This is a genomic window from Arthrobacter sp. 10T44 (assembly GCF_056393885.1).
Genome location: NZ_JBFTGT010000003.1, coordinates 1 through 222,133, shown reverse-complemented (window position 1 = coordinate 222,133; position 222,133 = coordinate 1). Strand labels below are relative to the sequence as shown.

Genomic DNA, 222,133 nt, shown 5'->3' with positions numbered 1-222,133 from the left:
TAGCCAACCAGCTGGCCTTCCACCGACAGCCTGCCGCCATCGACGCGCTCCAGGTGGTTGATGCAGCGCAGGAAGGTCGACTTGCCTGAGCCGCTGGGGCCCACAATGCAGAGCACCTCGCCGCGGTCCACTTCCAGGCTGATCCCGCGCAGCACTCTGTTGGTGCCGAAGTTCTTGGAAACCTTTTCCGCAAGGACCATGGGAGCGCCGGTCATCCTTTTCCTCCAAAGTCGTTACCGGTCGGAGCGCCGGGCGCCCCGGGTGCGCGCTGCACGCCAGGTCCCGCCGTCGCCGCCGGCCCGGGCTCCGCGGGTCCCTTGCTGGTCTTCATCCGTCCGGTTCCGCGCGAGAACCGCTTTTCGATGAAGTGCTGGCCAACCATCAGCACCGAAGTGAAGAGCAGGTACCAGAGGGACGCGACGATCAGCAGCGGCACCGGAGTGAACGTCACCGCGGAGATGCCGCGGGAGACGCCGTAAAGGTCAATGCTCAACGGGATCGCGGCCACCAGGGAGGTGGTCTTGAGCATCGAGATAACTTCGTTCCCCGTGGGCGGAATGATGATTTTCATGGCCTGCGGGACCACGACGTACCGCATCGTCTGCCCCCAGGACATGGCCAACGCCGTCGAGGCCTCGGCCTGGCCCTCGTCCACGGACAGCAGGCCGGCCCGCACGATCTCAGACATGTAGGAGGCCTCGTTCAGGCCCAGGCCGATCACGGCGGTGATGAACAGGTTCGTGAAGACCTCGTTCGGGATGGTGACCCACGGCGTCATGAACGGAATCCCCAGGGTGAACACCGGATAAATCAGCGACACGATGCCCCAGAAAACCAGCTGGACGTAGACCGGAGTTCCCCGGAAGATCCAGATGTAGAGCCACGCGATGCTCTTCAGTACCGGGTTCGGGGAGAGCCGCATGATGGCCAGCAGGAGCCCGATGACGATCGCACCGATCATCGCGTAAATAGTCAGCCATAATGTCACCCAGGCGGCCTGGCTGATCCGGCGGTCGAAAATATACTTGCCCACATCCGCCCAGCCGTAATCAGGGCGTTGGGCGGCGTCGAGCACGAACACCGCAAGGCCCAACAGCAGGAGCACGGCGATCACGTTCCGCCAGGGGTGGCGCAGCGGGATCGCGACGATGGCCTCCGCCGGGGCGTCGTCCGTCCCGCTGCCCACGCCGGCGCGCTGCGCGTTACCGGCAGGCTGCGCGGCGCCGGCCGGCGCCGCGCCCGCGGGCAGCGCCTTGGCCGGATCCGGCTCAATCATCCGGTCGGGTTCCCGCTCGCTCATGGGGTGTCACCCTTTGGCGGCCACGTTGAGTTCCGCCGTCTTGATGCCGCCGGCTTCCACTCCCCACTTGGCCAGGATCTTGGTGTACGAACCGTCGTCGATCAGCGACTGGAGCGCCTTCTGCAGGACCGGGGTGAAAGCGCTGCCCTTCGCCACCGGGATCCCGTACGGTGCCACCTCGAACGCGTCGCCGGCGGTCTGCAGCTTGTCCTTGGTCTTGGAAATCGCATACAGCGTCACGGGTGAATCGGCGCTCATCGCGTCGACCTGACCCACCACCAGGGCGTTCGTGGCCTGGTCCTGGGCGTCGTAGCGGAAGATGGTGATGGCCGGCTTCCCGGCATCCGTGCAGGCCTTCGACTTGGCCGGCACCTCGTGCGTGTCCTCGTAGGTGGTGGCCTGGACGGCGACCTTGAGCCCGCAGGCGTTCTTCGGATCCACGGTCTTGCCCTTCGGCGCGGCCCACTGAATGCCGGCGGAATAGTAGTTCACAAAATCCACCTGCTTTTCGCGTTCCACGGTGTCGGTAAAGGAGGACATCCCCATGTCGTCCTTCCCTGCCCGGACGGCCGGGAGGATGTTATCGAAGGTGCCAATGTCGAAATTGACCTTCAACCCCATCACTTTTCCCAGCGCGTTAGTGAGATCCACGGACCAGCCTGCGGGTGCCCCGTTATCGTCCTTGAACTCGTTGGGCGGGTAATTGTTGGCCATGCCGACATTGAGCACGCCGGCGTTCTTGATTTTCTCCGGCAGGGCCGCAGCAATGGCGTCGTTCTTTTTCACGTCGACGGCGTCGGAGCTTGCATTCGCTCCGCCGGAGGCCGCGGGTTCGCTGTTGTTGACACAGCCTGAGAGGGAGAGCGCGGTAGCGATCGTGAGAACGGGAAAAAGGTATCGAGTACGCATGGTTTCCTTAGCTGTTCAGGGATTCATTGGCCTCCCGCGGCGCTGCGGGAGAACTCTGGGTGCCTGCTGGATCAGAGTGAATCACTTCGTGTCGCCTGACGCCGTCGATTCAAGGATTTCCCCGGAATGACGAATGTCCCGGAGAATTTCTCCACCCCGGGCTTTCAACTCGGGAATGCTGGAAACGCCTACTAACGTCATCGTACGCCGGAGTTCGTCCGCGAGGATCTCGATGATCCGTCCGACGCCGGGCGACCCCGCGGCGACCAGCCCGTAAAGGTAGGCCCGGCCGATCGCGCAGGCGTCGGCGCCCAGCGCGAGTGCCTTGAGGATGTCGCTGCCCCGCCGGATGCCGGAGTCCACGTAGATCTCGATCGAACCGCCCACGCGCTGCCGCGATTCCTGCAGGACGTCCATGGGGCTGAGCATGTGGTCGAGCTGGCGTCCGCCGTGGTTGCTCAGTTGCACGGCGTCCAGGCCAATGCGCGAGGCTTTGGCGACGTCGGCAGGGTTGACGCAGCCCTTCAGGACGATTTTGCCGCTCCACGCCTGCCGCAAAGCCTCCAGCTCATTCCATCCGCTGGTCGCGTCCGAGTGGCCCAGGATGTCCTGCCACATGGCGGGCGTAATCATGGAGGTTGCCGCCGCGCTGCGGGGGTCCAGGTTGGGGAAACTGATGCCGTCCGACTTCAGGAAGTTGATCCACCAGGCAGGACGCCGGGCGATGTCTGCGATGGTTGACAGCGTCAGCGCGGGAGGCGCGGTGAAGCCGTTGTGCAGATCCCGCTCCCGGGATCCCAGCGCGCGGGTGTCGACGCCGACAATGAGCGTGGTGAAGCCAGCGGCTTCGCAGCGCGCCAGTTTGTCTTTGAGCGCCCGGGCATCGGAGGTGAGGCCGAAGTTGAACCAGCGGTCAAGGTTCGGCTGGCGCGCCGCGATCGTTTCCATCGCCACGGTGCTCAGCCCTGCCAGCCCGTACGGAATACCGGCCCGGTCTGCAGCCGCGGCGACGGCCGCTTCGCCCTCGGGATGGAACAGCCGGGTGGCTCCGGTCGGGGTCAGGGTGAGCGGCAGGGCGCTTTCTTTCCCCAGCAGGGTGGTGGTCGTGTCGGGTCCGGATACCGGGCCCCAGCTGGGCATCAAGGCCCAGGCATCGAAGACGGCACGGTTGCGGCGCAGCGTCACTTCGTCCTCGGACCCGCCGTCGAGGTAGTCGAAGATCCCGGTGGGCAGCACTTTCCGTGCCGCCTTCCGGTACTCCTCAACGTTGAAGGCGTTGGCCAGCACCCGGCGCCGGCGCGACAAGATGGGCGCCTTGACCTGGATGAGCTGCCTGGCTTCGCTGACTTTCAAGGAGGGCCTTTCAACTGGGTGGGTGCGCGTTCTGGTCAGTACTCAGCCCTTGGTCTTCGCCACCGTCATCAGGATCGCCGAGTCCTCTTCCGCCATCAGGCTGTGCAGCCCGTCGGGCACAATCAGCAGGTCGCCGGCCTTCCCCTGCCAGGATTCCTCGCCGGCCTGCAGCCGGACGCAGCCGCGGATCACGTAGACGGTCGCCTCCCCCGGGTTCTGGTGCTCGCTCAGCTGCGTCCCGGCCTTGAACGCCATCACGGTCTGCCGGAGGACCTTCTCGTGGCCGCCGTAAGCGGTGTCTGCGGCCCGGCCGCTGGGCGCCGCGAGCGCCGCCGTAACCTGCTGGCGGGCAAGGGCCTCGATCGATATCTTCTGCATGCGGGTCACCCTACCCACCGCTGAGGTCCCTGCCGAGGGCCATTTGTCCCGACCGTCAGCCGAAGCGTTTCTTCTATCTCCCGGCTGCGCCTACCCTGAACCCAACGGCCTGCATTGCGGGCCGCCAAAGTCCGCACCGTCGCAAGGGAGCGTCGAATGAGCGAGGCCACCGCCGGCCCGGTCCGCGAAGCACCCGACGACGGCGCCCTCCGCACGCTCGCCGCCGCCAGTTTCGGTCTCCCCCGGCTCCGCGAGGGACAGCTCGAAGGCATGCACGCGCTCGCCGCCGGCCGGGATGTCCTCGCGGTGATGCCCACCGGGTACGGGAAGTCGGCCATCTACCAGGTCCCGGCGCTGCTCCTGCACCGGCAGCTCAAGCGGCCCACCGTCGTCGTCTCCCCGCTGATCTCCCTCCAGGAGGACCAGCTGGCCGGCCTGGCGGCCGTGCTTGGCCCGGACCACGCCGTCGCCGTTAATTCCTCGCACAGCGCCGCGGAGCAGGAGAGCACCTGGCAGGCCGTGGAGCACGGCGAGGCCGCGTTCCTCTTCCTCGCCCCGGAGCAGCTGGCGAAGACCAGCACGGTGGAGCGGCTCGCGGGCCTGAACATTGCCCTGTTCGTGGTGGACGAGGCCCACTGCGTGTCCACCTGGGGTCACGATTTCCGGCCCGATTACCTCGGCCTGGGCGAGGTCCGCGAGCGCCTGGGCAACCCGACGACGGCGGCCCTCACTGCCACCGCCGCTCCCCCGGTCCGGGAGGAGATCCTGGACCGCCTGCGGATGACGGATCCGCTGGTGCTGGTCCGCGGCTTCGACCGGCCCAACATCAGCCTGGACGTCATCCGGCACCACGAGGACAAGGAGAAGCGCCGTGCCGTGGTGCGGCAGGCGGCAGAGTTGGTCCGCGAGCTTCAGGGCCCTGGCCTGGTCTACGCGGCCAAGCGCAAGGACACCGAGAAGTACGCCGCGAAGCTGGCGCAGAAGGGCCTGCGCGCCGCGGCCTACCACGCGGGCCGGAGCGCGGCGGAACGGGACGAGGTGCACCGGCAGTTCCTGGCCGGGGACCTCGACGTGGTGGTGGCGACGACCGCGTTCGGGATGGGGATCGACAAGCCGGACGTCCGGTTCGTGCTGCACGCGGACATTCCCGAGTCGCTGGACAGTTACTACCAGCAGTTCGGCCGCGCCGGACGGGACGGCCGGCCCGCCGTCGCGGCGCTGCACTACCGTTCCGAGGACCTGGGCCTGCGCCGCTACTTCGCCACCCACCGTCCGGACCAGGAGGCCCTGTTGGCCGTCCTCGACGTCCTGCGCGACGCCGAAGGCCCGGTGCCGCCGCAGGTCCTCGCGGCGGCCGCGGGGTTCCCGCCGCGCCGGCTCACTGGGCTGCTGAACCAGCTGCAGGACACCGGCGGGGTGACAATGGCGTCCGACGGGGTGGGCCTGGCGCCGGGCGCCGATCCCGCGGCGCTGGTGGAACGCGCCGTCGACCTCGCCGCGGCGCGCGAACGAGTCGACAAGTCCCGCATCGCCATGATGCGCGGCTACGCGGAGACGCACCGCTGCCGGCGCCAGTTCCTGCTGGGCTACTTCGGCGAGGACTTCCCAGCCCCGTGCGGGAACTGTGACAACTGCGGCGACGGTTCGGCAGGAAGGACGCACGGCGACGGCGCTGCCACGGCCGGTTCGTCCATGGCCGGCGCGGAAGAGTTCCCGCTGAACGCGGCCGTAGAGCATGCCCTCTGGGGTCCGGGCCTGGTGATGGGCCACGACGACGGGCTGATCACGGTGCTGTTTGAGCGGGAGGGCTACAAGACCCTGTCCCGGCGAGCGGTGCTGGCGAGCGGGTTGCTGAGGCCGCTGCCCTGATGCCCGCACCTTGGGTGTGACCCGCGCTCAGTAGAGCACCCGGAAGTTGCTGAAGGCTCCGGTGGCCGGAGAGATCCGCTCGTCCACGTGGTCCACCCGTCCAGGCGCCTCCGGCGAGCGCAGCCAGGCCCGGAACTGCAGCACCACCGCCTGCGGGCCCTCGACGACGACGCCGACCGTGCCGTCGTCGTTGTTCCGCACGGTGCCGCGCAGGGCGAGTTCCTCGGCCTTGCGCACTGTCCAGTACCGGAAGCCGACCGCCTGCACCATGCCCTGCACCCGGGCCGTCAGACGCACGGCGGCACCCGCGTCCGCAGCCCCGGATCCACCAGCAAAATCAGCCATGCCTCCAATGTAGTCCCGGTCCGGCGCTGCCCACATCCGGGACCTTTGCCCCTTTCAGCCCTGTCCCGGGCCAAGGAGGGTGGAAGAAGACCTCCGGCACAGCGCACTCAGCGGACACCCCGCGACGCCTGCCGGAACGCCTGAAAGGAAAAGACAATGGCAGGACAATTCGAAATCTTCACCGACGCAGAATCGAACGTCCGGTTCCGGCTGCTGGGGGCGGACGGCACAGTGCTCGCTGTCTCAAAAGCCTTCGAGGACAAGCGTTCCGCGGCGGACGGCATCATGGCAGTCCGCGAGTGCGCCGGCACCGGACTGATCCGGGAGACCCATTCAACTCCCTGGGGCGGCACCACCTGGACCAAGAGCAGCACGCCGGCCCGCCCCCACAGCCGCCAGCGACGGCACTTCCCCGCCGTGTAAATTTTGGGATGTGGGCGCCGCGCCTGGGTGCGGCTACCTGGGTGCGGCTACCCCGTCGCCTTCGCCGGCCGCAGGGACGTAATCATCTTCCGGATTGATTGGTATTCCTCCGTGCCGGCGTAGCGCTTCGCCTTCTCCAGATACGGCAAGGACGACGGGCCGGGGGTGAGGTTGTTCGCCGGGTTGTAGGTGGCGCCGAACAACGCCCCACTCGGCGGCCACAGGAAGAGATGGAACATGGGGCAGGCGAGCGGCCCGGTTTCCTCCGGCATCATGGTGATCCCGTAGGCGGCCGTGGTGTTCGGGCTCGGGCCCGGTCCGGTGCCGTCACCGCGGGATTCGAAGACATAGCGTGGAACGCCCCGGTCCGCGCTGCCCGGTTCCACCAGGGCCTGGAGCGGTTGTGAATCGTAGACCTGGTACGGGTACTGCACGGTGCACTCCGCGCCGGTGACGATGTTGGTGCGCAGCTGGGCCATCGGTTTCCCAGCCGCGTTGGTGACATCCACGAAGGCTCCACCGAGGTCACCGCCGGGATCCCGGGCGGTCCAGCCGGGCGGGTAGTCGAAGGACAGGCCGTCCGAGGTTGTGAAGGTCTGCCAGTTCGACGGCGTTGTCTCCGGCGGCGTTGCCGTTGCTGCCGTCGGTGAGCCGGGCGCCGTCGTAGTGGTGGCTGCCGTGCTCTCCGTCGGTGTTACCGGGGCTGCGCAGCCGGCGAGCAGTACGGCCAGCGCAAGCGCGGCGCCCGCCATTTGCCGAGCACGTGCCACCGGCGGACTACTTCCCCGCCGGTCGCAGGGAGAGCAGGGCTTGCCGGATGATCTTGTACTCGGCGGTGTCCTTGTACACCTCCGGCGTGTCCACATGCATGGGCTTGCCGGGCGTGGTGTCGAACGGGTCATAGACGCCGCCAAAGGACGCCGTGTTCGGCGGCCAGGTAAAGGACTGCGCGAACGGGCAGGCCTCGGTTCCGGTGGGCTTCGGCGCGGAGGTGATGCCGTACGCGTAGGTCTGCGCCTTACTTGGATCGGCCGCGGCGGAATCGACCCGTGCCTCATAGGCGAACCTTGGGGTCACTCCGGACTGGGTGAGGGCCGGGATCGGCGCGGAGTCGTAGGCCATGAACTGCGACTTGGTGCTGCACGCCGGTGTCGGTCCCGCCTGGGTCCGCAGCGTCGCCATGGTTTTGCCGTAGTCACTCACCAGCGCGGCAGCACTGCCGGTCACTTTGACCGACCAGGTCGCCGGGTAGTCAAACGTCAGGGTCCCGTCCGGCGTCGTGTACGACTTCCAGCCCGCCGGGGCCGTCGTCGTGGAGCTGGGTGCGGAACTGCTCGAGGGAGACGGTGATTCCGCCGTCGGCGAGGCGCTCGCGGTAGCGGAGGCCGACGTCGTGCCTGGCGACATGCTGGCCGGCGCACTGCTGGCTGGCGCCGCCGCCGGCGACCCGCACCCAGACAACAAAACCGCCGCGCAGACCGCGGCGGAACCGAATGTGCCGAATGAGATCCTATGGCTCATGTCACCCTCCCCCAGAGATGCAAGTGGTGGCACTATTCTGGGGCTTTGCACCGCGGATCCTAGGGGCTTAGGTCCCGAATTGTCTCCGGTGGGGCGCGGATGCGGCGCGGGAGCGTTGGGGTGACTAGACCCACGTTGACATTCCACCGATTTCAGTTGATCAGCGAAGCTTGCTAGACCTTGAAGGATGCAAGACTTTCTGAGCTCTGCCATGCCCTTCCTCGCCGTGGCCCTGGCCGTGGCCGCCGGGCTGACCGCCTCCTGGCTGGTGCGCCGTGTCATCCTCCGGCTCAACCGCAAGCAGGAGGCCCTCCGGGAAACCTCCCGGATGGCACGGCTGCCGCTGCGCTTCGCGCTCTGCCTGATCGGGGTGCGGATCGCGCTGGCTCTGACCACCCACGACGCCGACTGGCGCCGCAACGTGGACCACGCCCTGGCGATCGCGCTGATCGCCTCCGTCGCCTGGCTGGCGATCGCCGTGCTGCTCATCATCGAAACCATGGTCCTCACGCGGTACCGGGTGGACGTGGCGGACAACCGGCGTGCCCGGCGGCTCCGGACCCAGGTGATACTGGCCCGCCGGATCGGCGTCGCGCTGATCGCGGTCGTGGCGCTGGGCAGCATCATGCTGACCTTCCCCGCGATCCAGGCCCTCGGCGCGGGGCTGCTGGCCTCTGCCGGCGTGATCTCGATTGTGGCCGGTCTCGCGGCGCAGACCTCACTGGTCAACGTCTTCGCCGGCATCCAGCTCGCCTTCACGGACGCGATCCGGGTGGACGACGTCGTGGTGGTCCAGAAGGAGTGGGGCCGGATCGAGGAGATCACCCTGACCTACGTGGTGGTCCACATCTGGGACGACCGCCGGCTGATCCTGCCCTCCACGTACTTCACCACCACCCCGTTCGAGAACTGGACGCGGCGCCAGTCCGAGGTCATGGGCACCGTGGAGTTCGACCTCGACTGGCGTGCCCCGGTGGAGGCCATGCGGGCGGAGCTAAAGAAGGTCCTCGCCTCGACCGAACTCTGGGACAAGCGCGTGGGCATCCTGCAGATCACGGACGCGACGGCTGGCTTTGTCCGGGTTCGCATCCTGGTCAGCGCCGGGGACAGCGCCTCGCTCTTTGACCTGCGCTGCCTGATCCGCGAAGAGCTGGTGCTCTTCCTGCAGCAGGAACACCCGTCGGCGCTGCCGCACGTCCGGCTCGAGTCCATGCCGGCCGCCGGCGCCTCGACGCCGCCCGCGCCCCGCCGTCCGGGCAAGCTCTCCGCGGCGGACGACACCGCCTCGCGGTTGCCCTCCGATCCGCACGATTCACAGCTGTTCACCGGTTCCATCGAGGCCGTGCAGCGTTCCCGTGCGTTCTCCGGCCCGGGCGAGGATGTGTTCGAGGACCGCGACAAGTCGATCGCGGCGCAGAACTAGGCCCGCCCTGCCGGGCCAGTCTTCCCTCGCGGCTGATGCAGGTCGATAATCGGAGCCATGACCATTCCCCCAGCGCCCGAGCCGTCCCCGTTCCCGCCGGAACCGGGGCCGACGTCGCCCGAGCCGCAGCCCGGCGATCCGTTCCCGCCGGATCCGGGGCCGACCCCGCCGTCGCCCATGCCGGCGCCCGGGCCAAGTCCGACGCCGGGACCCACGCCGACGCCGGGCCCGCTGCCGATCCCGGATCCTGGGCCGGTCCCGCCGCCGTCGCCTGTGCCGCCGCGGCCCGACCCCACCAGGTTCTGAACCGCGGTTTTAAGCAACGCGGGGTCACTTACGGCCCATCCCGATAGCCAGGATGGGCCGTAAGTGACCCCGCGTTGTTTGTAGAGGGTCGGGACTGACTCCTCGCCGGTCGCCTAGTCGATGACGATGTCGTGGGTCCGGTGGTCGTACTGGATGACCAGCAGGCCGCCGCGGTGGTGCACCTCGTGGTTGGCGCCGTCGAAGTGGCCGAAGGCGCCGTAGTTCTCGTCCCAGGACCGGTTGATCGCGATCTTGAAGCTGTAGGAGCCGGGCGGCAGTTCCGCGGCGAGCTTCCAGAGTTGGTCCACCTCGTCCAGCTGCATCTGGACCTCGTCGTACTGCGGGGCCCAGTTGGCAGGCGCACCCAGCAGGACGGTGAAATCGCCGGCAACGGCAACCGCCTCTGGTTGCTCGATGGCCTCCACGCCTGCTGCAGGGGCGGCTTCGGCGGACGCCTCGGACGCCGCCTTACGCTTCCGGACGGCCTTCGCCACCGGAGCCACGGCCTCTTCGACCAGCTTGGCAGCTGTGTCGGCCACCTTTTCGGCGACCTTTTCCGCCACCTGGACGGCCTTCGGGGCTGTCTTGGGAGCCGGCTTGCCGGCGGCTTTCCCGGCCGGGGCGGACGGCAGCGGGGTGTCGGCCGGGACCGGAGTACCGGCGTCGAGCGCTGCAGTGAAGGCGGCGGGGTCGGCGAAGGCGACCGTAGCGCGCTGGCCGTCCTCGGTGATGGTCCAGCCGGAGCGGCCCTTGACCAGCCAGCCGGCCTTGACCAGCTTGGCCGTCGCGGTGGTGAGGGCCTTGTGGCCGCGGGGAATGCCGCCGCTGAGCAGTTCGCGCTCATGGTCATTGAGCGGCACCCGGGCGATGGCCTCGCCCAGCACGACGCCGGCGTTCAGTTTTTCGCCTGACCAGACCCCCTCGGCCAGGACGTCCAGCACAGCCTTAAGCCGAAGGTTCGTGTTTTCCGCAGCGTTCGCGCCCATGGGTCTCCTTTAGAAGCAATTGATCCACCTGCATTTTGCCAAGGTTCGGCAGGTTCCGCGACCGGACCGGGTTAACTCTGGGTGTCGTGACCCACTATGACGGACCGGAGTGCGGCTGTGCGGCTAGATCCGGGGGATCAGCACCGGGGTGTTCTTCTTGTACGCCTCGTAGTCGGCCTGGCCGCCCCACTTGGTGTCGGCTTTCTTTTCGAGATGCGGTACGCCGCTGACCTTGGTGATCAACAGAGCCACGAACACCGGTGAGATGAGGGCAACCCACTGCCAACCTTGCAGTGTGGGCAAGGCAATGATCGCGACGCCGACCCAGAGCAGGATTTCGCCAAAGTAGTTCGGGTGCCGGGACTTCGCCCACAAACCTGTCGAGATGAACTTGCCCTTGTTGGCGGGGTCCGCACTGAACCGGGACTTCTGGGAGTCCGCCAAAACCTCGCAGCCGAAGCCCGCCACCCACACCAGGAGGCCGGCTACGGCGAAGCCATCCAGCGCTACCCGGTTCGCGGATGTCATGGCCACCCACGCGGCAGCGGCGGTGAACGCCACCCAAATGCCCTGCATGGTCCAGACACTGAGGAAGCGGACAAAGGAGGGCTTGATGTCGTCAAAACGGTCATCCTTGCCGGCCCGGCTGATCCGACGGAACAGGAACGTACCCAGCCGGACCGCCCAGACAAGCACCAAACCCGCGAGCAACAATCCCCGCGCGTCGATGCCCGGAGTGAGCAGGACGAGCAGCAGCGTGACGGCGATGTAGCTCAGCGACCCGGTCAGGTCGAAAAACTTTTCCGTCTGCGCCAGGAACGCCGGAATGAACGCCAGCCACTGGATCAGGAAAGCGGCCCCGACGGCCAGCGCGAAAACGGGAATCCCGCCGGCCACGGCGCCACCCTGGCTGCCGGCAACCGCCAGCAGCGCCCCAATCACGACAACCCCGGGAATGCTGGCGAGGGCTTTGCGGTCCGAGTCTTTCATCAGGATGTTCCTTTCACAGGCGTCGCCAAGCGCTGGCGCTCCGGGGCGGGGAACCCCGCCACCATCAGTATTGTTCAATACTGGAGAATCGGAGCCCTGACTGGCCGCCGCCTATACTTCGGGGAACGCCAGCACCTTGCCGACAAGAGGAGCCACCATGACCGGTCCCACCAAGAAGTGGCTGCTCGCTTACGCAGTTGCCGCCGTCATCTTTGCCGGCATCGACGCCCTCTGGATCGGCACCGTGGCGAACAACCAATACCGCAGCCAGATCGGGCACCTGCTCCCCGCCAGCTTCAACGTCCTGGGCGCGGTGCTGTTCTACGTCGTCTACGTCGTGGGCATAGTGCACTACGGCATCCGTCCCAACGATCCCAATGCCACACTGCGGAGCCGGGCGGCCGGGGCGGCGCTGTTCGGTTTCTTCACCTACGCAACCTGGGCCCTGACCGCGTTCGCGGTCCTCAAAGACTTCCCCGCCGTGGTGGCATTGACCGACATCGTTTGGGGAGCTGCGGTGTGTGCGGCCGTCACCGCTCTCACTGCCCTGCTGCTGCGGCTGGGCAAACCCGTTGCCCACGGCAAACAAGCTGGCTAGAGTGGGTTGATCGCCGCCGCCCCCGCTCGCTCGGGGCTGATCTGCGGCACTCCCCTCTGGTTCAGGAGATCTCCATGGAATCACGCACCCTCGGCTCACTCACCGTCTCCGCCCTTGGGCTCGGCTGCATGGGCATGAGCGAGTTTTACGGCCAAGGCGACGAAAAGGAGTCCGTCGCCACCATCCATGCCTTCCTCGACGCGGGCGGAACGCTGCTGGACACCGCGGACATGTACGGCCCGTTCACCAATGAAAAGCTGGTAGGCAGCGCGATCGCCGGCCGCCGCGACGACGTCGTCCTCGCCACCAAGTTCGGCAACGAACGCCGCGAAGACGGTTCGTGGGTCCGCATCAACGGCACGCCCGAATACGTCCGGGCCGCGTGCGACGCGAGCCTGCAGCGCCTCGGTGTCGACCACATCGACCTGTACTACCAGCACCGGGTGGACAAGACCGTGCCGATCGAGGAAACCGTCGGCGCCATGGCCGAGCTGGTCCAGGCCGGCAAGGTCAAGCACCTGGGCCTCTCCGAAGCCAGCGCCGACACCGTCCGCCGCGCCCACGCCGTGCACCCTATTACCGCGCTGCAGACCGAATACTCTTTGTGGGAGCGCGAGCCGGAGACCAAGATCTTCCCGGTCCTCGCCGAACTCGGCATCGGCTTCGTCCCCTACAGCCCGCTGGGCCGCGGCTTCCTCACCGGCCAACTGCGCAGCGAGGAAGACTTCGCTGAGGACGATTTCCGCCGCCACTCGCCGCGTTTCCAGGGCGAGAACTTCACCCGCAACCTCGAGCTTGTGGACCGGGTGACGGAACTCGCCACGGAGAAGGGCTGCACCCCGGCGCAGCTGGCCCTCGCGTGGCTGCTGGCGCAGGGCGAGCACATCGTGCCGATCCCCGGGACGAAGAAGCGCGAACGGCTGCGGGAGAACCTGGGTGCCGTCGACGTCGAACTCTCCGAGAACGACCTCGCCCGGCTCGATGAGCTGGCTCCGGCCGGCGTCGCCGCCGGCGCGCGCTACCCGCACATGGACAGCATCGACGTCTAAAACCACAACGCGGGGTCACTTACGGCCCATCCCCCGGGGTGGCATGGGCCGTAAGTGACCCCGCGTTGTGTTAGGGGCTTTAGCGTCCCGAGGCTGCCAGTTCGGCCAGCAGCTCGGTTTTGCGTTCCTCGCTCGCGAAGGAGGACCGGATGGAGTTGGCCGCGAGCCGCACGCAGTCGAACTCGGAGAGCCCGATCACGGACTTGAGCTGGGCAAAGTTCTCATCCACGTACCCGCCGAAGTAGGCCGGGTCGTCCGAGTTCACACTGACGTTGAGCCCGGCCGCGAGCATGCCCGGCAGCGGGTGCTCGGCCAGGGTGTCGACCGCGCGGAGCCGGACGTTGGAGAGCGGGCAGACGGTCAGCGGCATGAGTTCGTTGACCAGGCGTTCCACCAGCTCTGGGTCCTCCATGCAGCGGATGCCGTGGTCGATCCGTTCCACGCCCAGCACGTCCAGCGCCTCGATGATGTACGACGGCGGGCCCTCCTCGCCGGCGTGCGCGATGCGGTGCAGTCCGGCCTCCTTGGCGCGGGCAAAGAGCCGTTCGAACTTCGACGGCGGGTTGCCCACCTCCGCCGAGTCCAGCCCGATGCCGGCGATCGGCGCGTCCATCGCCAGCAGTTGCTCCAGCACCTCCAGCGCCGACTCCTCGGAGAGGTCGCGCAGGAACGCGGCGATGAGCAGGGTGGAGACGCCGAACTCCTGCGCGGAGGTGGCCAGCACGGAGGCCACGCCGTTCACGCACGTCGCCAGCGACACGCCGCGGGACAGGTGCGCCTGCGGATCCAGCATGATCTCGGCGTGCCGCACCCCGGCTGTGGCGGCGCGCGCCAGGTACGCGCGGGTCATATCGGCGAAGTCCTGCTCGGTCTGCAGCACGGCCATGTTGGCATAGTAGAGATCCAGGAACGACTGCAGGTCCGTGAACTCGTACCGCGCGCGCAGCTCGTCCAGGTCCGCGTAGGGCAGCGCGATCCCGTTTCGTTCCGAGAGCGCGAAGATCAGTTCCGGCTCCAACGTGCCCTCGATATGCAGGTGCAGCTCGGCCACGGGCAGCGCGGCATGGACTCCTGCCGGGACCTCCGCGAACTCGGGGACGCCCTCAGCCTGGGCCGCGTCGACGCCGCCATTGTTAGTTTCCATTCGGTAAGGATATGCCTGCCGGAAGCAAGGACGGATAGAGTCGAACAGATGCAGAATAATCAGCAGGCTTCCGATCTTGCCGGCCTGGCGCCGGACCGCCCCACGGATGGTTTCGTCCGGGTCCGCGGCGCCCAGGAAAACAACCTGCGCAACGTGGACGTGGACGTGCCCCGCGACGCGATTGTCGCCTTCACCGGCGTCTCCGGCTCCGGCAAGTCCTCCCTCGCCTTCGGCACCATCTACGCCGAGGCCCAGCGCCGCTACTTCGAATCTGTGGCGCCCTACGCCCGGCGGTTGATCCAGCAGGGCCACAACCCCAAGGTTGAGCTGATCACCGGGCTGCCGCCCGCCGTCGCGCTCCAGCAGCGCCGCGGCACCCCCAGCTCCCGTTCCACCGTGGGCACGGTCACCACGCTGTCCAACTCGCTGCGGATGCTCTTCTCCCGCGCCGGCAGCTACCCCGACGGCGCCGCATCGCTGGACTCGGACGCGTTCTCCCCCAATACCGCGGCCGGCGCCTGCCCCGAATGCCACGGTCTCGGCATCGCGCACACGGTCAGCGAATCCTCGCTGGTCCCGGACACCTCGCTGAGCATCCGCGACGGCGCCATCGCCGCGTGGCCCGGCGCCTGGCAGGGCAAGAACCTGCGCGACATCCTCACCCACCTGGGTTACGACGTCGATACCCCCTGGCGGAAGCTGCCCAAGAAGGACCGCGACTGGATCCTCTTCACCGAGGAACAGCCCGTGGTGGAGGTGACGCCGCAGCGCGACCGGGTGGCCAAGCCGTACAAGGGCCGCTTCTGGAGCGCCCGCAGCTACGTCCTGCACACGCTCGCGGACTCCAAGAGCAGCACCATGCGCGAGAAGGTGCTGCGCTTCATGGAAACCGGCCCGTGCCCGCGCTGCGGCGGCAGCGGGCTGCGTCCCGAGGCGCTTGCCGTGACGTTCGCAGGCAAGAACATCGCCGAGCTCAACGCGGTGCCGATGACCGAGCTGGCCGCGATTATCCGCCCCACGACTGAGCTCACGTCCGCGGGCACGGCGTCGCGGAAGCAGTCCTCGGGCGAGTCCAACGAGGTGGCTGTTGCCATCACCCGCGACCTGCTCCAGCGCGTCACCGTGCTGCTGGACCTGGGCCTGGGCTACCTCGCGCTGGGCCGTTCCACCCCCACCCTCTCCCCCGGCGAGATGCAGCGGCTGCGGATCGCCACCCAGCTGCGCTCCGGGCTGTTCGGCGTGATCTACGTGCTCGATGAGCCCTCCGCGGGCCTGCACCCGGCCGACGCCGAGCCCCTGCTCGCCGTGCTGGACCAGCTCAAGTCCTCCGGCAACTCGGTGTTCGTCGTCGAGCACAACATGGACGTGGTGCGCCGGGCCGACTGGCTGGTGGACGTGGGCCCGCGCGCCGGCGAAGGCGGCGGCGAGGTGCTCTACAGCGGCCCGGTGGCCGGCCTCGCCGAAGTGGAAGCCTCCGTCACCCGGCCCTACCTGTTCCCGGATGCTGCCGGCAAGGCGGACGACGGCGGCCCGCGGGCCCGCCGGGAGGCGGCCGGCTGGCTGGAGTTGCGCGACATCAGCCGCCACAACCTGCAGGAGCTCGATGCCAGCTTCCCGCTCGGTGTCCTGACCGCCGTCACCGGCGTCTCCGGCTCCGGCAAGTCGACCCTGGTCAGCCAGGTCCTCGCCGAGGTGGCCAATTCCTGGCTGCACCCGGACTCGGAGGCCGTCACCACAGAGGAAGCAGCCGACGACGCCGGGGAGCCCAGCGCCCCGCTGAGCGTGGGTCCCGTGTCCGGGCTGGAGCAGATCGACCGGCTGGTGAAGGTGGACCAGAAGCCGATCGGACGGACCCCGCGCTCCAACCTGGCCACCTACACCGGGCTATTCGACGCCGTCCGCAAGGAGTTCGCGGCCACGGACGAGGCCAAAGCCCGTGGTTTCGGCGCCGGACGTTTCTCCTTCAATGTGGCCGGCGGACGCTGTGAAACCTGCCAGGGCGAGGGCTTTGTGGCCGTCGAGCTGCTCTTCCTGCCCGGCAGCTACGGCCCCTGCCCGGAATGCCATGGCTCGCGCTACAACCCGGAGACCCTGGAAGTAACCTACCGCGGCAAGAACGTGGCGGAAGTGCTGGGCATGACGGTCAACGCGGCGGCCGATTTCCTCACCGAGGTCCCCGCCGCCGCGCGCGCCCTGCAGACCCTGCGCGAAGTCGGGCTGGGCTACCTCCGGCTAGGCCAGCCCGCCACCGAGCTTTCCGGCGGCGAGGCCCAGCGCATCAAGCTCGCCACCGAGCTGCAGCGTGCCCAGCGCGGTCACTCGCTCTATCTGCTGGATGAGCCCACCACGGGACTGCACCCGGCCGACGTCGAACTCCTGATGGCCCAGCTGCACCGGCTGGTGGACGCCGGCAACACCGTCGTGGTGGTGGAGCACGAGATGGACGTCGTGGCCGCCGCGGACTGGGTGATCGATCTGGGACCGGCCGGCGGCGACGCCGGCGGCAAGATCATCGCCGCCGGGGAACCCGCCGTCGTCGCGCGCTCCAAAACAAGCAGGACCGCCCCGTACCTCGGGGCGGTCCTGAAGGGCTAGAGCCGGGACGGGCGTCAGGCAGTCTTGGGGAGTTCGCGGATGATGCGGACCTTCCACGCGGCGTCGTCGCTGGTGTCCAGCAGGGCCACGGTGCCCTGCGCAAGGTGCAGCGCGACGCGCTTGGCGGCGAGCAGTTCCAGGTAGAGCTGTTCGTTCATCCGGGCCGGGGTGTCGATCACGTACTTCACCGCGTCGCGGACCTTGCGGTAGTTGTCGCTGCGCTCCCGGTGCAGGTGGAGTTCGAGCAGCCGGCGCTGCCGCAGCCGCGGCTCGTGCCGGTTCAGCCATGACACGGCCGCGTGCACGGCCACCACGAGGGTCAGCGAGATGGCGTAGATTTCCCAGCCGCTGGAGAGCAGGAAGAGCGGCAGGTTGGCGATTGCGACGAGGGCGATGAAAAGGCGGAACGCGAGCAGGCGGCGCATGGTCAGGGCCACCGAGGCCAGGGCCGCGCGGAAACCGCTCTGCTCCTTGCGGGCCGCGGCAGGGTCCAGGGTGAATTCTTCGAGGACCAGGATTCCGTTGGCTTCCGGGCCGAGCATTTGTCCGTACTTGGGCGCAAAGGGCGCCGCTGCTTCAAGGGTCATGGCGGGTCTTCCGTGCGGCTGGGGTGGTTGGGCTAAATGATAAATCCCGAGGCTGGGAGCTGTCTGTAGGTATCCGCGATGTGAACACGCTCACCCGCGGCGCCCAGCAATTGGCGTTGCGGGCCCGTGGCCTCAAACTGGAGAGATGCAGACTTTCCTCCCCTTCCCCGATTTCCAGCAGAGCGCCGCGGCCCTTGACCCCGCGCGGCTCGGCAAGCAGCGCGTTGAGGCGCTGCAGATGCTGCGCGCGCTGGTGATTCCCGAGTACGGCTGGCAGTCCCACCCGGCCGTCCGGATGTGGATGGGCCACGTCCCCGCTTTGACGATGTACGGCCTGGCCATGGTGGACGAATGGACCGCCCGCGGCGGCGAAGACACCACCCGGGAGAAGATCATGGAGTTCGCTCCGCAAGCCGCGCACCCGGACTACGCCGCCAAGATCCCGATGCCGTACTGGCTGGGGAACCCGGACTTCCACGCCAGCCACCGCTCCCGGCTGCTCGCCAAGGACCAGCGGTTTTACACTGCGGTGTTCCCCGGCACGGATCCGGATCTGGAGTACGTGTGGCCTGAACCCAAGCACGAGTTGCTGCCGGAAGATCCCGCAGGAGACCGCATGTGGGTCCTCCGCCTGCCGCTGGGCGATACCGATCCAAAGCAGCTGGACACGATCAGCCTGCCGCCGGTTCGCGGCAAGGCAGCAAACGCCGGGGACGACGAGTACGAGTTCGTCTACGCGGACAACGGGTCGCGCCGGCCGGACAAGAACGCCCGCAAGCGCCCCGCCAAGCCACTGGTGAAGAAGCCCACCCGCAAGCGCCAGGCCCAGGAAGAGGCGTTCACCACGCTGCCAGGGAAATCCGTCGTGGCGATCCCGCTCGAGGGCGGCCGCTCCTTCGCCGTCGGCGAGGTCCAGGGGCGTCCGATCACGGTGGACGGCGTGTTTGCACGCAACTTCCAGGTCAACGAGGTCCTGGCCCGCCGGGACTTCGACTACCCGGCGCTGCTGCAGGATCCCCGGGCGTTCTTCCCGATCCCGGCACGGTAGCGCGGTAGTTCGGGGCGCGCGGTTAGCGGCTCCGGGCGACTCTCCTGCTCGCGGGTTCGGTCCGCCGTCGGCGCTTCCGAACGTCGAGCCCGAACGAAACCCGCGAGGGGCGGCTCCGTCGCTCACCGCGCTGCCCGCATTTACTGGCAGACTGGCCCGTATGACTGTACTGCTGGCCGGTTGCGGCGATCTGGGTACCGAAGCCGGCCTGCGCTTTGCCGCGGCCGGCCACCGCGTGGTGGGCTGGCGGCGCTCCCCGGGGAAGCTGCCGACGGCGATAGAGGGCGCCGCGGTTGACCTGACTTCCGGCGAACTGCCGCCGGTCCCGGCGGACACCACCGCCGTCGTCGTCGCGATTGCGGCGGATTCCCCCACCGAGGAAGCCTACCGGGCGGCCTATGTGGACGGCCTGGCCCGTGTGCTCGACGCCGTGGCCGCTTCCGGTGAGCCGGTCCGCCGGGTGCTGTTCGTGTCCTCCACCGCGGTGTACGGCGACGCCGACGGCGGCTGGGTGGACGAAACGACGACGCCGACCCCCGGCGGGTTCTCCGGCCGCATCATCCGCGAAGCCGAGGACCTGCTCTATACCCGCCTGCGCGGCACCGGGGTTACGCCGGTGGTCCTGCGGCTCGGCGGGATCTACGGACCCGGCCGGACCCGACTGATCGACCAGGTGCGCAGCGGAAACGCCACGGTCCCGGCCGAGTCCCGCTTCACCAACCGGATCCACCGCGACGACGCCGCTGCCGCCATCGTGCACCTGTGCACCATGGCCGCCGAGCCGGCGCCCGTGTACCTGGGCGTGGACAACGAGCCGGCCGAACTTGGCGAGGTGCTGCGGTTCCTGGCCCGCGAGCTGGGGCTCCCGGAGCCAGGGCCTACCGAACCGGCGTCGGGGGCTGCCGGAGCAGGCGGCGGCGAGCCGTCGCGTGGCGGGAACAAGCGCGTCAGCAACGCGCTGCTGCGCGGTACGGGCTTCGAGTTCGAGTATCCGAGCTTCCGCGAGGGCTATCGTGCCATCCTGGCCGGCGTCGGCGAGCGGCACCCCTGACGCGGCGTTTGCTCGCAGGGCACTAGAGTTCACTCCCGACTTTTCCGAGGGGCAGCATGGATTTTCAGCACATCATCGAGACGGTCGGCCGGTTCATGGATTTCGCCGGCGTGGCCATCATGGTCATCGGCGCGCTGGTGTCGATCCCGATGGCTTTGCGGGGGTTCCAGCCACGGCAGCTGCCGTCCGGCTCCGAACCGCTCTCGGTCTACCGTTCCTACCGGCAACTGCTGGGCCGTTCCATCCTGCTCGGCCTCGAGCTGCTGGTGGCGGCCGACATCATCCGGACCGTCGCCGTCACCCCCACCTTCGAGAGCGTGGGCGTGTTGGCCATCATCGTGCTGATCCGGACGTTCCTGAGCTTCTCCCTCGAACTTGAAATCACCGGACGCTGGCCCTGGCAGAAGCAGCCGGCGGTCGCCCAGGCGCCGTCGACGGGCGGCTGACCGGTTCTCCCGAGAGCGGAAAGCCCTTCTCGGCGCTCGCTGGCTCCGGCTAGGCTCGCGAAATGACGAATTCATTTGCCGCCAAAGCCACCGAATTGCTGAGTCTCCACCGCGCGCCCGGGATCCTGCAGGTCATCAACGTCTGGGATGTGATCACCGCGAAGGTCGTCGCCGACGTCCCCGGCACCACTGCCCTGGCAACGGCCAGCCACTCCATTGCTGCTTCGCTGGGTTATGAAGACGGCGAGAAGATCCCACTGGACGAGATGATCGCCGCCGTCGGCCGCATTGCCGCGGCGACCTCCCTGCCGGTCAGCGCCGACCTTGAGTCGGGCTACGGCAACCCGGGCGAGGCCGCCCGCAAGGCGATCGGCGTCGGCATTGTTGGTGCCAACATCGAGGACCAGATGCGGCCGCTCGCGGACGCGGTGACCCAGATGAGTTCCGTGGTGCGGGCGGCCGAGGCCGAGGGCATCGACTTTGTCCTCAACGCCCGCACGGACGCGTTTCTGAAGGGCAAGGACCGGGACCCCGGCGCAGTGCTCGCGGACGCGGTTGAGCGCGGCCGGGCCTTCCTGGACGCCGGCGCCACGACCGTGTTTGTACCCGGGCTGCTGGACGAAGCCACCGTCAAGGCGCTGGTGGACGGCATCGGGTGGAACAAGGTGTCAGTCATCAACGTCCCCGGCTCACTGGCCCCGGCCAAGCTTCAGGAACTCGGCGTCGCCCGCATCTCATACGGTCCGTGGACCCAGCGCGTGGCGCTGACCGCCCTGGCGGATACCGCGGCGGAACTGCTGTCCGGCGGAGAACTTCCGGGCGGTACCCGGGCCCTGAACTAACGGGCCGCGAACCGATGGCAAACGATCCCTGGCCTGCGGCGCCGGAGCTGCCGCGACCGGTCATCATGGACCAGCGGTGGACGGACGCCGTGTTCCTGCACTGGCGCATCCCCGAGGCGGTTGCCGCGAAATTCATGCCGCCCGGCGTTGTTCCGGACCTGTTCGACGGATCGGCTTGGGTGGGACTCATCGGTTTCCGCATGCAGGGCGCCGGCTTGGGCCACGGGCCCGGCATTCCGTACTTCGGCAGCTTCAACGAGATCAACGTGCGGCTCTACTCCCGGGAAGCGGACGGCACGCGGGGCGTGGTTTTCCTGAGCCTGGACGCGTCCCGCCTGGCGGTGGTGCTGGCTGCCCGAGTGGCGGGAATTCCCTATGTGTGGTCCCGGGACCGGTTCAGGGCAACGAACCTGGCGGACCCGTCGACCGGGTATTCGGTGCGCAGGTTTCGGGGCGGGGCACGCAGCGATTTCGCGGTAGTCCCGGAGTCCGACGCCGGAGCAACCGATCCGCTGTCCGTCCACCTCACGGCCCGGTTTGGTTTACATACCCGCTTCCGCGGCAAGACGTTCTACGTTCCGAATACGCACACGCCGTGGCCGCTGTACCCGGCTCGGGTGACGGTGTTGGAGGACCAACTCGTCGCAGCGGCCGGCATCGCTGTGTCGGGGCCGCCCGACTCGGTGTTGTTCTCGCCGGGCGTTCGGACGCAGTTCGGACGGCCGCGGGTTTTGGATTAGGGCGGGCCCGAGTCGAGTTGCGGCCTACCAGTTCGGTGCGCGTTCCGCGGCGGGCTAATAATGTCGGTGGTCGGCAGTTGAATGGGGTTATGGGAATCGGTGCAGCCCTCATCGTTCGTCCGGCCAGTTGGCCGGGCGGTGAGGGGCGCAGCGCTGGTCCTGTTGTTGACGAGGTCCTGGTGCTGCTCCGACGGTTGTGCGCGACGGCGGCCGGGGACGCGGCGCTGCTGGGATTCGCTGAGGCGGCGGAGTTCGCTGGCCGGGTCGAGGAAGTTTCCCGGGCGTTGGAGTATTTGCAGGTCGTTGCCGCGGGGGCCGTGGACCGCACCCGCAAAGAGAGCCCCGATGCGCTCCCGGCCGCCGGTGACGGGTACCGCAGGACCGGGGACTTCCTCCGGGACCGGCTGCAGATCACCGCCGTCGAGGCCCACCGCCGCCTCACCCTCGCCGGCGCCCTGCTGCCCCGCGCCGGGATCACCGGCCAGCCTCTGGCGGCCCTGCACGAGGAACTCGCCGCCGCCGTGGCCGCCGGTACCGTCCCGTCCCGGTCCGCGACCATCATCAGCCAGGCCCTAGAACGCGCCCGGCCGCTCTGCGACCCGGACACGAGTGCCCGGATGGAACACGCCCTGACCCGCACCGCCGCGGAACATGACCCGGATTTCCTGGCCCGGATCGCCCGGCGCTGGATGGACGCAATCGACCAGGACGGCGCCGAACCCGCCGAAGACGTCCTCCGCCAGTTACAGGGCGCGTTCCTCCGCAAACCCCGCCACGGCCTCCAACACCTGGAGATCTTCGCGACCACCGCACAATACGAACACCTGCTGACCGTGATGAACACCGCCACCAACCCCCGCACCACCCCGGGCGCGGCAATCGACGGCAACACCGCAACCGGCACCGCAGCACTCAACGGCGAAGAACCCGACGGGACAGGACCGGGCAGCATGGACCGGCGGTCCCGGCCGCAGAAACTCCTCGACGGACTCGTCGGCGCCTGCAAAGTCGCCCTAAGCTCCGGCGGGCTGCCCGCCGCGGGCGGACTCCGGCCCCAGATCATGGCCACCATCGACTACCGCGACCTCCTCGACCGCCTCCACCAGCGCGCAGAGACCGACACCGGCACCGGGACACTGGCGTTCACCGGACCCGTCACCGCCGCGACCATCCGCACCATCGCCTGCGACGCCGACATCATCCCCGTCCTCCTCGGCTCCCAAGGCCGCCTCCTGGACATCGGCCGTACCACCCGGCTCTTCCCGCCCCACCTCCGCAAAGCCATCACCGCCCGCGACCAAGGCTGCGCCTTCCCCTCCTGCACCATCCCCGCCCCCTGGTGCGAAGCCCACCACATCACCTACTGGTCACAAGGCGGCACCACCTCCGCAGACAACGGAACACTCCTCTGCTCCCACCATCACCACCTGATCCACAAAGAACAATGGACCATCCAACCCCGCCACGGCATCCCCTGGTTTATCCCACCGCCCCACCTCGACCCCCACCAAACACCCCGAAGAAACCACTACTTCAGATCGTGACCGCGGGGTATCGACATACAGGCGACTCGATCATTCGAACTGACCAGGCTCTGGGCTCAGAATGTCCGTTAGTTTCCGAAGGAGCGTACTCTTGTCGTCCGCGATTTGCTCGCCATAGCGGGGTTTGCGGCGGCCCTTTTTTGGTGGATTGGGCTCACCGGCTATCTTGCGGTTGGAGGTGCGGCCAGTGGCGCATCGGGGGCCGCGGTATTCCTCGCCGTACCGGTTGCCGCGACCGCAGGAACGTTTCTGGCGGCTCGCCGTCGCAGTCGCCGTGTGCCTAAATTGACCTAGGGACGAGTGCGCTTGAACTCGGTGACGGACGTCGTCAGCCCCGCAAACTGCCGCTTCGGCGCGTAGCCAATAGCTTCCATTGCCTTGCGCGCGCCGGTCTTGCTGGACACTTCCACAACCCAAACTGTGTCGTATTTAAGAATTCGATTCCTGGCCGTCTTGACGTCATAGCGCCGGTCAAAAATGCGCCCCCATTGGGCGGCCGGAAGAGCCATTGTGGGATCGTTAAGGCGCTCAAAGTCGGCCCGGTAGCCCTGGAACGCCATGTCCCGGTCGTTGCTTATTACGAACGCGTCATTCGGGGCGGCGTTCCTCTGGATAGTTTCAGCAATGAAACGGAAGTCATCACTTTCAATGCGCCCATATTCCGTCCGCTGGCCGACATACGACGGCACCGAGATCACCAGCGCGGCGGCCAACACCGCAACCAGCCAGCGTCGATGGACAGGATGTCCAAGCGGCCTGGCCAGCAGCGGAGCGGCAGCCAGCATTGGCAGGGCGGCCAGTTCGAACGAGACATACCGCGGCAGGTAATAGCCGCGCCCGGCGATCGCTGATCCTAGAATCACCAGTGCCAGCGGCAGCACAAGCCATGGCAAGGCCAGCTTCACTGCGAAATGCTTTCGGGCCAGGATTGTGCCGATCAGTGCCGCAACCCAGACGACCGCCGCCAGGCCGTACATCGTAAAGTCCTCGCCCGGCGTCGGTTTGGGGCTGGTGACGAAGTCCTCCGAAACGGAATAGGCGTCGCTGAAGAACTGGATAAAGGCGACCTCGTAAGGTGTGGACGCCCCGATGGGCTGCACCCAAGCTATCTGAAACTGTTGGCGCGAGGCGACGGCGGCGATCAGGGCTGCCGGGACAAGCCACCCTAGCGAGGCCACCGCCATGCCACGCCACTGTCTGCGCAGGCGCCCGTCGACCAGCAGGGTAATCCCATGCGCCGCGACCAAAAGCACGGCGTAAAACGACAAACTAACGGTGAGCAGGCCGGTAAGTCCGTACCAGAGCCACCGCAGTTTGGTCGGGGATTCGCGGATGAGCACCAGCAGGTAGGTTGCCAGCACAGCACCCAAAACGGTCATGGCATACGAGCGAGCGTCCGTGGCCACGTATTGGACCCGCGGGAGGATGACGAAGATGACCGCGGCGCTCACTCCGTAGGCGGTACCCCCGAGCCTGCGGCAGAGTGCCGTCAGCAGTCCAGCGGCCACTGCCACCGCGATCAGGCTGGGCGTGCGCAGCGACAATTCGGACAGTCCGAAAATTCGAGTCCAGCCATACATCAGGCCGTAGTAGGCGCCGTGAACCGCATCCACTTTCCCCAGCATGGTCCAGAGCTCGGGAAAGTCCCGGTTGACCGCGCTGACGGTGGCTGCCTCGTCAGTCCAAAAGCTCGGGACGGACACTCCGACCATTGAATAGAAAAAGGTAAGCAACCCCACGATTAAGGGGACGCGGCTGGTTCTACTCACCGGACAATCTAAGCATGGATGCGCAGGTGCATTGGCTGCCCCGCCTGGGGCGTCCAAGCCTCCCTACGCGCTACCGCCCCGCCGCGTACCCTTGGGCGCCGCGGGGGTTGGCCGCGGCCTGCAGCACCCCCGTTGCGGGGTCCCGTACGACGGCGGACAGCCGGCCGAGGGTCCAGCCGCCGGCCACGGTCACAACGTGCCCGCGGCGTTCGAGCCCCGCGATGACGTCCTCGCCCAGCCGGTCCTCGACCACTGCGCCGCCGGGCTCCCAGGTGCGCGGCCAGAACGAGCCGGGCATCGACGTCGTATGGAACGTCGGTGCGTCGATGGCTTGCTGCGGCGAGTAGCCGCCCACGATCGTTCGCAGCAAGTACGGCAGCTGCCACTGGTCCTGCTGGTCACCGCCCGGCGAACCCAGCGCGGTCACGGCTTGCCCCTCCCGGAGGACCAGGGTCGGGGTCAGGGTGGTGCGGGGCCGCTGGCCCGGAGTGAGGGTGGACGGTGTGCCCGGCTCCAACCAGGTCATCTGCAGGCGGGTGCCGAGGCAGAAACCCAGCTCTGGAATCGCGGGCGAGGACTGCAGCCAGCCGCCGGACGGGGTGGCCGAGACCATGTTTCCCCAGCGGTCCACGACGTCGATGTGGCAGGTGTCGCCGCGGGTTTCCCCGCTCGGCGCTACGGTTGGCTCGCCGACGCCCAGTCCCGCCGGTCCGGACCCCACACCGTTCCGGACCAAGGCTGGCGGCGTGTATTCGGTGCGCAGCTGCGGCAGATAAGGCTCGCGCCCCGGGACCTTCCCGGGCCGGAATTCGTGTGACGCCCGCTCCGTGATCAAATCGCGGCGGCCCGCGCTGTACTCCTCGGACAGCAGGTACTCCAGCGGTACGTCCGTGTCGCCGTAGTACGCCTCGCGGTCGGCCAGCGCCAGCTTCTGGGCCTCCAGGATTGTGTGCGCCCCGAGCTCGGTCGACGGATCGAGATACTGGTCCTCGAACCCGGCGAGGATGGCCAAGGTCTGCAGCAGCGCCGGACCCTGACCCCACGGCCCGGTCTTCGCGATCGTGTGGCCCCGGAAATCGATGGTGGCCGCCGACTCATAGCCTGCTTCGAAGCCGGCCAGGTCGGACACCGCCAGGACGCCCCGGTGGTCGGTCCCGGAGGAGTGCCGGTGCGGGGCCTGCACGGATTCGACCATCGCCCGGGCTACGAAGCCCTCGCGCCATTCCCGGCGGGCAGCATCGATCCGCGCCTCCCGGGACCCGTCGGACCCCAACGCCGAGCCTGCTTCGATGAGCCGCTCCAGCGTCCGGGCGTAGGCAGGGTTGCGGATGACGTCGTCCTCGGCCGGAATCCGGCCGCCGGGCATCCACAACTCGGCCGAGCTGGGCCAATGCTCCTGGAACAGCTCCGCCACCGCGGCAATCGTGGTGCCGACGCGGCCGAGCACCGGGTGCCCGTCCCGCGCATAGCCGATCGCGAACGCCAGGATCGCGTCCAGCTCCCAGGTACCGTGGTCGCGCAACAGCAGGAGCCAGGCGTCGACGGCGGCGGGCACCGCGGCGGCCAGCGCCCCGGAGCCCGGCACCAGGTCCAGCCCTTCGGCGCGGTAGTGCTCGACCGTGGCCGCAGCCGGCGCCGGCCCCTGCCCCATCAACACCACTGGCCTGCCGGGTTCGGCCGCCGTCACGAAGACACCCGTCATGTCCCCGCCCGGGCCGTTGAGGTGCGGCTCGACAACGTGCAGCACGAAGGCGCCGGCCGCGGCGGCGTCGAACGCGTTACCGCCGCGTTCGAGCACCGCCTGCGCTGCCGCCGTCGCGATCCAATGGGTGGATGCACTCATCCCGAAGGTGCCCTGCAAGGTGGGGCGGGTGGTGAACTGCTCAGCCGCGGTGAAGGTCATGGATCAGCCGAACAGCGCCGCCACGCGGGTCAGGGTCTCGTAGACCCCGTAGGCCAGTGGCACGCCGACGAGGGCCCATGCCACCGCGATTTTGCCGGTGGACGCTGTGACCGCCGTCTGTGTACCGGGGGTATGTGCTGTGCTCATCTCAGGCCTCCATGGCGGGTTCTGCAGACCGGTCGCGGTCCGGGCGGGGTTCGTGGAATCGTGCGTCGACCGGCTTGACCAGCAGGTTGGCCACAAAGCCGATCACCAGCAGCGCCACCATGGTCAGCAGCGCGGGCTGGTAGGACGCGGCATTCAGCTGGCCGGGCTTGCCCTGGGCGTCCAGGAAAGCGTTGACGATCAGCGGTCCGGCGACGCCGGCAGCCGACCACGCGGTCAGCAGCCGGCCGTGGATGGCGCCGACCTGGAAGGTGCCGAAGAGATCCCGCAGATAGGCCGGAGCCGTCGAGAAGCCTCCGCCGTAGAAGGAGATGATGACAAAGGCGAGCGCCACGTAGAGGACCGTGGTCGAGGAACCGGCGAGGGCCAGCACCGTGTAGAGCAGCGCGCCGACGCCGAGGTACACCATGTAGATGCGCTTCCGGCCGGTCACATCCGAGGTCGCGGACCAGGCAAAGCGCCCGGCCATGTTGCCGATGGAGAGCAATCCCACGAAGCCGGCGGCGACGCCGGCACTGACCAGGGAGACGCCGTCGGACTTCCGGAAGAAGTCCTGGATCATCGGGGCAGCCTGCTCCAGGATGCCGATCCCGGCGGTGACGTTGCAGAACAGTGCGATCCAGACGAGCCAGAACTGCCGGGTCTTGACCGCGTTCTTCGCCGAGACGTTGTCCGTCGTGACCAGCTTTGACGCCTTGACCTTGGCCGGGTCGAAGCCGACGGGCTTCCAGCCGTCGGCTGGCACCTTGATGGTGAAAGCGCCGAAGAGCATGTAGGCGAGGTAGACGACGGCGAGGGTCAGGAAGAGCTTGCCGACCGAGTCACCGCTGGCAATCCAGCCCTTGGCGCCGGAGTTGGGGTCGTACATCTTCAGCAGCGCGGTGGAGACGGGGCTCGCGATCAGCGCGCCGCCGCCGAAGCCCATGATGGCCATGCCGGTGGCGAGTCCCGGGCGGTCCGGGAACCACTTGATCAGGGTGGACACCGGCGAAATGTAGCCGATACCCAGGCCGATGCCGCCGACCACGCCGTAGCCGAGGTAAACGAGCCAGAGCTGGTGCGTGAAGATGCCGAGCGAGCCGATCACGAAGCCGCTGGCCCAGAACATGGCGGACGTGAACATCGCCTTGCGCGGGCCGTTCTTATCCACCCAGGTGCCCATGATCGCGGCGGACAGGCCGAGCATCACGATCGCGATGGAGAAGATCACACCGATTTCGGTCAGGCTGGCGCCGAAGTGCTTGACCAACGCCGTCTTGTAAACGCTCGTCGCGTACGCCTGGCCGATGCACAGGTGGACGGCGAGCGCCGCGGGCGGCACAAGCCACCGGTTGAACCCCGGTGGGGCAATAGTTCGTTCGCGGTCCAGCCAGCCCATAGTTGCTCCCTAGCATGTCGAAAGACGCCGATGTCTCGGCGCTCTAGAGGCGAAAGGCCCAAATGCGGGCAGTTGCCTCCGGCAATCATGGTGCAATTCATCAGCAAACGTATCAGTTGTGCGCCGAGCGGTAGGGATTCCGCGATGAACGGTCAGGTTACTTGCCGAGGCCCGCTCTCCGGAGCGCCTCGGCCATCGCGGTGTTGGCGGGCGCCGACGCCGGGGCCGCCGCCGGGGCCACTTAGGGGCCAGACGTGGGTGAGCCCTGCCTAGCCGGGGTCGGCGTGGCGGCGGACCTGGGCTGCGGTGGCTTCACCTGGCCCCGACGGCCCCGGTCCTGCGAACCTGCCGCGGGTTCGTCGTCGAGCCGGAGCGTCAGTGAGATGCGTTTCCGGTCCGGGTCGGCCTCCAGCACCTTGACCCGTACCACTTGGCCGGACTTGACCACCTCGCGCGGGTCGGCGACGAACCGGTTGGCCAGCGCGGAGACGTGGACCAGCCCGTCCTGGTGCACTCCGACGTCCACGAACGCGCCGAACGCGGCCACATTGGTGACTGTGCCTTCCAGCACCATGCCGGGCTTGAGGTCGGAGATCTTCTCGATCCCTTCCCGGAACGTCGCCGCCGCGAACGCGGGCCGCGGGTCCCGGCCTGGCTTTTCCAGCTCGGCGATGATGTCCCGCACGGTGGGCAGACCGAACGAGCCGTCCACGAAGTCCTGGGGGTTGAGCGTGGACAGGCCGGCGCCCAGGCCGGCGCCCTTACCGGCGCCGGCCGCGGCCTTGATCTTCCGGGCCAGCGGGTACGCCTCCGGATGCACGCTGGAGGCGTCCAGCGGCTCCGCTCCCCCGCTAATCCGCAGGAAGCCGGCGCACTGTTCAAAAGCCTTCGCGCCCAGCCGGGGCACCTTCTTCAGCTCGCTGCGCTTGTTGAACGGACCGTGCTCGTTCCGGTACGCCACAATGTTCTCGCTCAGCAGCGGTCCGACGCCGGCCACCCGGCTCAGCAACGCGGGTGAGGCGGTGTTGACGTCCACCCCGACGGCGTTGACGCAGTCCTCGACGACGGCGTCGAGGCTGCGGTCCAGCTTCGCCGCCGTGACGTCGTGCTGGTACTGCCCGACGCCGATCGACTTCGGCTCGATCTTGACCAGTTCCGCGAGCGGATCCTGCAGCCGCCGGGCGATCGACACCGCGCCGCGCAGCGACACGTCCATGCCGGGCAGTTCGGCCGCGGCGAGCGCCGACGCCGAGTACACAGACGCCCCGGCCTCGGACACGACGAGTTTCTGCGGCGCGCCGCCGGCTTCGGCACCGAGCTGCTTGATCAGCTCCGCCGCGAGCTTGTCCGTCTCCCGCGAGGCGGTGCCGTTGCCGATCGCCACGAGTTCAACACCGTGTTGCCGGGCCAGCCCCAGGAGCGTGCGCAGCGCCTCATCCCACTTCCGTGCCGGGGCGTGCGGGTAGACAGTGTCCGTCGCAACCACCTTGCCGGTCCCGTCCACCACGGCGACTTTCACGCCGGTGCGCAGCCCCGGGTCCAGTCCCAGGGTGGCGCGGTTGCCGGCGGGCGCGGCGAGCAGCACGTCCCGGAGGTTGGCGGCAAACACCCGGACGGCCTCGTCCTCGGCCGCGGCAAACATCCGGCTGCGCAGGTCGCCGCTCAGGCGGCTGAGCACCCGCGAGCGCCACGCCTGCTGCGCCGTCTGCAGCAGCCAGGCATCGGCGGGCCGGCCTCGGTCGGCGACCCCAAGGAACCTGGCCACAGCGGCTTCGTACCGGCCGCGGGCGGCGGCCAGGGCGGCGTCGTCGTCCGGTTCCGCCTCGCTGAGATCCAGTTCCAGCACGCCGTCCTTTTCACCGCGCAGCAGCGCGAGGACCCGGTGCGAGGGCATCCCGGAGGGAGCCTGGGAGAACTCGAAGTAGTCCTTGAACTTCTGCCCCTCGGTCTCCATGCCCTTCTTGACCCGCGACACCATCCGGCCCTGGCTCCAGAGCCGCTCCCGCAGGGTGGCGGCCAGGTCAGCGTCCTGCGCGACGCGCTCGACAAGGACGGACCGGGCTCCGGCCAGCGCAGCGGTGGCGTCACCGATGGCATGTTCTTCGTTCAGGTACCGGGCGGCTTCGCGTTCCGGGTCCAGCTCCGGCCGCTTCAGCAACGAGTCCGCGAGCGGTTCCAGGCCGGCCTCGCGGGCGATCTGGGCCTTGGTGCGCCGCTTCGACTTGAAGGGAAGGTAGATGTCCTCCAGCCGCGACTTGGTGTCGGCGGCGACGACGGCGGCCTGCAACTCCGGGGTGAGCGACCCTTGGGCGGCGATTGCTTCCAGAATGGTCCGACGCCGGTCCTCCAGCTCGCGCAGGTAGCGCAGCCGCTCTTCAAGCCCGCGGAGCTGGGTGTCATCCAGGGTGCCGGTGGCTTCCTTGCGGTACCGGGCGATGAACGGCACCGTGGACCCGGCGTCGAGCAGCTCCACGGCCGCTTTCACCTGCCAGGGTTTCACGCCGAGCTCGGCGGCAATCTGGGTTTCAATCGGGGTGGTCACGGCGGGGTGCTGCGGGAGTTGGCTCACCCAGCCATTTTGCCTTACCCGGGTCAGGAGCCGGGCGTTCCCGCAGCGTCGGGGGTCTCCTGCACGTCCTGCACGACCTCGTTGTGGCGCAGGAACCACGGCTTGAACGGCGGGTCGAAGCGGGCGAACCTCGGCGGCCCCACCGGCGTCAGCCCGGCCAGGGTCAGCGCCGACTGCAGCCCGTCGTTGCGCCGCGCGAACGCGGTTTCCGAGCCGCTGCCGGAGAAGCGCAGCGCCGCGGCCGGCGAGCCGGGAACGGCCCGGATCCTGACCTCGGGGTCGGTCGGGACCGGAGCGGTTTCTGCGCTCATGCCCGCGGGGAGGACAAAGGCGACCACGAAGTCGGCCGGCGCATCCTTCCCGGGCAACGGGCCGCTTTGGAGCACCGGAGTGGTCATCGCCAGTTTCTGCGAGGGGCCGTGGCCCGAGCTCCCCTGGCCTCCGGCTCCCGGGCCACCGGTCCCCTGGATCACCGGGGCGGTCATCGCCAGCTTCTGCGACGCGCTGTTGCTGCCACTGATGTAGTTGAACAGGTGGCGGAAGGCCGCATTTCCGGCGCGGTCAAAGCTCGCGTTGACCCGGATCTCGGCGACGACGTGCGCGGGATAGCGGCGCAACTCGAAGTGTGGGTAGCTGCGGACCAGCTCGAAGGGTTGTTGTTCGGTCATGGTCTTGCTGACCTTACGCCGCTCCCACGACGACGGCCAGTGTTTGAGTGTCAGAGGGCTTTGGTAGCTTGGCAGAAGAGAGATCGACGGCGTCGGGAGCCGGCCGGTCGGTCAAAAAGAGTCAGTCGGCCAGAGCCAAGCAAAGCGGGGCGCAGTGTTTTTTCTTGAACCGGAAGTACCGGGCGCGGCACCGGATCTGGTCTACTCCGCGAGCGACCTTGTGGTGGCTGTCGGCTGCGAGTACCAGCTGCTCCGGAAGCTCGACGAAAAGCTGGGCCGTGCCCCCAACGCTGACTTCGGCACCGATGAAATGCTCCAGCACGCGGCCTTGCTGGGCGACGTTCACGAGCGCAAGGTCCTGGACGGGTTCATGGACGAGTTCGGCACCTGGGACCCCACCCGCGGGCGCGGCGTGTACGACGTCGTTCCCGCCACTGCCATGGACCGCGCCACCTTGGCGGCCAAGCACCACGAGTCCATCGAGGCGCTGCGGGCGGGCGCCGACGTCGTCTTCCAGGCCGCGTTCTTTGACGGCCAGTTCCACGGCCGCTCCGACTTCCTGGTCCGGCAGGCCGACGGCGGCTACGCCGTGTTCGACACGAAACTGGCCCGCCACGCCAAAGTGACCGCCCTGCTGCAGCTCGCCGCCTACGGCGACCAGTTGCTGAAAGCTGGCATCCCCGTGGATCCCGCGGTCACCCTTGTCCTCGGCGCCACGGTGCAACTGGCCGACGGCGGCTACGACTACGTCCGGAGCCACCACAAACTCGCCGAGATCCTGCCGGTCTTCCGGGAACGCCGCGAACGTTTCCTCGCCCTGACGGCCGCGCACATCGCACAGCCAGACGCTGTCCGCTGGGGCGCGGAGGATGTCACTGCCTGCGGCCGGTGCGACTACTGCCAGGAACAGGTCAAGGCCACCGACGATCTGCTCCTGGTGGCCCGGATGAATTCGGTGCAGCGCAAGAACCTCCACGAGCTGGGCATTCACACCGTCACGGAGCTGGCCCAAACCCCGCTCGCCAAGCCGACGCCCACGCTCCTGCGGCTGCAGGAACAGGCCCGGATGCAGAGCGGCGTTGGACCGGCCGACGGGGAAGTGCAGTACCGCAAGGACGGTGACGAACACACGCTGCGCTACGCCGTGCTCCCGCAAAACACCCTGGCTGAGCTTCCGCCGCCCAGTCCGGGCGACATCTTCTTCGACTTCGAGGGCGATCCACTATGGCAGGACAGCGCCACCGGGGTGTGGGGACTCGAGTACCTTTTCGGCGTCATCGAGGCGCCCACCGGGCCGAGCGTTCCGGGCGTGTTCCGGCCGTTCTGGGCGCACAGCCGGGCGGCGGAGAAGCAGGCGTTCCTCGACTTCCTGGACTACGTGGAACAGCGTCGCCGGGACTACCCCGATATGCACGTCTACCACTACGCCCCTTATGAGAAGACGGCACTCCGCAAGCTCTCCGTGCTGCATGTGGCCGGCGAAGACATTGTGGATGAGTGGCTCCGCGAAGGCCTGCTGGTGGACCTCTACCAGACGGTCCGGAACAGCATCCGCATCTCGGAAAACTCGTACAGCATCAAGAAGCTCGAGCCGCTCTACATGGGCACGAACCTCCGCACGGGCAACGTAAAGGACGCCGGCGCCTCCGTTGTCGCCTACGCCCACTACTGCGAGGCGCGCGAGGCTGGCAAGGTGGATGAGGCCAGGGCCGAGGACGCCGCCAGGATCCTCGCCGGCATCTCCGACTACAACGAATACGACTGCCTCTCGACGCTGGAGCTGCGGAATTGGCTGCTGCAGCGGGCCAAGGAACGTGGGATCGAGCCGGGCGGGATTGAGCCAGGCGGCACCGGCTCCGGGCCGGGCGGGGACACCGGGTCCGGGTCGGGCGGCGCCGGTTCCGTACCGGCGGGCGCCGGGGACGACGTCGACTCCCCGGCCGCTGCTGCCGCGCTTGGCCCGGCCGAGCTGGCGTTGCTGGCCCTTGCCGAGCCCGGGAGCGGCCTGTCCGAGGAGGATCGCAAGGCCGTCGCCATGCTGGCTGCGGCTGTGAGCTATCACCGCCGGGAGCGCAAGTCCTTCTGGTGGGCGCATTTCGACCGGTGCGAGCAAGGCCCGGACACGCACGAGCGGGACCGGAACGTCTTCCTTGTCGATTCCGCCGTGATCCTCGACGACTGGCAGCAAGAAGGCCGGAAGCTTCCGGAGCGGCGGGTCCGGCTGACCGGCACTGTGAGCCCCGGCTCGGATTTGCGCGAAGGCAGCAAATGGTTCCGGATGTACGGGCTTCCGCTTCCCGCGGGGCTGGACGGCACGGGCAAGAACGGTGCCGGCCGAAGCGGCTGGTTCGGCACGGAGGTTCTGGAACTTGGGCACGAGGACGGCAAGGACACCGTCGTCATTCGGGACCGGCTGCACAGAAACGTATCGCCCCACAGCGAGGTGCCCATCGCGCTCACCGAGGACCAGCCGCTGGCCACCAAAAGCCTGGAGCAGGCGTTGGAGTCACTCGCCGACCTGGTAGCCGATGGCTTGCAGTCCGGTTCCATCCCCCGGCACCCTGCCCTTGACCTCGTCCGGCATCTGCCGCCACGGCTGTCCGGCGGCGCGTCATTGCCGCAGCCGGGCGACGGCCCGGACCGCTTCATCGATGCGATCACCACGGCGGTCTTGGGACTCGACCACTCCTACCTGGCGGTGCAGGGTCCCCCGGGAACCGGCAAGACCCATGTGGGTTCCCACGTCATCGCCCGGCTCGTCGCCCGAGGCTGGAAGGTCGGCGTCGTCGGCCAGTCCCACGCCGTGGTGGAGAACCTGCTGACGACCGCCATCACCAAAGCGGGGGTCAGCCCCGCCCTGGTCGCGAAGGACGTGAAGCACGACAATCCCTTGCCGTGGCAGGCGCGTACCGCCAAGGACGTTGCGGCGCTGCTGAGCGCGCCCGGCGGTGCCCTGGTCGGCGGCACGGCGTGGACCATGACCGGCGCCACCGTCCCGGCCGGCTCACTCGATTTGCTGGTGATCGACGAAGCCGGCCAGTTCTCGCTGGCCAACACGCTCGCGGTCGCCCAGTCCAGCAGCCGGCTGCTCCTGCTGGGCGACCCGCAGCAGCTCCCGCAGGTCAGCCAAGGCAAGCATCCCGAGCCGGTCGACGAGTCGGCTTTGGGCTGGATCTCCGCGGGGCACGCCACCTTGCCGCCAGAGCTTGGCTACTTCCTGGCCGACTCGTGGCGGATGAACTCCGAGCTGTGTCTGGCGGTCTCCGAGCTGTCCTACGAGGGCCGGCTGCGGTCTGCGCCGTCCGCTGACCTCCGGCGCCTGGATGGAGTTCCCGCCGGGATCGAAACGGTGATGGTGCCGCACAGCGGCAACACGACGTCGTCCCCGGAGGAAGCCGCCGAAGTCGTCCGGCAGGTGCGGCGCCATCTGGGTCTGGCGTGGCACACTCCGGAGGGGTCGCGCCCTCTTGAGGCCTCGGACATCCTTGTGGTGGCTGCCTACAACGCCCAGGTGAACCTGGTTCGCGAAGCCCTGGACCGGGCCGGACTGTCAGGCGTACGGGTCGGAACCGTGGACAAGTTCCAGGGCCAGGAAGCCGCGGTGGTGATCGTGTCCATGGCGTGTTCGGCGGTGGCCGAGGCGCCCCGGGGCATGGAGTTCCTGCTCTCCCGGAACCGGATCAACGTGGCTGTGTCACGCGGGCAGTGGCGCGCCGTCGTCGTGCGCGCTCCGGAGCTGACAAACTACCTGCCCACCCATCCGGAAGGCCTGGAACAGCTGGGCGGCTTCATCGGCCTCTGCCAGCGGTCCGTGTCCCCCGCCCCCTAGGGGACATGCCGATCCTTCACACCCACCATTGGACATGCCCGTCCTCTGGGTGCGCCACGGTACATGCCCCTCGCCTTCGAGCTGATCCGGGGGACATGCCCATCCTTCACACCCACCATTGGACATGCCCGTCCTCTGGGTGCGCCACGGTACATGCCCCTCGCCTTCGAGCTGCTCCGGGGGACATGCCCATCCTTAAACGCCAACAGTGGACAGAATCGGATTCTGTCCACTGTTCGAGGCGTGCACTGGGCATGTCCGGTGAATGATTACGCCGGCGCCCCGCTCCTAGTTTTGGTAAGCCGGGTAATCGGTGTAACCCTCGGCGCCGTCGGAGTAGAAGGTGGCCTGGTTGGGCTCGTTGACCGGGAGCCCCTCGCGCCAGCGGCGCACCAGGTCGGGGTTGGCGATGGCCGGTCGTCCAACGACCACAGCATCAGCGTGGCCGTCCGAGACCAGGGACTTGGCTACTTCGGCAGTCGTGATGACGCCAAAGCCGGTGTTCAGCAGGAAGGTTCCATTGAAGCGCGTGCGCAGTTCCTGGACCAGTTCGCTCGTGGGCTCCTTGTGAAGGACGCTGAGGTAGGCCAGCTTCAGCGGGGCCAGCGCGTCCACGAGGTAGCCGTAAGTTTCGCGGACGTCGGCAGCGTCCAGCTCCAGGGCGCCCTGGACGTTGTGCTCCGGCGAGATGCGGATACCTACGCGGTCGGCGCCGACGGCGTCCACAACGGCCTGGACGACTTCGATGACGAAGCGGGCACGATTTTCGGGTGAGCCGCCGTAGTTGTCCTCGCGCTGGTTCGCGGCCGGCGTCAGGAATTCGTGCAGCAGGTAGCCATTCGCGGAGTGAAGCTCGACGCCGTCGAACCCTGCGTCGATCGCATTGCGGGACGCCTGAACGAACTCTTCACGGATGCCGGACAGTTCATCAGTAGCCAGCGCGCGCGGCACCGGGAAAGCCTGCTTGCCCTCGTAGGTACGGGTCTCGCCGTCAATGGCGATCGCGCTCGGGGCGACGACCTCATGGCCGCCAGTGGTGTCCTCGTGCGTGACGCGGCCCGCGTGCATTACCTGGGCGAAGATCCTGCCGCCCTCGGCGTGCACGGCGGCGGTGACGTCGGCCCAGCCCTTGAGCTGCTCCTCGGTGACCAAGCCGGGCTGTCCCGGGAATCCCCGTCCGGCCGGGCTGGGGTAGGTACCTTCGCTGACGATCAGCCCCAACGAGGCTCGCTGCCGGTAGTGCTCCACCACCAGCGGCCCGGGAACGCCTTCCTTGCCCGAACGGACGCGGGTGAGCGGCGCCATCACGAGCCGGTTCGGTAGTTCAAGCTGGCCGAGGGTCAAGGGGGAAAACAGCATGCGCAGTTCCTTTCGGAGTGGATTGGGTCCACTGGCGGAAACTTCATAGCGTCTGCAACTATTCCGGTTGAGACTCAGATCACGCCTGAATTACCGCGAGGTCGGTGGTGAGCCGGGGCAACCCTGGCCTTCCGGATTTTGGAGACAATCGTCGGCATAGTTGCGGGTGATGGACCGCCAGACGCTGACGGTCTGTGGCGGGGAGCTGAACTGTCCTTGGCCCGGGATCGGCAGCGGCGGGCCGCCGTTGACGGAGTAGGTCCCTTGAAAATACGTGGTTAGCGTCACGGAGAAGTCCCCGGTCTGGGTGTAGATGTGGCTGGTGGTCGTCTTTTCGCCCCACCGGTCCTGCGGCAGTGGTCCGCCGGCCGAGCCCTGTGGGCCCAGCGAACTGCCGTCACCGTAGTTCCAGGTGTATTGGACGGGCTTGGCGTCGACATGGACGGCCTGGGCCAGAATCTTGATGTCGAACTGCTGTTCTGCTGCCTCAGCAAAGAAGTTCGTCTCAGCGCCCCGAAGCGTGTGCGGACTGGGTTGCGCGGTTACTCGGCCCGCGGCGATCGGAAGTTTCTGGAATTCGGTTTGGATCATGGCGGCGATGCGGGGCAGCAAGTCTTCGGGCCGCGCATCAAACAGGCACGTCGGCCCGGAATGGTAGCTCCAGACTGGGTTGGGGACCCCTGCAGGAGCCTTGAACCAAGTGACGGGAATCCCGTCTTTACCACCGGGACCGTTCTTGCACTCCATCACGGTCGCCAGGCACTCAGCGTCGAAGTCGCCACCGCCAAGATGGCATTGGAGTTCGTATTTGTACTGGAAGGGGTCGGCAGAAGGAGCTCCTGGTTCGACGGGGACGAATTTGCCCGTTCCTGGGTCCATTCGCCAGCCGCCTACGTTGACGCCTTGGTTCCCAAAGCCAGCGTCTATCCCGTCATCGGCGGCTGCGGGACTCGGGAGGCCACCAGCAAACGGTGCAACAAGGGCTAGCACCAATAACATTTTGGGCAGAATACGACAGGAGCTCATCGGATCGGATGGAGCGCTGTAACTTGCCACGATCCATTTCGGAAGGCTGTCAGCATCACATTTCCAGTGTCGGAGGGTGGCGTGGGTGAGCGGAACTCAGAGCCGTCAGCGTTGAGATAGGTGATCTTCGCCTGCTGAACTTGAACGACGACTTGATAGGTTCCCTCAGATTCGGCTCCGAAATTGGTATTCATCGACGGGGCTTTGATGCGTCCACCGACCAGCCAGCGGTCTCCCTGGTAGTTCTTTTGCAGAGCCTTCCTGATATTGGAACAGAATTCGCAATTTTCCGATGTGATGGACGACAGTCCAGATGTATTGCCGGTCTCATACGCGAAGTTGAGTTGTTCGAACCAATACCTCGCGAACGCTTCCAGCCCCTCCTTCGTCTTCGCCTTCGCGGCCTCCGGCAGCACCGGAACCGGGACGTTCTGGGCCCTCCCCTTGGCGTCCGCCGGCTTATAACTGGCGGTGGCGATGGGCGTCGCGGTGGCGCTGGGAGTCGGGGACGTGTATGTGCTGGTCGACGCATCGCTCGGTGCCGCACTCGGCGGCGCCTGGCCGGCGGTGCAGGCCGTTCCCATCAGGGCAATACCGGTGAGCAGGGCGGCCGCGGCGGTGAGCCTGCGGCTGGAGGTTGGAGTGCGAGATGTCATGTTCAGCTAATCCCCCGATAGAAATCAAGACGCCTGAATCCAAACAATGCCTAAGGGTAACTGACACCACACTCTCGCCGTAAGGGTTATCCACAGGCCCCCGCCTCACTTCTGAACCACGCGCCCCTAGGGAAGCAGGCGCCCCAAATACCTCACTCCCCACCCCCAAAGACACCCCCAAACGCACTACAAAGACACCCCAAACGCGCCCCCAATTGCCAACGCAAACAGGGCGTTGCAGAAGTTCCTGCAACGCCCCCGCCGTGCGGCCGGATTTCAGGCCCGGCTCAGCTTCCTACTTCTGTTTGTCCGCCCCGAGGCCCGAGCCGCTGCAGCTTGCCATGGCGCCCTGGCCGGTTCCGGAGTTCTTCGAGATCGACTTGCCGTCAAACAGAATTTCGCAGCCAACCTTTGCCGCGGCATTCGAAAAATCCCCGCTGACAACCAGGGAGAGCAGATCCGAATTCTTCACGGTCTGCTCCTTCTTCCAGCCAGCGCTGACATCAACGTTGGACGTCCCGCCGCTGGTCCAGTAACTGACCGAGGCTTTGCCGTTCGTGGTCACCACGTACTGGACCTTGTGCTCCGAGTTCAGCGCCTGATCGGCCGAGGAAACAGCAGCGGACACCACGGCCATCCAGATAGCCGCGATCACAATGCTCAGAATGCCAAGAACGATGCCCGCAATCGCGGCACCCTTCTTGGCGAACTTGCGGGTAGCACCGATGATCCCGAACAGGACGGCCAGTGGACCCAGGACAAAGGCGACGACGCCCATCACCGGGATGAACGAAAAGACGACAGCAACAATGCCGAGCACCAGTGCGGTGATGCCCCAGCCGTTGCCCCGCGGGGCAACAGGAGCGCCGCCCATACTCGGAACGGTGGACGTGGGCGCATCCGCGGGCGCGGTGCCGTGTGAATTGAAAGTACTCATGATTCCCCATACTCATGGCCAGGCGGTGCCTGGCGGTGCGAAGTGTCCGGGCCCAAGCGCCCCCATGGCGCGGAGGGGCATCTCGTCCAACGGAAAAACACCCTGATGGGCCACCGCTGGATGCGATGCAATCCGAACAAGATGAACGATAGGGAGGGGGTCGGACAATATAGCGACCGCAACCTCACGACCGACTAAGCAATCAATTCCGATTGCCTCTGGCGTTTTTCTACACGGGACAGAACAATGAGCCCATGATGTTCGAACACGCAGACAGCAGCCCCATCTTGAACCTGTCCGAGGATGAGACCTGGAAACTCATCGAAGGAACTAAACACGGCAGGCTCGTCGTCACCGTGGCCGGCGAACCGGATATTTTCCCGGTGAATTACGCCGTCGACAACCGGAAGCTTTACCTGCGCACGGCGCCCGGCAACAAGCTGGCCGAACTGACCATCAATTCCAAGGTGCTGTTTGAAACCGACGGCATCCTCTCCGAAGAGGCATGGTCGGTGGTCGTTCGCGGCACGGCACGGGTCCTGGAGCAGTCGGCGGACATCGCCGTGGCCGAGGCGCTGGGCCTTAAACCGTGGGTGCCGACGCTGAAAGACTTCTACGTCGAAATTGCTCCGACGTCGGTCAGCGGCCGGCACTTCCAGTTCGGCGAACACCCCGAACGGGAAATCTAGGCCAAATTCGCGGCAGACAGCCGCCGCCTAGACTTAAGCCATGGCGGACAGTCTGACCCCGGAGCGGCGCAGCTGGAACATGTCCCGCATCAGGGGGAAGAACACCAAGCCCGAACTGCTCGTCCGCCGGATGCTGCACGCGAAAGGCTACCGCTACCGCTTGCACGGCACCGCCCGTGGCGGCAGGCTCCCCGGAAACCCCGACCTGGTGTTCGCCAGCCGCCATAAAGTCATCTTCATCAACGGCTGCTTCTGGCATTTCCATGACTGCAGGGTCGGCCAGCATGCACCCAAATCCAACGCGGATTTCTGGGAAACCAAGCGCGCCCGCACGCGGGCCCGCGACGCCGAACAGCGCCGCCTGCTCGAACGTTCGGGCTGGGACGTTCTCACCGTCTGGGAGTGCGAGCTCAAAGACCTCTCGGCCCTCGAGCAGCAACTGGACAGTTTCCTCGGCCGCTAAGTCTGCGCTAAGACTGGTGGTGCGCAATCAGCCACTCGGCCATCTCCCGCGACCGGCCGGCGGCTGCGCGGTCTCCTCCGGCCGCGGCGACGATCGAGCCCTTCATCAGGATGTACCAGGACCGGGCGAAGCCGTCAGGATCCGCCAGGGCCGCCTCCTCGGCGAGCTGCTGCACATGGCCCCGGATCTTGTCGAGGTAATCGATGCTCGCCCTGCCCAATGGATGCGACGGGCCCATCTCCAGCAGGATGTTCACGAAGGAACAGGCCTCGAAGTCGTCCCGCGCGAACCAATCGGCAAACACATCGAAGATGGCCAGCAGCTGCTCCACGGGGGTGCGCCCCCGGCGTCGGGCCTCGGAAATGATGGTGGCTACGGTCCACTGCCGGTCGCGGCGTTCCAGGAAAGCCAGCACCAGCTCGTCCTTGGAGCCGAAGTGCCGGTAGAAGCTGGCTTTCGCCACTCCGGAGCGGCCGATGAGTTCGTTAATGCCCACGTCCCGCACGCCGCGACGCGAAAATAATTCGTACGCGACATCCAAAATACGCTCCCGGATCCCGGTAATCTCAGCACCACCGGCGTTGGTCCCACCGCCGGACGCAGAAACGCCACCACTGCCCGCGCCATGGGGCTGTGGAGAGGGAGCCTGGGAATTGGTTGAAACAGACATCAAAAATATAGTACCGCTACGCGAGACAGACTGGTCTCCCTGAGCTAAGATCAAAACTCGGGGACTAGGACTCTATTGGTCAGTACGTGGGGATACTACAAACTCCGCAGGAGAGCACCATGCCACACTTGTTGTTGTCTACCGAGACCCGCACGCGGCACGCCGCCCGGAGCCCCGAAACACATGAGGATCTGGAGCCCCTGCGCCGTCAGGTTTCCGCCATCATCGAGGCGATTCTTGAAGAGACCAAGCCGGACGAGGCCTTGGTCCGGGAACAGCTCCGCTGGCACGTCGCGAACAATCCCGGGGAGCCGGAAAAAGCGCTCCTGAACCACCTGCTGTCAGTCTCCACGACCCTGCAGGATGACACCGCTTAGATGGGCACCCCGTCAGCGGCTGATCGTCGCCTGACGGACCACTTCGCCCCACGACTGCTGCGCCAGGTCAGCCACTGACGCCAGGATTTCCGACGGCGGCAGCGACAGATCCAGCGGAAATTCCACCACATCGATATCCGTGTTGAGGATCCGCCGCAGCTTGATCTCCCCCGCGCCGGCGTAAACCAGCCACGCCGTCGGCACCCGCAGCGACGTGCAATACGCGAGCATCCGGTAGTGGTCAGCGGACAGTGAGGCGCCGATGTCGGACGCCGCCTTGTACTTCGCGTCGTACACCATCACGGGCCGGCCGCCCAGCAGATGCACCGCGCCGGGTTGCACCATGATCCGGTCGGAGTCCCGCACCGCCTCGTTCAACATCGAGTTGTAGCGCAGCCGCATCTCCCCCGGGTACGCGGCCATGGCCTCGCGCAGCGCGATGCCGACAAAGTCCTCGAAGACTTTGGCCATGTCCACCACGAACGACGCCGAGTGCTGCTTTCCGTCCCCGGCTTCGGCCGAGGCGTTGCGCAGGATGACCTCCGCGAGCCGCAAGGCCGCGTGGTAGCGGGTGTTCATCCGGCTGGCCCGCCACCGCGGCAACGGGGCGCCGGACTGCAGGCGCGTCACGGCGTCGAGCTTTCCCTTCAACCGCCGCAGCCGGCTCAGCACATCGGCCCGCACCCCCGGCACCTGCGACATCCGTTCGAGGGCCGCGCGCAGGATGCGGTTTTCCGGGATGTCCTCGGTGAACTCGTCGTAGGAGACCTCGAGCGGCACCAGCATGCCGGGGCGGCGGGAGATCTGGTCGGACATCCTGATCCGGCCCTTGACGGTGCGGAGCGACTCGTCGACGTTCAGGTAGCCCTGCAGCACCCCGCGGCTGAGGGCCCGGTCGGCGAGCTGGGCCAGCGACTCGGCCAGGGCGCTCCAGAGATCGGTGTCCTCGACCGCGGCCACGGCGTCATCCCGAAAGCCCTGGTTTTCCGTATAGCCGAGCAGGAACAGCAGCCGGCCGAGGCCCAGCCGCTCCTTGGGCCGGACTTCCAGCTGCACTGAAGGGGTGCGCACGGAGCCCACCTTGCCGACAGGTTCGATCCGGAACAGGCCCATGCCCAGCGGAGAAGCCTTGGCCAGTCCGCTGCCATTGATGTACGCGGCGCTGCCCGCGTCGACCCGTTCCACCACTCCCCCGGACAGCTCATCCAGGACGATGTGGCGGACGGTGCCGGCAGGGGCGAGGCTAGACGCGCGCAAGGCGGCTCAACAGTTGCTCCAGTCCGAACCGTTCCTCCAGCTGCGCCCGGTTGAGCTGGCCGTGGTAGTGCTCCTCCAGCAGCGGCATCAGCTCGTACTTCCAGATCCGGCGCAGCCCGGTGGGTGTCTGGGCGGCCTTTTTCATGAAGTAGGACGGCCCGATCATCAGGTCCCGGTCCCACTCGTCGATGGCGTTGTTCAGCTCGTCGAGCAGCAGCGCCGGCGTCGTGTCCAGGCCCCGGGCCTGCAGGAAGCGCAGCAGCGAGCCCTTCACCGGTTCGGTCTTGGGATGCAGTTCGATGAAGGAGAACCGCCGGCGGATGGCGGCGTCCATCATCGCGATGGAGCGGTCCGCGGTGTTCATGGTGCCGATGATGTACAGGTTGTCCGGCAGCGAGAACGGCTCCGTGGGGCTGTATTGCAGGTAGATCCGGTCGTCGCGGTACTCCAGCAGGAAGTACAGCTCGCCGAAGACCTTCGCCAGGTTGGCCCGGTTCATCTCATCGATGATCAGGAAGTACGGCTTGCCCTCGTTGCCGGGTTTGGCGGCCTCCTCGGCCAGCCTGCGGAGCGGTCCGGCCACCAGCTTAAAGGACACCTGGCCCTCGTCGGTCTTGTCCGGCCGGTAGCCCTCGAAGAAGTCCTCGTACGCGTAGGAGGGGTGGAACTGGACGAGTTTGACCCGCTCGTCGCCGGTGTCCCCGGCCAGTTCGGCGGCGAGGTGCTTGGCCAGGTAGGTTTTGCCGGTGCCGGGCGGGCCGTAGAGCACCAACTGGCGGTTTTCCTCCAGCAGTTCGGCGATTTCCTGCAGCGGTTCGAGGTCCATGTGCAGGGACGCGGCGAATTCGGCCGTCAGCGGCCGGAAGCCCTCGCACGGCTCGACGACGGCGTCCGGCTCGGCGCCGTCGTCGGCCTCTGCCTCGGCTTCGGCCGGGAGCAAGGTCTCGAGCGCCTGGATCACCCGGGTGACGTCCACGATGAGCCCCGAGCTGGCCAGCTGGCGCTGCACGTGGCGGGGCAATTCGGCCATCGAGTGGACCTCGTCGAACCAGCGGACCTTCCGGCGTAGCCGACGGTTGTCATCATGGTGTTCGGGTTCGCCCAGCACCACGCCGACTCGGACGGTCCCCGAGTTCTGGTACAGCGTGAAGTCGCCCGGTTTCATCACGGTCAGGAAGGCGAAGACGGCGGTCTTGGTGTCCTCACGTTCCACGTAGCTGAGGTGCTTGTAGTCCTCGTCCACGGCGTGTTGGACCAGGCCGGCGGTCACGCCCGGGTCCAACAGACGGAGGTGTTCGACGTCGAGGGTCACCGCTTCGTCGTCCTGCCAGGCGGCCAGCAGCTCGGCGTTGTCGTGGTGGCTGCGCAGCAGCCAGGCGCGGCGGCCGGGATCGGCCACCTTCCGCCACTGGCTGACCAGCTGCCGCGAGTACCAGTCGATCCGCTGCCCGGCCTGCTCGTCGAGGTGCAGCCTGATGCGGTGGATGTCCGCGGAGATTTCCTCGTCGGAGTCACCCCTGGCACCGCCAACCAGGGAGGCGAAGGCATCCCGGATCTCCTGGCGTTCGACGTCGGCAACGACGGGCTCGAAGTAGCCGGGCCAGACCAGGAATTCGATGCTGCGCCGGATCGCGGGCTGGTCTTCCGGGGTGCCAATGGTGAGTTCGTGGAAGGCCAGCGGGTCCTTGATTGCGGCCTGGACGACGCCGGCCGGTCGCTGGGCGACGTGCCGAACGAAGCGGCAGAGCCACTTCAGGTGGTCCCAAATCGTCCAGTTGAACTCCGCGGTGCGGTCCCGGATCACCCCGTGGTCCGTCATGCCCGCATAGAGTTCGTCCGGGAGCGCCAGCGGAGGCTCCAGCCAGGACGCCGCCTCCGCGACGCGGGCCCGCTTGACCTTGAGTGACTTGACCTCGTGCGCCAGCGGCAGCGACTGCAGGAACAATAGCTCGACGGCCAGCTGCTTCGCCCCGCGGGTGGCGCCCTCAAGGTTTTCGCGGAGGTTGGTCATCATCGGCGCCTTGGGGTCCGGGATGCCCCGTTCCAGCCGCTCCAGCAGCTCCGAGGCCGCCGCAACCGACCACGTCCTAGTCCGGCCGTCCAGCGGCGACGCCTTGCCGAGCAGCCCCGGGCCCAGTACAAACCACGCCGCGTCTTCGATCTCTTTGGAGATGCCGAGGGCGCGGTGCATGGCGGGCTTTTTGTTGGGGGTCATGCCTTCAATTTACAGGCTTAAGCTGAACGCCCGCATCACGCCGCAGATCAGAACTACCGGCGAGTAGCTTTGTTCCGCGGTTCTGGCGGAGCCCGCAGAGCGCCCGCGGAGGGCGGCCGGGGTATTACTTGACGGCCGGGCGGCGCTTGACGCCGAAGGTGAAATAGCTGCCCGGGCCGACGAAGTTGATGAGAGTGGCTGCCCGCCACAACGCCTTGCTGCCGCGGATCTCCTCCGCCGGGCGGCGCGAGATGTCGCGCTGGGCGGCAATCAGGAGGGAGAGCTGGACGACGGCCGCTGTGATGGTGCCGAACTTCGCCATCGGCGAGAGCTCTTTCCAGGTCTTCTTCCGCGCCTTCATCTTGCTTCGCTTGGCCATGATCCGTGCTCCTAAGGTTTGCATCCTGCCGGCTTCCCGCGGGCCTGTTCAGTCTAGGACCGATCCCGGCAGCGAGGTAGGGGCTAGTGGGTCTGGCGGGCCGCCGGCCCAACTAGCTCGCATTAGTTGTCGTTTAGCGGGCTCAAAACGACAACTACTGCCAGTCAGTTGGGTTCGTGGCGGGCCGCCGCGAAAGGCGCGAGCTTTGCCTTCTGCTCGGGGGTCAGCCGAAGCACCCGCCCGGTGGCTTCGTCCACGAACGCGAGGTGGCTGCTCGCCTTGACGCAGTCTTCGCCGGTGACGGGGTCCTGGACCAGGTAGTGGATGTCGAAGCTGGCCCCTTTGACCGCGCCGACCCACAACTGCACCACGGCGGGAACGTTGCGGTATTCCAGCGTCCGGACGTAGCGGATCTTGTGCTCCACGACCAGCGCCAGCGTGCCCTCCGGGATGTCGTTGAAGAGCGACACCTGGGGTTCCATGCCGGGCAGGCCCGCTCCCCGCGGCGGCCCGAAGGCGGCGATGCGGGCCTCCTCCAGGATCCGGACGATCTGCACGTTGTTGATGTGGCCGTAGGCGTCCATATCGCCCCAGCGCATCGGCACCTGCACCTCGAGGCGCCGGGGTTCGCTGGTTCCGGGCATGCTCCCGGCCCCGGTTCCGGCGCTCAGCTGTGCACCGCCGTCGGCTCTTCCTCGAGAGACGCCTCAGCGTCTTCGCCGGCGAACTGGGACATGTACAGGCGGTAGTAGGCACCGCGCAGTTCGAGCAGTTCCGCGTGCCTGCCCTGTTCGACGATGCGTCCGGCTTCCATCACCAGGATGGTGTCCGCGTCCCGGATGGTGGAGAGGCGGTGGGCGATCACGAAGCTGGTCCGCTCGGTGCGCAGCGCGGCCATGGCCTTCTGGACCAGAACCTCGGTGCGGGTATCAACCGAGCTGGTGGCCTCGTCCAGGATCAGCAGCGAGGGGTTGGCCACGAAGGCCCGCGCAATGGTGATCAGCTGCTTCTCCCCGGCGCTGACGTTGTTGCCTTCCTCGTCGATGACGGTGTTGTAGCCCTCCGGCAGCGCCCGCACGAAGCGGTCCACGAAGGTCGCCTTCGCCGCGGCCATGATCTGGTCCTCGGTGGCGTCCAACTTGCCGTAGCGGATGTTCTCGTAAATCGTGCCGCCGAACAGCCACGCGTCCTGCAGGACCATGCCCACCTTGGAGCGCAGTTCGGCGCGGCTGAGCCGGGTGACGTCGACGCCGTCGAGCGTGATGCTGCCTGCGTTGAGCTCGTAGAAGCGCATCACGAGATTCACCAGGGTGGTCTTGCCCGCCCCGGTCGGGCCGACGATGGCCACGGTGTGCCCGGGCTCGGCGGTGAAGGACAGGTCCTCGATCAGCGGCTTGTCCGGGGTGTAGCTGAAGGTGACGTGCTTGAACTCGACGTGCCCGTCGGTTTTGGCCGGGAGGTGCTCAAGGGCGGTCTCGGCGTCCTGTTCGTCGGCGTCGAGGAATTCGAAGACTCGCTCGGCGGAGGCCACGCCGGACTGCAGCATATTGGCCATGCCGGCCATCTGCCCCAGCGGCTGGGTGAACTCGCGCGAGTACTGGATGAACGCCGTGGCGTCGCCCAGGCTCATCCCGCCCGAGGCCACCCGCAGCCCGCCGACGACGGCGATCCCCACGTAGCTGAGGTAGGAGACGAACTGCATCACCGGCATGATCATGCCGGACACGAACTGGGCGCCGAAGCTGGCCTTGTAGAGTTCCTCGTTCCGTTCGTCGAAGCGGGCCAGCATGTCGGCGTCGCGGCCGAAGACGCGGACCAGGTCGTGGCCGGAGAAGGATTCCTCGATCTGGCCGTTGAGCTCGCCAGTGTTCTTCCACTGCGCGGCGAAGAGCTTCTGGCTGCGGGCGCCGATGATGCCGGCGGCCACCCCCGAGAGCGGGAGGGCGATGAGCGCGATCAGGGCCAGCTGCCAGGACACGATGAACATCATGATCACGATGCCGATCACGGTCAGTGCCGAGTTCACCAGCTGCGCGAACGCCTGCTGCAGGGCCTGCTGGATATTGTCGACGTCGTTGGTGACGCGGGAAAGGATGTCGCCGCGCTGGCGGGTGTCGAAGTAGCCCAGCGGCAGCTTATTGAGCTTCTTCTCGGTGTCGTCGCGCAGCCGGCGGACCACCCGCATGACCAGCACGTTCAGGACGTAGCCCTGCAGCCACAGGAAAATGTTCGCGACGAAGTACATCACCAGGACGATGCTGATGAGGAAGGCGAGCTTCTGGAAGTCGATGCCCACGCCGGGCACAACGTCCATCCGGGCCAGCATGTCCGCGAAGTTGTCCTGGCCCTGGGAGCGCAGTCCGGCGATGAACTGGTCCTTGGTGGCGCCGGCCGGCAACTGCTTGCCGACCACTCCCCCGAAGATCACGTCCATCGCCTGGCCCAGGATGCGCGGGGCGATCACGTTGAGGACGACGGCGACTGTCACCATCGCGAGGACCGCGGCGATGCCGGCCCGCTCGGGTTTCAGCAGGCCCATCAGCCGCTTCGCCGAGGGCCAGAAGTGCTGGGCTTTCTTCGCCGGCACGGCGCCGAACATACCGCCGTCGGCTTCGCCGGGGGTGAATTCCTCCTCGTAGAAGGCCTCCTCGAGAGCTTCGGCGGGGGCCTCCACGGGCGCCTCGTGGGGAGCCTTGCCGGCGGAGCCGTGGCTGAGCTTTTCGTTGGTGCTCATGCGATGGCCTCCGCGGTCAGCTGGGATTCGACGATTTCCTGGTAGGTGCTGGAGCTGGCGAGGAGCTCCTCGTGGGTTCCGCGGTCCACGATCCGGCCGTTGTCCAGGACGAGGATCTGGTCCGCGTCCGCGATGGTGGAGACGCGCTGGCCCACGATGATCACCGTCGCGTCGGCCGTCTTGGCCTTGAGCGCCTTCCGCAGCCGGGCGTCGGTGGCGACATCCAAGGCGGAGAAGGAGTCGTCGAACAGGAAGACCTTGGGTTCGGTGACCAGTGCGCGGGCGATGCAGAGACGCTGCCGCTGGCCGCCGGAGACGTTGGTGCCGCCCTGGGAAATCCGGGCGCCGAGTCCGTTTTTCTTTTCACGGACGAAGTCTGCGGCCTGGGCCACCGTGAGGGCGTCCCAGAGTTCCTCGTCGGTCGCTTCGGACTTGCCGAAGCGCAGGTTGTGCTCGATGGTGCCGGAGAACAGGTAGGGCCGCTGGGGCACCATCGCGACGCGCCCGGTGATTTCGGCGCGGTCCAGTTGGGTGACCGGGACGCCGTCGAGCAGCACCTCGCCGGAGGCGGCGTCGAAGAGCCGCGGCAGCAGCGCCAGCAGGGTGGTCTTGCCTGCGCCGGTGGACCCGATGATCGCGACGGTCTGGCCCGGTTCGGCGGTGAAGCTGATGTCACTGAGCACCGGTGCCTCGGCACCGGGGTAGGCGAAGGAGACGTTCCGGAACTCCACCCGGCCAGCCTTGGCGGCGGGCGCCACGGGGGCGAGCGGTTCGTGGATGGAGGGTTCGACGTCGAGCACCTCGCCGATGCGGTCCGCGCAGACGGAGGCGCGCGGGATCATCATCGCCATGAACGTGCCCATCATGACGGCCATCAGGATCTGCAGCAGGTACTGCAGGAACGCCGTCAGCGAGCCCACCTGCATCTCCCCGGCGTCCACCCGCTGGCCGCCAAACCAGAGCACGGCGGCGGTGGAAACGTGCAGGATCATCCCGATCGCAGGGAACATCAGCACGAACAAGGCACCGATCTTGAGCGAGACGTCGGTGAGTTCCTTGTTGGCGGCGCCAAAACGCTGCGCTTCGTGCGGCTCGCGGACGAACGCACGGACCACGCGGATGCCGATGATCTGCTCGCGCAGGATGCCGTTGAGCCGGTCGATCTTGGCCTGCATGGAACGGAACAGCGGCATCAGGCGGACCACGAGGTAGCCGACCACGACCACCAGCAGCGGCACCGAGACCCAGACCAGCCAGGACAGGTTGAGGTCCTCGCGGAGGGCCATGACGATGCCGCCGATGCACATGATGGGCGTGGCCACCATGAAGTTCAGCCCCATCAGCATGAGCATCTGGACCTGCTGGACGTCGTTGGTGCCGCGGGTGATCAGCGTTGGGGCGCCGAAGACGTTGACGTCCCTGGCGGAGAAGCTGCTGACCTTGCGGAAAACGCCCCGGCGCAGGTCCCGGCCGAACGCCATCGCGGCCTTGGAACCGAAGTACACACCGGCAATCGCGGTGACCACCTGGACCAGGGCGACGCCGAGCATGAGACCGCCGGTGCGCCAGATGTAGTCCGTGTCGCCGCGGGAGACTCCCTCGTCGATGATTTGGGCGTTGAGGCTGGGCAGGTACAGGGCCGCGATAGTGGAGGCCAACTGGAAGATGACGACGGCCGCAATAAACGGCAAATACGGCTTGGAATAGCGCCGTATGAGGGTGACAAGCATGCCCACGGGTCCTTAAGAATGGTTCATGAAGCGCAGAAGAGGAAGAACAGCAGACGAACAAGGAAAGTTATAGCAGCCGGGACCGACAGCCTTAGCTGTCCCACTCTACGAAATCCCGTGCCGGGGTGGTACCTCCAGCTGCGGATGTCAGCCAATCGTTGTACTTAACCCGCTGCGGCGGCCACCGCCAGGGCGCCGAGCCGTCCAAAAGCGGCCCCGCGGCTCCCCCGGAGGGCAGACGCGGGACCGCATTCGTGGGGTCGTTTACTCGCCGCGGTGCCGGCCCTGCGTGGCGATGTAGTCGGCCGCCGCGCGCTGGAGCTTGCGTTCCTTGGCGAGCTGGCGCCGCAGGGTGGTGAGTTGCTCCGCCACCCGGGCTTGTTCGGCCGCGATCGCGCGCTGTTCCGCCGCCTGCTCGTGGACGGCACGCAGGGCATCCGCCAGCTGCACCTGCTGTTCGGCCAGCAACCGCTGGGTCTGGAGGAGCAGTGGCACGACGTCGGCGTCGTCGGCGCGCGCCTCGGCCACCATGGTCCGGGCCCGGAGCCGGGCGCCTTCACGCTCGGCCCTGGCTTCGCCGTCACTGTTCTGGCGGTTGTCCGCACCCAGCCGCGCGGCGTCCGGGAACCGGGACCCGGTGGCGCGCTGCCGGCTCAGGACCTCGATGAACTCGCGGTCCAGGTCGACGATGCCGGTCTCGGCGGAGTCGTGCCCTGGCGTGGGAGCCGCGGCGGGCCCCGCTGCGGGGCCGGAAGCGGCGGCGGCGCGGGCAGCCACCCCGGCGGCAGCTTCGACGTCGGCGGCGGTTCCGGAACCGGTAACGGCGGCGGAGGCCGAAGCTTCCGGTCGGATGTCGACGGTGCGGCGGAGCGGCTTTTCCTTGATGAACAGGATGGCCACCAGCGCCACGAGACCGATGATGGCGGAGATCAGGAAGACCTCTGCGATCGCGTCACCGTAGGCGGCCCGCATGATGTCGCGGATCGGTGCGGGCATGTCCTTGAGGTCCATGCTGGCCCCTGTGGATCCTGCCGGGACCTTGATCCGGGCGGCAGCGAGGCCTTCCACGGCCAGATCCTTGACCCGGTTGCCCAGCACGGCGCCGAGGACCGAGACCCCGATGGCGCCGCCGACGGACCGGAAGAAGGCTACCGAGGCGCTGGCCGTGCCGATGTCCTTGGCCTGGACCGTGTTCTGGACGGCAAGGACGAGGTTTTGCATCAGCAAGCCCAGCCCGACGCCGAGGATGGCCGTGTAGATCCCGGTCAGCCAGAGCTCGGTTGTGTGGTCCATGCTGCCGGCCAGGCCGAGGCCGCCGATCAGCGCGACGGCGCCCGCGACCAGGTAGCGCTTCCACTTGCCGGTGCGGCTGATCAGCTGGCCGGAGAGCACGGAGCCGATCAGGTTGCCCGCGATCATGGGCAGCGTGAGCAGGCCGGCTTCGGTGGGGGTGGCACCGCGGGCCACCTGGAAGTACTGGCCCAGGAACGTCGAGGAGCCGAACATGCCGACACCGACGGCCACGGAGGCGAGGATTGCCAGGGCGGTGGTGCGCTCGGAGATAATCTTAAGCGGGATGATTGGCTGGGCCACCTTGGATTCCACCAGCACCAGCAGGCCCAGGAGCACAATGCCGCCGCCCACCATGGCGACCGTCTGCCAGGACCACCAGTCGTAGTAGTCCGGGTTGCCGGCGAAGGAGACCCAGATCAGCAGCAGGCTGACGCCGGAGGTCAGCAGGATGGAGCCGAGCCAGTCGATCTTGGCGGGGCGCTTGACGTGCTGGATCTTCAGTGTGACCTGCAGCAGGATCAGGGCGACGACGGCGAGCGGGACACAGACGAAAAAGGTCCAGCGCCAGCCGAGCGGGCTGTCGACGATGAAGCCGCCGAGCAGCGGGCCGCCCGCCGTGCCGACGGCCATGACGCCGCCCATGTAGCCGGAGTACTTGCCGCGGTCGCGCGGCGGGATCATCGAGCCGATGATGGCCTGCGCCAGGGCGGTGAGGCCGCCCATCGCGATGCCCTGGATGACGCGGGCGGTCAGCAGCAGCGGGATGGTCTCGGACAGGCCCGCCATGACGGAGCCGGCCACGAAGATCACGATGCTGAGCTGGACGAGGACCTTTTTGTTGAAGAGGTCCGCGAGCTTGCCCCAGATCGGGGTGGTGGCCGCGTTGGCCAGCAATGCGGCCGTGATGACCCAGGCGAAGTCCGTCTGGGTGCCCTTGAGTTCGGACATGATGGTCGGCAGCGCGTTCGCAACGATGGTGCTGCTCAGGATGGCAGTGAAGAACGCCGCCAGCAGGCCGGTCAGCGCTTCCATGATCTGCCGGTGGCTCATGGCCGCCTGCGGTTCGTGGTGCGGTTGCGGTGCGGGGGCCGCTTGCGCGGTGGTGGCCGGGGACGGCCCGGCGGCGGCAGCGTGGCTGGCCATAGATTTACTCCTCAACAAAGTTGGTCGTGTCGGCGGATCCGGCCGTCTTTGCCCGGGCTGAACTCCTGAGGGATTCAGCTAGTTTCTTCAAGGTGCGCGAGGTCTCTTCGACGTCGTCCTCGCTCCAGTCCTGCAGGAAGCCCTGCAGCGTGGCGGCGCGCTGCGCCTCGATGGAGCGCAGTTTCTCGGTCCCGGCCGACGAGAGCGCGATGAGCTGCGCCCGGCCGTCCTCGGGATCCGGCCGCCGGACCACGTAGCCCTGCTCGAGCAGTTCGGCGAGGTGCCGGCTGAGCACGGGGGCGCTGACGCCCAGCCGCTCCGCGAGCTGCGTGGCTCGGGTTTCGCCCTCCCCCACAAAGCGCAGGACGCCCTGCAGCGCGACGCCGGTATCGTCGCCGCGAAGGTTCGCCGCGGCGACGCACCGGACGGCGCGCTGGAGATCGAAGATTTGGTGGACCAGCTTGGCTGCGGTGGTCGATGCAACTGACATGTTTGGAAGCCCCTTACTTACTTGCCTGAAGCAACAATACAATAAATTGATTGCTTTGGGAAACTAAGAAGCCTCGACGGGGAGCGCACCCATACACAAAAGGGCCCCGGATCCGTGAGGATTCGGGGCCCTGTTGTGTTCGTTCGTTGGGATGGGGGTTTAGACGTCCAGGTGCGTGGGGGCGAACATCTTGAGCAGGGTTTCGACGACGACGACGTTCGGCCCGTCCGCCGCGAAGCCCGCCTTCAGCGCGTCACCGACGTCCTCGGGGGCCACCCGGACCGCCGGGACGCCGAAGGCCTCAGCCAGTTTCACGAAGTCGGGGCGGGCCAGCTCGGTGGCAGTGGCTTTGCCGAACGCGCCCACCATGTACTCGCGCAGGATGCCGTAGCCGCCGTCGTCGACGATCAGCCAGGTGACCGGAACGTTGTGCTGCTTTGCGGTGGCCAGCTCGGAGATCGAGTACATCGCCGAGCCGTCGCCGGACACCGCGAGCACCCGGGCCGAACCGCCCGGTTTACCGGTGGTCTCCAGCCCCACGGCGCCGCCGATTGCCGCCGGGAAGCCAAAGCCGAGGCCTCCGGCGCCCTGGGCGGAGTGGAACTGGCCCTCGCGGGCGTCCCAGCAGCTCCAGGCCCAGTAGGCGGAGATCGTCATGTCCCAGAACGTCTGCATCTGCGAAGGAACGGCTTCGCGGATGTCGGCCATGAACTTCAGTTCCTTGGCGAGGTCCTGCGATTCCAGCCGGGCCTTGACCTTGACCAGGGTCTCTTTGACCATGCTCTCGGCCGAACTGCCGTGCCAGTCGGGGCGGGCGTCGGCCGGTGCGGCTGCCAGGGCCTCGTCGAGGGCTGCGAGCGCCTGGCCGGCGTCGGCACGGATGCCCAGGCCCGGACGGTTGGATTCGAGCACCCGCGGCTCGGCGTCGATCTGGATGATCCGGCCGCGGGGTTCGAAGGTGAAGTAATTGGAGGTGACCTCGCCGAGCGAGGAGCCGATGACGATCAGCACGTCGGCGTCCTCGAGCAGCTCCGTCATGTACTGGTCCTCGATCCAGGACTGGAGCGAGAGTTCATGGGTCCAGGGGAACGCGCCGTTGCCGCCGGGAGTGCAGATCACCGGCGCGTGCAGCTTCTCCGCGAGGGACAGCAGCGACTTCTCCGCGTGGCCGCGGCGGGTGCCGCCGCCGGCGATGATGGCCGGACGCCTCGCCTCCGCAAGCCATTTCGCGGCTTCACGAACCAGCTCCACGCGGGGCGGGTTGTCCGCGGCTTCGGCGAGTGCGTCCTCCACCGGGGGCACCATGATCGGGTCCAGCAGGACATTCTGCGGGATTTCGATCCACACCGGGCCCTGCGGTGAGGAGATGGCCTCGGTCCAGGCGTCCTGGATGGCCGAGGGGATGCCGGAGGCGTGCTGGATCAGCCGCTGGCTCTTGGTGACGTTGGCGGCCGAGGCTTTCTGGTCATCGAGCTGGTGCAGCATGCCCTTGCGCCGCGCCCCGAGGCCGTCGAGCGGAATCTGGCTCGCCACGACCACCATCGGCACCCCGGTGGCGTAGGCCTCCTGCAGGCCGGCCAGGGAGGTCAGCGCCCCGGGGCCGGTGGAGAGGAACAGGACACCGACCTCGCCGGTGGCCCGGGAGTAGCCGTCGGCGGCGAAGGCGGAGTTGTTCTCCACCCGTGAGGAGACGAAGTGCAAGTTTCCGCGGCCCATCGCGTCGAAGAGGCCGAGGGCGTGCTGGCCGGGGATGCCGAACACGGTCTTGGCACCGAGTGCCTCGAGGGTTTCGACGACGAGGTCGCCGCCGTTGCGCACGCCGGTCACTGGGAGACCCCGGTTTCGACCGGCTGGGCTGCCGGAGCGGCGAAGCCGGCCGGACGGCGGGACTCATGGCCGAGGGCCTGCGCGGCGTAGCCGTTGGGCGCGCCGGTCCGGTCGCCGTCGACGGCGCTGTCGGCCATCAGGGTGACGAGTTCGTAGGCGACATGGCTGGCGGCGACGCCGGTGATCTCGGCGTGGTCGTACGCCGGGGCGACCTCGACGACGTCGGCCCCCACCAGGTTCATGCCGCGGAAGCCGCGGATGATCTCCAGCAGTTCGCGGCTGGTGATGCCGCCGGCTTCCGGGGTTCCGGTACCGGGCGCGTGGGCGGGGTCGAGGACGTCGATGTCGACGGAGATGTAGAGCGGGCGGTTGCCGATCCGGTCGCGGACCTTGGCGACGGTTTCCAGCACGCCGTGGTAGTAGACATCGGCGGAGGTGACAATGCCGAAGCCGAAGCGGTGGTCGTCGTCGAGGTCCTTCTTGCCGTAGAGCGGGCCGCGGGTGCCGATGTGGCTGATTGCCTCGGTATCCAGGATGCCTTCCTCGACGGCGCGGCGGAAGGGGGTGCCGTGGGTGTATTCGGCGCCGAAGTAGGTGTCCCAGGTGTCCAGGTGCGCGTCGAAGTGAAGCATGGCGACGGGCTGTCCGGCGCGTTCGGCGGCGGCGCGAAGCAGGGGCAGCGCGATGGTGTGGTCTCCGCCCAGCGTCAGCAGCTTGCCGCCGGCAGCGGTCAGGTCCAGCGCGTTCTGCTGGATGGTTTCGATGGCCTCGTTGATGTTGAACGGGTTGACGGCCATGTCCCCGGCGTCGGCGACCTGGATGTTCTCGAAGGGGCTGACGTCCCAGGCCGGGTTGTACGGCCGCAGCAGCCGGCTGGCTTCACGGACGTGGTTGGCGCCGAAGCGCGCGCCGGGGCGGTAGGAGACACCGGAGTCAAAAGGAACGCCGACCACCGTGACGTCAGCCTTGGCCACCTGGTCCAGCCGGGGCAGGCGGGCAAAAGTGGCGGCGCCGGCGTAGCGCGGGATGCGGGAGGAATCGATGGGGCCAAGGTTGCCATTGGCCTCGATGCGCAGCTCTTCCAAGGGAGGAGTCTCCTTCGAGGGTTGTCCGACGGGTGTGACTGCCATCATACACTCGGAGTTGTCTGCTGCGCATCAGTTGTTTACCAACGACGACGACGACTGCGCTCGCGCTCGGACCGGCAGCGAGCGCTCCCGCCCAGTTCTTGGGTCGCGCAGCGTGCGCCGCCGCGGCCGGTCCTCGGCTTTCCGGGCTTTCCACGGCCACCGGGGCCGGCCGGGCCTGGAGAACTGGGCGGGAACGCGGCCGCCGACGGGTCCGGGCGGGCCAGGGCGCCCTCGGGGTTTGTCCAGATAGCCCGGTTGCCGGGTGTCGCCGGACCGGTCACGCCCCTGTACTGGCCTGATGGACCTCCTCGACTACCTCGGCCGGGTGGGCGGCGTCGCCCGGACCGGCCAACTCCTGGCTGCCGGCTTTTCCCGAACGGACGTTGCCCGGCTGCCTGACGACGGCGTGCGCCAGCTGCGGCGGGGCGTATTTGTCCTTCCCGGATGCGCTCCCGAGTTCGTAGCCGCACTCCGGCACAATGCCCGGGTCAGCTGCGCCAGCGCCGCCGGGCACTACGGCCTCTGGTTGCGTGAACCGCCGGACCGGCACCACCTCGCCTGCAACCACGGCCACGGATCCGGCTTCATCAGACACAGGACCGTCAGGTTCGAGGGTCATGCGACTCTACCGCTGGCGGCGGTCGAGGACGTGGTCCTGCACGCCATGAGCTGCCTCGCTCCCCCGGTGTCGACGGCGATGGCGACCTCGGCGCTACGGCTGCATGGTGTGCCTCTGGAGTTGCTGAAGGGCGAGCTCCCGGGCAAAAGATCCGGACCGGTGCGCACGGCACTGCATCTCTTGGACCTGCGGGCCGAATCCATTGTCGAGGTCGACACCCAGCACCTCTTCAAAACCAACGGAATCGGCTACGACGCCCAGGTCTACCTGCCCGGGATTGGCCGGGTGGACTTCCTGCTCGACGGATTCCTCATTGTGGAGGTGGACGGCTTCGCGTTCCATTCCAACCGCGACGCGCTCCGACGCGACCTGGGCCGGAACAACGCCTCGACCCTGCACGGGTTTGCCGTGCTCCGGTACATGCCCGAACACATCTGGTTCGAGCCGCAACGTGTCCTGGCCGAGATCCGGGCCGTGCTGGGCCGGGGCCCGCAGTCTGCCCGCTGACGTTCCAGTCTGCCCGCTGACGTTCCAGCCCAGTTCTTCGACGTCGGACTCCCGCGCTGCAGCGTCGACCCGCGGAACTCCGGGGCTCGCCTCGGCCAGGCACTAGCCGGGGAGCCAACAACCGGGCAGGAACGCAGCCGGCCCAGGCAGCGCGGCCGCCTGGCGGGTCCGGCCGGGCCCGGAGAACCTACCGGCTCGCGGCCGGAACCAGCACCCAGAGCACCTCAACGGGCTCGTCGCTGGGGTTGATCCAGGTGTGCGGCTCGCGGCCGGGGAAGGTCACGGTGTCTCCGGTTCCCAGCTCGAACTCCTCGTTGGTCAGGATGAGCCGGATGCTGCCCTTGACCACATGGAGCACATCGACGTCGCAGTCCACGGCGTACAACTCGGATTCGCCGCGCCCGCGGGGCTCGATCACGGCCTGGATGATCTGCACCCGGCGCTCGGAGCGGGCGGTGAGCAGGCGTTCCACGATCCCTTCGCCGCCGAGCGAGATCCGGGGGCCCTCGCCCTGCTTGGTGAGGTGGGTTTCCGGCGCGGCAAACAGCTCGCCGATCGAGATGGAGAGGACCTGGCACAGCGTCACCAGCGAACTCACGGAAGGCGAGGTGAGATCACGCTCGACCCTGCTGAGGAAGCCTTTGGTTAGGCCGGTGGCATCGGCGACCTGTTCGATGGTGAGCCGCTGGGACTGCCGGGCGGCACGGATCCTGGAACCGATGGCAACGGGAACGTTGCTCGGTTCTACGGGTAGAGCCTTCATAAGGGAACCTTTCACGGCCGGCCGCGCGGCCCCATCATTGGAGCCAATCCTAGCCGCAGACCGGCACCGGGATGCCCGGAAGGACACGCCGCGGAAAGACCTTGACTGTTACCCCCGTCACAACTTACTGTTTGGCAACAACTGTTGCCTATTGGGCAATGGAGGGAGTCTCACCGGCTGCCCTCCCGCAATCTACCGTCAAGCAGTAACGGACGCCGGCCGCAAGGTTGCGGCCCGGACGCCCTGCGCTGCTTCCGAACAGCTCCAAGGAGCCCCCTTATGGACGCAAGTTTCGTCAACATCGCCATCGTGGTGGTGTACCTCATCGCCATGCTGGCCTTCGGCTGGTGGGGCAAGTCCCGCACAAGGAACAACAGCGACTTTCTGGTGGCAGGTCGCCGGCTCGGGCCTTTCCTGTACACCGGCACCATGGCCGCCGTCGTCCTTGGCGGCGCCTCGACAGTCGGCGGCGTGGGCCTCGGCTACAAGTTCGGTATCTCCGGCATGTGGCTCGTGGTCGCGATCGGCGCCGGGGTGTTGCTGCTCAGCCTGCTCTTCGCCAGCACCATCCAGAAGCTCAAGATCTACACGGTCTCCCAGATGTTGACCCTGCGCTACGGCAGCCGGGCCACCCAGACCTCGGGGATCGTCATGCTCGCCTACACCCTTATGCTCTGCGCCACCTCCACGGGCGCGTACGCCACAATCTTCGTCGTCCTCTTCGGCTGGGACCGGGCGCTGGCCATCGCCATCGGCGGCGCCATCGTCCTGGTCTACTCGACCATCGGCGGCATGTGGTCCATTACCCTGGCCGACCAGGTGCAGTTCGTGATCAAGACGGTCGGCATTTTCCTGCTGATGCTGCCGTTCACCCTCAACGCCGCCGGCGGCCTCGACGGCATCCGCAGCCGCGTGGATGCCAGCTTCTTCCAGATTGACGGCATCGGCGTCCAGACGATCATCACCTACTTCGTCGTTTACACCCTCGGCCTGCTGATCGGCCAGGACATCTGGCAGCGCGTGTTCACCGCCAAGACCCCCACGGTCGCGCGCTGGGGCGGCGCGACGGCCGGCGTCTACTGCATCCTCTACGGTGCCGCCGGCGCCCTGATCGGCCTGGGTGCCCGGGTCGCCCTGCCCGACATCGACGTCAAAGCGCTCGGCAAGGACGTGGTCTACGCCGAGGTCGCGACCAACCTGCTGCCGATCGGCATCGGCGGCCTGGTGCTCGCCGCGGCCGTTGCCGCCATGATGTCCACCGCCTCCGGCGCCCTGATCGCCGCCGCAACCGTGGCCCGCGCCGACGTCCTGCCCTTCGTCGCCGGCTGGTTCGGCAAGACCATCAATACCGACGACACGGACAACCCGGAGCACGACGTCAGGGCCAACCGCTTGTGGGTGCTGGGCCTGGGCGTCGTCGCGATCGTGATCGCCATCATCACCAAGGACGTCGTCGCGGCGCTCACCATCGCCTACGACATCCTCGTGGGCGGCCTGCTGGTCGCGATCCTTGGCGGCCTGGTGTGGAAGCGCGGCACCGGGGTGGCTGCGGCTGCCTCGATGGCCGTCGGGTCGGTCCTGACCCTCGGCACCATGATCGTGCTGGAGATCAATGCCGAGGTCCCGCTGGACGGCATCTACGCCAACGAACCCATCTACTACGGCCTGCTGGCCTCCGCGGTGGTCTACGTCGCGGTCTCACTGCTGACCAGGCCGACGGATCCCGCGGTGATGAAGAACTGGCACGACCGTGTTGCCGGCGACGTCACGGAGGAACAGGAAAAGGTCCCGGCGCTGAGCCACTAGTCCACGCCTGAACACATGCCCGGCCCGGGAAAGCGGGCCAGGCAGCACCGGCTCCCACAACAACGACGGCGGTGCCTCCCACGCGGAGAGGCACCGCCGTCGTACTGTCCGGATTGTTGCTGAAACAGCCGGTCTGACGCGGGCCGTCTAATCTTCTTCCTCGGCTTCACGGAACTCGTCCGTATCGGCAGGCACTATCGGCTGGTCGTCTCCGAGGAAATCCTCCGCATCGAGCGGGACGTTCCGGTCCGCTTCTTCGAGCAGCTCCTCGTCCACGGTCTCCGCATCGCCGACCGGGGCATCCTCGGCAAAGTCGTAGGCAGGATCAGACTCGACGGAGTCCCTGGCCGGCTGGGCGGCCTGTGGTCCGGTGTTGTCCATGGTGCGACCTCCGTGCGCTCGGGCTGCGGCAGTGGTCTTCAAGCCGCCCGGGCCCTCAGGCTCACGCCTGGAAACGGCCGGACGGGCCTGCCGAAGAACCCGCCCTGACCTTTATTCGAACACCGCCGGCGGTGGGGGTCAAGGGCCGTCCTGCCCGGACGCCGCCGGGCAGTAAGGGTGCTTACTTTACGGCGTACCGAAACTTTCCACTGAGGATTGCCAGCCGAAAATCCGCGGAATTACGGGGTACGCTGGAGTCGCAATGGGGCCGAACCATGCCCCATCAAGCCCAGGAGTTTACGTGTCTCAGCACGCCCCATCTGACCCAAACCATTCTGCCCACAGCCCCGCCGCGGGATCCCCGCCGCGCCCGGCGGCAAGCCTCACGGCAAGTCCCGCCGCCACCTCGGCGGACATCAAGCGCTGGCGGCAGTACCTCGCCGACGAACGCGCCGAGGCATCCGTCTACCGCGACCTCGCACAGAACCGCAGCGGCGAGGAACGCGACATCCTGCTCGCCCTGGCCGAAGCCGAGGGACGCCACGAGGCGCACTGGCTGCAGCTCCTCGGCGAACATGCCGGCCGGCCGCGCCCCGCCTCGCTCCGCAGCCAGTTCCTCGGTTTCCTGGCCCGGCATTTCGGCTCTGTGTTTGTCCTGGCCCTGGCGCAGCGCGCCGAGAGCCGCTCCCCGTATGCGAACGACCCCAACGCCACGCCGGCCATGGTCGCCGACGAGCAGATTCACGAGGAAGTAGTCCGCGGGCTGGCCACGCGCGGCCGCAACCGCCTCGCCGGGAGCTTCCGCGCCGCGGTGTTCGGCGCCAACGACGGGCTGGTCAGCAACCTCTCCCTCGTCATGGGCATGGCCGCCTCCGGCGTGGGCAGCTCCGTGGTCCTGCTCAGCGGTGTGGCCGGCCTGCTGGCCGGGGCCCTGTCGATGGGAGCCGGCGAGTTCATCTCCGTGCGTTCCCAGCGTGAGTTGCTGGCCGCCACCCGCCCCACCCAGGTCACGCTCGCGGCGGCGCCGTCGCTGGACATCGAACACAACGAACTCCTGCTCGTCTACCTGGCCCGCGGCATGTCCCGGGAGGCGGCCGAGCACCGCGTCTCCGAGCGCATGGGGCTGCTGGACTGCGACTGCGATCCGAGCCTTTCATTGCGGCCGGAGCTTCCCGAAACGGAGGACCAGCACGAGGCCGTGGGCACAGCCTGGAGTGCCGCGGCGTCGAGCTTCTGCTTCTTCGCCTCCGGCGCAATCGTGCCGATCATCCCGTTCCTGTTGGGCATGACCGGGATCGCCGCCCTCGTGGTCTCCGCCGTCCTGGTGGGGATCGCGCTCCTGCTGACCGGCGGCGTGGTCGGCCTGCTCTCCGGCACCTCCCCGGCCAGCCGCGCATTCCGCCAACTCGCCATCGGCATCGGTGCGGCCGCTGTTACTTATCTTCTGGGCATGGTGTTCGGCGCGGTGGTCGCCTAGTGGACGATCCCGGGTTCCGGGACCGCTCCCCGCGGCACAGCCGCGCCCGCAGTGCCGTCAGGGTGGTCCGGAACCTTGCGGCTGTCATCCTGATCGCCGGAGCGGCCTTCCTGTCGGCCGGGCTGGTGTACGGCGACCCGCGTTTTGTCGGGCTCTTCGAGTTCAACGGCGGAGCCGACGCCAAGCCGGCCAGCGCCCCGGCGAGCCACCCGACGGCCAGTCCGGCGGGCAGGAAAGCCGGAATCCCCGAAGACGGATCGCAAATGGCTGTTCCACCGCCCGGTTACGAGGAGCAGGACCAGCCCCTGGGACAGCCGCAGACGCCGCCGTCCGCCAGTAAGTCCTATAAGTTCCTGGCCACCAACGCCGACGGCGGCCCGGTGGGCTACTCCCCCTGCCGGCCCCTGCACTATGTGGTCAACTCCGCCCTGGCCCCCAGGGGCGCCGGGCCGCTGGTGGAAAACGCGATCAGGACCATCTCCGAGGCGACCGGAATCAAGTTCGTCAACGACGGCCCCACCACGGAGGCCCCGTCCCAGTCCCGCGCGCCGTACCAGAAGGCGAGATACGGCGAGCGCTGGGCTCCCCTGCTGATCGCCTGGACCACCCCGGAGCAGGCGCCGCAACTCAAGGGTGCCGTGATCGGCACCGGCGGCAGCACCCACTTCAGCTTCGGTGACGGCCCCAAGAGCTTCGTCACCGGCAGCCTGGAACTGGACGCGCCGCAGATCACGCAGGACCTGGACCGCGGGGACAGCTCGGCGTATGCCACGGCGGTGATCCTGCATGAGCTGGGCCACGTGATGGGCCTGGAACATGTGGACGACCCCACGCAGCTGATGTACCCCGAGATCGGCGCGCCGGACGGGCTGGCCGCCGGGGACCTGAACGGCCTCTACGAGCTGGGCCACGCCCCCTGCCGCAAGGACCTCTAGGCCCCTGGGCACGCCGGCCCCTTGAGCGCCGCGGGCTCCTAGCGTTCCAGCACCGCGAGGGCTTCGTCGACCGTGTCCACCAGGAAGATCCGGTTTTCCATCCGCCGGCCCGCGGCCAGGCTCTGCAGCAGGGGCCAGGCCGGGAACCTGCGCAGCCAGTGCTCCTCGCCCACCAGCACCATGGGCGTGATGGTCTCCGGGGCGCCGTAGTAGTTTTCGCAGGCGTCCTGGAAGATCTCCTGCACGGTGCCGCCGGATCCCGGCAGGAAGATGATCCCGCCGTTGCACAGCTCGAGCAGGACGGCCTCGCGGATCGCGTTGGCGAAGTACTTGGCGATGTGCGTGGCGAAGAAGTTGGGCGGCTCGTGGCCGTAGAACCAGGTGGGAATCCCCAGCGACGGCGTGCCGTCCGGATGGCGTTCGACGACGGCGGCCGCTGCCCGCGCCCATGCCGACACCGAGGGCCGGAAGCCGGGCACGACGGCGAGCTCAGTCAGCGCCTGCTGGAAATCCGTTTCGTCCGCCGCGCTGAGGTAGGCGCCCAGGTTAGCCGCTTCCATGGTGCCCGGGCCGCCGCCGGTGGCGACCACCCTTCCGTTCCGCGCCAGCAGGCGGCCCAGCAGCGCTGCCTCGGTGAAGCCGGCCGAGCCGCGGCTCGCGGCATGGCCACCCATGACGCCCACCATGGTTCGGCCAAGGCACAGCTCCGACCGGGTCAGCTCTTCGAGCGCATCACCGATCGAGTGGTCATGGAGGGCCGCCGCGAGCGTCGCGTCCAGGCGGTGCCGCTGGCCCGGGCGGATGCTCCACTGGTAGACCCTGGCGTCCAGGGTGTCCTCGTAGCGGGCCTCCGCTATGCCCGCGTAGAGCTCCTGCGGCGTGTAGAGCCGGCCGCGGTAGGGGTTGAACGGGACCTTTTCCAGCTTGGGAAAGATCAGGGCGCCGCGGCCGCGCAGTGAATCTTCCACGCCCTCATCGAAGGTGCAGCCCAGGAAGATGGCACCCTGCGCGTCGAGGGACTCCAGCGGCTCCCGGCGGCCACGCAGGTCCAGCGACTGGACGTGCCAGCCGTGCATGGACCGCGCGCCTGCCGCCACCAGCCGGTCGAAACTGCCGGCGCTTTCGACCTCAAGGGTGCGCGGACTCGGATGCAGGCTGCGGGCGGCGCTCATCGGGCGGCCCTAGTGAAGCTGGTCCGGGGCGGGTCCGGACCCGGCTGCGGCTTCCGAGGTCATGTAGGCGTCGAGCTTGGCGAGGGTCTGCTCGATGCTGGCCGGGTGGCGGCGGGGGTACCCGGCCAAGCGGAGGAGAATCCTGGCCCGCACTTCCCGCGCGTCCCACTGCTCGGTGACCAGGGTGCCCGGATTTCCGGCGGTGTCGGCGACCGGATTCAGCAGGTAGCGCCAGACGTGGCCGCCGAAGTGCCGCCACGCGATCCGCCGGCCCTCCTCGAACTCACAGACCGTGTTGAGGATCTTGTAGTCCATCTTGATATTCATTTCCATGCCGAACTTCGCGCCGAGCGCCAGCCGTTCGGGACCGCGCGGCTGGGCACCCTTCACTGTGCCCGAGCCGTCGATGACGCTGTGCAGTGCGGGTGTGGCAAGCACTTCGAAGATGGCTTCCGGAGCGGCCGCGATGAAGCGGCTGCGGGACACGAGATATCTGTTGGTCATCCGGCAATCCTAGCCCTGCGTTGCGATGTGGAACCGGTGGTGCAAAATGAGTCATGCAGATTCCAGCACGGCCCTCCGGCGGCCGCCCCCGCATCGGCCTTCCGGTCCGGCTCAGCAGCTCCCTGGACCCCGATCCCAGGGTGGGCGAGGCCAACGGACTATTTGACTACATTGTTGAGCTGGTGCGCGAGGGCGGCGGCGAGCCCGTGCCGCTGACCAGCGCCGGGGGACTTGGCGGGCTCGACGGCGTCGTGCTTCCGGGCGGCGGCGACCTGGACCCCCGGCTCTACGGGGAGGAGGACAGCGGAACCTGCTACGACGTCAACCAGGAGCAGGACGAGCTGGATCTCGCGGTGGCCCGGCAGTGCATCGACGCCGGACTGCCGGTGCTGGGCATCTGCCGCGGGCACCAACTCCTGAATGTGCTCTACGGCGGAACCCTCATCCAGGACATGGACCCGGGCACCGTGTCGCACCGCGAGCCGGATCCCGTCCATGGCTCGGGCCCGTGGGCCTGGCACGAGGTCGGGATCGCCGGAGGCTCGAAGGTGGCCGGGTTGTACGGCAACACCGGACCCGCCGCGGGGTCCGGCGCTGCAGCCGCAGTCACGGTCAAGATTGCCTCCGGCCACCACCAGGCCGTGGCCCGCGTGGCCGAGGGACTTGTGGTGACGGCGGTGGCCGACGACGGGACGGTGGAGGCCCTGGAAGATCCGGAGCGCTGGGTGGCCTCGGTGCAGTGGCATCCGGAGGCCCTTGAGCTTCCCGCCGAGGAGCGGCAGGCCCCGTTCCGCGCCTTCGTGGAGCTCTGCCGGAGCCGTGCGGCGGCCGCTGGTTAGAGCCGCTGCAGCGCGGCGTCTTCCCGCGCGTCCTTAGTGTCGCTGGCAGCCGGCCCGGCCACGGCCGCCGCGAGGCGTCCGGCGTCGTGCTTGGCGGAACCCTTGCCGTCGCCCTTCTTGGCAGCACCGGCGGCGAACGCCATCACGACCAGGCCCAGCAGGGTGATTCCGGCGCCCGCCCAGATCGGCGAGGTGTAGCCGAGGCCGGCCGTGATGGTCACGCCGCCCATCCACGCGCCCAGGGCATTGCCGACGTTGAACGCGCCGATGTTGGCGCCGGAGGCCAGGGTGGGCGCACTGTCGGCGTACTTCATGACGCGCATCTGCAGCCCGGGCACGGTGGCGAAGCCGAAGCCGCCCAGCAGCACCATGGAGGCGATGGTCATCGGCTGGTTGGCCGAGGTGAGGGCGAAGACGACGAGCACCAGGACGAGGGCGGCCAGCACCACGAGCAGGGTGCGGTCCACGTTCCGGTCCGCTGCCTTGCCGCCGACGGTGTTGCCGATGAAGAGGCCCACGCCGAAGATGATCAGCAGCCACGGCACGGTGGCCGCCGAGAAGCCGGTGACCTCGGTGAGGGTGAACGCAATGTAGGTGAAGGCGCCGAACATGCCGCCGTAGCCGAGAATGGTCACGAAGATGGACAGCCAGACCTGGCCGGACCGGAAGGCCCGGAGTTCGCCCCGCAGTCCGCCAGCGGCAGCTTCACCCGCCCCGGTCTTCGGCACCAGGGCAAGGATTCCCACGAGGGCTAGTACGCCGATCCCGGTGATGGCCCAGAACGTGGACCGCCAGCCGGCGGCCTGGCCGAGCATGGTGCCAAACGGCACGCCCAGGACGTTGGCCGCCGTCAGCCCGGTGAACATGATGGCGATGGCGCCGGCCTTCTTGTTCGGGGCGACCATGCTGGCGGCCACTACCGCGCCGATCCCGAAGAACGCGCCGTGGGCCAGTGCGGCAATGATCCGGCCGACCATCATCAGGGCGTAGTCCGGCGCGACCGCGGAGACGAGATTGCCCGCGATGAACAGCACCATGAGCACCGCAAGGACAGGTTTGCGTTCGAAGCGCGACACTGCGGCGGTCAGGAGCAGCGCTCCCACCACGACGGCGAGCGCGTAGCCGGAGATCAGCCATCCGGCGGTGGCCTCGGTGACGCGGAAGTCTGCGGCCACTTGAGGCAGCAGGCCCATGATGACGAACTCGGTGAGTCCGATTCCGAACCCGCCGAGGGCGAGTGCTATCAGGCCGATAGGCATGGCTGAGCTCCTTCAAAACTGTACGGGGGGATGTGCGAAGCGTAAGCTAGTAGTTGCAGACGCGTTATTTATTGTTGCACACGCAACTATAGCGCGCAAGCAACTACTTTTGTGGGCTGTCCGTACTTCGCCGTTCGGAGCGCGGCTGCCCGAGCTGAAAGGGAGCACAACAGATGGGCATCAAAGACGACGCCGTCGAGGTCCGGGCGCAAGGCTGGCGGACCCTCGCGGCGCTGCACGGGCTGATCGAAGCGGAGCTGGAGCGCTCGCTGCAGAGCGAGGCGCAGCTCTCGGTAGTGGAGTACACGGTGCTGGACGCGCTGAGCCGGCAGGACGGCTGGCACATGCGGATGCAGCAGCTTGCCCGGGCCACGGCCCTGAGCCCCAGCGCCACCACCCGGCTGGTCAACCGGCTCGAGGAGCGCGGCCTGCTCACCCGGATCCTGTGCGCGGACGACCGCCGCGGGATCTACACCGAACTCACGCCCAGCGGCGTCGAGCTACTGGAGCAGGCGCGGCCCGTCCACGACCACACGCTGGAGCGCGCCCTGGCCCAGGCGCAGGAGGTTCCGGAGCTCGCCCCGCTGGTGGACGCGCTCCCCCGGTTGCACGCGGCAGTCTGAACCTCTTGCCAGCCCGCAGGGTCAGGGCTAGCCTTAAACAACCAGTAGGTTGATCAACGTATGCATTGAATAATGGCAGTTGAATAACCGGCAGTTGAATAACGGAGCTTGACCACATGGCCGACGACGAACACCTCGACACCGCCTTCCTGGCGCTTGCCGATCCCGTCCGCCGCCGCATCATCGCCCGGCTCAGCCGGGGCCCGGCCACGGTCAACGAATTGGCGGAACCCTTCGCGATCACCAAGCAGGCGGTCTCGAAGCACATCCAGGTCCTCGAGCAGGCGGGGCTCGTCACGCGAACGCGGGACGCCCAGCGCCGGCCCGTCCACCTGAACCCCGCACGGCTGGAGGCGCTCACCGCCTGGATCGACCAGTACCGGCTGGTCCGCGAGGAGCAGTTCCGCAGCCTCGACGCCGTGCTCCGACCCCAGGCCGCCGCGCGCGGCACCCAGGCAAAGGACTCATCATGAGCAACGCCCTGAAACTCACGGTTCCGGAAGGACTGCCCTTCATCGACTTCGAGCGGGAGTTCGACTTTCCCGTGGCGGACGTCTTCCGGGCCCACAAGGAACCGGAACTCGTCGCCCAGTGGCTCGCCCCCCGGCGGATCACCATGGACGTGGACCACTACGACTTCCGCACCGGCGGCAGCTACCGTTACACGCACACGGGGCCCGACGGCGTCGCGCGGTTCAGCGGCGTCTTCCACACCGTCCGGGAGAACGACTTCGCGGTCCAGACCTTCGAATACGGCGGCTACCCGGACGTGGTGAGCATCGAGTTCCTCACCTTCCGGGACCTCGGCGGCGGCCGCACCCGGCTGAGTGCGCATGCCGTCTACCCCAGCATGGAAGCCCGTGACGGCATGGCGCAGTCCGGGATGGAAGGTGGCCTGACCGAGGGCTACGAGCGGCTCGAAGAGCTGCTGGCCGGCGCGAAGGTCTGAAGCGCTTCGTCCAGCACCCGGCCGAGGTTCGAGGCGTCGTGCGCAAAGCGCCCCAGGAATAACCCGTCGGCGGACGCCAGCTGCGGCAGCAGCCCGGGTCCGGCGCTGCCGCCGTAAATGATGGGACACGGCGCGCCGAGCCCTTGGCGGATCAGCTGCACCACCGCGTTGACGTACGTGGGCGCGGCGGGCTGGTCCGCCCCGATCGCCCAGACCGGTTCGTAGGCCAGGACCAGACGGGGCGTCAGCGACTCGTCGCCCCCGGTCGCGGCCCGGACCTGGCGCAAACAGAAGGCCGCGGCCTCCTCGGGGCCCAACGTGCCGGGCTCGCCGATGCAGAGCAGCGGCGTGAGCCCGGCGTCGACGGCTGCCCGGACCTTGCGGGCCACGACGTCGTCGTTCTCGCCGAACAGTGCCCGGCGCTCCGCATGGCCGAGCTCCACCAGCGAGACGCCGAGTTCGGCCAGCATGCCCGGGCTGACCTCCCCGGTCAGCGCCCCGTCCCCCCAGGCGCAGTTCTGTGCGCCAAGGAGCGCCGGCGAGCCGGCCAGGATTTTCCCGGCCTCGGCCAGGACCGGGAAGGACGGGATGACGAACACCCGGACGTCCCGGCCCGCGGCCAGGGCGGGCCGGGCGTCCACCACGGCGCGCACCTCCGAGAGCCAGCGCAGGCTTTCCTGATAACCCAGGTACATCTTGGTGCTGACACCGATGTACAGGGGGTCGACGGCGGCGCTGGTGCCGGAGGTGCGGCTCATGGGTCTCCTTTAGCTGGGGCTGGGCGGCCGGACCGGATCTAGTCCAGCAGCTCGTCCGCCTTGTTGCTGAACCGCCGGGTGGCGAACATCATCGCCGCCGCCACGAAGGGCAGCACACCCAGGGCGTAGACGCCCATCGAACCCGTGGGCGAATGCGTGGCCTCGTTCACCGCCGTCCGCAGGATCGGGGCGACGAAGCCGCCCAGGTTGCCCAGCGAGTTGATCAGGCCGATGCCCGCCGCCGCGGCGGAGCCGGCGAGGAACGCCGTCGGGTAGGACCACACCACCGGGCCGACCGCGAGGAAGCTGCAGACCGCCAGGGTAATGAATATCATGCCCAGCACCGGCTGGTGGTTGGTGCCGGCCCAGGCCGAGCCGAAGATGCACAGGCCGGTCGAGATGAACAGCGCGGTGCCGAACTTGCGCCGTTTGGCCACCGTGTTGGCGGCCTTGCCGATGAAGTAGCAGGAGAAGATGCCGAAGAACCAGGGCACGGCGATCAGCAGGCCGACGGCGAGGCCCACCTTCTGCCCGGTCAGGGACGAGACCTGCTGCGGCAGGAAGAACGTCACGCCGTAGACCGCGATCTGCAGGCAGAAGTAGATCGCGGTGAAGTACCAGACCCGGCCGTTGCGCATGGCGGCGAGGATGCCGCGGGGGCCGTGCTCGTCCTTGATGTTGTCCTCCAGCGCCATGACTTCCTTGAGCGCGAATTTCTCCTCGCTGCTGAGGAACTTAGCCTTGGCCGGACCGTTGATCAGGAAGAAGAAGGCCGCGATGCCGGCCAGGACGGCGAGCAGGCCCTCGACAAAGAACATGACCTGCCAGCCGCGCAGTCCCGGAACCTGGTCACCGATGTTGATCAGCCAGCCGGAGAGCGGGTTGCCGATCATCTGGGAGAACGGCTGGGCCAGGTAGAAGATGGCGAACATCTGCACGCGCACCTTGTTAGGGAACCATTCGGCGAGGTACATGATCACGCCCGGGAAGAGCCCGGCCTCGGTCACACCGAGCAGGAAGCGCAGGACCACAAACGAGGTCTCGCCCTGCACGAAGGCGAAGCAGGCCGAGACAATGCCCCAGGTGATCGCGATCCGGGCCAGCCAGATCTTGGCGCCCACCTTCTTGAGCAGCAGGTTGCTGGGAATCTCGAAGATCGCGTAGCCGATGAAGAAGATGCCGGCACCAAGGGCGAAGGCCGCAGCGGACACGCCCTTGTCCGCACCCAGGGCGGCCTCGGCGAAGCCGACATTGGTCCGGTCCAGGAACGAAACGACGTACAGAATGACCAGCATCGGCATGAGCCGGCGGGCCGCCTTGGAGATCGCGGACTTCAGGACCGGACGGGCCAGAAGCTCCTTGGATGTAGCGGTGGTTACGGACACAGCACTCTCCTTCGAGTGATGAGGTGGGGTGGTTCCCCCGCGGGCCGGCGGCCCGCGGTTTCTGCTGGCTCCCGCGGTCGGGAGCCGTCAGTGCATGTACAGGCCGCCGTCGACGTTGAGCGTCTGCCCGGAGATGTAGCCTGCGTCCTCGCCGATCAGGAAGTGGATCGCGGCCGCAATGTCGCGGGTGCTGCCCACGCGGTTCACCACCAGGTCCTTGACGAGCTCATCCTTGCGTTCCTCGCTGAGCGTCCCGCCCATGATGTCGGTATCGATCGGACCGGGTGAGATGGCGTTGACGGTGATGTCGTACTCGCCCAGTTCGCGGGCGGTGGCACGGGTTAGACCGATGACGCCGGCCTTCGCCACGGAGTACGGGGTCTTGCTGAAGGTTCCGCCGCCGCGCTGGGCGGAGACGGAGGAGATGTTGACGATCCTGCCGAGCCGGTGCCTTACCATCGACTCGGCCGCCCGGCGGGTGGCGTAGTGCACGCCGTTCATGTTGATGTTGAGCACCCGGTCCCACTCGGCGGCGTCGAGTTCCAGGTAGGGCACCGGAGAGCTCACCCCGGCGACGTTGGCCAGCGCTACGAGCTGCGGCAGTTCGGCCTCGATCTCGTCGATCGCGGCGCGGACCGAGGCCTCGTCGCCGATATTGGCGCCGGCGCCGTGGGCTTGCACGCCGTGCTTTTCGGCCAGTTCCTTGGCCAGGGCCTTACTGGCGGCGTCGTCCAGGTCGATCACGCCGATGTTCCAGCCGCGTTCGGCGAGGTAGTCCGCCGTGGCCCGGCCGATGCCGCGCTCGGAGACGGCTCCGGTCACGATCACGGTGCGGTCTGTGGGGAATGAGGTCATGGAGGTTTCCTTGGGAGGTTAGGGTGAGGGGGTTGTCAGGCGAGGGGCGCGGGGCCCAGTTCCTCGATGAGCTTCTGCATGGCGACGTAGGCCTTGTTCCGGTAGGCCACCAGGGCGGCGGTCCGGTCGGCGGGGACGTTGAGGAAGCCGGAGCCGGTCTTGGTTCCGAGCTGGCCGGCGTCGACTTTTTCCTGGAGGATCTGCGGCGTGGCAAACCGCTCGGGGAAGCCGGTCTGCAGGGACTTGTAGCAGAAGGCGTACACGTCGAGCCCGGCCATGTCCGCGATCGCGAACGGCCCGAAGAACGGCAGCCGGAAGCCGAAGGTGGTGCGGACCATGGTGTCCACATCCTCGGCCGTGGCGATGCCTTCCTCCACAACCTGCGCGGCCTCGTGGAAGAGGGCGTACTGCAGCCGGTTGAGCACGAAGCCGGTGACATCCTTGACGGTCGCGGTTTCCTTGCCGGTCTCCGCCACGATCGCGCGTGCGGCTTCCACGGCGGCCTCGGAGGTACCCGCGTGCGGGATGACTTCCACGCCCGGGATGAACGGCGCCGGGTTGGAGAAGTGGACGCCCAGGAAGCGCTCCGGGTTCACCACGACTTCGGCGAGCTTCGCGATGGAGATGGTGGAGGTGTTGGAGCCGATGATGGCGTCCGGCCGGGCGGCGGCACTGATCCGGCCCAGGTTGCCGTGCTTGATCTCCAGGACCTCGGGTACGGCTTCTTCGATGTATTCGGCGTCCGCGACGGCCTCTTCGATGTCCTTCGCGGCCCAGAGGTTTTCCTTCAGCCGTTCGGTGGAGCCGGCCGGGAACAGGCCGGCCGCGACGAACTCGTCGGATTCCTTGAGCAGCCGCTCGTAGTTCCTCTGGGCGATCTCGGCGGAGACGTCGGCGAGGGCGACGCGGGCTCCCGCGAGGGCCAGCACCTGCGCGATTCCGCCGCCCATGTAGCCGGAACCGACGACGGCGATGTTACGAGGGGTCATGTGGTTTCAATTCCTTCCGGGGCTCCTTCATAGGAGTGGATTGCGTCCACCTTGGCCGCGGATGCGGAGGTGTCGTCGAAGCGGTGGCCCAGCCATTCGCCGACGAGTTTCTTCGCCAGTTCCAGGCCGATGACGCGCTGGCCCATGGTCAGCACCTGGGCGTTGTTGGACAGCACGGAGCGTTCCACGGAGTAGCTGTCGTGCGCGGTGACGGCACGGATGCCGGGGACTTTGTTGGCCGAGATGGCCACGCCCAGTCCGGTGCCGCAGATCAGCAGGGCCCGGTCGGCCTCGCCAGCGGCGACCTTGCGGGCCGCGGCGACGGCCAGGTGCGGGTAGGCGGTGCTGTCGTCCGGTCCGACGCCGACGTCCTCCACGGACGCGACCCGGGGGTCCGCCTCGAGCAGTTCGCGCAGGGCGTTCTTGTATTCGACGCCGGCCTCGTCGTTGCCGACGACAATCCGCCAGCCGGGCTGGGGGTCGGTGGTGCTGTGACTCTGTGTCTCGTGTGACAAGGGATTTCTCCTTCAGCTGCGTTCGATGGAGGCTGCGTAGTCGGCCACCCGGCCGGCGATCAGGCCAAATGACACGGCCCCGGGGTCGGGGTGGCCCAGGCTCTTCTCGGCCAACGGCCTGGCCCGGCCCTTCTTGGGGCTGAGCGACGCCGTGGCTTCGGCGGCCTGGGCGGCCGCGTCGGCCGCGGTCCGCAGGCTGCGGGCCACGCCGCCGCCGTCGTCGATCGCCCGGTTGAAAACGTCAGCGAAGGGAAGCAGCGCGTCCACCATCGTCTTGTCTCCCGCTTCGGCTTTGCCGAGGGTGATGATGGCGTCCCGGAGGGCGTCGACGGCGGCGGCCGCGTCCGCCGGAGTGTAGGCGTCCTTGCTGCCGAGGGCCCGGCCGACGGCGGTGACCGCGGCGCCCCAGAGCGCTCCGGAGGTGCCCCCGGCGCGTTCGGCCCACTGTTCGCCGGCCGCCGTGAGGAGTTCCTCCAGTCCGGCGCCGGCCGCGTGCGACTGTTCGGCCGCGGCGACGGCGGCGTCCACGCCGCGGCGCATGCCGATGCCGTGGTCGCCGTCGCCGGCGATCGCGTCGAGTTTGCCGAGGGCTTCCTCGTGTTCGACGACGACCGACTGGGCCACCTTGAGCACGCCGACGGCGGTGGCGGCCAGCGAGGTCGACGCCGCCGTGGCAGCCAGCGCGGGCGCTGCTGCGGCGTCGGCCTGCGCGGAGAGGGTCCGGGCCCGGCGCGGAGCCAGGTTGCCCTTGCGGAAGGCGGGGGTGTCGGCCGGTGCGGACCAGAACTTTTCCAGCTCCGCGTCCAGCCAGAACAGCGTCAACGAAAGTCCGGACATGTCCAGGCTGGTGACGAGCTCGCCGCATTCCGGTTCAACGATCTCAAGTCCCGCGGCGGTCAACAGGGCCTCGATCTTCCCGAACAGGAGGAACAGCTCGTCGTATTTGACCGTGCCGAGGCCGTTGAGGATCGGCACCACGCGGCGGCCCGCGGTTTCCGGCTTGTCCTTGAGCAATCCGTCCACCAGCAGTGCTGCCAGTTCGCTGGCCGTCGGCAACGGCTGTTCGGAGATCCCGGGTTCGCCGTGGATGCCGAGGCCCACGGACATCATGCCCTCTGGCACCGTGAACAGCGGTTCCGCGGCGCCCGGAAGGGTGCAGCCGGCGAAGGCGACGCCCAGCGAGCGAGTCTGGTGGTTGGCCTTGACTGCCAGCCGTTCCACCTCGTCCAGGTCCAGCCCGGCCTCGGCGGCGGCCCCGGCAACCTTGAAGACCGTCAGGTCCCCGGCAATACCGCGGCGCTTGGCGATCTCCTCGAGCGGGGCGCTTGCAATGTCGTCGGTCACCAGCACGGTGCGGGTCTCAATGCCCTCGGCGTTCAGCTTGTCCTGCGCCTGGCCGAAGTGCAGCACGTCCCCGGCGTAGTTGCCGTAGCTCAGGAGCACACCGCCTCCGGACTCCGCGGCCTTGACCACGCGGTAGACCTGGCCCGCGGATGGCGAGGCGAACATGTTTCCGCAGGCGCTGCCCGCGGCCAGTCCGGCGCCGACGAGGCCGGCGAAGGCCGGGTAGTGCCCGGATCCCCCGCCGATCACGAGCGCGACCTGGCCTGCCGGCGTCTCGGTGGAGCGGACAACGCCGCCATCCACCCGTGCCACGTACCGGCGGTGGGCGGCGGCGAAGCCGTCCAGGGCGTCGTCCGCGAAGCTTGCGGGATCGTCAAATATCTTGGTCATGATTCCTCGTTGAACCGGTTGGAGCGGCTGGAACAGACGGCAGGACCCGTGGGGCCCCGCCGGTTTAGAGTGCGGGGACGGCCGCCGGGAGCTGCCGGCCCTGGGCCACCAGGGAAGTGCCGAGCGCGTACCCGTCGCGTTTGGGCAGGACCTGGCGGCGCAGGTAGTCCTGGTTGGCGGCGGTGACGCTGAGGCCGTCCCCGCCGTAGTGCTCGGTGCAGATGATGCCCTGGAAGCCGACGGAGATGGCGAAGTGGAAGGCCTCGCGGTAGCTGATCAGACCGGATTCCATCGGTGCGGGCATGGCGACGTACTGGTCTTTCGCCCGGTTTTCGTCGCGGACGTAGTTCTTGACGTGCCAGTAGTTGGCGTACGGCAGCGTCTTGTGGACCATTTCCCGCCAGTCCTCGATCGGCCGGTGCAGGCGGATCAGGTTGCCGATGTCCGGGTTGAGCCCGACATTGGACAGGCCGATGTCCTGGACCAGTTGCACCGACGAGTCGGCGGTTCCGAGGTAGGTGTCCTCATACATCTCCAGGGAGACCAGGAGCCCGAGCTCGGCCGCGTGCCGGCCGACTTCGCGGATCCGGGTGACAGCCTTCTGCCAGGTTTCCTTGTCCCCCACCGGGTCCTGGTGGCCCTGGACGGTCCAGAACCAGAGCTGTTCGCGCTGGGCGGGAGTCAGGGCCTGGTGCAGGCCGATCGACACGACCTCGCAGCCGAGCTGCGCGGCGGCGTCGAGGGTGCGGTGGGTGTAGGCCAGGTTGTCTTCCCAGTCGGCCTCGTCGATCACGCTGCGGCGGATGGCCGAGATGGCCGGGAGGCCGATTCCGGCGTGGCGGGCTGCGGCCGTGAGTTCATCCAGCCGGGCCGGGCTCAGGTCCCCCGGACGCACCCAGCTGTCGGTCAGGTCGGCGTTGGCGAAGCCCGCGTCCGCGACTTCCTCGAACACGCGCTGCCACTCGGCGGCGGGGGCATCCTGGACGGAGGTTCCGTCGGGCCGGACGCCCGGGAACTGCAGCAGGGCCGCGGTGATGGGCCAGTTTTCGGCGGTGTACGACATTGTCACTCCAAATCTTGAATCACATTTCCTATAGGATTCACCCGATAGGAAAGCTTGTCAAGGGTTTTTGTGGATCGGGACGCGGGCCGAACCGGAGGCCGGGGCCGGGCAGCGGGCAGCGGGCAGCGGGCAGCGGGCAGCGGAGGGTGCCGTCGCCCGGCGTAGCCGGCGGGTTTGGCCTAGCTGCGCACTTCGCTGTCGTGTACTTCGCTGTCGTGCTGGGAACGCTGCTTGACGCCTTCGATGTGCGCGATCATCTTCTTCCGCGCCAGGTCGGCGTCGCCGGCCTCAAAGGCCCGCAGGATCTCGGTGTGCTCCGCGATCGCGAAGTCGGCGTCGGTGACGCCGAGCCCGCCGAAGAAGCGGAAGCGCTGCACCTGTCCGCCGAGCGCGTTGTACGCGGAGAGAAGGAACTGGTTGTCCGCGTGCTCCGCGATGAGCCGGTGGAACCGTTCGTCGGCCTCCCAGTAGGCGCGGAACTCGGAAAAGGACGGCCCCCGGGGCGCGGCTTTGAGGTCGTCGATGGCCTGCGCTAGCTGGGCGGTGAGGTCGGCGTCGGCGTGGCTGCAGGCCATGAAGGCGTTGGCCGGTTCGATCACCAGGCGCGCGTCCATCAGGTCCGCCAGTTCGTCCGCGGTGAAGAGCGGCGCCACCCGGTAGCCGCGCAGGGCGGTCCGGCGCACCATGCCGGTGGCTTCCAGCCGGGCCAGCGCCTCGCGCACGGGCGTCGGCGAGACGTCCAGTTCCCGGGCCATCCCGTCGATGCTGACCGGGGTGCCGGCTTCGAGCCGGCCGTCCATCAAGGCGATGAGAAGCGCTTCGTAGACGTGGTCGGCGAGGACCTGCCTGCTGACGCCGCGTGCGGCCGGATCCTTGATTGCCATACTGGAATCCTATAGCCGCCCCGCCCCGCGGGACGCCGGCCGTAAGCCTTTCCGGGATCGCTCCCCCGGCTATACCGTCGCCGGGACCGGCGACGGCGCAACTTAGAAAGCATGCTTATATTGTCATGATCGAGGTGCGGCAGCGCTCAGTGGTGACTGGGTCGCCTTGCGGCGCGCCGGGTCGCTGCGCCGTGCAGGCCATGGCGTCATCGTGATGGAAAGAATGGAAGGTGGAACAAGATGCCCACATGGGTGCAGGCCCTGCTATGGGGAACTGTGGCGGGCGCAGCGCTGGTTCTGGGTTCGGCCATTGCCTGGAAGTGGACGATCGCCCCCAAAGTCGTCTCCTCCATCATGTCTTTTGGGGCCGGAGTCCTCATCTCCGCCCTGTCGTTTGACCTCGTCGATGAAGCCGAAAAGGGCGGCGGTCTCTGGCCGACCGTGGCGGGATTCCTTGCCGGAGCACTGGTCTACGTTGGGGCGAACGCGCTGCTGGCCCGGCGAGGAGCCAAACACAGGAAACGCTCCGGCGGAAAGCAACCCTCTGAAAAGGACAAGCCGGGCAGCGGCACCGCGATCGCCATCGGAGCCTTACTGGACGGGATTCCCGAATCCGTCGTCCTGGGGCTCGGTCTCGTCTCAGGAGGATCGGTCAGCACGGCCGTGCTCGCAGCTGTGTTCATCTCCAACGTCCCCGAAGGGCTATCCAGCACAGCGGGGATGAAAAAATCCGGCCGCAGCGCCGGGTACGTCTTTGGCGTGTGGGGAGGCATTGCCCTCATCTCCGGACTGGCGTCGCTGATCGGCTATGCCAGCCTGCAAAACGCTCCGGCGGAGATGGTCGCCTTCATCACCGCAATCGCCGCCGGCGCGATTCTGGCCATGCTTGCCGACACCATGATCCCGGAGGCTTTCGAGGAACACCATGTCCTGACGGGCCTCATTGCAGCTGTGGGCTTCCTGGCGGCCTTCACCATCAGCCAGGCCGGGGGCTGAACACTCCCCCGGCCCGCCGGCAGTCAACGTTAGTGCCCGCGCAGCACCTCGATCACTGAAGAGTCGTCCCGCCGGCCGAGCCCCTTACGCCGGCCGCTGAGGTAGAGCTGCTCGGCCGCGGCGGCGAGCGGAGCCGGGTAGGTGCTTTCCCGCGCCGCCTCGACCACAAGCCCCATGTCCTTGACGAAGATGTCCAGGGCGCTGCGGACCTCGGTGTTGTCCGGGTCCACCATCCGGGAGCCCCGATCATCGAACATGAACGATGCCGCGGCGCCCGAACGCAGCACCTCCCAGGTCTGCTTCGGGTCCAGGCCCAGGGCCTCGGCGAAGGCCAGGGCCTCCCCGGCCACGGCGATGTGGACGCCGCACAGCAGCTGGTTGACGAGCTTCACCTTCTGACCGTCGCCAACGTTCGCACCCACCACGGGGGCAGAGCTTGCCATCGCGTCCAGCAGCGGCCGCACCACCGCCAGGGCCCGTTCGGAGCCGCTGACCATCATCAGCAGCTCGCCGGTGGCGGCGCGCTTGGTACCGCCGGAAACCGGGGCGTCCACCAGTTCGACGTCGAACGCCGCCAGCCGCTCAGCCAGCGACACCACCGCGGCTGGACCGACGGTGGCCATCAGGAGGACCACGGTGCCCGGGCGCAGGGCCGCAGCGAGGTCGTCCACGCCGAAGAGCACCGCGTCGGCCTGGGCCGGCGTCGCGACCATCAGGGCGACGACGTCGGCCTCGGCCACCGCCTCCTTGGCCGTGGCCGCCGGTGTCAGGCCGGGAACTGCCAGCGACTGCGCCCGGCCTTCGGCAACGTCAAAGGCGGCGACCTCGTGTCCGGCTTCGGCAAGGACGACCGCCATCGGTCCGCCCATCGCGCCCAGCCCGATCCATCCGACCTTGGTCATGGGGTTACTTCCTTTCCTGGTGCCGCGGACGTGGCGCCGCGGAAGAGTTCAATGGTGTCGGCGAGCGCGTTCTCGTCGCCGACGTTGCCCGCAAAAACGACGTACGGCATTCCCTGCACGCCCGGGGCGGCGTCGTCGGGCCGGAGCACCGAGACCATGCCGGGGAACAGCTGGCCGAGCACGGTGGCCCGCCTGATTCCGAGGCCCCGCACGGCGACGTCGTGCGAGGTGATGCCGCCCTTGGCGATCACCCAGACGGGCTGGGCGGGAAGGGCGGCCTGGACTACCTCGATCAGGGCCGCGGATACGCTGCGGGCGATCTCCAGGCTGGCGGCAGCGTCGGCGCCCTTGAGCAGCGACCGCGAGGTGTAGAGCAGGACGTCGGAGTCGGCGACGGCGCTGACCACCCGGGCCGCGGTGTCTGCAATGTGCGCACCGCGCGCCGCCGGATTGACGAGCTCGGCGACGGACAGTTCGACCTCGGTCACGCCGCCCCGGGCCTGCGCCGCAGCGACCTGGCGTGCCGTCTGGCCCACATGGGAACCGACGACGGCGAGCCCGTGGCCGGCCGGGCGGCCGTCGGGCCAGATGTCCTGCGCCTGCAGGGTCGGCTTGGGATCGAGCCCTGCGAGCGCACGGACAAAGGACGGCCCGGTGCGGTGCAGGAACACTTTGCCTTCGCGCTGGACCTGCTGCAGGCCGAGGACGACGATTTCCAGGTCCGCGAACTCGGTGGCGTTGACGATGATGAGCTGCAGATCGCTGGCCGAGCGCAGGATCTCCGCGACCCGGTCCTCTCCCCCGTGGCGGATGTCCTCGAGGCTGATGCTGAGCACCTGCTCCGGCGTGACGGTGCCGCCGCTTTTCTCCGCGACGAAATCCTTCAGGTCGGAGGACCGGTATCCGAAGGTCGCGTCCTTGGCGAACTCGGTTTCCCCGGCCGGGACGGGTTCCCCGCCCACCATGGCCCAGTGCACATCCCCGGCGGTGAAGCGTCCGGCTTCGAAGTAGGACGGGGCCAGCAGGACGCCGTCGAACCCGCGCCCGGTCACCTCGCGCCGGACGGCGTCAAGGGTGCGGATTTCGGCCATGACATGGCCGCGGAGGGTTGAGTCGCTCCGACTGACCAGGTCCAGAGGCGCACCGAGCCGCTCCTCGAGCTCGAACAGGGCCCGGCCGGCCGCCTGGTTCAGGGCGACCGCGTCGGCCTCGTCGAGGCTGCGGGTGTTGGTCAGGATGAAGCAGGTCGACTCCGGCCGTGCAAGGGCCGCGGCGTACTCGTCTGCCTCGAGCACGGTGACGACGGAGACGCCGTGCACGGACTGCGAACCGGTCGGGTCGTCGTCGAGCACTGCGGTCCGCCGTCCGGTTGCGGCGCGGTAGTCGCGGATCCGCTGCCGGCCATCGGCCAGGCGCAAGGGTTCAGGGGCGGGTGCGGGCCCGGCCGGGGCGCTTGGGTGTGCAGTGGGATGGCCGGCGGGGTAGGTTTCGTGGGTCATGCTGTGATCCTTCCGGGTGCCGTGCGGCCGGAACCGCACGGCACTTCCAGAGGCGCCGGGAGGTCAGGAGACCTGCAGGCCGCCATTGATGTCGTAGGTGGCGGCCGTGATGTAGCCGGCGTCCTCGCTCAGGAGGAAGGCCATGAGCGCCGCGACTTCGTCGCGGGTGCCGACCCGGCCCATCATGATGCCCTCGGACATGGCGGCTTTGCGCTCCTCGCTCAGCGTGCCGCCCATGATGTCGGTGTCGATCGGGCCCGGGGCCACCGCGTTGACGGTGATGCCGAACTCTCCGACTTCGCGGGCCAGTGCCCGGGTGAAGCCGAGGATTCCGGCCTTCGAGGCGCTGTAGGCCACTTTGGAGAACGTTCCGCCGCCGCGTTGCGCGGAGATCGAGGAAACGCTGACGATCCGGCCGAGCCGGCGTTCGATCATGCCCTTGAGGACCCGCTGCGAAACGATGAAGGTGCCGCGCATGTTGATCGCGAAGACCTTGTCCCATTCGGCGACGGAAGTCTCCATGAACGGCGTCGGCGAGCTGATGCCGGCGAGGTTGGCCAGGCCGACGATGGGCGGAAGCGACTCCTCGACCTCGGTGATGGCCCGGTCCACCGAGGCCTCGTCCGAGACGTCGGCGCCGACGCCGATCGCCTTGACGGCCCGGTTGGAGCCGATCTCGGCTGCGGCGGCTTTGGCGTCCTCGGCGTTGATGTCCAGGATCGCGATCGACCAGCCGTCGCGGGCCAGCCGGTCGGCCGTGGCGCGGCCGATGCCGCGGGCGGAGGCGGCGCCGGTCAGGACGACGGTGCGTTCGGCGGGGAAAGTGCTCTGTGTCATGAGTGGTTCCTAATGGCTGTCTGCGGCGGGGGCGGTCGCCCGGGGGGCGGAGACACCTTCCGGACGCTTGCGGGCGTAGAGATAAGTGGCGACGGCGGTGATCGCGAGGCAGGCTGCCAGGAAGGTCAGGCCGCTCTGGCTGTTGCCCGTGGCGTCCTTGAGGATGCCGACGATGTACGGGGCGACGAAGCCGCCCAGGTTGCCGAGCGAGTTCACCATGGCGAGGCCGGCCGCTGCTGCGGCACCGGTCAGCGCCGCGGACGGCATAGCCAGGAAGGGGGCGATCGCCGAGTAGATGCCCATCGCTGCGAGGGTCAGGAAGACCATGGCGAGGACCGCGTTGACCGGGAGCAGGTAGCCGGCGCCGAGCAGGCCGACGGCGGCAATCACCATGCTGACGCTGGCGTGCCAGACCCGGTTGCCGGTGCGGTCCGAGCGCTTGCTCCAGAAGTAGACGAACACCGCGGCGATGGCGTACGGGATGAAGACGATGAAGCCCACCTGGACGGTGTCGAACTTGCCCAGCGCCTTCACGATGGTCGGCATCCAGAGGCCCAGGCCGTAGATGCCACAGACCAGGCCGAAGTACAGGGCCGAGTAGGCCAGGGTGCGGGGGTCCTTGAGGCCGGCGAGGAAGTTGTGGTTGCCGGACTTCTGCTTGTCGGCCAGTTCCTTGCTCATGGTGGTGGCGAGCCAGTCGCACTCTTCGGGCTTGAGCCACTTGGCGTGCTCCGGGCGGTCGGTCATGACGAAGGGCGTGATGAGGCCCAGCACGATCGCCGGGATGCCTTCAATGATGTACAGCCACTGCCAGCCGTGCAGCCCGGCAACGCCTTCCAGGCCCAGAAGCATGCCGGACACCGGCGCGCCGAGGGCGTTGGAGATCGGCTGGGCCAGGATGAAGATGCCCAGGACGGTCACGCGCTGCGCGGCGGGGAACCAGAGGGTCAGGTAGAACAGGATGGCCGGGAAGAATCCGGCTTCGGCCGCACCCAGCAGGAAGCGGATGATGTAGAAGGTGGTCTCGCCGTTGACCAGGAACATGGCGGTGGCGAAGATGCCCCAGCTGATCAGGATGCGGGCGATCCACTTGCGGGCGCCGTAGCGGTACATGCCGCCGTTGCTGGGGATTTCCAGCAGGGCGTAGCCGAGGAAGAAGATGCCGGCGCCGAGGCCGTAGGCGGCTTCGGTGAGGCCGATGTCGCCCTGCATGCCAAGTTTGGCGAAGCCGACGTTGTTGCGGTCCAGATAGGCAACGAAGTACAGCAGGACAATCAGCGGCATGAGCCGCCGGCGGACCTTGCGGAGGGTGGTCTGGCCCAGTTCACTCAGGGCCGGAGCTGCAGTCAGGGAGGTCATCGCGGGCCTCCACCGGTGATCAGGGTGCCCTGGGAAGGGACGTGCGCGCGCATGAAGACTCCTTTGGCTGGCGGCGATCGTTTGTCGAAAGTAGATATCAGATGTCTGATATCTGTATGAGATTCTAATCACACGAAAGGACAGCGTCAACAGGATTGGTAAAACAGCCGGGCGGGATCGAAACCGGCGCAGCGCCCGCGCGGGTCAGCTCGCGGCGCGGGGCAGCGCCCGCGCGGGTCAGCTGGCGGCGGCGCCGCGGCTGGAGACCGCGAGGTAGCGTTCGTAGTCCTCGAAGGTCTGGGTGATGTGGGCGTCCATCGCGGAGCGCGCGGCGCCGGGCTCGCCGGCGGCAATGGCGGCCAGTACCAGTTTGTGGTGGTGGATCGCGTGCCGCTGCACATCCGGGAACGCGGAAGTCTCCCGCCGCATGGCGTAGAGCAGCGTCGAAAGCTGGCCGAGCAGGGCGGGCACGAACGGGTTGCCGGAGGCCCGCAGCACGGTGTCGTGGAAGGAGATATCCGCCAGGGTCAGCGCGTCGACGTCGCCCGAGTGGTGCGCGGCCTCCATCAGTTCGACGCTTTCCGTCATGGCGGCGAGGTCGGCCTGGCTGTGGCGTGAGGCCGCGAGTTCGGCGGCGCCGGTCTCGACCATCCGGCGGACCTCAAGCAGGCGCAGTGCCACCTGGTCCGAAGCCACCCCCCTTGACGCTGCCCGCATGATCGCGTCCAGGCCGGTCCAGCGTTCGGGCGGATTCACGAAGGTGCCCAGGCCCCGCTTCACGTAGACAACGTCCTGCGCCTTGAGGACCTTCATCGCTTCGCGGGCGGTCAGGCGGCTGACCCCTGACTCCTTGGCGATGTCGGCTTCCGGCGGGAGGGCGTCGTCGGCCTTGATCTGGCCGCTGAGGATGTACTCGAGGACTTTGTCCACGACGACGTCGACCAGCGTCCGTCGCGTTTCTGCCATCGTGATCCCCTGCCTGCGCGCACCCAAGCGCGCACTTTGCCTTTCCTAAACACTACTAGACGGACGGCGGCGGTCCTCGCCGCCGTCGTGCCTCAACGAAGAAACGCGGGGTCACTTCGCGCCCATCCCACCGAGTGGAATGGGCCGCAAGTGACCCCGCGTTGCCTTGGTGCTGGTGCCTAGAGTGCCGCGTAAACTTCGCGCAGCAGCTTGGCGGTCTCGGACGGCGTCTTGCCGACCTTGACGCCGGCAGCCTCGAGGGCTTCCTTCTTGGCCTGGGCGGTGCCCGCGGAGCCGGAGACGATGGCGCCGGCGTGGCCCATGGTCTTGCCTTCCGGGGCGGTGAAGCCGGCCACGTAGCCGACGACCGGCTTGGTGACGTGGGCCTTGATGTAGTCGGCTGCACGCTCTTCGGCGTCGCCGCCGATTTCGCCGATCATGACGATCGCCTTGGTCTCCGGGTCAGCTTCGAAAGCTTCGAGGGCGTCGATGTGGGTGGTGCCGATGACCGGGTCGCCGCCGATGCCGATGGCGGTGGAGAAGCCCAGGTCACGCAGTTCGTACATCATCTGGTAGGTCAGGGTGCCCGACTTGGAGACCAGGCCGATGGGGCCCTTGCCCGTGATGTTGGCCGGGGTGATGCCGACCAGGGCCTCGCCCGGGGTGATGATGCCGGGGCAGTTCGGTCCGATGATTCGGGTGACCTGCTTGCCGTCGGCGTCGACCTTGGACTGGGCCAGCGCCCAGAATTCGGCGGAGTCCTGGACCGGCACGCCTTCGGTGATGACGACGACCAGGCCGATGCCGGCCTCGATGGCTTCGACGACAGCGTCCTTGGTGAACGCCGGCGGCACGAAGACGATGGAGACGTCGGCGCCGGTCTCGGCCATGGCTTCCTTGACGGTGCCGAAGACGGTGATCTCGTTATCGCCGTGCAGGACCGTGGTGCCGGCCTTGCGGGCGTTGACGCCGCCGACAATCTTGGTGCCGGCCTTGAGCATCAGGGCGGTGTGCTTGGTGCCTTCGCCGCCGGTGATGCCCTGGACGATGACCTTGGAGTCCTTGTTCAGATAAATAGACATAGTCGTGTCCCTTTACTTAGCTGCGTTGGCGAGCTCGGCAGCCTTGTCGGCGCCCTCGTCCATGGTGGCGGCCAGGGTAACCAGCGGGTGGTTGGCCTCGGCCAGGATGCGGCGGCCTTCCTCGACGTTGTTGCCGTCGAGGCGGACGACCAGCGGCTTGTTCGCGGAGTGGCCCAGCTCGGCCAGTGCGCCGACGATGCCCTTGGCGACAGCGTCACAGGCGGTGATGCCGCCGAAGACGTTGACGAAGACGGACTTGACCTGCTCGTCACCCAGGATGACGTCGAGGCCCGCAGCCATGACCTCGGCGGAAGCTCCACCGCCAATGTCCAGGAAGTTGGCGGGCTTGACATTGCCGTGGTTCTCGCCGGCGTAGGCGACAACGTCGAGCGTGGACATGACCAGGCCGGCACCGTTACCGATGATGCCCACCTCGCCGTCGAGCTTGACGTAGTTGAGGTCCTGCGCCTTGGCCTTGGCCTCGAGCGGGTCCGCAGCGTCCTTGTCTTCAAGGGCGGAGTGCTTCGGGTGGCGGAAGTCGGCGTTCTCGTCGAGGGTGACCTTGCCGTCCAGGGCAACGATGTCGCCGGCGCCGGTCTTGACCAGCGGGTTGACCTCTACGAGGGTGGCGTCTTCCTTCTTGAACACGTCCCAGAGCTTGAGGATCACGGCGGCGACCTTGCCGCGCAGTTCCTCGGCGAAGCCCGCGGCGGCGACGATCTCGTCGGCCTTGGCCTGGTCGATGCCGACGGCCGGGTCGATCGCGATCTTGGCCAGGGCTTCCGGGCGCTCGACGGCGAGCTGCTCGATTTCCATGCCGCCTTCAACCGAGCACATGGCCAGGTAGTTGCGGTTGGCCCGGTCCAGCAGGACGGAGAAGTAGTATTCCTCGGCGATGTCGGCACCCTGGGCAATCATCACCTTGTTGACGGTGTGGCCCTTGATGTCCATCCCGAGGATGTTGGTGGCGTGCTCGAGTGCCTCATCGGCAGTCTTGGCGACCTTAACGCCGCCGGCCTTGCCGCGGCCACCGACCTTAACCTGTGCCTTGACGACAGTTACGCCGCCGATCTTCTCGGCAGCTGCCTTTGCTTCTTCAGGGGTGTGCGCCACGATGCCAGCAAGCACGGGTACACCGTGCGCCTCGAACATATCGCGCGCCTGATATTCAAACAGGTCCACGGTTTAGTGTCCTTCTACGTCGAAGTAGTTTCTGTACAGCCGGACCCCACGTACTCGCGGTTACCGGGCTGCGGAATAAACGCACCCTGCGACAAGCTTGGAAACGAGCCACACGGCGCAATGCTCCTCTTTCGAACTCTAGTCCTTCGTTTGGACCAGCCCGACCCAGACTACCTGTTATGTGAGTAAGGACACTATTCTATTGAGCGTAGAAAAACCGCTAGATTACGGGGTTTTTGGGGCCTCCGACGGCGCCGCGGAGGCCGCCTTGGGGGCCGGCAAGATCAGCTCGTAACGGTCGCGCGCAACGAAGAAGGCGACGCCGGCGGAGACGTTTCCGCAGGCTACACCGCCGTTGTAGGCGGAGCAGCGGAGGCCGTTGCGCTCGACGTTCTTCCCATCCTCGAGGACGGGAAGCTGCGAGATCGGACCGTTGCGGGTGCCTTTGGGGCCGAATTCGGTTTCCTGCTGTGTGACGCCGGAGCGGCACTCCCCGTAAACCGCCTCGGCCGGGGTCAGCAGGGCCGTGCCGCCCAGGTAGCCGAGTCCGGTGCCGGCGCAGTCGTCGCGGATGTCCTTGGCGGACGGCTTCGGGTAGGCGCCGAGCTCACAGTGGGCCACCGGCACGGTCGCGAACTTGCCGTTCCCGCTGCCGCCGAAGCCGTTCTGTTCATAGGGCAGGTTGACGTGCTCGCCCCGGGCCGAGGTCAGTGAACAAACGATGTTGCGGTCCGCGGTGACGAAGCTCAGGGAGTCCTGGCCGGCTCCCAATGTCGCCGGGTCCGTCAGGGGTGCCTGCTTGAGCTGCTCCAGGGCGGGCAGCGGGGCCGGCGGGACGTAGTCCGGGTCCTTTTGCGTGACGGTGCACGCCGTGGCCGCCAGTGCCAGGAAGGCGGCCAGGATCCCCAAAGATGTCCGTCGCATGCGCTCCATTATGCCTGTCGGCGCGCGGTTACCGGTGGATCCGCGGGGCGGCTGAGAGCCCCCGTCACGCGTCGATCTTGGTGAGCGGGGCGTACCGCAGCAGGAGCCGCTTCTCGCCGACGCCGAACTTCACCTTCGCGACGGTCTTGTCCCCCGCGCCCTCGACGGCCAGTACGGTGCCGTTGCCGAAGCTGGTGTGGTTGACCTTGTCCCCCACGCTGACGGCGACGATCTCTTTCTGCGGCTGCACCCGGTTCTTGGCGATGGCCGCGGGGACGTCCGCGTTGAAGCCTGCCGCGGAGTCCGCGCCGGCGCCCCGGGCGGTGCCGGCGCCCCAGAAGGACCCGCCGTAGCGGCTGGAACCGATCGATCCGCCGCTCCCCCAGCTGCTGGCCTGGCGGGTGGAGCCTTCCCGCTTCCACTCGACCAGCTCGGCCGGGATTTCCTCGATGAACTGGCTGGCGGGGTTGTACTGGCTCTGTCCCCACATGCTGCGGACCTCGGAGCGGGTCAGGTAGAGCCGTTTCCGGGCCCGGGTCAGTCCCACGTAGGCGAGCCGGCGTTCCTCGGCCAGTTCCTTGGGGTCGGTGGCGGAGCGCTGGTGCGGGAACAGTCCGTGTTCCATGCCGGTCAGGAACACCACCGGGAACTCAAGGCCCTTGGCGGTGTGCAAGGTCATCAGGGTGACGACGCCGAGCCGCTTGGCTTCGGCGACCGCAGCGTCAATATCCGCCCCGGGGGCGTCCGGGATCTGGTCGGCGTCGGCCACGAGGGAGACCTGCTCCAGGAAGGCGCCGAGGGACCCTTCCGGGTTGTCGCGCTCGTATTCGCGGACGACGGCGACGAGCTCGGCGAGGTTCTCCACCCGGGATTCGTCCTGCGGGTCGGTGCTGGAGCGAAGGGTGGCGAGGTAGCCGGTCTGCTCAAGGACGGCTTCCAGGGCAGCGGCGGCACCGGAGCCGGAGGCCACCTCGGCCAGGTCGTCGAGGAGCTTGACGAAGCCCAGCACGGCGTTCACGGAGCGGGTGGCCATGCCGGGTGCTTCCTCGGCGCGGCGGGCGGCGGCCATGAAGGAGGTCCGGTCGCGCTGCGCCAGCGATGCCACGGCGCCCTCGGCCCGGTCGCCGATGCCGCGCTTGGGCTCGTTGAGGATGCGGCGCAGGTTGACGTCGTCGTCGGGGTTTACCAGAACGCGCAAGTAGGCGAGGGCGTCCTTGATCTCCTTGCGCTCGTAGAAGCGGGTGCCGCCGACCACCTTGTAGGGCAGCCCAACGCGCACCAGGACGTCTTCGATGGACCGGGACTGGGCGTTGGTGCGGTAGAAGATCGCGACGTCGCCGGGGCGTAGGTTGCCCTCGTCCTGCAGCCGGTCGATTTCCTTGGCGATGAACTGGGCCTCGTCGTGCTCGTTCTCGCCCACGTAGCCGACAATCTTCTCGCCGTCGCCCTCGGCCGTCCAGAGCCGTTTCTCCGGCCGGTTGGGGTTCCGGGAGATCACCGAGTTGGCGGCGCTGAGGATGGTCTGGGTGGAGCGGTAGTTCTGTTCGAGCTTGATAGTCCGGGCGTCCGGGTAGTCCTTCTCGAACTCCACGATGTTGCGGATGTCCGCGCCGCGGAAGGCGTAGATGGACTGGTCCGAGTCGCCGACGACCGTGAGTTCGGCCGCGCCGGGGCCCTCGCCGACGATCTCGCGCACCAGGGCGTACTGGGCGTGGTTGGTGTCCTGGTACTCGTCCACGAGCACGTGCCGGAAGCGGCGCCGGTACGAGTCGGCGAGCGCCGGGAAGGCCCGGAACATGTAGACGGTTTCGGCGATCAGGTCATCGAAGTCCATCGCGTTGGCCTGGCGCAGGCGCTGCGTGTAGCCCTTGAAGACTTCGGCGACGGCCTGTTCGAAGGGGTCGCTGTAGTTCGCGCTGGAGGCGTAGCTGTCCGCGTCGATCAGCTCGTTCTTGAGCGCGGAGATCTTGTGCTGGATGGCCTTGGGCGCGAAGCGCTTGGGGTCCAGGTCCAGGTTCTTGGCCACGAGCGTAATCAGGCGGAGCGAATCTGCGGAGTCGTAGATGGAGAAGTTGGAGTTCAGGCCGACGTTGGCCGCTTCGCGCCGCAGGATCCGGACGCAGGAGGAGTGGAAGGTGGAGATCCACATGGTCTTGGCCCGGCCGCCGACCAGGAGCTCGATCCGCTCGCGCATCTCCGCGGCTGCCTTGTTGGTGAAGGTGATGGCCAGGATCTCGCCGTGGTGCGCCCGCCGGGTGGCGATCAGGTAGGCGATGCGGTTGCTGAGCACACGGGTCTTGCCGGAACCTGCGCCGGCGACGATCAGCAGCGCGCTCCCCGCGTGTTTGACTGCTTCCTCCTGCTGCGGGTTCAGTCCCTGCAGCAGCTCTTCCGCGTTCGGCAGCTGGGGGCGGTCCGAGTCCTCACCGTTACCAGCGCCGCTTCCGCCGTGGGCCCCGAAAGCGGGTGACCTCAGGTCCGGCATTCCGGTTCCGGTCCCCGGGTTTCCGGACGCTTTGGCCGGCGCGGCCGGATGCGAGGCAGCTTGGAAGGGTCCGTCGGCGTAGGGGTCAAACAACATATCCATGGTGTTAACAAGTCTAGGCGGTGCCACTGACGGCACCGTCCGCGGCTCCTCCTGCGCCGGACATGCCCCTTGCCTGCGCCCAGTAATGGACATATGCCCAATGTGTCCCTGCCTGAAGCTGAGGAATGAGCATGTCCCTCCGCCGTCGCCGTCAGGAATGAGCATGCCCCTCCGCCGCCGCCGTCAGGAATGAGCATGCCCCTCCGCCGCCGTCCGGAATGAGCGTGTCCCTCTCCTACCGACGTCACGGTCCACGTCGCCTGGTCCGCCACGGGACATGCCCCTCGCCTGCGCCCAGCAGTGGACATATGCCCATTGTGTCCATGCCTGAACGCGAGGAATGAGCATGTCCATTCCTCACCGACGTCCCGATTGAGCATGTCCATCGTGTGTTATCGGGAGTGGGCACGTCCCTTCCGGCCGAGCGTGCGCCGGTGCGCCCTACCCGACGGAGCCTGACTCGAGCGCCGCCCGCAGCTGCCGCACCGCCGTCGTGCCTCCGGCCACGAACCACTCAAGTCCGTTGACGCGCACGACGTCGGTGGCGCCGCCGGCGGCCAGCACGATCGCCTGGCCCGGCAGCCAGTCCCACTCCGGGGAGCTGTGCTGGAACCAGCAGTCCAGTTCGCCGTCGGCCACCCGGCCGAGGTCGCACGAACCCGAACCGAACATCCGCAGCGCCGCCGCCGAGGTTGCCGCGGCGTGCCACGGCATGGCGCACATCGGGTCGGCCAGCCAGGTGGGATGGATGTAGGTGGCGGCGCCAAGCTCGGCGAGCGGCGTCTCCGCGCGGCCCATGCCACCTGCGTCGCGGGGCCGAAAACTCGTCAGCGCCTCACCGTTGAGGGTTGCCTTCCGGGCGGTGCCGCCGAGCCAGAGCTTGTCTTCCTCCGGCTGGAAGATGGCGCCGAGCAGTGGGCCGGAGGAATCCTTGAGCGCGATCGCGGAGCACCAGTAGCTTGAGCCGTGCAGGAAGTTGTAGGTTCCGTCGACCGGGTCGACCACCCAGGTCCGGCCGCTGCTGCCCCGCTCGGAGGCACCTTCTTCGCCGAGGACGCCGTCGTCGGGCCGGCAGCGCTGCAGCTGTTCGAGCACGTAGGCTTCCGCGGCGTGGTCCGCGGCGGTCACGACGTCGGAGACGGACGTTTTCCGCTGCCCCTCCAGTCCTGCCTGCCGCATCAGCAGCGCCAGATTGCCGGCCTCCCGCACCAAGGCCTCGGCGAGCTGGTAGTCGTCCAGTTCGGGGCTGAGTTCCGCGGTGCTGTGCCGGCCGAGCCGGTGCCTGACAAGTTCGTTGCTGCCTGATTCGCTCACGCGTTCAGCCTATCGGGCGCCCGGAGGTGCTGAACAGGCAGACCGGGTTGACGGTAGCCCTGCCTGCGACCGGCCGGTGTGGCGCCGGCGAGGGGCGATAATGGAGCCATGGCCAAGACACCCGCCCAGCGGATCAAGAAGCACGGCGCGAGCGCGGCCGTCCCCCAGCACCATCTGCCCGCGGTGATCAATCCCAGCACCACCCGGACCCCACAGAAGGCCCAGAGCAATAGCAGCCTGATCCTGATTGCGGGCGTCGTGGCGAGCCTGTTCCTGTTCTGGTACGTCCACCTGCTGACCCTGAACCAGCTCACCCAGCTCAGCGGCGGCCTACCGATGCCCGACTCGCTGCTCGGCGGCTTTGACCGGGGCTTTGTGGAGCAGCTGCGCTCGGCCATGGACGGGGACGCCCGCGGACAGCTCAACTATGTGCACAAGACGGCAGGGACACTGTTTCCGCTGATCTTCGGATTCACCTGGTTGCTGCTGATCGGCACGAACGTGGCTCGGAAACCGCTCCGTTGGGCGCTGTGGGCAGTGCCGCTGCTGTTCGCGGGTGTGCGGCTGTGGGGAAACGCGGCAATTGACGCCATGATGGCCGCTGACACGCTCGACGGCGGCCAGGTTGCTTTGGCGTCGGGACTCACCGTTGCTGGCTGGGTACTTCTTGTGCTGAGCCTTGTGGTCGGCGCCGCGGCAGTGTTCCTGGGCCGGAAGAACTCCTTCGCGCGGGCTCGTGCTTCGGGTTCCGCTCAGGCCTAGCCTTTCTGGATCCTTGGCCGGGTATCCACGGCCTTCCCGCTCCGCGGCCCCCGATGGACATGCCCACTCTCGGCCGCGACCGACGAGTATATTCCCTATATGCCCACTGCACGACGCCGGCGAGGGGCATGCTTACCCTGCCCGCCGGACCAAGAGCGTTGGGACCTCGGGACATGCCCACTCTTCGCCGCGACCGACGAGCATATTCCCTATATGTCCACTGCACGACGCCAGGGAGGGGCATATCCAGAAGCGGGCTTAGCTGCGGTCGAAACCCGTGACTCGGAGCAGCCATGACCACAACGAGGCCCGGCCCAGCTCGGCTTTGAGGAAGTCACGGGTCTGCTGGGCACGGTCAGGAGCCCCGGCACTTGCGAAGTGGGCGGCCGCCTCTGCGAGCGCGCGCCGCGCTGCCATCCTGTCGCCCGTCGCGAGGTATGCCCGCCCAAGAAGAAGGCAGGCATCTCCCGTATTTTGCGGTGTGGTTGACCCGGTTTCGCAGATTTCTTCGAGAATGTCGACTGCGGACTTTGCATCACCAGCCAGGTAACTCCAATGAGCGCGGTTGCGGCGCAACAGCAGCAAATCGTTATCGCTACCGCCGATGACGTCAGTGGCTAACTCGGCCCGCTCGATGCACCGCAGAGTATCGGGGTCGGCGACATTTGCAGCGAGGCGCATCGCAGCGGACGCCTTGTTGAATTTCGCCCAGACATCCAGGTCCCGGGACGGCGAAAAAGTTGCGGCGGCAAGCTCGTGGTAGCGCAAGCCCTCCTCTACGTTGTCGCAAAGAAACGCCACGTTGCCAATCACCCAGTAGGCCTTGCCCGCGAGTTGTTCATCCACTTCATCGGAGATGACAGCGGCGAGACCCTTACTTTCGGACCACGCCTCTTCCAGCTTGCCGGAGTCTGCGAGGGCAGCTATTAGGGCCTGCCGTGCCTTGACGTTGAAATCGATGTCAGCTTCGTCGATCGTTAGTTCAACAGCCGCCCGTGCTTCGGCGGCCGCTGACTCCAGCAGGCCAGAACCCTGGTGCGCTTTGGCGACAAGAACGTGGACCTGCGCCCGCAGCTGCGAGGAGATCGTATGGGACTCCATCACGATTGTCGAGGCAGCCTCAGCGCATGCTTCGAAGTTGGCGTCCGACAGGTAGCTCTCTGCCCTGAAATAGGTCATCGCCCGCCATGATTCAATATCGCCTTCACTCAACGCGATGTCGGCGGCGACACCCGCGCTCTTTGCTGCCTCGGAGAAATCATGGTTGCCCCGATGCTCCCGCGCTCGGAGCTCGGCCGCGGCGTACGCCGGCGAGACTGATTGTTGTCGCATGGGTCAATTATCGGTTCCGGGAGAGCCGAAGCCGGACAGCACACGCGAGCCACCGCCGTTGTAAAAGCGCAAGAGTTACGCGCGAATATCACAAGGTTTCACTAAATCGGAGAAATCGTTATCCCTTGGCGTGTTCTTACCGCATATACTGAAGCTGTACCACATGAGTCACATCAGCCTCTCACGTAACAGGAGTCCTACATGAAGAAAACCCTTGCTACACTCCTCGTCGCTGGCGCTTTGGCGGCTGCAGGCCTGTCCGCCACTGCCGCTGTCTCAGCCAGCGGCAGCAACTCGGGACAGGGCTCCGTAGTGGCAGTTGGCTACTGGCCGGACACCATCCGCAAGTAGACAAGTCAGCAAACCGCAAAGGGCGGGAGTCGGATTCACCTCCAACTTCCGCCCTTTGTCATGCCAGTCAACAAGCCAGCCGTCCAGCCGCCGTCGTTCGCCACTTCGGCAAGCCCGCGCCACTCCGGCACGCCCGCGCCGCTGCGTGGCTACTGCGAAACCGAGCTGTCCTGGCTGATGAGCGCCTCAACGGCCTCGGCGGGCGCCGGGCGCCCGAAGTAGTAGCCCTGGCCGCTGGCGCAACCCAGCCGCACCAACTCCTCGGCCTGCTCGGCCGTCTCAATCCCCTCCGCCACGGCCTTGAGCCCGCACGCATGGATCAGATGCAGCACAGCTTCGACAAAGCCGCCCTGTTCCGCATCCGTCCCGAGCCCGTCGATCAGGCTCTTGTCGATCTTGACCACATTCACGGGCAGCTTGCGCAGGTAGCTGATGGAGGAGTAGCCGGTGCCGAAGTCGTCGATTTCGAGCTGTACCCCCAGCTGCCGCAACCCGCTCAGGGAGTACTTGTCCACGTCGCCGCCGGTCACGGCCATGGACTCGGTCAGTTCGATGATGAGGTTCGCGGCATCCACACCCGTCTCGCGGAGGATGTCCTGGACGTGTTCGATGAGCTCGAGGTTCTGCAGCTCGGTGGTGGAGATGTTGACCCGGACGGAGAACTCGCTGTCCAGCGCCAGCCGGTCCTGCCAGTCCCGGAGCTGCCGGACCGCGTTGCGCAGCACCCAGTGCCCCAGCTCCACGATCATCCCAGTCTCCTCCGCCAGCGGAATGAACTGGTCCGGCATCAGGAGCCCGCGCTCCGGGTGGTTCCAGCGGACCAGCGCCTCGACGCCCTCGATCCGCCCGGTGGCGAGCTCCACCACCGGCTGGTAATGCAGCGTCAGCTGATCCTCAAGGATCGCCTCGCGCATCTCCGTGACCATCAGGCTCTGCAGCCTGCGGGCGTACAACAGCGCCGGTTCGAAGACCTTGATCCCGCTGTGCGGCTGCGCCTTCGCGGCGTACATGGCTGTGTCGGCTTCCATCACCAGGTCATCGGCGGACTGGCCCGGTTCGGCGACGCGGACGCCAATGCTGGTGCCGCAGGTGACCCGCAGGTCGCCGATCTCCAGGCTCTCACTGAGCGCTTTCAGGATCCGGTTGGCTACCCGCCGGGCCCGTACGAGGTTGGATTTAGGCAGCATGACGGCGAATTCGTCCCCGCCCAGCCTCGCCACGGTATCGGTGACCCGGACCGCGTCCTGGAGACGCCGGGCAATCACGCGCAGGACATCGTCCCCCGCGCTGTGTCCTAGCGTGTCATTGATGCCCTTGAAGGAATCAAGGTCAAGAATCAGCAGGGCAGGCGGCATCTCGCCGCGGGACGTCTCCGCCAGCGCGTGGCTGAGCACCGAGTTCAGCGCCGTCCGGTTGGCCAGCTGGGTCAACGGATCGGTCAGCGCCATCCGCTCGAGCTCAACCTGGGCCTGGCGCAACATGGCGGTCCGGCTCTCGACCCGCTCCTCGAGCTCCTGGTAAATGGTCTGCAGGTCATCGGCCATCAGGTTGATGCCCGCGATGACGGCGGCGACGTCGTCGCGCGCACCGGAATGAGGGATCCGGGTACTTAGGTCTCCGCTGGCAATCCGGACAATGCCCTCCACGAGCGCATGGAGCCGGGGGTCTGGAACATCACTTTTCACTCGTATAAGGCCTTAACCACTTGAGGGCTTCTATCCGCGAAAGGAAGAACTCCGCCGGGATCGTTTCGGTTCTTGAGCGCAGCAGGTAATGCGCAATGACACGGTCCACGGGGCTCTCGCCCACCAGTGCGAACGCCGACGCCGCGATGGAACCGGCGTAGACCTGGCGCGCTTCCACGCTGACGCCGACGACGCCGGAGATGACCAGCAGCACCGGAACCCTCTCGCCGCCGGCGAGCATCCGGACTGTTTCACCGGCCACCCGCGCTTCCGGACCCTCGATCTCTTGGTTCGGCGGGAGCGCGACTTCAATGATGCCGTCCTCGAGCAGCCGGACGCCGATGACGGGCTCCGCGGAGGCTTCCGTCGCGGGAATGACCGGCTCGGCCAGCCCCAAGTCCGCCAGGCCGAGCTCTGTCCGGGACCCGGACGAGGACGGCGTCCCGGCGTCGGGTGCGTCAATGACTGCCGGCGGTTCCTCGGGGATTTGCCCGTCCGGGGCAACGGGGGCTTCGACTGTCATCGGATGGCAATCCGACGGACAGAGGCCAGCCGCGAAGGGACACTGGTGGGGTCGCCGAAAGAAGTCGCTGCCAGGCGCGGCGCAACCAGCTGATCAGACATGTGCCCCCACAGACTACAAAGTCGGCAATTCGGCGTGCGCTGGACCCGTTCTCCCGCACGAGGCACCGGAACATTCCGGCGAATGCCCTCATGATAGTGCAAGTAGCCGTATATATGAGACATAAGACACCCCAGCGACACAGAATCGCCGAAAGCCCCACAGTTGCGCGGGCGCGGCAATTCCGTAATTACCGGGCGAAGTATTCGCGAATACTCGACAGCGAGCTTGAGCCGCTGTATCCGAGATCGGCGGGGCCGGCATGGACGGCGTCGTCGGGCGAAAAAATGCTAACCCCGAGGGTGCCGCCTTCCACGTCCTTGAGGCTGTCCAGCAGGGCCGGCATGGCCTGTTCCAACGTCTGGGTGAGCGCTGCCTTGTCCGCACTTTCACCGACCAGTTTCACCGTGATGAATTTGCCGGAGGTGTTGAGGTTGGCGTCGGCCTGGACGGCGGTCACGCCCGGGACGGACTTTCCGGCTTTCTGCAGGGCGGCCTCCAGCTGATCCGGCTCGGAGGGTCCGCCCAGGCCGCAGGCCGCCAGTGTTGCCGCGAGAATGCCCATGATCAGTGCTCCTGCAATGGGGTGGAATAGCTTCTTCATCGATAACTTCCGCTATGGTTCGGCGTCGGGCTGCTCACGCTCATTGCTTGCGCGAGATGCTCGAAACGGTGGAGCTGACCTGGCCGGGGTCCGTGGTCAGGAACTGCTGGGTCGACTCCCTTTGAGCGTAGTCGGCGATCGGTCCCTGGTGCTCAAGGCTGCCGGTGGACGTCACGTACTCGCCGCCGTCGTGGTAGCCGATCCCGGCAACGCCGGGCGCCACGGCGGGGTTGGGCAGTGTGACCTTGACCGCGCCGTTGTCCTGGCTGGCCGAAACACTTCCGTCCTGTCCCACCGTGAGGTCCCCGAGGTCGACTTTGGGGACTGGATCACCCGCGTGCTGCAATGCAAGAACGTCGATGCGGGCCGGTATCGGCGCAGAGTCCACCGGGGAGCCAAATGTCACGACGTTCGTCACATTGAACCGGTTGGTGAACGAATTGTCCGACGCCAGGGCGGCGGCAATCATGCCGCCCTGCGAATGGCCGGACAGCATCACGGGCGCCCCGTCCGGGATACCTGCGTTTTCCATGGCCAGGCGGACCGCCTGGGACGCCGTGGACAAGTTGCCGCCGGCCAGCTCCAGGTTGCCCGTCAGGTCGGTGGCGTTGGCAGCGCCGTCTGGGTACCAACGGGTGGTTCCGGGGATGCTCACGATGTAGGCGTCCGGTTCCCCGGGCTTGTGGATCGTGGTGATGCGGACCGCAGCGTCGGGTGTCGCAGGTTTGCCTTCGTCACCGTAGGCGGCATTGGTGGTCTGCAGGATCGCACTGATGGTCGAGGGCACCGGGGTGTTGAATCGGCCGTCCTTGTCCGTCCCGGCCGGTTCTCCGACCGGAACCGGGAGCGGCTCGCCAGCCACCGGCCGACCATCGTCGAGCAGATGCGGGTTGTAGGTACCCACGCTCAGCGCGGTGGCGGCCAGGGAGAGGACTCCGGCCCTGAGCAGGACGCCGTTCGATGCGAGTTCGGTGAGCGAAGGGGGCTCGCCGGTGCTCAGCCACCGCATTCCCATGTCTCCATAGTGGCCGACTTGGTCCAGCACGTTGGACTGGGCATCCATCAGGTTCCTGACCGGCAGGGGCGCGCCGTCCTGGAGCCAGTTCCAGCCGAAGTCGCTCGCGGCTCCCACCGTGCTGAGGACCTTGCCGCCCTGGTTCCAGAGATCCCCTGCCGTGTCGGCAACGCCGCCCGCCAGCCGGTCGAGTCCCAGTCGGTGGAAAAGGGAGCCGCCGCCGGCACCGCCCGCATCGCCGGACCCGCCGCCGGACCCGTCGCCGGAAAGGCCGCCGGAAAGGCCGCCGGCCCCGGCGCCGTGGTTGCTGGCTTCGAGCTGCTCTTCGACGTTGCGCCGCACTGCGCCCGACGCCGCCTTGAGCGCGTTTCCCGCCCCGGTCAGCCGCTGCCGGTGCCCGGCCCATTCATCCTTGAACCGCTGGCCGTCTTGGCCGGCCCAGGGGGCGGCGGCAATGGCGGGGGTCAGGCTGGCGCTCAGCGCCAGCAGCCGCTCGCCGGCCCGGTCCAGTTCTTCGCTGAGCCGGCGTCCGGACTCCACATCCATTCCGTGCAGGCTCATCGTTGCGCCGCCTGACCCGCGGAACCGGCGAGGAACTCGCGCGCTCCGAGCAGCCGCCAGAACAGTTCCCTGGCCACATCCCCCGGCGGAACATCCACCATCACGAGGGAACGGCCGCCGTCGTCGCCGCTGGTCCGCACCGAATAGAGCTTTTCCGACAGGTGCCAGAGATCCGCGGCGCGGAAGGCAGGCGCGGTCCCGGGCGGAGCCGCCACCACGTCCAGGTGCACGGTGCAGCGCGGGGCCAGGACGGCGTCCTTCACGTCCTGCTGCAGCTCGGCGCTGCCAACGGCCTGAAGCTGCTGCGGGCTGACCGGCGTGCGGGCGCCGTCCAGGCCGCGGGCGCCGTCCAGGCCGCGGTCGCTGCCTGGGCCGGCCTGGAGCTCCGTGAAGCCCGGAAGAATCCGTCGCACGGCGGACCAGGCGTGCTGCTCCTCGAACAGGGCCACCTCGACGACGTCCTGGATCCCGGTCGCTCCGCCGGCGATGAGCGCGGCCAGGGCGACCGCGCCGCAGGCAAGGATGAACCAGCCCAGCGGTGTCTGTTTGCGCCAGAGCCAGCCGACCAGCAGGAGGGCCAGACCTCCCGCGGCGAAGTACATGAGCGCTCCGGCCACCTGCCAGCCGGAGCCGGCGTCTTCCGGCACCAGTCCCACGATCACGGTTCCGGCGCCCGCGGTGATGCTGAGCGAGCGGGCGCCAAACGCCGCGGCCGACGGCGACCGCCGGCCCGGGGCTACGGCGAGCCTGGTTCCGGCCCGGGCGGCAACACCGATCACGGCCGAGCTGAGCAACAGCGCCCCGACCATCATGCCGATCCCCTGCACCACGAACGAGGCATTCATCAGCAGGTGCGCCGGCGAGCAGACGTCGCGGCCGGAGAATTCGCCGCAGCCAAGGGCGCCGAGATCGCTGATGTAGCCGGTGCGCCGGCTGTACGGCTCCCGGCCTGCCCAGGCGCCGATCACCGCCGCCTCGGCGACGAAATACTGCAGCACGCTCAATTTCGCGAGCGCGCCGAGATAGAACCGGGCGGAGGCCACGTCGGGGATGTAGATGAGCTCCCGGGAAACCGTCGGGGCAGAGGCTGTCATGCCAAGAGCGTAGTACGCGCCCCCACCTTGTATGCTTGTATCCGTGTCCCGACGGGCCGGCCGAAGGCCGCCCGCCTGTTCGCCCGCCCTCGTAGCTCAGTGGATAGAGCACGGCTCTCCTAAAGCCGGTGTCGTTGGTTCGATTCCAATCGAGGGCACTTGGACTCCCAGACGCCGGGCGCCGGCCCGGAACTTGACCAGCCCGCTGAGCCGCGCTTTGAACTGCGCGCCTACCTGCTGGGCAACTGGAGCGTGGACCGCACCATGCTGGACCGGGCCACCGGCAGCCGCGGCACCTTTAACGGCGTCGTCCGTTTCACTGAAACCGACGACGGCGGCCTCCGCTTCCGCGAAGAAGGCACCGTGCAGTGGAACCCGGCCGGCGGTGCACCCTTTACCGGCCCGGCAAGCCGCGAGTATCTGCTCAAGCCCTCGGCAACACCAGCGACGATGGACATGTTCTTCCCCGACGGCCGCCCTTTCCACCGCATCGGCTTCGGCGGCCAGGACAACCGGGACCAGCATTGGTGCGATCCCGACACGTACCGGGTCGGGTACACCAAGCTCGGTCCGGATGACTTCCGCTACCGCTGGGATGTCACGGGTCCGGCCAAGGATCTGCTGCTCGAATCCGTGCTGCACCGAGCGGCCGTGAATCCCCGCATCGTGGTGTCCGCCGTCTGCATCTTTGACGACGCCGGACGCCTCCTCACCGTCCGCAAGCGCGGCACTGACAAGTTCATGCATCCGGGCGGCAAACCCGAAGCCGGTGAATCCGCGGCACAGGCGGCGTCCCGGGAACTCGAGGAGGAAGTCGGCATCATTGTGGCGCCCGAGGACCTCGAACCCTTCGGACGTTGGCTGGCCGAGGCCGCCAACGAGGCCGCCACGCAGATCGAGGCCACGGTGTTCACCGCGCCCAGGTTAGTTAATGCAGCAGGCAGCTGGACCGCGCACCCGTCGGCGGAGATCGCCGAAATCCGCTGGCTGGACCTGGCCGCCGGGCTGCCGGACGACCTGGCTCCGCTGCTTACGGACCATGTTCTGCCGGCCCTCGCCGCGAAGGCGGCCCGGAAAAGCTAGAGTTCCGGCACCGCCTCAGCGGCCACCGCGGTGGCCTCGGCGAACTGGGTCCGGTAGAGCTCTGCGTAGCGCCCCTCGGCGGCGAGGAGTTCGTTGTGCGTCCCGCGTTCCACGATCGTGCCGTCCTCGACCACCAGGATGGCGTCGGCGGCGCGGATCGTGGAAAGCCGGTGCGCGATCACCACGGCGGTGCGGCCTTCGAGCGCCGCGCCAAGCGCTTCCTGCACCGCGGCCTCGTTCGTCGAGTCCAGCGCGGCCGTGGCCTCGTCCAGGATCACGACCCGCGGCTGGGCGATGAGCAGGCGGGCGATGGTGAGCCGCTGCCGTTCGCCTCCCGAGAGTCGGTAGCCGCGCTCCCCCACCACGGTGTCCAGCCCGTCCGGCAGCGAGCGGATCATGTCCTCAAGCCGGGCTTGGCGCAGCACGTCCCACATCAGCTCTTCGCTGGCGCCCGGGCGGGCCAGGCGCAGGTTGGAGGCGATGCTCTCGTGGAAGAGGTGCCCGTCCTGCGTGACCATGCCCAGGGTTTCGCGCATCGAATCGAAGGTGAGGTCGCGGACGTCCACGCCGGCGCCGGACCCCGCACCGCCGAAGCGGACGGCGCCCGAATCGACGTCGTAGAGCCGTGAGAGCAACTGCGCGATGGTGGACTTGCCGGCGCCCGAGGAACCCACCAGCGCCACGGTCTGGCCCGGTTCCACCCGGAAGCTGATCCCGTGCAGCACTTCCTCGCCGCCGCGGGTGTCCAGCGTGGAGACGTCCTCGAGCGAGGCCAGCGAGACCTTGTCCGCCGAGGGGTAGGAGAAGCGGACGTCGTCGAACTCCACCGAGAGCGGGCCGCGCGGCGATTCCACCGCGTCCGGCTTCTGCTGGATGAGCGGCTTGAGGTCCAGGATCTCGAAGACCCGCTCGAAGCTGACCAGGGCGCTCATGATTTCCACCCGGGCGTTGGACAGCGCGGTGAGCGGCGCGTACAGGCGGGTGAGCAGCAGTGCCAGCACGACGACGTCGCCCGCGGCGAGCCGCCCGCCAAGGGCCAGCCAGCCGCCCAGGCCGTAGACCAGCGCGAGGGCAAGGGCCGAAACCAGGGTCAGGGCCGTGACGAAGGTGAACTGGAGCATGGCGGTGCGGACGCCGATGTCCCGCACCCGGCCGGCGCGAAGCGCGAATTCGTGGGATTCCTCGTCGGGCCTGCCGAAGAGCTTCACCAGGGTGGCGCCGGGGGCGGAGAAGCGTTCCGTCATCTGCGTGCCCATGGCGGCGTTGTGCTCGGCCGCCTCGCGGCGCAGCTCGGCCAGCTTGGAGCCCATCCGGCGGGCCGGGATGAGGAAGATTGGCAGCAGGATCATGGCCAGCACGGTAACGAGCCAGGACTTGTTCAGCATCACCACGAGGGTGAGGGCCAGCGCCACCACGTTGCTGACAACACCGGAGAGCGTGCCGGCGAAGGCAGACTGCGCGCCGATCACGTCGTTGTTGAGCCGGCTGACCAGCGCCCCGGTGCGGGTCCGGGTGAAGAACGCGATCGGCATCTTCTGCACGTGGTCGAAGACCTTGGTGCGCAGGTCCACGATCACGCCTTCACCGATGGTCGAGGACAGCCAGCGCGTCACCAGCCCGATCCCGGCCTCGGCGACCGCCACGATCGCGATCAGCACGGCCAGCCAGATCACGGTGCCGGCGTCCGCCTTCGCGATGATCGCGTCCACCACCTGGCCGGCGAGCACCGGCGTGGCGACCGCGAGGACCGCCATCACGATGGACAGCAGCACGAAGGCGATCAGCCGGCCCCGATGCGGCCGGGCAAAGCCGAACACGCGCTTGAGCAGTTCCTTGGAGAACGGCTTGGAGCCGCTCGAGGCGCGGGTGATGTTGTAAAGGGAGCTCCAGGCAACCCGGTCCATGCTCATCGGTTGGTACCTTTCGGGGCGCTCGCGCCCAGCAGTTCGGTGACGACGCCGTCGACGACGTTCCAGCGCACGTCAAGGCGCACGTTTTCCAGCAGTCGGCGGTCGTGTGTGACGAGCAGCAGGGCACCGTCGTAGCTGTCGAGGGCTTCCTCCAGCTGCTCGATCGCGGGAAGATCCAGGTGGTTGGTCGGCTCGTCGAGGACCAGCAGGTTCACTCCGCGGGCCTGCAGGAGCGCCAGCGCGGCCCGGGTCCGTTCGCCCGGTGAGAGCGAGTCAACGGGCCGGGCAGTGTGGTCGGCCTTGAGCCCGAACTTGGCCAGCAGGGTGCGCACCTCCGCCGGGGTCTGGTCCGTCAGCACGGCTTCAACGGCGTCGGCAAGCTTGAGGTGCCCCGCCAGCAGCCCGCGGGCCTGGTCGATTTCCCCGACCGCCACCGAGGCGCCCATGGAGGCGTCGCCGGCGTCGGGCCGCTGCACGCCGAGCAGCAGGCGCAGCAGGGTGGACTTGCCCGCCCCGTTAGGCCCGGTGATGCCGATCCGCTCGCCGGCGTTGAGCTGCAGGTTCACCGGCCCCAGGGTGAAGTCCCCCTGGTGTATGACGGCGTCCCGCAGGGTCGCGACGACGGCGCTGGAGCGCGGCGCCGCCCCGATGCTGAACTGCAGCTGCCATTCCTTGCGCGGTTCCTCGACTTCCTCGAGCCGGGCGATCCGTGATTCCATCTGGCGGACCTTCTGCCCCTGCTTTTCCGAGGACTCGGTGTTCGCTGCCCGGCGGATCTTGTCATTGTCCGGGCTCTTCTTCATCGCGTTGCGGACGCCCTGGGAGCTCCATTCACGCTGCGTGCGGGCGCGGGAGACCAGGTCTGCCTTGGTGGAGGCGAACTCTTCATAGCGTTCCCGGGCGTGCCGGCGGGCCACGGCGCGCTCCTCCAGGTAGGCCTCGTAGCCGCCGTCGTAAACCGCGACGGAGTTCTGCGCCAGGTCCAATTCCACGATCGTGGTCACGCAGCGGGCCAGGAACTCCCGGTCGTGCGAGACCAGGACGACGCCGCCGCGCAGTCCCTGGACGAAGGCCTCCAGCTTGGCCAGGCCGCCCAGGTCGAGGTCGTTGGTGGGCTCATCGAGGAGCACGATGTCGAAGCGGCTCAACAGGAGGGCCGCGAGCGCCACCCGGGCGGCCTGCCCGCCGGAGAGCCCGGTCATCGCGGCGTCGGGTCCCACCTCGAGGCCCAGGTCCGCCAGTACCGGCGGAATCCGCTCTTCCAGGTCCGCGGCGCCGGACGCCATCCAGCGGTCGAACGCCACCGAGTACGCGTCCTCGGAACCCGGGGCGCCGGTTCCCAGCGCCTCCGCGGTGGACTCCATGTCCGCCGTCGCCTGGCCGCAACCGGTGCGCCGGGCGATGTAGCCGGCCACGGTTTCGCCGTCGATCCGTTCATGCTCCTGCGGCAGCCACCCGACGAACGCGTCGGCCGGGGCAAGGCTCACCGTTCCCTCCTGCGGCTGGTCGACGCCGGCGAGCAGCCGCAGCAGCGTGGACTTGCCGGCACCGTTGGCGCCCACGACGCCGACGACGTCGCCCGGCGCGACGGTGAGGGAGAGTTTGGAGAAGAGAGTCCGGTGGTCGTGACCACCGGAAAGGTCCTTGGCAACAAGGGTTGCAGTCATTAGTCCATTCTCTCACTGAGGCCCAAAACGGACGGCCGCAGGCAGCCGTCAGGGGCCGGAAATTCGTAGCAGATCCGCCGACATCCCGCCGGGCATAGAAGAACCCGCTGGTCCGGACTTGGGGGGTGTACGGACCAGCGGGTTCGAGCATCTAGCATAGTTGAATTGGGTCCCACGGCAAAATTGCCAGCGTCCCGGACCCTCGTGAGTGAAGACGCACAAACGGAAGCACGTGCGGACGCGCTGGAAAAGGAAACGCCCATGATCAGTGCCCTGCAATGGTTCGTCCTGGCTGTCTGTGCCCTGATCACCTTCCTCCGCCTGCCAGCGGCGCTGCGCGGAGAAAACCGCTCGCTCTTCGGCATTTTCCTGCTTGTCACGGTGGGCATGGTGCTGAGCATCCAGTGGAGCTACACGCTGATTGACGGTTTCCTGGGTTCCTACAACTACGCCAACCTGGCGCTGCGCTATGTGGTTTATGGAACCGTCCTGCTGGCCGGGTACAAGATTGTCAAGGGCTTTGAGAACACCCACAGCCTCCGCCTGCTCCTCGGCCCCGTGGGCCTGGCGGCGCTGGCAACCATCTGCCTCGCCACCGCAGTGCCGTTCCTGATGGCGAATACCGCCGGCACCTCAGTGGGACTGGCCACGCTGCCGGACCAGAGCGGCCCTAACCGCCAACTGATCGCCCTCTATACGACGGCCGGCCGGCTCTACCCGGCATACGTGGCGGCCTGCCTTCTGCCGGCGACCATCAAGGCCCTTCGATCCCGCCTGCCGGGGCTCGTTCGCGGCGGAGCGGCACTCCTGACGGCCGGATCCGCCGCCATGATCCTTCTGCCCATCAGCGACCTCCTGCCCCAGCGCCTGGCCTTCATCCAATACATCATCAGCTTGGTTGGGGTGCTCGGGCTGATGGTGGGCCTGTCCCTGATCTGGCTGGGAAGGGTGGCCGCGCGACGCGGCCCGCGAAACTGCCCGTCCTTGGCCGACGCGCACCGCGGGCAAGGTCAAGAAAAGATCGCGGCTGAAGAATTATGATGATGTGAGGGTTGCGGCACCGCGCTTCTCCGGCGGTGTAGCGGCCCAGCAGCTAAGTCCGCGCAAGACCCTGCAGAAAGTCATAGATGGCACTACCCGCCAAAGCGTTTCAACTCTGGCTCCATGGCGTTGCCCCGGCAATGAGCACCGCGGACATTTGCAGGATCTCCGGCGTCAAGCGCACCACTTTGGCACAACAACTGGTGCGCGGCAAGGTCGCCGAAACCACCGTGGTGAGCATCAGCCGGGCCCTCGGCCTGAACCCCGCTGAATCGCTCGCCGACTTCAGCACGTACGCGGACCTGACCCGGCTTGCCCAGCCGCCCACCCCGGCGGAGCTCGTCAGCCAGGTCGCCACCATGGACCTGCTGCGGGCCGTCATTACCCGTTCCGCTCAGGACCACGAGAACGGCACTGGGACACTCCGCGTGCTCAGCCCGGCTCCGCACGCCACCTCGGTGCGAAACTGGGTGGACGCCATCGACGACGGCGAACTCCGCCACCGCGTTTCCGCCGCTACCGGCGTCGCCCCGCAGAACTATTCAGCCCAGCTGACCGCGAACCGGCTCTCGCCGGAACTTGCGGTGGCAACCTCGCGCGCCGGGGGCGTGGGCTTGACGGGCGGCCTCGTCGCGACGGGGCTCATCACCGAGGCCGAAGCCGGCTGGCCCGCGGATGCCCGGCAGTCCGCGCTGGATGCACTGTCCGACGGCGAGCTGGTTGCCTTGGCCGGTGAGCGGCTCCAAGCCCTGGGCAAGACACTCCGCCGCCAGGAGCAGGAGCAGGCGCAAGCCGAAAAGATCTGGGAGAACCTCGGATGAACGTCGGCGCCCTGCAATGGAGCACCTTCGCAGTGTGCACCCTGGTGGCGCTTGCCCGGATCCCCAGTGCCCGGCGGGGTGAAAACCGGCCCGTCTTCTACGTCCTTGTCCTGATCATGTTGACCATCTTGCTAAGCATCGAGGGACCGTACCAGGCAATTGACCAGGTGCTGGGCGGTTTCAACATAGCGAATCTGGTGCTGCGTTTCATTGGGTTCGCCGCGGTGTTCTTCCTGGGCCTCCAGCTCGCGAAAGGCTTCAGTGCCGACGATGCCCGGCGCTTCCTGACGGGTCCTTTGGGGATCGGTATGGCGCTACTGTCGTGCGCCGCCGTCACCATCCTGTTCTTGATGATGGATACGGCCGGGTCCTCCGCGGGACTTGCCGGGGTGGCGGCCAGAAGCGGCCGCAATGCCGTGCTGGCCGAGTACTACGGCGCCGCCGGAAGGCTCTATCCGGCCTTCGTCCTGCTGGCCCTGCTGCCCGCGCTGGCCAGGACGGCCATCGGCAGGCTCCCGCTGATTATCCGCGGCAGCGCCGTTGCCCTGGGCATCGGGTCCGTGGCCATCGCATTGACACTGGCATTCCCGGTCATTCCGGCCGGGCTGTCCAGCTGGGAGTTTGTCATCAATTACACCGGCATTCTGTGCCTTGTGCTCGGGCTCGTTCTGATCTGGGTGGGGCGTCTGGCGGCCAAGCGTCCGCCGCGAAGCCGGACCCCCGGAGCAGATAGATGACCGCGGTCCTGCAGTGGTCGGCCTTGGCGATCTGCGGCGCCGTCGCCTTAGCCCGCGTCCCCGACGCCATCACGGGCCGCAACCGGTCAATTGTTGGCGCCTTCCTCCTCTCGGCCGGCGCGATCCTGCTGAGCATCGATGGCCCGTACCTGGCCGTCGACGCGTGGCTTGGGAGCGCCAACTACGCAAACCTCATCTTGAGGTTTCTCGTATACGGGGCGGTGGCCTTGGCCGGCTACCGCACCGCGAAGGGCTTCGGTGACGGGAACGGCCTCCGCCGCGTCTCAGGGCCGTTGGGGCTGGCCGTGCTCGGCGCCATCGCAGTTGCCACTGCGGTTCTGTTCCTGCTGGCGGACACCACCGGCTCCTCCACCGGCCTCAACGGGCTGCCCCTGCGGAGCGCGGAAAACGCCCAGCTAATCGGACTGTACGCGACAGCGGGGAGGGTCTACCCCGCCTTCGTGGCAGCCTGCCTGGTGCCTGCTACGCTGCGTGCCGTCAGGGGGCGTTTGCCGGCCGCGATCCGGATCGGTGCCGGGCTCTTGTCCTTCGGGTACGCAGCACTGATTGCTGCGGCCCTGTTTCCGCTCTTTGCGCCAGGCTCATCCGGGGTCCAGGCGAAGATCAACTTCACCGCCGCGCTTGGCCTCAGCATTGGTCTGACCGTCATCTGGCTGGCGCGGGTCGCGGCAACCCGGCAGCGGCCGGAGAATGCGGCGGGAAAAGCCCCGCGACTCCAGGGGTCATCAACGAAGACTCCGGGTGAGATTGGACGCGACTAGGTGAGAGAGTTCAAGGGCCCGCGGCGCCGGGAGCCCAAGCCGGAGTGAGTAGGAGGTGGACATGCTTGAATGGGGAACGCTGATTATTTGCGGCCTGGTTCTGTTACTGCGTCTGCCGGATGCCCTGCGCGGTCGCAACAGGGCTGTGTTCGGGATCCTGTTCCTCGCCACCCTCTGCAGTCTGCTCAGCATCCCCGAGCCCTACGCGGCGATCGATGGTGCGCTGGGGAGCTTGAACCTCACCAACCTGGTTCTGCGCTTCATTGTGTTCGGAATGGTCTTCCTGGTCGGGCTGCGCCTGGCCGCGGGGCTGGGCGCAGCCCGCGCGAAGGAGCTGATCACCGGCCGCGCGGGACGCTGGGCGCTGGCAGCCGCGTGCCTGGCCGTCGGAGTGACGTTCTTCCTGATGGACACCCGGGGTTCTTCAGCCGGTCTTCAAGACATGACAGGCAGCGGGCGGAACGCCGTTCTCGCCCCGCTCTACGCGGCAGCCGGCCGCAGCTACCCCGCGTTTGTTTCGCTGCTCCTGCTCCCTTCCCTGCGGGCAGCCATCAAGGCAGCCCTGCCACGGCTGGTGCGGACCGGCGCCGCCTTGACCATGGTGGGAGCCGTGGCGGCCGTCGCGAGCGTGCCCGTGTCCTTCGCCCCGGAGTCATGGGATTTGCCCCGGCTGTTCGTGAACTACCTGGCGGTGCTGGGATACGTCCTGGGACTCCTCGCCTTCTGGTTCTCCGGGCAAAGCGGCCGCCCGCCTCGTAACACTCCGGCAACGTTTCCTCAGTCGTGAGCCAGGGGATTCACAAAATCATTAGACCGTGAGATAATCATGAATGTGTGAAAACGCCGGCCAGCATCCGTGAATGGGGATTCAGTCTTACGGAACCTGGCGGGGCGTCCAAGCGCCATTGGGGGGATGAGTGGTAGCGGTCCGCAAGGACCGCTCCCACTCAGCCTGTTTAACGGGAATCAAGCTCCGGCTGGCCGCTTGACCCGGGCAAAGAAGGCTCAGCGCTGGAATCTCAGAGTCAGCAATTGGAACGGCCGCAGGACCAGCTCCGCGGAACCGTCCTGAATCGTTACGCCCGGTGCGTCCGCGGGACGTTCCAGGAGGTCCACGGTCCGCACCCCCGTGGCGGCGAATTGGGCCAAGACCGTGCCGGCGGAGCGCTCCCCCAGTGACTCGTAAAGGCGGACGATCACGTCGCCGGAGCCGTCCTCCGCCAGTTTGACCGCCTCGATCACGAGGGCGGGATTGGAGACCGTGAACAGCGGCTCCGCGCCGCGGGCTCCCCTGACCACGCGCGGGGCGAGGTTGGTGCGGTACCCCTCCTCGACGGCGTCGGCGATGCTGGCGCCGGGCCGCACGGTGACCGTCAGTTCGTGCCGGCCGCGGTCCGCGTCCGGATCCGGAAACTTGGGTGCCCGCAACAGCGAAACCCGGACGGTGGTGGTGGTCCCGCCGTCGTCCGCGCGGATCTTGCGGGTGACGTCGTGACCGTAGCTGGCGGCGTTCGAGACCGCGACGCCGTACCCGGGCTCGGCCACGTGGATCCACCGGTGTGCGCAGATCTCGAACTTGGCGGCCTCCCACGAGGTGTTGAGGTGGGTGGGCCGGAACACATGGCCGAACTGCGTCTCCGAGGCCGAGCGATCGGCCCGGACGTCGAGGGCGAAGCCGAGCTTAAGCAGCTTCTCACGTTCCTGCCAGTCCACCGCGGTGGAGATCGCCAGCGACGGCGCACCCGATTCCAGCCGGATCCGCTGGGTCACGGCGGAGGTTCCGGCCAGCCGCTCCACCACGACGACGGCGGCCCCGCCGTCGCGTTCCAGCGTCACGGAGCGGGCCTCGGTCAGCGGGGTGACGTTGCGGCGGTAGAACGCGTCGATATCCCAGGCGTCCCATTCGTTTGGGGTGTCCCGGTGCAGTTCGAGGAGATTGCCGAACTCCCCCGGCGCGATTGCTTCACGGCCGCTGGCGTGGTCCCGCAGCGAGACCAGGAGTCCGTCTGCGTTCACCACCGCGCGGATGATCCCGTTGTCCAGCACGTGGCCGCCGTCGGCATCCGTGGACTGCACGGGTGCGGCCGCGTTGACGGGCGTGGCGGCGGCGAGCGCCGGGACACCGCGGCGGGGGTGCGGGGCCGCGTTGAGCAGGAACTCCTGCTCGCCCTCTCCCAACACGGCCACGGCGGCGGCGGCGGTGATCGCCTCCAGCTCGCGGGCGACGGCGTCGTAGTTCCGCTCCGCGTCCTGGTGCACCCAGGCGATCGAGCTGCCGGGAAGGATGTCATGGAACTGCTGCAGCAGCACCAGCCGCCAGAGCCGCTTGAGCTCCGCCGCCGGGTACGCGGCGCTGGCTCGGACCGCGGCGGTGGCGCACCAGAGTTCCGCCTCCCGGAGGAGGTGCTCGCTGCGTCGGTTGCCCCGTTTAGTGTTGGCCTGGCTGGTATACGTGCCGCGGTGGAGTTCCAGGTACATCTCGCCCACCCAGACCGGGAGGCCCTGGTATTCCTCCTCGGCGCCGGCGAAGAACTCCGCGGCCGAGCCCAGCCGCACCTTCGGCGAACCTTCCAGGTCCGCGTTGCGCTGCGCCGCCGCCAGCATCTCCCGGGTGGGTCCGCCGCCGCCGTCGCCGTAGCCGAACGGGAGCAGGGACATGGTGCCGCGGCCGTGGTCCCGGTAGTTGCGTTCGGCGTGTGCCAGCTCCCGGGCGCTGATTTCGGAGCTGTAGGTGTCCACGGGCGGGAAGTGCGTGAAGAGCCGGGTGCCATCGATCCCTTCCCAGTGGAAGGTGTGGTGCGGCATCCGGTTGACCTGGTTCCAGGAAATCTTCTGGGTCAGGAACCAGCGGCTGCCGGCGGCCTTGACGATCTGCGGCAGCGCGGCGGAGTAGCCGAAGGTGTCCGGCAGCCACGCTTCCTGGCATTCGACGCCGAACTCGGCCAGGAAGAAGCTCTTGCCCTCCAGGAACTGGCGCGCCATGGCTTCGCCTCCCGGCATGTTGCTGTCCGATTCGACCCACATGCCCCCCACCGGGACGAACTGGCCGGTTTTGACCTTTTCCCGGATGCGCCCGAACAGCTCCGGGTAGTACTCCTTGATCCAGGCCAGCTGCTGCGCCGACGAGCAGGAAAAGACGAAGCTAGGGTCCTCGTCCATCAGCGCCACGACGTTGGAGAAGGTCCGCGCACACTTCCGGATGGTTTCCCGGACCGGCCACAGCCAGGCAGAGTCGATGTGAGCGTGGCCGGTGGCGACGAGTTGGTGGGCCGAGGCGTAGGCCGGCCGGGCGAGGACTTCGGCGAGCGCGGCACGGCCGTCGGCAGCGGTGCCGGGGACATCGTCCGGGTCCATGACGTCCAGCATCCGTTCCAGCGCACGGAGGATCTCGTGCCGTCGGGGCAGCTCCATGGGGAGTTCGTGCATCAGCCCGCTAAGCGTGGCAATGTCCTGGTGCAGTTCCCAGACGGCCTGGTTGAGCTCGGCGATGACGATCGGACCCAGCCGGTACTGCGGCTCGGTGCCGGCGGTCGCCTTATCGCCGTAAGGGGTAGCTGCGAAGGTCCAGCCCTGCGAGAGGTCGGGGTTCGCAGCGGCTTCGACGTAGAAGTCCACGGACATGCCGCTGCCCAGCAGCTTGAGGGGGATGTACTGGTTCCGCGGGGAGATCGCCTTGATTACCGATCCGTCGGCCCGCCAGGCCGTACCCTCGCACTGGAACCCGGGCAGGTCACCGCTGAAGCCGAGGTCCACCAGGATTTCGACGGCGGTGTCCGCGCGGCTGCCCCAGGAGTCGGGGACCTCGCCCTGGAGGCGCAGCCACTTGGTGCTCCATGGCTGTCCCCACGCCGCCCCTTGATCCTGCGGGACGAACGTCTGCCGCAGCGCATCCTGTACCGGGACCGGTTCCCCCGCAACGTCCCAGCTGCTTAGCGTGAGCGGGACCCGGCGCGGGTACACGGCGGGGATGATGCGTTCGCGCAGAAAGCGGTCCAGCCGGACTTCCGTGAGACGGCGGTCGTCGTGCAATGTGATCCTCTTCGCGCTGGTGCCGGTGTTGCCAAGTCGTGGTCGACCCCTGTGTCCAGTCGATGGATAAAATCTACGTCGGCCGCCTCGGTTAAGCCAACGTTGTTAAGCGGGGGCGCCGCTGGCCGATGACTGCCGCATGGACACGCGTTCGTGGCCGGCGTAGACGTTCAAGGTGGTGCCACGGCTGAACCCGGCCAAGGTCATCCCGCTGTCCTCGGCGAGTTCGACGGCCAGGCTGGAGGGCGCGCTGACGGCGGCCAGCACCGGGATCCCGGCCAGCGAGGCTTTCTGCACCAGTTCGAAGGATGCCCGGCCGGAAACCTGGAGCACGGTCCCGCTCAACGGCAGCAGGCCTTCGCGCAGCGCCCAGCCCACCACCTTGTCCACTGCGTTGTGCCGGCCCACATCCTCGCGCAGGCAGAGCAGCTCGGCCGAGCCGTCGTCGGCAATCCGGAAGAGTCCCGCCGCATGCACGCCGCCGGTGACGTCGAAAACGGCCTGGGCCTTCCTCAGCCGGTCCGGCAGCGAGGCGAGGGTCTCCACCGGCACGGTCAGCGGGTCCGCTGCCGGGCTGAAGTGCGAGGACTTGCGCACGGCGTCGATCGAGTCGGTGCCGCAGATCCCGCAGGAGCTGGAGGTGAAGAAGTTTCGCCCCGTGTCCGGCCGGACGACGTCGGGGCGCAGCTGCGCTTCGACGACGTTGAAGGTCTGAACGCCGTCCTCGTCCTCGCCGGCGCAGAAACGCAGCGAGACGAGTTGATCCGGCGTCCAGATGACGCCCTCCGAGACCAGGAACCCGGCAACAAGGTCGAAGTCGTTGCCCGGGGTCCGCATCGTGACGGAAAAGGACAGATTGCCCAGCCGGATCTCAAGCGGCTCCTCGACCGCCAACACGTCTTCCCGGTGCCGGACCGGGAACTCGAGCGCCTGCGGCGAGCCGTCCAGGACAAATTTGTGCACCTTGCGGCGCTGTGTCACGCGGCCCATCGGATACTCCTCATCAGCGTTAAGTATGGGTTCGGCCGCCAGCTGCGGCGGCTCGCCCCTGAATCCATCATGAACTCTGTCCGGGCGTCAGCCAAGCAGACCGCTCCAGTCAACCGGACCCTCCGGTGCCGGCTTCCTGGCGGTGCGCTTGGTGGCCGGTTTGGCGGCAGCCTTCGCGGGGGCGGGCTCCGGAAGCGCGGCTCCCCACGGGAGGGCAAACGCCGGGACCGGCTCCCCCAGCTGGACGCCGTGCGGCGGGACCACCAGGATGCCGTCGGCCGCCGCCAGTCCCCGCATCATGCCCGGGCCGGTGTGCTGCGCCGGCGATGCCATCCCGTACAGCATACGGAACGGCATCAGCCTGGTCCGGCCGGGGTCGGGCTCGATCATGGTCCCGCACGGCACCTCCGTCACCGGCGGCGGCGTCCCGTGGCCCAGCGCGGCCAGCAGCGGGGCGCCAATCGTGGACAGCGCCATCATGGCGGCGAGCGGGTTCCCGGGGAGCCCGATGACGAAGCGCCCGTCCGGCAGTTCGGCCAGCACCGCGGGATGGCCCGGGCGCATGGCGATGCCATCAATCAGCAGCCTGCCGCCCAATTCCGCAACCGTGCGCCTGAGATGGTCAGTGCCGGAGCGGCCGGTGCCGCCTGTGGTGATCACGACGTCGGCCGGGAGTGTCTCGCCGGCCGGCTCCGCGCCGCCCACCGGATCGTGAGCTGCGCCGGTGTCTTCGGTGTCTTCGAGCGCGGCGAGCCAATCGGCGTCGCTGTCCCCGATCTTGACCTCGCCCGCGCAGATTCCGCCGAGCATTTCCACGACGGCGCCGAGCTGCGGCCCGAACGTGTCCCGCACCTCCCCCGGCGCTGGGACGCCGGTGCTGACGACTTCGGCGCCGGTGAGCACCAGCCGCACCATCGCCTTGCCGAGGACCGGCAGGGCGTCGTGACCGGCGAGGGCGGCCAGGGCCAGGTGCGCGGGGTTGAGCACGGCGCCGGCCTTGATCAGCACCTCTCCGGCGGCGGCTTCCTCCGCGGCCTTGCGGATGTGTTCGCCGTTGCGGGGTTCCCCGGGCTTGGCGCCACCGCCCAGTTTCAGGACCGGCAGCCCGTCCTCGTCCGGGGCGATGACGCCGCTCTCGCTGCGGAGCACGGCTTTCGCACCCGGCGGGATCAGTCCTCCGGTGTTGATCGGGCTCGCCTGGTGCGGGGCCAGCCGCTGGCCCGGCTCGGCCAGGATCCACGGGCCGCTGCCGTTGACCGCCCAGCCGTCCATCGCGGAGGAGGCGTAGTGGGGCATGTCATGCAGTGCTGTCAGGTCCTCGGCCAGCGTCCGGCCCAAGGCGTGCCGGAGCGGAATGGGCGAGGACGGGATGGGCACGGCGCAGTCGAAGGCCAGTTGCCGGGCTTCCTGCCAGCTGTGGGCGACATGCCGGTGCGGCGCCTCCGCGACGGCGGCGGCGCCGTCGTCGGCGTCATCGTCGTCGTGGGCGTTATTGTCGACGGAGGCGTCGGCATCCGGTGGCGCGGCGGACGGTTCGGACACGGAATCGTCGTCCTCGACGCCGCTGCTGCCGTCAGGGGGCTCCGGGGTCATGCCCCGGAAGCCTCGGCGGCGGCGTACTCCTTGGCGAGCTTCCGGGCCACGCCCATGGCGGCCTGCATTGACACGCTGTCCGGCGCCTGGCCGGATCCGGACGCCAGGCCGGCGGCGAAGCCGGCGATGAAGGTGGTCAGCGGCGCGGCCGGCCGGACGACGGAGTGGGCGGCCACACCGGCCAGCCCCAGCACTTCGTTGATGTCGATCTCGACATCTTCGAGCTCAAGGGCCTGGAGCAGCGCACGGCACCAGTCTTCAAGCGTTTCATCCTGGCTCTTCACCGTTTGCCTCCAAAGTTGAGTTGGGCCCCAGCGCCCCGGACTGGCCCGGACCGGGCGTGGACACCCCCATGGCGGAGGCGTCGTCCCAAGTGTCCACATCATCGGTGGAACCCGACGGAACCGGAACCTGCCGCAGCTCAAGACTAGCAAGGAGGGAGAACACTGAGCCCCCCTCGAGGGCGTTCCGCCGCGCCGCGTCGGCGACGGCGCGTTCTAGCGCGGCCGTGCCATAAAGTCCCACGAGGGGTTGCAGGCGGCCGTCCGCCGAAACGGCCACGAACCCGTCGACGGGGCCGGCCGCGGCGTCACCCGGGGCATTGGCGAGGACATCAGCCAGTGCGTCGAGCAAGGCGCGGACGGCGTCGGCCACGCGGGGCATGTCGCAGGCCAGCACGAGGGTCAGCGAGGCCGCGCCGGCTGCGGCGGGCTCGCCGCGCCCAACGGCGGCCAGGGCGGAAAGGCCGGCGGCAATCGCGGCGGCGGGTCCGCCAAACGGCGGGTCCTCGCGACAGCCGAGCACATCTGGTGGGAGGTCGCCGGGGTCGGGGCCGACGACGACGGTCCGGCGGGCGCCCCGGGCAGCCTGCAGTGACCGACTTAGCAGGGTGCCGCCGTCGACCGTCAGCCGGGCCTTGGGTACGCCGCCAAGCCTGGCGGACCGGCCCCCGGCGAGTACAACAGCGTCAAATTCCACCAGCCCAGCCTAGCCGCATCGGCCTCACCGCGGCCGGGTCAGCCCGCGACGCCGGTGCGCCTGCTCAGTGCGCCTGCCCGGTGCGCCTGCCTAGTGCGCCTTTTCGGGGAGCAGGAACGGATCCCAGGCGGGCGTCGGCTTCTCCAGTTCCTTGATCTGCCAGATCGTGCCCTTCGGCGGCCCGGGAACGAAGCCCAGCTTCCAGCCCATTTCGGCGGGCGTGTGGTCTCCCTTGGCGTTGTTGCAGCGCAGGCAGGCCGCCACCAGGTTCTCCCAGGAATCCGCCCCGCCCCGCGACTTGGGGTGGACATGGTCGATGGTGTGGGCAGCCTTGCCGCAGTAGGCGCAACGGTGGTTGTCCCTGCGGAGCACTCCCCTGCGGCTCACGGCCGTCAGGGTGTTGTAGCGCGGCCTGATGTACCGGTTAAGCAGGATCACCGTCGGTCGGCCGAGGATATCCTGCGGACCCACCACGGGGTCATCCCCCTCGGCCACCACGCTGGCCTTCCCGGTCAGTACAAGCACCAGCGCCCGGCGGAAGGTGACTACCGCCAGCGGTTCATATCCAGCATTCAGAACGAGAGTGCGCATCCGCATACCTCTTCACGGCCGCACCCGCCAGGGGCACGAGGGCCGGCTGCCCTGTGCATGGTCGGGCTATGGATCGACACCACAAGAGTAAACACCGAAGGCCCGGATTGCCGAATTTTTCTTTGCCGGGCTTCCCGGCCGCGCGTCGGCGGGCGGGCGCGAGCGAGCCGCAAACTGCAAAGGACCCCTGCCGCGAGGGCAGGGGTCCTTCACAAAGCTTCAGGCGTTAGACGCGCCTAAGTCCTAGCCGCCGACGCGGATGAAGACCGGGCCGGAGCCCACGTTGACGCTGTACAGCGCGGTGGTGCCGCCGTTCCAGCCGCCATGGACGGCCATGCCGTTGCCGACGTAAACGGCGATGTGGGCCATGCCCATGCCGCCGTTCTGGTAGTAGGCGAGGTCGCCCGGCTGGGCCTCGGCGGCGCTCACGGTGCGGCCCAGGGACAGGTAACCCGCCGGCCAGCCGTGGTAGTGGACGCCCACTGCGGCCAACGCGTTGGTGGCCAGCATGGTGCAATCCTGGGAGACACCGATCTGTGCGTAGGCAGCAGCGGCGATCGAAGCGCCCATGCCGCTGACGGCGGCCGGAGCCTTGGTGGCCAGCGATGCGGTGACCGCGGTGCCGGTACCAGTTCCGGTACCGGTGACGGCGGTGTCCGCTTCCTGGACGTTGACGACGGGCTTGGCCGCCTCGACAACGGGAGCCGGCGCGGTGGTGACAGCAGGCTTCTCGTAGGAGATCGCGATGCTGGAGGCCGCGGAGATCGTGGCCGGTGCGTTGGACTGTACTTCCATGGCCGAAGCGGAAGTCGATTCACGCTGAACGTTGGTCTCGGCAGCGTTGGCTGCGATACCGCTGGTCAGGACCAGGCCGGAGGCTGCAGCGATAACCGCGGCCTGGCGACCCATACCACCGGCGTTGTCGCCGACGGCCTTAGCAATGACAGCCAGCGAGTTGGTCTTGGTGACCTCCGCGCGGTGGCGTGCAATGGTTGCACGAGTAGTCATTCAGTTCTCTCTTTCGTGATCCTTGGGTCCGCGCTGCTTGCAGGCGGGACTGAGGACGCTCCGGCATCTTGGGGGTACGCCGGATCGCCCCGAAACGGGTTTCTTAGCGAAGGGTGTACTGCGAAGACGCGCCAAAAGCGGGAACTGCGTTGTGTGATCCAGTCCGGGCGCCGGCAAGGGCGGCACGGAGCATGGAATTCAGCGGGCTCAACTGAGCCTCGCCAGCGCGAGAACGCGCAGCATTGTGGCGTGAAGACACGAAAGTAGCCTCTCCCAATGCCTACGAGGTGAGCTGTCGGATTCGGATGGGAGTCACCCGGCCGCGCTGCTTCCTGGGAAGCTTTGCGACTTAACCCCAAGGTCTTCTTGCGAAGACCAAAATTGGTTCCCCCGCCCCTGCCAGACGATGTCATGCGAACGGACCTTGAGCGGTGGCAGAGTTAGGCAATCCACTCAAGAGCGCCAACTTCGGAGAAGTTGGCGTGCTTCATACGGTACAGCAGTTGGGACTCAATGTCACATTCAGATCACGGCGTGTCACAGAAATGCGAGTGGTCCCTCGGCTTGGCTAAAGCCAGCCGAGCGGGTCAACAACTTCCCCGTTGACCATCACCTCGAAGTGGAGGTGGCAGCCGGTGGAGGCGCCGGTGGTCCCGCTCATCGCCACCACATCGCCACGTGAGACCTGCTGGCCCACGTGGACGTCGGAGGACGACAAGTGGTTGTACGTGGTCTCCAGGCCGTTGCCATGGTCGATCACGACCCGGTTGCCGCCCCCGTAGGGGTGCCAGCCGGAAAAGGTTACGGTGCCGCTCGCGGCGGCATGTACAGGAGTGCCGCACTGGGCCGCGTAGTCCTGGCCCCGGTGGAATTCCCCGACGGCTCCCGTGATGGGACTGACCCGGTAGCCGAACGGCGAGGCCGTGACCATGGAATCCAGCGGCGCCCCGAGGCTGCCCGCGGAGGCTGCCCGGGTGATGCTGCCGACGGACTGCGCGCTCAGCAACTGCTTGAGCTTGCTGTCCGGGTCACCCTTGGTGGTGACGGCCGTGCGGTTGAAGTTGATTTCGGCGGCCGGGGCCTTGACCTCGGGCTGGGCCGCCGCGGAAACCGAACCGGACCTGGCCGCATCGGTGGCCATCACGGGGCCGGTGGCCGGAACTGTAACGGTGAGGACCAAACCCGTGGCGGCCAGGGCAATGCCTGCCTTCTGCCCCACGCCGCTGACAGCGGCGAAGTCTGTTACCTGACGGAACGCGCTGCGCCGGCCGCGGCGCGCTTCGCGGTGCGCGTCACGCGGGCGCTCGTCGAGGACGACGGCGGCCGGGCGTGGCTCCGGAGCGGGACCGGTCGCACGACGGCGGCCCCTGACGGTCTGGGTGGTCAAGAACGGTTCCTCTCTGGATAGCCTGCGAAGTTAGCTGTCGGATTCGGGTCAGAGAGATCAAAGACCCGGTCCGCCGGTGCAAGCATCCAGACGCAGGGGCATCCACGGAGGTCCCAGTTTGAATTGCTTGCCGCTAGCGGACTTCACCCCAAGGCTGTTGAATCAACAGCCGGTTGTGGTTCCCCCGCCTCTGCCAGAAGGTGAATCGCCGGCTGATCCGCTGGCAGAGCTCGGCTCCGGATCAGATAACGCTTTAGTATCAGTGCTAGTCATCAACTATAGGGGATTAAGGCAGGCGGTAATAATTCCGTTATCTCGCCTGTGCACAACTTACCTGCTGTCCGGCGGAAGGATTTTGACGCCGGGTTACCCGAGCGTAACGAACACATGGGCGGCGACCTCGGGAGGCAGCTCGAGGGCGCCTTCAATGTCGGGGACCCGGACCGAGATGTACTCCCCCACCCGCTCCAGCGAGACCCTGGCGCCCGGACGGATTCCGCCCTCGTCCAGCTGGACCAGCAGCTCCGGCTCGACCTGGATCGGCTCGGCCAGCCGGCTCACGGTGATCCGCGAGTCGGCGCCGTAGCCGGCCATGGCGTCAAGCAGGTTGACCACGGCGCCGCGGTCCGGCGTCGGAAGCCCGCCCAGTTCGGCGAGTCCGGGAATCGGGTTCCCGTAGGGGGACACGGTCGGGTGGTCCAGCATTTCGAAAATGCGGCGCTCGACCCGTTCGCTCATCACGTGCTCCCAGCGGCACGCTTCCTCATGGACGTAGGCCCAGTCCAGCCCGATCACGTCGGCAAGCAGCCGTTCGGCCAGGCGGTGCTTGCGCATGACCTCGATGGCGCGCTTCCGGCCCGTTTCGGTCAGTTCAAGGTGCCGGTCGCCGGAGACAACCACGAGGCCGTCGCGCTCCATGCGGCCGACGGTCTGGGAAACGGTGGGGCCGGAGTGACGGAGCCGCTCGGCGATGCGGGCGCGGAGGGCGATGATGTTCTCTTCTTCAAGTTCCAGGATGGTCCGGAGATACATCTCGGTGGTATCGATCAGATCCGTCATTCAGCTCAGCTCCTCGAGCGCCGTCCTTGCGTCATTCCCACCGTACAGCGTGCGGGTTGCGCCCTGGCGAGATCCGCCGTACGTCACCGCACAGCCTAGCCTATTTTGAATTAGTCCGGATAATCTGTGGGCTGCCGCGCGGACCTGTGGACTACGCCCCGCCCGGCGCCGCGCCGCCGTCTCAATGACCGGACTATGACGGGCTTTATTCCCACCCGCGTGGGGCCGTCGGGCAGAATAAATAGCGGGTCCCGGTCACGCCCGGCAGAGCCCGTCCAAGCCACGCCACACACCCAGCCGAAAATTGGAGCCCCTGTGAGCGACACCAGCATCACCATCCCCGCGAACCTCCTGCCCAAGGACGGCCGGTTTGGCGCCGGCCCGTCGAAGGTCCGGCCGGAGCAGATGGAGGCCCTGTCTGCTGCGTCGGCGACGCTGCTGGGGACCTCGCACCGCCAGGCCCCGGTCAAGAACCTCGTGGGATCGGTCCGGAGCGGACTGAGCGACTTCTTCCGCGCCCCGGAGGGCTACGAGGTCATCCTCGGCGTCGGCGGGTCCACGGCGTTCTGGGACATTGCCAGCTTCGGCCTCGTGGAAAACAAGGCGCAGCACCTGTCTTTCGGCGAATTCGGCTCGAAGTTCGCCGCGGCCACCAACAAGGCACCGTTCCTGGCCGAGTCCTCGATCATCAAATCCGAACCCGGCACCCGACCCGAGGCGCGGGCCGAGGCCGGCGTCGATGCCTACGCGTGGCCGCAGAATGAGACCTCCACCGGTGTCGCAGCGCCGGTCAAGCGCGTGGCCGGCGCCGATGCAGGCTCCCTCGTGCTGGTGGATGCCACCTCCGCGGCCGGCGGCCTGGACGTGGACGTCGCCGAGGCCGACGTCTACTACTTTGCCCCGCAGAAGAACTTCGCCTCCGACGGCGGCCTCTGGCTTGGACTGTTCTCCCCGGCGGCGTTGGAGCGCGCGGCCCGGATCAAGGCCGGCGGCCGCTGGATTCCGGACTTCCTGGACCTCCAGACCGCGATCGACAACTCGCGGCTGAACCAGACCTACAACACTCCGGCGCTGGCCACCCTCGTGACCCTGGACGCGCAGGTGCAGTGGCTCAACGCCAACGGCGGCCTCGACTTCGCCGCCGCCCGCACCGCCGACTCGGCCGGACGCATCTACGGCTGGGCCGAGGCCTCCGCCTACGCCACGCCGTTCGTAGCCAGGGCCGAGGACCGGTCCAACGTGATTGCCACCATCGACTTCGACGACTCGATCGACGCCTCCGCCATCGCCAAGGTCCTGCGCGCCAACGGGATCGTGGATACCGAGCCGTACCGCAAGCTGGGACGGAACCAGCTGCGCATCGCCACCTTCGTGGCGATCGAACCCGACGACGTCTCCGCACTGCTCGAGTGCATCGACTTCGTCGTCGGCGAGCTCAAGAAGTAGCCACCGCGCCGTCCCTTCCGGGACGCTTCAGCGGTCGACGGCGTCGTCCGGGTCTTCCTCCCGGGCGGCGCCGCTGGTCGCCGAGCCGCCGGTCACAGAGCTGCCGGGGACGACCCGGAAATACCGCAGGCCCCGTGCACGCCGGTTGAAGGCGATCCGCAGCTGCTTGGCGCGGACAATCCAGAGTATGCCGATCAGTGCCGCGATCAGCCCGGAGGCCGCCGCCACCCCCATGGACCAGCGCGCGCCGGCGACGTTCGCCACCCAGCCGACCAGCGGTGCGCCGATCGGAGTGCCGCCCATGAAGATCGCCATATACAAGGCCATCACGCGGCCGCGCATCACCGGGTCCGTGGTGGTCTGGACGTAACCGTTGGCGCTGGTCGTCATGGTGATCGCGAACAGGCCGACCGGCACCAGCGCGACGCCGAACCAGAAGTAGTCCGGCGCCAGCGCGGCGAGGCCGGAGGTCAGGCCGAAGGCGCCGGCCGCGCCGAAGATCACGCGCATCCGCGGCCGGCCCCGCCCGGCCGAGAGCAGCGCTCCGGCGACCGAACCGATCGCCATGATCGAGTTCATCAGGCCGAAGGCGCCGGCATCGAGGCCGAATTCGGTGCCGACCATGGCAGCGATAAAGAGGACGAAGTTCAGCCCCAGGGTTCCCACGATGAACACCGCCACCAGCACCACCACAATGTCCGGCCGGAAACGCACGTAGCGCAGGCCCTCGCGGATCCGGCCCTTCCCGGCCGGCGCGCGGGGCAGCTGGCGCAGCGAGGCGGCGGGGATTTTGGCCAGGCTCAGGAGCAGCGCCAGGAACGTGACGGTGTTGACCAGGAAGACCCAGCCGGGCCCGATGGCCACGGTGAGCAGGCCGGCGACGGCCGGGCCGATCATCCGGGCCACGTTGAACGAGGCGCTGTTGAGGGCCACGGCGTTGGGCAGGTAGTCGTCGCGCACCAGTTCGGAGACAAAGGTCTGGCGCACCGGGGCGTCCAGGGCGGAGACCACGCCCAGCAGCAGGGCGAATATGTAGACGTGCCAGAGCTGCGCGGCCCCGGACAGCACCAGGGCACCGAGCGCTGCGCTCAACACGGCCATGGAGGACTGTGTCAGGACCAGCAGCTGCTTGCGGTTGAAGCGGTCGGCGACCAGCCCGGCGACTGGGGCGAGGAAGAGCTGTGGTCCCAGCTGCAGGGCCATCGTGATGCCCATGGCGCCGGCGTCCTGGGCACTCAGATGGTCAAAGACCAGCCAGTCCTGCGCGGTGCGCTGCATCCAGGTCCCGATATTGGAGATCAGGGCGCCGATGAACCAGATCCGGTAGTTCAGGATGTGCAGCGATTTGAAGGTGGACCTCATGTCCCGACCTTCCGCTGCACGCTCCCGAACGGCCCCAAACCGTTAGTCGACCTCGACGGCGGACTCGTCCTGGACCGCTCCAGCGTCGGCTCCTGCTTCGGCAGGCTCTGCCTGCGCCTCCGCGGCACCGTCGTCGGCGGTCTCATCCGACGCAGCCGCGGCGGCGGGAGCTTCGGCGGCCTCGTCCTGCTGCGCATCTTCCGGGCGCACGCGTTCGGCCCACGGAACCCACTCCGGGGCCAGGATGGAATCCTCCGAGGGCAGCAGGCCCAGCTCATCCACCGTCACGGTCTTGGAGCGCGAATTTCGGGTCAGCACCGCGTACCACTGCCAACCGCCGTAGCCGGGCAGCTTGGACTCGAAGAGGTGCGTGACCAGGCGGTCGCCTTCGCTCTTCGCGCCCAGGTGCCGGCCGATCTGCTCTGCCGGCGCGATGCCTTCCACGGCGGCACGGGCCACATCGACGGACGCGGCCAGGAAGGCGTCGGGCTTGCCGACGCGCCACACGGGCACGCCGTAGCGCGGCTTGGATCCTGCTTTGGCGCCGGCGGCCTTGGCGGCCGCACCGGCCGCCGCGGCGGCGTTCTGTTCAGGTTCCGTTGTCATCGCAGAGCCTTACGCGTCCAGCTCGTCGGCGACCTTACGAAGCGCGACGGCGATCGCCTTGGCCTTGTTGCCTTCCGGGTACTTGCCCGCGGACAGCGTTCCCGAGAGGTTGTCCAGCACGCTGACCAGATCCTGCACCAGCGGTGCGAGGTCCTTGGCGCTGGGTCGCTTGGCCTTGGCGATCGACGGGGTCTTGTCCAGCACCCGCAGGCCCAGGGCCTGGGCTCCCTTGCGGCCGTCGGCGACGCCGAATTCCACCCGGGTTCCTGCTTTGAGCTCGGTTACGCCCTCGGGCAGCGCCGACTTGGGCAGGAAGACCTCCTGGCCGTCTTCGCCTGCGAGGAATCCGAAGCCCTTTTCCTTGTCATACCACTTGACCTTGCCGGTAGGCACGTAATCAACCTTCTTCGTTCTGCGGGGACGCGGCCGGCGGTCACCGCATCCGCATGGATATGCGGGTTCAGGGTGTGACTGCCCGGACCGTGTTGGTCTGTTCCTCCAAGGTTATCCTGCCTTGGCCACTTTGACGGCTTGAGGCGCGGGCGAAGCCGGGCTGTTAGCGTTGCCTCCATGACACCACAGCGCTTCCGGCGGCCGCTCTTGATTCTTGCGGCCACCGTTGCCGCGCTCTCGCTGGCCGCCGTCGGAGCCGTCATGGTCATGGCCTTCAACAACACGGTGGCGCCGGCCTGGGTCACGTCGACCGCGCTCTACGGGCTGCCCGTGGCGTTCCTGCTCATGCTCGCCCTGGTGGTCGACGCCGTCGCTGCCCGGCGCCGGACACCCGGGCACGGCGGAAGGTAGCGTTGGACTGATGTCCCTTATCCGCGCGCTCAGCAAGGAACTGCAGTCCCGCAGCGACGACTCGTTGCGGGCCCTGTTCTCCGCGCGGCCGGACCTGATTTCCCCTCCGGTGCCGGATTTCTCCGCCCTCGCCGCCCGAGCCAGCGGCCGGGTCAGTGTGCAACGGGCGCTGGAACGGCTGAACCGTCCGCAAATGCAGGTGCTCGAAACCCTGCACCTGTGCACCAATACGGACACCGGACACAGCGCGTCCGCCGCGACGCTCAAGCGCCTGATCAACGGCTCTTCCGTCGCCGCGCTGGACCGGCTGCTGCACTCCCTGCAGGAACTGGCGCTTGTGCACCGGGCCGACCCCCCGCACGGCGCCAGCCAGGCCACGGCCCGGCAGCGCCATTACCTCCCGGTCGGCAGCCTCAAGGACGTCATCGGCATCTACCCGGCGGGGCTGGGACGCAGCTACACGGAGCTCGTCCGGCTCCAGCCGGCCTTCGCGCAGCGTGTGGTGCAGCTGGTCGGCGAGCTCCACCACACCGGCGCCGACATCGCCCCCGCCAGCACCCCGATGGAGGCGGCGCTGTCGCTGCAGCACTGGACCGCGTCGCCGGAGGCCCTGCAAGCGATCCTGGCCACCGCACCGGAGCGCACGACCGCGCTCCTCGCCCGCTTCGGAAACTGGGCCATGGGCGCGGTGCCCCAGGCGCAGCGCCGCGCGTCCGTGCTGAACGAGGGCTCCGACGTCGGGCCCGTCGACTGGCTGCTGGCCCGCGGGCTGCTGGTGCCGCTGGACGCCGCCCACGTGGAGCTCCCGCACAGCGTGGGCGTCTCGCTCCGCGGCGGCTTCGTCATTGAGCACTTCGCGCTCAGCCCGCCGGTGCCGAGACTGGGACAGACCAGCGCTTCGCTGCGCCGCAATGCCGCGCTCGGCGCCATCGCCGAAACCCTGCGGCTGACCGGCGAACTGCTGTACGCCGTGCGCGAGCAGCCGCTCGCCACGTTGCGCAGCGGCGGCGTGGGCATCCGGGAAATGAAGCGCCTCGCCGACGCCCTCCGAATCGGGCTGCATGAGGCCGGCGTCCTCGCCGAGCTGTGCGCCCTCTCCGGGCTGCTCCGCCTGGACGTGGACAGCTCCGCCTGGATCCAGGCACCGCAGCTGGAATGGCTGACGCTGCCCCGGCAGGAGCAGTGGCTGTGGCTGGTCAACGCCTGGCTTGCCAGCGAACGGGTCCCGTCGCTGGTCGGGCAGCCGGTCAGCGGCGTCGCCACCGCGCAGGCGCACCGCGGCCCCGCCGGCAGCGCCATCAATGCCCTCTCCGCGGAGGCGCAGCGGCCGGACGCCCCCGTGGTCCGGAAACGGATCCTGGAAATCCTCAACGAACTCACCCAGGAGGCGGCCGCGGCCGACGGGGAGGCGCCGGTGCTGGACGCCGCCGCCGTGTTGGAACGGGCCGACTGGTCGCAGCCGCGGATGGCGCGGCGCTTCAGTTCGCTCATCCAGGGCGTCCTCGCCGAAGCCGAAATGCTGGGCCTGGTCGGCTCGGGCGCCCTCAGCCAGATCGGGGCGGCGATCGCCGTCGAACAGCCCGACGAAGCCCTGGCCATCCTCGGCGAGCACCTGCCGGCGGCGCTGAACCACGTGCTGCTCCAGGCGGACCTGACCGCCGTCGCCCCCGGCTACCTGGACCCGGAACTGAGCGAGAAACTCCTGACCATGGCCGACGCGGAGGGCCAGGGGCCGGCCACCATCTACCGCTTTTCGGTGGCGTCCGTCCGGCGCGCCCTGGACGCCGGGCAGGACGCCGGGGCACTCATGGACTTCCTGCGCGAGCACTCGGCCACCGCCGTGCCCCAGCCGCTGCAGTACCTCATCGAGGACACCGCCGCGCGCCACGCCCGGCTCCGGGTGGGCCCGGCCGCCAGCTTCATCCAGAGCGAGGATGAAACAGCCCTGCTGGAGCTGCTCAACACCCCCGCGGCGTCCGGACTGGGCCTGGTCCGGATCGCCCCGACCGTGCTGGTCTCGCACGTCGCACCCCGGGAAGCGGCCCAGCTGCTGCGCGGGCTGGGCCTGTCCCCCGCGGTGGAGGAAACCGGTTCGGCCACCGTCCGGCTGCGCCGCAGCACCGCGGCGCCAGGCAGCGTCCGGCCGGTCTACACCGCCCCGCGCACCGCTCCGGCGGACGCCGACGTCGACGCCCAGCTCGCGGTGCTGCGCGACGGCGGTTCGCCTTCCTCCTTCTCCGATGCCGCCGCCCCCGGAAGCCGCGGGGCCGGGGCGGGCGGCGGCGAGGCCGCGACGCAACTGGGCCTGGAGACCCTGCAGAAGGCCATCCGGCTCAAGCAGCGGGTGGTGATGAACATCGTGGACAGCCTGGGGAATGCCACCCGCGAAACCGTTGTTCCGGTAGCAGTGAATGGCGGGCGTGTGCGCGTGTTCGATCCGGCCAAGGAAACCGAACGTGTCCTGTCCATCCACCGGATCATTGATGTTGAAACCACAGAGGAATTGCTCCAGTGAATGACGGACCGCTGATCGTCCAGAGTGACAAGACCATCCTGCTGGAAGTGGACCACGAACAGGCCACCGAGGCGCGCCATGCAATCGCGGCCTTCGCCGAGCTGGAGCGCGCCCCCGAGCATGTCCACAGCTACCGCCTCACGCCGCTGGGACTTTGGAACGCCCGGGCCGCCGGGCTGGACGCCGAACAGGTCTTGGATACGCTGCTCAAGTACTCCCGGTTCCCGGTGCCGCACTCCCTGCTGATTGACATCGAAGAGACCATGTCCCGTTACGGCCGGCTGCGGCTGGAGAAGGATCCGCAGCACGGCCTCGTGATGCGCACCTCCGACTATCCGGTCCTCGAAGAAGTCAGCCGCGCCAAGAAGATCGCTCCGTTGTTGGGGCCGCGGATCGATGCCGAGACCGTGGTGGTGCACTCCTCCCAGCGCGGCCAGCTCAAGCAGCTGCTGCTGAAGATCGGCTGGCCTGCGGAGGACTTCGCCGGCTACGTGGACGGCACGCCGCACCCCATCATGCTCAACGAAACCGGCTGGAAGCTCCGCCCGTACCAGCAACTGGCCACGGAGAACTTCTGGGCCGGCGGCAGCGGCGTCGTCGTGCTTCCCTGCGGGGCCGGCAAGACCCTGGTGGGTGCCGCCGCGATGGCCACGAGTTCCACCACCACGCTGATCCTGGTGACCAACACGGTGTCCGCGCGGCAGTGGAAGGACGAGCTCCTCAAGCGGACCTCGCTCACCGAGGAGGAGATCGGCGAATACTCCGGTTCCGTCAAGGAAGTCCGCCCCGTCACGATCGCCACGTACCAAGTGCTCACCACCAAGCGCGGCGGGCTGTACCCGCACCTGGAACTGGTCGACGGCAACGACTGGGGCCTCATCATCTACGACGAGGTCCACCTGCTCCCGGCGCCGATCTTCCGGATGACCGCGGACCTGCAGGCGCGCCGCCGCCTCGGGTTGACCGCCACCCTGGTCCGCGAGGACGGCCGCGAGGGAGAGGTGTTCAGCCTGATCGGACCCAAGCGCTACGACGCCCCGTGGAAGGACATCGAGGCGCAGGGCTACATCGCCCCTGCGGACTGCGTTGAGGTCCGGGTCGACCTCCCCCGGGACGAACGGGTGGCCTATGCCATGGCCGAGGACGCCGACAAGTACCGGCTCTGCGCGACGTCCGAGACCAAGACCGGGATCGTGGAGCGGCTTGTGGCGGAACACGCTGGCGAGCAGCTGCTCGTGATCGGGCAGTACATCGACCAGCTGGACGAGATCGGCGAGCGCCTGCAGGCGCCGGTGATCAAGGGCGACACCTCGGTCAAGGAGCGCCAGCGGCTCTTCGACGCATTCCGCGCCGGGGAGGTCCAGACCCTTGTGGTGTCCAAGGTCGCCAACTTCTCCATCGACTTGCCGGAGGCCTCGGTGGCGATCCAGGTTTCCGGTTCCTTCGGCTCACGCCAGGAGGAGGCGCAGCGGCTGGGACGCCTGCTACGTCCCAAGCAGGACGGCCGGGCCGCGCGGTTCTACTCGCTCGTGGCCAGGGACACCCTGGACCAGGACTTTGCCGCGAAACGCCAGCGCTTCCTAGCCGAGCAGGGCTACGCCTACCGGATCATGGACGCCAAGGACGTCGGCGCAGGCAACTAGCAGACGCCCATTCAACACACATCCGCCTTTCAGAAAACTCACAGAGTCTGGGAGCATCATGGGAACCATGAAAAAGAACGGTCCCGAAGCCAAGCTGCTCGTCGTCGATGATGAACCCAACATCCGCGAGCTGCTTTCTACCTCGCTGCGCTTCGCCGGGTTCGAAGTCGTCTCCGCAGGTACCGGCCGCGATGCCCTCGCCGCCGCGGAGCTCCACTCCCCGGACCTCGCCGTCCTCGACGTGATGCTGCCGGACATGGACGGGTTCACCGTCACCCGCCGGCTGCGCGCCGCGGGCAAGCATTTCCCGGTGCTGTTCCTGACCGCCAAGGACGACACCGAGGACAAGGTCACCGGCCTTACCGTCGGCGGCGACGACTACGTCACCAAACCGTTCAGCCTCGACGAGGTGGTGGCCCGCATCCGCGCCGTGCTGCGCCGCACCCAGCCGTTGCAGGACGACGACGCCGTCATCCGGGTCGACGATCTTGAGCTCGACGACGACGCCCATGAGGTGCGCCGCGGTGGCACAGTGATCGAGTTGTCCCCCACCGAGTTCAAGCTGCTGCGCTACCTCATGCTCAACCCGAACCGGGTGCTCTCCAAGGCCCAGATCCTGGACCACGTCTGGGAGTACGACTTCAACGGCGACGCCTCGATCGTGGAGTCCTACATCTCCTACCTCCGGCGCAAGGTGGACATCGACCCCGCGGCGCCGGCCCTGATCCAGACGAAGCGGGGCGTCGGCTACGTGCTCCGGACGGCTGAGAAGCGCTGACCTTGCTGCACCGATGGAAGGCGGCATCGCTGCGGTCGCAGCTGGTCGCCATCATGATGGCCCTGATGCTCGTGGCCCTCACCGCCACGGGCGCGGGCACGCTTGCCCTGCTGCACAGCTATCTGCAGGGCCAGGTCGATGACAAGCTCAAGGCCGCCGTGGGATCGGCCCGGCAGCAGCAATCCTTCAGCCAGCTGCAGGACCAGAACCCGAACGTCCCCACCGACTATTCGCTGATGCTTTTCAGCCCGGGCCAGTCCGCCTACGTGTTCGGCGGCAGCAAGGGCTCACGGCCGGCCATCAGCAGCATCGCGCCGCAGGAGGCCCACGACCGCGGCGAGGTTCCGTTCCAGGTCCGCGGCACCGACGGGCGGAACTGGCGGGTGGTGGCCGTCAACGTGCTGGACGGCAACCAGCGCGCCGCCGTCGTCGTGATCGGACTGCCGCTGTATCCGGTGGATTCGGTGATGGAGCACGCCGCGCTCGTGGTGGTCGGCGTCGGGCTGCTGACCCTGGTGCTGGCCTTCTTCATTGCCACCTGGACCGTCACCCGGTCCTTCCGGCCGCTGGCGCGGGTGGAAAAGACCGCGGCCGCCATCGCCGCGGGCGACCTCTCGCGGCGCGTGGAAGTCGAGAACCCCGACACCGAGGTCGGCCGGCTCAGCCGGTCCCTCAACGCCATGCTGGCGCATATCGAGTCGGCCTTTGCCGCCAGGATGGCCTCCGAGGAGAGGATGCGCCGCTTCGCCGCCGACGCGTCCCACGAACTGCGCACCCCGCTGGTCACAATCCGCGGCTTCTCGGAGCTGTACCGGCACGGCGCCCTGGCCACGCCGGAGGACGTCGCCACCGCGATGGGCCGGATCGAGAGCGAGGCCAAGCGGATGGGTGCGATGGTGGAAGACCTGCTGCTGCTGGCCCGGATCGACGAACAGCGCCCGCTGCAGCAGAAGCCGGTGGACCTGCTGCTGCTGGCCCATGACGCCGTGGTTGACACCCAGGCCAGCGACCGCAGCCGGGTGATCTCGCTCCGGGGCCTCGACGGCGGCGCGGGGGCGTCGGCCCCGGTGATGGGCGACGAGGCGAAGCTGCGCCAGGTGGTCGGCAACCTCGTGGGCAACGCCCTGCGCTACACCCCGGATGGCACCCCGATCGAGCTCGCCGTGGGGGTGCGGTCCGACGCCGACGGGACGCGCCGCTCCGTGATCGAAGTCCGTGACCACGGGCCGGGTGTCTCGGAGGACGAAGCGGCCCGGATCTTTGAACGCTTTTACCGTGCGGACACTTCCCGGACCAGGGAGACCGGCGGCAGCGGCCTCGGACTGGCAATCGTGGCGGCCATCGTCGGCTCGCACTCGGGCTCGGTCCGTGTCCAGCCGACCGAGGGCGGCGGCGCCACCCTGGTGGTCAGCCTCCCGTTCCTGGCCGAAGCGGAGCCGCCGGAGGCCGAGACAGCAGAAGCGGAGCTGAAAGGCGCTGAGCCGGACGCTGAGTCCGGCGCTGAGTCCGGCGCTAATGCGGGCGTGGAGCCTGGCCAGGGGTCGGGCGGCGCGGCGCGCGGGTAACCCTTTCCGTGCGGCGGGTTTTCCACATAGGGGGCTTCTCCGCTGGGGCAGGCCGCAGCGCCTTCCTAGGCTGACAGTGTCCGGAAAATCCGGACATCCTCATCCCCGGCACCCGTGAAAGGCCCTCCCGTGAGCATCATTTCCGTCGATACCGAACTGCTCCAGCTCAAGTCCGCCAACGTCCAGGCCACGGTGGAAAGAATCAGCGCCGACGTGCAGGCCATGAGGCACGGGCTGGACGAACTGCAGGCGAGCTGGCGCGGGTCGGCCGCCACCAATTTCCAGGCCCTGCTCGCAGAATGGACCCTGACCCAGGGCAAGGTCGAGGCCTCCCTGGCTTCGATCAATCTCGCGCTCAAATCCGCCGCGGCCAGCTACGCCCAGGCCGAGCTGAGCAACGCCCAGCGGTTCAGCTAGCGGCGGAGGCCCGCCCGCGGCCCTGTGTGCCCCCTAGGCCTCGGGAGTGCCCTGGTGGAAGCGGAGCCGCCATTGCGCGCCGTCCAGGACCCACAGGGAGCTGCGCAACGCCGTCCCCGTGCGGGTGTGGCTGCGGTAGGTGAGCAGCACGGCGGCCTCACTGAGGCGGTCCGCGGCCAGAAGCTCCAGCTCGGCGGGCACACCGGGATCATCCTCGAGGGCCATCATCGTCTCGTCGCGGGTCCAGAGCCGTCCGGAACTGCCGATCTCGGTAAAGTCCGGGTGCAGCAGCACTCCTGTGCGCCCCAGATCCGAGCGCGTCTCGGGGAGCAGCAGCTCTCGCTCCAGCGCCTCGACGATTGCCTCCGGGCTCTGCTCCGGGCCGGCCGCCGCAACGCGGGATTCCTCCTCCAGTTCGCTGAAGAGATCCGGCTCAGCGAAAAGGCTGGATTCGCCGAACAGCGTCGGCTCAGCGATCAGTTCCCGCGTTCCGGCGTGAGCGGACGATGCCTGCCGGGACTGCGCCGGGGCTGAGGCCGGGGCCGGCGCGGCCGAAGCCTGCTGCGCGGCGGGGGCAGTCTGCACGCCGGCGGCGGCAACGTCTCCGGCTCGGACGAAGCCGGGGCCCTGCCGGGCCGCGACGCCCTGCTGGTAGGCGGTGGCGGCGGCCCTGGCGCGGTCATCCGCCGCCTCGTTGAGGTCGTGGCCGGCGTGTCCGCGGACCCATTCGAAGGTGTACTTGCGTCCGGTGAGCGCCTGATCGATCTCCTTGAGCAGCTCAACGTTGAGCACCGGCTTGCCGTCGGACTTCCGCCAGCCTTTACGCTTCCAGCCGGGCATCCACTTGGTCACCGAGTTGATGACGTACTGGCTGTCGCACAGAATGTGCAGGTCCTCGCCCGGAAGGTGCGCCGTGGCCCGGAAGAGGTCCAGGACGGCCATCAGCTCCCCCTGGTTGTTGGTCCCGTGCGGCCACCCGCCGGCACGCCAGCAGTCGTCGTTCACGTACCAGGCCCATCCGGCCGGGCCGGGATTTCCTAAAGCCGAACCGTCGGCCGCTGCTGTAATCGTCACTGCACCATCCTGCCAGACCTCCGCCGCCCGACGCTCCCGCACCACCGGCACTGGCACCGGCGCCGACACCGGGTAAGAGCACCCCACCAACCGAGAGAACGTCCGGCCGACCACCCCACCACTTGAGGGAAGGTGCCCCGGGGCGGGAGGGTTAAACGCCGACGGCGGCCCCACCAGTGGTGGGACCGCCGTCGTCGAACGTGCCGTCGCTGACGGAGAACCGTCAGTTCAGGCGTTCAGGGCTTGGTAGCCGGGTGGTTAGAAACCGCCCATGCCGCCCATGCCGCCCATGTCGTCGCCGCCGCCCATGGCCGGGGAGTTCTTCTCCGGCTTGTCGGCCACAACGGCCTCGGTGGTGAGGAACAGGCCGGCGATGGAAGCCGCGTTCTGCAGGGCCGAGCGGGTGACCTTGACCGGGTCGTTGATGCCGGCAGCGAGCAGGTCGACGTACTCGCCGGTTGCTGCGTTCAGGCCGTGGCCCGCGGGCAGGCCGCGGACCTTGTCCACCACAACGCCGGGCTCGAGGCCGGCGTTGAAGGCGATCTGCTTCAGCGGGGCGTCGATGGCTACGCGCACGATGTTCGCGCCGGTTGCCTCGTCACCTTCGAGCTGCAGGTTGGCGAACGCCTTGGCGCCGGCCTGGATCAGGGCCACGCCACCGCCGGCGACGATGCCCTCTTCGACAGCAGCCTTGGCGTTGCGGACAGCGTCCTCGATGCGGTGCTTGCGTTCCTTGAGCTCAACCTCGGTTGCGGCACCGGCCTTGATGACTGCAACGCCGCCGGCCAGCTTGGCCAGGCGTTCCTGCAGCTTCTCGCGGTCGTAGTCGGAATCGGAGTTCTCGATCTCGGCGCGGATCTGGGACACACGGCCGGCGATCTGGTCGGCGTCGCCGGCACCTTCGACGATGGTGGTCTCGTCCTTGGTGACAACAACCTTGCGTGCCTTGCCCAGCAGTTCGAGGCCGGCGGTCTCAAGCTTGAGGCCAACTTCCTCGGAGATGACCTGGCCGCCGGTGAGGATGGCGATGTCGGCCAGCTGTGCCTTACGGCGGTCACCGAAGCCCGGAGCCTTGACGGCGACGGACTTGAAGGTGCCGCGGATCTTGTTCACGATCAGGGTGGCCAGAGCCTCGCCCTCGATGTCCTCGGCGATGATCAGCAGCGGCTTGTTGGACTGCATGACCTTTTCGAGGACTGCAACCAGTTCCTTGACGTTGGAGATCTTGGAGTTGACGATCAGGATGTACGGATCCTCGAGGACCGTTTCCTGACGCTCGGCGTCGGTGACGAAGTAGGCCGAGATGTAGCCCTTGTCGAAACGCATGCCCTCAGTGAGCTCCAGCTCGAGGCCGAAGGTGTTCGACTCCTCGACGGTGATGACGCCTTCCTTGCCGACCTTGTCCAGGGCTTCGGCAATCAGGGCGCCAATTTCGTTGTCACCGGCGGAGATGGACGCGGTGGCGGCGATCTCTTCCTTGGTTTCGATTTCCTTGGCAGAAGCCAGGAGCTCGCGGGTGACCGCTTCAACAGCCTTCTCGATGCCGCGCTTGAGGGACAGCGGGTCAGCGCCGGCCGCGACGTTGCGCAGGCCTTCCTTGACGAGGGCCTGGGCCAGCACGGTTGCCGTGGTGGTACCGTCACCGGCGACGTCGTCAGTCTTCTTGGCAACTTCCTTGACCAGCTCGGCGCCGATCTTCTCGTAAGGGTCGTCCAGCTCGATCTCCTTGGCGATGGAGACACCATCGTTGGTGATCGTGGGGGCGCCCCACTTCTTTTCGAGGACGACGTTGCGTCCACGCGGGCCGAGGGTGACCTTGACGGCGTCGGCGAGGATGTTCAGGCCCCGCTCAAGACCGCGGCGTGCCTCTTCATCAAATGCAATGATCTTGGCCATAACGGCAGTAGTCCTTTCGGGACAGTCGTTAAGAATGAACCTTGCGCTGCGGTGCCCGCGACGGACGATTCCAACCCGGCAGCCTCTGTACGCCGCCGGGCCGGGGATCTCACCCCAGCCAGGTATTTCTCTCGCTCCCGGTCCGTCCGCCGCCTCCACGCGACCGGCCGAACCGGGGCGTCGAGTTAGCAGTCAATACGCGGGAGTGCTAACTCCATAATTAGCACTCCCCCGGGGAGAGTGCAAGCAGTGGTGAGGTCAGGGTGCGCCCCGCCGGGCGCTCTTCGCTAGGAGCGATCAGGAGCCAGCGCTGCGGGCGGTTTCGCTGCCGGTCATCTCGGCGTTGTTGTCCGGGCCATAGCTGTAGACCATGTAGGCGGCGGCGGTGACGTCGCCGTTGCTGTCGAAGTTGATCGGGCCGGAGGCGCCGTCGTAGTCGGGGCGCTTGCCGGCGCGGAGCGCGGCCACGCATTCCTGGTAGGACTTGCAGGCCGCGGCTTCCCCGGACGGGGCCCCGGTACCGGCAGCCGTTCCGCCGGACACTGCGACCAGCTTCGAGGCGATGGAGGTCCCAGCGTCGTCCTCCGCCGCGGCGGCGGCGAGGGCGGCGAGGTTGACGGCGTCGTACGTCTCGGCGGCAAACGCCATGTCCTTCAGGCCCGGGTCGACGGCCACGAGTTCCGCCTGGAAGTGCGCGGAGGGGAACGTGCCCGGCAGGACCCCGCGGGCGCCGTCCAGCGCCTTGGAGCCAAGGCCGTCGCCGTACTGGTTTACGGCCCCGTCGCTGAGGATGAGCTTCTTTCCGGACAGTCCCGCGTTGTTGAGCTCGGCGATGGCGCCCTGGGCACCGTCCCGGGCCACCAGCACGACGGCGTCCGGCGAGGCAGCCTTGGCCGCCGCGGCCGCCTGTTGCGCCTGACCGGCCTTGAATTCAGCGTCGACGGAGGTGCCCAGGCCCGCGGCCTTCGCAGCCGCCGAGACGGCCACGGAGACGTCCTTGCCGTAGTCGCCTTCCTCGTGCACCACGGCAAGGGTCTTGGCGCCGCCGTCCTGGGCGAGCTTGACCAGGACCGAGGCCTGCGCGATGTCGGCGGCCGCGGTCCGGAAGTAGTAGCCGCCGCTCTTGTACGAGCTGAGTCCCGGCGCGGTGTTGGCCGGCGAAATGAGCGCGACTTTGGCGCGGGAGAGGACGTCGATGGCGCCGGCGGCGCGGCTGGAGTCGGTGGGCCCGATCACGACGTCGGCCTTGGCCGCCACCAGGTCCTTGGCCTGGGCCGCGGTGTCCGTACCGATGGACTCCGGCAGCAGTTCCACGGGCTTGCCCTTGTGGCCGCCCGCCGCGTTGATTTCCTTGACCGCCAGCTTCGCCGCCGCCAGTTGGGGCGGATTGAGGAAGTCCTGCCGGCCGGTGTTGTCCAGGATCAGGCCGATCCGCAGCGTTCCGTCGCCGCTCGCCTCCGCGGCATCCACCCGGGCATTGCCGGTGGGACCGGCGCAGGCGGCCAGCGCCACGGCTGCGGCCACGCCGGCCGCCGCTGCACGGCTGAACCGCCGGAGCTTGCGCCGGCGGCCATCGCTCTTCGGGGCAGCTGCCGCAGCGGAGACTGCCACTAGGCGGGCCGGACGCTTTCGGCCTGCGGGCCCTTTTCGCCCTCGCCGACTTCCAGTTCCACCCGCTGGCCTTCAGCCAAAGCACGGTAGCCCTCGCCCGCGATCGCGGACCAGTGCACGAAGACGTCGGCCCCGGAGCTATCGACGGTGATGAACCCGTAGCCCTTTTCGGCGTTGAACCACTTGACGGTCCCCAGTGCCATGTTCTCCACACTTTCAGCTAGCTTGCGAACGGCCCACCCCAATGTGCGCCGCGTTATGCGAAATGAAGTCCGCAGACACTCTACCCACAGCCTTCCACCGGTGCCCGGGCAGGGTCCCGGCCCGGCCGGGAATAGTTATTCAGGCGTAACCGAAGCCGGCGGCCACCCTGGGGCTAATTGAAACCGGGGCCGAGGACGATGACCAGCGGCATCTGGAATTCCGCCGAATCCACCAGGGTGCCAATCCCGAGGAGGGAACCCAACTCTGCGGCGTTGGCCTTCTGCGCCGGGCCGTTGTAGAAGACGACCGAGGTCTGCTGGGGGGCGCCGCCCCAGTTGCCGAGCGGGCCCTGGACCCATCCGGCGGCGGAGATCCTGGAGCCGACGCTACCGGCCAAGCCCGGCGTCGTGGTGCCGTTGTAGATCGCCACGGGCTGGGTTTTGTCAAGCTTCCGGTCCCCGGACTGGTCCGCGGCGGCGCTCGGCGTTGCAGAAGCGGAGGGCTTGGAGCCCGCGGGGGCGAGGCTCCCGGTCGGCTGGCTGCTGGGGGACGGCTTCGAGCCGGCGGAAGTTGTGGGTGCCTGCGACGCCGCGGCGTTGTTGCTGGCCTGGTCCGCGGTCATGGCCAAGCCACCGGCGGGACCAAAGCCCAGTTTGGGCAGCAGAAGGAAGGCGACGAGGCCGACTACCAGGGCCGCGGCGCCGGTGGCGAGGACGGGGCCCAGCCGGCGGGCACCGGGAGCGGCGACCGTCCGGTGGACACCCTGGCGCGTGGAGGCCTCCGGGACCCGATCAAATTCATCCCGTGCGTACTTGGTCATGGTAAAACGACGTCCTTGCTGATTTCTGGCTGATGGCCCGACGCCGGAATCCGCGCGAAATTCCGCGCTTCCGGCCGGACTTCACGTGCTCTTAAGCGTCCGAGCCCAAACGGCGTGCAGTGCGGGCACGTTGTCGTGACGTACGTAGTCTACGCAATCTCTTGACCAGCATGGGATCGTGGGCCAGCGCCGCCTCGGTGTCGATCAGGGCGTTGAGGATCTGGTAGTAGTGCGTGGCGGAGAGGTCAAAGAGTTCCCGGATGGCTTGTTCCTTGGCGCCGGCGTACTTCCACCACTGCCGCTCCAAGGCAAGCATCTGCTGCTCCCGGCTGCTCAACGGCGAGTCTTCGGAGACTGCCGCGAGCACGGCGTCGGCCTCATCCGCCGACAGGTACTCGGGTGCTGCTTCGGCCACTGCACACTCCCTGGCTCGTTCCGATAGGTCTCCCCCACATGTTACGGCCGAATAACAGGCTTGTCATTTAGCCGGCCCGGCCGGCTCCCCGGGCTCCTGCGAGAATGAAGCCGTGCCTGATTCATTTAATCCCGACGCGCTCTTCGAACTTGACCCCGCCGCAGAGGCGGTGGACCTCGCGGCGATGGCGCACCTCCCCTTGGACGGGCTGGTGGCGCCGGACTGGGCCGCGGCGCTGGCACCGGTCGAGGGACAGCTGCGGTCGGTCCTCGCGTTCCTCGCCGCCGAGACGGCCGACGGCCATGAGGTGCTGCCGGCGCCGTCGAACATCCTCCGGGCCTTCCGGCAGCCGCTCTCCGGCGTGCGGGTTCTGATTGTGGGCCAGGACCCCTACCCCACACCGGGTCACGCCGTCGGGCTGTCCTTCGCGGTGGATGGCGGCACCCGGCCGATCCCGCGCAGTCTCGCCAATATCTACAAGGAGCTCGACGCCGACCTCGGGCTGCCGCCCCGCGTCCACGGTGATCTCAGCCGGTGGGCGGAGCAGGGGGTGCTGCTGCTCAACCGAGTCCTCAGCGTCCGGGCCGGAGCAGCCGGTTCGCACCGGAACAAGGGCTGGGAGGCCGTCACGGCGGCCGCCATCAGGGCCGTCGCGCAGCGGCGCCGAGACGACGGCAGCCCCGCGCCGCTCGTGGTGGTCCTCTGGGGCAAGGACGCGGAGGGCGTGCGGCCGCTGCTGGGCTCGGCCGCCGTGATCGCCAGCGCCCACCCCAGCCCGCTCTCGGCCTCGCGCGGGTTCTTCGGCTCACGGCCCTTCAGCCGCGCCAATGACCTGCTCACCGCCCAGGGTGACGGCACCGTGGACTGGGAACTGCCGCCGCTGCCCTGACCCGGTTCTTGGCTAGGCTTAGGTCCATGACTTCCGTCCCCGCCACCACCACCGCCAACCGGAACTCCCGGCCGCAGACCAACCTCACGGTCCTGCGCCGCGAGCAGCTCTCGCCGCACATGGTCCGGATCGTCGCCGGCGGCCCGGGTTTCGCTGCCTTCGTCAACAACGGTTACGTGGACCGGTACGTCAAGATCGCGTTTCCGCAGCCGGGGGTCGACTATCCGCAGCCGCTGGATCTCTGGGCCATCCGGGAGTCCCAGCCGCGGGAAGAGTGGCCGCACACCCGGACCTACACCGTCCGTTGGGTCGACGAGGCGGCGGGCGAGCTGGCGATCGACTTCGTCATCCACGGCGATGAGGGCCTGGCCGGGCCGTGGGCCGCCTCCGCACAGGCCGGGGACAGCCTTGTCTTCACCGGGCCGGGCGGGGGCTACAACCCTGACCCGGCGGCGGACTGGTACCTCTTCGCGGGCGACGAGTCCGCCCTGCCGGCGATCAGCGCCGCGATCGAGTCACTCCCCCGGGATGCCCGCGGTCTGGCCTTCCTGGAGGTGGACAGCGACGCCGACGTCCTGTCGATCGACGCCCCGGCCGGGGTGGAACTGCGCTGGCTGCTGCGCCGCGGGACTCCGGCCGGCAACGGGACCCTGCTGGTGGACGCCGTACGCGGCGCGCAGTGGCCCGAGGGCCGAGTGCAGGTCTTCGCGCACGGGGAGCGCGGCTACATGAAGGGCCTGCGCCCGGTGTTCTTTGCCGACCGTGGCCTCGAACGGGGCCAGGTCTCGCTCTCCGGGTATTGGGCCAGTGGCCGGGTGGAGGACGACTTCCAGGCCGAAAAGAAGCTGCCGATCGGCAAGATCTAGCCAGCCATCCCCGGCTGACGCGGGCGGGCGCCGCGGAGTTTCCCCGCTTTTGCCGCCACGACGCCGGGACAGGCCGGCGCGGCGGGCTGACACGCCGTCGGAGCCCGGCGAAGGTGGGGAAACCCGGCGCCCCAGCTCGTCGGCAGACGAGCCATCTCCGCCGTCGTTAGCGGCGGCGGGCGCGGCGCCGCTCGTTGCTGGCCAGGCTCCGGGTCAACGGCCGGGCCAGGGTGTCGCCGAGCACAATGCCGGCCGCGACGCCGAGCACGATTGCCCCGGCATTGAGCATCCCGCCGGCTCCCATCAGGATCTCGGACTCTTCAATCGTCAATACATACATGGAACGGAATATGGTCAGGCCGGGCAACAGGATGAGCGCCGCGGGCACCGCGACCACGAGCTGGGGGGCGCCCATCCGGAGTGCGACCACGCGGGCCAGGAGGCCGATGACTACGGCGGCGAGGGCCGGGGCGAACCTGGGACCGATGCCGACGGCTGTTCCCCCGATCAGCACCAGATGGCCCACGACGCCGACGGCCGCCGTCGGCAGCAACAGCTTCAGCGAGGTCTGCTCGGTGACGCCGATCGCGACGACCGCGATGGCCACCAGCGGCACCAGCACCCACAAAGGATACTTCGGCGGGAATGTTTCGGTGACGTCAATGGACTGCATCCCGGTCATCGCCCCCACCACAAAGCCGACGGCGATCCCGGAGACCAGCGCGCCGAAGGTCAGCATGGTGGACAGGAACCGGCCGGCCGCGGTCACCGGGAAGCCGTTGATGGCGTCCTGCACCGAGGAGACGAGCCGACCGGTGGGCAGCAGCAGGAGGATTCCGCCGACCACCACGATGGCGGGGGCGATCTGGATTCCCAGCGGGCTGCCGAAGCGCCAGAGCAGCAGGGCGATCAGCGTGACGACGAAGGAACAGGACGCCGTGATGAAGAAGTCCGGGGTGCGCCAGCGGCCCAGTTGCCGCGCCAGCAGGCTGATCAGCAGGTTGGACAGGAAGGCGATGCCGGACGCGGCCACCCCGCCGCCCAGCACGCCGACGAACACCGCGGAGAAGACGCCGAAGGCCACGGTGACCATCCAGCGCGGGAATGGCTTCGAGCTGTGCGTGATCTCTTCGAGCCGGCGCACCGCTTCCTCGCGGCCCACTCCGCCGGCCACGATGTCCGTGACCAACTGGTGGACCTGGGCGAGGCCGGCGTAGTTGTTGGTCCAGGACCGCACCACGCGCAGCAGCGTAATGGGTGTCTGGTCCTTCGGGGCATAGTTGATGGCCACCGACTGGTTGGTGATGTCCACCTCGATGTTCTTCAGCCCCAGCGCGGCGGTAATGGCGATGATGCTGGTTTCCACTTCGAGGGCACCGGCGCCGTAGCGGAACATCGATTCGGCCAGCTTGAGGGCAAAGTCGATGGTCTTGCGGGCGGAGGTGTCCACGCCTCCGACCTGGATCATCGGGTTGGCGTACGGGCTGCCGGCCAGCCGGTCGACGATGCTCAGCGGTGCCGTCGGCGGGTTCTCACCTTGGACCAGCCTGCGGAGCATGCGTTTGGCGGCGGCGTTCTGGCGCACCTGCAGGGGCGACATCGGCTCGGTCCGGGGCAGGCCGTCCGTCTGCGGCCCGCGGCGGCCGTCGGGTGGTTTGGTCATTCCGGCCTCCTCATTTCACCTTGCGGGCGGTCTAGTAGAACTGCTGGCCCGTGCGCCGCGTGTACAGCTGGCGGGCGACGCGCTCCCCGGCGGCCATCCAGGCCTTGTACTTCAGCGGACTCAGGACCTGGTCGTAGCAGCCGACGAAGTCCGTGACGGTCTTGCTGAAGCTGGTCTTGAACAGGCCGAGGCCGTGGAAGGGATTGGAGGTGTCCTTCAGCTTGTCGCTGGGCGGCGTGCCGCAGAAGTCGTATTCGGTGCAGCCGAGTTCCTTGAGCTGGTTGATGGCCGTCCACTGGACCAGGTGCGAGTCGCCGTACTGGCTGCGCTTCTGCAGGGAACCGCCGTCCTTGTAGGTGCCCTTCCGTCCGTAGTTGATCACGAACGCCCCCACCGAGGGCACGCCGTTTTCATAGACGAAGAGCAGCCGGCCCTGGCCGCGGTCCACGAAGTTGGTCCAGAACTGGCGGTAATACTCGTACTCGCGGACCCGGACCTGGGACTTGGCCTCCACGGTGTTCGTCATCAGCGCGTACATCGCCCGGAAGTTCTCTTCGGTCGGCTCCACGTTGTGGACCTCGACCTCCTCGCGGATGGCCCGCCGGACGGCGTTGCGGCCGCGGGAGTGCAGGTTGCGCAGCAGCTGGTTTTCCTGCGGCGAGATGTCCAGCAGCGCGGTGGAGTCGTTGGGCTGGAGGTTGTGGGTCTTGACCAGGCCCGCGCCTTCGATGACGCGCCGCGCGTCCTCCGACAGGACGATGTCGGGCTCGATCTTGATGGCGAATACCCCCAGCCGGGCGCGCTTGACGAAGTCGGCGTTGGCGGCCGCGATGCCGGGGATGTCCTCCACCGAGGCCACATCCGGGCCCTTGATGAGGTACCAGAGCTTGCCGAGGAGGGGGAAGGACTTCTCCAGGACCAGGTTGTAGCTGGTGTAGTCGGCCATCTCATAGACCAGGTGGAGGGGCTTCCAGCCGAAGTGCTGCTTGACCTCGGCGAAGGCCTCGGATTGAAGCAAATTCCCGCCGTTGGGGTTCGCGGTGACGTGGGCGTCCCAGTTGGCAACCTCTTCGGCGGAGGCAAAGCGGGCAGTGAATTCTCGCAAGGGTGCGGTATCCAATCTTTGCGGAACGAGCTTCGGCGGCATGGCTGGCATGCAGCATCAAGTCTATCGGGAGGCCGGCGGCTCTCAGGGCGCTGCGGCCCTGTGCCGCCCGTCGCACCGGGTTTACGCTGAAGGTATGGATGCGCAGCCGGAACCGTCAGCCGTCCGCCGGCAGTTCCGTCCGGGCGGGGCCGGGACGCGCCGGCCCGGCGTCGAGGCGGTGGCCCTGCTGGTACTGCTCGGCGCTTCGGCCCTCGTGGCGGCACTCGGCGGACTGGCCAGCGCCAGCAACGTCGACGGATGGTACGCGGCCGCGGACAAGGCCCCGTGGTCTCCGCCGAACTGGCTCTTCGGGCCCGTCTGGACGATTCTGTACATCGCGATGGCCGTAGCGGCATGGCTGGTCTGGCGCAGCCGGGCGGAAGGCGCCAGGCCCGCCCTCACCGCCTACGCCGTCCAGCTGGTGCTGAACCTGCTGTGGACCCCGGTGTTCTTTGGCTTGTACCCCGCCATGGGTTCCCCCGCGCTGTGGATCGGCTTCGTCATCATCGTGGCGCTGGCGGTCGCGGTGGCCGCCACCGTGCTGCGCTTCGGCCCGATCAGCCGCACCGCCGGGCTGCTGCTGCTCCCCTACCTGTCCTGGATCGTGTTCGCCGCGTCACTGAATCTGTGGGCGGCACTGAACAACTGAGGACAATCAGGAACGACTGGGAAATCAGCACTCCACCACGTTGACGGCGAGGCCGCCCATGGCGGTTTCCTTGTACTTGGAGCTCATGTCCTTGCCGGTCTCGCGCATGGTCACGATGACCTCGTCGAGCGACACGCGGTGTGAGCCGTCGCCCCAGAGGGCCATCTTGGCGGCGTTGATCGCCTTGGCTGCGGCGATGGCGTTGCGCTCGATGCACGGGATCTGCACCAGCCCGCCGATCGGGTCGCAGGTCAGGCCGAGGTTGTGCTCCATCGCGATCTCGGCGGCGTTCTCCACCTGCTGGGGCGTTCCGCCCATCACCTCGGCCAGGCCGGCGGCCGCCATTGACGACGCCGAACCCACCTCGCCCTGGCAGCCCACCTCGGCGCCGGAGATCGAGGCCTGTTCCTTGTAGAGCACCCCGATGGCACCGGCGGTCAGCAGGAACTTAACCACGACGTCGTCGCGGTCGGCCTGGGTGGCTTTATCCATGCCGGGGGCGAAGTGCAGCGCGTAGTAAAGCACGGCCGGAATGATACCCGCGGCGCCGTTGGTGGGCGCGGTGACAACCCGGCCGCCCGAGGCGTTCTCCTCGTTCACCGCGAGCGCGATCAGGTTTACCCACTCCTGCCAGTACTTGGGGTCCCGGTAGTCCGGGTCCTGGCCGTGGTTTTCCTTCATCAGCCGTTCGTGCCAGTCGGGGGCCCGACGGCGGACCTTGAGCCCGCCGGGAAGCAGGCCCTCGCGCTTAAGGCTGACCTCGACGCAGCCTTCCATCACGGAGTAGATGTGCAGGAGGCCTTCGCGGATCTCCTCTTCGGTACGGGAGGCGCGCTCATTTACGAACATGATTTCGCCGATCGAGAGCCCCTTGGACTGGCAGCGGCCCAGCAGTTCAGCGGCCGTGCGGAACGGCAGCGGGAGTTCCTTCTTGGACTCGTCGAGTTCCTTCAGCGCCGCGTCCTCCTCACCCTCGCGGACGATGAAGCCGCCGCCGACGGAGAAGAAGGTGGCGCTGTGCACGACGGCGCCGTCGGCGTCGGACACCGTGAACGTCATGCCGTTGGTGTGCCGGGGCAGGATGGTGAGCGGGCGCAGCACCATGTCCTTCACGCCGTAGGGCAACGCGACGGATCCGGCCAGGTGCAGGGTGCCCGTCTGGGCAATGGCGGCCAGCCGGTCCTCGACCTCCTCGGGGAGGATCTTCTCCGGGTGGAAGCCCTCGAGTCCGAGCAGGATGGCGGTCATGGTGCCGTGGCCATGGCCGGTGGCGGCGAGGGAGCCGTACAGGTCAACCCGGAGCGACGCCACGCGGTCCAGATCCCCCGAGGCCTTGAGCTCCTCGGCAAACACCGCAGCAGCCCGCATCGGCCCCACGGTATGCGAACTCGAAGGCCCGATCCCAATCGAAAAAAGATCAAAGACGCCAACAGCCATTACTGAATCCTAACTAGGCACTGCGGTCGGGCGGGGAGGGGGACGGACATCCTCTGCATGCTGCTCCTTCGTCGCTTTGACGCATGCTGCCGGATGCCCGGCCCCCTCCCCGGGGGCCGTCACCGTGAGCGGCACTATGTGGTTGAGACGTCAATGCGGGGGCGAGGTGCCCACGAGGGGCCGGCGGAGCCGGGCTTTTCGAAAGCGTGCGTCTAAGCGAGGGACGAGCGAGCACGCGTGAAAAGTCCGGTCCGCCGGGCCCGGAGCCAACCCGAAAGAGATCGGCCCCGGAGCCAGCCGCAGCGGTCACCCTAGATTAGCAACCGAGGGGTAGAGCGGGTGGGCGGCGGCGAGGGCCTCGACGCGGGAGCGCAGACCGGACAGGTCCGCGCCGGCGTCGGCGGTCAGCGCCTCGGCGATGATGTCCGCAACTTCGGTAAAGGCGGCCTCGCCGAAGCCGCGGGTGGCCAGCGCCGGGGTGCCGATCCGCAGCCCCGAGGTAACCATCGGCGGGCGCGGGTCGAACGGAACGGCGTTGCGGTTGACGGTGATGTCGATTTCCGCGAGGCGGTCCTCGGCCTCCTGCCCGTTGAGCTCGCAGTTGCGCAGGTCCACCAGGACCAGGTGCACGTCGGTGCCGCCGGAGATCACGTTGATCCCCTTGGCGGTGACGTCCGGCTGGACCAGGCGCTCGGCGAGGATCCGGGCGCCGGCCAGCACACGTTCCTGGCGTTCCTTGAACTCGGGCGAGGCGGCGATCTTGAACGCCACGGCCTTGCCGGCGATGACGTGCTCCAGCGGGCCGCCCTGCTGGCCCGGGAACACTGCCGAGTTGATCTTCTTGGCGATGTCGGCGTCGTTGGAGAGGATGATGCCGCCACGCGGACCGGCCAGGGTCTTGTGCGTCGTGGAGGTGGTCACGTGCGCGTGCGGCACCGGCGACGGGTGCAGCCCGGCCGCGACGAGCCCGGCGAAGTGGGCCATGTCCACCATCAGGTAGGCCCCCACGGAGTCGGCGATCCGGCGGAATTCCGCGAAGTCGAGCTGGCGGGCGTAGGCGGACCAGCCGGCGACGATCAGGGCCGGCTTGTGCTCCTGGGCCAGGCGCTCCACCTCGGCCATGTCGATCCGGTGGTCATCCTCCCGGACCTGGTACGGGATGACGTTGTACAGCCGGCCGGAGAAGTTGATCTTCATGCCGTGGGTCAGGTGTCCGCCGTGCGCCAGGTTCAGGCCCATGATGGTGTCGCCCGGACGGATCAGGGCGTGCATGACCGAGGCGTTGGCCTGCGCGCCGGAGTGCGGCTGGACGTTGGCGTACTCGGCGCCGAACAGGGCCTTGACCCGGTCGATCGCGAGCTGCTCGACGACGTCGACGTGTTCGCAGCCGCCGTAGTAGCGCTTGCCCGGGTAGCCCTCGGCGTACTTGTTGGTCAGCACCGAGCCCTGCGCCTGCATGACGGCCTTGGCGGTGTGGTTTTCCGAGGCGATCATTTCCAGGCCGTCGCGCTGGCGGCTGAGCTCGGCGTCGATCTTCGCGGCGATCTCCGGATCCAGCGCGGACAGTTCAGCGTCCAGGCTCGGCGAAACGACCTGCTCGAATACCGCGGTGTTTGTACCTGCGCCCGCGGCGGCGCTCACAGTTCGCCGCCGTTCTTGGACGCGTAATCCTGCGCGGAGAGCAGCGGGCCGTCCGATTCGGCGGCGACCTTGAAGAGCCAGCCGGCGCCGTACGGGTCGCTGTTGATCAGGGCCGGGTCGTCGACGACGGCGGGGTTGATTTCGGTGACCTCGCCCGTGACGGGGGCGTACAGGTCCGAGACGGACTTGGTCGACTCGACCTCGCCGCAGGTCTCCCCCGCGGTCACCGCGGAGCCGACCTCGGGCAGGTCAACGTAGACGATGTCGCCCAGGGCGTCCGTGGCGACCGCGGAGATGCCGATGGACACAAGGTTCCCGGCCTCCCGCGCAACCCACTCGTGCTCGTCGGAGTACTGCAGTTCAGGGGCAACTTTTGCCATGTGTTTTTCCTAAGTCTTGAAGTGGTCGTTGGTGCTAAATCAATTGTGGCCGGGTTGCGGAGTGACCGTGGCCGGGTTACGCGGCGCGGCCCGCCATCCTCCGCGTGCTCGCTCGTCCCTCGCTTAGACGCACGCTTCCGGATGACGTCCCCCACCGCTAATGGCCAGTTCAATTTTCGGGGCCAACAGTTCTCCGGAAAGAAACAGTGGCCGTCGAGATCTACGAGGGCCGAGCCGCGGTAGGCGGTTCATCCTTCAGCACCTTTGGCTATCGAAGGCGCCGGCTCCTGTTGGTTCTGGTGTGGCAGGTTGTCCTAAAAGGTGAGCTGACCGCGAGGGGCCGTCCGGGCTGGGTTTTCGGAAGCGTGCGTCTAAGCGAGTGACCGCCGTCGGGGTTCCCTGACCGAGCTTGCGAGGTTAGGGGGACGGCGGGAAAACGAGCGAGCACGCGTGAAAACCCAGACGGCCGGTCCCGGAGCCGGGTACCGCTGAGGCATCTGGGCTCCGGGACGGCACGGGCTACTTTTGGCGCTTGTAGAACGGCAGTGCGACAACTTCGAACGGCTCGGTTTTGCCGCGCAGGTCGATGTCCAGGGCGGTGCCGGGTTCGGTGAACTCGACGTCGACGTAGGCCATGGCGACCGGGTAGCCCAGGGTGGGGCTGGGCTGGCCGGAGGTGACTTCGCCGACCGTGTTGCCGTCCTTCAGGACCGGGTAGTGGCCGCGGCCGGCCCGGCGCCCGAGGCCCTTGAGCCCGACGAGTTTGCGCCCGGCGGTGGAGCCTGCGCCGGCCTCCTTCTTGGCAGCCAGGGCAGCCTTGCCGACGAAGTCGCCGTCCTTGGACAGCGCGACGACGGGACCGAGCCCGGCGGCGAACGGGTCGCCCTCGAGGGAGAGTTCGTTGCCGTAGAGCGGCATGCCGGCCTCGAGCCGGAGCGAGTCGCGGGAGGCCAGGCCGGCGGGCGTCAGCTCGCCGTCCTCGGCGATGGCGATGAGCGCCTGCCAGAGGGCGGCGGCGTCGTCGTTGGAGACGAAGATTTCGAAGCCGTCCTCACCGGTGTAACCGGTGCGTGCCAGCAGCAGGTCCTGGCTGGCGCCGCTGACCATGAACGGGACGTCGACGGCGGCGTAGTACTTCAGGCCGGTGACGAGCTCGTGCTGGGCGGCGGGGACCAGGCGGAGCAGGATGGCTTCCGCTTTGGGGCCCTGGACCGCGATCAGCGAGGTCTCGGCGGAGGCGTCCCGGACCGAGACGTCGAACTTTCCAGCCCGCTCGGCCAGGGCCGCGGCGACGACTTTGGCGTTGCCGGCGTTGGGGACGACAAGGAATTTCTCGTCACCGCGGCGGTAGGTGATGAGGTCGTCGATGATGCCGCCGTCCTCGTTGCAGATCAGCGAGTACTTGGCCTTGCCGACCGCCATGGCGGAGATCTTGCCCACGAGGGCGTAGTCCAGGAAGGCGGCGGCGTCGGGGCCGGTGACCCAGACCTCGCCCATGTGGGAGAGGTCGAACAGGCCGGCGGACTTGCGGACGGCGTGGTGTTCGGCGAGTTCGGAGCTGTACTTCAGCGGCATCTGCCAGCCGCCGAAGTCCGTGAAGGAGGCGCCGAGTTTCTTGTGCTCTTCGTAAAGTGCCGTGTAGTTCTCAGTCATCGTTGGCTGTCCCTAGTTGTTAGAGGCGGAGTTGGCGGAGTCGTCGGAGTGGGCTGCTGTGTCTTCCTCGAAGGCTTCGAGGGGAGGGCATGAGCAGATCAGGTTGCGGTCGCCCGCGGCCCCATCGATCCGGCCGACCGGCGGGAAGTACTTGTCCTGCTTTAGCGTGTGCACCGGGAAGACGGCCTGTTCGCGCGGGTAGCTTCGCTCCCAGTTGGTGCTGATGACGGCGGCCGCGGTGTGCGGGGCGTTGCGCAGCGGGCTGTGCTCCACGGTGAAGTCTCCGTGGGCCACCTGGTCAATCTCGGCGCGGATGGCGATCATGGCCGTGATGAACCGGTCGATCTCGCCGAGGTCCTCGGACTCGGTGGGCTCCACCATCAAGGTCCCCGCCACCGGGAACGCCAGGGTGGGCGCGTGGAAACCGTAGTCGATGAGGCGCTTGGCGACGTCCTCGGCGGTCACACCGGTCTTGGCCGTGAGTTCGCGCAGGTCCAGGATGCATTCGTGGGCCACCAGGCCGCCCTCGCCGGTGTAGAGCACCGGGAAGTAATCGTTGAGGCGGGCCGCAATGTAGTTGGCCGCGAGCAGGGCCGACTTGGTGGCCTCGGTCAGGCCCTGTCCGCCCATCAGCTTCACGTAGGCCCAGGAAATCGGCAGCACGCCGGCCGAGCCGTAGCGGGAGGCGGAGATCGGCGTGCCCTCGGCGCCGTTGGCCGGATCAGCCGCGTTGCCGGGCATGAACGGGGCCAGGTGGGCCTTCGCCGCGACAGGTCCGACGCCGGGTCCGCCGCCGCCGTGCGGGATGCAGAAGGTCTTGTGCAGGTTCAGGTGCGAGACGTCTCCGCCGAACTGGCCCGGCTGGGCCAGTCCGACGAGTGCGTTGAGGTTGGCGCCGTCAATGTAGACCTGGCCGCCGGCGGCGTGGATGGCATCGCAGACCTCGCGGACGTCGGCGTCGTACACCCCGTGCGTGGACGGGTAGGTGATCATGATCGCCGAGAGGGCGTCCTTGTGCAGCTCGATCTTGGCCTGCAGGTCAGCGTGGTCGATCGTGCCGTCGGAGGCGGTGGCCACGACGACGACCTTCATGCCGGCCAGAACTGCCGAGGCGGCGTTCGTGCCGTGCGCGGAGGCCGGAATGAGGCAGATGTTGCGCTGGTCGTCGCCGCGGGAGAGGTGGTAGCCGCGAATGGCGAGCAGCCCGGCGAGCTCACCCTGGGAGCCGGCGTTCGGCTGGATGGAGACTTGGTCGTAGCCGGTGATCTCGGTCAGCTGGGCTTCGAGGTCCTCGATCAGTTCGCGCCAGCCGGCGGTCTGGGATTCGGGCGCGAAGGGGTGGATGGAGGCGAACTCCGGCCAGGAGATGGCTTCCATTTCGGCCGTAGCGTTCAGCTTCATGGTGCAGGAACCCAGCGGGATCATGGTGCGGTCCAGGGCCAGGTCCCGGTCCGAGAGGCGGCGGATGTAACGCAGCAGCTGAGTCTCGGAGCGGTGCGTGTTGAAGACCGGGTGCTGGAGGTAGTCGGAGGTGCGCTCGACGGCGGAGTCCAGGGCAAACGCAGTGTCCGTGCCTGCGGCACTATCCGCGACGCTGGCGCCGAAAGCGGCGACGACGTCGGCGACGATCGCCGCCGTCGTGGCCTCATCGGCGGAGATGCCGACCGTGTCGGCGTCGACGGCGCGCAGGTTGATGCCCTTGGCGTCGGCGGCGGCGATGAATTCCGCGGCCTTGCCCGGCACGGAGACGGTCACGGTGTCGAAGAACGAGGTGTGCAGCACGTCCAGTCCCGCAGCTTTCAGCGAGGCGGCAATGGTCCGGGCGTGGCCGTGGGTGGTCTCGGCAATGGCCTTCAGCCCGTCCGGGCCGTGGTAAACGGCGTAGAAGGAGGCCACGATGGCCAGCAGCGCCTGGGCGGTGCAGATGTTGGAGGTGGCCTTCTCACGGCGGATGTGCTGTTCGCGGGTCTGCAGCGCCAGCCGGTAGGCGGGGACGCCGGCGTTGTCCTTGGAGACGCCCACGAGGCGGCCGGGCATGGAGCGCTCCAGGCCCTTCTGGACGGCCATGTACGCGGCGTGCGGGCCGCCGAAGAACAGCGGCACGCCGAAGCGCTGGGCGGAGCCGACCGCGATGTCCGCGCCCTGTTCGCCCGGGGAGGTGATCAGGGTCAGGGACAGCAGGTCCGCGGCCACGGTGACGAGCGCGCCGCGTTCCTTGGCGTCCGCGATGACGTCCGAGTGGTCGAACACGCGTCCGGAGGCACCGGGCTGCTGCAGCACGACGCCATTGATGACGCCCTCGGGCAGGCCCTTGGACAGGTCCGCGACCTCGACCTCGAAGCCGAGGGCCTCGGCGCGGCCCTTGACGATGGCGATGGTCTGCGGGAGGCAGTCGGCGTCGAGGACGGTCTTGCCGTCGTGGGCCGTCTTGTTCTTGTTGGCCCGTCGCATCATCAGCACGGCCTCGGCGACGGCCGTGGCTTCGTCCAGCAGCGAGGCGTTGGCGATCGGGAGCCCGACGAGGTCCTGGACCATGGTCTGGAAGTTCAACAGCGCCTCGAGCCGGCCCTGGGAGATTTCGGGCTGGTACGGCGTGTACGCGGTGTACCAGGCCGGTGCCTCGAGGATGTTGCGGCGGATCACGGCCGGGGTGACGGTGTCGTAATAGCCCTGGCCAATCATCTGCACTGCGGTCTTGTTCTTCGATGCCAGCTTGCGCAGTTCGGCGAGCACTTCCACTTCGCTCAGCGCCGCGGCGAGCGCCAGGTCGGAGTCCTGCCGGATGTCCTTCGGGACGGCGGTATCCACCAAGGCGTCGACGGTGTCGTAGCCGACAGCCTTCAGCATGGCGTCGACGTCGGCCTGGCGCCGGGCGCCGATATGCCGGTCAACGAAGGACGTGGAGGCTGAGGTAACAGTCACAAGGAACTCCATAACTAAGGCGGCGCAGGGTACGCCACATTGATTCGGGTTCCTCCCCGCTCTGTATTGGACCTGAGAGTTTCCGCGCAGCCGCTTTCGCGAGGCTCCGCTTGCACCGTCGGTGAGCACAGCGCGCCGCGTGACGCACTTGCTGCTTTCCAGAGTTGCCTTGCCGCGGCGGTACATGGGCCTGAGAGATTCCTGGGGAGGGTTTGCTCCTACGGCGCCTGCTTGTACCTACTTGCAGAACTCTCCCGCCGCAGATCAAAGGCATATTCAATTGCTCGTGACCGCAGTCACAACTCCCATTGTCCTATGCCGGAGGCACGTCCGCAAACTCCGGTACCCGGGCCGCTTCAGCGTTACGGTAGAGCGGTGGCCAAGAGGCGGCGGCGCATGCGGCCACTGGGCAAATTACGACTCAAGGAGACAATTCATGCTGGAGCGAAGGCCATTCGGGAACACTGGTTTGGAAGTCTCCATCGTGGGGCTCGGCGCCGGCCAGATCGGTGAAAGTGATGTCACCGAGGCCGAAGCCGCCGAGGTGCTCAACGGGGCATTGGATCTCGGCGTTACGCTGATCGATACCGCCGCCAGTTACGGGCTGAGCGAAGAGCGCATCGGCCGGCACCTCGGCGGACGCCGGGACGAGTTCGTATTGTCCACAAAGGGTGGGCCCAAGATCAACGGCCAACGGGACTGGTCGCCGGGCAGCGTGCTGGAGAGTATCGAACAGTCCCTGCGCTTGACCCGGTCGGAACGGCTCGACGTCTTCTATCTGCACTCATGCCCGCTTGAAATCCTGCGGCGTGGCGATCTGCAGGACACCCTGGACCAGGCAGTCGCCGCCGGCAAGATCGGTGTCGCCGGCTACAGCGGAGACAACGCGCCGCTCGCATTCGCTGTGGACTCCGGCCGGTTCGGTGCCATCGAAACCAGCGTCAACATAGCCGACCAGTGGAATCTCCGAAACGTTCTCCGTCCCCGGTTCGGCCCGGGAGTCATCGCCAAGCGCCCGATCGCGAACGCGCCGTGGCGCTTCGCTGAACGACCCACCGGGAACTACGCGGAGCTCTATTGGGAACGGCTGCGGGCCCTGGAGCTCGACCCAGGAGACCTGGACTGGGCCGAGTTCGCCCTGCGCTTCACGGTGTACGCGCCCGGCGTGGACACCGCAATTGCCGGCACGGCCAAGCTGGCCAACCTGCGCGCTAATATCACCGCCGCCGGACGGGGCCCTCTTCCGGCTTCTGCACTGGAAGGCATCGACCGCGCCTGGCACGCTGTGGGCTCCGGCTGGCCGGCCTCGACCTGACGGCCCGGCAAGCCTAAAGCCGCCCTTAGCTGCGCAGGCGTTCGACGGCGGCCAGCAGGCTCTCGACGTCGCCGGCCACCTCGGCCGGCGCCTCGCCGGGTCCCCGCGCCAGCATGGCGTTGAAGTACAGCCCGTCCCCCATGTACAGCACGGGCTTGGCCATGGCGGGGCCCACATCAGCGGCAAGGAGCGCCAGCCAGCTCGCCTGGACTCCTGCCATCCGCCGCAGGGTCTCGGCGTGGGCCACCTCGGCCAACCGGGTGGCGGCCACGAAGACCCGGTCCAGCGGGGTATCGGCCCATACGGAGGATCTGATGAAGTACGCCGCCGCTCCTTCCGGTGCCGCGGCCATGGCCGCCAGGTCCGCGGCGAGGAGCCGGTCCAGGCGCTCAAGCAGCACCGAGATCATGGCCTCCTTGTTTGGGAAGTGGTACAGCAGTCCGCCTTTGGAGACGCCGGCCCGCCGGGCGACCGCGTCCAGTGTCGCGGCGCGCTCCCCCTCCGCAATGAGGAGGGATTCGAAGGCGTCGAGGACGGCTTCGCGGGCTACGGGTTTTCTGGCCATGGCTCCCATCATGCCTGCCGTGACGCGAATTTCTTAACTGTACCGTCTGGACGGTACAGTTAACCGTCATGAGCACCGCATCCCTGTCCGCAGCCACCCGCACCGAACAGGCCCCGCGCGCGCCTTGGCGCGACTGGCTGGCCTTGTCGCTGCTGATGTTCCCGGTCCTGCTCGTAGCCGTGGACAACACCGCGCTGACCTTTGCCCTGCCGGCGATCGCCCGCAGCCTGGACGCCACCGGGGTGCAGCTGCTGTGGATCGTCGATGCGTATCCGCTGGTGCTGGCCGGCCTGCTCGTGGCGATGGGCAGCCTCGGTGACAGGATCGGCCGGCGCCGGCTGCTGTTCATCGGCAGCACCGGTTTCGCCCTGGTTTCCGCGGTGACGGCTTTCGCGCCCAGCGCGGAATGGCTGATCGCGGGACGGGCCGGCCTGGGCTTCTTCGGCGCCATGCTGATGCCGTCCACGCTGTCCCTGATCCGCAATATCTTCCCGGAGCCCAACCGGCGGCGGCTCGCGGTGGCGATCTGGGCCGCGGGCTTCTCCGGCGGCGCCGCGCTGGGCCCGATCTTCGGCGGCTGGCTGGTGGAGCACCTCTGGTGGGGTGCGGTCCTGCTGGTCGCCGTGCCGATCATCCTGCCCCTGCTGGTCCTGGGCCCCGCGCTGATTCCGGAATCGCGGGACCCCAACCCGGGCAGGGTGGACGCGCCCAGCATCGTCTTGTCCCTGCTGGCCATGGGTCCGGCGGTCTACGGCATCAAGATCCTTGCGACCGACGGCGTGGCGCTGGAGCCGCTCGCGGCCCTCGGGATCGGGCTGCTGATGGGGTACGCCTTCGTCCGGCGGCAGCGCCGGCTGGCGGCCTCGGCATCCTCTGCTCCGCTGCTGGACCTCAGCCTCTTTGCCAACCCGGTCTTCAGCACCGCGATCACCGCCAACGTCCTGGCCCTGTTTTCGTACAACGGTTTCATCTTGTTCCTCGCCCAGCATTTGCAGCTGCTCGAGGGGCAGTCGCCGTCGGAATCCGGCATGGCGATGATCCCGGCACTCGTCGCCACCGTCGTTGCCGGGCTGCTCGTGGTCCCGCTGGTCCGCAAGGTCCGTCCGGGGTTCGTGGTGGCGGGCGGCCTGCTCCTTAGCGCTGCGGGTTATGGCCTCGTGGCCTTCGGAGACCACGGCGCCGGGCCCGGCGTGCTGCTGGCCGCCCTGCTGGTGCTGTGCCTGGGGGTCGGCGCGGCCGAGACCATCTCCAACGACCTGATCCTTGGGGCGGCGCCGGCGGCGAAATCGGGCGCAGCGTCCGCCATCTCGGAAACCGGCTACGAGGTGGGCTCCCTGCTCGGCACCGCCATCCTCGGTTCCATCCTGACCGCCTCCTACCAGCGCAACCTGCAGCTGCCCGCCGGCGTCGCCGGGATGGCACCGGCGGAAACCGCGGCCCAGGCCGGCGAGACCCTCGCCGGGGCCGCCGAACTGGCGCATACCCTCCCGGCTCCGCTGGCCGAGGCCGTGATGGCTGCCGCCCGGGCCGCATTCGACTCCGGCGTTCACATCACGGCCGCCATCGCGCTGGTACTGATGGCCGGCGCCGCGGCCCTCGCCGCCGTCGTGCTGCGCAAGGTACCGACGGCGAACTAGGCGTCAGGCGCAGGGCACCTCTGTTCAGATGGCAGCGGCCGGCAAGGCGTTAAATGGCAAGCGTCCGACGCCGGGACGGAACCCGGCGTCGGACGCGTGGAAGTAAGCGCGTAGAAGGAAGCGGCTACTTCTTGGTGTCCGGCGTGGTGACGCTGGCGGTGGCACGCATGGTTTCGGCGTTGACCATCCAGGCGTACTGCTCGAGCTTGGCAATGAACGCGTGCAGCAGGTCGGCGGTCGTGGGGTCTTCCTCGTCCACCTCATCGTGCACCTTGCGCATCGTACCGACGGCAGCCTCAAGGGCGGCGACGATCTTGTCGATCGCGTCCTTGGTGTTGATCAGGCCGGTCGGGAATTCTGCGAGTGCGGTGGTCTTGGAAACGGTGGAGCTGCGGCCGTCCGGCAGGGCGTGGAGGGCGCGCATACGCTCGGCCAGGTCATCGGCAAAGCCGCGGGCGGCCTCGATGATCTCGTCAAGCTGCAGGTGAAGGTCGCGGAAGTTCGTCCCCACAATGTTCCAGTGCGCCTGCTTGCCCTGCACATGGAGTTCGATCAGGTCCACGAGAACGGCCTGCAGGTTGCTCGTCAGGGTGGGCGTTGCTTTCATGCATCCTCCTTGATAGGAACGGCTTGGCGTTATGCCTCAGACGCTACCCCACCGAGCAGACGGCACGCGATGGTCGCGGCACAATTTCACGATCAGCTTACTAAGTAAGCTTAGTAAGCCTCCCGGGGCCAGCTCAGACGGCCTGGTTCAGCATCGGCCCCGGCGGGAAGATGGCCCGGGTGATCCCCCCGGCGGTGGCTTCGGAAAGCTGGGCGAGGTAGTCGTTCCGGCGGCGCGGCGTGATCCGGGACTGCGGTTCGAAGCCCTGGTCCGGGTCGTCCGCGTAGTGGGCGGTGAGGCCATCACGCATGAGGCGGATCGCCTCGGCGCGCTGCTGCGACACGGCGGCGTGCGTGGAGCCCAGTTCGGCTGCCAGGTCCTTGACCGTCCGGTCGCCGAAGTAGATCTCCTCGACGACGTAGCGCATCCGTTCCGGCAGCGACTTCACGGCGGCACGGAGGTACTGCAGCCGTTCGTCCGCGAGCACCGAGCTTTCCGGGGACAGGGTCTCCGCGGCGAGGGTGTCAACGACGGCGTCGTCGAGCGGCGTGAGGGTGCGCGACGCGTCCGCGAGGGCGGCTTCCACGACGCTTTGCTGGACGCCGAGCGCGGAGGCGATCTCGTCAACCGAGGGCGTGCGTCCGAGAGCCGCCGCCAAGGTTTCCTGGACGGACATGGTCTCTTTGATCCGGCGGCGTGCCGAGCGCGTGGCCCAGTCGCTGGCGCGCATCTCATCGGCGAACGCGCCAAGGATGCGGCGGCGCGCGAAGGCGCCGAAGGGCACGCCAAGGTCAGGGTCGAAGGAATCGGCCGAGGTAATCAAGGCCACGGCGCCAGCCGACGCCAGGTCATCGCGCGAGAGGTGGGACGCCTTCGAGCACAAATCTGAGACGAGATAGCCGACCAGCGGAAGGTGCTGGGTGACCATCTCGTTGCGTTCCACGCGATTCAATAGTGTGTCCCCCCATGAGACGGATCAGGAGCTTTAAAACCCTGAGAGCCGCACCCACAAACGGTCCAGCGCTCCCCCCATGGGAGGCGGTGTTCGAAGCTCGGGCGCAGCACCCAGAACGAAACCTATCACCTGATCCGGCATCTGCGTGTACCCTCAGGGAAAAGCTTGGCGGAAAATGCGGAAAGCCGTAATTTGGCCGTGATGGCAGGGGAAATGGGGCCCATGGGTGCAGGGGATCTTTCGGCGGCGCTGTGGCAGGAACGGCGGCAGTTGGAACTGCTCCTGTTCAGGTTGGAAACCCAGCGCCTGCACGTGGCCGCCGGCAACACCCACTGGCTGACCTTCACCGCTTCCGAGGTGGAAGCCGTCCTGGACCGGCTGCGCTTCGAAGCGCTGGCCCGCAATGTCGAGTCCGCGGCGGTGGCGGCCGAATGGGGCCTGCCGGCGCAGGCAACGCTGGTTGAACTGATTGCCGGCGCGCCGCAGGGGTCCTGGCCCACCGTCCTGCAGGAGCACCTGGACGGACTGCGCGGCTTGATGGGCCGGCTTGGCGAGGCCGCCCGCGCCAACGAGGAGCTGCTTCGAAGCCTGCAACGGCCCGCGGGCCCGAACGATCCTGCCGGAATCCTCGAACAGCTGACGGTTGCAGGGAACATTGAGCGTGCCCTTGCCATTACGCGCCGCGCGACCCAGCCGCTCATGGCCCAGTACCTAGGCGACGACGCGAACTCGCACTGACAGCCTTTAGTCGGGGGCGGCCGCCGGGGGCAGCAGGCCGCGCAGCGCGTCCTCGGTGCCGGGACCGGATTCGGCGCCTGCTTCAGCTGCCGCCAGGTTCGCCGCAGCAATGGCCTCGATTACTTCCCGCCGCTGGATCGGAACGCCGCGGGGCGCCTCGATGCCGATCCGGACGCCGTCGCCGCGCCCTTCCAGAACAGTGATGACGATGCCGTCGCCGATCATGATCTGTTCGCCCGGCTTGCGTGTTAGTACCAGCATTCTCTCAATCTACCCTTCGCGGCCGGACGCTGCGGCCCACGGCGTCGGCCGGGTCGCCGGCCGGCCATCGATCCAGCCCACCGGCAGGCCGAGGGCGTCCACGCTTTCGGGCGTCCCGGTGTCCGCTGCGCCCACCACGGCCACCGCGGCCACCTCGAGCCGGGCCCGCAGCAGGCTCACCCAGCGGGCGGTGTCCTCGTGCTTGCGCCCGGCGTCGACCACAACCCAGAGCTGGTCCGGGGAAAGCGCCGAGATCGCCTGCAGCCGCGCCAGGGTATTGCGGGCCTTGCCGAGCCCGAAGGCGGCCAGCACCGTCTGCTCGGTCTCCACGGCGTGGGCGCGGGCCGCCGTCGCGCTCTGGCGTCCGTCCAGGTGCAGGTGGCCGTAGGCGCTCAACTCTCCGGCGGTGCGCACGTCCGCGCCGCCAGCGGCGATGGACATGGCCAGGGCGGTGTCCATCGCGTCGTCGCCGAGGCCGACCAGCACCACCAGGTCCCCGGTGCCGCTCAGCGGGACCGGGACCGGCTCGCGCGCCGGCGCGGCATTTCGCACGGACGGCGACGGCGGCACGCGGTCGTGGGCCGGTGCGGTGCGCTCCCCCGCGCCGTTCCCCGGGCGTGCTGCCCGGTCCGGGTCGGGCTGTCCCGCTCCGGCCGACGTCGGCCGCAGCCCGGATCCGAGCTGGTCCAGCAGTTCGGCGAAGTCCGGCGACTCGGTCGAGACCCCCGGGGTGCCGGTCCGGTGCAGGGTCAGTTCGGCGGCGTCGGCTTCGGCCAGCAGGGCGGCGATCGCGTCGCCCTGCAGCTGGTGGGCGGGGGCCTCGGCGATCCGCGTGCCGGGCGGCGTCTCCGTCCGCCGCGGCGCTTCCCGGACGGTATCCCGCGGGGCCTCTGCCGATGTGGCGGCGGCCCGCTCCGCGATCTCACCCTCGGACAGGATGTCCGCATCCGGCACGACTTCGCCGGTGACGACGTCGTGCCTGGGCTGGACCTCGACGATGGCCTCGTAGCGGTTCGCCGCGAACAGCCCGGCGATGCCGGGACTGATCACGCGCTCGGCGGAAACGATGCGGGCCGACGGGCCGTACTGGGCCTCGGCCTTGCTGCGGATTTCCTCCAGCGAGGCTCCCTTAAGCCGATAGCGGTTCGGCATGGCGCACGACTCCTACAGTTTCGATCCGGACATTGGCGGAAGTGACTTCGCGGTACGACAGCACCGGGACGGACCCGGGCTGGGCTCCGATAAGCCGGTGGATGGCCGGGCGCAGCGCCGGGGCGCAGACCAGGACGGCCTGCCGGTTGGCGGCGGCCGCGGAGTCCACCGCGTTGCGCACCGAGCGGAGCACGGCGTCGAGCCGGTCCTGTCCCATCACGATCTGGCTGCCGCCCTCGGCCGGCCGCATATCCTCCAGCATGGACTGTTCCAGGAGCGGGTCGATCATGATCACGTTGAGCACCGGGCCCTCCATGAACTTGGCGGTCAGCGCCGGACCGAGTGCCTGGCGGGCCGCCTCCACCAGCGACTCAGGGTCGGTGGAAACCTTGGCCCGGAGGGTGAGCGCCTCGTAGATGCGGGCCAGGTCGTTGATGGGGACCTGCTCGTCGAGCAGGCCTTGGAGCACCCGCTGCAGCTCGGCGAGCGAGAGCAGCGCGGGAGTCAGTTCGTCCACGGCGGAGGGGCTCTGCTTGCGGACGCCCTCGGTCAGCACCCGGACATCCTCGCGGGAGAGCAGCCGGGCAGCATTGCCCGTGACGATGGAGGACAGGTGCGTGACCAGCACCGAGACGCGGTCGATCACGGTGGCCCCGGTCATCTCGGCGTTGTGCCGCATCTCGGCAGGAATCCACTTCCCGGCGAGCCCGAAGACCGGCTCAATCATGGCGACGCCCGGGAGCGAGTCCAGTGAGTCGCCGAGGGCCAGCATCTGGCCGCCCGGGGCGGTGCCGCGGCCGGCCTCCACCCCGGCGATCCGAATGGCGTAGGTGGCCGGCGGGAGATCCACACTGTCCCGGGTGCGGACCGGCGGGATGACCAGGCCCAGTTCCATTGCGATCTTGTGCCGCAGCGATCGGACCCGGGCCAGCAGGTCGTCGGAGGCGCCGGAGACCATGTCGACAAGGTCGGGGGCCAGCAGGATCTCCACGGGGTGGACGCGCATGTCCTCCAGCAGCTTCTCGTTGGGGTCCAGCTGCGGGGAGTTCAGCGCGGCGGCCTCGGCGTCGCGGGCCTTTTCCGCCTGCTGCTGGCCGGCGGCGGTGCGGCGCGAAGCCAGGATCAGGCCGGCGCCGACCAGGACGAACGGAATGGGCGGCATGCCGGGGATGAGGGCCATGGCGAGGGCGGCCACGCCCGCGATCATCAGGGCGTTGGGCGACTGCAGCAGCTGCGTGGAGGCCGTCCGGCCCATGTCCGCCTCCGCGTTGGACCGCGTCACGATCATGCCGGTGGAGACAGCCATCAGCAGCGCCGGGATCTGGGTGACAAGTCCGTCACCCATGGTCAGCAGGCCGTAGGTGTTGAGGGCGTCGCCGATCTCCATGCCGCGCTGCAGCATGCCGATGGCGATGCCGCCAATGAAGTTGATGATGATGATGATGATGCCGGCGATGGCGTCACCCTTGACGAACTTCGAGGCGCCGTCCATCGCGCCGTAGAAGTCGGCCTCTGCCGAGACCTCGGCGCGCCGCTCCCGGGCCTGGGTGTCTGTAATCAGGCCGGCGTTGAGGTCGGCGTCGATCGCCATCTGCTTGCCCGGCATGGCGTCCAGGGTGAACCGCGCCCCGACTTCGGCGACGCGCTCGGCGCCCTTCGTGACCACGACGAACTGGATAACCACCAGGATCAGGAACACGACGGCGCCGATGATCATGGAGCCGCCCACGGTCACCTTGCCGAAGGCCTCAATGACCTGGCCGGCGTAACCGTTGCCGAGGACCAGCCGGGTGGAGGCAACGTTGAGGCCCAGCCGGAACAGCGTGGCCACGAGCAGCAGCGAGGGGAACACGGAGAAGTCCAGCGGCTTCTTCACAAACATGCTGGTCAGCAGCACCAGCAGCGCCAGCAGGATGTTGCACACGATGAGGAAGTCCAGCAGCGGGGCGGGCACGGGAACCACCAGCAGCAGCACGATGCCCACGATGCCGATCGGCACCGCCAGCCGGGCGAGCCTGTTGTTCATGATGCGGTCCTTTCACAGACGCTGGTTCCAAAAATGTTCGCGAAGATGCTCATAGCGCGGCTCCGGCCATCCGGTGCAGCCCGGCTCCGGCGCCGCGGGCCTTGAGCGACATGACGAAGGCCAGCACCCCGGCCACGGCGTGGTAGAAATCCACCGGGATCTCCTGCCCCAGCTCGCAGGCGCCGTGCAGCGCCCGGGCGAGCGGGATGTCCTGGACCATGGGCACGTTCTTCGCCTCGGCCTCCTGCCTGATCCGCGACGCGACGTGGCCGGCACCCTTGGCCACCACCCGCGGGGCCGACTTTCCGGGCTCGTACTTCAGCGCGACGGCGACGTGCGTGGGGTTGACGAGGACGACGTCGGCGTCCCCGATTGCCGCGATCATGCGGTTCCGGCTCATGGACAGCTGCCGGGCCCGGCGCTGGGAGCGGATCAGCGGATCGCCTTCGCTGCTCTTGTTCTCGTCCTGGACTTCCTTCTTGGACATCCGGGTCTTCTTCCGGTTCCGGCGCATCACCACGAAGAAGTCCACGGCCGCGAGCGCGATGCCGGCGAAGACGGCGAACTGGACCAGGGAGGAGATGCCGCTCCCGGCCGCCGCCACGACGCCGGACACCGGAAGGCCGCCGGCGGTGAGCAGCACCGGGATGAGCCCCTGAACGACGGAGTAGAGCACGAGGCCGACGACGCTGGCTTTCAGCAGCGCCTTGACCCCGCCCCACAGCGCCTGGGTGCCGAAGATGCGCTTCAGCCCGCTGAGCAGTTTGAAGTTCTCGAAGTCCAGGCGGAACTTCTTCAGGTGGATGCCGCCCTGCAGCGCCGAACCCACCAGGACGACAAGGAGCACGACGATTAGCAACGGTCCGAGGATTCCGGCGAGCGCGCCGAGGCCGTCCTCGAGGGCCTTCACGGCCCTTGCCGGATCCGGCTGCGCCATGACGCCCCGGACGCTGAAGAGCTGGTCCGTGGCCGCGTTGGCCCCGCGCTGCACGGTCGCGGGGATCATGACGGCGGCGGCGCCGACCGCCAGCCAGGCGGTGAGGTCCTGGGAGCGCGAGAGCTGGCCCTTGGAGCGGACCTCCCGCATGCGTTTGTCGGTGGCTTGTTCGGTTTTTTCCTGTGAATCCGCCATCAGCCCACCCCCAGCACAGTCTTGGCGGCCTGCCCGGCGAGGGTGGAGACGATCCTGGGCAGGGCGAGGAAGAGGAATCCTGCCAACGAGAGGGTCAGCATGATCTTGAGCGGGAAGCCCAGCGAGAAGGCATTCAGTGCCGGGGCCACCCGGGTCAGCAGGCCGAGCCCGACGTCGGCGAGGAACAGCACCACCAGCAGCGGGCCGGCGATCTGGACGGCGGCGAGGAACATGCCGGTGACGGCGGAGGTCATGGCCTGGACCGGCTGGGCCAGGTCAAGGCCGCCGGCCAGCGGCAGGGCGGTGAAGCTTCCGGTCAGGCCGCCGATGACGAGCTGGTAGCCGTCCGAGGAGAACAGCAGGGCGAGCGCCGCCATCTGCAGCAGCCGGGTGAACTGGGCGCCGTTGACCATCATCTGCGGGTCGAAGGCCTGGGCCATCTGGAAGCCGCTGAAGAGGTCGATCAGGCTGCCGGCGGACTGGATCGCCGCGAAGACCAGCATGACCAGAAAGCCCAGGACCAGGCCGGTGACGAGTTCCAGGACCACTCCGGTGAGGAAGCCTGCCGTGTCGCGGGCGACGTAGCCGGCGGAAAGCCGCTGCGAGACGGCCAGGCCCAGGCCGACGCCCAGCATGGCTTTGATCCGCCCGGGGAAGGCCTGGTGCGCGAAAGGCGGTGCCACGATCAGGAATGCCGTCATCCGGACGGTGGCCAGCAGGAGGACTTCCAGCCACGTCTGGTCGATCGGGATGCCCACCTCACAAGCCTCCGAGCAGGGAGGGGATCTTGGCGAAGAGGTCGTTGGTGAACGCGACCATCTCCGAGATCATCCAGTGCCCGCAGATCAGCAGCGCCACGGCCACGGCGGCCAGTTTGGGCACGAAGGAGAGGGTGGCTTCCTGGAGCTGGGTGATGGACTGAAGCAGGGAAATCGCCAGGCCCACCACCAGCGCGGTCACCAGCACCGGGGCCGAGAGCTTGGCGGCCACGATCATGGCCTGGAGGCAGATGTCCAGGACGGCGTTGGCGTTCATCCCGAGCCTGCATAACTTTGGATCAGCGAGGTGATGATCAGGCCCCAGCCGTCCACGAGGACAAAGAGCAGGATCTTGAACGGCAGCGAGATCATCACCGGCGGAAGCATCATCATGCCCATCGACATCAGGGCCGCGGAGACGACGAGGTCGATCACGAGGAACGGGATGAAGATGACGAAGCCGATAATGAAGGCGGCCCGGAGTTCGGAAATCATGAACGCCGGGATGAGCGTCTGCAGCGGCACCGCTTCCGGCGTGGCCGGGTTCTCCATGCCGGCGGCGCGGGTCATCAGCGCGATGTCTTCCTCGCGGGTGTGCGCCAGCATGAAGTGCTGCAGCGGGCCCGAGCCGGCGCTGAGCGCGCCGTTGAAATCCAAGGTGCCGTTCAGGTAGGGCTGCACGCCGATGGTGTTCATCTCGTTGATGACCGGCCACATGACGAAGATCGACAGGAACAGGGCCAGGCCCGCCAGCACCTGGTTGGGCGGTATGGACGGGAGCGAGAGCGCGTTGCGGGTCATCGCGAGCACCACGAAGATCTTGGTGAACGAGGTCATCATCAGCAGCAGCGCGGGCGCGACGGACAACAGGGTGATCCCGATCAGGGTCAGGACCGCTGTGGAGGGCTTTCCGTCCATGCCGTTGATCTCGATGTTGACGCTGCCGGTGTCCGGGCTGGCCGGCGGGGTTGGCGGAACCGGCGGCACGGGGGCAGTCGCATGGCCGGCGGAGGCGTTAAGCCAGAGCAGCAGGACGGCGCAGAGCACGGCGGCGACGCCGATGGCCAGGAACCTTGTGGTTCGGCTGATGCCGGTTCGGCTGCTGCTGGTTGACGGGACGCGGGCGGAGCGGGCGGTGGCAGGGCGGATCAATTGCGGCGTCCGCTCCTGAGAGCGGCAGCGGCCTGCTTCCAGGTGGAACCGGCCAGAATTGACCCGTGCAGCGGCGGGTGGGACGCGGCGGGCGCGGTCCCGCGCCCCGGGGCGGTCCGGGGGTGGGGTTCGCGGCGGATGGAGTTGCGGCGGGACAGCGGCCGGTCCGGTGCCCCGGGCTCGCCAGCAGCAAGGCTGCCGACCTGGTCCGCGGTCCCGGCCCCGTTCACGGGTGCGGCGGAGGCAGCGGCTCCGGCTCCGGCTCCCGCGCTTGCGAGGATCTGCGCGAAAGCGCCGGCGGCACCGGCGCGGCGGGGCTCCGGATCCAGGGCCTCTGCGGCCTCTGCCGGGATGTCGCCGGTGTGCAGGACGTTGACGGCGTGGTCGGTGACGCCGAGCAGGAAGCGCTGGCCACCGGCGTCGACCACCACTACGGAGGCACGCTGGCCGACGCTTTGGCGGCTGACGACGCTCAAGGCGGCGTCAGCGCGGCGTCGTCCCGTGCCTTTGCCGAGACGGCGCTGCAGCAGCCAGATCAGTCCAAGCACCGCGCCCAGGGCTACGGCTACCCGCAGCCCGAGGATCAGCGAGTCCATTCAGCTAAGCCCCTCGGCCACGTCGAGGATCCGGGTGATCCGCACGGCGTAGTCCTGGTCCAGGACCACAACCTCGCCGTGGGCGATCAGCCGTCCGTTGAGCAGAACGTCGGCGGGGGCGCCCGCGGAGCGGTCCAGTTCGATGATCTTGCCGGGTTCGAGCGAGAGCACGTCGCGGACGGACATGCGGGTGCGGCCGATCTCCACGGTCAGGGCCATCTCGATGTTGTTGATGCGGCCCAGCCGGCCGGCCACCGTGTCGCCGCCGCCGAAGAGGTCGCCGGCACGGTCCTGGCTGGTGCCGTGTTCGCGCAGCCGGACCGCGAACCATGCCGCCGGGCTGGTGCCGTCGGAGAGTTCGAAGACGGCAGTGTCGGGGTCCGAAAGCAGCCCGGACGCGTCGGACTCGCGCAGGTCCGAGAGCACGCCGGCGCCGAAGACCGAGCTTGCGCTTTCCATCGCGGGGCGGAGGACATCGGTGACGGAGACGACGCCGAGTTGGCCGCCGGCCATTCCCCCGGCCGCCTCGTCCAGGAACGTGCGGTCGCTGAGCATCAGGGCGAGGTCTGCGGTCACGGAGCCGACGAAGGTCGCGGTGACGGCCTGGCGGGCGTAGGGGGCTGCGGCGCGGGCCGGGACCAGCGCGACGACCTTCAGGGCTACCGGGCTCGGCAGTTCCTCAACGAGCCGTTCCGCCGACGATTCATGCTTGGTCAGGGTGATGCTCATTGGTTATTCTCCTCGATTGTGACAATGACGGCTGCGGCCCGGGACCCGTTGCGGGCCGGGGCGGCGGTGGCCAGCCTCGTGCCATCCAGGGTGAGGTCGAACGGCCGGTTTTCCAGGTGCGGGAGGGTCAGGACGTCCCCCACCGCGAGGCCCAGCACCTGGCTGGGGGTGACGTACGACGTCGAGAGCCGCACCGAGAGTTCCACCGGGACGCGCTCCAACTGCGAGCTGATGCGGGCGGCGGCGTCCCCGCGGTTGTCCGTCGGGTTGACCTTCTTCAGCCGGCCCAGCAGGATTCCCGCCGGCACCGCCAGGGTGGCCGGGGCACTGATGTTGCCGACGTTGATCGTGAAGGAGGCGACAATCATGAGTTCGCTGGGCGCTGCGGCCTGGGCGAACTGGGAGTTGTACTGGACGGTGTCCACCCGGATGGTTTCGCTCAACAGCGGCCCGAGCGAGTAGCCGAGGTCCTCGAGGGCCTCGTCCATAAGTCCCTTGACCAGGGCCTGTTCAATCTGCGTGAACTTCCGGTCCGGCATCACCGTGTCGTTCGAGGCGCCCAGCATCCGGTTGATCCAGCCCAGGGCCGAAGGAGCGGGGAACTGCACCACCAGCTTGGCATCGTGCGACTCCACGGTGCACAGCACCATGGCGGTCACCGCCGGGAGGGAGGCGGCGTACTCGTCGTAGCTCTGCATGCCGACGTCCTCGAGCCGCACCACGGACTTCACGCGGACCTTGGCGGTCAGCTGGGTGCCCCACTGGCGGGCGAACGTCTCGAAGGCGAGTTCCAGGACGCGGCTGTGCTCTCGCGCCAGCGTCGCGGGACGCCGGAAGTCATAGACGCTGACGGTCCGCTCCCGTACCACTTCCCGCTCATCCAGAACACTCACGGTTGCCACTATCGGCAAGGGATCCGCCGTCGTAAGCAGTCTGCCCCAGGCAATAAACGGGGCGTCAGACAGCACGCGAAAGAGCCGCTATTTCTGGGTCAGCTTCAAGGCCTGGGGAATGAGGGCCCGGACGACGTCGGGCTTGTCGGAGATGACTACGATGTCCACCCGCCGGTTCCGCTCCATCAGCGCCGGCGTGGAATCGTCGTTGACCTGGCGGGCCGAGCCGAAGGCGACGGCCCCGATCCGCTGCGGCGGGATCCCGCCGCGGTCCACCATGTAGCGCAGCACGTTGACCGCGCGCGCCGAGGACAGTTCCCAAGTGGACGGGTACGCGGTAATGCCCTTCGCTGCGTGGCCTTCCACCATGATCTCCAGCGCCGCGGGGCCGAGGATGGGCGAGATGATGTGCAGCACCTGGGACGCGCGGTTGGTGAGCTCGGGCCGGTCGGGGGCGAAGAAGGCCTGGGAGCCGATGAGCTTGACCGTCAGGCCGCGCTGGTCGATTTGGAACTCCACGTTCTGGCTGAGCCCGGCGGCGGCCAGGCCGGCCTTCATCTTTTTCTCGAGGGCGCGCAGCCGGTCCACTTCTTTCTTCGCGGCGGCGAGGGCTGCGTCCTGGGCTTTCTTGTCGTCCGACTGGACGGCGGCAAAGGCCTCGAGGTCTTTGTTGACGAATTCGGGCGGGACCACGGTCCCGGAGGCGGTGTCCACGGTTTCCGAGGCCACCGCGCCGAACCCGGTGGCGAGCGAGTTGCGCAGCTTCTCGAACTTGTTCGCGTCGACCGTGGACATGGCGTAAAGGACGATGAAGAGGCACATGAGCACGGTGACCATGTCCATGTAGGAAGCCATCCAGCGTTCGTCGACGTGGTGCGCTTCGGGTTTCTTGCGGGGCCGGCGGCGTCCGCTCACGCTGCGGTGTCCATCGACTCCGCGGTGCCGTCACCGCTGGGCGCCTTGCGGCCCTTGTCGGCGCTCTTGAGCTGGTGCTCCGGGACCATGGAACGGAGCCGTTCGGCCAGCAGCAGGGGCTGGGCGCCGGACTGCACGGCGAGCATGCCCTCCATCACGAGGGTCATGCGTTCGATGTTCAACTCGGAGAGCCTGGCCAGTCGCGAACTGAACGGCAGCCAGATGAAGTTGGCCGAGAGCAGGCCCCACAGGGTCGCGACGAAGGCGGCGGCGATCATGTGCCCCAGTTCGTCCGGCTTGGAGAGGTTTTCGAGGACGTGGGTGAGGGACACGACAGTTCCGACGATCCCCACGGTAGGGGCGTAGCCGCCGAGGCTGGCGAAGAACTTCGACGACGCGTGGTCGCTGCGGGACTTCGTGTCAATCTCGTCCTCCATCTGCAGCCGGAGGTCCTCGGCGTCGGTGCCGTCTGCGATGTTCTGCAGGGCTCGGGCCAGGAACGGATCCTTGACGCTCGCGGCCTCTTCCTCAAGGGAGAGCAGGCCCTCGGCGCGCGCCTTTTCCGCGAAGCGGACCATCTGGTCGATGCTTTCCTGGGGCTTCGACGTCTTTCCCATGAACATTGCCGGCACGGCCCTGAACGCTTGGATCACGTCCTTGAGCGTGTTGCCGGCCAGCCCGATGGCCAGGGTTGCCCCGAAGACCAGGACCAGGGGCCCGGGCAGCAGCAGGCCGGAGATGCTGCCACCTTCAATGACCACCATGGTGACGACGGAACCAAACGCGAGGAGCAGTCCAATGATTGTTGCGGGATCCATGGCTTACTTCCTTGGTGGTTCAGGTGCGGAGGCGTCGGCATCGTCGTCCGGTCCGGCAGGCGGGACCAGGCTCAAGGGGTAGCCCGTGACGGCGGGGAAATCCCGCGCCTTGTTCAGGACGTAGGCGCGGTAGTCGGCAATCAGCTCGACCACCTCGGCCAGGCTTTCGAGCACAACATAAGCGGCGCCGTCGAGCGTGACCAGGTGGGTGTCCGGACTCTCGTGGATCCGTTCAATCAGGTCCGGATTGACCGCGAAGCGCGTTCCGTTGAGGCGTGTGACAACGATCATGGGCCGATTCTGCTCTGGGGACTGCCTGGCGGTGCGGCCAAGCGGCGGGTAGGGGTGTTCTCCCCTTACTGTCGGCCGCCCCCGCGCTTTCGTTAGGCGCCGCGGACACACGAAAGGGGTCCCCAAGGGACCCCTTCCATGTGGCCCGCCGTTCCACGGCCTTCGTTCGCCCGAATTTCGCTACGGCAACGGACACCCGCGGCGGAAACGGACCTGCGCGCCCCGGATCCGGGGCGCATCAGGCCGCCCGCGCCGCGTTTTTCCAAAACCGGTGCGAAAAAGCACGGCCGGCACCGCGTCTGCCGTCGAACGGGTGCATGCGGCGGACAGCTCGGGTCCTCGGAGCTGGATGAGTCCCGTGGCTGTCTTCCGTGCGCCCCTCGCTGGCGACCTTGGACCGCGGTGCGCCAGGGGTTAGCGCTTGAGGTTGCCGAGCTCCTGCAGGACCTCGTCCGAGGTGGTGATGATGCGGGCGTTGGCCTGGAAGCCGCGCTGGGCGACGATCAGGTTGGTGAATTCCTGGGACAGGTCCACGTTGGACATCTCCAGCGAGCCGCCGGCCAGGGTGCCGATGCCCGGGTCGCCGGCCGCGCCCAGCTGGACGTTGCCGGAGTTGGCGGTGGCGACGTAGGAGGAGCCGCCGGCCTTCTCGAGGCCGGCCGGGTTGGTGAACTTCGCCAGCGCAATCTTGGCGAGGACCTGCTTGGTGCCGTTGCTGAAGGACCCGATCAGGGAGCCGTCATTGCCGAGGGTGAAGGATTCCAGCTTCCCGGCCGGGGTGCCGTTCTGGCCGCTGACGGTGAGCGAGCTCATGCCTGCGAAGGAGGACACCTGGCTTACGTCGATGGTCTTGCCCGCAACGTTGAGCTTGCCCGGAGAGGTCAGCCGGCCGTCGGTGAAGCTCATCCGGTCCGCGATGGTGGCGCCGCCGTCGGTGGACACACCCCAGCCGCCAGGCTGCTGGACAAAGGTGAGGGTGAGGTTGCTGGCGGCGCCGACGGAGTCGTAGACCTTGACCACGCGGTCGAACGACGCCGAACCGGCGTCCGCGGGCAGGTTGCCGTCCAGCGTCATGGAGGTCGTGGGGGTCGCGATCATGGTGTTGGGGTTAAGCGTGATGTCGCCAATGGCACCCGCCTGGTCCACCTTGCCGTTGTTGGCGGTCCAGCCCTGCAGGATGCCGCCGTCCGGGCTGACGAGCTGGCTGGCAGCGTCGAACGTCATGGATCCCGCACGGGTGAACAGCTGCTGGCCGCCCTTGCTGGTGACGAAGAAGCCGTCGCCGGAGATCATCATGTCCGTGGCGCGGCCGGTGCTCTGCGAGGAGCCCTGGGCGAAGTTGGTGCTGACGCCGGCGACGCGGACGCCGAGGCCGATCTGCGCCGGGTTGCTGCCGCCGGACTCACCCTGCGGCGCGGACGCGCCCTGGGTCAGCTGCGAGAGGGTGTCCTGGAACTGCGTGGAGGACGCCTTGAAGCCGGCCGTGTTGACGTTGGCGATGTTGTTGCCGGTGACATCCAGCATGGTCTGGTGGGCACGAAGGCCGGAGATTCCGGAGTACAGCGAGCGGAGCATGGGAACTGCCTTTCTACGGGAGGAAACTGGTCAGGAAGCGGCCGGCGCGGTAAGGCCGGTGATGGAGTCGAGGGGGATGGAGAGATCGCCGACCTTGACGGTCGGTACTGCGTCGGCGAAGGAAACCGAGCTGGCGATTCCGGTGCCGGTGGTGCCGTCGGCGAGTTTGTAGTCAACGGAGTGGCCGATCAGCTGTGATGCTGCCGAGCGCATCTGGAGGGAGAATCCCTCCTTGCTGTTGGAAGTCAGTTCGGTCATCTTTTCCATCATGGAAAGCTGGATGGTCTGCGCCATCATCTGGTTCGTATCCATGGGGGCGCTGGGGTTCTGGTTCTTGAGCTGGGCCACGAGGAGGGTCATGAACACGTTGGCGTCCATGGACTGCACGGGGGCCCGGACGGCGGCAGCCTGCGGGGTCGTCCCCGCGGCCGTAACCGGCTGCGGGGCGATGGGCTGGATAGTCATGGGTCGGGTTCCTTCGTGTCAGACGAGAATGTCGAGGGTGGTTTGGGGACCGTTCAGGATCCTGGTGCTGCGCAGCGACGCTTGGTCCGCCAGGGCGTCCCACCGGTGCCCGGGCCGCGGTTCGCCGGGCCCGTTCCGGCCGCCGGGTCCCGAGCCGGCGCTGCCGGCGTCGGAGGCTTCGCGGCCGGCTGCACCCTGTCCCGCGTCCCCTCCTGCGTCCTGGCCCCGGCCCGCCGGTCCGCTGTGGTCCGAGAGGTCGAGGGTCGCACCGAAGCCGGCGTCGGCAAGTTCCTTGCGCAGTTCCGGCAGGATCCCGCGCAGCGCTTCCCGGCCGGTGTCCCCGGGAGCGAACAGTTCGATCCGAACGCCGGCGCCGTCGATGTGGGCGCGCACGGTCAGCGGACCGAGGTCCTCGGGGGTAACTTTCAGGGTCATGATGTGCTGGCCGTGCGGGGCCGCTGCGAGCGTGAACAGCGGCTTTGCCAGCTGCGGGGTGAGGGCGGGCTGCTGGGCCGGAGTCGCGGCCGCCGGTAGTGCCGTGCTGCGGGCCGGGCCCGGCGCGGGCGGGGCCACCGCCGCGGCGCCGGCAGCGGCCACGCTGTCCGTCGCTGCGGGAGCAGCCGGACGGCTCTCGGCGGGAGCGTCGGGGGCCCCGCCGGGGAGCCTCCCTCCGGTCCCGACGACGACGCCGGGCAGGCCCGGTGCCGCCGTGCCGGCAGCGGTGGGCGCCGCTGCGGTCTGCGCCGCCGTCGGCGGAACTCCCGTCGCCGGAGCGGCTGCCGGGGGCAGCGCCGCAGCGGGATCCGCGGGCGCGGCGGGGGCGGTCGTGGCTCCAGCCGCGGCAACAGCCTGGGCGGGAACGACGCCGGCAGCCGTGCCAGCGGCCGGCTTGCCACCCGCCGGGACGCCCGCCGGGCGGAGGGCAGCCTGAGCCGCGGCGGCCGGAAGGACGATGCCCGGAAGCGCCGCACCAGGTTGCGGTGGTGTGGCGAGGCCGGCTGCTGCGGGGCCCGCCGCTGTGTTGCTCGCCGGTTCGTGGCGCAGGGCGACACCGCCGGCAACGGACGCCACGACCGGTGCGGGCGCCGCCGCAGTCTCCCCCGCGGACGGGGCCGTCACAGCGCCGGTCGGGGGCGCCAGCCGCGGGTCCACAAAGAGCTGGCCGGAAGCTGCTGCTGGGCTCACAGACGGCGGGGCGATGCCGCCGGGTGCCGCCGTCGCGGCCGTAGTCTCCCCCGCGGCCGCGGCGGGCTGGATCGCCGCGGCGAACTGGGCCGAAGCGGCCAGGATGCCGGCATCGGCCGCTGACGCAGCGGCGGAGCCCTCAGTGGCAGCAGTTGCGTCCTGGGCGGGGGCGTCCGCCGGGGCCCCGTCTTTCGAGGTCTTGGCCTCGCCGGGCGCCGCGGCGGTGCCGGGCGCAGTAGCGGTGCCGGGCGCCGTGGCGGTGGACGAGGGGGCAGCCGCGACGGACGACGGGGCAGCGGAAGCTGCCTCGTAGCTCACCGCGTCGCTCAGCACGGACCCGAAGCCGCCGGCGTCGGGCGCCCCACTGTCTGTGCGCGCGCGGCTCCCTTGCTGGGCGCCGCGGGCCTGCACCGGAGACCCGGCGAGCGCAGTCGCCAGGTCCATCGAAGCCATGCCCTTCATGAGGCGCCTCCCGCCGGGACGATCCGCCGGATGGAGGTCAGGTTGGACTGTTGCTCCCAGGCGTCGCGGATCTGGATGGTCTTGCCTGGCACGGGCGCGTCGATGGCTTTGCCGTTGCCGAGGTAGATGGAGATGTGATTCCCGCCGAAACTGATCAGCAGGTCGCCGGGCTTGGCCTCGGCCAGGGACGCCACCGGGGTTCCCTGCTTCATCTGGTCGCTAACGACCCGCGGAAGCTCGACGCCGAGGTCCTTGAAGACCCGCTGCGTGAAGCCGGAGCAGTCCATCCCGGTGGCCGGGTTGGTGCCGCCCCAGACGTAGGGCACCCCGATGTACTTCTTGGCCATGGCCACCACGTCCGTGCCGGTCGCGCTGCCTGCAGCTACCGGCACAGCGGGTGCCGGTGCGGTGAGCCCCTTGAAGGCGCCGATGCCCGCGGTGCCGCCCAGGCCCAGGCCGCCGGCCAGGGATGAGGGATCCGTTCCGGAGGCGCTTGCGCTTCCGCCGAGGGCCGCGGTCAGCGCCTCCGTGAAGGAGCCGGCGTCGCCGGTGGCGGTCCCGGTCGCGAGGGACGTGGCTGCGGCGGACTTCAGCGCCGCGGCGGTGCTTTCGGTCTGGGTGGGACGGGTGAGCTCAGCGATCATCGACTGGATGCCCTGCATGCGGCCCAGCGCCTCGGTCATGCTCATGAGCGCACCTGCTGTTCGTCCCGGTGCCAGATCGTCGAGGAAATCTCGTCCAGGGTGGACTGTTCGGCGCGCAGCTCCGCGGTGTTCACTTCGGCGTGGTGGCGGGCCTGCAGCTTTTCCAGGCCGACGGACCGGGTGCGGGCGGCGATGAATTCCTCGCGCGCCGCGGCCTCGTCCGTCTCGGCTGCGCGGGCCAGGTTCTCCAGGTCCGCCAGCATGCTGTGGGACGCCGCGCGGGACGCCGCGACGGCGCGCAGCGACGCGGAGCTGACGATGTCCTCGTCGGTGGCGGACAGCTGCCGGCGGGCCGAGGCTTCCCGGGCCCGGACCGAAGTGGACCGGGAACGGGCGCGGGCCAGCCCGGACGCCGCCTGGTCCTGCTGGATCTGGCGGAGGCGCAACAGCCCCGCGAGCGAGAATTGCCGGTTCATGCCGCGGCTCCCAGGATCGAAGTGAGGTGGTCCAGCTGACGCCAGGACTCGGGGTGGGGGGTGGACTCGTCCATCGGCTGCTGCAGGAAGCCGCTGACGGAGTCCTCATGCGCCAGGGCGGCATCCACCAGCGGGTTGGTCCCGGCCTGGTAGGCGCCGACGTCGATCAGGTCCTGGGCTGCCTTGCGGGCCGCGAGGACCCTGCGCAGCGTGGAGGCCGCGTCGAGGTGGTGACGGGCGTTGACCTTGGAGGCAACGCGCGAGACCGAACCCAGCACGTCCACCGAGGGGAAGTGTCCCGTCACGGCGAGCTTCCGGTCCAGCACCACATGGCCGTCGAGGATGGACCGGGCGGCATCGGCGATGGGTTCATTGTGGTCGTCGCCGTCCACCAGCACGGTGTAGATGCCGGTCACTGAGCCGGATTCGGCGGTGCCGGCCCGCTCCAGCAGCCGGGCCAGGACGGAGAACGTCGACGGCGGGTAGCCGCGGGTAGCGGGGGGCTCGCCGGCGGAGAGGCCGATCTCGCGCTGGGCCATGGCCACGCGGGTCAGCGAATCCATCATGAGCACAACGTCCTGGCCCTGGTCCCGGAAGGATTCGGCGATCCGGGTGGCGGTGAACGCGGCGCGCATGCGCATCAGCGCCGGCTCGTCAGAGGTGGCGACGACGACGACCGAGCGGGCCAGCCCGGCGGGGCCAAGGTCGTCCTCCAGGAATTCGCGGACTTCGCGGCCGCGCTCCCCCACGAGGGCGATCACGGATACTTCGGCGTCGGTGCCGCGGGCGATCATGGACAGCAGTGAAGACTTGCCGACGCCGGAGCCGGCGAAGAGGCCCATGCGCTGGCCCTTGCCCAGGGTGGTCATGGTGTCCAGCACCCGGACGCCGGTCTGCAGCGCGGTGTCGATCCGTGCGCGTTTCATGGCGTTCGGCGCCTCGTTGTCGATCGGCACGCGCGGTCCGCTGAGCAGCGGGCCCTTGCCGTCGATCGGGCGGCCGAGGCCGTCGATGACGCGGCCGAAGAGCCCCGCACCGGTGGGGACCAGCACGGTGCCGCCCTTGGCGCGGACCGGGTCTCCGGCGGCGACGCCGGCGAGGCGCCCGAGCGGCATGCAGCGCACGGAGCCGTCCAGGGCCGCCACGACCTCGGCGTCGAGTCCGGGGTTCTCCCCCACGGTGACCAGGTCACCGAGGGCGCAGTCCAGGCCGGACACTTCCAGGCCCAGGCCCATCACGGAGGTGACGGTGCCGACGCGCTGCGGCGCGGCCGCGGCGAGGGCAGCCGCGAAGTCGTCGCCCTTGGGGCGCCACTGGGCGATCATGGCTGCCCGCCGGAGAGCGAATCCGGGGCATCGGCGGGCCACTGCTGGTCCCCCATCAGGGCCGCCTTGGCACGGGCCAGGGCGCTGCCTAGGCTGGCGTCCAGCCAGCCCTGCTGGTATTCCACTTTCGCGTCGCCGCGCTGCAGGGACGCGTCGGCGAGCAGCGGAAGGCCGGCCGGCAGGTCCTGGCCTTCCTTGGCGAGCACCTCGATGTCGGCCGGGTGCAGCCTGATGGCCAGCACGGTGGCGGCGTCGTTTCCGGACAGGGCGCGGTCCAGGGCGGCGCGGGCCGTCCGGGTGCCCTCGGCAAGTTCGTAGCCGAGGACGGCCTCGGCCAGTTCCAGCGCGGTACGGGCCAGGACCTCTTCGGCGTCGTGCAGGGCCTGGACGTTGCGGTGCGCGAAGTCGGTGCGGGCCACGGCGAGGGCGCGGACGGCACGGTCCAGGTCCTGCTGCCCGGCGGCGAGCGAGGCGGCCTGCTCGGCAGCCATCCGGTCGCGCCAGCGGCGCTGTTCCTTGGCGGCGGCGCGGACGCCCGCGGCGTAGCCCGCGGCGTGGCCCTCGGTGTAGCCGGCCTGCTCGTTGGCCGGTCCACTGGACCGCAGCGAGGGGAAGACGATGCGGGCCGGGGCGCTTTCGGCGGAGCCGGCGTCCGTAAACGACCCGTCAGTAAACATAGTCTTCTTCGTCCCCGCGCTGGATGGTGATCTGGCCTTCGGCTTCGAGCTCGCGGATGGAGCGGACGACGGCGGCCCGCGCCTCCTCGATCTGCGAGGCGCGCAGCGGTCCCAGTGCCGCCATCTCGGATTCGAGGATTTCGAGGTTGCGGCCGGAGACGTTGGTGGTGATGGTTTCCAGCACCGGTTCGGTGGCGCCCTTCATGGCCACGGCGAGCACGGAGGCGTCCAGGCCGCGGAGCACCAGCTGCACGTCGCGGCGTTCCAGCTTGACGATGTCGTCGAAGGTCACCATCTGGGCGCGGATTTCCACGGCGAGGTCCGGATCCAGCAGGTCGAGCCCGTCCAGGACGGAGCGTTCGGTCCCGGCGTCGGTCCGGTTGATGATTTCCAGCAGCGGCTGGATGCCGCCGACCACTTTGGAGGCCTGCTGCGAGACGGCCGCGCCGCCGCGCAGCTTCAGCGTGTCCGCGACGATGCCGATGGCTTCCGGCGCGCCCGAGCCCATGGTGGCGATGCTGAGCGCGACGTCGGCCCGCAGCGAGCCTGGCAGCCCGGACATCACGGCCGAGGCCTTGCGCGGGCTCAGGTGGGCCAGGACCAGCGCGATGGTCTGCGGAAGTTCGCCGTCGATCAGCGCGAGGATCTGCACCGGTTCGATGTCTTCGAGGAACTCAAACGATTTGCCGGCCATGTTGACGGTCAGCCGGTTGATCAGGCCGGCGGCCTTTTCCGAGCCGAAGGAGGCCTCGAGCAGGCCTTCGGCGAGCTCACGGCCGCCGCGGGCCTGCCGCGGGCTGCTCAGGGCAGCCTCGTGGAAGTCCTTCATTATCTGCTCGGCGACCTCCGGATCCACCTTGCGGAGGCGGACAATCTCGGCGGCGATTTCCTCCGCCTCGGAGTCCGTCAACTGTGCCATCACCCGGGCCGCGTTGGGCGGACTCATCTGCATCAGGACGACGGCGGCGCGCTGGGTGCCGGTGAGGGTCGATTCGGCGAGTTTCATGCGGGCTGCCTGTCATCCATGAGGCTGCGGAGGTAGTCGGCTGCCTTCTCCGGGTTGGCGGCGACCATGTTGTCGATCTCCTGCATGCGGCGTTCGGCTTCCAGCACCTCCATGGGCGGCGCCGGCAGCGGCTGCAGCGGCAGGGCCGTCAGCGGGATGGCCGACGTCGCGGGGGCCGGATCGATGGCCGTCACAGCGGGGATCGCCGGCAGCAGGTCCAGGCGCTCGCCCAGGTCCACCGGCTCACGCTTCTGGCGGCGGCGCAGGATGATGGTGACGACCAGGGCCAGGATCAGCAGTCCGAGCAGGATGCTGCCGGCCGTGACCAGGGTTGCGAAGAACGCCTGCTGCTTCTGGGCCTCGAGGTCGGCCTTGGCCGCGTCGAGGGAGGCGTTGGCCGCATCCGCGGCCGCGGTGCTGAACGGGATCACCTCGACGGTGACGATGTCGCCCCGGGCCTTGTCGACGCCGGCGGCGGAGGTCACCAGCGCGGTGAGTGAGCCGATGTTCAGCCCGCCCGCGGCGGACTGGCTGACAGCCACCGAAATGGTCTGTCGCTTCACGGCGCCCGGCGGGATGACCCGGTCCTCGGTGACCTTGTTGACGGCGTTGTTCTTGGTCGCGGTCGTGGAGTCGAAGCTGCCGTTGCCGCTGGTTCCGCCAGGGACCGCGATGTTGTCCGGTCCGAGGACGCCGGCGGCACCGCCCGCGCCTCCGCTGTACTTTTCCGTCTTGGAGGATTCGCTCAGCGGCAGCGCGCCCGGGGTGTTGGAGAAGGTTTCGCTCTTTTGCTGGGCGGATTCTCCAGTGACATCTGCCGCGACCGCCACGGTGGAGTTGCCGGGACCCACTACGCGGTCCAGGACGGCGCGGACGGCGTCGCCGGTGCGCTGCTGGTAGTCGGCGGCCTGCTTGGAGGAGGATCCCGCGGCCCCGCCGCCCACAGTGGAGAGGACGTTGCCCTGCGAGTCCACCACGGAGACGTTGGCAGGTTTGAGGTTCTCGATCGCGGCGGAGGTCAGGTGCACGATGGCCTGGACCTTGTCGCCGGAGAGGGTCACGCCGGGCGCGGTCTCGACGAAGACCGAGGCCGTGGTGTCCGGGGTCTTCGAGACGAAGACGGTCTTTTCCGGGATGGCGAGCCGGACCGCGGCAGTCTTCACGCCGTCCATGGCGGAGATGGTGCTGGCCAGTTCGCCTTCGAGAGCGCGCTTGTAGGTCACGGACTGCTGGAACTCGGAGGACGTGACGCCCATCTTGTCCAGCAGCGAGTAGCCGGTGGCCGCGGCGGTCGGAAGGCCGGCGGCGGCGGCTTTGAGGCGCTCGTCGTAGACCTTGTCCTGCGGCACGAGGATGGTGGAGCCGCCGTCGCTGAGCTCGTAGGGGACGTTGTCCTTGCGCAGCTGCTCCACGATGCCGTTCGCATCCGTGTCCTTGAGGCCGGAGAACAGCGGCGCCAGGGTGGGCCGGGTGAGCCAGGCGGAGAGCGCGACAACGCCAACAATCAGCAGTGCGGCGCCGATGACGGCTAGCGTGCGCTGGCCGGTGGTGAAGCTCTTGAGGCCGGCGCCGAAGCGCTGGAAGAAGACGGTGATCTGCGGAGGCATCAGGCCTGCATCCTCATGATCTCGTTGAACGCGTCAACGCCCTTGTTCCGGACCGTGGCCACGAGTTCAAGGGTGATCTGTGCCCGGCTGGCGGCGATGGTGGCGTTGTGGATGTCGTCGAGGTTGCCGGTCACGGCGGAGACGGCGAGCTCTTTCGACGTCGACTGCAGCTGCTGGAGGTTGTCAACGGCGCCGGTGAGGGAAGAGGCAAAACCGGAACCGTCCGTTGCAGGCACCGAGGCGGCACCGGAGAGGTAGTCCGTGGGCAGGACGCCCTGGGCCGGCGCGATGGGGGAAACAGGCATCAGGATCTTCCAATCTCAAGGGCGGCGAGATAGGTCTCGCGGGCGCGGTCCACGACCTGGGCGTTGGCCTGGTAGCCGCGCTGGGCGATGATCAGGGCGCCCATCTGCTCGGCCATGTCGATGTCCGGGTACTTCACGTTGCCGTTGGCGTCGGCGAGCGGGTGGTCCGGCTGGTAGACGATGCGGCCCGCGCCGTCGCCCAGCTGGGTGCTTTTGACGTACACGCCGGTGCCGTCGGCGCCTTCGGCTGCTTCAACGTACTTGGCGCGGAACGCCGGTCCGGACGTGGCGGAGGCGTCGTTCATGTTGGCCAGGTTGTCCGAAACCGCGTCGAGCCACTTGCGGTGCACGGTGAGGGCGGAGCCGGCGATGCCGATTGCGTCGAAGGTCATTAGTTGGTCCTCATAGCGGCGCGGACGGCGCTGAATTCCCCACCGATGGCGCGGGCGGCGAACTGGAAGCGCAGCACCGTGTCGATGTTGGAAAGGGTTTCCGTGTCCAGATTGACGTTGTTGCCGTTGAGCTGGGTGGGCTCGAGCGAGGTCGCCGTCGTGGCCTCGGCGTGGCCGTCCCCGGACTGCACGGACGCGGCAAGGGCAGCTTCAAAGCTGACGCGCTTGGCGTGGTAGTTCGGGGTGTTGACGTTCGCGATGTTGTTCGCGATGGCGCGTTGGCGCAGAGCCAGCCCGTCCATGGCGCTGGCCAGGGCTGCGGAAGTCACGGATTCGAGCACAGAGTCCTGCCTGGGGAATTGTGGGGTGGCCGATCCGTGGCCGTTAAACGAGCGATCCGTGCTCTTACTGTGGTTATCGGCACTGTTCAGCGCCGCGTTAGAGAAAATGTGAAAGGTTTATTCGGGTTCTTTGAATTGACCGGCCGACGGCGGGTTTAGCTGTTCACGTCGAGGTAAATCGCGCCGGCAGGATCGCCGACGCCGGGCACCGAACTCACGGCCTGCAGCTGCTTGGCCACGTCCTGTTTCGCGGCTTCCAGACGCCGGGCCACGCGCTCCTGCGCTGCTGACAACGCCATGGCCCGGCGCCGCGCTTCGGGCGGCAAGGGGCCGCTAAGAGTCGGCGGGGACCAGCGCTCCACCGGCAGAGCGGCCACCGGCTGCTCCGGGGCGGACAAGGGACCGAGCGGATCCTTCAACGTCTTCTCCGCGGCGACGACGGCCATCTCCAGCACGTCCAGCACCAGCATCCACGCGGCGAGGGCCGGGTCGGGTGCGGACTGCGCGGCGCGGGGGTAGTCCTCCCAGTAGGCAGGCTCAGCCAAAACCAAGGCTCCCGCCAGCGGCGCCCGGCTGCGTGCTCCAGGCGCCGGCTGCAGCGAAGGGCGTGGCGGCCGGTGCCGCCGACAGACCGGCCGGCCGGGCTGCCGGGATGGCCGCGGCGGCCTCGTGCCAGGCCTGGCGGAGGGGCTCCAGCAGCTCGATTGCTTCGCGGGTCAAAGCCGCGTCCCGCTGGATGTTGGCGTTGATCAGGGCCGTCGCGGCGTAGTTGTAAATACCCAGCAGCCCGTCGGCCCCCTCCCACGCGTCGGTGTTCAGCGATGACGAAAGCTCGGTGATGATGGCCTGCGCGTGGATCAGGTTCTCCGACGCGACCGGCCAGTTCGCCGTCTGCTGGGCTGTTTCCGCCCGGCCGAGGTCCAGGAGGAGACGGTCGTAAAGCATTGTGAGCAGGCGTGCCGGCGGTGCCGAGAGCACGGAGTCGGCGAGGTACTGGTTGCGCAGGGAGGCATTGCCGTAGCCGCCGAAGGAGGGCAAGGTCATGATGAGGAACTTCCTGACGAGAGGCCTGCAAGCTGGGAGGAGAGCCAAGCCGACTGCGCTTTCATGCCGCTGAGCGCGACTTCCAGGGCGGAGTATGTCTGCTGCAAGGTGGCCCGGCGGATGGCGAGGCGGTCATCCCAGTTTTCGATCTGGGTCGCGTAGTCCTTGGCCGTGCTTTGTTGGCCGATGATTTTGGTGCTGATCAGACCCGTGGTGGGGTCGGATGCCTGTTTTGCAGCATTGGCCACCCGGCCAGCGATCGTGGCGACGGCGGCCATTGTGGCCGTCGGGCTCTTCTCCAGAGCGGCGCCGAATTTCGCGGCGTCAAACTCCATGGTTCCGGTCTTGGTCAGCGTAATGCCGTACTCGGCCGGGGACTTCCCGTCGACCGGCTGCGACGCGGCAGAAAGAATGTTGGTGCTAACCGCCCGGATGGTGCTGTCCCCGGTGAATACACCGCCGGAAGTGATGGGGGCACCGGAAGCGTCGGTACTGGCGACCACGGTGCTCTTAATTGTGATCTGAGCCAGAACAGCGCTGACGCCACCGATAAGGTCCGAGGCGGCCTTGGTAATCTGTGCGTTGTCCTTGGAAACGGTGACCCGAACCGGGGTATCGGAGGCCTCGGAAACCAACAAGGAAACACCGTTCAGGGCGTTCTCGAACTTGTTGGTAGAGGACGTCACGGTCTGCTCAAGACCTGTTATGCCCGCCCAAAGCTTGATCTCAGCGTTCTGAGGTTCTTTGACCGACGTCAGCGCCAGCGCTGTGCCGTCCGACTTTTCGATGCTGAAGGCACCGGCTGTCCCGGTGGCGGTGGAAGTGAACTGAAGTCGATATTCCCCGCCGCCTAGTGCCACCTTGCTCGCCATGACGCCAGCGCCTGCAGCATTGACCGCGGAGACGACGTCGTCCATCGAAGTGCTGGCCGGGGTGACCGTGACGGACTTGCCCCCACTGGTGATGGTCATGGTGGTGTAAGGCCAGGCTGTCGCCTTCTCGCTCACGGACACCTGCGCCTCGGCGAGCTTCGAAACCGTGAAATCAAGCGACCCGGCGCTCGCGCCCGCACCGACGGAGGCAGTGACCTTGGTCGAGCTGCTCGTGGCGGCGTAGAGATCAAGGGCCTTCGGCTGGGTCAGCTTCGAAGCCGACGTGGCCAGGCTGGCGAGGGAGGAATTTAACGACTGCAGCGCTGCGATGCCCGACTGCACGGCCGCTGCCTTGTTCTTGATGAGGTTCTGCGGAGCGGCTTCAATCGTCATCAGCGAATTGATCAGGGACGTCGTGTCCAGTCCGCTGGACAGCCCGTCGATGGAGAGTCCCACTCCTACAACTCCTTAGAACAAAAAGGTCGGTCGAATAGGTTCAGCCGGTGGTACTGCACAGCGCCCGGAGAGAGGAAATCTCTCCGGGCGCTGTGCGCATTCCACCAAATCCAGCAGAGGAGCCGTTTGCTCAACCCCTCAGCGGCCCGGTTTAGCGAAGCAGCTGCAGAACACCCTGGCCGGTCTGGTTGGCCTGGGCCAGCATGGCCGTGCCCGCCTGGGACAGGATGTTGTTGCGGGTGAACTTGACCATTTCCTCGGCCATGTCCGTGTCGCGGATACGGGAGTTGGAAGCGGTCAGGTTTTCCTTGGCCACGTTGATGGTCTGAACAGCCGACTCGAGGCGGTTCTGCGAAGCACCCAAAGAAGCACGAGCCGTGGAGACGGACTTGATCTTGTCGTTCACCAAGGTAATGGACGCCTGCGCTGACGAGGCTGACGAGAAGTCGAGCCCGCCCGTCCCGGAAGCGGCGGCGCCAGCGGCGTTCAGGCCACCCGCGGTTGCTGGAGCCGTGGTGGCGACAGTCCCTCCGGTCAGCGACTTGATGTTGATGCCGGTGGCCACACCCAGGGCGTCCCGAGTGACACTCGCAACCATCTTGTCGGAGAAACCCGCATCGGCGTTCAGCTTTGCCGCAATGGTGTCGACCGTTGCGTTGGCGTCGGCGGCCCCGAGCTTGACCGTCACTGCTGAATCCGTCGTGCCTTCGGTGACCGTAAACGTGGTGTCGCCGGTGACCGTCTTTGCGCTGGCGTCAGTCAGGGCAAAGTTCGAGCCCTTATTGGTGGCGCCCAAAGCAGTGGAAATGGACTTCACGTTTGCCGCTGACAGGTCAACGGAGATCTGGCTTGCGGCATCAGCGTTTGCGCCTACCTGGAACTTCAGGGCGGCCGCACCGCCCCGTGAACCGTCCAGCAACTGGGCGCCGTTGAAGTTGGTCGAATCCCCGATGCGGCCAAGTTCGGAAACGAGACTGTCCGCCTCGGTCTTGATCGCGTTACGGGAGTCGGCGTTGTTGGTGTCGTTGGCTGCCTGAACACCCAGGTCACGCAGGCGCTGCAGGATGGACTGGGTCTGGCTCAGGCCGCCTTCAGCGGTCTGGACAGCGCCAATGCCGTCTTGGGCGTTGCGAGCGGCAACCGTCAGGCCGCCAATCTGGGACTTCAGGCCCTCGGACAGTGCCAGGCCAGCCGCGTCGTCGCCGGCGCGGTTGATGCGCAGGCCGCTGGAAAGCTTCTCCAGCGACTTGGACAGGTCGTTCTGGGTGTTGCTGAGGTTGCGGTACGCGTTGTTCGCAGCCAGGTTGGTGTTGATCTGCATGCCCATGATGTTTCCTCCATGATTGGGACAGTGTTCGATGGCCCGTCCGTGGGCCCTCAGGAGTAGTTATCGCCCTTTAGGCAGCAGACGTAAGAAGAAAATCAAAATTGTTTTCTTGGCGAGCGTGTCCCCTCATTCCGCTTGTAATCAGCCTTATTCCGGCTAACGCTTCCGTCAGCCCTGCCGATAGTTTCTACGAACCCTGCTGACAGCTGAATCGTCCGCACGATTACTCAGCAGCCGACAGCACCGCACCTGTCACTGCACTACCCAGACGAATGAGGGAGTCCTCCGGACCATGGCCATCCACGAACTTTCAGCCCTGCTGTGGCGGGAGCGTGAACTTCTGGACGTTCTCACCTTCAAACTGGAGGAAGAGCAACTGCTGCTGACCTCCGGCAAGGCCCGCTGGCTTGCGCACGGCACCAAGGAAGTCGAGCAGGTCCTGGAGCACCTCTCCAAGGCGAGCCTGGCACGCACCATCGAGGCCGCCGTCGTCGCCGAGATGTGGGGCCTGCCCACGGATGCCAGCCTTGCAGAGCTCGCTGCCGCCGCCCCGGAGGGCGCCTGGTCCGAGGTCCTCACGGCACACCTGAACGCACTAACCCGCCAGACCGCCCTGATCAAGGAGCTGCGCGACTCCAATGAGCAGTACCTGCGCACCGCAGTCCGCTCGACGCAGGAGTCCCTGGCGGACCTGGGCCCCGCTGCGGCCGCCGGCACCTATGACGCCCAGGGCAGGACCGGGGACGCTGCCGGCTCCCGCTTCTTCGACCAGCAATTCTAAGGAAGCTACTCCATGAGCACCTTTGGCGCCCTGAATACCGCCTACCGGGGCCTGACCGCGGCCCAGCAGGGCATGAACGTCGCCGCCCAGAACATCGCCAACGCCGCCACCGAGGGCTACACCCGCCAGCGCGTGCAGCAGTCGGCGATTGCCGCCCCTGCCCAGGGCCTGATGGGCTCCGGCCGGCCTGAATCCGGCAACGGCGTCTCCGTGGACGGCATCGCCCGCTTGGGTAGCGGCCTGCTTGACGCCGGCGTCCGCTCGTCCACGGCGCAGGCCGGCTATGCCAGCGTACGGTCCTCCGCACTTCAAGGGATTGAGGCCACCCTCCTGGAACCCGGCGACAACGGCATTTCCACCGCGCTGCACAACTTCTGGTCTGCCTGGCAGGGTGCGGCCAACCAGCCCGGGGAATCCGGTCCCGCCGGTCAGCTCCTGCAGGCCGGCACTGAGCTCAGCGCGAAGATCTCCTCCGGGTACAGCGCTTTGACGGCACAGTGGAGCAGTGTCCGTGGCCAGGCCCAGGACAACGTTGACGCCGTGAACTCGGCCGCCGCCCAGGTGGCCGCCCTCAATGCGACCATCCGCACCACCACCGCTGCCGGCGGTTCGGCCAACGAACTCATCGATGCGCGGGCGAAGCTCACGGAATCGATCTCCCGGCTGGCCGGCGGCACTGTCCGGGAACAGGCTGATGGCACCGTGGACGTCCACGTCGGAGGCAACGCCCTAGTCATGGGCACCTCGGTCCGGAACTTGGCACTGTCCGGCACCCAGTCCGGGGATTCGCTCGGATCCACGGTCCAGCTCGAATGGGCAGACCGTCCGGGGCAGGCCGTACCGGTCAGCGGCGGCGCAATCGCCGGCGCACTCTCCGTCCTGGCGCCCGCCAACGCCGGGGGCAGCGGCGGCGCGATCGCGGAGGCGGCGGCGTCGTACAACGCGTTTGCCGGGAAGCTCCGGGACGACGTCAACGCCCTCCACAACGGCGCCCAAACCTCCACCGGGGCCGTGGCCGATGACTTCTTCGGTGCCCCCGGAACCAATCCTGCACTGACTCTCTCCGTACTGCCACGCAATGTTGGGGAGATTGGCATCGGCGCCGGGGCCGGCAGACTGGACAACAGCATCGCTGACAAGATCTCCCAGCTAGGCACGGGCACCGAATCCCCGGACAGCCTCTGGGCGAACATCGTGACGGGGATCGGCGTCGAATCCCGCGGCGCCCAGCAGCGCGAAGCCCTCGCATCCACGGCCGAGGCTTCGGCCCTGGCCAATCGTGCTTCGCAGGCCTCCGTGAGCCTGGACGAAGAGAACGTCAGCCTGCTCACCAACCAGCATGCCTACCAGGCCGCGGCCCGGGTCATGACGGCCGTGGATGAGGCGCTGGATGTCTTGATCAACCGCACCGGACTGGTAGGAAGGTAGACATGCTGAACCGGGTAACAAACCTGACCATGAGCACTTCGGCGCAGCGGACGCTGCAGACCCAGCAGGCCAAACTCGCCGAGCTGCAGGACAAGGCCACCACGCTGGACAAGATCTCCCGGCCCTCGGACGATCCTGCAGCCACGGCCCAGGCCCTGCAGACCCGCTCTCGGATCGCCGCCGCCGCCCAGTATGGCAGGAACATCGACGACGGCGACCGCTGGCTGACCGCCGCGGATTCGGCCTTGGAACAGGCCACCAACGTTGTCCACAAGATGCAGGACCTCACCGTCCAGGCCGGCAATGGCACCCTCAGCCAGTCCGGCCGGGACGCGATCGCCTTGGAGCTGGAGGGCCTGAACGCAGACCTGCTCTCCATTGCCAACAGGAAGCACCTGGGCCGGAACATCTTTGCCGGCAGCTCTGATGCCGCCAACGCGTTCACCGCCGGAGCGGCCGGCACTCCGACCAGGTTCAACGGCGTTCCCAACAGCTCGGTGGAACGCCGCATCAGCGAAAACCAGACGGTCAGGGTGGATGCCGACGGCGCCGCGATTTTCGGTAACGGCCCAACCTCGATCTTCTACACGGTCAGCGGCATCGTTAACGGACTGCGCAACAATCAGGACGTGTCCGCACTTGCCGGACAGCTTGAGGCCGGGGTCAAGAACGTCATCGACGGACGTTCGGACATCGGAACACGCCAAGCGCAGCTGGAACGCGCCGGCAGCGTCAACACAGAATTGGAGGCGACCTTGGATGCACAGAAGATGGGCATTGAGAAGGCAGATCTCGGCAGCGTGATCATGGACCTGAAGCTTCAGGAAACCAATTACCAGGTGGCCCTTGCTGCGACGGCGAAGGTCCTGCAGCCCACGCTGATGGACTTCCTGCGGTGAGCGCCCCGGTCATGGCTACTCCCCTTGCCAGCACTCCCGTGACGTTCACCGCTCCGATGCCGGGCCTGGAGAACGTGCACGACTTCGCCTTGCGGAACATCGACAGCGCCCCTGGCCTGTTCGCCCTCGAATCCGGTTCTGCGCCGGTGCGGCTGTTCCTTGCGGACGCCGCAGTGTTCGTTCCCGGCTACGCGCCGCCGCTTCCGGCCGCCGCGCTGGAAGCCCTCGGACTCGGCGACGGCGATTCGCCCCGGGTGCTGGTGGTGGTCAACCACTCCCCCGCGTCCACCACGGTGAACCTGATGGCACCGATCGTGTTTAACCCCGCCACCGGGCGTTGCACCCAGCTCGTGCTAGACGGCACGGAATACCCGCTTCGGGCGGAGCTCGGCGCGCTGTAGCCGCTACCGCCGTCGGGCGCGCCTCAGGAGTTCGGGCGCGGCCTCACCCGCGCCAGCTCACCAGAAGTGCGCCACGTCGATGACCAAGCGGGAGCCCGAGCCAGGCCCGGCCAAGGTGAAGACCCGGAAGGGCAGCCGCGCGCGGACCCCCAGTCCCAGGCTGGTATATCCCTCGAAGCTTCCTGCCCAGGCCACCTGCCGGAAGGTCTGGTACCCGGCAACATTGCTCAGCTCGGCCTTGTTGGCCGGGTTGTAGGTGGACTTCCCGCCCCCGTCGTAGGCGGGCGCGTTGGCGGTGAGCTGGATGAAGGCCTGGCCGCGCAGCGGGATCGGCAGGCCGGAACCGTCCTGCACCACCTGGGGCACATACCGCACCGAGTAGCCGGCCGCCGGTCCGTTGAGGTCGATGACGACGCGGTCGAAGCAGTAGTGCTGGCCAGTCCGGACGTTGACCACCTTCGCCTGGCTCATGGCGGCGTCGGCCTTGGCGAGCGATCCCCACACGAGTCCGCAATAGGGTGACGCCGCGGCCGGCCCGGGCGCCAGGAGCCCCAGCCCGGCCGCCGTCAGCAAGGCCACCAGCCAGACGGTGAGCCTGTTCGCTCGGGATTTTGTCACGACAGCCGCCCCCTCGAATCATCCGGACATCCACCTCACCCGGATACCTCAAGAGTAGAACCGCCCGTCTGGGTTGACGAGAGGTCGTTAGCCCCAACTAACTCGCAGCAGGTGTCGTTTTGAGGGTTCAAAACGACACCTGCTGCGAGTCAGTTGGGTTCGGCAGCGGGCGGGTACGGCAAAGCGCCGGGCCCTGGCGGGCGTCCGGCGCTTTGCTTTGGGTAAATCAAAATTCTCGAAACGAGCCCGGGGGTCCGGGCGGGAGGGCTTTAGCCTTCGCAGTCGCGGCAGTACTTCAGGCCGTTCTTTTCCTTGGCCACCTGGGACCGGTGGCGGACCAGGAAGCAGGAGGAACAGGTGAATTCGTCGGACTGCTCGGGAACAACAATGACGGTCAGTTCTTCGCCGGAGAGGTCGGCGCCGGGAAGGTCGATGCCTTCAGCGGTGTCGTTCTCGTCGACGTCGATAACAGCAGTCTGGGCACCGCCGCCACGGGATGCCTGAAGGGCCTCCAGCGATTCAGCGGGAGACTCTTCTTCTGTCTTGCGTGGGGCGTCGTAATCGGTAGCCATAGCGGGGTTCACTTTCGTTGCTGCGCAGCGCCATTTCAGGCACCTCAGTGAAGCAGTTTAGGGCATCATCCTTGGAGATGAAGAATAGTGTGGTGAAAGCGACATTAAGCGTCGCCGGACAGGGTCAATCTGGAGGCAATGATGGCTACGAAACTGAACAAACAAGCGCTCTCCCTCGCCCGCCGACTGGTCAAAGACGGGAAGGTCCAGCGGGACACCCGGGACGACTGGAGCGAGCACGCACCGTCAGCCGAGCAGGAGAACAAGTTCATTGAAAAGAACGGATTCGCGGAGTTCTCCCACTGGCATCTGGGGGTGGACCCGGACGCTTCCGAGGGAACCAAGGGCAGCGTGACCTTTCCCTTCGGCGACTTCAAGAAAGTCCACCGCTGCGCCGTCATTTCGTTGGAGAGCCGGGCCGCGCAACACGGCCACGACGATATCGCCGAAGCCGCCAGGAAGCTCCTCGAAGAAATCGACGCGGACTAGCGCCGGGTTCCGTCCGGGCTCAGGCCACCGGCCAGACGATGAGGGTTTTCCAAACCGCCGGATCCGGTTCCGTGGCAGGGTCGCTGAGGTAGTACTCCCACATGGCGTCGCCCGGAGTGAGGCCTTCCGCCTGCATCCTGGCCATCACGGCATTGTAGGTCTCCGGCAAGGTCTCGTATGGCCCCACGTGCATCGCCTCGAGCGCCCGCCCGGCAGGCAGCGTGCCCGCAGTCACGCCTGACTCTTCCGCTTGGGCTCCCCCGCCCGGATACGGCGCGGCCAGCGGAAAGCCTGCCTCGACGTCGACGACGTCCGTGGGCATGCCGCGATACAGGGCAAACGGCGGCCCGGCCAGCTGGACGTTTTGCTGCTGCACGGCCGTCATTACGGAACGGTAGGCGCGGTCGAAGAATTCGCGCAGCGCATTCATGGGCACGGTCTCGCGCAGCACCGCCGTCGGCTTTTCCTCGAGGTCGGTGGACTTGATGTCCGGCGTCAGTTCCGGATGTGAATCAGTCATAGGCCTACACTTCGCCGCGACCTTGGGACGGTCAAGGGCCGAACGTCCCGCCGGCGGTCCTCGCGTCTGGCAGAAAGTGGATTCGAGGGCAGCCCCGGCAGGTCCTCTTCGGCTACTTCCCCACCAAGGAAGATGCCATTCCGGGTCTCCGGGGAGCCCGCCAACTCTGAGCCAGCCGATAAGCGGACTTGCCGTCCAGCCGACGGGGTTCAAGCCACACCTCATAGCCCTCTGCGGCTTCGATCAGCACCCGGTCCTGGAATGCGTCGGCGGCGATCCAGAGGGCGGAGGAATCCGCCATGGCGGCGTCGACGAGTCCTTCGCGGACCACCGCGCCTTCCCTGCGGACCTCCACGACGAGGCCGACCAGGTCGTGCCAGACGTGATGGCAGTAATAGGCCACGGACGCTTCCTTCCTGCGGCGTTGGTCAGGACCGCCGCGACTACCGCGCGATGATCACGTCGAGGGTGCGCGGACCGTGGACCCCTTCGACGCGTTCAAGTTCGATGTCGCTGGTGGCGCTCGGTCCACTGATCATGGTGAGCGGCCGGGTGCCGTCGATCCGCCGCAGCGCCTCGGGGAGGATGCCGGCGATGTCGGCGGCGTTCACGACGCAGATGTGGTGGTCCGGGACGAGGCTGATGGCGCGGCGGCCCTGGTTGGGACTCCCGTCCAGGATGATCGTCCCAGTTTCGGCGACGGCGACGGCGCTGGCAGTCACGACGGCGTCGGTGGCGTCCAGCTCGGCAACGGTCAGCGGCTCAGAGACGGAATCCACGCGGCGGCGATCGCCGCCCCGGGCGGAGCCGATGCCGGCGGTCCAGCCGGCGTCGAGCCCCGCCGGCACGACGTAGCTGCGGGCGTCCGCGAGCAGTTCGGCGATCCGCACGGGCACCTCGGCCGCGTCCACCACGCAGACCCGGGCTTTATAGTCGACCAAACGGTCCACCAGCAGATGGATCAGCGCATCCTGGTCCAGCTCGGATGATGCGCGGTATTCCCGCGGAATCTGCGGTGCTAGGGGTGCGTCCCGCAGCGCGGAACGGATCCGGCCGAGGATATCTTCGCGCGCGCTCATGCTCCGTCTTCCTTGTCCTGGGCGTTGTCCTGGGCGTTGTTGTGGGTATCCGCGGGGGTGCCGCCGGATTCCGGGCCGTGGTGTTCCTTGGCCCACCAGTCGCGGAAGGATCTCTGCGGCGGCGCCGGGATGTCGCGGCTTTGGGTCCAGCCGGCGGCGATGCCGGGCAGCTTGGTGATCTTTTTGTCCGGACCGGCCACCAGGCGGCCCACGGGAAGGCCCTTTTCGAGCAGCCCGAGCCGCTTCCCCGAGGACAGCGCCCAGGATGCGGCCTTCATGCCGACGTCCATCTGGCTGGGCAGCTTCTTCTTTCCGCGCTTGCTGTCCACGTCCACGCTGCGCAGGTGCACCAGGATGTCCGGAATGTTGATCTTCACCGGGCAGGCGTCGTAGCAGGCGCCGCACAGTGAGGAAGCGTAGGGCAGGGAGCTGTTTTCCTCCGACTCGATGCCGGTCAGCAGCGGGGAAAGGATGGCGCCGATCGGACCGGGGTAGGTGGAGCCGTAGGCGTGGCCGCCGGTCCGCTCGTACACCGGGCAGACGTTCATGCACGCGCTGCAACGGATGCAGTGCAGTGCGGAGCGGCCAAGCTCGTCCGCGAGCGCGGCGCTGCGTCCGTTGTCGAGCAGCACCAGGTGCACGTTTTGCGGCCCGTCCCCCTCGGTGACACCGGTCCACAACGAGGTGTAGGGGTTCATCCGTTCCCCGGTGGAGGAGCGCGGGAGCAGCTGCATGAACACCTCGAGGTCCTGCCAGCTCGGCAGCAGTTTTTCCACGCCCATCACGGTGATCAGGGTCTCCGGCAGCGTCAGGCACATCCGGCCGTTGCCCTCGGATTCGACGACGGCCAGGGTGCCGGAATCGGCGAGCGCGAAGTTGGCCCCGGACACGGCCACCTTGGCCGTGAGGAACTTGCGGCGCAGGTGCGCACGGGCCGCCATGGCCAGCACCGCGGGGTTATCGGTCAGCTCCGGGTCCGCGCCGGGCATTTCGCGCAGGAAGATGTCGCGGATTTCGGTGCGGTTCTTGTGGATGGCGGGGACCAGGATGTGGCTGGGCTTGTCGTGGTCCAGCTGCACGATCAGCTCGGCCAGGTCCGTTTCGAACGCCGTGATCCCCTGCTGTTCGAGGTATTCGTTGAGCCCGATCTCCTGGGTGGCCATGGACTTGACCTTGACCACTTCTGTTTCGCCGGTGTCCCGGATCAGTCCCGCGACGATTTCGTTAGCCTCGTCGGCGTCGCGCGCCCAGTGGATGACTCCGCCCCGGGCGGTGAAATGCTGCTCGAACTGTTCGAGGAGTTCGGGGAGCCGGGCCATCACGGATTCCTTGATGGCGGATCCGGCGTCGCGCAGCTGTTCCCAGTCGGGCAGTTCGGAGACGACCTGGAGACGCTTGTCGCGAATGGTGTGGGTGGCGTGGCCGAGGTTGGCGCGCAGCTGGGCGTTGCCCAGCTCGCGGTGCGCCGCCGTCGGGAACGATTCGGCGGCATGCAGGTTACCCGTGCCGAAGACGGGAAGGGAGGGCATGCCCAGGAAGGTGCTCATCGTGTTGCCTTTCCGGTGGAAACGCGTACCTCGCCGGTGACGGACGCCGGCGCTTCGGCCGTGCTGGCGAGGATTTCGGCCAGGTGCAGGGTGGTCACGTCGCTGCCCTGCCGGGACAGGCCGCCGCCGATGTGCATCAGGCAGGAGGCGTCCCCGCCCGTGCACAGCTCGGCGCCGGTGGAGCGGACGTTGGCGGTCTTGTCCTCGAGCATGGCCGAGGACACGTCGGCGTTCTTCATCGAGAAGGTGCCGCCGAAGCCGCAGCACTGGTCGGCTTCGGGCAGCTCGGCCAGCTCGATTCCCTGGACGCTGCGCAGCAGCCGGGCCTGGCGGTCGCCGAGGCGGAGCAGGCGCATACCGTGGCAGCTCGGGTGGTAGGTGACCCGGTGCGGGAAGTAGGAGCCCAGCTGGGCGCCGGCGTCGGTCACGCCCAGCACGTCCACCAGCAGCTCGGAGAGCTCGTAGGTCCTGGCGCCGACGGCGGCAGCCCTGGCTTCCAGCGCGCTGTCGCCGCAGGAGCGGGCCACCATCGGGTGCTGGTGCTTGACCGAGGCGACGCACGACCCGGACGGCGCGACGGCGACGTCGTAGTCCCCGGTGTCGAAGGCGCGCACGTGGTTGGCGACGACCGGGACGGCTTCCTGGAGGTAGCCGCTGTTGACGTGCATCTGCCCGCAGCAGGCCTGGCCGGGCGGGAACACGACCTCGTGCCCCAGCCGTTCCAGGATGCTCACGGTGGCCTGCGCGGTGCGCGGATACATCGCATCGACGATGCAGGTGGCGAACAAAGCGATTCTCATGACAGCCTTTCGAGCAGCGCCGACGTGTGTGGTCTGACCATAGTAAAGCACGTGATGCCCGCCACTCCCAACCTGAACAGGGAAGTGAACCCCCTCACACGCCGAATGAGATCTGCGCTACACTCTCATGGTCCGACCACAGTGGTCTGACCAAAGAACTCGTCGTCTCTCAACGCAGAGGAACTTCCGTGGACCACTTCACCCCCACCACCGACCCGGTGCTGAACAGCGTGGCCTGGTCGGCCATCGTTGGCTTACTGCCGCTGCTCACCTTCTTCATCCTGCTGGCCGTTGTGAAGACCAAGGCCCACGTGGCCGGTGCCTTCGCCCTGCTGGCCGCCCTCGTGGTCGGCATCGCCGCCTTCCACATGCCGGCCGGCCTGGCGATCCTTTCGGCCACCCAGGGCGGGGTCTTCGGCGCCTTCCCGGTGCTCTGGATCGTCGTTATGGCCGTCTGGCTTTACCAGGTGACCGTCCTCAGCGGCCGGTTCGAGGACCTGCGCCGCGTCTTCGACGTGATCGGCGGCGGCGACGTGCGCCTGCAGGCCGTCCTGGTGGCCTTCTGCTTCGGCGGCCTGCTTGAGGCCCTCGCCGGCTTCGGCGCCCCGGTGGCGATCACCGCCACCATGCTGCTGGCCCTGGGTCTCCCGCCGCTGCGTGCTGCCGCCGCCGTGCTGGTGGCAAACACCGCACCGGTCGCGTTCGGCGCGATGGCCATCCCGATTACGACCGCCGCCGGACTGACCGGCCTGCACGCGACCGACATCGCCTCCATCGTGGGCCGCCAGGCTCCCCTGCTGGCCACCTTCGTGCCGCTGATCCTGCTCTTCATCATCGACGGCCGCCGCGGCCTGAAGGACTGCTGGCCCGCCGCGCTGGTGGTCGGCGGCTCCTTCGCCGTCGCCCAGTTCCTGTGCTCCAACTTCTTCTCCTATGAACTCACCGACATCCTGGCCTCGCTTGTGGGCCTCGGCGCCGCCGTGGTGTTCTTCCGGATGTGGAAGCCGAAGGGCAGCGCGGCCGCCCGCGAGCGCCTTGGCGTTGCCGCCGACGCTGTTGCCCGCGGCACCGCCGCCCGAAGCAGCGGCTCGCAGGATGCCGGCAAGGCCGGCGTCGTGACCGCCGAAAAGGCCACGGACGGCGGCCTTACCCCGACGCGCACGTGGCTGGCCCTCTTTCCGTACTTCCTCGTGATCGTCGTGTTCGGCATCGCCAAGCTCTGGAAGCTCGGGCTCGACCTGCCCGCGTTCCTCGCCGCCACGGACATCAAGATCCCCTGGCCGATCCTGCACGACGCCCTGGTCAACGCCGAGGGCAAGCCGGTCTCCTCCACCGTGTACACCTTCCAGTGGCTGTCCAGCCCGGGCACGCTGCTGCTGATCACCGGGCTGCTGGTGGCTCTGGTTTACTCCAAGTACGACGACGGCGGCCGCTTCCGCCTTTCGGTCGGCGACGCGGTCCGGGAGATCGGACGGACCATCTTCAAGATGCGCTGGGCAGGGCTGACCATCATCACGGTGCTCGCCCTGGCGTACGTCATGAACAACTCCGGCCAGACGGTCTCGATCGGAACCTGGCTGGCCGGCACCGGCAGCTTCTTCGCCTTCCTCTCGCCCGTGCTCGGCTGGCTGGGCACCGCCGTGACCGGCTCGGACACATCCGCCAACGCGCTGTTCGCCAAGCTGCAACAGACCGCGGGCCTGAAGGCGGGCATCGATCCGAACCTGCTGGTGGCCGCCAACACCTCCGGCGGCGTCGTGGGCAAGCTGATCAGTCCGCAAAACCTCGCCATCGCGGCGACAGCCGTCAACCTTGACGGCCAGGAGTCGGTGATCCTGCGTAAGGTGGTCGGGTGGAGCGTGGCTCTCCTGCTGGTCCTGTGCACCCTTGCCTTCCTGCAGTCCACCCCCGTCCTGGGCTGGATGCTGCCTTAGCCGCCAGCCCCCACGCAATCAAGAGTGCGGGCCGCGCCACGGCCCGCACTCCCGCCCGGAAGGAAAAGCCCGTGACAGCCGCCGAAGCAGGAGCAGCCCCCCGCCGTCGTACCTATGACGCGCTCCTGCAGGACATCGAGGCCGATCTGCGCTCCGGCAAGATCAAGCTCGGCGACCGCCTTCCGGGCGAGCGGACCCTGGCGGAAAGCTACGGGATCTCCCGGGCCTCGGTCCGCGAAGCCATCCGGATCCTGGACGCCATGGGCGTGCTGCGCAGCTCCGTCGGCTCCGGGCCAACCTCCGGGGCCATCGTTATCTCGGACCCGTCCGCGGGCCTGTCCTCCGCCCTGCGCCTGCATGTGGCCAGCAATCGGCTGCCCGTCGAGGACATCGTGCAGACCCGCATCCTGCTCGAGACCTGGTCGGCCCAGGCCGGGGCTGCCCGCGGCGGCACGGAGGAAGAGCTGGAGCAGGCTGCCGCGCTGCTGGACGCCATGGACAATCCAGGGATTGACCGGGCGACCTTCCACGAACTGGATGCCCGGTTCCATGTCGCGCTGAGCTCGCTCGCCGGGAACGCCGTCGTCGCCACCATGATGGAGTCCCTCAGCGGCTCCATCGTCGGCTACGTCAAGGGCGCCATGGACGCGATGGAGTCCTGGCCGGATGTCCTCTGCGAGCTACGGAGCCAGCACCACGGCATCTTCGATGCCGTCCGGGCGCGCGACGGCGAGCTTGCGGGCCGCCTGCTGCGCGAACACATCGAGTGGTTCTACCTTCGGGCGCAGGAAGCCACCCCGCCGCAATCCCCTCCCACCCCGTAACACCTTGGAGCACCCCATGACCGCCACGGCCGCCGCCGCACCCCTGATCGACCAGCTGAACCTCGACACGGTCAGCACACGGGACCTGGACCGCCGGGCCATGGCGCACGACGCGTCCCACTACCTGCTGATCCCCCAGGGCGTCGCCACCCCGCGCAACGCCGACGACGTCGGGCAGCTGCTGCGCCGCAGCCGCGAGCTCAACCTGCCCGCCACTTTCCGTTCCGGCGGCACGAGCCTCTCCGGCCAGGCGCTCAGCGACAGCCTGCTGATCAACACCCGCCAGCATTTCCGCGGCATCGAGGTCCTCGACGGCGGCGCCCGCGTCCGCGTCCAGCCCGGCGCCACTATCCGCAGCGTCAACGCCCGCCTGGCCGCGTTCGGCCGCAAACTCGGCCCCGACCCGGCGAGCGAAATCGCCTGCACCGTGGGCGGCGTGATCGCCAACAATTCTTCCGGGATGGCCTGCGGCACGGAGTTCAACACCTACCGCACCCTGGAATCCATGGTCCTGGTGCTGCCCTCGGGCACGGTCATCGATACCGCCGACGCCGACGCGGACGCGCGCCTGCGCGAACTGGAGCCGGAACTCCACGAGGGCCTGCTGCGGCTGCGCCGCCGGGTGGCCGGAAACGCGGAGTCGGTGCGCACCATCACCTCGCTGTTCTCGATGAAGAACACGATGGGCTACGGGGTGAACTCGTTCCTGGACTACGAACGCGCCGTCGACATCCTGATGCACCTGATGATCGGCAGCGAAGGCACCCTCGGCTTCGTGGCGGAAGCGGTCTTCCGCACCGTCGAGGTCAAGCCCGCCGTCGCCACCGGGCTGCTGGTCTTCAACACGCTCGCCGCAGCCACGGCCGCCCTGCCCGAGCTGGTGGCATCCGGCCTGGCGACCATCGAACTGATGGACGCCGCCGCGTTGAAGGTCGCGCAGCTCGCTGCCGACGCGCCCGCGGCCATCCGTTCGCTCCCGGTCGAGGGACACACCGCGCTGCTGGTGGAACACCAGGGCGCCGACGCCGCGGAACTGACCGGCAAGCGTCACAACTCGCAGCCGCTCTTCGCGTCCCTGGACCTGGCCTCGCCGTTCGCGCTGACCACGGACCCGAAAGACCGCGCGGCACTCTGGCACGTGCGCAAGGGCCTCTACACGACGGTGGCCGGCGCCCGCCCCTCCGGAACCAACGCGCTGCTGGAAGACATCGTGGTTCCGGTTCCAGCCCTGGCGGATACCTGCGGCGAACTGACCCGGCTCTTCGCCGAACACCGCTACGAGGACTCGGTGATCTTTGGCCACGCGAAGGACGGCAACGTCCACTTCATGCTCAACGAGCGCTTCGACGACCCCGCCCAGCTGCTGCGCTACCAGGCCTTTACCGACGACATGGTGGACCTGGTCCTCGGCGCTGGCGGCTCGCTCAAGGCCGAGCACGGCACCGGGCGCATCATGGCCCCGTTCGTCCGCCGCCAGTACGGCGACGAGCTCTATGAAGTCATGCAGGAGATCAAAGGGCTGATCGACCCCGCCAATCTCCTCAACCCCGGCGTGCTGCTCGCGGAGGAGCCGCTTTCCTACGTTCAGAACCTCAAGGTGGCGCCGACGGTGGAGGAAGAGGTGGACCGCTGCGTCGAGTGCGGCTACTGCGAACCGGTCTGCCCGAGCAAGGACATCACTCTCACGCCCCGCCAGCGCATCGTGCTGCGGCGCGAGATGGCCGCCGCGGAACTGCGCGGCGACGACGCCTTGGCCGCCCGGCTGCGCAAGGACTACGAGTACGACGGCGTGCAGACCTGCGCGGCCGACGGCATGTGCGTCACCGCCTGCCCGGTGCTGATCAATACCGGGGACCTGGTGCGGCGGCTGCGGAAGGAAAACGCGAACGCCGTCGCGGAAGCCGGCTGGAGCGCCGCGGCGGACCACTGGGGCGCGGTCACGTCCGGCGGCGGCGTGGCCCTGACCGTGGCGAAGGCGATGCCCGCGCCGCTGGCCAAGGCAGCGACCGCCGTCGGCCGTGCGTTGCTGGGCGCGGAGACCGTTCCCGCCTACGACGCAGTGCTGCCCGGCGGCGGCTCCAGGCGCCGGCCGCGGCGCGACCCGGACAGCGTCGCCGTGTTTTTCCCCGCCTGCATCGGCACCATGTTCGGCCCCGCCGACAAGCCCGGTGGCGCTGAGGGCGGTGCGGGCGGCCCCGCCAAGGGCTCGGCCCAGGCGTTCCTCGAGCTCTGCGAGCGCGCCGGCGTGGGGCTGACCGTTCCGGACGACATCGGCAGCCTGTGCTGCGGCACCCCGTGGAAATCCAAGGGCTTCGCGCAGGGCTACGCGGCGATGTCCGCGAAGGTCCTGGACGGCCTTTACGAGGCCAGCGGCCAGGGCCGGCTGCCGGTGGTGTGCGACGCCGCCTCCTGCACCGAGGGCCTGGAGACCATGAAGCGGCTCGCGGCCGAGGGCGGGGAACGGTACGCCGGGCTGCGGTTCGTGGACTCGGTGGAGTTCGTGCACCAGCACGTGCTCGGGAAGCTGACCGTCACCGCGCCGGTGGGATCCATGGCCCTGCACCCGACCTGTTCTTCCACCCAGCTGGGGACCAACGGTGCGCTGATGGACATCGCCCGGGCCGTAACCGGGGACGTGTTTGTGCCGCTGAACTGGGGCTGCTGCGCCTTCGCCGGCGACCGCGGCCTGCTGCACCCGGAACTGACCGACTCCGCCACGGACAAGCAGGCCCGGGAAATCAACGAACGCGAATTCGACGCCTACGCCTCAACGAACCGCACCTGCGAACTGGGCATGTCCAAGGCCACCGGCCACTCCTACCGGCACCTGCTGGAAATCCTGGAAGAGGCCACCCGTCCGGAGGGGTGAGGGGGCTGGCTTGGATGTCAGGGGATAGTCATAAGCTGGTCGCGCACACGTCAGTACGACAAATGGGGGAACCATGAACTTGATCGTCCGCAACCTCGGCGCAGCGCTTTCGGCACTCGTCATAGTCGCCGGTACGGTCGGCTGCGGCGCGAACAGCTCCGGCCCGGCAGACGCACCGCCTGCCGGATCCTCGGCCGCGGCCCCGGCGGCCGAAGTCGTCCAGCACAAGCCCGCGGAGGTGAAGAAGGTTCTCGACGCGTTCCTGCAGAGCGTTTCCAACGAGTCGGATGCCTACATGAAGGCTGCCATGGCTGGCGGTTCCACAAATGACACCCCCGAGGAGAAGGCGGCGAAGTTCAAGAGCGGGTTCCCTGAGTCTTACAAATACCTGGACCTGGACGACAAGAAGGCCGCCGGCCTGATCGGTATCTTCGCACTCGTCGCCATGCTGACCCCCGATACGGAGATGAGCGCCAACGAGTCAGGCATCGCCCTCGACGGCGAGACCGCAACAATCAGGGGAAGTGACATCAAGATCAAGGGCATTGAGAAGTCCGGGCAGGGCGGAAGCGGCGACAAGCTCGGGAAAATCACCCTGACATTCCAAGAGTCGACTTGGAAGATCACTGATCTGGAAATCCAGCAATAACCCCTCGTGGACCCGGCCAGCCTCCGGATCCACACCCAACCGGCGCCCGAAACGCGGGCGGCTTGCCAACCAGGGGACAGTCCGTAGACTCGGCGCATGTCCGGTCTTGGGGGAACGACGGCAGTCCGCTCCGTTGCGGCGATCACCATCAGCCTGCTGCTGGCAGCAGGCCTGGGCGCCTGCACTTACGAGGATCCGGGCGATCCACAGCGTACCGCTGGTCAAAGCCACTGGCCGGCACCCACCATTGCTGCGAAGAATCCCGATGTCCTGGCGGTGGAGGCGCGCAACTACGCCGAGCTAGAGCGGCGCCTGGCGAAGGCTTCCGGATCTGCGCTCCTAGCCGACTCCGGCCCGGCAGACGGTCCGGGGGTGGGCTTCAGCAAGGCTGCGGCCGTCCTGGCGGCCGGTCAGCATACTGTCACCTTGGCCTGCGTCGGCATTCCGCATGCCCAGATCTACCTCTCCCAGGACACGGAAAGCGGAACCGAGCATACGGTATTCGAGGTCGACTGCTCCGGGGCGCAGACCCAGGTCGTCCAGTTGCGGAAAGGTTACCTCAGCGCCAAGCTGACGCGCCTCCACCCCGGTGGCCCCTGGACCGGGGCGGTCGTCGGGATCAAGATCACCGCCGGATAGGCCGCCCTAAGGGCCCGTCTCGACGATTCCCTGCCCACTCGACGCTTCGAAGCATCGTTTGGGCAGGGAAACGTCGAAACGGCGGCACAGGCAGGCTCCAAGCGCACAAAAAGGCCCTCCGTGGACGGCGCTTCCAAACCTTTCGTTCTGGGCAACGCCCAGTGCGAGCTCCCCTGCTCGAGGTCAGTAGCGGGGAGGGCCGGCGGCGCGAAGATCGCTTCAGGATGGCTACGCTCAGCTACGTCGCCCCCTTCCTCCCGCCAGCGACGGGCGGGGTCCGGCCGGGCCAGATGGTATTTCCGAGGTGCGGATTCCTCGGACAATGACTAGGGCTGACGATACGATGCCGTCAAACACCCTCCCGGGCGTCCCGGGGTCCGGCGTGTTGGCACTAACCGTTTTGGGGGAACACGGTGAAACGTCGGACACGGCTCGTCCTGGCGGCAGTGCTGGTTGTTGGCGCCGTCGCGTTCTTTTTGTCCGGTCCGCCGAAGACAAGGTCACCGCCGATGTGGTCGCCCGCGCCGAGCGCTTCACCATTCCCGCGGGCTGGAAGCTACGGGACAACATCGTTCGCCGGGAGACGTTCCTCTGCATCTCCACCAATCCCTGCCCCAGCATCGCCACGCGCTGGGATGCCGGCAGAAAACTCACCGTCGCTGATTTGAAGGCCGTGGGCTCCACGGCCGGTTTCGCCATGACCGTCGAGGGCACCTGCACCCGGCGGCCGAACGTCGGCGGGACGACGACGTTCTGCAGCACCTCCGGACCCGACGGCAAGTACGACTACAAGTTCAATGTGAGCAGCCCGGACAAAAGCGACCACACGAACTTCGTGGTGTTCCAGGTCGAGCCCCACTCCTGACCGCCCCGGAGAACGGGCGCCCTGACGTCTCTAGTCAGTGGACAAACGTATAACGCCCGGGCTTCCGGCATATAAACCCCCTCCATCCCGGGCACAATCGCCGGAATGGAGACGTTCGTGGGGCCCTGTCGGCTTCGAACGTTTTCCCGACAGTTTCGCCGAGACGCCGCGGGCCGTTCGCGCCGAAAAGGGTGCTTCCCCGTTAGCATGTCGAACAAACCCCTGCCGGGTGTCGGCGGGGGTCTGTACATTGGGGGAAAATTGCATAGCAAAACTATCCGTCTCGGCGCTGCCGGGGCTATCGCCGCACTGGCCGTATCGGCTGTCGGCCTTCCGGCCCGAGCCGCCCAGCCGCTGGCTCCGGCCATCTCCATCGAGGCGGCAACGCTGCCACGGGCCCAGGCTCCGGCGTCGGTCCAGCTGAGCGGGGTCCCCCAGGTCGGCATGGACCTCTTCATCAGCTTCCGCGGCGGATCTCCGGAGATGAAGGTTGCGTACCAGTGGCTCCGCAACGGCGTCACCGTTAGGGGCGCCACCGGCTTCACTTACCGTCCCACGGCCGCGGACGTAGGTAAACGAATCAGCTACCGTGCCGTCTTCTCCCAAGCCGGAAGACGTTCCGTCACCTTGGTCTCCCCCAACTCCGCTGTCATATCTGCTTCTTCCCCAGCACCTGTCGTCGCCGGCACAGGCACCCCGGGAAGCATCCTGCGCGGGACCCAGAAGTCCTCCTGGGCGATGGCCGTCCCGGTGGCAGTGAAATACCAGTGGCTGCGGAACGGTGTGCCCATCAAGGGTGCTACCTCCCTGACCTACAAGCTGACGAAGACAGACCTGAACACTCTGATCGTGCTCCGGGCGCAGGGCATCAACTCCGGCAAGGTGCTCGCCAGCTCGTACTCGGTGCCGGTGAAGCCTTCGGCGCTTAAGCGGCTGACCGTCGCCCCGCAGCCGGTCTTCGGCGTTCCGGGCAACCCGAAGCTGGGGCCGAGTATCGGGGGCATGCCGCAGGCCGGCGACACCCTCCTCCTTTCCCCCGCGGGATGGAAGCAGGCCGGCGCGAAGACCGCCATCAAATGGCTGCGGAACGGGGCCGTCATCCCGGGGGCCACCGCCCGTGCTTACAAGCTCACAAACGCCGACGTCGGCGCGAAGGTGACCGCCATCGTCACGGGCTCGGCTAAGGGCTACGCGGACACCATTGTTGAGGCGGCGTGGCTGGACCTGCAGGTCCAGCCGGCTCCGACGCCGGGATCCATGCCCGTCCTGAGCGGCAACGCCACGGCCGGATCGGTTCTGACGGCCGTCTGGAAGCAGGACCCCAAGGCCACCTTCACTTGGTTCCGCAACTTCCGGGCCATCCCTGGCGTCACTGGTTCCACGTACAGGACCACGTCGGCCGACAAAGGCGCCGTGATCGCTGCCATCGCGACAGTTGACGGCTCCGGGGCCCACTACACCGAGTACAAGTACACACCGGCGATCGTCATCCGCTGATCCGGCGAAAGGGCCAATCACGCAACGGCTTGTCGCGCGGTTGGCCTTTTCTCTTGCCCCGGGCACGGGCAGTCGCCGCAGGGCCGCTTCAGGGCGAACGGTCGGAAGGGGGCGTCGACTGTCATGGAGCCCATGTGTGCGGAGGGCCGCGGCGCCGTCATCAGCGGGACAAAGCGGGACAAAACTCCCGGTTCGCAGTTAGAGTCTGCACTGGGGGAAACATTCGCCGGCCGGGTCCCGGTCACGGCCCATCCCCCGCGTCTTTCGAACAAGGTGGGGGAATTGAACAACAGAGGACTTCTGCGCCGGTCTGTTGCGGCCATGGCCGCGGTACTGGCGGTCACCGCGGGGCTGCTGACACCGGCCGGACCGGCCCTGGCCACGGAGGCCACGCAGGCCGGGGCCATCGCCACCGAATCCACCGAATCCACCGCGGAGCCTGCGATCGAACTGGAACCCGAGCACGGGCGCGGGAACACCGTCACCATCACGATGACCAACGGCATCGGACTCACAGCCCGGCTGAACATCACGATCGACGGCAAGGACAGCGTCTGGACCGCGCCGGCACCGGCGACGACTGCCAAGTACACGATCGTGGCCTCGTACGGCGCCACAGTCACGGGTATGGTCCGGCTCCAGGCCGTGGCCCTGAAAAGTGGGACCGAAGTCGCCTGGGGCGGCAACTGGACGGTGTGGGGACAACCCGCTCCCCCGCCGGCCCCGCCCGCGGCGCCGGTAGCCCAGACGATCTACGTTTCTGACAACAGGGATTCCGGGTCGGCAGCCAAGACCCTGATCTTCAGCGGCTGGGACACCGGCCGCTCCGGATCGACCATCGCCCTGCAGCGCAAGGACTCCAGCGGATGGAAGACAGTCTGGACGTCGCCGCAGCTGGCCTCAACCCAGCCGGAGGCGCGATTCGCCGCCTACACCTTCAAGTCTGAAGGTTCCGCATCCTTCCGGGCGCTGCTGATCAATGCGGGCAAGACACTCGCCACCTCTTCCCCGCTGACGCTCACGTACAGGCGGCAGCCGACCTATGTTGTCGCTCTCCCCGGCGGCAGCCTGGGGAAGCCGTTCAGCACGGCCAACGGGCGGGTGGCCGCCCGGACGCAGTGGTCCCAGGCGTACGCCCTCAACTACGACCTGACGAACCGGACCGGGCACCTGCAGGAATACCGCGGCGGTAAATGGGTCAACCTGCAGACGCTCACCTTCACCAAGGCGAACAAATACTTTGCCGTTGCAAAGACCCCGCTAACGGTCGGAACGGTGACGCGCAAATATCGAGTCACCGTCGACACCACGGCCCGGCAAAAGTCCTGGACCTCCCCCACCTCCACGATTGAGCACGTGGACCAGGCCCGGTACACCGGCTACACGAAAGCCTCCTACGACTACATGAAGCGCTTCTGCCCGAACCAGGTCATCACCTTGATCCCGGGCACCTGGAGCTATGCCTGGAGCCCGAGCCGCCAGATCCAGATAGCCACCGGCCTTCCCGACCAGACGTCGCTCAAGTTCGTCTCGCTGCACGAGTGCGCGCACATCCTCTCCTACAAGGTGTACGCCGACAACTACTCCCAGCTGGCCAACCGGATGAACGCCATCTACGGGACACGGACCACCCCCGGCGTCGAGCAGCTGGCCGACTGCATGGCCTCGGCGATGGGCGGGGACCTCCGCCGCAGCGGCTACCGGACGACGAACTGCACCGGGGCCCGTGCGGACGCCGCCCGGAAGATCCTCGCCGGCAAGAAACCATAGCCGGGGCTTGACCCTCCTTCACCGGGGGCAGTCCCGCAGGTAGTGTGTGGCCCGTCCGGCAACGGGCCGGTGGGCGTCCAGTCTCAGGGGAGGGTGTCACCATGGCAGGCAAGTTCGGGGTCTACAAGGACAAAGCCGGCGGCTACCGCTTCCGGCTCAAGGCCGGCAACGGCGAGGCGACCGCCACCTCCGAGAGCTACAAGACCAAGGCCAGCGCGATGCACGGCATCGAATCCGTGAAGAAGAACGCCGGCGCCGACGTCGTGGACCTCACCGAGGAGACCTGACCGGACCCGCGCAGCACAGCAAAGCCCGGCCACCCATCAACGGGCGGCCGGGCTTTCGTCTGTCAGCCGGCTACGGGGCTACGGTGCCACCTTCAGGGACGAGCTCCCAGTCGCCCGGCTCGTGGACCAGGCGGCGGGCGATGCCATACTCGCCGGAGGCCTTCAGCACCGGCAGATCGTCCAGAGCGGCGACGGCCGCCTTATCGGAGCCGTGCACGACGACGTCATTGCGCCGGGGCAGGAACTCCAGGACGCGCTGGAGACCTCGGACGCGTACCTGCTGTTCCGCCGGACCATGTGATCCCCTCGCCCGTCTGGCTGCTCCTGTTCGGGGGCGTGATCGGCTGGTGCTGGCTCGCGGCGTACGGGTCGTTCGGGCACCTGCTCGCCCGGGTGTTTGACTAAGAGGTGGCTCAGCGGTGGCCCGGGTACATCGGAGGCGGCCCCGGGGGCCGAGGGGCGGAGGCCCGGACCGGGGTAGGCAGCGAATCGAAGGTCACTGGCAGATAGTCCGGGGTTTGACCGGTCACCGAGACGGACAACATTTTGTTGACGTCCGCAGACGCCGCCTTGTAGCTGGAACCGGTTGCCCCCTTGATGGCCGCCCCGTTGCGCTTCCACTGGTAGGTGAACTTCGCGCCGGGTGTCCACTTCCCCACGGAGAGCACACGCACCGTCTCACCGACGACCGGCATCCGCCCGTTGCCCCAGGAGACGGAAGGCAGCCCAAAATACTGGGTCTGGAGCTGCATGACGGGTGTCGTGGCGACCGAGGTCGCACTTGCCGTCGGGAAGCCGGCCAGCCTCCCCGTCACGGTGACGCTGATCTTCTTGCCGGCGTCGCCGTTGCCGGTCTTGTACGTGGGGTTCGTAGCTCCCGGGATAACGACGCCGTTACGCTTCCATTGGAAGCCAAGTGCAGCGCCGCTCTTCCAGGCCTCCGCAGTCAGGGTCTGGCCCTGGAAGACCGAACCGCTGTCGGTCTGGAAGGCGGGCCCGGTGATGCGCGGAGTTGCGACGAGGGCTTTGTGCACTTCAACGGACGGTGGATTGCCGCCTCCGAGGCCGCCGATCATGAAGGGCGTGTACCCGTCCTTCCAGCCCGTGACGTTTACGCTCACGATGCCCCCGTCATCGGCGGCCCTAGGCGTGTAGGTGTTCGATGTCGCGCCGGCAATCGGGTACGTGCTCACGCCGCGTCTGATCGTCCACTGGTAGGTGAAGCGCGTCCCTGGGGTCCAGGTTCCGGGGTTCGCCGTCAGGGTCTTGCCGACAAGACCGGTCCCGCTGATCGTCGGGAGTTTGGTGTTGACGACCGGGGGCCGGGGCGCCACGATCTTTTCGCTCGGCTCGGCGAACACAGTCCGTGGTTTGTTTCCGGCGCGGGTGCCGGTGACGGACAGGGCAATCGTTGCACCGACGTCGGCGGTGGTCAGCTTGTAGCTGGATCCGGTGGCGCCGGGGATGGGCTTTCGGTTGCGGGTCCACTGCTGGGTAAGGGTCGTTCCGCTCTGCCATTCTCCGGTAAACCAGGCATGGAATTCCTCGCCGACTGCTGGCGCGCCTTCACGGGGCTTGAAGATGTCGCCGAAGATCTGGCGGGGAATGGCGGTGTTGATGTCAATGACGGTTCTGGCGTCAACCGTTATTGTCCTGCTGCGCTTACCGGGTTTGGACCCTGTTACCTGCACCCTCACTTCGCCGGCTTTCGTCAAGGCCATGGTCCGGGATGTTGAAGCGGAGCCTCCGACCCACTGGTACGACAGTGTGGTCCCGGGCTCCCAGGCACCCGGGTCAACGGAGACCGTCTGCCCTGCCTCGAACGTGCCGGTCATAGCAGGGGGTTTGGAGTTGATCACGGTTTCTGCCGGTTTGATCAGCGCGGTTGGAGCGGAGTACATGACGGCAGCGCGCTGTCCCGGCAGGATCGCGGTCACCTGCACGGAGAGGTTCTTGTTGGCTTCGTTGTCTCCGATGAGATAGCTGCTGCGGGTTGCTTCCCCGCTGTAGTTGTCGTCCGCGAAGTACGTGTAGCCGTAGGAGTTGGTCTGGAACCACCGGTAGGACAGTTTCGTCCCTGCGGGCCAGACTCCCGGGTCGGCCGTGAGCTTGTTGCCCCACGCCGCGGTTCCTGTGATTTTCGGGGCGGGGCCAGTCAGCTGTGGCAGGTCGAGGTACGCGAAGTAGGCATCGGCGCTATCGAAGGTCTGCGCCGGCAGCGTCGGGTAGGCGTACACCGTCGTGGACAGCACCCCGTCGGTCCCGGCTGCTATTCCTACGACGTTGGTCTGCGGCTCGGCCAGAAGGCGGTTGTTGGCCCATTCCGCTGCATTGTTGACGAAGGCGGAACCGAGCTCCATCCTGGTGTACCCGCGGATGCGTTTGTTCCACTGGATTGAATCTGGGCTGTTGAGGTCCGATGACCAGTCGGCGACCATTGCTTCGAGGAGTTCGGTGGCGTCCAGACCGAGCCTCACCGGCTTGAGCCCCTTTGAGGCGCGGAACCTGTTCAACTCCTTGAACACGGCGTCGATCAGCTGCCTTTTCTGTGCCTGGGCCGGCGAGAGGGCGGATGGTGCGTTACCAGCCGCGGATGCCGGTACCGCGAGGACCAGAGAGCCCGCCGAGAGGCCGGCGGTGAGCGCGATCGCTACCGCGGCGGCAGCGGCCCGTGAAGTGGTTCGTTGTGGCACGGTTTCCCGCACCTCCTAGTCGGTTGTTGTGGCAGTAGGGATGTGACTGCTGAACGCTTCCGACTCACCGTCAATGGCGCCCCCAACGGTGAGTGTAGCCGGTGGAATCACGGTTTCGTCCAGTGGAAACGCCCCCTGACCTGCGGTTATGGCCGGTCGTTGGCGAATTTGGCCTGCCGGTTGGCGTCCAGCGCCGCCTTAACCCCGGCCTCGAAGGTGGCCTGCGCCGTCATGTATTGCACCGGCTGGCCGACGCGTGGCGACCGTGCGCCTACAAGACTGCATGTAAACGTGCTGTGCCGAGATCCTAGGCACAAAAAACCCCTCCATCCCGGGCAAAATCGCCGGAATGGAGGGGTTCGTGGGGCCCCCTGTCGGATTCGAACCGACGACCCCCGCTTTACAAGAGCGGTGCTCTGGCCAACTGAGCTAAGGAGGCAATCCGCCGTCGTCGCCTGACCGAAATTCCGGCCCGACGCTGACTGCTAGACAAGGGTAGCCCACGGACCCCCGCCGGAGAAAAATGCCGGAACGAGACAGCCCGGCCCCGGACGGATCCGGGGCCGGGCTGCTGTTTCGTGCGGCGGTTACTTCTTGGCGTCCACCGCGGCCTGCAGGAACTGCTCGAACGGGGTCTGCGCGCTGGCGCCCTTGCCCCACTGCTTGCCCTCGACGAAGACCGTCGGCGTACCCGTGACACCGATGGCCGCCGCCTCCTGGGTGGTGTACTTCACGTACGGGCGGTACGTCTTGTCATCCACGCACTTGTCGATGCTCTTGGCCCCGACGTCGGTCGCCATCGTCTTGAGCTCCGCGTCGGAGAGGCCCGCAGTGCCCTCGGCCGGCTGCTTGGCGAACAGGGCGTCAACGAAGTCCGAGTACTTTTCCGGGGATTCGTTCACGACGCAGGCCGCGGCATTGGCGGCCCGCGAGGAGTAATTGGTGCTGGAGCGGCTGTCCAGGAAGCCCAGCGGACGGTACTCGACCGTAATCTTGCCCTCGTTGCGCAGCTTGGTGAGGGTGGGGTTGTACTGCGCCTCGAAGTTCTTGCAGACCGGGCAGATGAAGTCGATGTAGAGGACCACCTTGACCGGTTTGCCGGCCTCGGCCTCGGCGCCGGGTGCCTTGATGTCGGCGGGAGGCGTCGCGGCGGGCGAGGGCAGATCCGCGACATTGACGGTGGCCGGTTCGGTCTTCGCCACTGCGGTGTTGGCCAGCAGGGTGACGCCGCCGTGGACGTTGCCGTTGGCCGGCGTCGGGCCGGAGTCGGCTACCGGGGCGTTGTTCTTGATGTTCGAGGTGACCACCAGGGCCACAATCACGATGATGGCGACGACGGCGGCCACGATGCCCCAGCCGATGAGCAGCTTGTTGCGCTTTTCCTTCTTCAGCTGCGCCTCGCGGATCTCACGGGCTTTCTCGCGGGCCGCGGCGGTGCGCTCCGCTTTGGACTGACGGGGTTCGTTTGCGGCGCTCATTGGTTCCTCGTGTCGATCGGCCTGGGATGGTCCACTGGGTGGCAACTTCATCATTTTAGGGGAGAAACCTGAGGAGCTTGCGCTTTCAAGTTTCCTTCCGTGTGCCCAACGGACGAATAGCACAGAAGATTCCGCCCGGCTAGGGTGGATGAGAGCCACAAGCGACCCCAGGGGGCACCAATGCAAGCAACCGAGAGCGTTGAGCAGCGCGCCGAGCAGGAGACTGCACAGACAGCCGACGGGGGGCAACACACCGAGCCCGCCACCGAAATGCACGCCAACGCGTCGGAGCCAGGCGCCACCTTCGATTTCATGGTGGTGTCCAACCGCATGCCGGTCGACCGGTGCTCCCCGGATGAGCCCGGCTGCGAGGACGGCTGGCGCCGTTCCCCCGGCGGCCTGGTGACCGCGCTGGCGCCGATGATGACCAAGACCGACGGCGCCTGGGTGGGCTGGCACGGCGCCCCCGACGAGCACCTCGAGCCGTTCAGCCACGGCGGCATCGACCTAATCCCGGTCCAGCTCAGCACGCGGGACATCGAGCTCTTCTATGAGGGCTTCTCCAACGCCACGCTCTGGCCGCTCTACCACGACGTGATCGCCCCTCCCGAGTTCCACCGCGCCTGGTGGGACTCGTACCGCAAGGTCAACAAACGGTTCGCCGACGCCGTCGTCCGCCATGCCGCCAAGGGCGCCACTGTCTGGGTGCAGGACTACCAGCTGCAGCTGGTCCCCAAGATGCTCCGCGAGGCGCGCCCGGACCTCAAGATCGGTTTCTTCAACCACATCCCGTTCCCGCCGCCGGAGATTTTCGCGCAGCTGCCGTGGCGCCGCGCAATCATCGACGGGCTCCTGGGCGCGGACCTGGTGGGCTTCCAGCGCAGCAGCGACGCCGGGAACTTCATGCGCTCCGCCCGCCGCTTCCTCGGGGCCAGCGTCAAACAGCAGCAGGTCCACGTGAAGGGCGCCGACGGCGAAACCACGCACATTGCCCGCGCGCAGGCCTTCCCGATCTCCATCGACGTGAAGCAGATCAGTGAACTGGCGCGGAAGCCGGAGATCATCGAGCGCGCCAAGCAGATCCGCCGCGACCTCGGCAACCCCAAGACCATCCTGCTGGGCGTCGACCGACTGGACTACACCAAGGGCATCCGGCACCGGCTCAAGGCCTACGAGGAACTCCTGCAGGACGGAAAGGTCACGGTGGAGGACGCCTCCCTGATCCAGGTTGCCAGCCCCAGCCGCGAACGCGTCGAACAGTACCGACTGCTGCGCGAAGAAGTGGAAGGCACCGTCGGCCACATCAACGGCACCTACGACACGATGCAGAACACCGCCGTCCGGTACCTGCACCACAGCTACCCGATCGAGGAAATGGTGGCCCTTTACCTGGCCGCCGACGTCATGCTCGTCACCGCCCTGCGCGACGGCATGAACCTGGTCGCCAAGGAATACGTCACGGCCCGGACCAACAACGACGGCGCCCTGGTGCTCAGCGAATTCGCCGGCGCCGCGGACCAGCTCAAACAGGCGCTCCTGATGAACCCGCACGACATCGACGGCCTCAAGGACACCATCATGAAGGCGGTCAACATGCAGCCCGCCGAGGCCGCTCGCCGGATGCGCGCGATGCGCAAGCAGATCCTCACCCACGACGTCGACCTCTGGTCCGCGGACTTCCTCAGCGCGCTCAAGGAAAAGGTGGTCCGCGATGACTCCTGAGCCCAACCCAGCCCGGACCAGCCTCTCCCTCTCCCCCGAACTGCTGGCGGCCGTGCACCGCGTCGCCGGCACGGAACAGCTGTTGGTGGCCATGGACTTCGACGGCACCATGGCCCCGCTGGTGGACCATGCGGGGGACGCCCGGGCACTGCCCCGCTCGGCCGCCGCCTTCGCCGCCCTCGCGGAGTTGCCGCGGACGACGACGGCGCTCATCTCCGGCCGGGCCCTGGACAGCCTGCGGGCGGTCGCCTCGCCGCCGGAGAACACCCTGCTGATCGGCAGCCACGGCGCGGAAGTCTGGATGGGCCCCGGTTCCACCGAACTCCAGCTCGACGACGCGCAGCGGGAACTGCTCGCGGACGTGCGGCGGATCCTGGCCGAGATCGTGGACGTCGCGCCCGGCACCCTGCTCGAAGACAAGCCCGCCGGCGTCGTGCTGCATACCCGCCTGGCCGCCGACGACGTCGCCGAGGATGCCGTGGCGGCCGCCAAGGCCGCTCTGCAGGACCGCGCGGGCGTCTTCCTCAAGACCGGAAACCGTGTGCTGGAAACCGCCGTCGTGCACGCCTCCAAAGGCGAGGGGATCTCATTCCTCCGCCAGGCAACCGGGGCCACCGCAGTCGTCTTCGCCGGCGATGACACCACGGACGAGGACGCCCTGGGCAGCCTCATCCGCGGGGACCTGGGCGTCAAGGTCGGATTGGACTTCACCCAGGCTGAGTTCCGGGTGGAGGCGCCTGTGCATGTCTCCGAGTTTCTGGAAGCGCTGCTGCGGGAACGGCGAAAGGCCGTCGGCGCCTAGGCAGTCGCCGCTCCGCTCCTGGACGCCTTCACCACGGCGCTCCCGGCACATCCTGTTGATGACCGCCTGCCCTCGCTAGACTTAAATTGCGCCGCACAAGACGCAGATTTCGTTTCGGGAAGGAACGATCATGACCAAGAACAGCGGCAAGGAAAACACCTCGGATGCAGCCGGTTCCGGCACGAACCCCGAGGAAAAAGACCTCCGGGGCCGGTACGTCGAAGGCGACTTCGGCAAGTCCGGCGCACAGTCCGGCCGGCACGCGGACGACGAGGAAGGCCAGTACATTGAAGGCAACTACGGCGCGGCGGGATCCGAAGGTGGACTGCCCGAACCGCTAGGCGACAAGGCCCGGGAATCGGGACGCTACGTCAGGGCGGACTACGGCGGGGCCGGATCTGCGCCGGCGCGCACCGCGGACTCGGAAGTCGGACGGTATTCCGAGGGCAACTACGGGACCGATGGCACGGTGGACCCCACGCGCAAAGCCCGCCCGCGAAAAGAGTCGGAACCGAACCAAACTGACTCCCATTAGCTGACGATCAAGTTAGCTGACGATCAAGGCCTCAACGCCCATTAGCTGGATGCGGACTCCGGTTCGTAACCAATCAGCCAGTGAAGTCCGTGGCGGTCGACGACCTGGCCGTCTGAGGCGCCCCACGGCTTCGGGCCCAGGGGGTCCACCACCCGGCCGCCGGCCGAGAGCTTGTCGAACCACTCGTGCAGGACGGCCGGCGCGGCGGTCCCCAGGAGTGAGAGCATCAGGCCTTCGCACCGGACACCCTGCTGGCCCGCCGCCACATCCGATCCCGCCAGGGCTACAGGGCCGTTAAGCTGCCCGTGCGCGATGGCATCCGGCGGGCCGTCGGTGCGGTTGAACTCCTGATACGTAAACAGGGACAAGCCCCCGCCGAAAACGTCCGCGTAGAAGCCAAGCGCCTCCCGCGCCGTGCCGGGGAAGCTGACATAGATCTGCAAGGCCGTCATGGGCACAGCATACAGACCGCCCGGAGAGCCTGAGTGGGCAACCTCACCTGTGACATCCGTAACTTTTTAGCCCAAAAGCCAAAAATCTGACATACTCTGTATGTGATGTGGCGCACAACTACCGTGCGGCGTCATTGGATGCTCCTCGGCCTTGGCCGGGGAGCATGCGCATCCACCTCCGGATGCCACAACTGAATATGAAGAACCATTCACTACGGATCGTCCGGCACGTACCTGCCGGTGAAGGGATTGATAACTGTGGCTACAGTTACTTTTGATAACGCTACGCGTCTGTACCCGGGCACAGAGAAGCCCGCTGTTGACAAGATCAACATTGAAATCGCCGATGGCGAGTTCCTGGTCCTCGTTGGACCCTCCGGCTGCGGAAAGTCCACCTCGCTGCGCATGCTCGCAGGCCTTGAGGACGTGAACTCCGGCCGGATCCTGATCGGTGACCGCGACGTCACGGACGTCCCGCCGAAGGACCGCGACATCGCCATGGTCTTCCAGAACTACGCCCTGTACCCGCACATGACGGTCGCGGACAACATGGGCTTCGCGCTGAAGATTGCCGGCGTCAGCAAGGAAGAACGCGCCGAGCGTGTCCGTGAAGCCGCCAAGCTCCTGGACCTCGAGCCGTACCTGGACCGCAAGCCGAAGGCCCTCTCCGGCGGCCAGCGCCAGCGTGTCGCCATGGGCCGCGCAATTGTGCGTAACCCGCAGGTGTTCCTGATGGACGAGCCGCTGTCCAACCTGGATGCCAAGCTCCGCGTGCAGACCCGCACGCAGATCGCGTCGCTGACCCGCCGCCTCGGCGTCACCACCGTCTACGTCACCCACGACCAGGTCGAGGCCATGACCATGGGCGACCGCGTCGCTGTGCTCAAGGACGGCCTGCTGATGCAGGTGGACACCCCGCGCAACCTCTACGACAAGCCGAAGAACGTCTTTGTCGCCGGCTTCATCGGCTCCCCCGCCATGAACCTGCTCGAACTCCCCGTTGTCGACGGCGGCGTGCAGTTCGGGGGCACCGTTTACCCGGTCCCGCGCGATGTCCTTGAGGACGCTTCCGGCTCCACCGTCACGCTGGGCACCCGTCCGGAAGACCTCGAGACCGCGCCACAGGGCGAGGGCCTCCAGGTCGAGGTCGACGTCGTCGAAGAACTCGGCGCCGACGCCTACGTCTACGGCCACACCACGCTGGACGGCAAGGACCACGACATCGTGGCCCGCGTCGACGGCCGCCGTCCCCCGATGAAGGGCGAGACCGTCTGGGTCCGCCCGCAGTCGGGCCACGTGCACCTGTTCGACACCAAGACCGGCCTGCGCCTGGGCGACTAGTCCCCACCGGCCCCCTAACCTCGCTTCGCTTCGGTTAGGGATCCCTGCCGGCGTGGGCCCACCCACCGGCCCCCTAACCTCGCTTCGCTTCGGTTAGGGATCCCTGCCGGCGTGGGCCCACCCACCGGCCCCCTAACCTCGCTTCGCTTCGGTTAGGGATCCCTGCCGGCGTGGGCCCACGTCAGCATCCGACGGCGGTCCTCCTCCGGGAGGGCCGCCGTCGGCCGTTAACCGGCAGATTTTAGGCGAGGCCCGCCCTCGTACGGGAGAATTGCGTTATGACCGAGGAAAACCGCATGACCGAGGACAACGGTGCCCAGTGGCACGACGAACCCACTGACTACGGCCAGATCGGCAAGCTGCCCCGGTACGAGGCCGCCAGCGCCAACGACAAGGCCGTCTCCAGTTCGCTGAGCATCACCGCCGCGGCCACGGAGCCCGAACTGCTGGACCTGCCCTGGCACATCGCCCTGGAGGACTGGCCGGCGGAATACCTCGCTGCCCTCCCCCGCGGCATCTCCCGGCACATCGTGCGGTTCGCCCACCTGGGCGGCTCGGTGATCGCCATCAAGGAAACCTCGGAGCACATCGCCCGGCATGAGTACCACATGCTCCGCAAGCTCGCCCGGCTGGATGTCCCCTGCGTGGAGCCGGTCGCTGTCATCACCGGCCGCACCACCCCGGAGGGCCGGCCGCTGAATCCCGTGCTGGTCACCCGGCACCTGAAGTTCTCCATGCCGTACCGCGCGCTGTTCTCGCAGATGCTGCGCAAAGACACCCTGACCCGCCTGATCGACGCCCAGGCCCTGCTGCTGGTCCGGCTGCACCTGATCGGCTTCTACTGGGGCGACGTCTCGCTCTCCAACACGCTCTTCCGCCGCGACGCCGGCGCCTTCGCGGCCTACCTCGTGGACGCCGAAACCGGCGAGCTGTACCCGGACCTGTCCACCGGACAGCGCGAGTACGACCTGGAAATCGCCCGGGTCAACATCGCCGGAGAACTGATGGACCTGCTCGACGGCGGCCTGATCGAGGAAAAGGTCGATCCGGTCGCCACCAGCGAGCTCATCATGGAGAGCTACCGGCGGCTCTGGACCGAGCTGACGGAAAAGGAATCCTTCGAAATCGGTGAGCGCTGGCGGGTGGCCGCACGCATCCGCCGGCTCAACGAACTGGGCTTCGACGTCGAGGAATACGCCATCAAGACCACGCAGAACGGCTCCACGATCCAGCTTCAGCCCAAGGTGGTGGACGCGGGGCACCATCAGCGCCGGCTGCTGCGCCTGACCGGCCTCGATGCGCAGGAAAACCAGGCCCGGCGGCTGCTGAACGACATGGACTCCTTCCGGGCGGACAACAACCCCGGCATGGACGAGGAATACAGCGCGCACCTGTGGGTAAGCCAGATCTTCGAGCCGATCGTCCGCTCGATCCCGCGCGACCTCTCCGGGAAGCTCGAACCGGCGGAGGCCGTGCACGAGATCCTTGAGCACCGCTGGTACATGTCCGAGAAGGAGAACCGGCACATTCCGCTGGCCGAGGCTGTGCAGTCCTACATCGATTCCGAGCTCCGGCACCGCCGGGACGAGGCCGCGATCATGCTGAACCCGGACACCGAACTGCTCAAGATCCTGGAAGTCGAAACCGAGGAGTCCCGGTACGGCGACGACGAGGCGATCGACGAATACCCGGACTCCGACGACTGAACACCCGCTTCCCGGCCCAACTAGCTCGCATTAGTTGTCGCTTTGAGAGTTCAAAACGACAACTATTGCGAGCTAGTTGGGTGGAACCGGTTCCGGCACAGCCGGGCTAAATCGCCTTGCCGGGGTTAAGGATCCCGGCCGGGTCGAAGAGCTCCTTGATCCGGCGCTGCAGTTCGCGCACCGGTTCCTTCTGCTCCAGGCCCAGCCAGCGCAGCTTGTACTGGCCGACGCCGTGCTCCCCCGTGATGGTGCCGCCCATCGCGAGGGCCACGGTGACCGAGTTGTCCAGGGCCGCTCCCAGCCGTTCCATGGCCGCGGCGTCCACCGCATCGCCGGCCCGGTCCACCCAGAAGGTGGGGTGCAGGTTGCCGTCACCGGCGTGGGCCACCACCTTGAGCTTGACCTGGTGCCGCACGGCCATCGCCTCCAGCTCCGCAACGTAGTCCACCAGCCGGGACCGCGGCACGGCGACGTCCTCGCCCACCCGGTATTCGTCGTCGACCTCGACGCCGCGGCTGTTGCGGCGGAGCTCCACCAGCTGTTCGGCCTCGGCACTGGCTTCCATGGTCACCACCGCTCCGCCGGCGGCCAGCAGCGGCCGGATCGCGGCGGCCTCCGCGGCGGCGCCGAAACCGTCGGTCTGGATCAGCAGCAGCGAGGCGCCCCGCGAGGCCAGGTCCGAGCCGTGGGCGTCGTCGAGCTGGGCGAGCGAGCCGCCGTCGAGCAGTTCCATGATGGCCGGCTGCACGCGCGCCTTGCCCACCGCGAGGACGCCCGCCGCGGCGCTGCGGAAGTCGGGATAGAACGCGGCGATGGTGTGGACTTCCCGCGGCAGGTACTTCAGCCGCACCGTGATCCCGACGACGATCCCGAGGGTGCCCTCGGAGCCCACGAACAAGCCCGTGAGGTCGTAGCCGGCCACACCTTTGAAGGTCTGGTGCCCGGTATGGATCAGCGTGCCGTCCGCCAGCACGACGTCGAGCGCCAGCACGGAGTCCCGCGTCACCCCGTACTTCGCGCAGCGCAGGCCGCCGGCGTTCGTGGCGACGTTCCCGCCGATGGTGGAGATCCGGTAGCTGGCCGGGTCCGGCGCGTACATCAGACCGTGCATCGCAGCGGCGTCGTTCAGTGCGGCGTTGATGACGCCGGGTTCGACGACGGCGGTCTCGTCGTCCGGGTTGAGGTCCAGGATGCGGTTCATCCGTTCCAGGCTGAGGACCACGCAGCCTTCGCTGGCGTGGGCGCCCCCGGAGACCCCGGTGCCCGCGCCGCGGGGCACCAGTGGAATCCGGTGGGCGGCACAGGCACGGACGGCGGCCTGGACGTCCGCCACCGATTCGGCCAGGACCACGGCCTGCGGGAGCTGGTAGTCCAGTACAGGCGCCTGGTCCACGGCGTACGCCGCCAGGGCCGCCTCATCCACGGTGACCTTCGCCCCGCCCAGGGCGGACGTCAACTCCTCAACAATGCCGCGCATGCGCTCTCCAGTTCTCCGTCGAATCCGGCCGTCAGTCTCGGCCTTCAGTCTAGGGTGCCGGCAGCACCACGCCCGGCAGCACCCAGAGGGCGGCCGCTGGGCCGCCACTGCGGAAGAGTGCGCCTGCGGCCCCCGGCTCCGCCACGATGTCGCCGGCAGCAAAGACATGCGGTTGCGCCAGCGCGGCGAGCTGCCCGGCGGAGAGCAGGCCAGTGGCGAGTTCGACGTCTGCGGCGGTCCTGGCCACGACCACCAGCACCGTGCTGTCCGCGGTTTCCCGCACAAAGGCCAGCGCGTCCCCCTGCGCGTGCAGCCAGCGGAGTCCGCCGCCGGTGAGGGCGGGCTGTTCCCGGCGCAGCGCGGTAAGCGCGGCATACGTGCCACGGAGGTCGGCCAGGATCCGCGCGGGGTCCGTCCAGGGCATGGGCGTGCGGGAAAACTCCCCGTTGTCGCCCTTGAGCCCGAACTCGTCCCCGGCAAACACCACCGGCACGCCGGGCAGGGTGAACATCAGCACAGCGCCCAGCTGCTGGCCGCCGTCGATCATGACCGTGGCGGCCCGGGCGGTGTCGTGGCTGTTCAGGGCATTCATGTTCTGCTGCCGGACGTCCCAGCTGAAGGCGGCGGCCAGGTCCTGGTGCGTGGCGAGGAAATCCTCAGCCCCGATCCGGTTGGGCCCGGGCAGCGGCGTGCCGAAGAAGTTGACGTGCTCCGCGTCGCCGGAGAGCCAGGCCCACAGCGGGCGGGTGAAATTGGAGTACGTCATGGCGCCGTGCCAATGTTCGCCGCTGAAATCCGGAGCGGCGTCGTTGGTCGCCTCCGCCAGCAGCGCCGCGTCCGGGTTGATTCCGCGGACCCGCTCCGCGATCAGCCGGGCCACTTCCTGATTGAGGTCGGTCTCCCCGAGCCGTCCGGTCATGTTGCCGACGTCGATCCGCCAGCCGTCCAGGCTGAACGGCGGGCGGAGCCAGCGGGCCACCGGGGATTCGTCGTCCAAGACGAACTTGTCCCGCAGGCCGGCCGAGGACCAGTTCAGCTTGGGCAGCGACGGCACGCCGTACCAAGCCTCGTAGGAGCTGTGGTCCTCGTTGAAGTAGTAGTAGCCGGCTTCCTCGGAGTCCGGTGCCGCCAGGGCGCGCTGGAACCATTCGTGCGCGTCGCCGGAGTGGTTGGCGGTGAGGTCCCCCAACACTTTCAGGCCGCGGGCGTGGGCCGCTTCCACGAGTTCGACCAGGGCCGCGTCGCCGCCCAGCAGCGGGTCCACCATGGAAAAGGTCGAGGCGTCATAGCGGTGGTTGGACCGCGCGGGAAAGAACGGCGTCAGGTAAATGATGTCCGCCCCGAGCCCCTGGATGTGGTCCAGGTGTTCCGTGACACCGTGCAGGTCGCCGCCGTAGAACTGGAAGGGTGTCTCGGCGGACGAGCCTTGCACTTCGGTGCCGTCCCAGTCGCTGGGCACGGCCCAGTCCGGGACCGGGTGCGCCGCTGCCCGGGCCGAGCGCGCGAAACGGTCCGGGAAGACCTGGTACATGGTGCCTTGGCGCAGCCACGGCGGGCCGGCCGGGAACGTAGTCAGCCGGAAGTCCGCGTAGTCGGAGACGTCCCTGCTGAACAGGCCCTGCGCGTTGAGGGTCCAGTACCGCGCGTCGGCCTCGATCAGGAACCGGTAGCGGGCCACCGGGTTGGTGACCGCCATGTCAGCTTCCCACCACACCCAGCCGTCGGCCTCGCCGATGTTCACGCAGCCCGTGTACCGGGGTTCGCCGTCGTGCACGGAGCGGAGCCAGACCCGGCTGGCCCGGCCCCACGCGTCCGGGATGCGGATCCGGAGCCGGGCCGCGGCTCCGGCCTCCACCGTTTGCGGTGCGTGCAGGCCGGACCCGTCGTGGTGCGGCAGCAGCCCGGCCATGCCAGCGCCGGACATGCCTAGCCCTTCACCGAGCCCTGCGTGAGCCCGCTGACGATGTAGCGCTGCAGGAACAGGAACAGGGCCATCACCGGGATGGCGCTGATGACCGCGCCGGCGGCAAAGACACCCCAGTTCTCGGAGCGCTGCTGCGCCACGAAGGAGTAGAGCCCGACGGCGAGCGTCTGGCTGTCCGGGTCCGTGAGCACCACGGACGCGATCACGAATTCGCCGGAGATGCCGATGAAGGACAGCAGCCCCACGACGGCCAGGATCGGCGTGACCAGGCGCATGATAATGCCGAAGAAGATCTGGCTGTGGCTCGCACCGTCAATCTTGGCGGCCTCGTCCAGGGACTGCGGCACGGTGTTGAAGAAGCCGTACATCAGGTAGGTGTTCACGCCCAGGGCGCCGCCCAGGTAGACCATGATCAGGCCCAGCTGGCTGCCCAGGCCCAGGACGGGGATGACCTCGGAGATGCCGCTGAGCAGCAGGAAGATGGCGACGACGGCCAGCAGCTGCGGGAACATCTGCAGCAGGAGCAGGCTCAGCAGGCCCACCCGGCGGCCCGTGAAGCGCATCCGGGAGAAGGCATACGCGGCCATCGCCCCGAGGAACACCGTGGCCGCGGAGGTCACGCCGCCCACCACCATGGTGTTCAGGAACCACTGCGCAAAGGGCCGCGAGGGCATGTCGAACAGGGCGGTGAAGTTCCCGAAGTCGATCTTGCTGAACAGCGCGTTGGAACCCACCAGGGTGCCGGTGGAGTTCAGTGCCGCCGAGAGCACGTAGAGCAGCGGGAAGACGGCGAAGATCGTCACGATGACGCCCACCAGGTGGCGCCAGCCCTTGTCCTTGAACCAGACGCCGAAGGGGCGCCGGCGCTGCAGCGACTTGAGGTATTCGACGTCGGTGGTGCCGGTGGTGATGCCCTGCTCGGCCTGGTGCGCCGGAGCCGCGGTGCGCGGTGCTGACCCGTTCATGAGTTCACGTCCTCGAGTGCCTTGGTCTGCTTGAAACTGATGGCCGAAACGGTGGCCACGATGATGAAGATGATGATGGCGAGGGCGCTGGCCAGGCCGTAGTCACGGCCGGTGCCCTGCCCGAAGGCAACCTTGTAGACGAGGGTGATCAGGATGTCGGTGGCTCCGATGTCCCGGTCGGTGTCGGCGAACCGGGGTCCGCCGCCGGTGAGCATGAAGATCACGTTGAAGTTGTTGAAATTGAAGGCGAAGGAGGAGATCAGCAGCGGGGCGATCGAGACCAGCAGCAGCGGCAGCTTGATGGAGCGGAACACGCGCCACGGGCCGGCGCCGTCCATCCGGGCGGCCTCGTCCAGTTCGTTAGGCAGCGACTGCAGGGCGCCGGTGCAGACCAGGAACATGTAGGGGAAGCCGAGCCAGAGGTTGACCACCAGGACGCTGATCTTGGCCAGGACCGGATCCGTAAGCCAGCCGATCGAGGCCCCGCCAAGCAGGGTCTGGTTGAGCCAGCCGAACTCCGGGTTGAGGATGCCGGACCAGACCAGGCCGGTGAGGAACGCGGGGAAAGCGTACGGCAGGATCATCAGGATCCGGTACACCTTCTTGCCCTTGAGGTCTTCGCGGTTGAAGGTGATGGCCAGGAACAGGCCCATGGCGAAGGTCAGCGCGACGGAGGCCACGGCGAAGGTGAAGGTCCAAAGGATGACGCCCAGCAGGGGTCCGCGCAGGCTCGGATCGGTGAAGGCTCGGGCGAAGTTCTCCATCCCGACGTCGATCTTCCAGCCGGTGGACAGTGTCTCACCGTTGTCCGCGGCGAAGGCGCCCTTGCCGTTGTCGCGGTAGACCGCACCCGTGGTGGTGTCGGTGAAGGTGTCAGCGGCCGCGTCGTACTTCAGCGCCGGCTTGAACTGGTAGGCGTTGCTGCCGTCCGCGGTGCGCAGCGTGCCGTCGGCCGGGTTCACGGAGACCGGCACGGTGATGTCCAGGATGCTTTGCTGGTTGGCCACGATTTCCTGGAAGTTCAGGGTTTGGTAGCCGTCCAGCGTCTTGGCCTTGCCGGTGGAGTCCTTGACGGCCCCGGAGACCTCCTTGAGCGGCGTCTCGGTGCTGCCGAGCGAGACCTTGCCCTGCGGGTCCGTGAAGAGCAGGTAGAAGGAGTTGTCCTTGGCCAGCACGGCTGTCTTGTAGGCCGGGGAGTCGGGCACCCGCTTCTGTGCGGTGAGCTGGATGGCGGCGATCGCGTCATCCTTGGTGCTGTTGTGGCCGTCGCCGTAGTTGGTGAAGGCGATGTAGCCGCTGAACATGACCACGAAGACCTGGAAAACCAGCAGGAAGAGCACGCCCGGGGCCAGGTACTTGGCGGGCAGGCCGCCCTTGCGCAGGTAGATCCAGTTGATCACCACTACGACGGCGGCGGAGACTCCCAGGGCCAGCCAGGACTGGCTCAGGAAGAGCATGATCAGGACGTAGACAGCGAGGGCATCGACAAGGCCCAGCAGCACGATCTTGGCGATGGTGCCCTTCACCCCCTCGGGGCCGGTCCGGCGTTGGCGGGGGGTTCTGGCCTGCCGGCCGGAGGTTGTGGTGGCGGGGTCCGGGGCGGACGACGCTGCGGGCTCGGTGTCCTCGCGGAGTTCGGTTTCTGACATGGCTGTCTACAGTCCTTGGGAGAAGCTGGGGTGATGCAGGAACGGGCCGGGCAGCCTGGTGGCCGCCCGGCCCGGTGCTGCCGGTTCCCGGCGCGTGGAAGCGTCAGGAACCGGCGCGGGGACTAACCCTTGATTTTGCTCTTGATGCTGGCTGCCATCTTGGCCCAGTCAGCAGCCGGGTCGCCCTGGCCCTTGATCAGGGCGAGCTCGGTGGCTCCCCAGTCAGCCCAGACAGCACTCATTTCCGGGATAGCCGGCATGGGGACGCCGGTGGCGCCGATCTTGCCGAAGGCGGCAACAACCGGGTCGCTGGCTGCCTTGTCGAAGGAGGCCTTCAGTGCCGGCGGGCGGCCGCCGGCCTTGTACATGGAGTCCTGGGCTGCCTCGGAGGTCAGGTAGTTGGTGACGAACTCATTGGTGGCCAGGGCGTTGGCGCTCTTGGCGCTGATGAAGAAGCCGTTGACGCCGATGAACGGCTGGGCCGGCTGGTCGCCGGCGGTCGGCAGCTCGTCAACGGCGAACTTGATGCCCTTCTTCTGTACGTCCGGGAGGTTCCACGGGCCGGTCAGGTAGTACGGAGACTCGCCGGCGAGGAACTTCTCCTTGGCGATGTCACCGGTGATGTTGGAGTTGATGATCTTTTCGCCCTTGTCGCCCCAGGCGGTGAGCTTCTTGGCGAACTCGACGCCGGCAGCGTCTCCGATCAGGAGCTGCTTCGGGTCGTAGCCGCCGTCGGCAGCCTTGCCGAAGACCTGCGAGCCCATGGAGGCCTGCAGCGGGTACAGGTGGTACGGGTCGCCCTGCTTCGGGTCCATGCCGACGAGGAACGGGAACTTGGCCTTGCCGTCTGCGACTGCCTTCTTGCCGTTGGCAATGACCTCGTCCATGGTCTTGGCCGCGTCGGGCACGATGGCCGTGTTGCGCAGCAGTGCGATGTTTTCGATCGCGTAGGGAACACCGTAGACCGAGCCGTTGAAGGACATGGCCTTGATCGAGGACTCCTGGAAGGCGTCCTTCTTGTCGCCAAGCTCGACGGGTGCGATCACGCCGTTCTGGACGAACTTGCCTACCCAGTCGTGCGGGCCGACGATGAGGTCCGGGCCCTTGCCCGTCGGGACCTGGGTGATGAAGTCGTCGCGCACAGCTGCGAAGTCCTTGACGACGAGCTTCACGTCGATTCCGGTGTCAGCCTTGAACTTCGCGGTGATGTCCTTCAGAGCGGGTGAACGCTCGGCGTCGACCCACATGGTGATCGTGCCGGCGCCGCCGGACTTGAGGTCCGGCTTCGCGGAGGCGGAGGCGGAGGCCGTGGCCGTGGCCGTGGCCGGACCGGAGGCTGCTGCGCCGCCGCAGGCGCTGAGCGCCAGCGCTGCAACAACGGAGATCGCACCGGCCGTGAATACCCGGCGGCTGGTTCCGGTTGTGAGGGTGTTCTGCACCTTCATTGGTGTCCCTTTCATAAAATCCTGCATCCACGCGTAGGGCTCTTCGGAAGTCTCCTGGGCCCGGTGGCATCGTCGGTGATGTGGCTCACAGCTGCAAGCGCTTCCAAGCTACACGGTGATGGACGCTTTGGAAAGTCATTCTAGCGTGGCGTGTCGCGGGGCGGCGACCACGCTGGGAGACTGCCAGACACCTCTAGAAGGCCTAGTGGCGCGGAACATACGGGCCCATGCCGCGGATCCACCCCAGGCTCCCCGAGCAGACTCAAAAGATTTATCGACTGGAAGCGTTTTCAATTTCGACGTCGGGGACTTACGATTACCGGCATGTCCGTTGATTCAGTACTCACAGCCCCCGCCGCACTGGCCGGCCCGCTGACCCTGGTGCACGCTGCAGATGACACCCCCGGCTGGTGGCGCTCCGCCGTGATCTACCAGGTGTACCCGCGCTCGTTCCGGGACCTGAACGGCGACGGCGTCGGCGATCTGGCCGGCATCACCGCCGAACTCCCGCAGCTCGCCGAGCTGGAGATCGACGCGGTCTGGCTCTCGCCGTTCTACCGCTCCCCGCAGCGCGACGCCGGCTACGACGTCAGCGACTATTGCGACGTCGATCCCCTGTTCGGCACCCTGGCGGATTTCGACGCCATGATGGCCGAGGCCACGCGCCTCGGGCTGCGGCTGATCGTGGATCTCGTGCCCAACCACTGCTCGGACCAGCACTCCGCCTTCCAGGCGGCGCTGGCAGCCCCCGCAGGCAGCCCGGAGCGGGACATGTTCATCTTCCGGGACGGCCGCGGTGATTCCGGCGAGCAGCCCCCGAACAACTGGCAGTCGCACTTCGGCGGACCGGCGTGGACCCGGATCATCGAACCGGACGGCACCCCCGGCCAGTGGTACCTGCACCTTTTCGACACCTCCCAGCCCGACTTCAATTGGGACAACGACGCCGTCCACGCCGAATTCGAACGCGTCCTGCGCTTCTGGCTGGACCGCGGCGTCTCCGGCTTCCGGGTCGACGTCGCCCACGCCCTCGTCAAGGCGCCGGGCCTGCCCGAATGGGGCGGCCGCGCCGACGGCAACAGCTCGCACGGCTTCCCCGGGCACGAAGCCCCGATGTTCGGCCAGCCGGCGCTGCATGACATCTACCGGACCTGGCGCCGGATCCTGGCCGAATACGGCCCCGACCGCATCCTCTGCGCGGAAGCCAACGTGGACCCGCTCCCCCGGCTCGCCGACTGGGTCCGCCCGGACGAAATGCACCAGGCCTTCAACTTCCCTTACCTGCACGCCGGCCTGGACGTGCACCGGATGCGCCACGTCATCACGGAGTCACTGACCGCCCTGGACGCCGTCGGTGCGCCGAGCACCTGGGTGCTGTCCAACCACGACGTCGTCCGGCACGCCACCCGCTTCGGCTACAACGGACCAGCGCCCCGCGACGGGGACGGCATCGGCCCCGGCGACGTGCAGCCGGACGAGGAACTCGGACGCTCCCGGGCCGCGGCGGCCTCCATGTTCATGCTGGGCCTGCCCGGCGGCGCGTACCTCTACCAGGGCGAGGAACTCGGCCTCCCCGACGGCATCGACATTCCGGACAGCCAGCGCCAGGACCCCACCTTCGGTCGGACCGGCGGCGAGCGTCTGGGCCGGGACGGCTGCCGGGTACCGCTGCCATGGCGTTCCGGCGAGCCCCACGCGGGCTTCGGCGCCGGAGCGGATCCGTGGCTGCCGCAGCCGGCGAGCTTCGCCGAGCTGGCCCGGGACGCGCAGGCCGCGTCGCCGTCGTCGCACCTGTCCCTGTACCGGCGGATGCTGGCGCTCCGGCGCGAGCTCAGCCTCGGCCAGGGCTCCCTCAACTGGATTGAAAACTGGTGCACGGACACCTCGCTGGCCTACCTCAACGGCACCACCGCGGTGCTGCTGAACGTCGGGCAGGAGCCGCTCGAACTGCCCGCCGGACAGGTGCTGCTGCGCAGCTCCGTGTCGGGGGAACAGGGTGAAGACGCCCATCGGTTAAGCTCAGGTGAAACTGTTTGGCTGGAAATCTACATCGAGGACACGGAGAGCTAAAAATGCCCGGCATCAAGGACGTCGCGGAACGGGCCGGCCTCTCCATCGCCACCGTTTCGCGCGCCTTGAGCGGCAAGGGCAATGTCTCGGCCCAGAGCCGTGAGCGCGCCCAGGCCGCCGCAACCGAGCTCGGCTTTGTCCTGTCATACCACGCCTCCAGCCTGGCGTCCGGGCGGAACCACAACGTCGGCGTCGTGGTTCCGTCCGTGCACCGCTGGTTCTTCTCCTCGGTGGTGGAGGGCGTATCCGCGACCCTGCTCGACGCCGGCTACGACCTCACGCTGTACAACGTCAGCGAGGGCGAGGAGCGCCGGCACAGCGTGCTCAACGACTTCCTGCTGCGCAAGCGCGTGGACGCGGTCATTGCGGTCTCCCTGGAGCTCAGCGAGGCCGAGATCCAGCAGCTGCTCGCCATCCACCGCCCCATCGTGGGGATTGGCGGGCCCCTGCCGGGCGCCTCGACGATCCGGATCAACGACTCGGGCATCGCCGAGGCGGCCGCCCGGCACCTGATCCAGCTTGGCCACAGCAGGATTGCGCATATGACCGGTGACGCGGCGTATGAGAAGGACTTCCGGCTGCCGGGCACGCGCCAGGGCGGCTTTACCAAGGCCATGCGCGACGCCGGGCTGACGATCCGTCCGGAATGGCTGGTCTCCGCCGACTTCACCATCCAGGGTGCTTACGCCAGCGCCCGTCAGCTGCTCGGCAGTTCCCCGGAACGCCCCACAGCGGTCTTCGCGGCCTCGGATGAGATGGCGATCGGCACCATCCTCGCCGCCCGCGACTTCGGACTGCGCGTTCCCCAGGATCTGTCCGTCATCGGCATCGACGGCCACGAACTCGGCGAACTATTCGGCCTCACCACCATCGACCAGGATCCTCGCGGTCAAGGGGCGATGGCGGTCCGCCGTCTGCTCGCAGGGCTCGACGGCGGCGCGGACACGGCGGCGGCGGACACCGAGCATCCGACGAAATTTGTGATCCGTTCCAGCACGGCCGTCCCGCCGGCCGACGCCGCACCCTTGCGCTAGCTGTACTCTGCCGGCGCTTCTGTAGCTTCTGGTGCTTCTAGTGCGCAGGGCGCGTCCAAGGGAAGTTCCATGATGATCTCCGAGCGGTCCGGATCAAGCGGGTAGGGTTCCCGCCGTCCGGTGTCCTTGAACCCGTGCCGGGAGTAGAACGCCTGGGCACGGCCGTTTGCCTCGTGCACGCCAAGTTCCAGCACCACGGCGCCGAGCTCATCCCGGGCACCGGCGATGGCCCGCCGCAGCATCTCGTCGGCCAGGCCGGAGCCCCGCAACTCCGGGCCCACGTAGACGCTGAGCAGCACTGCCTGGCGCGGACGGTCAGGATCCTGCGGGACCTTCGGCACAACGCGCATCAGTGCCCGCAGCCTGGCAGCGGCAAGGTCTTCACCGGCAGGCACTTTGACCTCGGCAGGCACCCCGCCGGCAAGGAGCGGCGAGGCGGAATGCGGGCTATCAGCCGGCTCCGCGGCATCTCCGGCCACGAGGGATACGCAACCCGAAGCCGCCATCAGCGCGGCGCGCTCCTGCCATTGCCGGTCCGTTTGCTCCCGGGCCGAGTCGAGGGTCTCCACGTAAGCCGTGGGCGCATCCTCCAGCATTTCCAGCCGTAGGGCGCGGTACTGTTTCCACTCCCCCGCTTCGAACCGACGGATCACGGGCCGGGTCACCGGCAGCTCACCGTCAGTCATCGGCGCCGCCCATAAACCGGACGAACCGCTGCAGCACGCCGGGCCAGCCCGCCTGGTAGTCCGCTCGCGTAGCGGCGGGGTCCTGCGCGCCTTCCCAGCCGCTGTGCACCAACCGGAGCTCGGTGCCGCCCTCAACGGCCCGGAAGGCCACCCGCAGCTCCGTGGACCACAGGGCCTGCGTCCCGGGATGCCAGGTGGCGTGGAAGGACAAGGGTGGCTGCCAGTCGTCGATGGACCCCCAGATGGCGGTCCTGCCGTCGTCTGCGGTCTCAAGAATGAGGCTTTCCTCGAACTCAACATAGGAGCCCGGGCCGTAGACGCTGTGGCCCTCGAGCGGCCACCAGAGGTGCGTGTGCTCGGTGAAACCCATGAAAGCCCGAGCCACGGGGCCGGGGACAACGACGGTGCATACCACCGGCTCCAGCCCTTCGGCCGGCTCGGGTTCCGGGGCTGCCGCGGCGTGGCTGAAGAGGTTATCCATAGGCATCAACTTTACAAGGGTCGGTGGTGTGCACGCCGGGAGTGCAGGAGGGGTGCTATACGTTTTTGGGGTTAAAGGGGGAGAGCCTCCAACCTGGTGGTTGGAGGCTCTCGACCTAATGTATGTCCGGCGGTGACCTACTCTCCCACACCCTCCCGGGTGCAGTACCATCGGCGCTGTGGGTCTTAGCTTCCGGGTTCGGGATGGGACCGGGCGTTTCCCCCACGCTATGACCGCCGTAACCCTGTGTCCGCGCCCCYGGGGCCCTGGTGAGGGTTGTCCTGGGGTGGGAAATCTGGTGGTTACAACTTGTCCGCTACCGCCCGTGGCGGGGCGGTGGTGGTGTTGTTATTCAGTTTTGGTTCCTCCTAGCAACGTGCCCGTGGCGGGTTTGTTGTTTGGGAACCACATAGTGGACGCAAGCAGTCTTGTTTCTTTGTACTCCTCTGCTGGTGTGAACGTCTTTTGAATCCGTTCACGCAAGGGAGTGTGTGGTGTAAGTTATCGGCCTATTAGTACCGGTCAGCTTCACGAGTCGTTAGTCCTCGCTTCCACATCCGGCCTATCAACCCAGTGGTCTGGCTGGGGGCCTCTCACACACAAGGTGTATGGAAATCTCATCTCGAAGCGAGC

General features: G+C 67.8%; 207 protein-coding genes, 2 tRNA genes, 2 rRNA genes, 1 pseudogene and 4 riboswitches (1 of these 216 cut by a window edge). Of the genes and pseudogenes, 69 read left to right on the top strand and 143 right to left on the bottom strand.

Annotated features, from left to right (window positions below; translation table 11 throughout):
• The 5 genes from AC1DBL_RS07590 to AC1DBL_RS07570 all read right to left on the bottom strand — a co-directional run.
• Window positions 1-215, bottom strand: partial view of an amino acid ABC transporter ATP-binding protein gene (locus tag AC1DBL_RS07590; protein WP_476909160.1) — the beginning only. 553 nt of this gene lie to the left of the window's left edge; only the first 215 of its 768 coding nucleotides appear in the window; it begins with the start codon at window positions 213-215; the stop codon falls past the left edge of the window.
• Window positions 212-1,300, bottom strand: a complete 1,089-nt coding sequence (locus AC1DBL_RS07585; protein ID WP_476925808.1) for an amino acid ABC transporter permease — start codon at window positions 1,298-1,300, stop codon at window positions 212-214. The genes AC1DBL_RS07590 and AC1DBL_RS07585 overlap by 4 nt, the downstream gene beginning before the upstream one ends.
• A gap of 6 nt (window positions 1,301-1,306) precedes the next feature.
• Window positions 1,307-2,209: an ABC transporter substrate-binding protein gene (locus AC1DBL_RS07580; RefSeq protein ID WP_476893083.1), complete on the bottom strand. Its 903-nt coding sequence runs from the start codon at window positions 2,207-2,209 to the stop codon at window positions 1,307-1,309.
• Window positions 2,210-2,290: 81 nt separating this feature from the next.
• Complete coding sequence (locus AC1DBL_RS07575) at window positions 2,291-3,562, bottom strand: alpha-hydroxy acid oxidase (protein WP_476925807.1); 1,272 nt, start codon at window positions 3,560-3,562, stop codon at window positions 2,291-2,293.
• Between the two features lie 42 nt (window positions 3,563-3,604).
• Complete coding sequence (locus AC1DBL_RS07570) at window positions 3,605-3,940, bottom strand: cupin domain-containing protein (protein ID WP_441418359.1); 336 nt, start codon at window positions 3,938-3,940, stop codon at window positions 3,605-3,607.
• A gap of 156 nt (window positions 3,941-4,096) precedes the next feature.
• Between AC1DBL_RS07570 and AC1DBL_RS07565 the strand changes: the two genes are divergently transcribed.
• Window positions 4,097-5,809: a RecQ family ATP-dependent DNA helicase gene (locus AC1DBL_RS07565; RefSeq protein WP_476925806.1), complete on the top strand. Its 1,713-nt coding sequence runs from the start codon at window positions 4,097-4,099 to the stop codon at window positions 5,807-5,809.
• Between the two features lie 27 nt (window positions 5,810-5,836).
• On the opposite strand, the gene AC1DBL_RS07560 is transcribed toward AC1DBL_RS07565, so the two are convergent.
• Window positions 5,837-6,154: an acylphosphatase gene (locus tag AC1DBL_RS07560; protein ID WP_441418357.1), complete on the bottom strand. Its 318-nt coding sequence runs from the start codon at window positions 6,152-6,154 to the stop codon at window positions 5,837-5,839.
• Between the two features lie 156 nt (window positions 6,155-6,310).
• On the opposite strand from AC1DBL_RS07560, the gene AC1DBL_RS07555 reads away from it, so the two are divergent.
• Entirely contained in the window at window positions 6,311-6,577 is a 267-nt protein-coding gene (locus tag AC1DBL_RS07555) for a YegP family protein (RefSeq protein ID WP_476925805.1), read from the top strand.
• Between the two features lie 47 nt (window positions 6,578-6,624).
• Here AC1DBL_RS07555 and AC1DBL_RS07550 read toward each other — a convergent pair whose 3' ends face one another.
• Genes AC1DBL_RS07550 through AC1DBL_RS07540 form a run of 3 tightly spaced genes read right to left on the bottom strand, consistent with a single transcriptional unit; the run spans window position 6,625 to window position 8,030 of the window.
• Window positions 6,625-7,329, bottom strand: a complete 705-nt coding sequence (locus AC1DBL_RS07550) for a hypothetical protein (RefSeq protein WP_476925804.1) — start codon at window positions 7,327-7,329, stop codon at window positions 6,625-6,627.
• A 25-nt stretch (window positions 7,330-7,354) separates the two neighbouring features.
• On the bottom strand, window positions 7,355-7,804 hold the full coding sequence (locus AC1DBL_RS07545; RefSeq protein ID WP_476925803.1) for a hypothetical protein: 450 nt from the start codon (window positions 7,802-7,804) through the stop codon (window positions 7,355-7,357).
• A gap of 25 nt (window positions 7,805-7,829) precedes the next feature.
• Complete coding sequence (locus tag AC1DBL_RS07540) at window positions 7,830-8,030, bottom strand: hypothetical protein (RefSeq protein WP_476917377.1); 201 nt, start codon at window positions 8,028-8,030, stop codon at window positions 7,830-7,832.
• Between the two features lie 255 nt (window positions 8,031-8,285).
• On the opposite strand from AC1DBL_RS07540, the gene AC1DBL_RS07535 reads away from it, so the two are divergent.
• Window positions 8,286-9,521: a mechanosensitive ion channel family protein gene (locus tag AC1DBL_RS07535; protein WP_476925802.1), complete on the top strand. Its 1,236-nt coding sequence runs from the start codon at window positions 8,286-8,288 to the stop codon at window positions 9,519-9,521.
• Window positions 9,522-9,940: 419 nt separating this feature from the next.
• Here the strand turns inward: AC1DBL_RS07535 and AC1DBL_RS07530 are convergent, their stop codons facing one another.
• Together AC1DBL_RS07530 and AC1DBL_RS07525 are read right to left on the bottom strand one after the other, a co-directional pair.
• Window positions 9,941-10,813, bottom strand: a complete 873-nt coding sequence (locus tag AC1DBL_RS07530) for a pullulanase X25 domain-containing protein (RefSeq protein WP_476893086.1) — start codon at window positions 10,811-10,813, stop codon at window positions 9,941-9,943.
• Between the two features lie 123 nt (window positions 10,814-10,936).
• Entirely contained in the window at window positions 10,937-11,803 is an 867-nt protein-coding gene (locus AC1DBL_RS07525; protein ID WP_441418350.1) for a DUF1295 domain-containing protein, read from the bottom strand.
• A gap of 157 nt (window positions 11,804-11,960) precedes the next feature.
• Between AC1DBL_RS07525 and AC1DBL_RS07520 the strand changes: the two genes are divergently transcribed.
• Together AC1DBL_RS07520 and AC1DBL_RS07515 are read left to right on the top strand one after the other, a co-directional pair.
• Window positions 11,961-12,401 (top strand): DUF2177 family protein, encoded by a 441-nt coding sequence (locus AC1DBL_RS07520; RefSeq protein ID WP_476925801.1) that lies wholly within the window; start codon window positions 11,961-11,963, stop codon window positions 12,399-12,401.
• A 74-nt stretch (window positions 12,402-12,475) separates the two neighbouring features.
• Window positions 12,476-13,450, top strand: coding sequence for an aldo/keto reductase (locus AC1DBL_RS07515; RefSeq protein WP_441418348.1), 975 nt, complete (start codon window positions 12,476-12,478; stop codon window positions 13,448-13,450).
• Window positions 13,451-13,529: 79 nt separating this feature from the next.
• Here the strand turns inward: AC1DBL_RS07515 and AC1DBL_RS07510 are convergent, their stop codons facing one another.
• Complete coding sequence (locus AC1DBL_RS07510; protein WP_476917381.1) at window positions 13,530-14,594, bottom strand: adenosine deaminase; 1,065 nt, start codon at window positions 14,592-14,594, stop codon at window positions 13,530-13,532.
• A 48-nt stretch (window positions 14,595-14,642) separates the two neighbouring features.
• Here AC1DBL_RS07510 and uvrA point away from each other — a divergent pair, with 48 nt between their 5' ends.
• Window positions 14,643-17,189, top strand: a complete 2,547-nt coding sequence (gene uvrA, locus AC1DBL_RS07505; protein ID WP_476925800.1) for an excinuclease ABC subunit UvrA — start codon at window positions 14,643-14,645, stop codon at window positions 17,187-17,189.
• A 14-nt stretch (window positions 17,190-17,203) separates the two neighbouring features.
• Here uvrA and AC1DBL_RS07500 read toward each other — a convergent pair whose 3' ends face one another.
• On the bottom strand, window positions 17,204-17,776 hold the full coding sequence (locus tag AC1DBL_RS07500) for a hypothetical protein (protein ID WP_441418345.1): 573 nt from the start codon (window positions 17,774-17,776) through the stop codon (window positions 17,204-17,206).
• A 145-nt stretch (window positions 17,777-17,921) separates the two neighbouring features.
• On the opposite strand from AC1DBL_RS07500, the gene AC1DBL_RS07495 reads away from it, so the two are divergent.
• The 6 genes from AC1DBL_RS07495 to AC1DBL_RS07470 all read left to right on the top strand — a co-directional run bounded on the left by AC1DBL_RS07495 (window position 17,922) and on the right by AC1DBL_RS07470 (window position 23,447).
• A complete protein-coding gene (locus AC1DBL_RS07495; protein WP_441418344.1) occupies window positions 17,922-18,824 on the top strand; it encodes an MSMEG_6728 family protein in 903 nt (300 codons plus the stop codon).
• A gap of 160 nt (window positions 18,825-18,984) precedes the next feature.
• Window positions 18,985-19,875 carry an SDR family oxidoreductase gene (locus AC1DBL_RS07490; RefSeq protein ID WP_441418343.1) on the top strand — a complete coding sequence of 297 codons (891 nt, stop codon included), beginning with the start codon at window positions 18,985-18,987 and terminating at the stop codon, window positions 19,873-19,875.
• Between the two features lie 56 nt (window positions 19,876-19,931).
• On the top strand, window positions 19,932-20,321 hold the full coding sequence (locus AC1DBL_RS07485) for a DUF1622 domain-containing protein (protein ID WP_441418342.1): 390 nt from the start codon (window positions 19,932-19,934) through the stop codon (window positions 20,319-20,321).
• A 62-nt stretch (window positions 20,322-20,383) separates the two neighbouring features.
• Window positions 20,384-21,163, top strand: coding sequence for an isocitrate lyase/PEP mutase family protein (locus AC1DBL_RS07480; protein WP_441418341.1), 780 nt, complete (start codon window positions 20,384-20,386; stop codon window positions 21,161-21,163).
• A gap of 14 nt (window positions 21,164-21,177) precedes the next feature.
• Window positions 21,178-21,903, top strand: a complete 726-nt coding sequence (locus AC1DBL_RS07475) for a YqjF family protein (protein WP_441418340.1) — start codon at window positions 21,178-21,180, stop codon at window positions 21,901-21,903.
• A gap of 89 nt (window positions 21,904-21,992) precedes the next feature.
• Window positions 21,993-23,447 carry an HNH endonuclease signature motif containing protein gene (locus AC1DBL_RS07470; RefSeq protein WP_441418339.1) on the top strand — a complete coding sequence of 485 codons (1,455 nt, stop codon included), beginning with the start codon at window positions 21,993-21,995 and terminating at the stop codon, window positions 23,445-23,447.
• 290 nt (window positions 23,448-23,737) lie between these two features.
• On the opposite strand, the gene AC1DBL_RS07465 is transcribed toward AC1DBL_RS07470, so the two are convergent.
• The 6 genes from AC1DBL_RS07465 to AC1DBL_RS07440 all read right to left on the bottom strand — a co-directional run bounded on the left by AC1DBL_RS07465 (window position 23,738) and on the right by AC1DBL_RS07440 (window position 31,899).
• On the bottom strand, window positions 23,738-25,216 hold the full coding sequence (locus AC1DBL_RS07465) for a glycosyltransferase family 39 protein (RefSeq protein WP_476925799.1): 1,479 nt from the start codon (window positions 25,214-25,216) through the stop codon (window positions 23,738-23,740).
• A gap of 70 nt (window positions 25,217-25,286) precedes the next feature.
• Window positions 25,287-27,119: a gamma-glutamyltransferase family protein gene (locus tag AC1DBL_RS07460; RefSeq protein WP_476925798.1), complete on the bottom strand. Its 1,833-nt coding sequence runs from the start codon at window positions 27,117-27,119 to the stop codon at window positions 25,287-25,289.
• A 3-nt stretch (window positions 27,120-27,122) separates the two neighbouring features.
• Window positions 27,123-27,266: an MFS transporter small subunit gene (locus AC1DBL_RS07455; RefSeq protein ID WP_441418336.1), complete on the bottom strand. Its 144-nt coding sequence runs from the start codon at window positions 27,264-27,266 to the stop codon at window positions 27,123-27,125.
• A 1-nt stretch (window position 27,267) separates the two neighbouring features.
• Window positions 27,268-28,662 carry an OFA family MFS transporter gene (locus AC1DBL_RS07450; RefSeq protein ID WP_476925797.1) on the bottom strand — a complete coding sequence of 465 codons (1,395 nt, stop codon included), beginning with the start codon at window positions 28,660-28,662 and terminating at the stop codon, window positions 27,268-27,270.
• A 241-nt stretch (window positions 28,663-28,903) separates the two neighbouring features.
• On the bottom strand, window positions 28,904-31,231 hold the full coding sequence (locus tag AC1DBL_RS07445) for a Tex family protein (RefSeq protein WP_476925796.1): 2,328 nt from the start codon (window positions 31,229-31,231) through the stop codon (window positions 28,904-28,906).
• A gap of 23 nt (window positions 31,232-31,254) precedes the next feature.
• Window positions 31,255-31,899 (bottom strand): SOUL family heme-binding protein, encoded by a 645-nt coding sequence (locus AC1DBL_RS07440; protein ID WP_476925795.1) that lies wholly within the window; start codon window positions 31,897-31,899, stop codon window positions 31,255-31,257.
• A 154-nt stretch (window positions 31,900-32,053) separates the two neighbouring features.
• On the opposite strand from AC1DBL_RS07440, the gene AC1DBL_RS07435 reads away from it, so the two are divergent.
• Window positions 32,054-35,728, top strand: a complete 3,675-nt coding sequence (locus tag AC1DBL_RS07435; RefSeq protein WP_476925794.1) for a TM0106 family RecB-like putative nuclease — start codon at window positions 32,054-32,056, stop codon at window positions 35,726-35,728.
• A gap of 288 nt (window positions 35,729-36,016) precedes the next feature.
• Here the strand turns inward: AC1DBL_RS07435 and AC1DBL_RS07430 are convergent, their stop codons facing one another.
• From AC1DBL_RS07430 to AC1DBL_RS07415, 4 genes are all read right to left on the bottom strand, one after another.
• Window positions 36,017-37,087, bottom strand: a complete 1,071-nt coding sequence (locus tag AC1DBL_RS07430) for an alkene reductase (protein WP_476925793.1) — start codon at window positions 37,085-37,087, stop codon at window positions 36,017-36,019.
• 90 nt (window positions 37,088-37,177) lie between these two features.
• Window positions 37,178-37,966 carry a PKD domain-containing protein gene (locus tag AC1DBL_RS07425; protein WP_476893099.1) on the bottom strand — a complete coding sequence of 263 codons (789 nt, stop codon included), beginning with the start codon at window positions 37,964-37,966 and terminating at the stop codon, window positions 37,178-37,180.
• A 143-nt stretch (window positions 37,967-38,109) separates the two neighbouring features.
• The gene (locus AC1DBL_RS07420) at window positions 38,110-38,769 is read right to left on the bottom strand and encodes a DUF6318 family protein (protein WP_476925792.1); all 660 of its coding nucleotides are present in this window, start codon (window positions 38,767-38,769) and stop codon (window positions 38,110-38,112) included.
• Window positions 38,770-39,064: 295 nt separating this feature from the next.
• Window positions 39,065-39,706 (bottom strand): DUF4190 domain-containing protein, encoded by a 642-nt coding sequence (locus AC1DBL_RS07415; protein WP_476893101.1) that lies wholly within the window; start codon window positions 39,704-39,706, stop codon window positions 39,065-39,067.
• Between the two features lie 254 nt (window positions 39,707-39,960).
• Between AC1DBL_RS07415 and AC1DBL_RS07410 the strand changes: the two genes are divergently transcribed.
• Window positions 39,961-40,395, top strand: coding sequence for a pyridoxamine 5'-phosphate oxidase family protein (locus tag AC1DBL_RS07410; protein WP_441418327.1), 435 nt, complete (start codon window positions 39,961-39,963; stop codon window positions 40,393-40,395).
• Window positions 40,396-40,435: 40 nt separating this feature from the next.
• A complete protein-coding gene (locus AC1DBL_RS07405) occupies window positions 40,436-40,858 on the top strand; it encodes a very short patch repair endonuclease (protein ID WP_476893102.1) in 423 nt (140 codons plus the stop codon).
• Window positions 40,859-40,865: 7 nt separating this feature from the next.
• On the opposite strand, the gene AC1DBL_RS07400 is transcribed toward AC1DBL_RS07405, so the two are convergent.
• A complete protein-coding gene (locus AC1DBL_RS07400; RefSeq protein WP_476925854.1) occupies window positions 40,866-41,423 on the bottom strand; it encodes a TetR/AcrR family transcriptional regulator in 558 nt (185 codons plus the stop codon).
• Window positions 41,424-41,647: 224 nt separating this feature from the next.
• On the opposite strand from AC1DBL_RS07400, the gene AC1DBL_RS07395 reads away from it, so the two are divergent.
• On the top strand, window positions 41,648-41,905 hold the full coding sequence (locus tag AC1DBL_RS07395) for a hypothetical protein (protein WP_441418324.1): 258 nt from the start codon (window positions 41,648-41,650) through the stop codon (window positions 41,903-41,905).
• A gap of 12 nt (window positions 41,906-41,917) precedes the next feature.
• On the opposite strand, the gene AC1DBL_RS07390 is transcribed toward AC1DBL_RS07395, so the two are convergent.
• The 10 genes from AC1DBL_RS07390 to speB form a co-directional block, all read right to left on the bottom strand.
• A complete protein-coding gene (locus AC1DBL_RS07390) occupies window positions 41,918-43,162 on the bottom strand; it encodes a 5-methylcytosine restriction system specificity protein McrC (RefSeq protein WP_476925791.1) in 1,245 nt (414 codons plus the stop codon).
• Entirely contained in the window at window positions 43,149-45,377 is a 2,229-nt protein-coding gene (locus AC1DBL_RS07385; RefSeq protein WP_476909141.1) for an McrB family protein, read from the bottom strand. Before AC1DBL_RS07385 ends, AC1DBL_RS07390 begins: the two co-directional genes overlap by 14 nt.
• 124 nt (window positions 45,378-45,501) lie before the next feature.
• Window positions 45,502-45,756, bottom strand: a complete 255-nt coding sequence (locus tag AC1DBL_RS07380) for a hypothetical protein (protein WP_175322085.1) — start codon at window positions 45,754-45,756, stop codon at window positions 45,502-45,504.
• Between the two features lie 164 nt (window positions 45,757-45,920).
• Window positions 45,921-46,355, bottom strand: a complete 435-nt coding sequence (locus AC1DBL_RS07375) for an acyl-CoA thioesterase (protein ID WP_441418398.1) — start codon at window positions 46,353-46,355, stop codon at window positions 45,921-45,923.
• A 68-nt stretch (window positions 46,356-46,423) separates the two neighbouring features.
• On the bottom strand, window positions 46,424-48,490 hold the full coding sequence (locus tag AC1DBL_RS07370) for an ABC transporter ATP-binding protein (protein WP_476925790.1): 2,067 nt from the start codon (window positions 48,488-48,490) through the stop codon (window positions 46,424-46,426).
• Entirely contained in the window at window positions 48,487-50,220 is a 1,734-nt protein-coding gene (locus AC1DBL_RS07365) for an ABC transporter ATP-binding protein (protein WP_441418319.1), read from the bottom strand. Before AC1DBL_RS07365 ends, AC1DBL_RS07370 begins: the two co-directional genes overlap by 4 nt.
• Before the next feature lie 264 nt (window positions 50,221-50,484).
• Complete coding sequence (locus AC1DBL_RS07360) at window positions 50,485-52,563, bottom strand: MDR family MFS transporter (RefSeq protein ID WP_476909201.1); 2,079 nt, start codon at window positions 52,561-52,563, stop codon at window positions 50,485-50,487.
• 97 nt (window positions 52,564-52,660) lie between these two features.
• The gene (locus AC1DBL_RS07355) at window positions 52,661-53,146 is read right to left on the bottom strand and encodes a MarR family winged helix-turn-helix transcriptional regulator (protein ID WP_441418317.1); all 486 of its coding nucleotides are present in this window, start codon (window positions 53,144-53,146) and stop codon (window positions 52,661-52,663) included.
• A 159-nt stretch (window positions 53,147-53,305) separates the two neighbouring features.
• The gene (locus AC1DBL_RS07350) at window positions 53,306-54,973 is read right to left on the bottom strand and encodes a thiamine pyrophosphate-binding protein (protein ID WP_476925789.1); all 1,668 of its coding nucleotides are present in this window, start codon (window positions 54,971-54,973) and stop codon (window positions 53,306-53,308) included.
• The gene (speB, locus tag AC1DBL_RS07345; protein WP_441418316.1) at window positions 54,970-56,058 is read right to left on the bottom strand and encodes an agmatinase; all 1,089 of its coding nucleotides are present in this window, start codon (window positions 56,056-56,058) and stop codon (window positions 54,970-54,972) included. The genes AC1DBL_RS07350 and speB overlap by 4 nt, the downstream gene beginning before the upstream one ends.
• Window positions 56,059-56,401: 343 nt before the next feature.
• On the opposite strand from speB, the gene AC1DBL_RS07340 reads away from it, so the two are divergent.
• A complete protein-coding gene (locus tag AC1DBL_RS07340; RefSeq protein ID WP_476925788.1) occupies window positions 56,402-57,229 on the top strand; it encodes a DUF559 domain-containing protein in 828 nt (275 codons plus the stop codon).
• A 187-nt stretch (window positions 57,230-57,416) separates the two neighbouring features.
• Here the strand turns inward: AC1DBL_RS07340 and AC1DBL_RS07335 are convergent, their stop codons facing one another.
• Window positions 57,417-57,992, bottom strand: a complete 576-nt coding sequence (locus tag AC1DBL_RS07335) for a helix-turn-helix domain-containing protein (protein ID WP_441418314.1) — start codon at window positions 57,990-57,992, stop codon at window positions 57,417-57,419.
• Between the two features lie 279 nt (window positions 57,993-58,271).
• Between AC1DBL_RS07335 and AC1DBL_RS07330 the strand changes: the two genes are divergently transcribed.
• Complete coding sequence (locus AC1DBL_RS07330) at window positions 58,272-59,798, top strand: sodium:solute symporter family protein (RefSeq protein ID WP_476893110.1); 1,527 nt, start codon at window positions 58,272-58,274, stop codon at window positions 59,796-59,798.
• A gap of 147 nt (window positions 59,799-59,945) precedes the next feature.
• Here AC1DBL_RS07330 and AC1DBL_RS07325 read toward each other — a convergent pair whose 3' ends face one another.
• Window positions 59,946-60,179: a hypothetical protein gene (locus tag AC1DBL_RS07325; protein ID WP_476925787.1), complete on the bottom strand. Its 234-nt coding sequence runs from the start codon at window positions 60,177-60,179 to the stop codon at window positions 59,946-59,948.
• Between the two features lie 301 nt (window positions 60,180-60,480).
• Between AC1DBL_RS07325 and AC1DBL_RS07320 the strand changes: the two genes are divergently transcribed.
• Both AC1DBL_RS07320 and AC1DBL_RS07315 read left to right on the top strand, forming a co-directional pair.
• Window positions 60,481-61,656, top strand: a complete 1,176-nt coding sequence (locus AC1DBL_RS07320) for a VIT1/CCC1 transporter family protein (RefSeq protein ID WP_476893111.1) — start codon at window positions 60,481-60,483, stop codon at window positions 61,654-61,656.
• Window positions 61,656-62,591: a matrixin family metalloprotease gene (locus AC1DBL_RS07315; RefSeq protein ID WP_476925786.1), complete on the top strand. Its 936-nt coding sequence runs from the start codon at window positions 61,656-61,658 to the stop codon at window positions 62,589-62,591. The genes AC1DBL_RS07320 and AC1DBL_RS07315 overlap by 1 nt, the downstream gene beginning before the upstream one ends.
• A 38-nt stretch (window positions 62,592-62,629) precedes the next feature.
• Here AC1DBL_RS07315 and AC1DBL_RS07310 read toward each other — a convergent pair whose 3' ends face one another.
• Both AC1DBL_RS07310 and AC1DBL_RS07305 read right to left on the bottom strand, forming a co-directional pair.
• On the bottom strand, window positions 62,630-63,763 hold the full coding sequence (locus AC1DBL_RS07310) for an LOG family protein (protein ID WP_441418309.1): 1,134 nt from the start codon (window positions 63,761-63,763) through the stop codon (window positions 62,630-62,632).
• Between the two features lie 9 nt (window positions 63,764-63,772).
• On the bottom strand, window positions 63,773-64,267 hold the full coding sequence (locus AC1DBL_RS07305; protein ID WP_476925785.1) for an SRPBCC family protein: 495 nt from the start codon (window positions 64,265-64,267) through the stop codon (window positions 63,773-63,775).
• A gap of 53 nt (window positions 64,268-64,320) precedes the next feature.
• Here AC1DBL_RS07305 and AC1DBL_RS07300 point away from each other — a divergent pair, with 53 nt between their 5' ends.
• Window positions 64,321-65,106 carry a gamma-glutamyl-gamma-aminobutyrate hydrolase family protein gene (locus AC1DBL_RS07300; protein WP_476925784.1) on the top strand — a complete coding sequence of 262 codons (786 nt, stop codon included), beginning with the start codon at window positions 64,321-64,323 and terminating at the stop codon, window positions 65,104-65,106.
• Here the strand turns inward: AC1DBL_RS07300 and AC1DBL_RS07295 are convergent.
• Window positions 65,103-66,365, bottom strand: a complete 1,263-nt coding sequence (locus tag AC1DBL_RS07295) for an MFS transporter (RefSeq protein WP_476893116.1) — start codon at window positions 66,363-66,365, stop codon at window positions 65,103-65,105. The genes AC1DBL_RS07300 and AC1DBL_RS07295 overlap by 4 nt on opposite strands.
• A 173-nt stretch (window positions 66,366-66,538) precedes the next feature.
• Here AC1DBL_RS07295 and AC1DBL_RS07290 point away from each other — a divergent pair, with 173 nt between their 5' ends.
• The 3 genes from AC1DBL_RS07290 to AC1DBL_RS07280 all read left to right on the top strand — a co-directional run bounded on the left by AC1DBL_RS07290 (window position 66,539) and on the right by AC1DBL_RS07280 (window position 67,937).
• Window positions 66,539-66,988 (top strand): MarR family winged helix-turn-helix transcriptional regulator, encoded by a 450-nt coding sequence (locus AC1DBL_RS07290; protein ID WP_441418305.1) that lies wholly within the window; start codon window positions 66,539-66,541, stop codon window positions 66,986-66,988.
• Window positions 66,989-67,104: 116 nt separating this feature from the next.
• A complete protein-coding gene (locus AC1DBL_RS07285) occupies window positions 67,105-67,461 on the top strand; it encodes an ArsR/SmtB family transcription factor (RefSeq protein ID WP_476925783.1) in 357 nt (118 codons plus the stop codon).
• Window positions 67,458-67,937, top strand: a complete 480-nt coding sequence (locus AC1DBL_RS07280) for an SRPBCC family protein (RefSeq protein WP_476925782.1) — start codon at window positions 67,458-67,460, stop codon at window positions 67,935-67,937. Before AC1DBL_RS07285 ends, AC1DBL_RS07280 begins: the two co-directional genes overlap by 4 nt.
• On the opposite strand, the gene AC1DBL_RS07275 is transcribed toward AC1DBL_RS07280, so the two are convergent.
• From AC1DBL_RS07275 to AC1DBL_RS07240, 8 genes are all read right to left on the bottom strand, one after another.
• Window positions 67,895-68,695, bottom strand: coding sequence for a triose-phosphate isomerase family protein (locus AC1DBL_RS07275; protein WP_441418302.1), 801 nt, complete (start codon window positions 68,693-68,695; stop codon window positions 67,895-67,897). The genes AC1DBL_RS07280 and AC1DBL_RS07275 overlap by 43 nt on opposite strands.
• Before the next feature lie 38 nt (window positions 68,696-68,733).
• Window positions 68,734-70,080: an MFS transporter gene (locus AC1DBL_RS07270; protein ID WP_441418301.1), complete on the bottom strand. Its 1,347-nt coding sequence runs from the start codon at window positions 70,078-70,080 to the stop codon at window positions 68,734-68,736.
• 87 nt (window positions 70,081-70,167) lie between these two features.
• The gene (locus tag AC1DBL_RS07265; protein WP_476925781.1) at window positions 70,168-70,935 is read right to left on the bottom strand and encodes an SDR family NAD(P)-dependent oxidoreductase; all 768 of its coding nucleotides are present in this window, start codon (window positions 70,933-70,935) and stop codon (window positions 70,168-70,170) included.
• A 35-nt stretch (window positions 70,936-70,970) separates the two neighbouring features.
• Window positions 70,971-71,924 carry a 3-hydroxyacyl-CoA dehydrogenase family protein gene (locus AC1DBL_RS07260; protein ID WP_476925780.1) on the bottom strand — a complete coding sequence of 318 codons (954 nt, stop codon included), beginning with the start codon at window positions 71,922-71,924 and terminating at the stop codon, window positions 70,971-70,973.
• A complete protein-coding gene (locus tag AC1DBL_RS07255) occupies window positions 71,921-72,439 on the bottom strand; it encodes a ribose-5-phosphate isomerase (protein ID WP_476893120.1) in 519 nt (172 codons plus the stop codon). Before AC1DBL_RS07255 ends, AC1DBL_RS07260 begins: the two co-directional genes overlap by 4 nt.
• A gap of 12 nt (window positions 72,440-72,451) precedes the next feature.
• The gene (gene dhaL / locus AC1DBL_RS07250) at window positions 72,452-74,173 is read right to left on the bottom strand and encodes a dihydroxyacetone kinase subunit DhaL (RefSeq protein ID WP_476925779.1); all 1,722 of its coding nucleotides are present in this window, start codon (window positions 74,171-74,173) and stop codon (window positions 72,452-72,454) included.
• Window positions 74,174-74,237: 64 nt separating this feature from the next.
• The gene (locus AC1DBL_RS07245; protein WP_476925778.1) at window positions 74,238-75,236 is read right to left on the bottom strand and encodes a sugar phosphate isomerase/epimerase family protein; all 999 of its coding nucleotides are present in this window, start codon (window positions 75,234-75,236) and stop codon (window positions 74,238-74,240) included.
• A 179-nt stretch (window positions 75,237-75,415) separates the two neighbouring features.
• Window positions 75,416-76,120: a GntR family transcriptional regulator gene (locus AC1DBL_RS07240; RefSeq protein ID WP_441418296.1), complete on the bottom strand. Its 705-nt coding sequence runs from the start codon at window positions 76,118-76,120 to the stop codon at window positions 75,416-75,418.
• 240 nt (window positions 76,121-76,360) lie between these two features.
• Between AC1DBL_RS07240 and AC1DBL_RS07235 the strand changes: the two genes are divergently transcribed.
• The gene (locus AC1DBL_RS07235) at window positions 76,361-77,116 is read left to right on the top strand and encodes a ZIP family metal transporter (RefSeq protein ID WP_441418295.1); all 756 of its coding nucleotides are present in this window, start codon (window positions 76,361-76,363) and stop codon (window positions 77,114-77,116) included.
• Between the two features lie 29 nt (window positions 77,117-77,145).
• Here the strand turns inward: AC1DBL_RS07235 and AC1DBL_RS07230 are convergent, their stop codons facing one another.
• The 10 genes from AC1DBL_RS07230 to AC1DBL_RS07185 form a co-directional block, all read right to left on the bottom strand.
• Window positions 77,146-78,018 (bottom strand): NAD(P)-dependent oxidoreductase, encoded by an 873-nt coding sequence (locus AC1DBL_RS07230; RefSeq protein ID WP_441418294.1) that lies wholly within the window; start codon window positions 78,016-78,018, stop codon window positions 77,146-77,148.
• The gene (locus tag AC1DBL_RS07225; RefSeq protein WP_441418293.1) at window positions 78,015-79,517 is read right to left on the bottom strand and encodes a four-carbon acid sugar kinase family protein; all 1,503 of its coding nucleotides are present in this window, start codon (window positions 79,515-79,517) and stop codon (window positions 78,015-78,017) included. Before AC1DBL_RS07225 ends, AC1DBL_RS07230 begins: the two co-directional genes overlap by 4 nt.
• A gap of 63 nt (window positions 79,518-79,580) precedes the next feature.
• A complete protein-coding gene (locus AC1DBL_RS07220; RefSeq protein ID WP_441418292.1) occupies window positions 79,581-80,354 on the bottom strand; it encodes an SDR family NAD(P)-dependent oxidoreductase in 774 nt (257 codons plus the stop codon).
• A gap of 9 nt (window positions 80,355-80,363) precedes the next feature.
• Window positions 80,364-81,713 carry an MFS transporter gene (locus AC1DBL_RS07215; RefSeq protein ID WP_476925777.1) on the bottom strand — a complete coding sequence of 450 codons (1,350 nt, stop codon included), beginning with the start codon at window positions 81,711-81,713 and terminating at the stop codon, window positions 80,364-80,366.
• Window positions 81,714-81,950: 237 nt separating this feature from the next.
• Window positions 81,951-82,679, bottom strand: coding sequence for a FadR/GntR family transcriptional regulator (locus AC1DBL_RS07210; protein WP_441418290.1), 729 nt, complete (start codon window positions 82,677-82,679; stop codon window positions 81,951-81,953).
• A gap of 179 nt (window positions 82,680-82,858) precedes the next feature.
• Window positions 82,859-83,761 (bottom strand): succinate--CoA ligase subunit alpha, encoded by a 903-nt coding sequence (gene sucD, locus AC1DBL_RS07205; RefSeq protein ID WP_441418289.1) that lies wholly within the window; start codon window positions 83,759-83,761, stop codon window positions 82,859-82,861.
• 12 nt (window positions 83,762-83,773) lie between these two features.
• Complete coding sequence (sucC, locus tag AC1DBL_RS07200) at window positions 83,774-84,943, bottom strand: ADP-forming succinate--CoA ligase subunit beta (RefSeq protein ID WP_175322051.1); 1,170 nt, start codon at window positions 84,941-84,943, stop codon at window positions 83,774-83,776.
• A gap of 225 nt (window positions 84,944-85,168) precedes the next feature.
• Window positions 85,169-85,876, bottom strand: a complete 708-nt coding sequence (locus AC1DBL_RS07195; RefSeq protein ID WP_441418288.1) for a hypothetical protein — start codon at window positions 85,874-85,876, stop codon at window positions 85,169-85,171.
• A gap of 55 nt (window positions 85,877-85,931) precedes the next feature.
• Window positions 85,932-88,454, bottom strand: coding sequence for a DNA helicase PcrA (gene pcrA, locus AC1DBL_RS07190; RefSeq protein WP_476893128.1), 2,523 nt, complete (start codon window positions 88,452-88,454; stop codon window positions 85,932-85,934).
• Window positions 88,455-88,895: 441 nt separating this feature from the next.
• A complete protein-coding gene (locus AC1DBL_RS07185; RefSeq protein WP_476893129.1) occupies window positions 88,896-89,768 on the bottom strand; it encodes an inositol monophosphatase family protein in 873 nt (290 codons plus the stop codon).
• Window positions 89,769-89,876: 108 nt separating this feature from the next.
• Between AC1DBL_RS07185 and AC1DBL_RS07180 the strand changes: the two genes are divergently transcribed.
• A complete protein-coding gene (locus tag AC1DBL_RS07180) occupies window positions 89,877-90,530 on the top strand; it encodes a hypothetical protein (RefSeq protein WP_476909125.1) in 654 nt (217 codons plus the stop codon).
• 258 nt (window positions 90,531-90,788) lie between these two features.
• Here the strand turns inward: AC1DBL_RS07180 and AC1DBL_RS07175 are convergent, their stop codons facing one another.
• The gene (locus tag AC1DBL_RS07175) at window positions 90,789-91,862 is read right to left on the bottom strand and encodes a hypothetical protein (RefSeq protein ID WP_476909124.1); all 1,074 of its coding nucleotides are present in this window, start codon (window positions 91,860-91,862) and stop codon (window positions 90,789-90,791) included.
• A 201-nt stretch (window positions 91,863-92,063) separates the two neighbouring features.
• Here AC1DBL_RS07175 and AC1DBL_RS07170 point away from each other — a divergent pair, with 201 nt between their 5' ends.
• Window positions 92,064-92,213 carry a hypothetical protein gene (locus AC1DBL_RS07170; protein ID WP_476909123.1) on the top strand — a complete coding sequence of 50 codons (150 nt, stop codon included), beginning with the start codon at window positions 92,064-92,066 and terminating at the stop codon, window positions 92,211-92,213.
• A gap of 149 nt (window positions 92,214-92,362) precedes the next feature.
• On the opposite strand, the gene AC1DBL_RS07165 is transcribed toward AC1DBL_RS07170, so the two are convergent.
• The 5 genes from AC1DBL_RS07165 to AC1DBL_RS07145 form a co-directional block, all read right to left on the bottom strand.
• On the bottom strand, window positions 92,363-93,898 hold the full coding sequence (locus AC1DBL_RS07165) for a putative bifunctional diguanylate cyclase/phosphodiesterase (protein ID WP_476909122.1): 1,536 nt from the start codon (window positions 93,896-93,898) through the stop codon (window positions 92,363-92,365).
• Entirely contained in the window at window positions 93,888-94,421 is a 534-nt protein-coding gene (locus tag AC1DBL_RS07160; RefSeq protein ID WP_476909121.1) for a DUF7793 family protein, read from the bottom strand. Before AC1DBL_RS07160 ends, AC1DBL_RS07165 begins: the two co-directional genes overlap by 11 nt.
• Before the next feature lie 289 nt (window positions 94,422-94,710).
• Window positions 94,711-95,124 carry a hypothetical protein gene (locus tag AC1DBL_RS07155; protein ID WP_476909120.1) on the bottom strand — a complete coding sequence of 138 codons (414 nt, stop codon included), beginning with the start codon at window positions 95,122-95,124 and terminating at the stop codon, window positions 94,711-94,713.
• A 40-nt stretch (window positions 95,125-95,164) separates the two neighbouring features.
• The gene (locus AC1DBL_RS07150) at window positions 95,165-96,700 is read right to left on the bottom strand and encodes a PGAP1-like alpha/beta domain-containing protein (RefSeq protein ID WP_476925776.1); all 1,536 of its coding nucleotides are present in this window, start codon (window positions 96,698-96,700) and stop codon (window positions 95,165-95,167) included.
• Window positions 96,697-97,794: a DUF998 domain-containing protein gene (locus AC1DBL_RS07145; protein WP_476925775.1), complete on the bottom strand. Its 1,098-nt coding sequence runs from the start codon at window positions 97,792-97,794 to the stop codon at window positions 96,697-96,699. The genes AC1DBL_RS07150 and AC1DBL_RS07145 overlap by 4 nt, the downstream gene beginning before the upstream one ends.
• An 85-nt stretch (window positions 97,795-97,879) precedes the next feature.
• On the opposite strand from AC1DBL_RS07145, the gene AC1DBL_RS07140 reads away from it, so the two are divergent.
• The 3 genes and pseudogenes from AC1DBL_RS07140 to AC1DBL_RS07130 all read left to right on the top strand — a co-directional run bounded on the left by AC1DBL_RS07140 (window position 97,880) and on the right by AC1DBL_RS07130 (window position 98,877).
• Window positions 97,880-97,952 (top strand) — tRNA-Arg (locus AC1DBL_RS07140).
• Between the two features lies 1 nt (window position 97,953).
• Window positions 97,954-98,427, top strand: a pseudogene (locus AC1DBL_RS07135) (DUF6314 family protein); the annotation flags it as partial.
• A gap of 18 nt (window positions 98,428-98,445) precedes the next feature.
• Entirely contained in the window at window positions 98,446-98,877 is a 432-nt protein-coding gene (locus AC1DBL_RS07130; protein ID WP_476925853.1) for an NUDIX hydrolase, read from the top strand.
• On the opposite strand, the gene AC1DBL_RS07125 is transcribed toward AC1DBL_RS07130, so the two are convergent.
• Window positions 98,874-100,787 (bottom strand): ABC transporter ATP-binding protein, encoded by a 1,914-nt coding sequence (locus AC1DBL_RS07125; protein ID WP_476925774.1) that lies wholly within the window; start codon window positions 100,785-100,787, stop codon window positions 98,874-98,876. The two genes, AC1DBL_RS07130 and AC1DBL_RS07125, sit on opposite strands and share 4 nt — an antisense overlap.
• The gene (locus AC1DBL_RS07120; protein WP_441418276.1) at window positions 100,784-102,454 is read right to left on the bottom strand and encodes an ABC-F family ATP-binding cassette domain-containing protein; all 1,671 of its coding nucleotides are present in this window, start codon (window positions 102,452-102,454) and stop codon (window positions 100,784-100,786) included. The genes AC1DBL_RS07125 and AC1DBL_RS07120 overlap by 4 nt, the downstream gene beginning before the upstream one ends.
• A 261-nt stretch (window positions 102,455-102,715) precedes the next feature.
• On the opposite strand from AC1DBL_RS07120, the gene AC1DBL_RS07115 reads away from it, so the two are divergent.
• The 5 genes from AC1DBL_RS07115 to AC1DBL_RS07095 all read left to right on the top strand — a co-directional run bounded on the left by AC1DBL_RS07115 (window position 102,716) and on the right by AC1DBL_RS07095 (window position 106,622).
• Window positions 102,716-103,495 carry a hypothetical protein gene (locus AC1DBL_RS07115; protein ID WP_441418275.1) on the top strand — a complete coding sequence of 260 codons (780 nt, stop codon included), beginning with the start codon at window positions 102,716-102,718 and terminating at the stop codon, window positions 103,493-103,495.
• 86 nt (window positions 103,496-103,581) lie between these two features.
• A complete protein-coding gene (locus AC1DBL_RS07110; protein ID WP_476893141.1) occupies window positions 103,582-104,316 on the top strand; it encodes a hypothetical protein in 735 nt (244 codons plus the stop codon).
• Complete coding sequence (locus AC1DBL_RS07105) at window positions 104,313-105,053, top strand: hypothetical protein (protein WP_476925773.1); 741 nt, start codon at window positions 104,313-104,315, stop codon at window positions 105,051-105,053. The genes AC1DBL_RS07110 and AC1DBL_RS07105 overlap by 4 nt, the downstream gene beginning before the upstream one ends.
• Window positions 105,050-105,835, top strand: a complete 786-nt coding sequence (locus tag AC1DBL_RS07100) for a hypothetical protein (protein ID WP_476925772.1) — start codon at window positions 105,050-105,052, stop codon at window positions 105,833-105,835. Before AC1DBL_RS07105 ends, AC1DBL_RS07100 begins: the two co-directional genes overlap by 4 nt.
• Window positions 105,836-105,896: 61 nt before the next feature.
• Window positions 105,897-106,622 carry a hypothetical protein gene (locus AC1DBL_RS07095; RefSeq protein ID WP_476925771.1) on the top strand — a complete coding sequence of 242 codons (726 nt, stop codon included), beginning with the start codon at window positions 105,897-105,899 and terminating at the stop codon, window positions 106,620-106,622.
• A gap of 218 nt (window positions 106,623-106,840) precedes the next feature.
• Here the strand turns inward: AC1DBL_RS07095 and AC1DBL_RS07090 are convergent, their stop codons facing one another.
• The 9 genes from AC1DBL_RS07090 to AC1DBL_RS07050 form a co-directional block, all read right to left on the bottom strand.
• On the bottom strand, window positions 106,841-109,864 hold the full coding sequence (locus AC1DBL_RS07090) for an alpha-mannosidase (protein ID WP_476925770.1): 3,024 nt from the start codon (window positions 109,862-109,864) through the stop codon (window positions 106,841-106,843).
• A 105-nt stretch (window positions 109,865-109,969) separates the two neighbouring features.
• Window positions 109,970-110,854, bottom strand: a complete 885-nt coding sequence (gene fdhD, locus AC1DBL_RS07085; RefSeq protein WP_476925769.1) for a formate dehydrogenase accessory sulfurtransferase FdhD — start codon at window positions 110,852-110,854, stop codon at window positions 109,970-109,972.
• A gap of 87 nt (window positions 110,855-110,941) precedes the next feature.
• Complete coding sequence (locus AC1DBL_RS07080; RefSeq protein WP_476925768.1) at window positions 110,942-112,447, bottom strand: molybdopterin-binding protein; 1,506 nt, start codon at window positions 112,445-112,447, stop codon at window positions 110,942-110,944.
• Window positions 112,444-112,731: a DUF6457 domain-containing protein gene (locus AC1DBL_RS07075; RefSeq protein ID WP_349627252.1), complete on the bottom strand. Its 288-nt coding sequence runs from the start codon at window positions 112,729-112,731 to the stop codon at window positions 112,444-112,446. The genes AC1DBL_RS07080 and AC1DBL_RS07075 overlap by 4 nt, the downstream gene beginning before the upstream one ends.
• Complete coding sequence (gene mobA, locus AC1DBL_RS07070) at window positions 112,715-113,425, bottom strand: molybdenum cofactor guanylyltransferase (protein WP_441418267.1); 711 nt, start codon at window positions 113,423-113,425, stop codon at window positions 112,715-112,717. The genes AC1DBL_RS07075 and mobA overlap by 17 nt, the downstream gene beginning before the upstream one ends.
• Window positions 113,426-113,515: 90 nt before the next feature.
• On the bottom strand, window positions 113,516-114,016 hold the full coding sequence (locus tag AC1DBL_RS07065; protein WP_441418266.1) for an HNH endonuclease: 501 nt from the start codon (window positions 114,014-114,016) through the stop codon (window positions 113,516-113,518).
• 243 nt (window positions 114,017-114,259) lie between these two features.
• Entirely contained in the window at window positions 114,260-115,024 is a 765-nt protein-coding gene (locus AC1DBL_RS07060; protein WP_441418265.1) for an NlpC/P60 family protein, read from the bottom strand.
• A 263-nt stretch (window positions 115,025-115,287) separates the two neighbouring features.
• A riboswitch (cyclic di-AMP (ydaO/yuaA leader) is annotated at window positions 115,288-115,446 on the bottom strand.
• A 146-nt stretch (window positions 115,447-115,592) separates the two neighbouring features.
• A complete protein-coding gene (locus AC1DBL_RS07055) occupies window positions 115,593-116,411 on the bottom strand; it encodes a M23 family metallopeptidase (RefSeq protein ID WP_441418264.1) in 819 nt (272 codons plus the stop codon).
• Between the two features lie 4 nt (window positions 116,412-116,415).
• A riboswitch (cyclic di-AMP (ydaO/yuaA leader) is annotated at window positions 116,416-116,635 on the bottom strand.
• Between the two features lie 142 nt (window positions 116,636-116,777).
• Window positions 116,778-117,470: an iron-dependent transcriptional repressor DtxR gene (locus AC1DBL_RS07050; protein WP_175322028.1), complete on the bottom strand. Its 693-nt coding sequence runs from the start codon at window positions 117,468-117,470 to the stop codon at window positions 116,778-116,780.
• Between the two features lie 315 nt (window positions 117,471-117,785).
• Between AC1DBL_RS07050 and serC the strand changes: the two genes are divergently transcribed.
• Window positions 117,786-118,916 (top strand): phosphoserine transaminase, encoded by a 1,131-nt coding sequence (gene serC, locus AC1DBL_RS07045; protein WP_476893147.1) that lies wholly within the window; start codon window positions 117,786-117,788, stop codon window positions 118,914-118,916.
• A gap of 27 nt (window positions 118,917-118,943) precedes the next feature.
• On the opposite strand, the gene AC1DBL_RS07040 is transcribed toward serC, so the two are convergent.
• The 3 genes from AC1DBL_RS07040 to AC1DBL_RS07030 are packed head-to-tail and all read right to left on the bottom strand — an operon-like array spanning window position 118,944 to window position 121,277.
• Window positions 118,944-120,278, bottom strand: a complete 1,335-nt coding sequence (locus AC1DBL_RS07040; RefSeq protein ID WP_476893148.1) for an MFS transporter — start codon at window positions 120,276-120,278, stop codon at window positions 118,944-118,946.
• A 42-nt stretch (window positions 120,279-120,320) separates the two neighbouring features.
• Window positions 120,321-120,884 (bottom strand): DUF3027 domain-containing protein, encoded by a 564-nt coding sequence (locus tag AC1DBL_RS07035; protein ID WP_476893149.1) that lies wholly within the window; start codon window positions 120,882-120,884, stop codon window positions 120,321-120,323.
• Between the two features lie 9 nt (window positions 120,885-120,893).
• Entirely contained in the window at window positions 120,894-121,277 is a 384-nt protein-coding gene (locus AC1DBL_RS07030) for a cold shock domain-containing protein (RefSeq protein WP_175322024.1), read from the bottom strand.
• A gap of 177 nt (window positions 121,278-121,454) precedes the next feature.
• Here AC1DBL_RS07030 and AC1DBL_RS07025 point away from each other — a divergent pair, with 177 nt between their 5' ends.
• The 6 genes from AC1DBL_RS07025 (at window position 121,455) to AC1DBL_RS07000 (ending at window position 128,606) form a co-directional block, all read left to right on the top strand.
• Window positions 121,455-121,688: a hypothetical protein gene (locus tag AC1DBL_RS07025; protein ID WP_441418260.1), complete on the top strand. Its 234-nt coding sequence runs from the start codon at window positions 121,455-121,457 to the stop codon at window positions 121,686-121,688.
• 10 nt (window positions 121,689-121,698) lie between these two features.
• Window positions 121,699-124,203, top strand: coding sequence for a helicase-associated domain-containing protein (locus AC1DBL_RS07020; RefSeq protein WP_476925767.1), 2,505 nt, complete (start codon window positions 121,699-121,701; stop codon window positions 124,201-124,203).
• Window positions 124,200-125,846: a DNA repair helicase XPB gene (locus tag AC1DBL_RS07015; protein WP_175322021.1), complete on the top strand. Its 1,647-nt coding sequence runs from the start codon at window positions 124,200-124,202 to the stop codon at window positions 125,844-125,846. Before AC1DBL_RS07020 ends, AC1DBL_RS07015 begins: the two co-directional genes overlap by 4 nt.
• A gap of 67 nt (window positions 125,847-125,913) precedes the next feature.
• Complete coding sequence (locus tag AC1DBL_RS07010) at window positions 125,914-126,624, top strand: response regulator transcription factor (protein WP_175322020.1); 711 nt, start codon at window positions 125,914-125,916, stop codon at window positions 126,622-126,624.
• 2 nt (window positions 126,625-126,626) lie between these two features.
• Window positions 126,627-128,189 carry a sensor histidine kinase gene (locus AC1DBL_RS07005; protein WP_441418258.1) on the top strand — a complete coding sequence of 521 codons (1,563 nt, stop codon included), beginning with the start codon at window positions 126,627-126,629 and terminating at the stop codon, window positions 128,187-128,189.
• A gap of 129 nt (window positions 128,190-128,318) precedes the next feature.
• On the top strand, window positions 128,319-128,606 hold the full coding sequence (locus AC1DBL_RS07000) for a WXG100 family type VII secretion target (RefSeq protein WP_441418257.1): 288 nt from the start codon (window positions 128,319-128,321) through the stop codon (window positions 128,604-128,606).
• Window positions 128,607-128,639: 33 nt separating this feature from the next.
• On the opposite strand, the gene AC1DBL_RS06995 is transcribed toward AC1DBL_RS07000, so the two are convergent.
• From AC1DBL_RS06995 to AC1DBL_RS06970, 6 genes are all read right to left on the bottom strand, one after another.
• Window positions 128,640-129,680 (bottom strand): RNase H family protein, encoded by a 1,041-nt coding sequence (locus AC1DBL_RS06995; RefSeq protein WP_441418256.1) that lies wholly within the window; start codon window positions 129,678-129,680, stop codon window positions 128,640-128,642.
• A 258-nt stretch (window positions 129,681-129,938) separates the two neighbouring features.
• A complete protein-coding gene (gene groL, locus AC1DBL_RS06990; RefSeq protein ID WP_175322016.1) occupies window positions 129,939-131,576 on the bottom strand; it encodes a chaperonin GroEL in 1,638 nt (545 codons plus the stop codon).
• A gap of 297 nt (window positions 131,577-131,873) precedes the next feature.
• The gene (locus AC1DBL_RS06985; RefSeq protein ID WP_441418395.1) at window positions 131,874-133,100 is read right to left on the bottom strand and encodes an ABC transporter substrate-binding protein; all 1,227 of its coding nucleotides are present in this window, start codon (window positions 133,098-133,100) and stop codon (window positions 131,874-131,876) included.
• Between the two features lie 86 nt (window positions 133,101-133,186).
• Window positions 133,187-133,390: a cold-shock protein gene (locus AC1DBL_RS06980; protein WP_175322015.1), complete on the bottom strand. Its 204-nt coding sequence runs from the start codon at window positions 133,388-133,390 to the stop codon at window positions 133,187-133,189.
• A 173-nt stretch (window positions 133,391-133,563) separates the two neighbouring features.
• Complete coding sequence (locus AC1DBL_RS06975) at window positions 133,564-134,211, bottom strand: LytR C-terminal domain-containing protein (RefSeq protein ID WP_476925766.1); 648 nt, start codon at window positions 134,209-134,211, stop codon at window positions 133,564-133,566.
• Between the two features lie 91 nt (window positions 134,212-134,302).
• Entirely contained in the window at window positions 134,303-134,626 is a 324-nt protein-coding gene (locus AC1DBL_RS06970; protein ID WP_476925765.1) for a DUF3263 domain-containing protein, read from the bottom strand.
• A gap of 184 nt (window positions 134,627-134,810) precedes the next feature.
• Here AC1DBL_RS06970 and AC1DBL_RS06965 point away from each other — a divergent pair, with 184 nt between their 5' ends.
• Complete coding sequence (locus AC1DBL_RS06965) at window positions 134,811-135,515, top strand: uracil-DNA glycosylase (RefSeq protein WP_441418394.1); 705 nt, start codon at window positions 134,811-134,813, stop codon at window positions 135,513-135,515.
• A gap of 26 nt (window positions 135,516-135,541) precedes the next feature.
• Window positions 135,542-136,381 carry a siderophore-interacting protein gene (locus AC1DBL_RS06960; RefSeq protein WP_476925764.1) on the top strand — a complete coding sequence of 280 codons (840 nt, stop codon included), beginning with the start codon at window positions 135,542-135,544 and terminating at the stop codon, window positions 136,379-136,381.
• A gap of 166 nt (window positions 136,382-136,547) precedes the next feature.
• On the opposite strand, the gene AC1DBL_RS06955 is transcribed toward AC1DBL_RS06960, so the two are convergent.
• On the bottom strand, window positions 136,548-138,044 hold the full coding sequence (locus tag AC1DBL_RS06955; RefSeq protein ID WP_476925763.1) for a threonine/serine exporter family protein: 1,497 nt from the start codon (window positions 138,042-138,044) through the stop codon (window positions 136,548-136,550).
• Between the two features lie 31 nt (window positions 138,045-138,075).
• Window positions 138,076-139,149, bottom strand: coding sequence for a lipid II:glycine glycyltransferase FemX (locus tag AC1DBL_RS06950; protein WP_476925762.1), 1,074 nt, complete (start codon window positions 139,147-139,149; stop codon window positions 138,076-138,078).
• A gap of 136 nt (window positions 139,150-139,285) precedes the next feature.
• On the opposite strand from AC1DBL_RS06950, the gene AC1DBL_RS06945 reads away from it, so the two are divergent.
• Window positions 139,286-139,840: a TspO/MBR family protein gene (locus AC1DBL_RS06945; protein WP_441418250.1), complete on the top strand. Its 555-nt coding sequence runs from the start codon at window positions 139,286-139,288 to the stop codon at window positions 139,838-139,840.
• Between the two features lie 24 nt (window positions 139,841-139,864).
• Here the strand turns inward: AC1DBL_RS06945 and AC1DBL_RS06940 are convergent, their stop codons facing one another.
• From AC1DBL_RS06940 to gcvP, 5 genes are all read right to left on the bottom strand, one after another.
• Complete coding sequence (locus AC1DBL_RS06940; protein ID WP_441418249.1) at window positions 139,865-141,277, bottom strand: L-serine ammonia-lyase; 1,413 nt, start codon at window positions 141,275-141,277, stop codon at window positions 139,865-139,867.
• Between the two features lie 306 nt (window positions 141,278-141,583).
• Window positions 141,584-142,918 (bottom strand): serine hydroxymethyltransferase, encoded by a 1,335-nt coding sequence (gene glyA / locus AC1DBL_RS06935; RefSeq protein ID WP_476925761.1) that lies wholly within the window; start codon window positions 142,916-142,918, stop codon window positions 141,584-141,586.
• Window positions 142,915-143,298, bottom strand: a complete 384-nt coding sequence (gcvH, locus tag AC1DBL_RS06930) for a glycine cleavage system protein GcvH (RefSeq protein ID WP_441418247.1) — start codon at window positions 143,296-143,298, stop codon at window positions 142,915-142,917. The genes glyA and gcvH overlap by 4 nt, the downstream gene beginning before the upstream one ends.
• A 519-nt stretch (window positions 143,299-143,817) precedes the next feature.
• Window positions 143,818-144,951 (bottom strand): glycine cleavage system aminomethyltransferase GcvT, encoded by a 1,134-nt coding sequence (gcvT, locus tag AC1DBL_RS06925; protein WP_476925760.1) that lies wholly within the window; start codon window positions 144,949-144,951, stop codon window positions 143,818-143,820.
• Between the two features lie 12 nt (window positions 144,952-144,963).
• Entirely contained in the window at window positions 144,964-147,885 is a 2,922-nt protein-coding gene (gene gcvP, locus AC1DBL_RS06920) for an aminomethyl-transferring glycine dehydrogenase (RefSeq protein WP_441418245.1), read from the bottom strand.
• 39 nt (window positions 147,886-147,924) lie between these two features.
• Window positions 147,925-148,040, bottom strand: a riboswitch (glycine riboswitch).
• A 1-nt stretch (window position 148,041) separates the two neighbouring features.
• Window positions 148,042-148,140: riboswitch (glycine riboswitch) on the bottom strand.
• 202 nt (window positions 148,141-148,342) lie between these two features.
• Here gcvP and AC1DBL_RS06915 point away from each other — a divergent pair.
• A complete protein-coding gene (locus AC1DBL_RS06915) occupies window positions 148,343-149,188 on the top strand; it encodes an aldo/keto reductase (RefSeq protein ID WP_476917552.1) in 846 nt (281 codons plus the stop codon).
• A 25-nt stretch (window positions 149,189-149,213) separates the two neighbouring features.
• Here AC1DBL_RS06915 and AC1DBL_RS06910 read toward each other — a convergent pair whose 3' ends face one another.
• Window positions 149,214-149,753 (bottom strand): TetR/AcrR family transcriptional regulator, encoded by a 540-nt coding sequence (locus AC1DBL_RS06910; protein ID WP_441418243.1) that lies wholly within the window; start codon window positions 149,751-149,753, stop codon window positions 149,214-149,216.
• A gap of 68 nt (window positions 149,754-149,821) precedes the next feature.
• Here AC1DBL_RS06910 and AC1DBL_RS06905 point away from each other — a divergent pair, with 68 nt between their 5' ends.
• On the top strand, window positions 149,822-151,390 hold the full coding sequence (locus AC1DBL_RS06905; protein WP_476917551.1) for an MFS transporter: 1,569 nt from the start codon (window positions 149,822-149,824) through the stop codon (window positions 151,388-151,390).
• Window positions 151,391-151,514: 124 nt separating this feature from the next.
• Here the strand turns inward: AC1DBL_RS06905 and AC1DBL_RS06900 are convergent, their stop codons facing one another.
• Both AC1DBL_RS06900 and AC1DBL_RS06895 read right to left on the bottom strand, forming a co-directional pair.
• The gene (locus AC1DBL_RS06900) at window positions 151,515-151,997 is read right to left on the bottom strand and encodes a Dps family protein (protein ID WP_441418241.1); all 483 of its coding nucleotides are present in this window, start codon (window positions 151,995-151,997) and stop codon (window positions 151,515-151,517) included.
• A gap of 133 nt (window positions 151,998-152,130) precedes the next feature.
• Complete coding sequence (locus AC1DBL_RS06895; RefSeq protein WP_476925759.1) at window positions 152,131-152,949, bottom strand: sigma-70 family RNA polymerase sigma factor; 819 nt, start codon at window positions 152,947-152,949, stop codon at window positions 152,131-152,133.
• 204 nt (window positions 152,950-153,153) lie between these two features.
• Here AC1DBL_RS06895 and flgN point away from each other — a divergent pair, with 204 nt between their 5' ends.
• On the top strand, window positions 153,154-153,690 hold the full coding sequence (flgN, locus tag AC1DBL_RS06890; RefSeq protein WP_476893155.1) for a flagellar export chaperone FlgN: 537 nt from the start codon (window positions 153,154-153,156) through the stop codon (window positions 153,688-153,690).
• Window positions 153,691-153,696: 6 nt separating this feature from the next.
• Here the strand turns inward: flgN and AC1DBL_RS06885 are convergent, their stop codons facing one another.
• The 29 genes from AC1DBL_RS06885 to AC1DBL_RS06745 all read right to left on the bottom strand — a co-directional run bounded on the left by AC1DBL_RS06885 (window position 153,697) and on the right by AC1DBL_RS06745 (window position 178,572).
• On the bottom strand, window positions 153,697-153,951 hold the full coding sequence (locus AC1DBL_RS06885; RefSeq protein WP_476925758.1) for a carbon storage regulator: 255 nt from the start codon (window positions 153,949-153,951) through the stop codon (window positions 153,697-153,699).
• A gap of 9 nt (window positions 153,952-153,960) precedes the next feature.
• Window positions 153,961-155,103 (bottom strand): hypothetical protein, encoded by a 1,143-nt coding sequence (locus tag AC1DBL_RS06880; protein WP_476925757.1) that lies wholly within the window; start codon window positions 155,101-155,103, stop codon window positions 153,961-153,963.
• Complete coding sequence (locus AC1DBL_RS06875; RefSeq protein ID WP_441418236.1) at window positions 155,081-157,129, bottom strand: flagellar biosynthesis protein FlhA; 2,049 nt, start codon at window positions 157,127-157,129, stop codon at window positions 155,081-155,083. The genes AC1DBL_RS06880 and AC1DBL_RS06875 overlap by 23 nt, the downstream gene beginning before the upstream one ends.
• 49 nt (window positions 157,130-157,178) lie before the next feature.
• A complete protein-coding gene (locus AC1DBL_RS06870) occupies window positions 157,179-158,261 on the bottom strand; it encodes an EscU/YscU/HrcU family type III secretion system export apparatus switch protein (protein WP_441418235.1) in 1,083 nt (360 codons plus the stop codon).
• The gene (locus AC1DBL_RS06865; protein ID WP_476893157.1) at window positions 158,261-159,019 is read right to left on the bottom strand and encodes a flagellar biosynthetic protein FliR; all 759 of its coding nucleotides are present in this window, start codon (window positions 159,017-159,019) and stop codon (window positions 158,261-158,263) included. The genes AC1DBL_RS06870 and AC1DBL_RS06865 overlap by 1 nt, the downstream gene beginning before the upstream one ends.
• Window position 159,020: 1 nt before the next feature.
• Window positions 159,021-159,296 (bottom strand): flagellar biosynthesis protein FliQ, encoded by a 276-nt coding sequence (gene fliQ / locus AC1DBL_RS06860; protein ID WP_175321994.1) that lies wholly within the window; start codon window positions 159,294-159,296, stop codon window positions 159,021-159,023.
• Complete coding sequence (gene fliP, locus AC1DBL_RS06855) at window positions 159,293-160,108, bottom strand: flagellar type III secretion system pore protein FliP (protein ID WP_441418393.1); 816 nt, start codon at window positions 160,106-160,108, stop codon at window positions 159,293-159,295. Before fliP ends, fliQ begins: the two co-directional genes overlap by 4 nt.
• Window positions 160,109-160,167: 59 nt before the next feature.
• Window positions 160,168-160,767: a flagellar biosynthetic protein FliO gene (gene fliO, locus AC1DBL_RS06850; protein ID WP_441418233.1), complete on the bottom strand. Its 600-nt coding sequence runs from the start codon at window positions 160,765-160,767 to the stop codon at window positions 160,168-160,170.
• Window positions 160,768-161,496: a flagellar motor switch protein FliN gene (gene fliN, locus AC1DBL_RS06845; protein WP_441418232.1), complete on the bottom strand. Its 729-nt coding sequence runs from the start codon at window positions 161,494-161,496 to the stop codon at window positions 160,768-160,770.
• Window positions 161,493-162,389 carry a flagellar motor switch protein FliM gene (locus tag AC1DBL_RS06840; RefSeq protein ID WP_441418231.1) on the bottom strand — a complete coding sequence of 299 codons (897 nt, stop codon included), beginning with the start codon at window positions 162,387-162,389 and terminating at the stop codon, window positions 161,493-161,495. Before AC1DBL_RS06840 ends, fliN begins: the two co-directional genes overlap by 4 nt.
• Window positions 162,390-162,476: 87 nt before the next feature.
• Window positions 162,477-163,304 (bottom strand): OmpA/MotB family protein, encoded by an 828-nt coding sequence (locus AC1DBL_RS06835; protein ID WP_441418230.1) that lies wholly within the window; start codon window positions 163,302-163,304, stop codon window positions 162,477-162,479.
• Window positions 163,301-164,122, bottom strand: coding sequence for a motility protein A (locus AC1DBL_RS06830; RefSeq protein ID WP_441418229.1), 822 nt, complete (start codon window positions 164,120-164,122; stop codon window positions 163,301-163,303). The genes AC1DBL_RS06835 and AC1DBL_RS06830 overlap by 4 nt, the downstream gene beginning before the upstream one ends.
• A 3-nt stretch (window positions 164,123-164,125) precedes the next feature.
• Entirely contained in the window at window positions 164,126-164,413 is a 288-nt protein-coding gene (locus AC1DBL_RS06825; protein ID WP_441418228.1) for a flagellar FlbD family protein, read from the bottom strand.
• 414 nt (window positions 164,414-164,827) lie between these two features.
• Window positions 164,828-165,988 (bottom strand): flagellar hook protein FlgE, encoded by a 1,161-nt coding sequence (locus tag AC1DBL_RS06820; protein WP_441418227.1) that lies wholly within the window; start codon window positions 165,986-165,988, stop codon window positions 164,828-164,830.
• A 30-nt stretch (window positions 165,989-166,018) separates the two neighbouring features.
• Window positions 166,019-166,453: a flagellar hook assembly protein FlgD gene (locus AC1DBL_RS06815; protein ID WP_441418226.1), complete on the bottom strand. Its 435-nt coding sequence runs from the start codon at window positions 166,451-166,453 to the stop codon at window positions 166,019-166,021.
• A gap of 18 nt (window positions 166,454-166,471) precedes the next feature.
• Window positions 166,472-168,100, bottom strand: coding sequence for a flagellar hook-length control protein FliK (locus tag AC1DBL_RS06810; RefSeq protein ID WP_441418225.1), 1,629 nt, complete (start codon window positions 168,098-168,100; stop codon window positions 166,472-166,474).
• Window positions 168,097-168,789 (bottom strand): C40 family peptidase, encoded by a 693-nt coding sequence (locus AC1DBL_RS06805; protein ID WP_476925756.1) that lies wholly within the window; start codon window positions 168,787-168,789, stop codon window positions 168,097-168,099. The genes AC1DBL_RS06810 and AC1DBL_RS06805 overlap by 4 nt, the downstream gene beginning before the upstream one ends.
• Window positions 168,786-169,220 carry a flagellar FliJ family protein gene (locus tag AC1DBL_RS06800; RefSeq protein ID WP_441418223.1) on the bottom strand — a complete coding sequence of 145 codons (435 nt, stop codon included), beginning with the start codon at window positions 169,218-169,220 and terminating at the stop codon, window positions 168,786-168,788. The genes AC1DBL_RS06805 and AC1DBL_RS06800 overlap by 4 nt, the downstream gene beginning before the upstream one ends.
• Complete coding sequence (locus tag AC1DBL_RS06795) at window positions 169,217-170,545, bottom strand: FliI/YscN family ATPase (protein ID WP_476917767.1); 1,329 nt, start codon at window positions 170,543-170,545, stop codon at window positions 169,217-169,219. Before AC1DBL_RS06795 ends, AC1DBL_RS06800 begins: the two co-directional genes overlap by 4 nt.
• Window positions 170,542-171,222 (bottom strand): FliH/SctL family protein, encoded by a 681-nt coding sequence (locus AC1DBL_RS06790; RefSeq protein WP_476925755.1) that lies wholly within the window; start codon window positions 171,220-171,222, stop codon window positions 170,542-170,544. Before AC1DBL_RS06790 ends, AC1DBL_RS06795 begins: the two co-directional genes overlap by 4 nt.
• Window positions 171,212-172,228: a flagellar motor switch protein FliG gene (fliG, locus tag AC1DBL_RS06785; RefSeq protein WP_441418220.1), complete on the bottom strand. Its 1,017-nt coding sequence runs from the start codon at window positions 172,226-172,228 to the stop codon at window positions 171,212-171,214. The genes AC1DBL_RS06790 and fliG overlap by 11 nt, the downstream gene beginning before the upstream one ends.
• Window positions 172,225-173,835, bottom strand: coding sequence for a flagellar basal-body MS-ring/collar protein FliF (gene fliF, locus AC1DBL_RS06780; protein WP_476909081.1), 1,611 nt, complete (start codon window positions 173,833-173,835; stop codon window positions 172,225-172,227). Before fliF ends, fliG begins: the two co-directional genes overlap by 4 nt.
• Window positions 173,835-174,140 (bottom strand): flagellar hook-basal body complex protein FliE, encoded by a 306-nt coding sequence (fliE, locus tag AC1DBL_RS06775; RefSeq protein WP_476925754.1) that lies wholly within the window; start codon window positions 174,138-174,140, stop codon window positions 173,835-173,837. Before fliE ends, fliF begins: the two co-directional genes overlap by 1 nt.
• Window positions 174,140-174,532 (bottom strand): flagellar basal body rod protein FlgC, encoded by a 393-nt coding sequence (locus AC1DBL_RS06770; RefSeq protein ID WP_441418217.1) that lies wholly within the window; start codon window positions 174,530-174,532, stop codon window positions 174,140-174,142. Before AC1DBL_RS06770 ends, fliE begins: the two co-directional genes overlap by 1 nt.
• A complete protein-coding gene (locus tag AC1DBL_RS06765) occupies window positions 174,532-174,873 on the bottom strand; it encodes a flagellar basal body rod protein FlgB (RefSeq protein ID WP_441418216.1) in 342 nt (113 codons plus the stop codon). The genes AC1DBL_RS06770 and AC1DBL_RS06765 overlap by 1 nt, the downstream gene beginning before the upstream one ends.
• A 155-nt stretch (window positions 174,874-175,028) precedes the next feature.
• On the bottom strand, window positions 175,029-175,418 hold the full coding sequence (locus AC1DBL_RS06760) for a hypothetical protein (RefSeq protein WP_476909079.1): 390 nt from the start codon (window positions 175,416-175,418) through the stop codon (window positions 175,029-175,031).
• The gene (gene fliS / locus AC1DBL_RS06755; RefSeq protein WP_476925753.1) at window positions 175,411-175,917 is read right to left on the bottom strand and encodes a flagellar export chaperone FliS; all 507 of its coding nucleotides are present in this window, start codon (window positions 175,915-175,917) and stop codon (window positions 175,411-175,413) included. Before fliS ends, AC1DBL_RS06760 begins: the two co-directional genes overlap by 8 nt.
• Complete coding sequence (gene fliD, locus AC1DBL_RS06750) at window positions 175,914-177,245, bottom strand: flagellar filament capping protein FliD (RefSeq protein WP_476925752.1); 1,332 nt, start codon at window positions 177,243-177,245, stop codon at window positions 175,914-175,916. The genes fliS and fliD overlap by 4 nt, the downstream gene beginning before the upstream one ends.
• A gap of 151 nt (window positions 177,246-177,396) precedes the next feature.
• The gene (locus tag AC1DBL_RS06745; RefSeq protein WP_476925751.1) at window positions 177,397-178,572 is read right to left on the bottom strand and encodes a flagellin N-terminal helical domain-containing protein; all 1,176 of its coding nucleotides are present in this window, start codon (window positions 178,570-178,572) and stop codon (window positions 177,397-177,399) included.
• Window positions 178,573-178,864: 292 nt separating this feature from the next.
• Between AC1DBL_RS06745 and AC1DBL_RS06740 the strand changes: the two genes are divergently transcribed.
• From AC1DBL_RS06740 to fliW, 4 genes are read left to right on the top strand one after another with little or no spacing between them, the layout of a single operon-like run.
• Window positions 178,865-179,353: a flagellar protein FlgN gene (locus tag AC1DBL_RS06740; RefSeq protein ID WP_476925750.1), complete on the top strand. Its 489-nt coding sequence runs from the start codon at window positions 178,865-178,867 to the stop codon at window positions 179,351-179,353.
• A 12-nt stretch (window positions 179,354-179,365) separates the two neighbouring features.
• On the top strand, window positions 179,366-180,781 hold the full coding sequence (gene flgK / locus AC1DBL_RS06735) for a flagellar hook-associated protein FlgK (RefSeq protein ID WP_476925749.1): 1,416 nt from the start codon (window positions 179,366-179,368) through the stop codon (window positions 180,779-180,781).
• A 29-nt stretch (window positions 180,782-180,810) separates the two neighbouring features.
• Window positions 180,811-181,680, top strand: coding sequence for a flagellar hook-associated protein FlgL (flgL, locus tag AC1DBL_RS06730; RefSeq protein ID WP_476925748.1), 870 nt, complete (start codon window positions 180,811-180,813; stop codon window positions 181,678-181,680).
• An 11-nt stretch (window positions 181,681-181,691) separates the two neighbouring features.
• Window positions 181,692-182,081 (top strand): flagellar assembly protein FliW, encoded by a 390-nt coding sequence (fliW, locus tag AC1DBL_RS06725; RefSeq protein ID WP_476925747.1) that lies wholly within the window; start codon window positions 181,692-181,694, stop codon window positions 182,079-182,081.
• 57 nt (window positions 182,082-182,138) lie between these two features.
• On the opposite strand, the gene AC1DBL_RS06720 is transcribed toward fliW, so the two are convergent.
• Both AC1DBL_RS06720 and AC1DBL_RS06715 read right to left on the bottom strand, forming a co-directional pair.
• Window positions 182,139-182,699, bottom strand: coding sequence for an AMIN-like domain-containing (lipo)protein (locus tag AC1DBL_RS06720; protein WP_476925746.1), 561 nt, complete (start codon window positions 182,697-182,699; stop codon window positions 182,139-182,141).
• Window positions 182,700-182,968: 269 nt separating this feature from the next.
• Window positions 182,969-183,271, bottom strand: coding sequence for a DUF4193 domain-containing protein (locus tag AC1DBL_RS06715; RefSeq protein WP_056741192.1), 303 nt, complete (start codon window positions 183,269-183,271; stop codon window positions 182,969-182,971).
• A gap of 141 nt (window positions 183,272-183,412) precedes the next feature.
• Here AC1DBL_RS06715 and AC1DBL_RS06710 point away from each other — a divergent pair, with 141 nt between their 5' ends.
• Window positions 183,413-183,760 (top strand): hypothetical protein, encoded by a 348-nt coding sequence (locus AC1DBL_RS06710; RefSeq protein WP_476909197.1) that lies wholly within the window; start codon window positions 183,413-183,415, stop codon window positions 183,758-183,760.
• Window positions 183,761-183,779: 19 nt separating this feature from the next.
• Here the strand turns inward: AC1DBL_RS06710 and AC1DBL_RS06705 are convergent, their stop codons facing one another.
• The 5 genes from AC1DBL_RS06705 to AC1DBL_RS06685 form a co-directional block, all read right to left on the bottom strand.
• On the bottom strand, window positions 183,780-184,280 hold the full coding sequence (locus AC1DBL_RS06705) for a GyrI-like domain-containing protein (RefSeq protein ID WP_476893169.1): 501 nt from the start codon (window positions 184,278-184,280) through the stop codon (window positions 183,780-183,782).
• A gap of 112 nt (window positions 184,281-184,392) precedes the next feature.
• The gene (locus AC1DBL_RS06700; RefSeq protein WP_476925745.1) at window positions 184,393-184,683 is read right to left on the bottom strand and encodes a hypothetical protein; all 291 of its coding nucleotides are present in this window, start codon (window positions 184,681-184,683) and stop codon (window positions 184,393-184,395) included.
• A 40-nt stretch (window positions 184,684-184,723) separates the two neighbouring features.
• Entirely contained in the window at window positions 184,724-185,359 is a 636-nt protein-coding gene (locus tag AC1DBL_RS06695; RefSeq protein ID WP_476893171.1) for a LutC/YkgG family protein, read from the bottom strand.
• The gene (locus AC1DBL_RS06690; RefSeq protein ID WP_476893172.1) at window positions 185,356-186,906 is read right to left on the bottom strand and encodes a LutB/LldF family L-lactate oxidation iron-sulfur protein; all 1,551 of its coding nucleotides are present in this window, start codon (window positions 186,904-186,906) and stop codon (window positions 185,356-185,358) included. The genes AC1DBL_RS06695 and AC1DBL_RS06690 overlap by 4 nt, the downstream gene beginning before the upstream one ends.
• On the bottom strand, window positions 186,903-187,706 hold the full coding sequence (locus AC1DBL_RS06685) for a (Fe-S)-binding protein (protein ID WP_476925744.1): 804 nt from the start codon (window positions 187,704-187,706) through the stop codon (window positions 186,903-186,905). Before AC1DBL_RS06685 ends, AC1DBL_RS06690 begins: the two co-directional genes overlap by 4 nt.
• Before the next feature lie 188 nt (window positions 187,707-187,894).
• Between AC1DBL_RS06685 and AC1DBL_RS06680 the strand changes: the two genes are divergently transcribed.
• From AC1DBL_RS06680 to AC1DBL_RS06640, 9 genes are all read left to right on the top strand, one after another.
• A complete protein-coding gene (locus AC1DBL_RS06680) occupies window positions 187,895-189,640 on the top strand; it encodes an L-lactate permease (protein WP_441418200.1) in 1,746 nt (581 codons plus the stop codon).
• Between the two features lie 71 nt (window positions 189,641-189,711).
• A complete protein-coding gene (locus AC1DBL_RS06675) occupies window positions 189,712-190,464 on the top strand; it encodes a FadR/GntR family transcriptional regulator (protein ID WP_441418199.1) in 753 nt (250 codons plus the stop codon).
• Window positions 190,465-190,480: 16 nt separating this feature from the next.
• Complete coding sequence (locus tag AC1DBL_RS06670; protein ID WP_476925743.1) at window positions 190,481-193,333, top strand: FAD-binding and (Fe-S)-binding domain-containing protein; 2,853 nt, start codon at window positions 190,481-190,483, stop codon at window positions 193,331-193,333.
• Window positions 193,334-193,406: 73 nt separating this feature from the next.
• Window positions 193,407-193,982 (top strand): hypothetical protein, encoded by a 576-nt coding sequence (locus AC1DBL_RS06665; RefSeq protein ID WP_476925742.1) that lies wholly within the window; start codon window positions 193,407-193,409, stop codon window positions 193,980-193,982.
• A gap of 96 nt (window positions 193,983-194,078) precedes the next feature.
• A complete protein-coding gene (locus tag AC1DBL_RS06660; protein WP_476925741.1) occupies window positions 194,079-194,621 on the top strand; it encodes a hypothetical protein in 543 nt (180 codons plus the stop codon).
• A 511-nt stretch (window positions 194,622-195,132) separates the two neighbouring features.
• Window positions 195,133-195,486 (top strand): hypothetical protein, encoded by a 354-nt coding sequence (locus AC1DBL_RS06655; protein ID WP_476925740.1) that lies wholly within the window; start codon window positions 195,133-195,135, stop codon window positions 195,484-195,486.
• A 261-nt stretch (window positions 195,487-195,747) separates the two neighbouring features.
• Window positions 195,748-196,983 carry a hypothetical protein gene (locus tag AC1DBL_RS06650; protein WP_476925739.1) on the top strand — a complete coding sequence of 412 codons (1,236 nt, stop codon included), beginning with the start codon at window positions 195,748-195,750 and terminating at the stop codon, window positions 196,981-196,983.
• Window positions 196,984-197,265: 282 nt separating this feature from the next.
• The gene (locus AC1DBL_RS06645; RefSeq protein WP_476925738.1) at window positions 197,266-198,753 is read left to right on the top strand and encodes a hypothetical protein; all 1,488 of its coding nucleotides are present in this window, start codon (window positions 197,266-197,268) and stop codon (window positions 198,751-198,753) included.
• Between the two features lie 101 nt (window positions 198,754-198,854).
• The gene (locus AC1DBL_RS06640) at window positions 198,855-199,040 is read left to right on the top strand and encodes a YegP family protein (RefSeq protein ID WP_476925737.1); all 186 of its coding nucleotides are present in this window, start codon (window positions 198,855-198,857) and stop codon (window positions 199,038-199,040) included.
• Between the two features lie 70 nt (window positions 199,041-199,110).
• On the opposite strand, the gene AC1DBL_RS06635 is transcribed toward AC1DBL_RS06640, so the two are convergent.
• The 4 genes from AC1DBL_RS06635 to AC1DBL_RS06620 form a co-directional block, all read right to left on the bottom strand.
• Window positions 199,111-199,257, bottom strand: a complete 147-nt coding sequence (locus AC1DBL_RS06635) for a hypothetical protein (protein ID WP_476925736.1) — start codon at window positions 199,255-199,257, stop codon at window positions 199,111-199,113.
• 196 nt (window positions 199,258-199,453) lie between these two features.
• Window positions 199,454-201,733, bottom strand: a complete 2,280-nt coding sequence (locus AC1DBL_RS06630) for a hypothetical protein (RefSeq protein WP_476925735.1) — start codon at window positions 201,731-201,733, stop codon at window positions 199,454-199,456.
• Between the two features lie 362 nt (window positions 201,734-202,095).
• Window positions 202,096-202,172 (bottom strand) — tRNA-Thr (locus AC1DBL_RS06625).
• Between the two features lie 148 nt (window positions 202,173-202,320).
• Complete coding sequence (locus tag AC1DBL_RS06620; protein WP_441418196.1) at window positions 202,321-203,211, bottom strand: DsbA family protein; 891 nt, start codon at window positions 203,209-203,211, stop codon at window positions 202,321-202,323.
• 270 nt (window positions 203,212-203,481) lie between these two features.
• On the opposite strand from AC1DBL_RS06620, the gene AC1DBL_RS06615 reads away from it, so the two are divergent.
• From AC1DBL_RS06615 to AC1DBL_RS06605, 3 genes are all read left to right on the top strand, one after another.
• Window positions 203,482-204,933 carry an alpha,alpha-trehalose-phosphate synthase (UDP-forming) gene (locus tag AC1DBL_RS06615; protein ID WP_441418392.1) on the top strand — a complete coding sequence of 484 codons (1,452 nt, stop codon included), beginning with the start codon at window positions 203,482-203,484 and terminating at the stop codon, window positions 204,931-204,933.
• On the top strand, window positions 204,923-205,735 hold the full coding sequence (gene otsB / locus AC1DBL_RS06610; protein WP_476893178.1) for a trehalose-phosphatase: 813 nt from the start codon (window positions 204,923-204,925) through the stop codon (window positions 205,733-205,735). The genes AC1DBL_RS06615 and otsB overlap by 11 nt, the downstream gene beginning before the upstream one ends.
• A gap of 130 nt (window positions 205,736-205,865) precedes the next feature.
• Window positions 205,866-206,270 carry a hypothetical protein gene (locus AC1DBL_RS06605; RefSeq protein ID WP_476893179.1) on the top strand — a complete coding sequence of 135 codons (405 nt, stop codon included), beginning with the start codon at window positions 205,866-205,868 and terminating at the stop codon, window positions 206,268-206,270.
• A gap of 41 nt (window positions 206,271-206,311) precedes the next feature.
• Here the strand turns inward: AC1DBL_RS06605 and AC1DBL_RS06600 are convergent, their stop codons facing one another.
• Complete coding sequence (locus tag AC1DBL_RS06600) at window positions 206,312-206,722, bottom strand: VOC family protein (RefSeq protein ID WP_441418193.1); 411 nt, start codon at window positions 206,720-206,722, stop codon at window positions 206,312-206,314.
• 258 nt (window positions 206,723-206,980) lie between these two features.
• On the opposite strand from AC1DBL_RS06600, the gene AC1DBL_RS06595 reads away from it, so the two are divergent.
• Complete coding sequence (locus AC1DBL_RS06595) at window positions 206,981-208,063, top strand: ABC transporter ATP-binding protein (RefSeq protein WP_476925734.1); 1,083 nt, start codon at window positions 206,981-206,983, stop codon at window positions 208,061-208,063.
• Window positions 208,064-208,359: 296 nt separating this feature from the next.
• Complete coding sequence (locus AC1DBL_RS06590) at window positions 208,360-209,769, top strand: DUF4032 domain-containing protein (RefSeq protein WP_441418391.1); 1,410 nt, start codon at window positions 208,360-208,362, stop codon at window positions 209,767-209,769.
• Between the two features lie 106 nt (window positions 209,770-209,875).
• Here AC1DBL_RS06590 and AC1DBL_RS06585 read toward each other — a convergent pair whose 3' ends face one another.
• The 5 genes from AC1DBL_RS06585 to AC1DBL_RS06565 all read right to left on the bottom strand — a co-directional run bounded on the left by AC1DBL_RS06585 (window position 209,876) and on the right by AC1DBL_RS06565 (window position 217,229).
• Window positions 209,876-211,246, bottom strand: coding sequence for an FAD-binding oxidoreductase (locus AC1DBL_RS06585; RefSeq protein WP_476925733.1), 1,371 nt, complete (start codon window positions 211,244-211,246; stop codon window positions 209,876-209,878).
• Between the two features lie 49 nt (window positions 211,247-211,295).
• Window positions 211,296-213,170, bottom strand: a complete 1,875-nt coding sequence (locus AC1DBL_RS06580; RefSeq protein WP_476925732.1) for a glycoside hydrolase family 13 protein — start codon at window positions 213,168-213,170, stop codon at window positions 211,296-211,298.
• Window positions 213,171-213,172: 2 nt separating this feature from the next.
• A complete protein-coding gene (locus tag AC1DBL_RS06575; protein WP_476925731.1) occupies window positions 213,173-214,135 on the bottom strand; it encodes a sugar ABC transporter permease in 963 nt (320 codons plus the stop codon).
• Window positions 214,132-215,784, bottom strand: a complete 1,653-nt coding sequence (locus AC1DBL_RS06570; protein WP_476925730.1) for an ABC transporter permease subunit — start codon at window positions 215,782-215,784, stop codon at window positions 214,132-214,134. The genes AC1DBL_RS06575 and AC1DBL_RS06570 overlap by 4 nt, the downstream gene beginning before the upstream one ends.
• A gap of 122 nt (window positions 215,785-215,906) precedes the next feature.
• Window positions 215,907-217,229: a sugar ABC transporter substrate-binding protein gene (locus AC1DBL_RS06565; protein WP_476925729.1), complete on the bottom strand. Its 1,323-nt coding sequence runs from the start codon at window positions 217,227-217,229 to the stop codon at window positions 215,907-215,909.
• Between the two features lie 324 nt (window positions 217,230-217,553).
• Here AC1DBL_RS06565 and AC1DBL_RS06560 point away from each other — a divergent pair, with 324 nt between their 5' ends.
• The gene (locus AC1DBL_RS06560) at window positions 217,554-219,299 is read left to right on the top strand and encodes a glycoside hydrolase family 13 protein (RefSeq protein ID WP_476925728.1); all 1,746 of its coding nucleotides are present in this window, start codon (window positions 217,554-217,556) and stop codon (window positions 219,297-219,299) included.
• A 2-nt stretch (window positions 219,300-219,301) separates the two neighbouring features.
• The gene (locus AC1DBL_RS06555) at window positions 219,302-220,333 is read left to right on the top strand and encodes a LacI family DNA-binding transcriptional regulator (protein ID WP_476925727.1); all 1,032 of its coding nucleotides are present in this window, start codon (window positions 219,302-219,304) and stop codon (window positions 220,331-220,333) included.
• Here the strand turns inward: AC1DBL_RS06555 and AC1DBL_RS06550 are convergent.
• From AC1DBL_RS06550 to AC1DBL_RS06535, 4 genes are all read right to left on the bottom strand, one after another.
• On the bottom strand, window positions 220,330-221,019 hold the full coding sequence (locus tag AC1DBL_RS06550; RefSeq protein WP_476925726.1) for a GNAT family N-acetyltransferase: 690 nt from the start codon (window positions 221,017-221,019) through the stop codon (window positions 220,330-220,332). The two genes, AC1DBL_RS06555 and AC1DBL_RS06550, sit on opposite strands and share 4 nt — an antisense overlap.
• Complete coding sequence (locus AC1DBL_RS06545) at window positions 221,012-221,500, bottom strand: SRPBCC domain-containing protein (RefSeq protein WP_476893189.1); 489 nt, start codon at window positions 221,498-221,500, stop codon at window positions 221,012-221,014. The genes AC1DBL_RS06550 and AC1DBL_RS06545 overlap by 8 nt, the downstream gene beginning before the upstream one ends.
• A gap of 124 nt (window positions 221,501-221,624) precedes the next feature.
• A 5S ribosomal RNA gene (rrf, locus tag AC1DBL_RS06540) occupies window positions 221,625-221,741 on the bottom strand.
• 250 nt (window positions 221,742-221,991) lie between these two features.
• Window positions 221,992-222,133 (bottom strand): 23S ribosomal RNA (locus AC1DBL_RS06535); the annotation flags it as partial.

What these genes read in the sequence shown, in the direction of transcription:
- AC1DBL_RS07585 (WP_476925808.1), bottom strand. Translation starts at nt 1,300, where the DNA reads ATGAGCGAGCGGGAACCCGACCGGATGATTGAGCCGGATCCGGCCAAG.
- AC1DBL_RS07580 (WP_476893083.1), bottom strand. Translation starts at nt 2,209, where the DNA reads ATGCGTACTCGATACCTTTTTCCCGTTCTCACGATCGCTACCGCGCTC.
- AC1DBL_RS07570 (WP_441418359.1), bottom strand. Translation starts at nt 3,940, where the DNA reads ATGCAGAAGATATCGATCGAGGCCCTTGCCCGCCAGCAGGTTACGGCG.
- AC1DBL_RS07565 (WP_476925806.1), top strand. Translation starts at nt 4,097, where the DNA reads ATGAGCGAGGCCACCGCCGGCCCGGTCCGCGAAGCACCCGACGACGGC.
- AC1DBL_RS07560 (WP_441418357.1), bottom strand. Translation starts at nt 6,154, where the DNA reads ATGGCTGATTTTGCTGGTGGATCCGGGGCTGCGGACGCGGGTGCCGCC.
- AC1DBL_RS07555 (WP_476925805.1), top strand. Translation starts at nt 6,311, where the DNA reads ATGGCAGGACAATTCGAAATCTTCACCGACGCAGAATCGAACGTCCGG.
- AC1DBL_RS07550 (WP_476925804.1), bottom strand. Translation starts at nt 7,329, where the DNA reads ATGGCGGGCGCCGCGCTTGCGCTGGCCGTACTGCTCGCCGGCTGCGCA.
- AC1DBL_RS07535 (WP_476925802.1), top strand. Translation starts at nt 8,286, where the DNA reads ATGCAAGACTTTCTGAGCTCTGCCATGCCCTTCCTCGCCGTGGCCCTG.
- AC1DBL_RS07530 (WP_476893086.1), bottom strand. Translation starts at nt 10,813, where the DNA reads ATGGGCGCGAACGCTGCGGAAAACACGAACCTTCGGCTTAAGGCTGTG.
- AC1DBL_RS07525 (WP_441418350.1), bottom strand. Translation starts at nt 11,803, where the DNA reads ATGAAAGACTCGGACCGCAAAGCCCTCGCCAGCATTCCCGGGGTTGTC.
- AC1DBL_RS07520 (WP_476925801.1), top strand. Translation starts at nt 11,961, where the DNA reads ATGACCGGTCCCACCAAGAAGTGGCTGCTCGCTTACGCAGTTGCCGCC.
- AC1DBL_RS07515 (WP_441418348.1), top strand. Translation starts at nt 12,476, where the DNA reads ATGGAATCACGCACCCTCGGCTCACTCACCGTCTCCGCCCTTGGGCTC.
- AC1DBL_RS07510 (WP_476917381.1), bottom strand. Translation starts at nt 14,594, where the DNA reads ATGGAAACTAACAATGGCGGCGTCGACGCGGCCCAGGCTGAGGGCGTC.
- uvrA (WP_476925800.1), top strand. Translation starts at nt 14,643, where the DNA reads ATGCAGAATAATCAGCAGGCTTCCGATCTTGCCGGCCTGGCGCCGGAC.
- AC1DBL_RS07500 (WP_441418345.1), bottom strand. Translation starts at nt 17,776, where the DNA reads ATGACCCTTGAAGCAGCGGCGCCCTTTGCGCCCAAGTACGGACAAATG.
- AC1DBL_RS07495 (WP_441418344.1), top strand. Translation starts at nt 17,922, where the DNA reads ATGCAGACTTTCCTCCCCTTCCCCGATTTCCAGCAGAGCGCCGCGGCC.
- AC1DBL_RS07490 (WP_441418343.1), top strand. Translation starts at nt 18,985, where the DNA reads ATGACTGTACTGCTGGCCGGTTGCGGCGATCTGGGTACCGAAGCCGGC.
- AC1DBL_RS07485 (WP_441418342.1), top strand. Translation starts at nt 19,932, where the DNA reads ATGGATTTTCAGCACATCATCGAGACGGTCGGCCGGTTCATGGATTTC.
- AC1DBL_RS07480 (WP_441418341.1), top strand. Translation starts at nt 20,384, where the DNA reads ATGACGAATTCATTTGCCGCCAAAGCCACCGAATTGCTGAGTCTCCAC.
- AC1DBL_RS07475 (WP_441418340.1), top strand. Translation starts at nt 21,178, where the DNA reads ATGGCAAACGATCCCTGGCCTGCGGCGCCGGAGCTGCCGCGACCGGTC.
- AC1DBL_RS07470 (WP_441418339.1), top strand. Translation starts at nt 21,993, where the DNA reads ATGGGAATCGGTGCAGCCCTCATCGTTCGTCCGGCCAGTTGGCCGGGC.
- AC1DBL_RS07460 (WP_476925798.1), bottom strand. Translation starts at nt 27,119, where the DNA reads ATGACCTTCACCGCGGCTGAGCAGTTCACCACCCGCCCCACCTTGCAG.
- AC1DBL_RS07455 (WP_441418336.1), bottom strand. Translation starts at nt 27,266, where the DNA reads ATGAGCACAGCACATACCCCCGGTACACAGACGGCGGTCACAGCGTCC.
- AC1DBL_RS07450 (WP_476925797.1), bottom strand. Translation starts at nt 28,662, where the DNA reads ATGGGCTGGCTGGACCGCGAACGAACTATTGCCCCACCGGGGTTCAAC.
- AC1DBL_RS07440 (WP_476925795.1), bottom strand. Translation starts at nt 31,899, where the DNA reads ATGACCGAACAACAACCCTTCGAGCTGGTCCGCAGCTACCCACACTTC.
- AC1DBL_RS07430 (WP_476925793.1), bottom strand. Translation starts at nt 37,087, where the DNA reads ATGCTGTTTTCCCCCTTGACCCTCGGCCAGCTTGAACTACCGAACCGG.
- AC1DBL_RS07425 (WP_476893099.1), bottom strand. Translation starts at nt 37,966, where the DNA reads ATGGACCCAGGAACGGGCAAATTCGTCCCCGTCGAACCAGGAGCTCCT.
- AC1DBL_RS07420 (WP_476925792.1), bottom strand. Translation starts at nt 38,769, where the DNA reads ATGACATCTCGCACTCCAACCTCCAGCCGCAGGCTCACCGCCGCGGCC.
- AC1DBL_RS07415 (WP_476893101.1), bottom strand. Translation starts at nt 39,706, where the DNA reads ATGAGTACTTTCAATTCACACGGCACCGCGCCCGCGGATGCGCCCACG.
- AC1DBL_RS07410 (WP_441418327.1), top strand. Translation starts at nt 39,961, where the DNA reads ATGATGTTCGAACACGCAGACAGCAGCCCCATCTTGAACCTGTCCGAG.
- AC1DBL_RS07405 (WP_476893102.1), top strand. Translation starts at nt 40,436, where the DNA reads ATGGCGGACAGTCTGACCCCGGAGCGGCGCAGCTGGAACATGTCCCGC.
- AC1DBL_RS07395 (WP_441418324.1), top strand. Translation starts at nt 41,648, where the DNA reads ATGCCACACTTGTTGTTGTCTACCGAGACCCGCACGCGGCACGCCGCC.
- AC1DBL_RS07385 (WP_476909141.1), bottom strand. Translation starts at nt 45,377, where the DNA reads ATGACCCCCAACAAAAAGCCCGCCATGCACCGCGCCCTCGGCATCTCC.
- AC1DBL_RS07380 (WP_175322085.1), bottom strand. Translation starts at nt 45,756, where the DNA reads ATGGCCAAGCGAAGCAAGATGAAGGCGCGGAAGAAGACCTGGAAAGAG.
- AC1DBL_RS07375 (WP_441418398.1), bottom strand. Translation starts at nt 46,355, where the DNA reads ATGCGCTGGGGCGATATGGACGCCTACGGCCACATCAACAACGTGCAG.
- AC1DBL_RS07370 (WP_476925790.1), bottom strand. Translation starts at nt 48,490, where the DNA reads ATGAGCACCAACGAAAAGCTCAGCCACGGCTCCGCCGGCAAGGCTCCC.
- AC1DBL_RS07365 (WP_441418319.1), bottom strand. Translation starts at nt 50,220, where the DNA reads ATGCTTGTCACCCTCATACGGCGCTATTCCAAGCCGTATTTGCCGTTT.
- AC1DBL_RS07360 (WP_476909201.1), bottom strand. Translation starts at nt 52,563, where the DNA reads ATGAGCCACCGGCAGATCATGGAAGCGCTGACCGGCCTGCTGGCGGCG.
- AC1DBL_RS07355 (WP_441418317.1), bottom strand. Translation starts at nt 53,146, where the DNA reads ATGTCAGTTGCATCGACCACCGCAGCCAAGCTGGTCCACCAAATCTTC.
- AC1DBL_RS07340 (WP_476925788.1), top strand. Translation starts at nt 56,402, where the DNA reads ATGGACCTCCTCGACTACCTCGGCCGGGTGGGCGGCGTCGCCCGGACC.
- AC1DBL_RS07335 (WP_441418314.1), bottom strand. Translation starts at nt 57,992, where the DNA reads ATGAAGGCTCTACCCGTAGAACCGAGCAACGTTCCCGTTGCCATCGGT.
- AC1DBL_RS07330 (WP_476893110.1), top strand. Translation starts at nt 58,272, where the DNA reads ATGGACGCAAGTTTCGTCAACATCGCCATCGTGGTGGTGTACCTCATC.
- AC1DBL_RS07325 (WP_476925787.1), bottom strand. Translation starts at nt 60,179, where the DNA reads ATGGACAACACCGGACCACAGGCCGCCCAGCCGGCCAGGGACTCCGTC.
- AC1DBL_RS07310 (WP_441418309.1), bottom strand. Translation starts at nt 63,763, where the DNA reads ATGAGCGCCGCCCGCAGCCTGCATCCGAGTCCGCGCACCCTTGAGGTC.
- AC1DBL_RS07305 (WP_476925785.1), bottom strand. Translation starts at nt 64,267, where the DNA reads ATGACCAACAGATATCTCGTGTCCCGCAGCCGCTTCATCGCGGCCGCT.
- AC1DBL_RS07300 (WP_476925784.1), top strand. Translation starts at nt 64,321, where the DNA reads ATGCAGATTCCAGCACGGCCCTCCGGCGGCCGCCCCCGCATCGGCCTT.
- AC1DBL_RS07295 (WP_476893116.1), bottom strand. Translation starts at nt 66,365, where the DNA reads ATGCCTATCGGCCTGATAGCACTCGCCCTCGGCGGGTTCGGAATCGGA.
- AC1DBL_RS07290 (WP_441418305.1), top strand. Translation starts at nt 66,539, where the DNA reads ATGGGCATCAAAGACGACGCCGTCGAGGTCCGGGCGCAAGGCTGGCGG.
- AC1DBL_RS07285 (WP_476925783.1), top strand. Translation starts at nt 67,105, where the DNA reads ATGGCCGACGACGAACACCTCGACACCGCCTTCCTGGCGCTTGCCGAT.
- AC1DBL_RS07280 (WP_476925782.1), top strand. Translation starts at nt 67,458, where the DNA reads ATGAGCAACGCCCTGAAACTCACGGTTCCGGAAGGACTGCCCTTCATC.
- AC1DBL_RS07275 (WP_441418302.1), bottom strand. Translation starts at nt 68,695, where the DNA reads ATGAGCCGCACCTCCGGCACCAGCGCCGCCGTCGACCCCCTGTACATC.
- AC1DBL_RS07265 (WP_476925781.1), bottom strand. Translation starts at nt 70,935, where the DNA reads ATGACCTCATTCCCCACAGACCGCACCGTGATCGTGACCGGAGCCGTC.
- AC1DBL_RS07260 (WP_476925780.1), bottom strand. Translation starts at nt 71,924, where the DNA reads ATGACCCCTCGTAACATCGCCGTCGTCGGTTCCGGCTACATGGGCGGC.
- dhaL (WP_476925779.1), bottom strand. Translation starts at nt 74,173, where the DNA reads ATGACCAAGATATTTGACGATCCCGCAAGCTTCGCGGACGACGCCCTG.
- AC1DBL_RS07245 (WP_476925778.1), bottom strand. Translation starts at nt 75,236, where the DNA reads ATGTCGTACACCGCCGAAAACTGGCCCATCACCGCGGCCCTGCTGCAG.
- AC1DBL_RS07240 (WP_441418296.1), bottom strand. Translation starts at nt 76,120, where the DNA reads ATGGCAATCAAGGATCCGGCCGCACGCGGCGTCAGCAGGCAGGTCCTC.
- AC1DBL_RS07235 (WP_441418295.1), top strand. Translation starts at nt 76,361, where the DNA reads ATGCCCACATGGGTGCAGGCCCTGCTATGGGGAACTGTGGCGGGCGCA.
- AC1DBL_RS07230 (WP_441418294.1), bottom strand. Translation starts at nt 78,018, where the DNA reads ATGACCAAGGTCGGATGGATCGGGCTGGGCGCGATGGGCGGACCGATG.
- AC1DBL_RS07225 (WP_441418293.1), bottom strand. Translation starts at nt 79,517, where the DNA reads ATGACCCACGAAACCTACCCCGCCGGCCATCCCACTGCACACCCAAGC.
- AC1DBL_RS07220 (WP_441418292.1), bottom strand. Translation starts at nt 80,354, where the DNA reads ATGACACAGAGCACTTTCCCCGCCGAACGCACCGTCGTCCTGACCGGC.
- AC1DBL_RS07215 (WP_476925777.1), bottom strand. Translation starts at nt 81,713, where the DNA reads ATGACCTCCCTGACTGCAGCTCCGGCCCTGAGTGAACTGGGCCAGACC.
- AC1DBL_RS07210 (WP_441418290.1), bottom strand. Translation starts at nt 82,679, where the DNA reads ATGGCAGAAACGCGACGGACGCTGGTCGACGTCGTCGTGGACAAAGTC.
- sucD (WP_441418289.1), bottom strand. Translation starts at nt 83,761, where the DNA reads ATGTCTATTTATCTGAACAAGGACTCCAAGGTCATCGTCCAGGGCATC.
- AC1DBL_RS07195 (WP_441418288.1), bottom strand. Translation starts at nt 85,876, where the DNA reads ATGGAGCGCATGCGACGGACATCTTTGGGGATCCTGGCCGCCTTCCTG.
- pcrA (WP_476893128.1), bottom strand. Translation starts at nt 88,454, where the DNA reads ATGGATATGTTGTTTGACCCCTACGCCGACGGACCCTTCCAAGCTGCC.
- AC1DBL_RS07180 (WP_476909125.1), top strand. Translation starts at nt 89,877, where the DNA reads ATGGCCAAGACACCCGCCCAGCGGATCAAGAAGCACGGCGCGAGCGCG.
- AC1DBL_RS07175 (WP_476909124.1), bottom strand. Translation starts at nt 91,862, where the DNA reads ATGCGACAACAATCAGTCTCGCCGGCGTACGCCGCGGCCGAGCTCCGA.
- AC1DBL_RS07170 (WP_476909123.1), top strand. Translation starts at nt 92,064, where the DNA reads ATGAAGAAAACCCTTGCTACACTCCTCGTCGCTGGCGCTTTGGCGGCT.
- AC1DBL_RS07160 (WP_476909121.1), bottom strand. Translation starts at nt 94,421, where the DNA reads ATGACAGTCGAAGCCCCCGTTGCCCCGGACGGGCAAATCCCCGAGGAA.
- AC1DBL_RS07155 (WP_476909120.1), bottom strand. Translation starts at nt 95,124, where the DNA reads ATGAAGAAGCTATTCCACCCCATTGCAGGAGCACTGATCATGGGCATT.
- AC1DBL_RS07150 (WP_476925776.1), bottom strand. Translation starts at nt 96,700, where the DNA reads ATGAGCCTGCACGGAATGGATGTGGAGTCCGGACGCCGGCTCAGCGAA.
- AC1DBL_RS07145 (WP_476925775.1), bottom strand. Translation starts at nt 97,794, where the DNA reads ATGACAGCCTCTGCCCCGACGGTTTCCCGGGAGCTCATCTACATCCCC.
- AC1DBL_RS07125 (WP_476925774.1), bottom strand. Translation starts at nt 100,787, where the DNA reads ATGAGCATGGACCGGGTTGCCTGGAGCTCCCTTTACAACATCACCCGC.
- AC1DBL_RS07120 (WP_441418276.1), bottom strand. Translation starts at nt 102,454, where the DNA reads ATGACTGCAACCCTTGTTGCCAAGGACCTTTCCGGTGGTCACGACCAC.
- AC1DBL_RS07115 (WP_441418275.1), top strand. Translation starts at nt 102,716, where the DNA reads ATGATCAGTGCCCTGCAATGGTTCGTCCTGGCTGTCTGTGCCCTGATC.
- AC1DBL_RS07110 (WP_476893141.1), top strand. Translation starts at nt 103,582, where the DNA reads ATGGCACTACCCGCCAAAGCGTTTCAACTCTGGCTCCATGGCGTTGCC.
- AC1DBL_RS07105 (WP_476925773.1), top strand. Translation starts at nt 104,313, where the DNA reads ATGAACGTCGGCGCCCTGCAATGGAGCACCTTCGCAGTGTGCACCCTG.
- AC1DBL_RS07100 (WP_476925772.1), top strand. Translation starts at nt 105,050, where the DNA reads ATGACCGCGGTCCTGCAGTGGTCGGCCTTGGCGATCTGCGGCGCCGTC.
- AC1DBL_RS07095 (WP_476925771.1), top strand. Translation starts at nt 105,897, where the DNA reads ATGCTTGAATGGGGAACGCTGATTATTTGCGGCCTGGTTCTGTTACTG.
- fdhD (WP_476925769.1), bottom strand. Translation starts at nt 110,854, where the DNA reads ATGGGCCGCGTGACACAGCGCCGCAAGGTGCACAAATTTGTCCTGGAC.
- AC1DBL_RS07080 (WP_476925768.1), bottom strand. Translation starts at nt 112,447, where the DNA reads ATGACCCCGGAGCCCCCTGACGGCAGCAGCGGCGTCGAGGACGACGAT.
- AC1DBL_RS07065 (WP_441418266.1), bottom strand. Translation starts at nt 114,016, where the DNA reads ATGCGCACTCTCGTTCTGAATGCTGGATATGAACCGCTGGCGGTAGTC.
- AC1DBL_RS07060 (WP_441418265.1), bottom strand. Translation starts at nt 115,024, where the DNA reads ATGACTACTCGTGCAACCATTGCACGCCACCGCGCGGAGGTCACCAAG.
- AC1DBL_RS07050 (WP_175322028.1), bottom strand. Translation starts at nt 117,470, where the DNA reads ATGACGGATCTGATCGATACCACCGAGATGTATCTCCGGACCATCCTG.
- AC1DBL_RS07040 (WP_476893148.1), bottom strand. Translation starts at nt 120,278, where the DNA reads ATGAGGTCCACCTTCAAATCGCTGCACATCCTGAACTACCGGATCTGG.
- AC1DBL_RS07035 (WP_476893149.1), bottom strand. Translation starts at nt 120,884, where the DNA reads ATGACAACGGAACCTGAACAGAACGCCGCCGCGGCGGCCGGTGCGGCC.
- AC1DBL_RS07025 (WP_441418260.1), top strand. Translation starts at nt 121,455, where the DNA reads ATGACACCACAGCGCTTCCGGCGGCCGCTCTTGATTCTTGCGGCCACC.
- AC1DBL_RS07020 (WP_476925767.1), top strand. Translation starts at nt 121,699, where the DNA reads ATGTCCCTTATCCGCGCGCTCAGCAAGGAACTGCAGTCCCGCAGCGAC.
- AC1DBL_RS07010 (WP_175322020.1), top strand. Translation starts at nt 125,914, where the DNA reads ATGAAAAAGAACGGTCCCGAAGCCAAGCTGCTCGTCGTCGATGATGAA.
- groL (WP_175322016.1), bottom strand. Translation starts at nt 131,576, where the DNA reads ATGGCCAAGATCATTGCATTTGATGAAGAGGCACGCCGCGGTCTTGAG.
- AC1DBL_RS06980 (WP_175322015.1), bottom strand. Translation starts at nt 133,390, where the DNA reads ATGGCACTGGGGACCGTCAAGTGGTTCAACGCCGAAAAGGGCTACGGG.
- AC1DBL_RS06975 (WP_476925766.1), bottom strand. Translation starts at nt 134,211, where the DNA reads ATGACCAAGTACGCACGGGATGAATTTGATCGGGTCCCGGAGGCCTCC.
- AC1DBL_RS06965 (WP_441418394.1), top strand. Translation starts at nt 134,811, where the DNA reads ATGGCGCACCTCCCCTTGGACGGGCTGGTGGCGCCGGACTGGGCCGCG.
- AC1DBL_RS06960 (WP_476925764.1), top strand. Translation starts at nt 135,542, where the DNA reads ATGACTTCCGTCCCCGCCACCACCACCGCCAACCGGAACTCCCGGCCG.
- AC1DBL_RS06955 (WP_476925763.1), bottom strand. Translation starts at nt 138,044, where the DNA reads ATGACCAAACCACCCGACGGCCGCCGCGGGCCGCAGACGGACGGCCTG.
- AC1DBL_RS06945 (WP_441418250.1), top strand. Translation starts at nt 139,286, where the DNA reads ATGGATGCGCAGCCGGAACCGTCAGCCGTCCGCCGGCAGTTCCGTCCG.
- AC1DBL_RS06940 (WP_441418249.1), bottom strand. Translation starts at nt 141,277, where the DNA reads ATGGCTGTTGGCGTCTTTGATCTTTTTTCGATTGGGATCGGGCCTTCG.
- gcvH (WP_441418247.1), bottom strand. Translation starts at nt 143,298, where the DNA reads ATGGCAAAAGTTGCCCCTGAACTGCAGTACTCCGACGAGCACGAGTGG.
- gcvT (WP_476925760.1), bottom strand. Translation starts at nt 144,951, where the DNA reads ATGACTGAGAACTACACGGCACTTTACGAAGAGCACAAGAAACTCGGC.
- gcvP (WP_441418245.1), bottom strand. Translation starts at nt 147,885, where the DNA reads ATGGAGTTCCTTGTGACTGTTACCTCAGCCTCCACGTCCTTCGTTGAC.
- AC1DBL_RS06910 (WP_441418243.1), bottom strand. Translation starts at nt 149,753, where the DNA reads ATGGCCAGAAAACCCGTAGCCCGCGAAGCCGTCCTCGACGCCTTCGAA.
- AC1DBL_RS06905 (WP_476917551.1), top strand. Translation starts at nt 149,822, where the DNA reads ATGAGCACCGCATCCCTGTCCGCAGCCACCCGCACCGAACAGGCCCCG.
- AC1DBL_RS06900 (WP_441418241.1), bottom strand. Translation starts at nt 151,997, where the DNA reads ATGAAAGCAACGCCCACCCTGACGAGCAACCTGCAGGCCGTTCTCGTG.
- flgN (WP_476893155.1), top strand. Translation starts at nt 153,154, where the DNA reads ATGGCAGGGGAAATGGGGCCCATGGGTGCAGGGGATCTTTCGGCGGCG.
- AC1DBL_RS06885 (WP_476925758.1), bottom strand. Translation starts at nt 153,951, where the DNA reads ATGCTGGTACTAACACGCAAGCCGGGCGAACAGATCATGATCGGCGAC.
- AC1DBL_RS06880 (WP_476925757.1), bottom strand. Translation starts at nt 155,103, where the DNA reads ATGCCGAACCGCTATCGGCTTAAGGGAGCCTCGCTGGAGGAAATCCGC.
- AC1DBL_RS06875 (WP_441418236.1), bottom strand. Translation starts at nt 157,129, where the DNA reads ATGAACAACAGGCTCGCCCGGCTGGCGGTGCCGATCGGCATCGTGGGC.
- AC1DBL_RS06870 (WP_441418235.1), bottom strand. Translation starts at nt 158,261, where the DNA reads ATGGCGGATTCACAGGAAAAAACCGAACAAGCCACCGACAAACGCATG.
- fliQ (WP_175321994.1), bottom strand. Translation starts at nt 159,296, where the DNA reads ATGAACGCCAACGCCGTCCTGGACATCTGCCTCCAGGCCATGATCGTG.
- fliO (WP_441418233.1), bottom strand. Translation starts at nt 160,767, where the DNA reads ATGGACTCGCTGATCCTCGGGCTGCGGGTAGCCGTAGCCCTGGGCGCG.
- fliN (WP_441418232.1), bottom strand. Translation starts at nt 161,496, where the DNA reads ATGAGCATCACCCTGACCAAGCATGAATCGTCGGCGGAACGGCTCGTT.
- AC1DBL_RS06830 (WP_441418229.1), bottom strand. Translation starts at nt 164,122, where the DNA reads ATGGATCCCGCAACAATCATTGGACTGCTCCTCGCGTTTGGTTCCGTC.
- AC1DBL_RS06825 (WP_441418228.1), bottom strand. Translation starts at nt 164,413, where the DNA reads ATGATCGTTGTCACACGCCTCAACGGAACGCGCTTCGCGGTCAATCCG.
- AC1DBL_RS06820 (WP_441418227.1), bottom strand. Translation starts at nt 165,988, where the DNA reads ATGCTCCGCTCGCTGTACTCCGGAATCTCCGGCCTTCGTGCCCACCAG.
- AC1DBL_RS06815 (WP_441418226.1), bottom strand. Translation starts at nt 166,453, where the DNA reads ATGACTATCCAGCCCATCGCCCCGCAGCCGGTTACGGCCGCGGGGACG.
- AC1DBL_RS06810 (WP_441418225.1), bottom strand. Translation starts at nt 168,100, where the DNA reads ATGAAGGGCATGGCTTCGATGGACCTGGCGACTGCGCTCGCCGGGTCT.
- AC1DBL_RS06805 (WP_476925756.1), bottom strand. Translation starts at nt 168,789, where the DNA reads ATGAGCATGACCGAGGCGCTGGGCCGCATGCAGGGCATCCAGTCGATG.
- AC1DBL_RS06800 (WP_441418223.1), bottom strand. Translation starts at nt 169,220, where the DNA reads ATGAACCGGCAATTCTCGCTCGCGGGGCTGTTGCGCCTCCGCCAGATC.
- AC1DBL_RS06795 (WP_476917767.1), bottom strand. Translation starts at nt 170,545, where the DNA reads ATGATCGCCCAGTGGCGCCCCAAGGGCGACGACTTCGCGGCTGCCCTC.
- AC1DBL_RS06790 (WP_476925755.1), bottom strand. Translation starts at nt 171,222, where the DNA reads ATGTTTACTGACGGGTCGTTTACGGACGCCGGCTCCGCCGAAAGCGCC.
- fliG (WP_441418220.1), bottom strand. Translation starts at nt 172,228, where the DNA reads ATGAAACTCGCCGAATCGACCCTCACCGGCACCCAGCGCGCCGCCGTC.
- fliF (WP_476909081.1), bottom strand. Translation starts at nt 173,835, where the DNA reads ATGCCTCCGCAGATCACCGTCTTCTTCCAGCGCTTCGGCGCCGGCCTC.
- fliE (WP_476925754.1), bottom strand. Translation starts at nt 174,140, where the DNA reads ATGCCTGTTTCCCCCATCGCGCCGGCCCAGGGCGTCCTGCCCACGGAC.
- AC1DBL_RS06770 (WP_441418217.1), bottom strand. Translation starts at nt 174,532, where the DNA reads ATGACCTTCGACGCAATCGGCATCGCCGGCTCCGCCCTCACCGTGCAC.
- fliS (WP_476925753.1), bottom strand. Translation starts at nt 175,917, where the DNA reads ATGACCTTGCCCTCCTTCGGCGGCTACGGCAATGCCTCCCTGCGCAAC.
- AC1DBL_RS06745 (WP_476925751.1), bottom strand. Translation starts at nt 178,572, where the DNA reads ATGGGCATGCAGATCAACACCAACCTGGCTGCGAACAACGCGTACCGC.
- AC1DBL_RS06740 (WP_476925750.1), top strand. Translation starts at nt 178,865, where the DNA reads ATGGCCATCCACGAACTTTCAGCCCTGCTGTGGCGGGAGCGTGAACTT.
- flgK (WP_476925749.1), top strand. Translation starts at nt 179,366, where the DNA reads ATGAGCACCTTTGGCGCCCTGAATACCGCCTACCGGGGCCTGACCGCG.
- flgL (WP_476925748.1), top strand. Translation starts at nt 180,811, where the DNA reads ATGAGCACTTCGGCGCAGCGGACGCTGCAGACCCAGCAGGCCAAACTC.
- fliW (WP_476925747.1), top strand. Translation starts at nt 181,692, where the DNA reads ATGGCTACTCCCCTTGCCAGCACTCCCGTGACGTTCACCGCTCCGATG.
- AC1DBL_RS06715 (WP_056741192.1), bottom strand. Translation starts at nt 183,271, where the DNA reads ATGGCTACCGATTACGACGCCCCACGCAAGACAGAAGAAGAGTCTCCC.
- AC1DBL_RS06710 (WP_476909197.1), top strand. Translation starts at nt 183,413, where the DNA reads ATGGCTACGAAACTGAACAAACAAGCGCTCTCCCTCGCCCGCCGACTG.
- AC1DBL_RS06705 (WP_476893169.1), bottom strand. Translation starts at nt 184,280, where the DNA reads ATGACTGATTCACATCCGGAACTGACGCCGGACATCAAGTCCACCGAC.
- AC1DBL_RS06695 (WP_476893171.1), bottom strand. Translation starts at nt 185,359, where the DNA reads ATGAGCGCGCGCGAAGATATCCTCGGCCGGATCCGTTCCGCGCTGCGG.
- AC1DBL_RS06690 (WP_476893172.1), bottom strand. Translation starts at nt 186,906, where the DNA reads ATGAGCACCTTCCTGGGCATGCCCTCCCTTCCCGTCTTCGGCACGGGT.
- AC1DBL_RS06685 (WP_476925744.1), bottom strand. Translation starts at nt 187,706, where the DNA reads ATGAGAATCGCTTTGTTCGCCACCTGCATCGTCGATGCGATGTATCCG.
- AC1DBL_RS06670 (WP_476925743.1), top strand. Translation starts at nt 190,481, where the DNA reads ATGACCGCCACGGCCGCCGCCGCACCCCTGATCGACCAGCTGAACCTC.
- AC1DBL_RS06665 (WP_476925742.1), top strand. Translation starts at nt 193,407, where the DNA reads ATGAACTTGATCGTCCGCAACCTCGGCGCAGCGCTTTCGGCACTCGTC.
- AC1DBL_RS06660 (WP_476925741.1), top strand. Translation starts at nt 194,079, where the DNA reads ATGTCCGGTCTTGGGGGAACGACGGCAGTCCGCTCCGTTGCGGCGATC.
- AC1DBL_RS06640 (WP_476925737.1), top strand. Translation starts at nt 198,855, where the DNA reads ATGGCAGGCAAGTTCGGGGTCTACAAGGACAAAGCCGGCGGCTACCGC.
- AC1DBL_RS06620 (WP_441418196.1), bottom strand. Translation starts at nt 203,211, where the DNA reads ATGAGCGCCGCAAACGAACCCCGTCAGTCCAAAGCGGAGCGCACCGCC.
- AC1DBL_RS06615 (WP_441418392.1), top strand. Translation starts at nt 203,482, where the DNA reads ATGCACGCCAACGCGTCGGAGCCAGGCGCCACCTTCGATTTCATGGTG.
- otsB (WP_476893178.1), top strand. Translation starts at nt 204,923, where the DNA reads ATGACTCCTGAGCCCAACCCAGCCCGGACCAGCCTCTCCCTCTCCCCC.
- AC1DBL_RS06605 (WP_476893179.1), top strand. Translation starts at nt 205,866, where the DNA reads ATGACCAAGAACAGCGGCAAGGAAAACACCTCGGATGCAGCCGGTTCC.
- AC1DBL_RS06600 (WP_441418193.1), bottom strand. Translation starts at nt 206,722, where the DNA reads ATGACGGCCTTGCAGATCTATGTCAGCTTCCCCGGCACGGCGCGGGAG.
- AC1DBL_RS06590 (WP_441418391.1), top strand. Translation starts at nt 208,360, where the DNA reads ATGACCGAGGACAACGGTGCCCAGTGGCACGACGAACCCACTGACTAC.
- AC1DBL_RS06585 (WP_476925733.1), bottom strand. Translation starts at nt 211,246, where the DNA reads ATGCGCGGCATTGTTGAGGAGTTGACGTCCGCCCTGGGCGGGGCGAAG.
- AC1DBL_RS06580 (WP_476925732.1), bottom strand. Translation starts at nt 213,170, where the DNA reads ATGTCCGGCGCTGGCATGGCCGGGCTGCTGCCGCACCACGACGGGTCC.
- AC1DBL_RS06575 (WP_476925731.1), bottom strand. Translation starts at nt 214,135, where the DNA reads ATGAACGGGTCAGCACCGCGCACCGCGGCTCCGGCGCACCAGGCCGAG.
- AC1DBL_RS06570 (WP_476925730.1), bottom strand. Translation starts at nt 215,784, where the DNA reads ATGTCAGAAACCGAACTCCGCGAGGACACCGAGCCCGCAGCGTCGTCC.
- AC1DBL_RS06565 (WP_476925729.1), bottom strand. Translation starts at nt 217,229, where the DNA reads ATGAAGGTGCAGAACACCCTCACAACCGGAACCAGCCGCCGGGTATTC.
- AC1DBL_RS06560 (WP_476925728.1), top strand. Translation starts at nt 217,554, where the DNA reads ATGTCCGTTGATTCAGTACTCACAGCCCCCGCCGCACTGGCCGGCCCG.
- AC1DBL_RS06555 (WP_476925727.1), top strand. Translation starts at nt 219,302, where the DNA reads ATGCCCGGCATCAAGGACGTCGCGGAACGGGCCGGCCTCTCCATCGCC.
- AC1DBL_RS06550 (WP_476925726.1), bottom strand. Translation starts at nt 221,019, where the DNA reads ATGACTGACGGTGAGCTGCCGGTGACCCGGCCCGTGATCCGTCGGTTC.
- AC1DBL_RS06545 (WP_476893189.1), bottom strand. Translation starts at nt 221,500, where the DNA reads ATGGATAACCTCTTCAGCCACGCCGCGGCAGCCCCGGAACCCGAGCCG.